The 228,317-nt window shown below is 47.6% G+C and carries 225 protein-coding genes, 6 tRNA genes, 1 other RNA gene and 1 pseudogene (3 of these 233 running past the window's edge); 162 read left to right on the forward strand and 71 right to left on the reverse strand.

What is annotated here, in order from left to right:
• On the reverse strand, positions 1–719 hold the 5' portion of the coding sequence (locus A1sIIB60_RS00265; protein ID WP_095688748.1) for a hypothetical protein. The gene continues 247 nt to the left of window position 1, outside the view; the window shows 719 of its 966 coding nt (coding positions 1–719); its start codon is at positions 717–719; its stop codon lies beyond the left edge, outside the window.
• Between the two features lie 97 nt (positions 720–816).
• Between A1sIIB60_RS00265 and A1sIIB60_RS00270 the strand changes: the two genes are divergently transcribed.
• From A1sIIB60_RS00270 to A1sIIB60_RS00285, 4 genes are all read left to right on the forward strand, one after another.
• A complete protein-coding gene (locus tag A1sIIB60_RS00270) occupies positions 817–1,707 on the forward strand; it encodes a glycosyltransferase family A protein (protein WP_150131902.1) in 891 nt (296 codons plus the stop codon).
• Positions 1,694–2,647 carry an alpha-1,2-fucosyltransferase gene (locus A1sIIB60_RS00275; protein ID WP_095688750.1) on the forward strand — a complete coding sequence of 318 codons (954 nt, stop codon included), beginning with the start codon at positions 1,694–1,696 and terminating at the stop codon, positions 2,645–2,647. The genes A1sIIB60_RS00270 and A1sIIB60_RS00275 overlap by 14 nt, the downstream gene beginning before the upstream one ends.
• Before the next feature lie 128 nt (positions 2,648–2,775).
• Entirely contained in the window at positions 2,776–4,524 is a 1,749-nt protein-coding gene (locus A1sIIB60_RS00280; RefSeq protein WP_223298688.1) for an ABC transporter ATP-binding protein, read from the forward strand.
• 42 nt (positions 4,525–4,566) lie between these two features.
• Positions 4,567–5,415: a putative sugar O-methyltransferase gene (locus tag A1sIIB60_RS00285; protein ID WP_190279211.1), complete on the forward strand. Its 849-nt coding sequence runs from the start codon at positions 4,567–4,569 to the stop codon at positions 5,413–5,415.
• Between the two features lie 3 nt (positions 5,416–5,418).
• Here the strand turns inward: A1sIIB60_RS00285 and A1sIIB60_RS00290 are convergent, their stop codons facing one another.
• Complete coding sequence (locus tag A1sIIB60_RS00290) at positions 5,419–7,452, reverse strand: DEAD/DEAH box helicase (protein WP_095688753.1); 2,034 nt, start codon at positions 7,450–7,452, stop codon at positions 5,419–5,421.
• A gap of 306 nt (positions 7,453–7,758) precedes the next feature.
• On the opposite strand from A1sIIB60_RS00290, the gene A1sIIB60_RS00295 reads away from it, so the two are divergent.
• The 4 genes from A1sIIB60_RS00295 to A1sIIB60_RS00310 all read left to right on the forward strand — a co-directional run bounded on the left by A1sIIB60_RS00295 (position 7,759) and on the right by A1sIIB60_RS00310 (position 14,639).
• The gene (locus A1sIIB60_RS00295) at positions 7,759–9,126 is read left to right on the forward strand and encodes an RNA polymerase sigma factor (RefSeq protein ID WP_223298689.1); all 1,368 of its coding nucleotides are present in this window, start codon (positions 7,759–7,761) and stop codon (positions 9,124–9,126) included.
• Between the two features lie 125 nt (positions 9,127–9,251).
• Positions 9,252–11,612, forward strand: coding sequence for a beta strand repeat-containing protein (locus A1sIIB60_RS00300; protein ID WP_150131903.1), 2,361 nt, complete (start codon positions 9,252–9,254; stop codon positions 11,610–11,612).
• Between the two features lie 124 nt (positions 11,613–11,736).
• Positions 11,737–13,431: an O-antigen ligase family protein gene (locus tag A1sIIB60_RS00305; protein WP_095688755.1), complete on the forward strand. Its 1,695-nt coding sequence runs from the start codon at positions 11,737–11,739 to the stop codon at positions 13,429–13,431.
• Positions 13,431–14,639: a nucleotide sugar dehydrogenase gene (locus tag A1sIIB60_RS00310; protein WP_095689599.1), complete on the forward strand. Its 1,209-nt coding sequence runs from the start codon at positions 13,431–13,433 to the stop codon at positions 14,637–14,639. Before A1sIIB60_RS00305 ends, A1sIIB60_RS00310 begins: the two co-directional genes overlap by 1 nt.
• A 2-nt stretch (positions 14,640–14,641) precedes the next feature.
• On the opposite strand, the gene A1sIIB60_RS00315 is transcribed toward A1sIIB60_RS00310, so the two are convergent.
• Positions 14,642–15,595, reverse strand: coding sequence for an NAD-dependent epimerase/dehydratase family protein (locus A1sIIB60_RS00315; protein ID WP_095688756.1), 954 nt, complete (start codon positions 15,593–15,595; stop codon positions 14,642–14,644).
• A gap of 94 nt (positions 15,596–15,689) precedes the next feature.
• On the opposite strand from A1sIIB60_RS00315, the gene A1sIIB60_RS00320 reads away from it, so the two are divergent.
• The 10 genes from A1sIIB60_RS00320 to A1sIIB60_RS00365 all read left to right on the forward strand — a co-directional run bounded on the left by A1sIIB60_RS00320 (position 15,690) and on the right by A1sIIB60_RS00365 (position 26,000).
• Complete coding sequence (locus tag A1sIIB60_RS00320) at positions 15,690–17,042, forward strand: ferredoxin reductase family protein (protein ID WP_190279212.1); 1,353 nt, start codon at positions 15,690–15,692, stop codon at positions 17,040–17,042.
• A gap of 75 nt (positions 17,043–17,117) precedes the next feature.
• On the forward strand, positions 17,118–17,672 hold the full coding sequence (locus A1sIIB60_RS00325; RefSeq protein WP_095688757.1) for an FMN-binding protein: 555 nt from the start codon (positions 17,118–17,120) through the stop codon (positions 17,670–17,672).
• A 9-nt stretch (positions 17,673–17,681) separates the two neighbouring features.
• Positions 17,682–18,452, forward strand: coding sequence for an FAD:protein FMN transferase (locus tag A1sIIB60_RS00330; protein WP_223298690.1), 771 nt, complete (start codon positions 17,682–17,684; stop codon positions 18,450–18,452).
• A gap of 14 nt (positions 18,453–18,466) precedes the next feature.
• Positions 18,467–18,958: a heme-degrading domain-containing protein gene (locus A1sIIB60_RS00335; RefSeq protein ID WP_095688758.1), complete on the forward strand. Its 492-nt coding sequence runs from the start codon at positions 18,467–18,469 to the stop codon at positions 18,956–18,958.
• On the forward strand, positions 18,955–19,860 hold the full coding sequence (locus A1sIIB60_RS00340) for a carbohydrate kinase family protein (RefSeq protein ID WP_095688759.1): 906 nt from the start codon (positions 18,955–18,957) through the stop codon (positions 19,858–19,860). The genes A1sIIB60_RS00335 and A1sIIB60_RS00340 overlap by 4 nt, the downstream gene beginning before the upstream one ends.
• Positions 19,861–19,871: 11 nt before the next feature.
• A complete protein-coding gene (locus tag A1sIIB60_RS00345) occupies positions 19,872–20,636 on the forward strand; it encodes an aldose epimerase family protein (protein ID WP_095688760.1) in 765 nt (254 codons plus the stop codon).
• A gap of 24 nt (positions 20,637–20,660) precedes the next feature.
• On the forward strand, positions 20,661–22,019 hold the full coding sequence (locus A1sIIB60_RS00350) for a transaminase (protein ID WP_095688761.1): 1,359 nt from the start codon (positions 20,661–20,663) through the stop codon (positions 22,017–22,019).
• Positions 22,020–22,229: 210 nt separating this feature from the next.
• A complete protein-coding gene (locus A1sIIB60_RS07215) occupies positions 22,230–22,652 on the forward strand; it encodes a hypothetical protein (RefSeq protein ID WP_150131904.1) in 423 nt (140 codons plus the stop codon).
• An 84-nt stretch (positions 22,653–22,736) separates the two neighbouring features.
• Positions 22,737–24,296 (forward strand): hypothetical protein, encoded by a 1,560-nt coding sequence (locus tag A1sIIB60_RS00360; protein WP_095688763.1) that lies wholly within the window; start codon positions 22,737–22,739, stop codon positions 24,294–24,296.
• A 3-nt stretch (positions 24,297–24,299) separates the two neighbouring features.
• Positions 24,300–26,000 (forward strand): hypothetical protein, encoded by a 1,701-nt coding sequence (locus A1sIIB60_RS00365; RefSeq protein WP_095688764.1) that lies wholly within the window; start codon positions 24,300–24,302, stop codon positions 25,998–26,000.
• Here the strand turns inward: A1sIIB60_RS00365 and A1sIIB60_RS00370 are convergent.
• Both A1sIIB60_RS00370 and A1sIIB60_RS00375 read right to left on the reverse strand, forming a co-directional pair.
• Positions 25,997–26,470: a GNAT family N-acetyltransferase gene (locus A1sIIB60_RS00370; RefSeq protein WP_095688765.1), complete on the reverse strand. Its 474-nt coding sequence runs from the start codon at positions 26,468–26,470 to the stop codon at positions 25,997–25,999. The two genes, A1sIIB60_RS00365 and A1sIIB60_RS00370, sit on opposite strands and share 4 nt — an antisense overlap.
• Positions 26,471–26,475: 5 nt before the next feature.
• Complete coding sequence (locus tag A1sIIB60_RS00375) at positions 26,476–27,189, reverse strand: response regulator transcription factor (RefSeq protein WP_095688766.1); 714 nt, start codon at positions 27,187–27,189, stop codon at positions 26,476–26,478.
• Positions 27,190–27,251: 62 nt separating this feature from the next.
• On the opposite strand from A1sIIB60_RS00375, the gene A1sIIB60_RS00380 reads away from it, so the two are divergent.
• From A1sIIB60_RS00380 to A1sIIB60_RS00420, 10 genes are all read left to right on the forward strand, one after another.
• Positions 27,252–27,671 (forward strand): thioredoxin family protein, encoded by a 420-nt coding sequence (locus A1sIIB60_RS00380; protein ID WP_095688767.1) that lies wholly within the window; start codon positions 27,252–27,254, stop codon positions 27,669–27,671.
• Between the two features lie 198 nt (positions 27,672–27,869).
• Positions 27,870–28,289 (forward strand): DUF4395 domain-containing protein, encoded by a 420-nt coding sequence (locus A1sIIB60_RS00385; RefSeq protein ID WP_095688768.1) that lies wholly within the window; start codon positions 27,870–27,872, stop codon positions 28,287–28,289.
• A 25-nt stretch (positions 28,290–28,314) separates the two neighbouring features.
• Complete coding sequence (locus A1sIIB60_RS00390) at positions 28,315–28,722, forward strand: Fur family transcriptional regulator (RefSeq protein WP_095688769.1); 408 nt, start codon at positions 28,315–28,317, stop codon at positions 28,720–28,722.
• Between the two features lies 1 nt (position 28,723).
• Positions 28,724–29,629, forward strand: coding sequence for a CAF17-like 4Fe-4S cluster assembly/insertion protein YgfZ (gene ygfZ / locus A1sIIB60_RS00395; protein WP_095688770.1), 906 nt, complete (start codon positions 28,724–28,726; stop codon positions 29,627–29,629).
• 93 nt (positions 29,630–29,722) lie between these two features.
• Positions 29,723–29,857, forward strand: coding sequence for a hypothetical protein (locus A1sIIB60_RS07345; RefSeq protein WP_257789710.1), 135 nt, complete (start codon positions 29,723–29,725; stop codon positions 29,855–29,857).
• Entirely contained in the window at positions 29,858–30,358 is a 501-nt protein-coding gene (locus tag A1sIIB60_RS00400; RefSeq protein WP_095688771.1) for a heme-binding beta-barrel domain-containing protein, read from the forward strand.
• A gap of 13 nt (positions 30,359–30,371) precedes the next feature.
• Entirely contained in the window at positions 30,372–31,295 is a 924-nt protein-coding gene (locus A1sIIB60_RS00405; protein WP_095688772.1) for an asparaginase, read from the forward strand.
• A gap of 32 nt (positions 31,296–31,327) precedes the next feature.
• Positions 31,328–32,587: a D-inositol-3-phosphate glycosyltransferase gene (gene mshA, locus A1sIIB60_RS00410; protein ID WP_223298691.1), complete on the forward strand. Its 1,260-nt coding sequence runs from the start codon at positions 31,328–31,330 to the stop codon at positions 32,585–32,587.
• Positions 32,588–32,589: 2 nt separating this feature from the next.
• A complete protein-coding gene (locus A1sIIB60_RS00415; RefSeq protein WP_095688773.1) occupies positions 32,590–33,072 on the forward strand; it encodes a type III secretion system chaperone family protein in 483 nt (160 codons plus the stop codon).
• A 32-nt stretch (positions 33,073–33,104) separates the two neighbouring features.
• Positions 33,105–33,854: a phosphoglyceromutase gene (locus A1sIIB60_RS00420; RefSeq protein ID WP_095688774.1), complete on the forward strand. Its 750-nt coding sequence runs from the start codon at positions 33,105–33,107 to the stop codon at positions 33,852–33,854.
• On the opposite strand, the gene A1sIIB60_RS00425 is transcribed toward A1sIIB60_RS00420, so the two are convergent.
• Entirely contained in the window at positions 33,820–34,356 is a 537-nt protein-coding gene (locus A1sIIB60_RS00425) for a hypothetical protein (RefSeq protein WP_095688775.1), read from the reverse strand. The two genes, A1sIIB60_RS00420 and A1sIIB60_RS00425, sit on opposite strands and share 35 nt — an antisense overlap.
• A 106-nt stretch (positions 34,357–34,462) precedes the next feature.
• On the opposite strand from A1sIIB60_RS00425, the gene A1sIIB60_RS00430 reads away from it, so the two are divergent.
• The 7 genes from A1sIIB60_RS00430 to A1sIIB60_RS00460 are packed head-to-tail and all read left to right on the forward strand — an operon-like array spanning position 34,463 to position 42,279.
• Entirely contained in the window at positions 34,463–34,945 is a 483-nt protein-coding gene (locus tag A1sIIB60_RS00430; RefSeq protein ID WP_095670560.1) for a CarD family transcriptional regulator, read from the forward strand.
• 16 nt (positions 34,946–34,961) lie between these two features.
• Positions 34,962–36,083, forward strand: a complete 1,122-nt coding sequence (ispD, locus tag A1sIIB60_RS00435) for a 2-C-methyl-D-erythritol 4-phosphate cytidylyltransferase (protein WP_095688776.1) — start codon at positions 34,962–34,964, stop codon at positions 36,081–36,083.
• 23 nt (positions 36,084–36,106) lie between these two features.
• On the forward strand, positions 36,107–37,510 hold the full coding sequence (gene cysS, locus A1sIIB60_RS00440; RefSeq protein WP_095688777.1) for a cysteine--tRNA ligase: 1,404 nt from the start codon (positions 36,107–36,109) through the stop codon (positions 37,508–37,510).
• Positions 37,511–38,449: a 23S rRNA (guanosine(2251)-2'-O)-methyltransferase RlmB gene (gene rlmB / locus A1sIIB60_RS00445; protein ID WP_095670563.1), complete on the forward strand. Its 939-nt coding sequence runs from the start codon at positions 37,511–37,513 to the stop codon at positions 38,447–38,449.
• A gap of 29 nt (positions 38,450–38,478) precedes the next feature.
• Positions 38,479–39,255 (forward strand): SGNH/GDSL hydrolase family protein, encoded by a 777-nt coding sequence (locus A1sIIB60_RS00450; protein WP_095688778.1) that lies wholly within the window; start codon positions 38,479–38,481, stop codon positions 39,253–39,255.
• 55 nt (positions 39,256–39,310) lie between these two features.
• The gene (locus A1sIIB60_RS00455) at positions 39,311–41,377 is read left to right on the forward strand and encodes an RNA degradosome polyphosphate kinase (protein ID WP_095670565.1); all 2,067 of its coding nucleotides are present in this window, start codon (positions 39,311–39,313) and stop codon (positions 41,375–41,377) included.
• Positions 41,374–42,279 (forward strand): NUDIX hydrolase, encoded by a 906-nt coding sequence (locus A1sIIB60_RS00460; protein ID WP_095670566.1) that lies wholly within the window; start codon positions 41,374–41,376, stop codon positions 42,277–42,279. The genes A1sIIB60_RS00455 and A1sIIB60_RS00460 overlap by 4 nt, the downstream gene beginning before the upstream one ends.
• Before the next feature lie 42 nt (positions 42,280–42,321).
• Here the strand turns inward: A1sIIB60_RS00460 and A1sIIB60_RS00465 are convergent, their stop codons facing one another.
• Positions 42,322–43,239 carry a Ppx/GppA family phosphatase gene (locus A1sIIB60_RS00465; RefSeq protein WP_095670567.1) on the reverse strand — a complete coding sequence of 306 codons (918 nt, stop codon included), beginning with the start codon at positions 43,237–43,239 and terminating at the stop codon, positions 42,322–42,324.
• A 96-nt stretch (positions 43,240–43,335) separates the two neighbouring features.
• Between A1sIIB60_RS00465 and A1sIIB60_RS00470 the strand changes: the two genes are divergently transcribed.
• Both A1sIIB60_RS00470 and A1sIIB60_RS00475 read left to right on the forward strand, forming a co-directional pair.
• Positions 43,336–43,407 (forward strand) — tRNA-Thr (locus tag A1sIIB60_RS00470).
• 36 nt (positions 43,408–43,443) lie between these two features.
• Positions 43,444–43,962: a beta-class carbonic anhydrase gene (locus tag A1sIIB60_RS00475; protein WP_095670568.1), complete on the forward strand. Its 519-nt coding sequence runs from the start codon at positions 43,444–43,446 to the stop codon at positions 43,960–43,962.
• Here the strand turns inward: A1sIIB60_RS00475 and A1sIIB60_RS00480 are convergent.
• Both A1sIIB60_RS00480 and A1sIIB60_RS00485 read right to left on the reverse strand, forming a co-directional pair.
• Positions 43,940–44,719 (reverse strand): alpha/beta fold hydrolase, encoded by a 780-nt coding sequence (locus tag A1sIIB60_RS00480; RefSeq protein WP_095688779.1) that lies wholly within the window; start codon positions 44,717–44,719, stop codon positions 43,940–43,942. The genes A1sIIB60_RS00475 and A1sIIB60_RS00480 overlap by 23 nt on opposite strands.
• Before the next feature lie 14 nt (positions 44,720–44,733).
• Positions 44,734–45,966 carry an NAD(P)/FAD-dependent oxidoreductase gene (locus A1sIIB60_RS00485; RefSeq protein ID WP_095688780.1) on the reverse strand — a complete coding sequence of 411 codons (1,233 nt, stop codon included), beginning with the start codon at positions 45,964–45,966 and terminating at the stop codon, positions 44,734–44,736.
• Positions 45,967–45,989: 23 nt separating this feature from the next.
• Here A1sIIB60_RS00485 and A1sIIB60_RS00490 point away from each other — a divergent pair, with 23 nt between their 5' ends.
• The 6 genes from A1sIIB60_RS00490 (at position 45,990) to A1sIIB60_RS00515 (ending at position 52,050) form a co-directional block, all read left to right on the forward strand.
• Positions 45,990–47,486, forward strand: coding sequence for an SDR family oxidoreductase (locus tag A1sIIB60_RS00490; protein WP_095688781.1), 1,497 nt, complete (start codon positions 45,990–45,992; stop codon positions 47,484–47,486).
• The gene (locus A1sIIB60_RS00495) at positions 47,473–48,819 is read left to right on the forward strand and encodes a pyridoxal phosphate-dependent decarboxylase family protein (protein WP_095689603.1); all 1,347 of its coding nucleotides are present in this window, start codon (positions 47,473–47,475) and stop codon (positions 48,817–48,819) included. The genes A1sIIB60_RS00490 and A1sIIB60_RS00495 overlap by 14 nt, the downstream gene beginning before the upstream one ends.
• Positions 48,820–48,876: 57 nt before the next feature.
• Positions 48,877–49,143 (forward strand): DUF3263 domain-containing protein, encoded by a 267-nt coding sequence (locus A1sIIB60_RS00500; protein WP_095670572.1) that lies wholly within the window; start codon positions 48,877–48,879, stop codon positions 49,141–49,143.
• Between the two features lie 134 nt (positions 49,144–49,277).
• A complete protein-coding gene (groL, locus tag A1sIIB60_RS00505) occupies positions 49,278–50,900 on the forward strand; it encodes a chaperonin GroEL (protein WP_095670573.1) in 1,623 nt (540 codons plus the stop codon).
• Between the two features lie 5 nt (positions 50,901–50,905).
• Positions 50,906–51,577 carry a DUF3027 domain-containing protein gene (locus tag A1sIIB60_RS00510; RefSeq protein ID WP_095688782.1) on the forward strand — a complete coding sequence of 224 codons (672 nt, stop codon included), beginning with the start codon at positions 50,906–50,908 and terminating at the stop codon, positions 51,575–51,577.
• Positions 51,578–51,666: 89 nt separating this feature from the next.
• Entirely contained in the window at positions 51,667–52,050 is a 384-nt protein-coding gene (locus tag A1sIIB60_RS00515) for a cold-shock protein (protein WP_095670575.1), read from the forward strand.
• Positions 52,051–52,061: 11 nt separating this feature from the next.
• Here A1sIIB60_RS00515 and A1sIIB60_RS00520 read toward each other — a convergent pair whose 3' ends face one another.
• Positions 52,062–52,274: a DUF2530 domain-containing protein gene (locus A1sIIB60_RS00520; RefSeq protein ID WP_095688783.1), complete on the reverse strand. Its 213-nt coding sequence runs from the start codon at positions 52,272–52,274 to the stop codon at positions 52,062–52,064.
• 18 nt (positions 52,275–52,292) lie between these two features.
• On the opposite strand from A1sIIB60_RS00520, the gene A1sIIB60_RS00525 reads away from it, so the two are divergent.
• Positions 52,293–53,561, forward strand: coding sequence for an MFS transporter (locus tag A1sIIB60_RS00525; RefSeq protein ID WP_095688784.1), 1,269 nt, complete (start codon positions 52,293–52,295; stop codon positions 53,559–53,561).
• Between the two features lie 51 nt (positions 53,562–53,612).
• Here A1sIIB60_RS00525 and A1sIIB60_RS00530 read toward each other — a convergent pair whose 3' ends face one another.
• Genes A1sIIB60_RS00530 through pdxH form a run of 3 tightly spaced genes read right to left on the reverse strand, consistent with a single transcriptional unit; the run spans position 53,613 to position 56,571 of the window.
• Positions 53,613–54,776 carry an MFS transporter gene (locus A1sIIB60_RS00530; RefSeq protein ID WP_095676970.1) on the reverse strand — a complete coding sequence of 388 codons (1,164 nt, stop codon included), beginning with the start codon at positions 54,774–54,776 and terminating at the stop codon, positions 53,613–53,615.
• 7 nt (positions 54,777–54,783) lie between these two features.
• Positions 54,784–55,902 (reverse strand): phosphoserine transaminase, encoded by a 1,119-nt coding sequence (gene serC, locus A1sIIB60_RS00535; protein ID WP_095688785.1) that lies wholly within the window; start codon positions 55,900–55,902, stop codon positions 54,784–54,786.
• A 9-nt stretch (positions 55,903–55,911) separates the two neighbouring features.
• Positions 55,912–56,571 carry a pyridoxamine 5'-phosphate oxidase gene (gene pdxH, locus A1sIIB60_RS00540; protein ID WP_095676972.1) on the reverse strand — a complete coding sequence of 220 codons (660 nt, stop codon included), beginning with the start codon at positions 56,569–56,571 and terminating at the stop codon, positions 55,912–55,914.
• A 107-nt stretch (positions 56,572–56,678) separates the two neighbouring features.
• On the opposite strand from pdxH, the gene A1sIIB60_RS00545 reads away from it, so the two are divergent.
• Complete coding sequence (locus tag A1sIIB60_RS00545) at positions 56,679–57,794, forward strand: citrate synthase 2 (RefSeq protein WP_095688786.1); 1,116 nt, start codon at positions 56,679–56,681, stop codon at positions 57,792–57,794.
• Between the two features lie 11 nt (positions 57,795–57,805).
• Entirely contained in the window at positions 57,806–59,170 is a 1,365-nt protein-coding gene (locus tag A1sIIB60_RS00550; protein ID WP_095688787.1) for a cryptochrome/photolyase family protein, read from the forward strand.
• On the opposite strand, the gene A1sIIB60_RS00555 is transcribed toward A1sIIB60_RS00550, so the two are convergent.
• The 5 genes from A1sIIB60_RS00555 to A1sIIB60_RS00575 all read right to left on the reverse strand — a co-directional run bounded on the left by A1sIIB60_RS00555 (position 59,139) and on the right by A1sIIB60_RS00575 (position 65,026).
• Positions 59,139–60,524, reverse strand: coding sequence for a GGDEF domain-containing protein (locus A1sIIB60_RS00555; protein ID WP_095688788.1), 1,386 nt, complete (start codon positions 60,522–60,524; stop codon positions 59,139–59,141). The two genes, A1sIIB60_RS00550 and A1sIIB60_RS00555, sit on opposite strands and share 32 nt — an antisense overlap.
• Positions 60,525–60,608: 84 nt before the next feature.
• Positions 60,609–61,232, reverse strand: coding sequence for a hypothetical protein (locus A1sIIB60_RS00560; RefSeq protein WP_095670584.1), 624 nt, complete (start codon positions 61,230–61,232; stop codon positions 60,609–60,611).
• Between the two features lie 81 nt (positions 61,233–61,313).
• Positions 61,314–62,078: an SDR family NAD(P)-dependent oxidoreductase gene (locus A1sIIB60_RS00565; protein WP_095688789.1), complete on the reverse strand. Its 765-nt coding sequence runs from the start codon at positions 62,076–62,078 to the stop codon at positions 61,314–61,316.
• An 18-nt stretch (positions 62,079–62,096) separates the two neighbouring features.
• A complete protein-coding gene (locus tag A1sIIB60_RS00570; protein WP_095688790.1) occupies positions 62,097–63,770 on the reverse strand; it encodes a GMC family oxidoreductase N-terminal domain-containing protein in 1,674 nt (557 codons plus the stop codon).
• Positions 63,771–63,784: 14 nt separating this feature from the next.
• A complete protein-coding gene (locus tag A1sIIB60_RS00575; RefSeq protein WP_095670587.1) occupies positions 63,785–65,026 on the reverse strand; it encodes a saccharopine dehydrogenase family protein in 1,242 nt (413 codons plus the stop codon).
• 104 nt (positions 65,027–65,130) lie between these two features.
• On the opposite strand from A1sIIB60_RS00575, the gene A1sIIB60_RS00580 reads away from it, so the two are divergent.
• Positions 65,131–65,206: transfer RNA gene (locus A1sIIB60_RS00580), tRNA-Arg, on the forward strand.
• A gap of 8 nt (positions 65,207–65,214) precedes the next feature.
• Here A1sIIB60_RS00580 and purU read toward each other — a convergent pair.
• The 3 genes and pseudogenes from purU to A1sIIB60_RS00595 all read right to left on the reverse strand — a co-directional run.
• Complete coding sequence (purU, locus tag A1sIIB60_RS00585) at positions 65,215–66,054, reverse strand: formyltetrahydrofolate deformylase (protein WP_095688791.1); 840 nt, start codon at positions 66,052–66,054, stop codon at positions 65,215–65,217.
• Positions 66,055–66,104: 50 nt separating this feature from the next.
• Complete coding sequence (locus A1sIIB60_RS00590) at positions 66,105–68,213, reverse strand: MMPL family transporter (protein ID WP_095688792.1); 2,109 nt, start codon at positions 68,211–68,213, stop codon at positions 66,105–66,107.
• A 201-nt stretch (positions 68,214–68,414) separates the two neighbouring features.
• Positions 68,415–68,618 (reverse strand): annotated as a pseudogene (locus A1sIIB60_RS00595) (FmdB family zinc ribbon protein); the annotation flags it as partial.
• Positions 68,619–68,736: 118 nt separating this feature from the next.
• Here A1sIIB60_RS00595 and A1sIIB60_RS00600 point away from each other — a divergent pair.
• From A1sIIB60_RS00600 to A1sIIB60_RS00610, 3 genes are read left to right on the forward strand one after another with little or no spacing between them, the layout of a single operon-like run.
• Positions 68,737–69,252, forward strand: coding sequence for a copper resistance CopC family protein (locus tag A1sIIB60_RS00600; RefSeq protein ID WP_095671778.1), 516 nt, complete (start codon positions 68,737–68,739; stop codon positions 69,250–69,252).
• Entirely contained in the window at positions 69,249–71,102 is a 1,854-nt protein-coding gene (locus A1sIIB60_RS00605; protein ID WP_095688793.1) for a bifunctional copper resistance protein CopD/cytochrome c oxidase assembly protein, read from the forward strand. Before A1sIIB60_RS00600 ends, A1sIIB60_RS00605 begins: the two co-directional genes overlap by 4 nt.
• Before the next feature lie 2 nt (positions 71,103–71,104).
• A complete protein-coding gene (locus A1sIIB60_RS00610) occupies positions 71,105–72,256 on the forward strand; it encodes an acyl-CoA dehydrogenase family protein (RefSeq protein WP_095688794.1) in 1,152 nt (383 codons plus the stop codon).
• A gap of 6 nt (positions 72,257–72,262) precedes the next feature.
• Here A1sIIB60_RS00610 and A1sIIB60_RS00615 read toward each other — a convergent pair whose 3' ends face one another.
• A complete protein-coding gene (locus A1sIIB60_RS00615; RefSeq protein WP_095688795.1) occupies positions 72,263–72,820 on the reverse strand; it encodes a 5-formyltetrahydrofolate cyclo-ligase in 558 nt (185 codons plus the stop codon).
• Positions 72,821–72,865: 45 nt separating this feature from the next.
• Between A1sIIB60_RS00615 and A1sIIB60_RS00620 the strand changes: the two genes are divergently transcribed.
• The 3 genes from A1sIIB60_RS00620 to A1sIIB60_RS00630 are packed head-to-tail and all read left to right on the forward strand — an operon-like array spanning position 72,866 to position 75,224.
• Positions 72,866–73,792 carry a molybdopterin-binding protein gene (locus A1sIIB60_RS00620; RefSeq protein ID WP_095688796.1) on the forward strand — a complete coding sequence of 309 codons (927 nt, stop codon included), beginning with the start codon at positions 72,866–72,868 and terminating at the stop codon, positions 73,790–73,792.
• A 20-nt stretch (positions 73,793–73,812) separates the two neighbouring features.
• Positions 73,813–74,397 (forward strand): GNAT family N-acetyltransferase, encoded by a 585-nt coding sequence (locus A1sIIB60_RS00625; protein ID WP_095688797.1) that lies wholly within the window; start codon positions 73,813–73,815, stop codon positions 74,395–74,397.
• Positions 74,398–74,447: 50 nt separating this feature from the next.
• Positions 74,448–75,224, forward strand: coding sequence for a hypothetical protein (locus A1sIIB60_RS00630; protein WP_095670596.1), 777 nt, complete (start codon positions 74,448–74,450; stop codon positions 75,222–75,224).
• Positions 75,225–75,230: 6 nt separating this feature from the next.
• Here A1sIIB60_RS00630 and A1sIIB60_RS00635 read toward each other — a convergent pair whose 3' ends face one another.
• Positions 75,231–76,505 (reverse strand): dolichyl-phosphate-mannose--protein mannosyltransferase, encoded by a 1,275-nt coding sequence (locus tag A1sIIB60_RS00635; RefSeq protein WP_223298693.1) that lies wholly within the window; start codon positions 76,503–76,505, stop codon positions 75,231–75,233.
• Positions 76,506–76,533: 28 nt separating this feature from the next.
• On the opposite strand from A1sIIB60_RS00635, the gene rsmI reads away from it, so the two are divergent.
• The 5 genes from rsmI to A1sIIB60_RS00660 are packed head-to-tail and all read left to right on the forward strand — an operon-like array spanning position 76,534 to position 81,572.
• A complete protein-coding gene (rsmI, locus tag A1sIIB60_RS00640; RefSeq protein WP_095688799.1) occupies positions 76,534–77,376 on the forward strand; it encodes a 16S rRNA (cytidine(1402)-2'-O)-methyltransferase in 843 nt (280 codons plus the stop codon).
• Positions 77,373–78,935, forward strand: coding sequence for a methionine--tRNA ligase (gene metG / locus A1sIIB60_RS00645; RefSeq protein WP_095688800.1), 1,563 nt, complete (start codon positions 77,373–77,375; stop codon positions 78,933–78,935). Before rsmI ends, metG begins: the two co-directional genes overlap by 4 nt.
• Positions 78,936–78,941: 6 nt before the next feature.
• Positions 78,942–79,814 (forward strand): TatD family hydrolase, encoded by an 873-nt coding sequence (locus A1sIIB60_RS00650; protein ID WP_095688801.1) that lies wholly within the window; start codon positions 78,942–78,944, stop codon positions 79,812–79,814.
• Positions 79,811–80,650, forward strand: coding sequence for a 16S rRNA (adenine(1518)-N(6)/adenine(1519)-N(6))-dimethyltransferase RsmA (gene rsmA, locus A1sIIB60_RS00655; RefSeq protein WP_095688802.1), 840 nt, complete (start codon positions 79,811–79,813; stop codon positions 80,648–80,650). The genes A1sIIB60_RS00650 and rsmA overlap by 4 nt, the downstream gene beginning before the upstream one ends.
• A 1-nt stretch (position 80,651) precedes the next feature.
• A complete protein-coding gene (locus tag A1sIIB60_RS00660) occupies positions 80,652–81,572 on the forward strand; it encodes a 4-(cytidine 5'-diphospho)-2-C-methyl-D-erythritol kinase (RefSeq protein WP_095688803.1) in 921 nt (306 codons plus the stop codon).
• A 13-nt stretch (positions 81,573–81,585) separates the two neighbouring features.
• Here the strand turns inward: A1sIIB60_RS00660 and A1sIIB60_RS00665 are convergent, their stop codons facing one another.
• Positions 81,586–82,080 (reverse strand): MarR family winged helix-turn-helix transcriptional regulator, encoded by a 495-nt coding sequence (locus tag A1sIIB60_RS00665; protein ID WP_095688804.1) that lies wholly within the window; start codon positions 82,078–82,080, stop codon positions 81,586–81,588.
• A 79-nt stretch (positions 82,081–82,159) separates the two neighbouring features.
• Here A1sIIB60_RS00665 and A1sIIB60_RS00670 point away from each other — a divergent pair.
• The 5 genes from A1sIIB60_RS00670 to pth all read left to right on the forward strand — a co-directional run bounded on the left by A1sIIB60_RS00670 (position 82,160) and on the right by pth (position 86,068).
• Positions 82,160–82,231 (forward strand) — tRNA-Gln (locus A1sIIB60_RS00670).
• A gap of 50 nt (positions 82,232–82,281) precedes the next feature.
• A complete protein-coding gene (gene glmU / locus A1sIIB60_RS00675) occupies positions 82,282–83,718 on the forward strand; it encodes a bifunctional UDP-N-acetylglucosamine diphosphorylase/glucosamine-1-phosphate N-acetyltransferase GlmU (RefSeq protein ID WP_095688805.1) in 1,437 nt (478 codons plus the stop codon).
• A gap of 5 nt (positions 83,719–83,723) precedes the next feature.
• Positions 83,724–84,704, forward strand: a complete 981-nt coding sequence (locus A1sIIB60_RS00680) for a ribose-phosphate diphosphokinase (protein ID WP_095688806.1) — start codon at positions 83,724–83,726, stop codon at positions 84,702–84,704.
• Positions 84,705–84,845: 141 nt separating this feature from the next.
• A complete protein-coding gene (locus A1sIIB60_RS00685) occupies positions 84,846–85,466 on the forward strand; it encodes a 50S ribosomal protein L25/general stress protein Ctc (RefSeq protein WP_095670606.1) in 621 nt (206 codons plus the stop codon).
• 17 nt (positions 85,467–85,483) lie between these two features.
• Positions 85,484–86,068, forward strand: a complete 585-nt coding sequence (gene pth, locus A1sIIB60_RS00690; protein WP_095688807.1) for an aminoacyl-tRNA hydrolase — start codon at positions 85,484–85,486, stop codon at positions 86,066–86,068.
• 360 nt (positions 86,069–86,428) lie between these two features.
• Here the strand turns inward: pth and A1sIIB60_RS00695 are convergent, their stop codons facing one another.
• On the reverse strand, positions 86,429–87,664 hold the full coding sequence (locus A1sIIB60_RS00695) for a Glu/Leu/Phe/Val family dehydrogenase (protein WP_095688808.1): 1,236 nt from the start codon (positions 87,662–87,664) through the stop codon (positions 86,429–86,431).
• A gap of 86 nt (positions 87,665–87,750) precedes the next feature.
• Positions 87,751–90,477, reverse strand: a complete 2,727-nt coding sequence (gene ppc / locus A1sIIB60_RS00700; protein WP_095688809.1) for a phosphoenolpyruvate carboxylase — start codon at positions 90,475–90,477, stop codon at positions 87,751–87,753.
• A 126-nt stretch (positions 90,478–90,603) separates the two neighbouring features.
• Here ppc and mfd point away from each other — a divergent pair, with 126 nt between their 5' ends.
• From mfd to A1sIIB60_RS00755, 11 genes are all read left to right on the forward strand, one after another.
• Entirely contained in the window at positions 90,604–94,089 is a 3,486-nt protein-coding gene (mfd, locus tag A1sIIB60_RS00705) for a transcription-repair coupling factor (RefSeq protein ID WP_095688810.1), read from the forward strand.
• Positions 94,086–94,691, forward strand: coding sequence for a putative periplasmic lipoprotein (locus A1sIIB60_RS00710; protein ID WP_095688811.1), 606 nt, complete (start codon positions 94,086–94,088; stop codon positions 94,689–94,691). Before mfd ends, A1sIIB60_RS00710 begins: the two co-directional genes overlap by 4 nt.
• A 20-nt stretch (positions 94,692–94,711) precedes the next feature.
• Entirely contained in the window at positions 94,712–95,356 is a 645-nt protein-coding gene (locus A1sIIB60_RS00715; RefSeq protein ID WP_095670611.1) for a nucleoside triphosphate pyrophosphohydrolase, read from the forward strand.
• A 62-nt stretch (positions 95,357–95,418) separates the two neighbouring features.
• The gene (eno, locus tag A1sIIB60_RS00720; RefSeq protein ID WP_095688812.1) at positions 95,419–96,699 is read left to right on the forward strand and encodes a phosphopyruvate hydratase; all 1,281 of its coding nucleotides are present in this window, start codon (positions 95,419–95,421) and stop codon (positions 96,697–96,699) included.
• Positions 96,700–96,712: 13 nt separating this feature from the next.
• Complete coding sequence (locus tag A1sIIB60_RS00725; protein ID WP_095688813.1) at positions 96,713–97,153, forward strand: FtsB family cell division protein; 441 nt, start codon at positions 96,713–96,715, stop codon at positions 97,151–97,153.
• A 2-nt stretch (positions 97,154–97,155) separates the two neighbouring features.
• Positions 97,156–97,647, forward strand: coding sequence for a DUF501 domain-containing protein (locus tag A1sIIB60_RS00730; protein ID WP_095670614.1), 492 nt, complete (start codon positions 97,156–97,158; stop codon positions 97,645–97,647).
• The gene (locus tag A1sIIB60_RS00735) at positions 97,638–98,546 is read left to right on the forward strand and encodes a Ppx/GppA phosphatase family protein (RefSeq protein WP_095688814.1); all 909 of its coding nucleotides are present in this window, start codon (positions 97,638–97,640) and stop codon (positions 98,544–98,546) included. The genes A1sIIB60_RS00730 and A1sIIB60_RS00735 overlap by 10 nt, the downstream gene beginning before the upstream one ends.
• Positions 98,521–99,231, forward strand: coding sequence for a uracil-DNA glycosylase (locus tag A1sIIB60_RS00740; protein ID WP_095688815.1), 711 nt, complete (start codon positions 98,521–98,523; stop codon positions 99,229–99,231). The genes A1sIIB60_RS00735 and A1sIIB60_RS00740 overlap by 26 nt, the downstream gene beginning before the upstream one ends.
• A 10-nt stretch (positions 99,232–99,241) precedes the next feature.
• Positions 99,242–99,317 (forward strand) — tRNA-Leu (locus A1sIIB60_RS00745).
• Positions 99,318–99,418: 101 nt separating this feature from the next.
• Positions 99,419–100,978: a hypothetical protein gene (locus A1sIIB60_RS00750; RefSeq protein ID WP_095688816.1), complete on the forward strand. Its 1,560-nt coding sequence runs from the start codon at positions 99,419–99,421 to the stop codon at positions 100,976–100,978.
• Positions 100,979–101,123: 145 nt separating this feature from the next.
• Positions 101,124–101,876, forward strand: coding sequence for a Bax inhibitor-1/YccA family protein (locus tag A1sIIB60_RS00755; protein ID WP_223298695.1), 753 nt, complete (start codon positions 101,124–101,126; stop codon positions 101,874–101,876).
• 9 nt (positions 101,877–101,885) lie between these two features.
• Here the strand turns inward: A1sIIB60_RS00755 and A1sIIB60_RS00760 are convergent, their stop codons facing one another.
• Positions 101,886–103,103, reverse strand: a complete 1,218-nt coding sequence (locus tag A1sIIB60_RS00760; protein ID WP_095688817.1) for an MFS transporter — start codon at positions 103,101–103,103, stop codon at positions 101,886–101,888.
• Positions 103,104–103,177: 74 nt separating this feature from the next.
• Here A1sIIB60_RS00760 and A1sIIB60_RS00765 point away from each other — a divergent pair, with 74 nt between their 5' ends.
• Together A1sIIB60_RS00765 and A1sIIB60_RS00770 are read left to right on the forward strand one after the other, a co-directional pair.
• A complete protein-coding gene (locus tag A1sIIB60_RS00765; RefSeq protein WP_095688818.1) occupies positions 103,178–104,173 on the forward strand; it encodes an ATP-binding cassette domain-containing protein in 996 nt (331 codons plus the stop codon).
• Complete coding sequence (locus A1sIIB60_RS00770) at positions 104,170–104,961, forward strand: ABC transporter permease (protein ID WP_095677009.1); 792 nt, start codon at positions 104,170–104,172, stop codon at positions 104,959–104,961. The genes A1sIIB60_RS00765 and A1sIIB60_RS00770 overlap by 4 nt, the downstream gene beginning before the upstream one ends.
• 16 nt (positions 104,962–104,977) lie before the next feature.
• Here the strand turns inward: A1sIIB60_RS00770 and A1sIIB60_RS00775 are convergent, their stop codons facing one another.
• A complete protein-coding gene (locus tag A1sIIB60_RS00775; protein WP_095688819.1) occupies positions 104,978–106,684 on the reverse strand; it encodes an IlvD/Edd family dehydratase in 1,707 nt (568 codons plus the stop codon).
• Between the two features lie 64 nt (positions 106,685–106,748).
• On the opposite strand from A1sIIB60_RS00775, the gene A1sIIB60_RS00780 reads away from it, so the two are divergent.
• Genes A1sIIB60_RS00780 through A1sIIB60_RS00790 form a run of 3 tightly spaced genes read left to right on the forward strand, consistent with a single transcriptional unit; the run spans position 106,749 to position 109,343 of the window.
• A complete protein-coding gene (locus A1sIIB60_RS00780; protein ID WP_095688820.1) occupies positions 106,749–107,765 on the forward strand; it encodes a zinc-dependent alcohol dehydrogenase in 1,017 nt (338 codons plus the stop codon).
• 9 nt (positions 107,766–107,774) lie between these two features.
• Entirely contained in the window at positions 107,775–108,536 is a 762-nt protein-coding gene (locus A1sIIB60_RS00785) for an SDR family NAD(P)-dependent oxidoreductase (protein ID WP_095688821.1), read from the forward strand.
• Positions 108,537–108,596: 60 nt separating this feature from the next.
• The gene (locus tag A1sIIB60_RS00790; protein WP_095688822.1) at positions 108,597–109,343 is read left to right on the forward strand and encodes a hypothetical protein; all 747 of its coding nucleotides are present in this window, start codon (positions 108,597–108,599) and stop codon (positions 109,341–109,343) included.
• Here A1sIIB60_RS00790 and greA read toward each other — a convergent pair whose 3' ends face one another.
• Both greA and A1sIIB60_RS00800 read right to left on the reverse strand, forming a co-directional pair.
• Positions 109,344–109,820 carry a transcription elongation factor GreA gene (gene greA / locus A1sIIB60_RS00795; RefSeq protein ID WP_095677013.1) on the reverse strand — a complete coding sequence of 159 codons (477 nt, stop codon included), beginning with the start codon at positions 109,818–109,820 and terminating at the stop codon, positions 109,344–109,346. It lies immediately after the preceding gene.
• 24 nt (positions 109,821–109,844) lie between these two features.
• Positions 109,845–110,234: a DUF4307 domain-containing protein gene (locus A1sIIB60_RS00800; protein ID WP_095688823.1), complete on the reverse strand. Its 390-nt coding sequence runs from the start codon at positions 110,232–110,234 to the stop codon at positions 109,845–109,847.
• A gap of 25 nt (positions 110,235–110,259) precedes the next feature.
• Here A1sIIB60_RS00800 and A1sIIB60_RS07245 point away from each other — a divergent pair, with 25 nt between their 5' ends.
• From A1sIIB60_RS07245 to A1sIIB60_RS00825, 6 genes are all read left to right on the forward strand, one after another.
• Positions 110,260–110,403, forward strand: a complete 144-nt coding sequence (locus A1sIIB60_RS07245) for a hypothetical protein (RefSeq protein WP_190276896.1) — start codon at positions 110,260–110,262, stop codon at positions 110,401–110,403.
• Positions 110,381–111,097, forward strand: coding sequence for an SURF1 family cytochrome oxidase biogenesis protein (locus tag A1sIIB60_RS00805; RefSeq protein WP_095688824.1), 717 nt, complete (start codon positions 110,381–110,383; stop codon positions 111,095–111,097). Before A1sIIB60_RS07245 ends, A1sIIB60_RS00805 begins: the two co-directional genes overlap by 23 nt.
• Positions 111,094–111,393, forward strand: a complete 300-nt coding sequence (locus A1sIIB60_RS00810) for a DUF3817 domain-containing protein (protein ID WP_095689605.1) — start codon at positions 111,094–111,096, stop codon at positions 111,391–111,393. The genes A1sIIB60_RS00805 and A1sIIB60_RS00810 overlap by 4 nt, the downstream gene beginning before the upstream one ends.
• Positions 111,374–112,150, forward strand: coding sequence for a polyprenyl diphosphate synthase (gene uppS / locus A1sIIB60_RS00815; protein ID WP_095688825.1), 777 nt, complete (start codon positions 111,374–111,376; stop codon positions 112,148–112,150). The genes A1sIIB60_RS00810 and uppS overlap by 20 nt, the downstream gene beginning before the upstream one ends.
• Before the next feature lie 137 nt (positions 112,151–112,287).
• Positions 112,288–113,616 (forward strand): PhoH family protein, encoded by a 1,329-nt coding sequence (locus A1sIIB60_RS00820; RefSeq protein WP_095670630.1) that lies wholly within the window; start codon positions 112,288–112,290, stop codon positions 113,614–113,616.
• 241 nt (positions 113,617–113,857) lie between these two features.
• Positions 113,858–114,481, forward strand: coding sequence for an aggregation-promoting factor C-terminal-like domain-containing protein (locus A1sIIB60_RS00825; RefSeq protein WP_095688826.1), 624 nt, complete (start codon positions 113,858–113,860; stop codon positions 114,479–114,481).
• 10 nt (positions 114,482–114,491) lie between these two features.
• On the opposite strand, the gene A1sIIB60_RS00830 is transcribed toward A1sIIB60_RS00825, so the two are convergent.
• Genes A1sIIB60_RS00830 through xseA form a run of 3 tightly spaced genes read right to left on the reverse strand, consistent with a single transcriptional unit; the run spans position 114,492 to position 117,582 of the window.
• Positions 114,492–116,150 carry a fumarate hydratase gene (locus tag A1sIIB60_RS00830; RefSeq protein ID WP_095688827.1) on the reverse strand — a complete coding sequence of 553 codons (1,659 nt, stop codon included), beginning with the start codon at positions 116,148–116,150 and terminating at the stop codon, positions 114,492–114,494.
• On the reverse strand, positions 116,150–116,353 hold the full coding sequence (locus tag A1sIIB60_RS00835) for an exodeoxyribonuclease VII small subunit (protein ID WP_095670633.1): 204 nt from the start codon (positions 116,351–116,353) through the stop codon (positions 116,150–116,152). Before A1sIIB60_RS00835 ends, A1sIIB60_RS00830 begins: the two co-directional genes overlap by 1 nt.
• A gap of 17 nt (positions 116,354–116,370) precedes the next feature.
• The gene (gene xseA, locus A1sIIB60_RS00840; protein ID WP_095688828.1) at positions 116,371–117,582 is read right to left on the reverse strand and encodes an exodeoxyribonuclease VII large subunit; all 1,212 of its coding nucleotides are present in this window, start codon (positions 117,580–117,582) and stop codon (positions 116,371–116,373) included.
• Positions 117,583–117,608: 26 nt separating this feature from the next.
• On the opposite strand from xseA, the gene A1sIIB60_RS00845 reads away from it, so the two are divergent.
• Both A1sIIB60_RS00845 and A1sIIB60_RS00850 read left to right on the forward strand, forming a co-directional pair.
• Entirely contained in the window at positions 117,609–118,562 is a 954-nt protein-coding gene (locus A1sIIB60_RS00845) for a 4-hydroxy-3-methylbut-2-enyl diphosphate reductase (RefSeq protein WP_095670635.1), read from the forward strand.
• 9 nt (positions 118,563–118,571) lie between these two features.
• Positions 118,572–120,068 (forward strand): hypothetical protein, encoded by a 1,497-nt coding sequence (locus tag A1sIIB60_RS00850; RefSeq protein ID WP_095688829.1) that lies wholly within the window; start codon positions 118,572–118,574, stop codon positions 120,066–120,068.
• Here the strand turns inward: A1sIIB60_RS00850 and A1sIIB60_RS00855 are convergent.
• Both A1sIIB60_RS00855 and A1sIIB60_RS00860 read right to left on the reverse strand, forming a co-directional pair.
• Positions 120,065–120,478, reverse strand: coding sequence for a hypothetical protein (locus A1sIIB60_RS00855; protein ID WP_095688830.1), 414 nt, complete (start codon positions 120,476–120,478; stop codon positions 120,065–120,067). The genes A1sIIB60_RS00850 and A1sIIB60_RS00855 overlap by 4 nt on opposite strands.
• Complete coding sequence (locus tag A1sIIB60_RS00860) at positions 120,475–121,632, reverse strand: DNA recombination protein RmuC (RefSeq protein WP_095688831.1); 1,158 nt, start codon at positions 121,630–121,632, stop codon at positions 120,475–120,477. The genes A1sIIB60_RS00855 and A1sIIB60_RS00860 overlap by 4 nt, the downstream gene beginning before the upstream one ends.
• A 51-nt stretch (positions 121,633–121,683) precedes the next feature.
• Here A1sIIB60_RS00860 and ychF point away from each other — a divergent pair, with 51 nt between their 5' ends.
• A complete protein-coding gene (ychF, locus tag A1sIIB60_RS00865; protein WP_095688832.1) occupies positions 121,684–122,757 on the forward strand; it encodes a redox-regulated ATPase YchF in 1,074 nt (357 codons plus the stop codon).
• Between the two features lie 14 nt (positions 122,758–122,771).
• On the opposite strand, the gene A1sIIB60_RS00870 is transcribed toward ychF, so the two are convergent.
• Positions 122,772–124,124 (reverse strand): aspartate aminotransferase family protein, encoded by a 1,353-nt coding sequence (locus A1sIIB60_RS00870; protein ID WP_095688833.1) that lies wholly within the window; start codon positions 124,122–124,124, stop codon positions 122,772–122,774.
• A gap of 205 nt (positions 124,125–124,329) precedes the next feature.
• Between A1sIIB60_RS00870 and typA the strand changes: the two genes are divergently transcribed.
• The 3 genes from typA (at position 124,330) to A1sIIB60_RS00885 (ending at position 132,651) form a co-directional block, all read left to right on the forward strand.
• Positions 124,330–126,234, forward strand: a complete 1,905-nt coding sequence (gene typA / locus A1sIIB60_RS00875; RefSeq protein ID WP_095688834.1) for a translational GTPase TypA — start codon at positions 124,330–124,332, stop codon at positions 126,232–126,234.
• Between the two features lie 64 nt (positions 126,235–126,298).
• Positions 126,299–129,445 carry an ATP-dependent helicase gene (locus tag A1sIIB60_RS00880; protein WP_095688835.1) on the forward strand — a complete coding sequence of 1,049 codons (3,147 nt, stop codon included), beginning with the start codon at positions 126,299–126,301 and terminating at the stop codon, positions 129,443–129,445.
• A complete protein-coding gene (locus A1sIIB60_RS00885) occupies positions 129,442–132,651 on the forward strand; it encodes an ATP-dependent DNA helicase (RefSeq protein WP_095670643.1) in 3,210 nt (1,069 codons plus the stop codon). The genes A1sIIB60_RS00880 and A1sIIB60_RS00885 overlap by 4 nt, the downstream gene beginning before the upstream one ends.
• Here A1sIIB60_RS00885 and A1sIIB60_RS00890 read toward each other — a convergent pair.
• A complete protein-coding gene (locus tag A1sIIB60_RS00890) occupies positions 132,644–133,462 on the reverse strand; it encodes an endonuclease/exonuclease/phosphatase family protein (protein ID WP_095670644.1) in 819 nt (272 codons plus the stop codon). The two genes, A1sIIB60_RS00885 and A1sIIB60_RS00890, sit on opposite strands and share 8 nt — an antisense overlap.
• A gap of 28 nt (positions 133,463–133,490) precedes the next feature.
• Between A1sIIB60_RS00890 and nudC the strand changes: the two genes are divergently transcribed.
• The 7 genes from nudC to A1sIIB60_RS00920 all read left to right on the forward strand — a co-directional run bounded on the left by nudC (position 133,491) and on the right by A1sIIB60_RS00920 (position 139,211).
• Positions 133,491–134,462, forward strand: a complete 972-nt coding sequence (gene nudC, locus A1sIIB60_RS00895) for an NAD(+) diphosphatase (RefSeq protein ID WP_095670645.1) — start codon at positions 133,491–133,493, stop codon at positions 134,460–134,462.
• On the forward strand, positions 134,453–136,141 hold the full coding sequence (locus tag A1sIIB60_RS00900; protein ID WP_190276897.1) for an ATP-dependent helicase: 1,689 nt from the start codon (positions 134,453–134,455) through the stop codon (positions 136,139–136,141). Before nudC ends, A1sIIB60_RS00900 begins: the two co-directional genes overlap by 10 nt.
• Positions 136,142–136,247: 106 nt before the next feature.
• Positions 136,248–136,421, forward strand: a complete 174-nt coding sequence (locus A1sIIB60_RS07250) for a hypothetical protein (protein ID WP_190276898.1) — start codon at positions 136,248–136,250, stop codon at positions 136,419–136,421.
• 124 nt (positions 136,422–136,545) lie between these two features.
• On the forward strand, positions 136,546–136,884 hold the full coding sequence (locus A1sIIB60_RS00905) for a WhiB family transcriptional regulator (protein WP_095670646.1): 339 nt from the start codon (positions 136,546–136,548) through the stop codon (positions 136,882–136,884).
• 145 nt (positions 136,885–137,029) lie between these two features.
• The gene (locus A1sIIB60_RS00910; protein ID WP_095670647.1) at positions 137,030–138,367 is read left to right on the forward strand and encodes a hypothetical protein; all 1,338 of its coding nucleotides are present in this window, start codon (positions 137,030–137,032) and stop codon (positions 138,365–138,367) included.
• Positions 138,368–138,388: 21 nt separating this feature from the next.
• Positions 138,389–138,784 carry a VOC family protein gene (locus tag A1sIIB60_RS00915; RefSeq protein WP_095670648.1) on the forward strand — a complete coding sequence of 132 codons (396 nt, stop codon included), beginning with the start codon at positions 138,389–138,391 and terminating at the stop codon, positions 138,782–138,784.
• Between the two features lie 28 nt (positions 138,785–138,812).
• Positions 138,813–139,211 (forward strand): hypothetical protein, encoded by a 399-nt coding sequence (locus tag A1sIIB60_RS00920; protein ID WP_095670649.1) that lies wholly within the window; start codon positions 138,813–138,815, stop codon positions 139,209–139,211.
• Positions 139,212–139,218: 7 nt separating this feature from the next.
• Here A1sIIB60_RS00920 and A1sIIB60_RS00925 read toward each other — a convergent pair whose 3' ends face one another.
• The 5 genes from A1sIIB60_RS00925 to A1sIIB60_RS00945 all read right to left on the reverse strand — a co-directional run bounded on the left by A1sIIB60_RS00925 (position 139,219) and on the right by A1sIIB60_RS00945 (position 144,405).
• The gene (locus A1sIIB60_RS00925) at positions 139,219–140,559 is read right to left on the reverse strand and encodes an ABC1 kinase family protein (RefSeq protein ID WP_095670650.1); all 1,341 of its coding nucleotides are present in this window, start codon (positions 140,557–140,559) and stop codon (positions 139,219–139,221) included.
• 68 nt (positions 140,560–140,627) lie between these two features.
• The gene (locus A1sIIB60_RS00930) at positions 140,628–141,749 is read right to left on the reverse strand and encodes a hypothetical protein (RefSeq protein WP_095670651.1); all 1,122 of its coding nucleotides are present in this window, start codon (positions 141,747–141,749) and stop codon (positions 140,628–140,630) included.
• Positions 141,750–141,909: 160 nt separating this feature from the next.
• Positions 141,910–142,074, reverse strand: coding sequence for a DUF5679 domain-containing protein (locus A1sIIB60_RS07255; RefSeq protein ID WP_095671782.1), 165 nt, complete (start codon positions 142,072–142,074; stop codon positions 141,910–141,912).
• A gap of 85 nt (positions 142,075–142,159) precedes the next feature.
• A complete protein-coding gene (locus A1sIIB60_RS00940) occupies positions 142,160–142,753 on the reverse strand; it encodes a M48 metallopeptidase family protein (protein WP_095670652.1) in 594 nt (197 codons plus the stop codon).
• A 281-nt stretch (positions 142,754–143,034) separates the two neighbouring features.
• A complete protein-coding gene (locus tag A1sIIB60_RS00945) occupies positions 143,035–144,405 on the reverse strand; it encodes a zinc-dependent metalloprotease (RefSeq protein ID WP_095670653.1) in 1,371 nt (456 codons plus the stop codon).
• Between the two features lie 91 nt (positions 144,406–144,496).
• On the opposite strand from A1sIIB60_RS00945, the gene A1sIIB60_RS00950 reads away from it, so the two are divergent.
• The 5 genes from A1sIIB60_RS00950 (at position 144,497) to A1sIIB60_RS00970 (ending at position 149,178) form a co-directional block, all read left to right on the forward strand.
• The gene (locus A1sIIB60_RS00950) at positions 144,497–144,763 is read left to right on the forward strand and encodes a hypothetical protein (protein WP_095670654.1); all 267 of its coding nucleotides are present in this window, start codon (positions 144,497–144,499) and stop codon (positions 144,761–144,763) included.
• A gap of 5 nt (positions 144,764–144,768) precedes the next feature.
• A complete protein-coding gene (locus A1sIIB60_RS00955; protein ID WP_095670655.1) occupies positions 144,769–145,581 on the forward strand; it encodes a S16 family serine protease in 813 nt (270 codons plus the stop codon).
• Complete coding sequence (locus A1sIIB60_RS00960; protein ID WP_095670656.1) at positions 145,578–148,388, forward strand: UPF0182 family membrane protein; 2,811 nt, start codon at positions 145,578–145,580, stop codon at positions 148,386–148,388. Before A1sIIB60_RS00955 ends, A1sIIB60_RS00960 begins: the two co-directional genes overlap by 4 nt.
• A 78-nt stretch (positions 148,389–148,466) precedes the next feature.
• Positions 148,467–148,540 (forward strand) — tRNA-Met (locus A1sIIB60_RS00965).
• Positions 148,541–148,572: 32 nt separating this feature from the next.
• Complete coding sequence (locus A1sIIB60_RS00970; RefSeq protein WP_095670657.1) at positions 148,573–149,178, forward strand: DUF4389 domain-containing protein; 606 nt, start codon at positions 148,573–148,575, stop codon at positions 149,176–149,178.
• A gap of 5 nt (positions 149,179–149,183) precedes the next feature.
• Here the strand turns inward: A1sIIB60_RS00970 and A1sIIB60_RS00975 are convergent, their stop codons facing one another.
• Genes A1sIIB60_RS00975 through aroA form a run of 4 tightly spaced genes read right to left on the reverse strand, consistent with a single transcriptional unit; the run spans position 149,184 to position 154,626 of the window.
• Positions 149,184–151,523 (reverse strand): heavy metal translocating P-type ATPase, encoded by a 2,340-nt coding sequence (locus A1sIIB60_RS00975; protein WP_095670658.1) that lies wholly within the window; start codon positions 151,521–151,523, stop codon positions 149,184–149,186.
• Positions 151,513–152,313 carry an inositol monophosphatase family protein gene (locus A1sIIB60_RS00980; RefSeq protein WP_095670659.1) on the reverse strand — a complete coding sequence of 267 codons (801 nt, stop codon included), beginning with the start codon at positions 152,311–152,313 and terminating at the stop codon, positions 151,513–151,515. Before A1sIIB60_RS00980 ends, A1sIIB60_RS00975 begins: the two co-directional genes overlap by 11 nt.
• A gap of 4 nt (positions 152,314–152,317) precedes the next feature.
• Positions 152,318–153,349: a ribosome small subunit-dependent GTPase A gene (rsgA, locus tag A1sIIB60_RS00985; RefSeq protein WP_095688836.1), complete on the reverse strand. Its 1,032-nt coding sequence runs from the start codon at positions 153,347–153,349 to the stop codon at positions 152,318–152,320.
• Positions 153,346–154,626, reverse strand: a complete 1,281-nt coding sequence (gene aroA, locus A1sIIB60_RS00990; RefSeq protein ID WP_095688837.1) for a 3-phosphoshikimate 1-carboxyvinyltransferase — start codon at positions 154,624–154,626, stop codon at positions 153,346–153,348. The genes rsgA and aroA overlap by 4 nt, the downstream gene beginning before the upstream one ends.
• A gap of 23 nt (positions 154,627–154,649) precedes the next feature.
• On the opposite strand from aroA, the gene A1sIIB60_RS00995 reads away from it, so the two are divergent.
• From A1sIIB60_RS00995 to A1sIIB60_RS01010, 4 genes are read left to right on the forward strand one after another with little or no spacing between them, the layout of a single operon-like run.
• The gene (locus A1sIIB60_RS00995; RefSeq protein ID WP_095670662.1) at positions 154,650–155,390 is read left to right on the forward strand and encodes an SOS response-associated peptidase; all 741 of its coding nucleotides are present in this window, start codon (positions 154,650–154,652) and stop codon (positions 155,388–155,390) included.
• Positions 155,391–155,450: 60 nt separating this feature from the next.
• On the forward strand, positions 155,451–156,077 hold the full coding sequence (locus A1sIIB60_RS01000) for a sigma-70 family RNA polymerase sigma factor (RefSeq protein WP_095670663.1): 627 nt from the start codon (positions 155,451–155,453) through the stop codon (positions 156,075–156,077).
• Positions 156,074–156,472 (forward strand): anti-sigma factor family protein, encoded by a 399-nt coding sequence (locus A1sIIB60_RS01005; RefSeq protein ID WP_095670664.1) that lies wholly within the window; start codon positions 156,074–156,076, stop codon positions 156,470–156,472. Before A1sIIB60_RS01000 ends, A1sIIB60_RS01005 begins: the two co-directional genes overlap by 4 nt.
• 10 nt (positions 156,473–156,482) lie before the next feature.
• Positions 156,483–156,893 carry a thioesterase family protein gene (locus tag A1sIIB60_RS01010; protein WP_095688838.1) on the forward strand — a complete coding sequence of 137 codons (411 nt, stop codon included), beginning with the start codon at positions 156,483–156,485 and terminating at the stop codon, positions 156,891–156,893.
• Here the strand turns inward: A1sIIB60_RS01010 and sodN are convergent.
• The gene (sodN, locus tag A1sIIB60_RS01015; protein ID WP_095688839.1) at positions 156,880–157,278 is read right to left on the reverse strand and encodes a superoxide dismutase, Ni; all 399 of its coding nucleotides are present in this window, start codon (positions 157,276–157,278) and stop codon (positions 156,880–156,882) included. The genes A1sIIB60_RS01010 and sodN overlap by 14 nt on opposite strands.
• 67 nt (positions 157,279–157,345) lie before the next feature.
• Here sodN and A1sIIB60_RS01020 point away from each other — a divergent pair, with 67 nt between their 5' ends.
• Entirely contained in the window at positions 157,346–157,678 is a 333-nt protein-coding gene (locus A1sIIB60_RS01020) for a S26 family signal peptidase (protein WP_095688840.1), read from the forward strand.
• Here A1sIIB60_RS01020 and A1sIIB60_RS01025 read toward each other — a convergent pair.
• Entirely contained in the window at positions 157,675–161,388 is a 3,714-nt protein-coding gene (locus A1sIIB60_RS01025) for a multifunctional oxoglutarate decarboxylase/oxoglutarate dehydrogenase thiamine pyrophosphate-binding subunit/dihydrolipoyllysine-residue succinyltransferase subunit (protein WP_095688841.1), read from the reverse strand. The two genes, A1sIIB60_RS01020 and A1sIIB60_RS01025, sit on opposite strands and share 4 nt — an antisense overlap.
• A 188-nt stretch (positions 161,389–161,576) precedes the next feature.
• Here A1sIIB60_RS01025 and A1sIIB60_RS01030 point away from each other — a divergent pair, with 188 nt between their 5' ends.
• Entirely contained in the window at positions 161,577–162,338 is a 762-nt protein-coding gene (locus A1sIIB60_RS01030; protein ID WP_095688842.1) for an SDR family NAD(P)-dependent oxidoreductase, read from the forward strand.
• A gap of 17 nt (positions 162,339–162,355) precedes the next feature.
• Here the strand turns inward: A1sIIB60_RS01030 and A1sIIB60_RS01035 are convergent, their stop codons facing one another.
• Together A1sIIB60_RS01035 and A1sIIB60_RS01040 are read right to left on the reverse strand one after the other, a co-directional pair.
• Positions 162,356–162,736 carry a hypothetical protein gene (locus A1sIIB60_RS01035; RefSeq protein WP_095688843.1) on the reverse strand — a complete coding sequence of 127 codons (381 nt, stop codon included), beginning with the start codon at positions 162,734–162,736 and terminating at the stop codon, positions 162,356–162,358.
• Positions 162,737–163,061: 325 nt separating this feature from the next.
• Entirely contained in the window at positions 163,062–164,414 is a 1,353-nt protein-coding gene (locus A1sIIB60_RS01040; protein ID WP_095688844.1) for a hypothetical protein, read from the reverse strand.
• Between the two features lie 85 nt (positions 164,415–164,499).
• On the opposite strand from A1sIIB60_RS01040, the gene A1sIIB60_RS01045 reads away from it, so the two are divergent.
• From A1sIIB60_RS01045 to ssrA, 8 genes are all read left to right on the forward strand, one after another.
• Positions 164,500–165,513, forward strand: a complete 1,014-nt coding sequence (locus tag A1sIIB60_RS01045; protein WP_095688845.1) for a hypothetical protein — start codon at positions 164,500–164,502, stop codon at positions 165,511–165,513.
• Positions 165,513–166,649 (forward strand): hypothetical protein, encoded by a 1,137-nt coding sequence (locus A1sIIB60_RS01050; RefSeq protein ID WP_095688846.1) that lies wholly within the window; start codon positions 165,513–165,515, stop codon positions 166,647–166,649. Before A1sIIB60_RS01045 ends, A1sIIB60_RS01050 begins: the two co-directional genes overlap by 1 nt.
• A gap of 137 nt (positions 166,650–166,786) precedes the next feature.
• The gene (gene prfB, locus A1sIIB60_RS01055; protein WP_095688847.1) at positions 166,787–167,890 is read left to right on the forward strand and encodes a peptide chain release factor 2; all 1,104 of its coding nucleotides are present in this window, start codon (positions 166,787–166,789) and stop codon (positions 167,888–167,890) included.
• A gap of 191 nt (positions 167,891–168,081) precedes the next feature.
• A complete protein-coding gene (ftsE, locus tag A1sIIB60_RS01060) occupies positions 168,082–168,771 on the forward strand; it encodes a cell division ATP-binding protein FtsE (protein WP_095688848.1) in 690 nt (229 codons plus the stop codon).
• A 26-nt stretch (positions 168,772–168,797) separates the two neighbouring features.
• Complete coding sequence (ftsX, locus tag A1sIIB60_RS01065) at positions 168,798–169,700, forward strand: permease-like cell division protein FtsX (RefSeq protein WP_095688849.1); 903 nt, start codon at positions 168,798–168,800, stop codon at positions 169,698–169,700.
• Between the two features lie 27 nt (positions 169,701–169,727).
• The gene (smpB, locus tag A1sIIB60_RS01070; protein ID WP_095677064.1) at positions 169,728–170,207 is read left to right on the forward strand and encodes an SsrA-binding protein SmpB; all 480 of its coding nucleotides are present in this window, start codon (positions 169,728–169,730) and stop codon (positions 170,205–170,207) included.
• A 30-nt stretch (positions 170,208–170,237) separates the two neighbouring features.
• The gene (locus tag A1sIIB60_RS01075; protein WP_223298746.1) at positions 170,238–170,762 is read left to right on the forward strand and encodes a GNAT family N-acetyltransferase; all 525 of its coding nucleotides are present in this window, start codon (positions 170,238–170,240) and stop codon (positions 170,760–170,762) included.
• Positions 170,763–170,868: 106 nt separating this feature from the next.
• Positions 170,869–171,240, forward strand: a transfer-messenger RNA (tmRNA) gene (gene ssrA / locus A1sIIB60_RS01080).
• 8 nt (positions 171,241–171,248) lie between these two features.
• Here the strand turns inward: ssrA and A1sIIB60_RS01085 are convergent.
• The 3 genes from A1sIIB60_RS01085 to A1sIIB60_RS01095 all read right to left on the reverse strand — a co-directional run bounded on the left by A1sIIB60_RS01085 (position 171,249) and on the right by A1sIIB60_RS01095 (position 173,628).
• Positions 171,249–171,593, reverse strand: coding sequence for a hypothetical protein (locus tag A1sIIB60_RS01085; RefSeq protein WP_095677066.1), 345 nt, complete (start codon positions 171,591–171,593; stop codon positions 171,249–171,251).
• A 2-nt stretch (positions 171,594–171,595) separates the two neighbouring features.
• Complete coding sequence (locus A1sIIB60_RS01090; RefSeq protein WP_095677067.1) at positions 171,596–172,168, reverse strand: GNAT family N-acetyltransferase; 573 nt, start codon at positions 172,166–172,168, stop codon at positions 171,596–171,598.
• Positions 172,169–172,230: 62 nt separating this feature from the next.
• The gene (locus A1sIIB60_RS01095) at positions 172,231–173,628 is read right to left on the reverse strand and encodes an HNH endonuclease signature motif containing protein (protein WP_095677068.1); all 1,398 of its coding nucleotides are present in this window, start codon (positions 173,626–173,628) and stop codon (positions 172,231–172,233) included.
• Between the two features lie 133 nt (positions 173,629–173,761).
• Between A1sIIB60_RS01095 and A1sIIB60_RS01100 the strand changes: the two genes are divergently transcribed.
• Positions 173,762–174,835 carry a pirin family protein gene (locus tag A1sIIB60_RS01100; protein WP_095688851.1) on the forward strand — a complete coding sequence of 358 codons (1,074 nt, stop codon included), beginning with the start codon at positions 173,762–173,764 and terminating at the stop codon, positions 174,833–174,835.
• 161 nt (positions 174,836–174,996) lie between these two features.
• Positions 174,997–175,905 (forward strand): oxygen-dependent tRNA uridine(34) hydroxylase TrhO, encoded by a 909-nt coding sequence (gene trhO, locus A1sIIB60_RS01105; RefSeq protein ID WP_095688852.1) that lies wholly within the window; start codon positions 174,997–174,999, stop codon positions 175,903–175,905.
• Between the two features lie 23 nt (positions 175,906–175,928).
• Here trhO and A1sIIB60_RS01110 read toward each other — a convergent pair whose 3' ends face one another.
• The 4 genes from A1sIIB60_RS01110 to argF are packed head-to-tail and all read right to left on the reverse strand — an operon-like array spanning position 175,929 to position 179,691.
• On the reverse strand, positions 175,929–177,305 hold the full coding sequence (locus A1sIIB60_RS01110) for an NAD(P)(+) transhydrogenase (Re/Si-specific) subunit beta (RefSeq protein WP_095688853.1): 1,377 nt from the start codon (positions 177,303–177,305) through the stop codon (positions 175,929–175,931).
• Entirely contained in the window at positions 177,302–177,595 is a 294-nt protein-coding gene (locus A1sIIB60_RS01115; RefSeq protein ID WP_095670689.1) for an NAD(P) transhydrogenase subunit alpha part 2, read from the reverse strand. The genes A1sIIB60_RS01110 and A1sIIB60_RS01115 overlap by 4 nt, the downstream gene beginning before the upstream one ends.
• On the reverse strand, positions 177,595–178,731 hold the full coding sequence (locus tag A1sIIB60_RS01120) for a Re/Si-specific NAD(P)(+) transhydrogenase subunit alpha (RefSeq protein WP_095688854.1): 1,137 nt from the start codon (positions 178,729–178,731) through the stop codon (positions 177,595–177,597). Before A1sIIB60_RS01120 ends, A1sIIB60_RS01115 begins: the two co-directional genes overlap by 1 nt.
• Positions 178,732–178,752: 21 nt before the next feature.
• A complete protein-coding gene (argF, locus tag A1sIIB60_RS01125) occupies positions 178,753–179,691 on the reverse strand; it encodes an ornithine carbamoyltransferase (RefSeq protein WP_095688855.1) in 939 nt (312 codons plus the stop codon).
• 36 nt (positions 179,692–179,727) lie between these two features.
• On the opposite strand from argF, the gene A1sIIB60_RS01130 reads away from it, so the two are divergent.
• From A1sIIB60_RS01130 to A1sIIB60_RS07220, 11 genes are all read left to right on the forward strand, one after another.
• Complete coding sequence (locus tag A1sIIB60_RS01130) at positions 179,728–180,015, forward strand: DUF3039 domain-containing protein (protein WP_095677074.1); 288 nt, start codon at positions 179,728–179,730, stop codon at positions 180,013–180,015.
• Positions 179,981–181,750, forward strand: coding sequence for a glycosyl hydrolase family 18 protein (locus A1sIIB60_RS01135; protein WP_095688856.1), 1,770 nt, complete (start codon positions 179,981–179,983; stop codon positions 181,748–181,750). The genes A1sIIB60_RS01130 and A1sIIB60_RS01135 overlap by 35 nt, the downstream gene beginning before the upstream one ends.
• Positions 181,750–182,046: an ATP-dependent Clp protease adapter ClpS gene (gene clpS, locus A1sIIB60_RS01140; RefSeq protein WP_095677076.1), complete on the forward strand. Its 297-nt coding sequence runs from the start codon at positions 181,750–181,752 to the stop codon at positions 182,044–182,046. The genes A1sIIB60_RS01135 and clpS overlap by 1 nt, the downstream gene beginning before the upstream one ends.
• Entirely contained in the window at positions 182,043–182,597 is a 555-nt protein-coding gene (locus A1sIIB60_RS01145) for a DUF2017 domain-containing protein (RefSeq protein ID WP_095677077.1), read from the forward strand. Before clpS ends, A1sIIB60_RS01145 begins: the two co-directional genes overlap by 4 nt.
• A 12-nt stretch (positions 182,598–182,609) precedes the next feature.
• Positions 182,610–183,026, forward strand: a complete 417-nt coding sequence (locus A1sIIB60_RS01150) for a M67 family metallopeptidase (RefSeq protein WP_095670696.1) — start codon at positions 182,610–182,612, stop codon at positions 183,024–183,026.
• A gap of 25 nt (positions 183,027–183,051) precedes the next feature.
• Positions 183,052–183,324 (forward strand): MoaD/ThiS family protein, encoded by a 273-nt coding sequence (locus A1sIIB60_RS01155; protein WP_095670697.1) that lies wholly within the window; start codon positions 183,052–183,054, stop codon positions 183,322–183,324.
• Between the two features lies 1 nt (position 183,325).
• The gene (locus A1sIIB60_RS01160) at positions 183,326–184,276 is read left to right on the forward strand and encodes a PLP-dependent cysteine synthase family protein (RefSeq protein ID WP_095677078.1); all 951 of its coding nucleotides are present in this window, start codon (positions 183,326–183,328) and stop codon (positions 184,274–184,276) included.
• Between the two features lie 24 nt (positions 184,277–184,300).
• On the forward strand, positions 184,301–185,104 hold the full coding sequence (gene murI, locus A1sIIB60_RS01165; protein ID WP_095670699.1) for a glutamate racemase: 804 nt from the start codon (positions 184,301–184,303) through the stop codon (positions 185,102–185,104).
• A 25-nt stretch (positions 185,105–185,129) separates the two neighbouring features.
• Entirely contained in the window at positions 185,130–185,855 is a 726-nt protein-coding gene (gene rph / locus A1sIIB60_RS01170) for a ribonuclease PH (protein ID WP_095677079.1), read from the forward strand.
• Between the two features lie 10 nt (positions 185,856–185,865).
• Complete coding sequence (locus A1sIIB60_RS01175; protein WP_095670701.1) at positions 185,866–186,498, forward strand: XTP/dITP diphosphatase; 633 nt, start codon at positions 185,866–185,868, stop codon at positions 186,496–186,498.
• 61 nt (positions 186,499–186,559) lie between these two features.
• On the forward strand, positions 186,560–187,420 hold the full coding sequence (locus tag A1sIIB60_RS07220) for a hypothetical protein (RefSeq protein WP_150131905.1): 861 nt from the start codon (positions 186,560–186,562) through the stop codon (positions 187,418–187,420).
• Between the two features lie 81 nt (positions 187,421–187,501).
• Here A1sIIB60_RS07220 and A1sIIB60_RS01190 read toward each other — a convergent pair whose 3' ends face one another.
• Genes A1sIIB60_RS01190 through A1sIIB60_RS01205 form a run of 4 tightly spaced genes read right to left on the reverse strand, consistent with a single transcriptional unit; the run spans position 187,502 to position 192,007 of the window.
• Complete coding sequence (locus A1sIIB60_RS01190; protein WP_095677081.1) at positions 187,502–189,253, reverse strand: acyltransferase family protein; 1,752 nt, start codon at positions 189,251–189,253, stop codon at positions 187,502–187,504.
• Positions 189,254–189,258: 5 nt separating this feature from the next.
• On the reverse strand, positions 189,259–190,062 hold the full coding sequence (locus A1sIIB60_RS01195; protein WP_095688857.1) for a hypothetical protein: 804 nt from the start codon (positions 190,060–190,062) through the stop codon (positions 189,259–189,261).
• Between the two features lie 46 nt (positions 190,063–190,108).
• Positions 190,109–190,777 (reverse strand): PAQR family membrane homeostasis protein TrhA, encoded by a 669-nt coding sequence (gene trhA / locus A1sIIB60_RS01200; RefSeq protein WP_095688858.1) that lies wholly within the window; start codon positions 190,775–190,777, stop codon positions 190,109–190,111.
• A gap of 9 nt (positions 190,778–190,786) precedes the next feature.
• Positions 190,787–192,007 (reverse strand): MFS transporter, encoded by a 1,221-nt coding sequence (locus tag A1sIIB60_RS01205; protein ID WP_095688859.1) that lies wholly within the window; start codon positions 192,005–192,007, stop codon positions 190,787–190,789.
• A 267-nt stretch (positions 192,008–192,274) separates the two neighbouring features.
• Here A1sIIB60_RS01205 and A1sIIB60_RS01215 point away from each other — a divergent pair, with 267 nt between their 5' ends.
• Positions 192,275–193,036: a bacteriorhodopsin-like gene (locus A1sIIB60_RS01215; protein ID WP_095670707.1), complete on the forward strand. Its 762-nt coding sequence runs from the start codon at positions 192,275–192,277 to the stop codon at positions 193,034–193,036.
• Between the two features lie 72 nt (positions 193,037–193,108).
• Positions 193,109–193,375, forward strand: a complete 267-nt coding sequence (locus A1sIIB60_RS01220) for a hypothetical protein (RefSeq protein ID WP_095688861.1) — start codon at positions 193,109–193,111, stop codon at positions 193,373–193,375.
• Between the two features lie 15 nt (positions 193,376–193,390).
• Here A1sIIB60_RS01220 and A1sIIB60_RS01225 read toward each other — a convergent pair whose 3' ends face one another.
• Both A1sIIB60_RS01225 and A1sIIB60_RS01230 read right to left on the reverse strand, forming a co-directional pair.
• Complete coding sequence (locus A1sIIB60_RS01225; protein WP_095688862.1) at positions 193,391–193,723, reverse strand: helix-hairpin-helix domain-containing protein; 333 nt, start codon at positions 193,721–193,723, stop codon at positions 193,391–193,393.
• 27 nt (positions 193,724–193,750) lie between these two features.
• Positions 193,751–193,832 (reverse strand) — tRNA-Leu (locus A1sIIB60_RS01230).
• Positions 193,833–193,962: 130 nt separating this feature from the next.
• On the opposite strand from A1sIIB60_RS01230, the gene xylA reads away from it, so the two are divergent.
• The 24 genes from xylA (at position 193,963) to A1sIIB60_RS01345 (ending at position 216,741) form a co-directional block, all read left to right on the forward strand.
• A complete protein-coding gene (gene xylA, locus A1sIIB60_RS01235) occupies positions 193,963–195,120 on the forward strand; it encodes a xylose isomerase (RefSeq protein ID WP_095670710.1) in 1,158 nt (385 codons plus the stop codon).
• Between the two features lie 26 nt (positions 195,121–195,146).
• The gene (argS, locus tag A1sIIB60_RS01240; protein ID WP_095688863.1) at positions 195,147–196,811 is read left to right on the forward strand and encodes an arginine--tRNA ligase; all 1,665 of its coding nucleotides are present in this window, start codon (positions 195,147–195,149) and stop codon (positions 196,809–196,811) included.
• 2 nt (positions 196,812–196,813) lie between these two features.
• On the forward strand, positions 196,814–198,130 hold the full coding sequence (gene lysA, locus A1sIIB60_RS01245; protein ID WP_095688864.1) for a diaminopimelate decarboxylase: 1,317 nt from the start codon (positions 196,814–196,816) through the stop codon (positions 198,128–198,130).
• Positions 198,131–198,134: 4 nt separating this feature from the next.
• Entirely contained in the window at positions 198,135–199,433 is a 1,299-nt protein-coding gene (locus A1sIIB60_RS01250) for a homoserine dehydrogenase (protein ID WP_095688865.1), read from the forward strand.
• The gene (gene thrC / locus A1sIIB60_RS01255) at positions 199,430–200,515 is read left to right on the forward strand and encodes a threonine synthase (protein ID WP_095688866.1); all 1,086 of its coding nucleotides are present in this window, start codon (positions 199,430–199,432) and stop codon (positions 200,513–200,515) included. The genes A1sIIB60_RS01250 and thrC overlap by 4 nt, the downstream gene beginning before the upstream one ends.
• A 4-nt stretch (positions 200,516–200,519) precedes the next feature.
• Positions 200,520–201,446: a homoserine kinase gene (gene thrB, locus A1sIIB60_RS01260; RefSeq protein ID WP_095677089.1), complete on the forward strand. Its 927-nt coding sequence runs from the start codon at positions 200,520–200,522 to the stop codon at positions 201,444–201,446.
• A gap of 163 nt (positions 201,447–201,609) precedes the next feature.
• On the forward strand, positions 201,610–203,193 hold the full coding sequence (gene rho, locus A1sIIB60_RS01265; protein WP_095677829.1) for a transcription termination factor Rho: 1,584 nt from the start codon (positions 201,610–201,612) through the stop codon (positions 203,191–203,193).
• A gap of 114 nt (positions 203,194–203,307) precedes the next feature.
• The gene (locus A1sIIB60_RS01270) at positions 203,308–203,700 is read left to right on the forward strand and encodes a hypothetical protein (protein ID WP_095677090.1); all 393 of its coding nucleotides are present in this window, start codon (positions 203,308–203,310) and stop codon (positions 203,698–203,700) included.
• A gap of 166 nt (positions 203,701–203,866) precedes the next feature.
• The gene (gene rpmE, locus A1sIIB60_RS01275) at positions 203,867–204,103 is read left to right on the forward strand and encodes a 50S ribosomal protein L31 (protein ID WP_095670717.1); all 237 of its coding nucleotides are present in this window, start codon (positions 203,867–203,869) and stop codon (positions 204,101–204,103) included.
• A 122-nt stretch (positions 204,104–204,225) separates the two neighbouring features.
• On the forward strand, positions 204,226–205,314 hold the full coding sequence (gene prfA / locus A1sIIB60_RS01280) for a peptide chain release factor 1 (protein WP_095677091.1): 1,089 nt from the start codon (positions 204,226–204,228) through the stop codon (positions 205,312–205,314).
• 28 nt (positions 205,315–205,342) lie between these two features.
• The gene (gene prmC / locus A1sIIB60_RS01285) at positions 205,343–206,206 is read left to right on the forward strand and encodes a peptide chain release factor N(5)-glutamine methyltransferase (RefSeq protein ID WP_095677092.1); all 864 of its coding nucleotides are present in this window, start codon (positions 205,343–205,345) and stop codon (positions 206,204–206,206) included.
• 5 nt (positions 206,207–206,211) lie between these two features.
• Positions 206,212–206,853, forward strand: a complete 642-nt coding sequence (locus tag A1sIIB60_RS01290; protein WP_190277184.1) for an L-threonylcarbamoyladenylate synthase — start codon at positions 206,212–206,214, stop codon at positions 206,851–206,853.
• A gap of 17 nt (positions 206,854–206,870) precedes the next feature.
• Positions 206,871–208,136, forward strand: a complete 1,266-nt coding sequence (locus A1sIIB60_RS01295) for a serine hydroxymethyltransferase (protein ID WP_095677094.1) — start codon at positions 206,871–206,873, stop codon at positions 208,134–208,136.
• 16 nt (positions 208,137–208,152) lie between these two features.
• Complete coding sequence (locus A1sIIB60_RS01300; protein WP_095670723.1) at positions 208,153–209,256, forward strand: glycosyltransferase family 4 protein; 1,104 nt, start codon at positions 208,153–208,155, stop codon at positions 209,254–209,256.
• Complete coding sequence (locus A1sIIB60_RS01305) at positions 209,249–209,674, forward strand: Cg1360 family ATP-synthase-associated protein (RefSeq protein ID WP_095677095.1); 426 nt, start codon at positions 209,249–209,251, stop codon at positions 209,672–209,674. Before A1sIIB60_RS01300 ends, A1sIIB60_RS01305 begins: the two co-directional genes overlap by 8 nt.
• Before the next feature lie 20 nt (positions 209,675–209,694).
• Positions 209,695–209,898: an AtpZ/AtpI family protein gene (locus A1sIIB60_RS07225; protein ID WP_125932378.1), complete on the forward strand. Its 204-nt coding sequence runs from the start codon at positions 209,695–209,697 to the stop codon at positions 209,896–209,898.
• A 128-nt stretch (positions 209,899–210,026) separates the two neighbouring features.
• Positions 210,027–210,815, forward strand: a complete 789-nt coding sequence (atpB, locus tag A1sIIB60_RS01310; protein WP_095670725.1) for a F0F1 ATP synthase subunit A — start codon at positions 210,027–210,029, stop codon at positions 210,813–210,815.
• Positions 210,816–210,838: 23 nt separating this feature from the next.
• Positions 210,839–211,042, forward strand: coding sequence for an ATP synthase F0 subunit C (atpE, locus tag A1sIIB60_RS01315; protein WP_018206788.1), 204 nt, complete (start codon positions 210,839–210,841; stop codon positions 211,040–211,042).
• Between the two features lie 28 nt (positions 211,043–211,070).
• A complete protein-coding gene (locus A1sIIB60_RS01320; RefSeq protein ID WP_095670726.1) occupies positions 211,071–211,604 on the forward strand; it encodes a F0F1 ATP synthase subunit B in 534 nt (177 codons plus the stop codon).
• A 5-nt stretch (positions 211,605–211,609) separates the two neighbouring features.
• The gene (locus tag A1sIIB60_RS01325; RefSeq protein WP_095670727.1) at positions 211,610–212,446 is read left to right on the forward strand and encodes a F0F1 ATP synthase subunit delta; all 837 of its coding nucleotides are present in this window, start codon (positions 211,610–211,612) and stop codon (positions 212,444–212,446) included.
• Positions 212,447–212,508: 62 nt separating this feature from the next.
• A complete protein-coding gene (gene atpA / locus A1sIIB60_RS01330) occupies positions 212,509–214,149 on the forward strand; it encodes a F0F1 ATP synthase subunit alpha (RefSeq protein ID WP_095677096.1) in 1,641 nt (546 codons plus the stop codon).
• 3 nt (positions 214,150–214,152) lie between these two features.
• Positions 214,153–215,067 carry a F0F1 ATP synthase subunit gamma gene (locus A1sIIB60_RS01335; protein WP_095677097.1) on the forward strand — a complete coding sequence of 305 codons (915 nt, stop codon included), beginning with the start codon at positions 214,153–214,155 and terminating at the stop codon, positions 215,065–215,067.
• Positions 215,067–216,485 (forward strand): F0F1 ATP synthase subunit beta, encoded by a 1,419-nt coding sequence (gene atpD / locus A1sIIB60_RS01340; protein ID WP_095677098.1) that lies wholly within the window; start codon positions 215,067–215,069, stop codon positions 216,483–216,485. Before A1sIIB60_RS01335 ends, atpD begins: the two co-directional genes overlap by 1 nt.
• A 4-nt stretch (positions 216,486–216,489) precedes the next feature.
• Positions 216,490–216,741: a F0F1 ATP synthase subunit epsilon gene (locus tag A1sIIB60_RS01345; RefSeq protein ID WP_095677099.1), complete on the forward strand. Its 252-nt coding sequence runs from the start codon at positions 216,490–216,492 to the stop codon at positions 216,739–216,741.
• A gap of 78 nt (positions 216,742–216,819) precedes the next feature.
• Here A1sIIB60_RS01345 and murA read toward each other — a convergent pair whose 3' ends face one another.
• Entirely contained in the window at positions 216,820–218,094 is a 1,275-nt protein-coding gene (gene murA / locus A1sIIB60_RS01350) for a UDP-N-acetylglucosamine 1-carboxyvinyltransferase (RefSeq protein ID WP_095677100.1), read from the reverse strand.
• Between the two features lie 28 nt (positions 218,095–218,122).
• On the opposite strand from murA, the gene A1sIIB60_RS01355 reads away from it, so the two are divergent.
• On the forward strand, positions 218,123–218,695 hold the full coding sequence (locus A1sIIB60_RS01355; RefSeq protein WP_095677101.1) for a cob(I)yrinic acid a,c-diamide adenosyltransferase: 573 nt from the start codon (positions 218,123–218,125) through the stop codon (positions 218,693–218,695).
• On the opposite strand, the gene A1sIIB60_RS01360 is transcribed toward A1sIIB60_RS01355, so the two are convergent.
• Genes A1sIIB60_RS01360 through A1sIIB60_RS01375 form a run of 4 tightly spaced genes read right to left on the reverse strand, consistent with a single transcriptional unit; the run spans position 218,692 to position 221,303 of the window.
• Positions 218,692–219,012, reverse strand: a complete 321-nt coding sequence (locus A1sIIB60_RS01360; RefSeq protein WP_095670734.1) for a hypothetical protein — start codon at positions 219,010–219,012, stop codon at positions 218,692–218,694. The two genes, A1sIIB60_RS01355 and A1sIIB60_RS01360, sit on opposite strands and share 4 nt — an antisense overlap.
• A 2-nt stretch (positions 219,013–219,014) precedes the next feature.
• Positions 219,015–219,641, reverse strand: coding sequence for a hypothetical protein (locus A1sIIB60_RS01365; RefSeq protein WP_095677102.1), 627 nt, complete (start codon positions 219,639–219,641; stop codon positions 219,015–219,017).
• Complete coding sequence (locus tag A1sIIB60_RS01370) at positions 219,638–220,456, reverse strand: ABC transporter permease (RefSeq protein WP_095677103.1); 819 nt, start codon at positions 220,454–220,456, stop codon at positions 219,638–219,640. Before A1sIIB60_RS01370 ends, A1sIIB60_RS01365 begins: the two co-directional genes overlap by 4 nt.
• Positions 220,443–221,303 carry an ABC transporter ATP-binding protein gene (locus A1sIIB60_RS01375; protein ID WP_095677830.1) on the reverse strand — a complete coding sequence of 287 codons (861 nt, stop codon included), beginning with the start codon at positions 221,301–221,303 and terminating at the stop codon, positions 220,443–220,445. The genes A1sIIB60_RS01370 and A1sIIB60_RS01375 overlap by 14 nt, the downstream gene beginning before the upstream one ends.
• 47 nt (positions 221,304–221,350) lie before the next feature.
• Here A1sIIB60_RS01375 and A1sIIB60_RS01380 point away from each other — a divergent pair, with 47 nt between their 5' ends.
• Positions 221,351–221,662: a hypothetical protein gene (locus A1sIIB60_RS01380; protein ID WP_095670738.1), complete on the forward strand. Its 312-nt coding sequence runs from the start codon at positions 221,351–221,353 to the stop codon at positions 221,660–221,662.
• A gap of 13 nt (positions 221,663–221,675) precedes the next feature.
• Here the strand turns inward: A1sIIB60_RS01380 and A1sIIB60_RS01385 are convergent, their stop codons facing one another.
• On the reverse strand, positions 221,676–223,166 hold the full coding sequence (locus A1sIIB60_RS01385) for an aldehyde dehydrogenase family protein (RefSeq protein WP_095677104.1): 1,491 nt from the start codon (positions 223,164–223,166) through the stop codon (positions 221,676–221,678).
• 23 nt (positions 223,167–223,189) lie between these two features.
• On the opposite strand from A1sIIB60_RS01385, the gene A1sIIB60_RS01390 reads away from it, so the two are divergent.
• Positions 223,190–223,900: an alpha/beta hydrolase gene (locus A1sIIB60_RS01390; RefSeq protein WP_095688867.1), complete on the forward strand. Its 711-nt coding sequence runs from the start codon at positions 223,190–223,192 to the stop codon at positions 223,898–223,900.
• Here A1sIIB60_RS01390 and A1sIIB60_RS01395 read toward each other — a convergent pair.
• On the reverse strand, positions 223,897–225,012 hold the full coding sequence (locus tag A1sIIB60_RS01395) for an AI-2E family transporter (protein ID WP_095677831.1): 1,116 nt from the start codon (positions 225,010–225,012) through the stop codon (positions 223,897–223,899). The two genes, A1sIIB60_RS01390 and A1sIIB60_RS01395, sit on opposite strands and share 4 nt — an antisense overlap.
• A 31-nt stretch (positions 225,013–225,043) precedes the next feature.
• On the opposite strand from A1sIIB60_RS01395, the gene A1sIIB60_RS01400 reads away from it, so the two are divergent.
• The 3 genes in view from A1sIIB60_RS01400 to A1sIIB60_RS01410 are tightly spaced (each overlapping or abutting the next) and all read left to right on the forward strand, a layout consistent with a single transcriptional unit that may run on beyond the window.
• The gene (locus A1sIIB60_RS01400; RefSeq protein ID WP_095677106.1) at positions 225,044–226,276 is read left to right on the forward strand and encodes a DUF4032 domain-containing protein; all 1,233 of its coding nucleotides are present in this window, start codon (positions 225,044–225,046) and stop codon (positions 226,274–226,276) included.
• Entirely contained in the window at positions 226,273–227,133 is an 861-nt protein-coding gene (locus tag A1sIIB60_RS01405) for a tetratricopeptide repeat protein (RefSeq protein WP_095677107.1), read from the forward strand. Before A1sIIB60_RS01400 ends, A1sIIB60_RS01405 begins: the two co-directional genes overlap by 4 nt.
• Positions 227,133–228,317 carry the 5' portion of an MFS transporter gene (locus A1sIIB60_RS01410; protein ID WP_095677108.1) on the forward strand. 3 nt of this gene lie beyond the right edge of the window, so only the first 1,185 of its 1,188 coding nucleotides appear in the window; the start codon lies at positions 227,133–227,135; its stop codon lies beyond the right edge, outside the window. Before A1sIIB60_RS01405 ends, A1sIIB60_RS01410 begins: the two co-directional genes overlap by 1 nt.
• Position 228,317, reverse strand: a 1-nt sliver of a protein-coding gene (gene glgB / locus A1sIIB60_RS01415) for a 1,4-alpha-glucan branching protein GlgB (RefSeq protein WP_095677109.1). 1,937 nt of this gene lie beyond the right edge of the window; just 1 of its 1,938 coding nucleotides falls inside the window; the start codon falls outside the window, past its right edge — the gene reads right to left on this strand; the stop codon is cut by the window's right edge — 1 of its three bases falls inside, at position 228,317. The two genes, A1sIIB60_RS01410 and glgB, sit on opposite strands and share 4 nt — an antisense overlap.

Here is a 228,317-nt window from a genome sequence, read left to right on the forward strand (position 1 = left end):
GTCGCAAATTGGTCGTTGCCTATGTTGGAGATATATGAAACAGGTGGAAGTATGGAAAACAATGAGTTCTGCCTCATGAATCTGGCGATGACAATGTCCCAAACATCTATATAGCCATCTCTAGCCCTTCGAAATCCTGCATCCCAAAAAATCTTCTCGGCTCGACTTATTGTCTTGACCGAGGGCCAAGATGAATCTTCGAGCTCGAAGCTCTTTATTAGTTCTCTCCACTTATCCTTTGAAGTAGCCCAACCCCAAATCATCGGATAAACCGATAAATTGCTCTGCTTTTTAGTGAGACTTTGAGGGGCTAGCTGGGTTCCAGAGATCATGATATTTTTCGGCGAATCATTAATGTTCATAAAGTTTTTATCAACATATTGGAAGAAGCCATCAGAGGGTATACAGTCATCTTCTAGCACGATAGCGAAATTCTCATGCGAAAAAACCCAATTACAACTTGAGATTACAGATGCGGCACATCCACGATTCAAGTGTCTGAAAAAAACCGCAATCTCCCCATCAAAATTCTCTTTAAAAGAATCAACGTATTCTTTTATTGATTTATTGATCGCGACTCCAGCTACATCATTTTCCTTTGGAGCATCAATCGAAATATAGATCTTTCTAATGCTATTTCTTTTAATGATATCCAAAATTTTTATTAGATTATCAAGTCGCTGGTATCCAATCACAAGGACTGCGATTTCTCCACTCATATAACCCCAATCCCTGCGACTTCTTAAGAAAGCAACGACACCTAAAGTAAATTTAGCATTCTCTGAAATAATCTATCGGAGTCTATATCATAGTTTAATGGGCTCCAACGGTCTGCTTTTAAGTGCGATAATTCCCGTTTCAAGGATGAGCGGTAAATTTGGAAACTTATCTATGTGGCTTAAAGAAGCAAGTAAGTTTCCGATAAAGATAATTTTTGTGCACGACGTTCAAGATGATCTAACTGGAGTTGAATTAAGAAATTTAGTTTTGGGAATTGACTTGGAAAATGTTCTAATTCTAGAAGGGCGATTTGGAAATCCCGGCGAAGCGAGAAATTTCGGCATTAGTTCTATAGAAGGTACATGGTTCACTTTTTGGGATTCTGACGATTTACCAAATCTCGAAAATATCTTTCTCTGCTTGGAACGATTCCCAGCAGCAGAAATTCTGATTGGGTCATTCGAAACAGAAAATGATGCAGGTGAGGTTAATACCTTCAAAATAGAAGAGAATTTGGTCGACCACCTGCTTCGAAACCCAGGAATTTGGCGAATTGTGTTCAAGGCCGAGCTCCAGGAGAAGATTGTGTTTCCCAATCTAAGGATGGCAGAAGATCAGATTGCGATTTCGAATATTGGCATATTCAATTACGAATTGAAGTTCTGTGACACGATTTTTTATCGTTACTTTACTAATTTCCCTGGTCAACTTACTTCAAACAAGGAAGCGCTTAACGATCTCTTCAAAGCTGTTAAAGTTTCAGAATTGAGCTTGAAGAATCATTCCAGAATTAACTCATCATTCGCCTATGGTTTATATGCAAAACAGTTATTAACAGGACTAAAAATAGGTTCTACTAAGCTTAAACTACAAATGATTATACATATCGCCTTTTCAATTTTTCCTTTTAAAATCTCTTATCTTCGCGAAGTCACGAAGGCATTTATTTGGAATTTCAGAGTTTGGATGGTTTATGAAAAGAAGTAATTCGAGTGTAGGAGTTTCGCTCACTGGTGGCTTGGGAAACCAACTATTTCAGGTGGCAGCAGCGCTAGCAATGTCTGAAGGCGAAAGAGTTACCCTTATTTCGTCATACGGAAAACCAAGATTTTCAAAAAACAACGAAGCGGAGATATATTCCCTTATAAGGGCAGAAGATTGGTTTGAAAGAGACGATGAGGTTAGTAGTTGGTTGCCAGCGAAGTGTGTTGGTTATATTTTGCGAATGGGAGTTCAACCAAAGATTTGGGAAAAGGGATTAGTAGTTTTTTTCATTAACAAGATAGCCAATCTAATCTTGTCGATCTCTCGGAACAGCAAAATTCGGATTCTTGCGGGCAAAGGGGTTGGATACTTCACACTTCCTGAAAAAAAGTATTTCACATTGCTCAGTGGATATTTTCAGTCTTACCGTTGGGCCTCACTTGATGATGTGTATAAAAAATTGTTCCATCTTCACCCAAAGCATCCAGGCTCAGATCTTAAGTATTATGAATCACTCACTTCAGATTGCAAACCTTTAGTTATCCATATTCGACTTGGTGATTATCTGTCAGAAAGAGACTTTGGAATTCCGTCTGTTGAATATTATAAATCGGCTGTTTCGAGAATTTCTACGGAGGTAGAATTTGATGAGATCTGGGTTTTCTCTGACACATTAACTAAGGCCAAAGAGATTCTTCGCTTTGACGGAAGATTTAAGGTCAGATGGATTGGTGAGCTAGACGGTTCGGCAGCCAGTACCTTTCAAGCGATGCGTCATGGCGCCGGATACATAATCGGTAATTCGACATTTAGTTGGTGGGCAGCATTCTTGCGCTTAGATACCAAGGCTCCAGTGATTGCACCGAAACCTTGGTTTCGTGGAATGGAAGAGCCGTTCGAATTGATTCCTAAGAATTGGACTAGAATTGACTCAAATTACTAGATTCTTGTCGAAAAAAACTGGGATAATACTTTGTGAACAAAAGATTAGACATGAATAGCGGATGGAAAAACTCCACACTAGCTAGGTCCCTCACTGTAATCAGTAGGCGAGATAAACGAAAGATTATCTTGGTAACCGGAGTTCAAATTTTTATGGGTGGACTAGACCTTCTTGGAGTCGCTTTAATCGGCGTGCTTGGTGCCCTTGCGGTCAATGGCGTTTCCTCCAATAAACCTGGCGACCGAATTTCTACCTTTCTAGAATTGCTAAGAATTGAAGATTTATCTTTCCAAAATCAAGCAGCCTTTCTAGGAATCTTTGCAAGCGTGATTCTAGTTAGCCGCACTTTACTTTCGATCTTTTTCACAAGAAGAACACTTTATTTTCTAAGCCGGAGGGCAGCCACGATTTCATCAGAATTGATATCGCAGCTTTTTGGTCAATCTATTACTTTCGTACAGAAAAGAAGCAGCCAAGAAACACTTTATTCAGTTACTACTGGGGTAAGCGCAATCACATTAGGTGTAATTGCAACATCAGTTTCACTTATAGCGGATTTTTCTCTTTTATTGGTAATGGCAGTAGGTCTTTTTGTTGTTGACCCACTAATGTCAATCAGTACTTTCCTGGTTTTCTTAATTATTGGTTTAATTCTATATCGTTACATGCACACAAGAGCTGTTCAACTTGGTAAAGATCAAGCATCTAAATCGATTGAAAGCAACGAAAAAATTATTGAGGTATTGGACTCGTATCGCGAATCCGTCGTACGACATAGACGAGACTACTATGCGGAAGAAATAGGAAAAATTAGACTTTCTCTTTCAAACAATCTCGCTCAATCTGCCTTTATGCCTTACGTGAGCAAATATATAATTGAGACCACCGTTGTGCTTGGTTCACTTGCAATAGCCGCAGCGCAGTTTATTCTTCAAGATGCGGCACGCGCAGTTGCAACACTATCTGTCTTTATGGCAGCGGGCACTAGAATTGCGCCAGCAGTTTTAAGGGTTCAACAAGGAGCAATTTCAATTCAAGCTTCGTTAGGTGCGGCGAAACCTACGCTTGATCTAATTGATGAAATATACAAAAATGATTTCGTACCTGACAAGATTACTAACTTCCAGAACGCGCATTATGGATTTGAAGGAAACGTAACATTAGACAACGTAACGTACAAATATCCAAATGCTGAGATAAATGCGTTGGAGTCTATAGATTTAAGAATTAATCATGGGGAATCTATAGCCATTGTTGGGCCATCGGGATCAGGAAAAACCACCCTCGTCGACATACTTCTGGGAATATTGAGCCCAACCTCCGGTCTGATTCAACTTTCTAATTTGTCACCCGAAGAAGCCACAAAAAAATGGCCAGGAGCGATTTCATATGTGCCGCAAGATATAACAATATCTAATGGAACGGTCCGTGAAAATGTAACGATGGGTTACACAAAAGGTGAAATTCCAGAAAAGTTGATTTGGGAAGCTTTAGAAAAGGCTCAAATTTCTGATTTTGTTAATTCGCTTCCCATGTCCATAGATTCACCTCTTGGGGAGAAAGGAACAAAGATTAGTGGAGGCCAGCGCCAACGAATTGGTATTGCCAGAGCATTGATCACATCACCTAAGTTACTCGTTCTAGATGAAGCAACTAGTGCGCTTGATGGAAAAATAGAAGCCACTTTGACCGAAGCTATACATAAACTTAAAAGCGAAGTCACCGTTATAACTATTGCTCATAGACTGTCAACGGTTGTTAACTCTGACAAAGTTTGTTATATAAATTCAGGAAAGTTAATAGCCTTTGGTACGTTCTCAGAAGTACGTAAACAAGTTCCCGATTTTGATACTCAGGCAAGATTGATTGAGAGTTAAAGCATGCCATTATTAATGTATTTAAAATCTTACAGTGAGTTCATGTTGGATCTCCCACACAGGCTTAAAGCGATAGTGTCAAGACGCATTAGTAGAAGATCAAAATTTTCGCAATCCAACGATCAAAGCGATAGTGAAATTACTCGATATTCAAGAACAATATGGAAGTTTATTGAGAATGAAAAAACTTTTAATAAATTCAGGCGCAACTTTTACTATAGGCAAATTTTAGAGCACGTGGATTTTAAACTAGGGAAAGATTACTTGAGCAAAATTCAGAGTATCGAACCTTCGTTTCTCCCAAATAACTACAATTCAATAAAGAACGATAAAATTGGAAAACCTAGACGTTATCAATTTAGAAGCTGTGGTTCAATCAGTCCCACAACTCTACGGTATATCTCTGTGATGCTTGAATTGAAAAAACTTTTTGATTTAAAAGGGCCAATTAAAGTGGCTGAAATCGGCATTGGCTACGGTGGACAGTTTGTACTAATAAATGAATTTATGAATGTAGAGAGCTACTCCGCTTTTGATTTACCGCAAGTACTAGAACTTTCAGAGAAATTCATTTCTTCGGTTTCGAAGACTGACAATTTTGTAAAGAAGGATATTTACAATGTTGAATCAGAGCCTTTTGACTTGTTAATCAGCAATTATGCGTTCTCTGAGCTTCCCATTCACATCCAACGTGAATACGTAGAAAAGATTATTTCACGTGCAAAAATGGGGTACATGATTATGAACAGCGGAAAAACGGATTTAACAGGACGCTCGGCTGGAAAAATAAGTTTGTCTGAACTTCAGGACAGCATCACTGGTCTTGAAGTTCTTCAAGAGATTCCTCTAACTGGTGCAGATAATTATCTTTTGGTTTGGGGTCGCTCATAGTTTTTATCTCGGTCTGCGACGTCTTTCGGATGAATTTGGGCGGGGTTTTCTAGAACCTCGATTTGGCCCCTTACTTTCAACTACCGGTGTCACATATGGAATACCTGAAGGTTCTTGAGCTCCCGTGATTCGCATTAAATCCTGATCCAATGGTTTAACGCCAACGAACTTAGGTGTTACCCCAGCACGTGAAGTTAGGCTTCCAACAGATTTCTGCTGCTTTGTTGTAGCAAGAGTTACAACAGCGCCAGCTTCACCAGCGCGAGCTGTACGTCCTGAACGGTGTAAGTAATCTTTATGATCCGTTGGTGCATCAACATGAACCACGAGAGATATGCCATCTACGTGGATTCCGCGCGCTGCAACATCTGTTGCAACAAGTGCTGCATTGGGCAATTGCTTGAAGAGTGCGAGAGTGCGAGTACGAACAGCTTGTGACTTGCCGCCATGAAGCGCACCAACTGGCACCCCCGCATGGGCAAGTTTGTCGGCTAAGCGATCTGCCCCTCGTTGGGTTTTTACAAAGAGAATCGTTTTTCCGTTACGTGCGGCTATTTGGTTCGTGATGTCATCTTTATCTCCAGGATGCATAACAAGTACGTAGTGCTCCATCGTTGATACAGATGCACGGTCATTTTGAAGAGAGTGAGTCTTCGGATTATTCAAGTACTGGCGAACTAAAGCGTCAACACCACGATCGAGGGTTGCCGAGAAGAGAAGACGCTGTCCATTTGGCTTTGCTTGGTCGAGAATTTCTTTAACAACTGGCAAGAAGCCCATGTCAGCCATTTGATCAGCTTCATCAAGAACCGTTATTTCTAGATCATCCAATTGCACTTCTCCCTTATTAAGTAAATCAATAAGGCGGCCAGGTGTTGCAACAAGAATCGCAGTTGCTTTGCGCATCGCAGTTATCTGCTTTGCATAAGGCATTCCACCGGCGATAACTACAGAATCATGTCCGATTGTACGCGCAAGCGGTGTTAGAACTTCATCGATCTGTTGTGCAAGTTCGCGAGTTGGTGTTAAAACTAAAGCCAACGGCTTGTGTGGTTTAGCCGCTTTCCCGCTGATATTTGTGAGCAGAGCAAGGCCAAAAGCAAGTGTTTTACCTGATCCTGTTTGTCCGCGACCAAGGATGTCATGGCCGGCAAGAGCATCAGGAAGTGTTGCAATCTGAATTGGGAATGGGTGTGTGATTCCTTGTGCGTTAAGGGCATTAGCCAGTGCAGGAGCAATTCCTAGATCACGGAAAGTAGTTGTTACTTCTGATAAAGGAGTTGCGTCAATCAAATTAGCATCAGCTAAGTTCGCAGAGATGTAATTATCATCTGCACCGAAATCTACTACTGCGTTGTTATGAGTCTTAAATGCTTTGCGATCATCGCGAGCGTATGCAGGTGAATCGTTGCGACGATCACGAACTGGCTTTGCAGGACGCTCTGCGCGGTAGTTGGATGCAGATACATCTGGTGCAGATTTATGCTTTGCAAAAGTTTGTATTGAAGGTGCACCTGGCTTGTATTTCTCGCGCTTGCCAGGGATAAAGTTTGGGCGGCCGTCATCTGTGCGAGCAACTCGTTCTTTAGCTGCGCCACGACGAGTTGTTGGACGGGTATCTGGCTTCTTGAATTCTGGACGTGCTGTGCGTTCGTTTCGATCTGAAACAAATTTCTTGGCACGTGACTCTGGCTTAACGATTTCTTCACGAACTTCTCGTGGCTTTGATGCTGTCTTTTCTTGATAACGCTTTGCACGCATCTTTGAACGCTCTGTTAAGCGAGCGTCTTTCTTAGAAAGAGTTGATGTATCAATATCTGAATAACGCTTTGTTGATGGCTTGCTTGCTGGTTTTGTTGAAGATGCTTTAAATGGTTTAGCTGCTGTGCCTTTACGTGCTGATTTTTCTGCACTTGTGTGGCGAGGCTTTGAAACAGGAGTTCCAGTTGAAGATTTCTTGGCGCGGGGTTTGCCGGCTTTGGCAGATGCTGCTCTGCGGGCTTTTCCGGGCGCGGTTGTACGTGGCTGTAGAGACATAGAAATGCATACCAATCGAGACGACAAGCGCGTCTCGGGTATGACCTCGAATGGGCCAGGGCGGTGATAAGACTCGCAAGTAAGTGGCCATTTGGCGCACTTTGGGGGGAATTTCATCGATGCGCGGTGCGTCGATGGCTTAAGGGTACCTTGCTTTGAGCGTGGGTATTTACCACGGGTTGAGACTTGGTGAAATGTCCGTTTTGTCCCTTCCCCGCTACATCTGGGGCTAGGATTCGTAGAAGGCTATAGAGGCACCGACGGGTGTTTCTGAAGTAAAAAACCGGTTAAGAAAGTAGTCCCAAAGTGGCATTTAAGAAGTCTGCAGCCTCTGCAGGTCCTCGCGTGTGGACCGTCGCAGAGCTCGGTGCTTTCTACACAGAGCACCGTTCAGAGCTTCTCGCCCACGCAAACCGCGTTCTAAAGGATTCCGCTAAGGCTGAAGAAATCACCCAAGATGCCTTGATTAAGTTCATGCTCGCAGCCCCAGAGCTTGAATCAAATGACCATGCACTTTCATATTTGCACCGCACTATCGAAAACCTCTGCATTGACTTGTTCCGCCTAGAAGGCCGCCGTCCTAACCTTGTGGTTATCGATGATGCACAGGCTGAAGTCGAAGCCGCATGGCAGGTAGACGGCGATCACTCACAAGCACTTTCTGCTGCTGAAGACGCAGCAATCATTCGTCAAGCTTTGGCACTTCTTTCTCCTGCAGAGCGCGCAGCGCTAGTTATGTGGGAAATGGAAGGCCGTTCAACTGAAGAGATCGCAGCAGAACTTGGTATCAAGGAATCTGCCGTGCGCCATACTGTTTCTCGCGCTCGCACTTCCCTTCGCCGCGTTCTTTCAGAGCTCGTTATCGACGAAGAGCGTGGCCTAACAGCGCTCGACATGCTTTCTACTACTTACAAGAAGGCAGCAGAGCTTGCCCAAAAATCTTCCAAGGTTGCACTTTCACTCCTATTAGTTGTGACTGCTTTCCTTGGCTTTAACTCAATGACCGGCCGCGAAGGCGTAACCATTACCCCTTCTGCTCCATCAGAGATCGCATCTGGCCCAGTTGCTGGTTCATCTGATGCGGTTGCTCCGGTCGAGGCAAGCACCCCAACACCTTCTATTTCAATGCCAGCTAAGAAGTCCAGCACCATGGTTTCTGGCGTGGCAATCAAGTCAGCCAAGCTGGTATTCCCAGGCTTGGATGAAAAGGGCATCCCGACAGGTTTCACTGTTGCGACCCAGGAAGGCTCCCTAGGCACAATCCGCGTCAATAAAAATACGCCGGTAGCCACTGAAGCCGGAACAGAGTTGACCACCCAAGCCATAACCGCGGTCGGTGGCCCAAATGTGATGATCTCTCAGAGCATCACAGTGGATGGCAACGGCACCACTTACCTCGTAAATGGGGTTTCAGCTGGTGTTGCAGGAAGCTGGACCCCACTCAACCTAGGCGCCACAACGGCCGATTTTGAGCGGATGTCCAACGGGCAGTACCTTGTGACCGTTAGAATTCTCGTAGTCTCAACCCCAACTTCAGAGTTCTATATCCCCGTGGGCAACCGCGGCTTCGACCTTACAGGTCCTATCAAGTCGATAACAACTCGACTAGTTCTTAATGCAGGTAAGACACAAATTTTGGCTCAGTCAATTCTTGTGACTGAAGACAAGAAGTAAAAGGTAAAACGGTGAAGCACGTGAAATTTCACCTAAATAGATTTCTCCGTCGCGTCCGGATACACGGCGGGGAATTTGATACATCAGCACGTGCGATGTATCGAGTGAGTGAAAAAGGCTCTCTCATGTCATATGAGAAGGCATTTAACACTCGAGCCGACCTGCGGATCGTCCGTAGATCGACTATCGAAAGGAAACAAATGTCTACAAAGACAACTTTCAAGCGCATTGCGCTTGTAACTGTTGCTGCGTTGGGCTTCGGAACGATGGCATCAGTATCGCCAGCGTCTGCAGCTTATTCAACGTTGACTTCAGTAAAGGTTTCTGACGCAACCGTTTACGGTTACGTTGGCGACACATTAACTGCTGCTATTAAAGTAACCGCAGCTGGTGCAACAGGTGGCATTCTTGTTGCTGCTGATGACACAGTCACACTGACTGCAAAAATCACCAGTGTCGCTTCATCAGCCTTGGCAGCGGTTACCACCGGTGTTGCTGCTCAGTCTGTTGATTCAGCTACAACTGATTCAGCTACTTCAGTGCTAGATATGGTTGCAGTCGATAAATTCAGATTCGTTGAATCATCAACTGCAGCAACCAGCCTTGTTGGTACAAGCATTGCATCACTTGGTACAATGCGCATTTCAGTTGAAGATACAACAACTGTTCCAGCAACGGTCGGCTCTTTGGTCTTCCGTCCTTCAACACCTGGTACATACAAGATCACAGTTACTCCAACAAACGTACAGGCTGGTGTAACACCAACTTATACAGCTGGCGTAATCACATTCGTAGTTCTCTCAGCTGGTGCAGCTACCGGTGATGGTGGAGTAGCAACTCCATTCAACACTGCTGGCGGCGTTGCTGGTGCAGGTAACTACAACCAGGTCAAGGTGACTGGTCAAAATGGCACAACAGCGCTAGGAACACGCGTTGTTGTAACTGGTTCAACAATTGATGCAGCCATTACCGGATCAACACTTTCATCAGATAAGACAACGTTGACAATCGCTGGTAAAACTGATGGATCAGCTACACAGGGTCTAATCAACGTTCTAACACCAACAGCTGGAACTATCACAGTAAATACTTACCGTGAAACTGCAGTTGGTACGTACTCAGCTACAGCTGATTCAACTGTGACAATCACAGTTCGTGCAGCTGCACTTTCAGGTACAGCCACAACTAACACGACATACATGTCAACAGCAGAAGCAACAGTTCCTACTGATGTTACTGATGCTGCAGTTGTTGCTCTAACTTCAGTACCTTCAAAGACATCACTTGCTGATGCTGATGCAGTGGCTCGTATTCAAGTAATTCAATACGATGCTCTCGAGGCAGTAGCGTCTTCATCAAAGACTTTGGCTGTTACAGCTGAAATCACTGGTGCAGGTCGCATCGGTACAACTGATTCAGCTTCAGATGCAACTTCAGTTATTGCAGTTCCAGCAGGATCTTCAACAACTACTCAGGCTGCAACTAAGGACTTCTACGTCTTCTCAGACGGTCGTTCAGGTGAAGCAACAATCACAATCAAGGTTGGCGGAGTCACAACGTTGACTCGTAAGGTTGCATTCTTCGGAACAGCAACACAATTGAAGCTAGTTGCAGCTACTGCAACTGCTCCAAACCCAACTAAGTCATACCTCGCAGTTGGCGGAACAATGGATATCTCTGTTCTTCCTTATGACGCTAATAACGTCAAGTTAACTGCAGCAGCTGTTACAGCAACAAGCGAAACAGCAACAATTGCAACAGTAGTTACAAAGGCTGGTTCAACCGGTGTTGTAACAGTTACTGGTGTAGCTGTAGGTAAGACAAACATCACCATCAAAAATGGTGTACTCGGAACTTTGGTTGTTCCAGTTGAAGTTACAAAGTCAACAGGTGTTGCAAAGCTAACACTTGACAAGACTTCAGCACAGCCAGGCGAGAAGGTCACATGGACTATCACAGTTACAGACTCAAACGGTCGCCCAACTGCTGATGGAACAAGCGTTGCACTCTTCTCATCAATTACTTCAAACATGGTAGTTACCGGTCTTCCAACAGGAACCGAAACAATCACTGGTGGAGTTTCAACTGGTTCATTCTTTGCGCCAACATCTGGCTCAGGAACACTAACAATCACTGCTAAGCAGGGCACAGCCCATGACACATACATCGCAGGCCTAAAGGCCGCTACAGCTGCTGGTACTACATACACAGCTGTTTCAGATGTTGTTGAATTGGCTATCGTCAACGCAGCAGTAGATGCAGCAGCAGCTGCAGCAGAAGAAGCAACAGCAGCGGCAAATGATGCTACTGATGCAGCTCTATCTGCAGCAGAGGCGGCAGAGGCGGCAACAGCTATGGCACAAGAGGCCGTAGATGCAGTTGCTGAGCTTTCAGCATCAGTCACTAAGTTGATCTCAGCACTTCGTGCACAGATCACTACATTGACTAACCTCGTAGTAAAGATCCAGAAGAAGGTAAAGGCTTAATTAGCCTTGATCTTCTAAAGATCTAGAACCGAAACCCGGTCCCTCTTCGGAGGGGCCGGGTTTCGGCCTTTCTAGGGCAAGTTTGTGGGAGGTTTGTTACTGAGTAGAAAGTAAGATTGGGCTTATGTTGAAATTAGAAATTGAGAAACCAGTCGCTCGCCTATTGGCCTTTGGCGCCCCCTTCATTTCAATTTTCCTTTTGATCGACCAAGTATCTGATCCTGTAAATGTCACGAAGATGGCAGCGTTATCCGTGGTGGCCTTCGGCCTAGCTGCGGTCGTGTTGGTGAAGTCCCCGCGAATGCTCTGGTCTGATGCGAAACCACAGATTATTGCCGCCGTTGCCTTAATTGTTCTTGCGATAAGCGCAGTGGTAAATAGCTCATCTCCGCTAGGTCAAAACTTTTATGGAACATATGGGAGAAATACAGGTTTCTTGACTTATCTTTCACTCACCCTGGTTTTTGTATCTACCTTGGTTCTGCGTCGTACCGAATCATTTAGAAACATCTTGTACGGCCTTTTAGCTGCTGGGTTGATAAATGTTGTTTACGGTGCCTGGACGGTTACGTTTGGCGATTTTGTGTCTTGGAACAATCCATATAACCGAATTCTTGGGACATTCGGAAACCCCAACTTCATAGGCGCTTTTCTCGGAATTTTTGCCTCGTTGCTAGTTGCTTATCTCCTAACTCCTGGAACTCACTGGGGCGTTCGTTTAATGGGAGTCATTGTTCTTATCGCAACATTTCTTGAGATCAAATCTTCGCTAGCAGTTCAAGGAGTTGTGGTATCTGGTGGTGGAATTGCTCTTGTAATTTTCTATTATCTGCGTTCGAAGTTTGAGAAATGGACTGTGCCGTTTATCTATCTTGTCTCTGTCGGAGTTGTTGGAATTATTGCAATGATGGGCGCTCTTCAAAAAGGACCGCTAGCTAGTATTGTTTACAAGACTTCCGTTTCTTTGCGCGGTGAATATTGGCAAGCTGGAATAAATATGGGAAATTCTCATCCATTTACTGGCGTAGGAATGGACTCATACGGTGACTGGTATCGCAGATCGCGCGATGCACAGGCTTTGATATTGCCTGGGCCAAATACCACCACGAACGCTGCACACAACGTATTCCTTGATGTCTTTGCGTATGGCGGATACCCGCTGTTTATTGCATATATGGCCTTGATTGTGATGAGTTTAATTGCAGCAATTAAATTGACGTTTATTCAAAAAGAATTTAACTTCGTAAAAGTAGGTTTGATTGTTGCTTGGATTTGTTATCAAGTTCAGGCACTTATAAGTATCAACCAAATCGGTCTTGCGATCTGGGGATGGGTAACAGGTGGGGCCTTGATCGCTTACGAATTCTCAACTAGAGAAGCCCGAAGTGAGACCTCTGTAAAATCTGTTACGAAAAAGGTTGTAAAAAACAATCCTTTGATTTCTGCTCAACTGTTGGCCGGGCTAGGTATGGTTGCAGGTATCTTGATTGCTATTCCACCGCTAAGTGGCGACATTAAATGGCGTGAAGCGCTAAAGTCACAAAACATTGATCTAGTAACAGCAGCTCTAACTCCCGGATATATGAATCCTGGAAGTAGCAATCTCTACACATCTGCTACCCAAATTTTTGAACAAAGTAATTTGCCCGATATGGCGTATAAGTACGGCAAGTTAAATACCGAATATAACCCTAACTACTTTGATGCTTGGCGGCTTTTGTACGCTTTGAAAAACGCTACCCCCGAAGATCGAAAACTAGCAAAAGAGAAGATGATTGAACTTGATCCATTAAATGAGGAATGGAAGAAACTTCCTTAATGGCCAAAGTTGCAATCATTGGTCAGGGCTACGTTGGTCTAACTATCGCAGCATTCGCATCCAAGACGAATCAAGTGGTGGGATTTGATAACAATCAAAGAGTCGTTGACCAGCTAAACCAAGGTATTTCGCATATCGAAGGAGTTGAAAGCGGGGCGCTTAAGTCTGCAATTGCTGCTGGAAATTACCGTGCATCGACTAGCGGATCAGATATTTCAGGGGCTGAAATAGTTGTGATTGCGGTTCCAACACCGCTTGATGCAGACCGAAAGCCAGATCTGGCGTTCATTGAGTCAGCATGCAAAACAATTGCAGAAAACATTACACATCCTGTTTTGGTGATTAATGAGTCAACTTCTTTTCCGGGCACGATTCGCAATTTTATTAAGCCGTTGATTGAGAAGTTATCGGCAAACAAAATTGAGCATTTATATGCGATTTCACCTGAGCGTGTAGATCCTGGCCGCGTAGATTGGGATCAGAAGAACACTCCTCGTTTGTATGCGGGTTTAACTCCTGAAGCTTCGAAGAAAACTAAACATTTTTACTCCACATTTTGTGACAACTTGATTGAGGTTTCATCACCTGAAGTTGCAGAGTCTGCGAAGCTTTTCGAAAATACTTTTAGGCAAGTAAATATCGCGCTAGTGAATGAGTTTGCTCAGATCGCACATGCCCTTGGTATTTCGGTTCATGAGACTTTAGAAGCTGCCAACACAAAACCTTATGGCTTCATGAAATTCAACCCAAGTGCGGGAGTTGGTGGTCATTGCATCCCAGTTGATCCTTCTTACCTTGCTCATGTCGCTGAAGGCTTAGGTGTACCTGCAACATTTATTGAGCGCGCAAACGAAGTAAATCTAGAGATGCCTAAGTATGTTGTCTCACGCGTTGCCGCAGATAACGGTGGTTCATTAAAGGGAAAGAACGTGCAAGTCATTGGTGTGGCCTATAAACCAAATGTTGCCGATACTCGTGAGACCCCAGCCGAGTTGGTTATTGAAGAACTTAAGCGTCAAGGTGCGAAAGTTACTTGGCATGATGCAGTTGTTGGCTCTTGGCATGGTGAAGAATCAAATACTTTGGGTGGCTCAGAGATAGCAATAGTTGTTACTTTGCATGATGCGGTTGATAAGAAAGCCGTGCTTGCAAGTGCTCCGTATGTTTTTGATACAACCGGAAAGTTAACCGGCGCTAAAGGTTTGTAGTCTTACTTCTTCATCTCTGCAGCAACATCATCAATAATCGAATCCAGAGTATTTTCTGGTGACCAGCCGAGTGCGTTCTTTATCTTAGTGATATCTGGAACACGGCGCTGCATATCTTCATAGCCAGCTGTGTAAGCCTGATCGTATGGGGTGTAAGTAATAGCTGAAGTTGATTTGGTCCGCTCGATGATCTTTTCGGCAAGTTGCTTGATGCTGGTTTCACCGACTCCGCCGATGTTGTAAACCTCACCGATCGTTGAATCGGTCTTGGCAATTATCAAGATTGCGCGGACGGCATCTGCAACGTGGCAGAAGACGCGGGATTGCGTTCCGTCTCCGTAGATTGTGATTGGCTCGTTCTTGAGCGCTGATTGCACGAAGCGAGGTAGAACCATTCCGTAACGTCCTGTTTGACGGGGGCCTACTGTGTTAAAGAGGCGAATGGTTGTGACTTTCAGTTGCTTGGTTAAGAAGAGCGCGTGGGCGATAGCTTCTTCTAGTGCCTTGGCATCGGAGTATGTCCAGCGAATCTTTTGTGGAGCACCGACTACGCGATCATCGGTTTCAGATAAAGGTTGCTTCGGGTTCTTGCCATAAATTTCAGATGTACTTGCGATGATGATTCGCTTATTAAGTTTGGTTGCTGCGTTTAGGACTACTTCAGAACCGGTGAAGTTTGTTGAAACAGATTCGATTGGGTTTTCAAGGATTGTGTTAACGCCAAGAGCCGCGGCCATGTGCAGGACGAGGTCGGCAGGGGCCATCGCTTTTTCTACGAGGGCGACATCGCGGATATCGCCTTGATGGATTTCGATCTGGTCTTTGATGTGGGCGATATTGGCTGCAGATCCCGTGGACATGTTGTCGAGGATCGAGACCTGGTGGCCCTCTTTAAGCAGGGCATCACAGAGGTGAGAACCGATAAAACCGGCTCCACCGGTGATGAAAACGCGCATGAGATGAAGTCTATCGGGGCATGTGCGGATATTTAGGGGCTGGCTCTCTGTAAGGGCTCAGATAGTTCACAGAGAGATAGGGCAAGGTTTGGGTATGAAATCGGTAGCGGGCGTTCGTAAGTATTCGGGTGCGGGCACCGATTGGGCTGCTTGGTTGTTGGGCATTGGCTTGGGGCTCACCTTGGCGTTGCAGGCAACGACGATGCGCCATAGCGATATCACTTCGGTTTATGCGGTGATTGCTTCGGTGTCGCGGGCGGCAGCTTTGGTTGGTACTTACTTTGCGATCGTTGGTATTTTCTTGGTGGCGCGAATTCCTTGGGTAGAACGCGGGGTCGGGCACGATCGTTTGGTTACGTGGCATCGCAAGTTGGGGCCATGGAGTTTGTATCTAATTGGTTTTCACGTCTTGTTTATTGTCTTGAGTTTTGCTGGGCAAGATCATGTGGCGTTGGCAGTTGAGATGTGGCGGATGCTCGGTAACTTCGAGTGGATGTGGTGGGCGCTCGCCGGATTTATTTTGATGGTGGCGGCCGGAGTTACTTCTTATAAGAAGGCGCGCGCCAAGATGAGTTATGAAACTTGGTGGACGGTTCACGTTCTTACTTATTCGGCGATTGCGGCATCGTTTATGCACCAGGTGGTTAATGGGCAGATGTTTATTGGCCATCCGCTTAATCGTGCGTACTGGACGTTTCTATATGTTGCGATGGGCTTTTCGATTTTGTGGTGGCGTATCGGTATTCCTTTGGTGCGTTCGCTGCGCCATAACTTGCGAGTTGAGAAAGTTGTTGTTGAAGGACCTGGAGTTATTTCCGTTGTGATGAAGGGGCGAAAGCTAACTGAACTTGCGGCAGAAGGCGGGCAGTTCTTTGGTTGGCGCTTTGCGGCTAAGGGACATTTCTTGATGTCGCATCCTTATTCGTTGTCGGCGGCTCCGACTGCGCATTACTTGCGAATTACCGTTAAAGATTTAGGCGATCATTCAAGATCGCTTGCTTCGTTAAGTGCGGGGACGCGAGTCTTTGTGGAAGGCCCATATGGCGCCTTTACGGCAGGGCGCGCGACTATGCCGCATGTGGTGTTGGTGGGTGGCGGCGTTGGAATTACGCCGGTGCGTGCGCTGATGGATGAGTTTAAGAACGGTGTGCAGATGGATGTTATCTATCGCGCATCGCGTAAAGAAGATTTGGTTTTAAAGGAAGAGCTCGATTATTTGGAGTATCACTCAAACGGTTCTATTCGGGTGCATTATTTGGTGGGATCACGTAAGGAGCATCCGATGGATGCCAAGTCGCTAAAGGCTTTAGTGCCGCGGATTGCTGATGCCGACATCTATATCTGTGGCCCTGGGCCGTTGGTGGAGGCGGTAAAGGCTGCGGCAGATGATCTGGGTGTGCCGAAGAATCGATTCCACGATGAGGCATTTGCTTTTCACAACGAGTAAAAGTTTGGGAATAGTCGCAGTTGAAGTTGTGGTTTCGTTAAGGGTTTTCACAGGAGAGCACGGGAAGGTTTGCATATGAAACGCGCGATACTGATTGCAACCGGAACCGTTGGTGGGTTGGGTGCGGTCTTGGCGATTACGCCGCCGACATTTACATCTACTGAAAGTTCTTCGATGGCTTTGCCGGGATCGTCTGCTGCTCCTGTTGCTACACCAAGTGCAGCGAGTTCTGTTGCGGCTGCACCAACTACACCAGCGAAAAGTGGATCAACAACAAAGCCAACGACTGTAAAGCCTGCAGCAACAGCTGGTGCACAAACACAGGCACCTGTCGTTGCAGCACCTGCAACGAAGGCGGTAAGCGGAACATTTACTGGTGATTCAGTTGATGTGCGCTACGGATTTGTTCAAGTAAAGATCACCGTTGAAAACGGCAAGATCACTGATGCGCAGGCTGTTACGGCGCCATCAGGGCGTAATGATCGTTGGACGCAGATGTCAGTGCCGGTATTGCGCCAGCGCACCTTGGCTGCGCAATCGGCGAATATTTCTGGAGTATCCGGTGCGTCATTTACTTCATACGGTTGGTACACATCGCTGGCCAGTGCGCTGGCAAAGGCGGGGATGTAAGTTAACGACGTGGTGCGCAAGCGATATGAGATACACGTTTGGGGCACTGTTCTCTTTTTAGATTTGGGCTCGAGCAAACTTGGCGAGGCTGCGATTGATGCAGCTGTTGAAGGTGTAAAGAAATTTGTTTACGGGGTTGATGAGGATTTCTCGACCTATAAAGATGGTTCGTTTGTTTCGCGTTTGCGACGAGGAGAAATTGCGATTGAGCAATGCCCGGCGGATGTGCAAGAGGTTTGGCATCTCTGTGCGGCTGCGCGCGATTTAACGGGCGGGGCATTTGATCCGTGGGCGGTTGCGGGTGGCTTTGATCCATCGGGGTATGTAAAGGGATGGGCGGCGGATCGCGTTGCTTTATCTTTGGTTGAAGCAGGTTGTGAAAATGTGCAGGTAAATGCGGCGGGAGATTTAACGCTGCGTGGTGGAGTTGTTGAAAAAGGCGTGGCGGGGCCGTGGAAGATCGGTGTTGTTAATCCCGATAATCGCCAAGAGGTTCTGCGGATATTTGAAATTCACGATGGCGCGATTGCGACGAGCGGAACATATGAACGTGGGGCGCATATCTTCGATCCGCACTCAGGCACGATTGCAATTGGTGCGAAATCAGCGACGGTGCTTGGGCCAGATGGTGGTTTAACGGATGCGTTGGCGACGGCATTAATGGTTGCAGGTGAAGATGGTGCGGGTTGGTTTGGACGGCCCGAATTGGCGGAATATTCAGCATGGGTTATCGATCGCCATAGCGGCGGTGCTTGGGGCGTGGGTTCGGCTATTTCTTAGGGCAAGATAAGCCAATGGTCGAAACTACCGGGGGCTTTACCAGCGCAGGTCTTGCGCGCGAGGCTGAGGCTTTGGTTTTACCGTCGTTGACGCAGGCGCAAGCGATTGAAATTGGCGAGATTGGTTTTGCTAAAGCAAGTGCGCGGGCGTTGCCGATAATTGTTGAAGTTCGTGTGGGTGACTGGACAGTTTTTAAAGTTGCTCTGCAAGGTTCGAAACCAGATAACGATTCTTGGGTTGCGCGTAAGGCACGAGTTGTGATGGCGACAGGTAAGTCAACGATGCATGTACGTGTAGATGCTGAAGAACGTGGCGTTGATTGGTATCTAGAGACTGGTTTGAGCGAAGAGCTACATGCAATTCACGGTGGTGGACTTGCTTTAAACGTTGCGGGTGAGGGTTTAACGGGAATTTTATTGATTAGCGGATTGCCGCAAGTTGAAGATCATTTATTGGGAGTTGAAGTAATTACCGAATACTTGGCACGGCAAGGAGAGAATGCATGAGCATCTGGGTTTGTGGCGAAGTTTTAATTGATTTGTTGCCGGGCACACCAGAACGTATTGCTGTTGTTGGTGGAGGACCGGCAAATACCGCAAAGGCGCTGGCGCGACTTGGCCACGATGTTCACTTCATTGATGGAATCTCAACTGACGATTACGGAGTTTCTGCTCGCGCAGAACTATTGGCAGATGAAGTAAAACTCGATTTAGCTTTGACGAGTGATAAACCAACTTGTTTGGCGATCGTTTCGTTAGGTGCCGATGGTGGTGCGACGTATGAGTTTAAAATCGATGGCACTGCAACATTTGATTTTGGTTTGAACTGGTTGCCGGATCCTTCAGTGCATAAGCCAAATGTGCTCCATATCGGCACCTTGGTAACGATTATTGAGCCTGGCGCAAGTGTTTTATACGACTGGGCGCTGCAGGTGGCTGAGTTTGCACCAATTGTTTTTGATCCAAATATTCGCCCATCTGTAATGGGAGATCGCGATCTTTATCAGGCAGCCGTTGAAAAATGGGCGGCAATCTCAAGTGTGATCAAGGTCAGCGATGATGATTTAGCTTGGTTGTTTCCTGATCAGAAGTTTGAAGATGTGGCAAAGCGTTGGGTTGAAGATGGTGCAGCACTTGTTGTTGTTACACGTGGTGCAAATGGTTCGATCGGTTTTACTGAAAGCGGCAGCGAAGAAACGCCAGGTGTGAAAGTTGCTGTTGTCGACACTGTAGGCGCTGGCGATACTGTGGGTGCGATCATCGTTGAAGCGATGGTGCAAGATGGAATTTTATCTTTGCAAGGTGAAGGTTTGAAGAAAGTTTTGGCGCGCGCTGCAGCAGCTGCGGCGATCACATGTTCTCGTGCGGGGGCGCAACCCCCATACAAGCACGAGCTAGCGAAACTCTAAGAGGGAGCGCCATGCAATATATCGATGATGCAGAATTTCAAATCGCAATTGATTTAGATAACGGTGCGCGCATTACATCGATCACCTGGCGCGATATGCAATTTGCAGTTCCTTACCGTGGAGATCCTTTAACTCATGGTTGGTATGCGATGGGTCCGTGGGCTGGACGCATCCGTGACGGAATCATGTTCGGTGCAGATGGTGAAGAGATTCAGTTGCCAACAAATATCACGCCACCACATGCAATTCATGGTTTTGGGTTTATCTCTTCATGGCAAGAGATTGGTCCAGGACGTTCACTGTTGCATCTGCCAAAGCCTTATGGCGGTGCAACTATCGAACAAACTATTGAAGTTTTAGATGATGCTGTGCGTTGGTCACTTGAATACGATCCAGGTGATTGCAAGTTGCCAGCTTGGCTTGGAATGCATCCGTGGTTTCCGCGCGATCTCGATCGAGGCGGCAGTGCAGAAATTGAATTTAAAGCGGCAAAGATGCTCCAGCGCGATGAAGATGGACTTCCAACAGGTGAATTCGTTCCGCAATCTGCAGGGCCTTGGGATGATGTTTTCACTGAAATACAAGGCGTTCCGGCCGTTATCTGGGAAGACTGCGCGCGCATAGATATCGAATCCGATGCTCCATGGTGGGTTGTCTATAACGAAGATCCCGAAGGCGTTTGCGTAGAGCCAGAGACTGCACCGCCTGATGCGCAGAACTTAGGCATAAGTGGTGAGCATTACATCGAAGCGCTCTTTGTATTCTCCGAAGCGTAAAAATAGAAAACATAGGATTGGGTTATGTCTACACAAATCGATCGTGGCCGTTTAGCGCAGCTTCGCAAAGTTGAAGAAGAGCGTTTCTTAGCAAATCACAAGAAGAGCGCGGAAGCATTTGCTGATTCGCAGAAAGTGATGCACGAAGGTGTGCCAATGTCGTGGATGGCTAAGTGGCCAGGTGCACATCCGGTTTTCGTTAAGGAAGCAAAGGGTGCGAAGTTCACCGATATTGATGGCAATACTTATATCGATTTCTGTCTAGGCGATACCGGTTCGATGACTGGTCACTCACCAGATGCAACGATTGCTGCGATCAAGCGCCAGGCAGATATCGGAATCACTTCGATGTTGCCAACACTTGATGCTGCAGTAGTTTCAAAAGAACTTGCCTCACGTTTTGGTCTGCCAAAGTGGCAATTTACAGTGACTGCAACTGATGCCAACCGTCACGTTATTCGTTACTGCCGCCTCATTACCGGCCGCAGCAAGATCATCGTTATCGATCGTTGTTATCACGGCAGCGTTGATGAAACTTTTGCAACTTTGGATGATGCAGGAAATACCGTAAAGCGCGAAGGAAACCTGGGCGCACCTGTAGATCTTGATGTAACAACTCGCGTAGTTGAATTTAATGATTTGGCCGGCATGGAAGCTGCGCTAAAGCACGGCGACGTTGCAGCGATTTTGATGGAACCTGCGATGACTAACGTAGGCATTGTTCTTCCTGAAGATGGCTATCTATATGCGGTGCAGGATCTTGCTAAGAAGTACGGCGCACTGTTGATCATCGATGAGACCCACACAATTTCTGTTGGTCCTGGCGGAATGACGCTAGACCTTGGTCTAAAGCCTGATTTCTTAACTATCGGCAAGGCAATTGCTGGCGGTATTCCAGTTGGCACATTTGGAATGACTGAAGATGTTGCGAATTCAATTAAGAAGTTAGTTGAACTAGAAATCATCGATACTGGCGGAATCGGCAGCACCTTGGCAGGAAATGCGATGTCACTTGCTGCGATGCGTGCAACGCTAAGCGAAGTATTAACAGCGGATGCGTTCAAGGAGATGATCGCGCTCGGTGATCGCTGGAGCGATGGCGTTGATGCCGCAATTGCTGAATTTGATTTGGATTGGCACTGCAATCGTTTAGGTGCGCGCGGTGAATACATCTTCAAAGGTAAGGCGCCGCGCACAGGTCGCGATGCTGCCGAATCAGGAGATTTCGAACTCGAGCAATATATTCACCTGCGCTTGTTAAACGATGGTTTCTTGTTGACGCCATTTCACAATATGGCGTTGATGTCTCCGGCAACAACTGCGGCTGATGTTGATGCGCATACTGTGGCATTTCGCGCCATGTGCGCTGACTTAGTCGGCTAATTTCGCCAACAAAAGAGAAAGCCCCACATCACTGTGAGGCTTTCCCATCCCGCTTAAGTCATCTGATTCGCAGAATAAGACTTGAGCTTATTGATTCGAGCGATTTAGCTTTCGCCAGTGATCTCACTCTCGAACCGTTGAGAAAAGTATAAAGTTCGGGGCTGTGGATCACAACCTAATTTTGTCTGTGGTGTGGACGAAGGTACTCGAATGGAAAAATTCTTAATTCGCTATAGCCAGACATACATTTTGATCGGACAACTTGAATTGATTTTGCGTTCAAGGTTGATTCAAACTCTCAGTAACTTTTCGGAAGAAAAAGGTTACGCAGAGTGGCATCAAGTTCTTGATTCAAAAACTACCTTCGATATAAACAACCCGAATCCAGGTTTTGGTCTTTGGAGGGATGTTTTATCGCAGCGAAATTTCACCCGCCTCTGGCTGCCATGCACCAGACACGCCTTCTTGGATCTGCCCTTCCCAGAATCCTTTAAGACTTATCAAAAAATCGATAACCGGATGCACTACGCGACCGGGACTCGGAATCGCGTCTGCCACTTCAATTTTGCGAATGCTCGCAACGTTAAACATGAAGAAGCGAACCTAAAATGGTTAATAAGCGCCTTGGGCTAGTGATTTCCCTAGCAATAGTGGTGCCGAGCGCATAAATTTAGCCATCTGTAGCGGACTACTGAGTAGTCAACCTGAGAGGCAGAAATGAAGAAAAGTTGGAAGCTGATCCCAATCGTGGCTCTTGCGTTTGGTTTGATCATTCCTGTTTCTGCACCTGCCGCTGAAGATAAAGAGGCATTCTTTCCTGCATCTGTACCAAGAGAGATGGATGAACGTCTATTTTCGACCGGAGAAACAGCTGGAATTAATTTCTCTGCACTTGGTCAGACAGGAGGAGTAGCTCCTTGCGCCTCAACGACTGATCCAAATTGCAATTTTAATGATGCTAAATGGGGCGTTAAAACTATCTTGGGTGCGCCGCTATTAACTCTTTGCACTGCGGCCGAAAACGAAGACTGCATTGAATCTATTGAGATATCGCGTGATGGTGGCGCATACAAAAAACTTGTCTTTGAGAAATATGTCGAAGGTGGAACTTGTGATGCTACTGCAGCAGCAGGTTGTGTTTTTCCTCCCGATCGATCTAAAAGATTGCCACGTGGTGGAAAATTCTCTGTGTGGTCTGAAATAGTCGATGGAAAAGTAATGGATCTAAAGTATTTAGTTAGTTATAGCTATGTGATGAACTATGACGATATGAATAAATACTTTGTTATTAACGAGGTTAAATTGGCAATCAGGCCAATGAAAGAGATTAACTCAACTCGCTGGGATTCTCTTTGGTTTGAAAATGGCCGTAGTGGTATTCAATATGATTTCCCAAGTAACACTGAACTCAAAGCGACGTTGCATTTAAGCAATCAAGTTGTCGGCTGGTTTAAGGCACGTATGCAAGATGTAAATGTTGAGGTCTCGTTTTTTTCGCCTACGAATAATCGTGTAGTTGTTTCGGGTAAACCAGTTACAGTCCCAATTTTTGCTGTTAAACGGCCAGCCTCCTCTTTGACACCGAAAGAGAAAGACTTTATCCAACACTTAGGTGTCGTAAAAGGTGTGAATAACGCCGATCCGGGTGATCCTCGGATATTTGAATACATTGATTATTGGCGGGGACCTTTGAAAGATGTGGCGGCATACACTAATACAAATTGGATATTTGAATCTACTCGCTGGACTAGCGAGAATAAATGTTTAAATGCAACTGATCGCGTCCTAGGTGTAGTTTCAACAAACTCCATGGGATATGACGGTAATCCACCAAAATTTGTAGATGGCTTCCTAAATTACCGAGTATCCGGTTTTCATTTTGGTCCTGATGGTAAAACTCCGAACTTAGGAACCTACGATTTGGTTTTGCGAAGTGATGCAGCTCGTTGTCTCTACGGATTCTCAAACGCTCCAGTTTCTGCAACAGTTTCAATTGCTGGGGCTGATGGCGCACAGAACGTTACGACAACTGTTGTAACTGAAAAAGATGGCTGGCTAAAGATGAAGGCAGCCGGATTTACATTCAGCGAGAAGCAGATAAAGGTGAAGATAACTCAGGAGCCATCTGCGGCTGCTACTCCTGCACCAGCTGCTTCAACTGCCCCTGTAGCAGTTGCAAAAAAGAAATCCACGATCACTTGCGTTAAAGGTAAGACAACAAAGAAGGTAAGTGCAGTTTCGCCGAAGTGTCCAGCCGGATTTAAGAAAAAGGCTTAGGCAATGAAGAGAGTAATTGCGGCATTAATAGTGGCTTTGTTTGTAATTGCAAACCCTTCACTTTCAACCGCGGCTGGAACGATTGATGAACAGTATTCATTAAATAATGGAACCGACAATAGAAATAAGGTTGGAGTTCTCTTTGAAGAGAACGTGGATACGTTGCGCATGCCTTCACTCCTTTACAGCTACACATGGTCTAACGGAAAGCCACCAAATGTTGTTTCATACTGCGATGGGTTAAATGACCCCAAATGTTCGTCAGCTGAATTTATAAAGTACTACGCACTTATGCCGGCATGTAGTTCCGCAACCGAGGTTGACTGTATCGAAAGCATTTACGCGGTAGCACCAAGAGCTCCAGCAAGGATTAAGGGAGTTTACAAGGAATCAATTCCTGAAAAAGTTGCTAATCCATACAAAGCAAATTCTGATAATGGCTTACCGCAAGGCTCGGTATCTGGAGTCTGGGAAATTCCTAACATTAAACATGGTGGTGGCACTACTAATTTTGTTGGCATAGTTTCCCGAGTAGGTTCGCTAAAACGCAATGGCACGAATTGGATTGCACAACCACCGGGCTCAGACCCATGGGGTAGTGGAGATTTCCGTGCGGCAATTTACCCAGTAAATATGGTTAGAGATTCTCGCTATAAAGCAAACGTTTCTGAGATAGCAATGGCTTCCAACGGCACGATGTCAATGGGAATTAATCACCCCAGCAAACTTCCCTTTGATGTCTGCGCAATTGTTGGTGATGGTGTCTGTGCTCTAAGACAAACTTTTCCTGAAGATGTTAAATTCGGAATGGTTATAAGATTTTCAAAAGTAATTAACGGTTGGATGCACGGACGGATCGATTCTCCAGAAATTGATTATGAATTAACGAGTTATGGAACCCGTGTTGACATGAAAGGTCAATCCACCCGTGTGCCAATTCTGGCGGGCTGGATTGACCCAAACTCATTCACGGCTACAGAGAAGCAGAGATTCGGTCAAATACCTGCCGGTCAATCAACTTACCCAGGAGCCAGTGGCGATTATTCGATGGAAGCGTTGAGCACGTGGGCACGGGCTTTGAAAGATACAGCAGTCGCTAACCCAACACAGTGGATCTTCTACAACTTGCCGGAGCGCGATATTGCAGCTGCAAGCAGTTGTATAAGGAACTCAAAGACTTTGGCTGGTTTTGTAACGACAAACTCCACCACGTATACAGCGACACCGCCGATATACAACGAGCAGACGGGAACTCTTGATTACAAGGTTGCCTCTCCGCATTTTCTTGCCGATGGAAAAGTCTTCCAAGGAAAATACAATCTGTATATAGATTCAAATGTTGCGCGCTGTATATATAAGTTTAGTAACGCCCCAATCTCAGCATCGGTAAGTATTACTTCCTCCGATGGCGGTCAGCAGAACGTGGCGACAACCGTTGTAAATGAAGATAACGGTTGGCTCCATTTAAGTGCGACAGGATTTACGTTCTCATCACCAACTCTGAAAGTTAAGTTAACTCAAGATGGATCAATTGGAAAGCCAACTCCACAACCGAGTGCGAAACCTTCGGCTAGCGCTGAACCTCAAGTAGCTGCGATTCCGGTGAAGAAGAAATCCACGATCACTTGCGTTAAAGGCAAGACAACAAAGAAAGTAAGCGCTGTTTCGCCAAAGTGTCCGGCCGGATTCAAAAAGAAAGCTTAGTTAAAACCAAGGCTGGCATAAAGCGCTAGACCCTTTTCATTATCGGCATCTACGTAAAGCATTGAGTGTTTTAAGCCTTTTGCGACAAGATAATTAATCGCAGCGACTGATACTGCGCGGCCAATGCCTTGATGGGCATGATCAGGGTCAACGCCAATAACGTAAAGCTCGCCGACTGGTTCTTGATTTACAAAGTCCTGGTGAATCTTGGTCCAGCAGAAACCAACTATTTCTTCACTTTTTACCGCGAGGAAGAAGCCTGCGGGATCAAACCAATTTTCGGCCATACGGTTCTCTAGATCCTGCATTACCCAATTACCTTGATCTGGGTGGTGGGCAAATATCTTGTTATTAAGGTCAAGCCAACGTTGTTTATCTTGTGCAGGATCAAAGGTGCGAAGTGCGTATTCGCGTTTTGCAGTTGGGAGCGGATCGGTTAACGAGCGGTGGATCTTAAGAATATGGCGCATGGTGGTTAGACCCGCTCAGATATTGGGCTCTCTTTGCCACCGTTAGGAAGTGTGAAGCGATAACCAACGTTACGAACTGTTCCGATAATTGCTTCGAATTCTGGGCCGAGCTTGGAACGCAAGCGACGGATGTGTACGTCGACAGTGCGTGTTCCACCGAAGTAGTCGTATCCCCAAATTTCTTGCAGCAACTGTGCGCGAGTAAAAACGCGTCCTGGATGTTGTGCGAGATATTTAAGAAGTTCGAACTCTTTAAAAGTTAAATCGAGTGAACGACCCTTGATCTTTGCGGTGTAAGTACTTTCATCAATAACAACATCGCCTGTGCGAATTTCACCGGCGGTTGGATCTGCGGCGGTAAGAGCAGCAAGGTGAGTACCAATGCACATACGGATACGTGCATCGACTTCTGCAGGGCCTGCGGTATCGAGCATGACATCGTCGACGCCCCAGTCTGCGCTCATCGCAGATAGACCGCCTTCAGTTGTAATTGCAATTACGGGTGCACCAACGCCTGTTGATGTAAGTAAACGTGTGAGGTTCTTTGCAGCAGGCAGATCGCGACGCGCATCAACAAAGACAATGTCCATGACTGGTGAATCGATTAAGACGCTGGCTTCAGCCGGCAAGATTTTTACTGTGTGCTGCAAGAGAGCAAGTGATGGAAGAACTTCCGCGCTCGCGCCATTGGTGTTTGTCAGTAACAACACCTTGGCCATGGGGAGAGCCTTTCGCAGAAATTGAGTTCGTTATATTGCTTTAAGTGAGAGAGAATACTCCTGTGAAAACGTTCGTTCCACTTCTTATAGTGCTGGCTGGCGCTACTGGGTTTGGCATCTGGTTTCAGCGCACGCGTGGGGAATTTCGCAAGAAGAAGACGGTAAATGGGCCGAAGTTAACGGCTGCGATCGTCGGCAGCGAGCTTGGGTCACGGGCAACGATGGTGCAGTTCTCATCAGCGTTCTGCACTCCTTGCCGGGCCACTAAGGCGTTACTCGAAGATATGGTCAAGACGATGCCTGATGTTCGCTATGCCCATATCGATGCTGAATCACATCTAGAACTCGTGCGTGAATTAAATATCTTGTCGACGCCAACCACTTTGTTTTTAAATGGTGTGGGCGTTGAAGTCGGTCGCGCTATGGGCACGCCAAAGCGCGCTCAGGTGCATGCTGCGCTCGCTGCTATTCATTCACGCTAGTTATTGCGAAATATTCGCAAGTAGCGTTTAACGCTGATGCTCTTTATCCTTAAGCCATGTTCCGCATTGAAACCAGCTACTTCACAAAGCGCCGTGTGCTTGATTACGGCCGCTTAGCTGGCGCCATGTGTCGTGCTTAGTTTGCAACTTAAAAACTAATTCAACGACCCATAAGCGATTCAAGTAAAGGAAGAGAAAATGTCAGTACAAATAGATGCAAGAGGACCAAGATTTTCGGCAGCGATTACAACTGTAGTTTTGGCAGTCGCGCTAGTTACGTCAAATGTTTGGGTGGCTGCATTTCAAGCAGTTGTCTTTGCAATCGGTGCAATCCGTGGTCCGCAATTCACTCCGTATGCAATTATCTTTAAGAAGCTAATCAAGCCGCGTCTTAAGTCAGAAGCAACTTTTGAAGATGTGCGTCCTCCGCAATTTGCGCAGAGCATTGGTCTTGGTTTTGCACTCGTTGCCGTTATCGCATCTGTTACCGGTGCCGATGGGGTCTTTACGGTCGCAGTTGGCTTTGCACTTGCGGCCGCATTTTTAAATTCAGCATTTAACTTCTGCTTGGGCTGCCAGGTATATCTACTCCTCGTACGCGCACGCGTAGCCAAATAAATCACTTAGAAGGTAGGCTCTAGCCATGGCAGAACAACATGAACTCCGCGATAAAGGCTTGCGTTTAACTCCTCAGCGCGAATTAGTTCTCTCTGCAGTACGCGAACTCGGACATGCAACCCCAGAAGAAGTTGCTGAAAAGGTCCGTGCGACACATCCTGGCATCAATCTTTCAACTGTCTATCGCAACCTAGAAACCCTCGAAAACGTTGGCCTTGTCCAGCACACACACTTGGGCCACGGTGGCGCTACTTATCACGCAGCTGAAGAGTTAACTCACCTTCACTTGGTCTGCGGCACATGTGGTTCTGTTGGCGATGCACCGATCGATGTAGCAGCTAATTTTGTTCAGAATTTATCTGACGATTACGGCTTTAAAACAGATGTAACTCACTTTGCAATTTACGGCACCTGCGCAGCCTGCGTTAAATAATATGACTGCGGTATTTGTCGAAGATGGCGTCGATAAGGGCGCCATTTGGCATTTTGGCGAACCGAATAAAGAGCAGAAGGCTCTGCTTGAAGGCAAAGCGTGGGCTGATCTCTCACACCTACAGATAATCGCAGTCAGTGGCGTTGATCGCCTGAAGTGGTTACATGATTTAACAACTCAGCATTTATCAGAACTTGCCGTTGGCCAATGGACATCAGCCCTGATCTTGGACCCACAGGGCCACGTCGAATATCAGTTTAACTTGGTGGATGACGGCGAAACTTCTTGGTTGGTTTTGGATCCTGGGTACATTGAAACTTTGATTGCTTATCTGCAGAAGATGAAATTTATGTTGCGTGTGGACGTTCGCGACGCATCTAGCGAATACGTTGTGTTGCGTGCACCTGGTTTGGTAACTGAAATTGGCGGGCCATTCGCACTGGTTCCGCGCGCAGAGCTAGAGCAGATGCAAGAAACCTTTGGCGCAACCGCGATGCAGGTTGGCACTTGGGCACTGGATGCTGAACGCGTTGCTGCAGGACGTCCGCGCATTGCCTTTGAAACCGACCATAAATCAATTCCAAATGAGCTTGGCGTACTGAATAAATCTGTACATATGAATAAAGGTTGTTACCGCGGTCAAGAAACTGTTGCGAAGATCTTTAATCTTGGAAATCCACCACGTCGTTTAGTTCTGCTGCATTTAGATGGCAGCCAAGTTGTTATGCCAGCGCCAGGTACACCGGTTATGAATGGTGAAGTACAAGTAGGTTTTCTTGGCACAGTTGCACGCCACTTTGAATTAGGTCCAATCGCTCTGGCAATTGTTAAGCGAAATACGCCGGTTGATGCGCAGTTAACTGTCGAAGGCGTGGCCGCTTCCCAACAAGTGATTGTGCCCGCATAAATGGCCACGATTGCACAGGGTTTAGTTGTCTTTGTGGCGATGCTCGTCATTGTCTGGACCGTTAGCCGGCTGTAGAGGCCGTAGGATTACGGCGTGGAAATCGTTAGCGCTGTTTTATTGGGTTTAATCTCATTAGCAATTGGCGTTGGCCTTTTAATTTATGGTTTCCGAGGACGCCGCGAATCTCAAGCACGTGATGCGCGCACATATCGAAGGGGCAGGCTCTAAGTGGCTTTTACAATTCCAGAAGGTCTGCATCCAGATTTAAATCCACTTGCTTGGATGGTTGGCACCTGGCGCGGGAAAGGTCGCGGGGAATACCCAAATATTGAGAGCTTTGAATACGCACACGAGGTTGTCTTTAACCATGACGGACGCCCATTTCTAAACTATTACTCACGTTCTTGGATCATCGACGCCGAAGGCGAAATCATTCGCCCAGCTGGATCTGAAACTGGTTTCTGGCGCGTTAAGCCAAATAATGTTTTAGAAGTATTGATTTCACATAACACCGGAATCACCGAAGGTTGGGTCGGACAGTTTGATGGTCCAAAGATTCAGCTAGTTCTTGATCAAGGTTATTCAGCGCCATCTGCAAAGATTGTTACAGCGGGCGTGCGTTTATATGGTCTTGTCGCGGGCGAGCTCTTCTTTGCTTACGACATGGCAGCCGAAGGACAAGAACTTCAGGCGCATATCTGGTCATCGCTCGAACGTCAGTCCGAGTAAACGGTAAATAAATATGTTTAACGACGCGGTCTTAGCCGAATACGTTCGCGATGGTTTCGTAGAGTCCGAACATCGCGGTTTCTTGGCGATATTAAATTCTGATGGTTCGCTCTTTAAATCATTGGGCGATATTGATACCCAAATATTTCCGCGTTCCACAGTTAAGTGCGCACAGGCTTCAGCGATGGTGCGCCACGGTCTGCAGTTAGAACCGCGCTTATTGGCACTTGCTGCATCTAGCCATTCAGGTGCTGCAATGCATATCGATGGTGCGCGTGAAATATTGGCAAGCGTTGGACTTGGTGAAAACGCACTGCAATGTGCGCTAGATCGCCCACTTGGAGAAAATGAACGTCGCGCATGGGGAGATAACCCACCAACGCGTATCGCTATGAACTGCAGCGGAAAACATGCTGCAATGTTGGCAACTTGTGTGAAAAATGGTTGGCCTATTGAAAGTTATCTAGAACAGTCACATCCACTGCAAGTTGCGATCAAGGAAGAACTTGAAAAGTTAGCTGGCGAAAGTATCTCCTTTACATCAACCGATGGCTGTGGAGCACCGCTATTTATGCTTTCGGTAATTGGTTTAGCGCGTGCAATTCGTGCGATAACTATTTCAACTGATCCTATTCATCAAGATGTTATGGATGCAGCTCGCAAATTCCCTGAAATGGTTGGTGGGACAGGTCGCCACAACACCGAGATGATGCAACAAGTACCCGGCTTATTTATGAAAGATGGCGCAGAAGCAGTCAATGTTTGCTCACTTGCCGATGGCCGCACCTTTGTATTTAAAGTAAGCGATGGCTCACTGCGCGCATTCCGCACGATCGTGCATGCCTGCTTAAATGAATTTGGAATCGATACAGCGCTAACCCCAGAAAAAGTCATGGGCGGCCCGCGTGTAATCGGCACTATTCGCGCCACCATTTAGCGGCGTCAATTAAATGGGCGTACCCTGAGGGTATGCAACGCCGCGTAGCCATGTTGATGGTTCACACATGTCCGCTAGAACAAGCGGGCATTGGTGATGCCGGCGGCATGAATATTTATGTTGCTGAAAGTGCCGCGCGTATGGCGGCGCAAGGTGTGGAAGTAGATATCTTCACGCGCCGCGATCACTTAGACCTTCCAGAAGTAGTTGAACTTTCTCCTGGTGTAAATGTCCATCACTTAGATGCTGGCCATGATCTTCATTTAACTAAAGAGCAAGTTCCACAACACTTTGCTGAACTCAGCGCTGAATTTAAAAAGGCGCTCTCTGGCGATCGTCACTACGACCTGATCCATTCGCATTACTGGCTTTCTGGAAAAGTTGCGATGCGAGTCGCTAAAGATTTAAAGATGCAGCTAGTCCACACCATGCACACCATGGCGCGCGTTAAGAATCTAACTCTCGCCGAAGGTGAAACCCCTGAACCAATGATCCGCGTGCAAGGTGAAACACAGATCGTTGCTGCAGCAAATGCGCTAACGGCTAATACCGATGCCGAAGCTGCGAGCCTGGTTTCGCTATATGAAGCTTGCCCTGACATTGTTCACGTGGTTACGCCAGGTGTTGATCTATATAACTTCACTCCGGGTGCGGGTCGTCAAGCCGCTCGTAAAGTTTTAGGCATTGATGCCGATACCCATGTAATAACTTTTGTTGGACGTATCCAGCCACATAAAGGCCCTGAACTATTAATCCGCGCTACCTCTGAGATGCTTTTGCATTCCCCACAGCTGCGCCCAAAGCTTCGCGTTTACATCGTTGGCGGGGCATCTGGTGCAAATGGCAGTGAAGTAGAACGCTTAAAGGAACTTGTTATCTGGCTTGGTATTGATGATGTTGTTAAATTCAATCCGCCGGTTCCACGTATCGAACTTCCTAACTGGTATCGAGCCGCTGATTTAGTTTGCGTTCCAAGTTACTCTGAAAGTTTTGGGCTAGTTGCACTTGAGGCACAAGCTTGTGGCACACCAGTTGTAGCAACTGCTGTTGGCGGACTTCGCACCGCAGTTGCCGACGGTATCTCTGGCGTACTTGTAGATGGCCACGATCCACGTGCATGGTCATCTGTTTTGGCGCGTTTGTTGCAAGAACCACAGCGTCGCGTACTGCTTTCTATGGGCGCGATTGAACATGCATCTCACTTCGGTTGGGATGCCACCGCGCGTGGCACTTTAGATATTTACGATCAAGTTATCTCTGATGCAGCTCGCTCTGCCAAGTCGATCGGTTAATAGTGGCCGCTATTGATCCACGGATTGTGATTGAAGAGTTTCTTGATTCACACGATCTCGAGTTTGAGCAGAAAGATGCCAATACCTTCCTGATTACTTTGCCAGGTGAGAAGAAGTTACAGACTCACTGCGCGCTAATTGTTGGTGATCATTCTTTAAGCATTAACGCATTTGTGATTCGCAAACCTGATGATAACGAGGCGGCAGTTCATGCTTGGTGCATGGCAAAGAATGCGGGGATGTACGGAATCGCATTTGCCACAAATGAACTCGGCGATATTTTCTTAGTTGGGCGTTTGCCGCTTGGGGCAGTCACCGATCGCGAGATTGATCGATTAGTTGGCGCAGTGCTGCAATATTCTGATTCATCATTTAATCCACTGCTTGAACTTGGCTTTGCGACTGCTATCCGCCGTGAATGGGCATGGCGAGTAAATCGTGGTGAATCACTGGCAAATCTCGACGCCTTTAAGCATCTGATTTAAATATTTGCACGCAACATGGCAAGATAAGCGCCATGTCGAACTACGAATTAATCCTGCTACGCCACGGTGAATCCGAATGGAACGCCAAGAATCTCTTCACCGGTTGGGTAGATGTTCGCTTATCTGCAGCAGGTGAAGCCGAAGCTGCTCGTGGCGGAAAACTATTGGCAGAGCGCAACCTTCTGCCTGATGTAGTTCACACATCTCTTCTTCGCCGTGCAATCCATACTTCACAGTTGGCACTTGATGCATGTGATCGCCATTGGATTCCGGTTCGTCGTTCATGGCGTTTAAATGAACGCCACTACGGCGCTCTGCAAGGCAAGGATAAGAAAGAGACGCTCGCTAAATATGGCGAAGAACAATTCAAACTATGGCGCCGTTCTTACGATACGCCGCCTCCCGCAATTGAGGCCAACGATCCTTATAGCCAGGCAAACGATGCGCGTTATGCTGATTTAGGTTCAGATTTGCCTGCAACTGAGTGCTTAAAAGATGTAGTAACGCGCATGATGCCTTACTGGCAAGAATCTATCGTTCCTGATTTAAAGGCTGGAAAGCGGGTACTTGTTACTGCGCACGGTAATTCACTGCGTGCGCTAGTGATGCACCTAGATGGAATTTCGCAATCAGATATCGCAGAGCTAAATATTCCAACTGGAATTCCACTGCTCTACAACTTAGATGCAGACTTTAAGCCCGTTAAAAAAGGCGGAGAGTATCTAGATCCAGATGCTGCGAAGGCTGCTATTGAAGCGGTTGCGAATCAGGGGAAGAAGTAGGCGCTGGCGTAGCAGCACCTGAAGTAACGTTTTTATAGTCATCACGCTTGTCGCGAATGATTACTTCTGCAGTTACATAACCAGCGCGAGCAAAGCCAAGCGATATCTTCACGTGGCGGCCTGCAACAGGCGAAACGCCGTAGAAGACTGCCTTAGCGTTTGCGGTATCACCTTCAAAACGAATTGGTTGATTCTTCTTTAGCGCGCTCTCGCCAGTTAAAACCGCTTGGTTTGAACCAACAGCAATTCCGAGCAACTTATCTTCAGTATCGCCTTGGTTAACAATTGTTCCAACGAGAACCGCGTCGCCTGTTTCAGTCGCAACTAAAAGCAGATTTAAAATCTCAATATCTACGCCATTATCTTTTAGCGAGAGTTCAACACCATCTGTTACTTGCTTAATCATGCGAGTTGGCGCATCTTGTCCTGGCCCACATGCAGTAAGTGATAGCGCAAGAGAAATAGCAATAAGTGATGTAAGTGCTTTTTTAGTGCGAGACATAGGGCATATTCTCTCATGCGTTTTAAGCGCTTATTCCCTTTGATTTATTGGGGTTTTCTCACCTTAAAATGGCTGGTAGAATTGGTCGTCTAGCGAAGGGCAACACATGACATTTAAGGTCGGCGAAACCGTTGTTTATCCCCATCACGGAGCAGCTCTTATCGAAGCGATTGAAACTCGCATCATCAAGGGCGAAGAACGTACCTACCTAGTCTTGAAAGTTGCACAAGGAGATCTCACAGTTCGCGTTCCTGCAGACAATGTAGATCTAGTCGGAGTCCGCGATGTTGTAGACAGCGCCGGCCTTGATCGCGTATTTAATGTACTTCGCCAGCCTTACACCGAAGAGCCAACAAACTGGTCACGTCGTTACAAGGCAAACCTAGAAAAACTTGCATCAGGAGATGTCATTAAGGTCGCAGAAGTTGTGCGCGATCTCTACCGTCGCGATCTCGATCGTGGACTCTCTGCTGGTGAAAAGCGCATGCTCGCCAAGGCGAAGCAGATCCTTATCTCTGAGCTAGCTCTTGCTGAGCGCACAGATGAAGAAAAGGCTGCAGTTCTCCTTGACGAGGTTCTCGCTTCTTAAGTAACAAACTCTTCTCATGATCGCCGCAATCATTGCTGCTGCAGGTAGCGGCGAAAGATTTGGCGCATCAATTCCCAAAGCGTTAATTCAACTCGGTGATCGCACCCTTATCGAGCATGCTGTTTCTGCCATTTCATCAATTGCTGACCAAATAATTGTTACTGCACCAAGCGGATATGAAAAAGAGATCCAGAAGTTAGTTGGCGATGGCGTAACTGTTGTAACTGGTGGAGCTACGCGTTCTGAGAGCGTGCGAATTGGTTTATCTAAAGTTCTATGCGATGCCGAATATGTATTGATTCATGATGCTGCTCGCGCGCTGGCTTCACCTGATTTAGCAAAGCGCGTGGTTGCCTCCCTTAAGAACGGCGACGTTGCAGTTATTCCAGGACTTGCCCAAACAGATACGGTAAAAATCGTTGATGCCAGCGGAATTGTTACTTCAACTCCCGACCGTGCAGCAATGCGTCGCGTTCAAACTCCCCAAGGTTTTACTTATGAATTGATTAGCCAAGCACATGCCCAATCTGCTGAAGCAACTGATGATGCGGCACTTGTTGAATCACTGGGCAAACCAGTTCGCGTAATCGAAGGTGAAGAACGCGCAATTAAAATTACAACCCCCGCCGATATGGCAACTGCGCTGCAATTCTTAGGAAAATCAACGAACTTTAAATCCGGTGTTGGTGTGGATGCCCATCACTTCGAAGCCGGTCGTGAACTTTGGCTGGCAGGTTTGTTGTGGCCTGATCAAGATGGCGTGGAAGGCCACTCTGATGGCGATGTTGCAGCTCATGCAATTTGCGATGCTTTGTTTGCAGCAAGTGGCCTTGGTGATCTGGGTTCAAACTTCGGAACCAATAAACCTGAATATAAGGGCGCATCAGGAACAACTTTGCTTAAAGAAACTCTGGCACTTGTAGAAAAGAGCGGTTACGCAATTTCGCATGTATCAGTGCAAGTAATTGGAAATCGTCCGAAGATCGGTTCACGTCGCGCCGAAGCTATCGCATCGCTTTCAGCGGCTTTGGGTGGCGCAGAAGTCGCGTTACTTGCAACAACCACCGATGGAATGGGCCTAACTGGTGAAGGCAAGGGCATTGCAGCCATTGCATCTGCGCTGATTTATTCTAAATAAGCCTTGCAAGATAGACTTAGCCAATGAGTTCGCTATCTTTATATGACACGCTAACGCGAACCACATCCCCATTTGTTCCGCTAAAGGCTGGCGAAGTCGGTATTTATCTCTGCGGTGCAACTGTTCAGGCACCTCCTCATATCGGACATGTGCGCTCTGGCGTTAACTTCGACATCTTGCGCCGCTGGTTAACTAAATCTGGATACAACGTAACTTTCATTCGTAACGTCACTGATATCGATGACAAGATTTTGCATAAGGCCGTGCACGAGAAGGCGCCTTGGTGGGCAGTTGCGATGAAATATGAGCGCGCCTTTTCTGAAGCTTATGCAGCGTTAAATGTTGCACCACCTACATACGAACCACGCGCTACTGGACACATCACTCAGATGATCGAGTTAATGACTCTGCTCATCGAACGCGGTGCGGCATATGCGCCCGGCAATGGCGATGTTTATCTCGAAGTTCGCAAACTTGAATCTTATTTAACGCTTTCTCGTCAGAAGGTTGATGACTTACAACCAGCTGCTGATGCCGATGAGACTTATAAGAAAGACCCACGCGACTTTGCACTTTGGAAAGCAGCCAAGCCTGGAGATCCATCTTGGCCAACTCCGTGGGGCGCAGGTCGTCCCGGATGGCACCTCGAATGTTCAGCGATGGCACATTCATATCTAGGTGAAGCGTTTGATATTCACGGCGGCGGACTTGATCTGATCTTTCCGCACCACGAGAACGAGATCGCACAATCAGAAGCTGCGGGTTATGCATTTTCAAAGCGCTGGATGCATAACGCTTGGGTGACTGCATCTGGTGAAAAAATGTCGAAGTCACTAGGTAATTCGCTACAAGTAGCTGAGTTGTTAAAGACGGTGCGCGGTATTGAATTGCGTTGGTATTTAGGCAGTGCGCATTACCGTTCGATGCTCGAGTTCTCGCACGAAGCACTTGCCGAATCTGCAACAGCTTTCCGTCGCATCGAAGGTTTCTTAACTCGCGCCACTGAAATTCTTGGCGCGCAACCAACTCCTGTTATTTCACAAGGGTTTACTGATGCCATGAACGATGATTTAGCAGTACCAACAGCACTTGCTGGTATCTCTGAAGCGCTTCGCTTAGGCAATAGCGCAGTAACTTCAGGGGATAAGGCGCAGATTTCGCAATCCGCAAATGAAATTCGCGGCGCGCTAGAAATACTTGGTTGCGATCCCTTTGATCCAGTATTTGCGACAAGTGGTGGCGCTGATTTAACAGATGCACTTGATGGCGTGATTCAATTGGCTTTGGCTCAGCGCACAGCAGCGCGCGAACGCAAAGACTTTGCCGCATCAGATCAGATTCGCGATGGATTAGCGGCACTTGGAATTATTATTGAAGACACAGCACAAGGGCCACGTTGGTCTATCTCACAGATAAGCGAGAAGTAAATGGCCGGCACTGCAAAACCTCGTGGCGCAGCTCGATCAAGTTCTAAAAAGGGACCAACTGGTGGAACCGGTGGAAAAAATAAACGTCGCTTAGAAGGTAAAGGTCCAACGCCAAAGGCGGAAGATCGTCCGTACCACGCAGCGGCAAAGCGTAAGAAGGCTGCCGAAAAGAAAGTTTCACCACGTACTCGCACTGGTCGAAGCGAACGACCAAAGGGAGAAATTGTTTCTGGTCGTAACGCAGTCCTTGAAGCACTTCGTGCCAGCGTTCCGGCAACCGAGTTAATCGTTGCACGCAGTATCGATGTCGATGATCGCGTCGCTGAATCACTGCAACTTGCACTGCATCACCAACTTCCGATTCGCGAAGTTCACCGTGCAGAACTTGAAGGCATCAACGCCAATAGCCAAGGAATTATCTTGGCGATTAAGCCTTACCAATACTCTTCATTCCAAGAAATTACCGAACGTGCAAACCATCCGATTTTAATTGTGGCACTTGATGGCGTAACTGATCCACGCAACCTCGGTGCAATCGTGCGAAGTGCAGCAGCATTCGGTGCAGCAGGCGTTGTCATGACCGAACGTCGCGCAGCAGCAATGACCGCGTCCGCGTGGAAATCATCAGCTGGTGCTGCAGCACGTCTGCCGGTTGCACAAGTAACCAATATGGCGCGCACGATTGATGATGCCAAGAAGCTGGGCTGCTTTGTTATCGGCCTAGATGGCGAATCAGATGAGACTTTGAGCGGCATGAAGGTTGCGAAAGAGAATGTAATGATCGTTGTTGGCAGCGAAGGAAAAGGTCTTTCCCGCCTAGTGCGCGAAAAGTGCGATCTTGTTGTTTCAATTCCGATGCGCGCTACAACTGAATCACTTAACGCCAGCGTTGCAACTTCAATTGCGCTCTTCTGGGTAGACGAGCAACGTCGCAAGTAAAGGTCAAAGGGTCAAAGGGTCTAGGATAGATGAAGTACAAACGTTTAATTGTCTGCGGAGATTCGTACTCCGAAGGCATGTCCGATGAAATCATCGGTGGGCAATACCGCGGCTGGGCCGATCGCATAGCTGATGTGATGGCAAGAGAGACCGAAGGCTTTACCTACGTAAATTTAGCGGTGCGTGGAAAGTTGCTTAAGCAGGTAATTGATGACCAACTTCCGGTAGCTATTTCTTATGCAACTGGTTCGGATACGTTGTTCTCATTTCACGCGGGTGCAAATGATGCGCTTCGTCCAAGTTATAAACCTGAAGTTGCTATCGGTTTATATGAAGATGCGGTTCGCCGTGTTGCAGCATCTGGTGCAACGGTGATGTTATTTACAGTTTTAGAACGCACGGGAAATACGGGACGTGGTTCAGATGTATGGGCAGCGCGCTTTAGCGAATTCAATAAGATCGTTCGTAAAGTTGGAGCAGAAGTTGGAGCAATTGTTATCGATGCAAATGGAGAGGCGTTCTTTAGCGATAGCCGTTTCTTAGCATTTGATCGTTTACATTTAAATGCCGAAGGCCACCACCGAGTTGCGCAAGCGTTGTTAGAAAAGTTGGGTTACCAATTCGATCCGGCTTGGCGAATTCCACTTCCACCTGCTCAGCAAACTCCCTGGTTAAAGAAGCGCGCAATATCTGCGATCTGGTTCTTTACCTTTGCACTTCCATGGGTCTGGCGCCGTCTTCGCGGAAAATCATCGGGTGATGGACGCACCGCTAAGTACCCAACCCCCACAAGCTGGCCCGTTTAGCCGCTGTCCACCTACCGATTACTCAATATTCACTTAAGCAAGAGAGACTTAGCCCATGCCTGAAGCTGCTCATTTAATTGATCGAGAGCTAAGTTGGCTCTCCTTTAACGAGCGTGTGCTCGAGATGGCTGAAGATAGTTCAATTCCAATTCTTGAACGAGTTCGCTTCCTAACAATTTTTGCATCAAATTTAGATGAGTTCTATATGGTTCGAGTTGCTTCAGTTCTTGGCAAACTTGAATCTAATCCGCACCTGGTTAACTCTGCCGGTTATACCGCAGCTGAATTAATTGCCGCAATCTCAGAGCGAGTTAAAGAGTTAACGCTGCGCCATGCAAACCTCTTTAAGAAAACGATAACCCCTGAACTTAAGAGCCACGATATCGAGATTATTCGCTGGGATGATCTATCCGATGATGAACGAAACCACGTCTCACGTATTTTTAGCGATCGCATCTTTCCGGTACTTACGCCGCTAGCCGTAGATCCATCTCACCCATTTCCATATATCTCTGGGTTATCTCTAAACCTGGCAGTTATCGTCAAGAACCCGAAGAGCTCTGAAGAGTACTTTGCGCGCGTTAAGGTTCCACCGATACTTTCGCGCTTAGTTTCAGTAAGCCCGGCAGCAAATAGCAAGCGCTTTTTACTGCTAGAAGATCTGATTTCAATTCACCTACAAGAACTCTTCCCAGGAATGTTGATTCAAGATCACTACACATTTCGTATTACGAGAAATCAAGATATTGAACTTGAAGATGAAGACACTGAAGATTTACTTGATTCACTAGAGCAAGAACTTGCCCGCCGCCGTTTTGGTCCGCCGGTTCGACTGGAAATTGAAGAAGGTATTGATAAGCACTTACTAGATAAACTCTGCCAGGAGTTAGATATAAACCCTGCAAACGTTCTTTCGCTTCCCGCGCCCTTGGATTTAACCGATTTAACAAAGATTGCAGATTTAGATCTACCAAAGTTGAAGTACCCAGCATTTAGATCAAGAACTGCCGCGGCCCTTAGTGAAGTAGATTCCGAAGAGCCAGATCTTTTCTTTGCCGCGATTCGCCAGGGTGAAATATTGCTCCACCACCCCTATGAATCCTTCACTTCTTCAGTAGTTCAGTTCTTGCAGCATGCCGCACAAGATCCGAATGTGCTTGCGATTAAGCAGACGCTCTACAGAACATCTGGTGATTCACCAATCATTGAAGCACTGATTGAAGCTGCCGAGGCGGGTAAGCAAGTTCTAGCAGTTATTGAAATTCGTGCTCGCTTTGACGAGCAGGCCAATGTGCGCTGGGCGCGAAAGTTAGAAGCAGCTGGTGTGCACGTGGTTTATGGATTGATGGGCCTTAAAACTCATGCCAAACTCTCACTCGTCGTGCGTGATGAATCGCAAGGCCTACGTCTCTACTGCCATATTGGTACTGGAAATTACAATCCAAAGACTGCGCGCTTTTATGAAGATTTAGGAATTCTTAGCGCAGATACTGTTTTAACGGAAGATCTAACAAAACTGTTCAACCAATTATCAGGTTTTGCACCTCACTCAACTTACTCAAGGCTATTAGTTGCTCCACGTACCCTTCGTACCGGCTTGTTAGAAAAAATCGAAAATGAAATCGCAAATGCGAAGGCTGGCAAGCCAGCCGGCATTCAGATGAAGCTCAATTCACTGCTTGATGAAGAATTTGTAGAAGCGCTATATCAGGCATCTTCTGCTGGTGTAAAAATCGATTTAATCATCCGCGGTATATGTGCGATCCGCCCTGGCATTAAAGGTCTATCTGAAAACATTCGAGTTCGATCAATTTTGGGAAGATTCCTTGAGCATTCTCGTATTTATCATTTTGTTAATGGCGGCGATAATGAATACTGGATCGGTAGTTCAGATTTAATGCACCGAAACCTTGATCGCCGAGTAGAAAGCTTGGTGCGTATTGAGCGCCCAGCGCATAAGAGCTCATTGCAAGAGTTAATCGATCTTTCCATCAGCGACGAAACAGCAAGCTGGCACCAGGACGCCGATTCCTGGAAGCGGGTAACGACAGATAAATCAGGTGAGCCTTTGCAAGATTTGCAGGGTATTTACGTAAAGCGTTATCGAAAGGCTAGGCCATGAGTAAAGAAGATGGCGCACCGCTAATCCAAGCCGCAGGCGCTGTTTTATGGCGTAAAAGCTCTGAATCCGAAATCGAGATTGCCGTTATTCACCGTCCTCGTTATGACGATTGGTCACTTCCTAAAGGCAAAGTAGAAAATAACGAATCACATATCGCAACTGCTTACCGTGAAGTTTTGGAAGAGACTGGCTACACATCTACTTTCGGTCCTGAAATTGGCGTAGTTGTTTACAAGCTGGAAGGTGCACCTAAAGAAGTGCGTTACTGGGCGGCGCAAGCAAGCGATATTCAAGAAGGATCTCCTAATCCAGAAGAGGTAGATCAACTCGAGTGGCTTTCACCAAAGCTAGCCAAAGAGCGTCTGACAAATAAAGATGATCGAAAGATTGTTGATTATTTCTTGGAGTTTGGAACAGATACCTTCCCAATCATTTTGTTGCGCCATGCCAAAGCGTTAAAACGTACCGAGTGGAGCGGCGATGATGGCGATCGTCCTCTCGAGCATAAAGGTCAGTTACAGGCAAAGCGCTTGCTCCCAATTTATCTTCCATACGGGATAAAAGAAGTTCACACCTCTGATGCTCTGCGCTGCACCGAAACTGTTGAACCATTGACTCGCGCTATGGAGATAATTCCAATCTTCTCTGCCGATTTATCTGAATACGGGTATGAAAAGGATAAAGAAGTCTCATTGGATTACATTCAAGATTTAATGGATCGTGGTATTCCAGCGATAGTTTGTAGCCATAACCCAATTATTCCTAAGTTGGTTAAGAAATTAGTTGGCAAAAAGTACTTTAAATCAATGGATCGCGAATTGGAGCCAGCCCAAGCAATTATCTTGCATTGCCGTACTGGAGAAGTTATTGCCTGCGATTGGATAGACGAACCCATAGTTTAAAACAAGGTCTAAAACAAGGTCTAAAACAAGGTCTAAATAAAGTTAGCGTTCCATCCAGTCTAGCCAGCGTAAAACAATACCTTCGCGCAGAGCCCAAGGGCAGATCTCAAGTTCATTGATATGCAAACGTTCCATGGTTGTTCGGGCAACAATCGCACCAGCGACAATCTGCCGTGCGCGGCTCTGTGAAACTCCGGGTAGCTCAGCACGTTCCTTATTGGACATCGCCTGAAGCTTCGGAATCATTTTTGTGAGCGAGTTAATCTTTAAATATTTTGGATTGTCATCAAACCAATGTTCGCCAAGACGAGCCAGCGTTCTAAAAGTTTTACTGGTTGCAACGAAGTGATCTGCGATATGTTCCATAATATCTTCGGGTACCGAACTCTTCACTGCCTCAATTACATAATTTTCCAAAGACTTTATCTCTTTAGAAGTGTGTGGATCCGAAGAAAGATATTCACGTGTCAGGCGTGATGCACCAAGTGGCAACGAAACAGTTGCTTCGGCGCTCTCGTCATCACCTACAGCAATTTCAAGCGATCCACCGCCAATATCTAAAACTAAAAGTCTCCCGCTCGACCAACCGAGCCAGCGGCGCACTGCTAAAAATGTCATTCGAGCTTCATCATCTCCAGAGAGCACTTGTAGATCTATATCGAACTTCTTATTGATCTGAAGCAATATTTCTTTTCCATTTTTAGCATCACGTATAGCAGATGTCGCAAATGCCAAGATTTCTTCAGTCTTAAACTCTTTAGCGTGTGAAATTGCATCGGCTATCGCAGTTTCAAGCAACTCAACGCCTTCGGGAGCTATCTCGCCAGAAATGTTTAAATACTCGTGAAGGCGTAGTTCAACTTTTTGATTAGTTGCTGGGCTTGGTCGTGCTCCTGGGTGGGCATCAACTACTTGGAGGTGGACGGTATTAGAACCCACATCTAGAACGCCCAATCGCATGCGGCCAAACCTACCTGTCTAGCGCCCTAATCTCGTTGATTTTTACATTGCGCCAATAACTGCCATAATTACGCCCGTTGCCTTAATCGGTAGCAAGCCTCTCTAGCTCAGTGGTAGAGCAGCGCACTTGTAATGCGCAGGTCGTCAGTTCAATCCTGACGGGGGGCTCTGGAAAGTTTTGACCCGATAGAAGAAGGGGTAACGATGAAAGATTATTCGTTTCCTCACGAACAATTTGATGATCTGCTCGCCGCGAATGCTGAATACACAAAGTCGTTTCAGTACTCCGAATTAACCGGTTCAGCGGCAAAAGGTTTAGCGATCGTAACCTGCATGGATTCTCGTATTAATCCGCTTTCAGTTGTGGGCATGCGATCTGGCGATGCCAAGATCCTACGCAACGCCGGGGCTCGAGTTACAGAGGACGTTATCCGCACCTTGGTGCTCGCTACATATCTTTTAAATGTAAAGCGCATCCTGGTTATGCCACATACCGATTGCGCGATGGCGCGTGGCGATGAAGCAGATATCCATGCGCTGATTGACGAGAAATTCGGCGTCGATACGCGCTCACTTGAATTTCGTACTACGCGTGATCAAAAGGCGGCGCTAGCGGTCGATGTAAACCGTATTCGCGCTTATCCACTTTTGCGTGATGGCGTCACCGTTGCCGGTGCAATTTATGATGTTAAGACCGGAACTATTGTTCCGGTTGATTGCTAACTCGCCGAATCGGCATCTTGGTTACTGGATAATTGAGATCCGTTAAGAATTGATGGACAATCGCAATAAATAGCGCTGGTTTTTCCTTAGGTGCAATATGTGATGTTCCTGGAATTATCGCTAACTGGCTTAACTCGACCGCGCGATACATATCGAGGGTGTGTTCGTGAGAGAAAACATCATCATCGCCAGCAATAAAAAGCGTTGGACATTCGATTTTTGCTAATTCTGTAAGAGGGACGTCAGGCTCAGATTCCCAAATCTTTAACATTTTTTTAATTTTTTCATTTTGAGTGTGTGGAGCATCGGGTGAAGTTGCAGCATATTCAGCCTTATCTTCTTCGCTTGGTTCTACAAAAGGAAGATGAGTCACTGCTCCAGACGGGTGGTAGTTAGCCCCGACGAGAATCAGCGATTTAACTAGCTCGGGGCGAGCAATCGCAACCGACATCGCAATGATTCCGCCATCTGACCAACCAATTAAATGTGCGGGCTCTTTGACGACATCTTCTAGATAGGCAATTGCTTCACGGATTTGAAAATCAAAATGAAAAGAACCTGCTTGATCGCCCGTGTAGCCATGTCCAGTGCGATCGTAGGCAAATAAATGAAAATCAGGTTCTAGATCAGGCGTTAAGACATAATCCCAGTGCGAAGTTTGGCTTAAGCCACCGTGCAGAAGTAGAACTGCTTCACCGTTGTTCTCCCATTCGTATGAATAGGTTTGGTGTCCACGTAAATCAATGTAGTCAGGCATGGTTGCTGCTTTGGCTACAGGCTATCCATGATGTGGCGATTGCCGCGGTCGAATGTTAAATAGTTCCAGGTCCAATCGGCGATAGTGCCGATCTTGTTGCGCCCGCCAAGTAAGTAGAACAAATGCAGCCACAACCAGGCATACCAAGCTGGAATTCCCGTGATCTGAATTCCCTTAAATTGCACAACCGCTTTATGGCGACCAATTGTTGCCATGGAACCTTTATCGAGGTATTTAAAATCTTGTAGCGCTTGACCGCGCGCGGCACGCATAATTTGTTTTGCAACCCAACGCCCTTGTTGCATCGCAACTGGTGCAACCATCGGTAAGAAACCACCATCTGCGCCCTTTGCGCTAGAGATATCACCGATCGCCCAAATATGTGGATAGTGATTTACCTGCAAGTTCTGCGCAACGCTGATGCGAGTTCCTTCAAGTGGCAAGTTAAGTAGCCCACCAGTTGGTTCACCTTTAACGCCGGCTGCCCAAATAGTTACTTCTGATGGAATTACAGATCCATCCTTAACAAGAATCTGACGTGGCTTTACTTGTTGCACAGCGGTATTGAGCAGAACCTTGACGCCAAGTTTCCCTAAATCTTTCTTAGCTCGTGCAGACAACTTTTCGCTAAACATTGGCAAGATTCTTGGCCCTGCTTCGATCAAGTAAATATCGATATGTTCTGCGGCATTTGCTTCATCATTTTTAAGTGGACCACGTTTTAGCTCGGCAAGTGCGCCAGCCATTTCAACGCCAGTAGGACCGCCACCGACAACGCTTAAAGAAAGTCTGGTCTGATCTTCAAAACGACAGAGATCTTCAAAACGGCGCATTACTTCGGCGCGAATACCGATTGCTTCATGCACGCTCTTCATACCAAGTGCATGCTCATTTACACCTGCAACTCCGAAATCTGCCGTTGCAGAACCGAGTGCAACAATTAAATGATCAAATTCAAGAACTTCAGAAGAATCTAGTTTTACAGATTTGTTTTTATGATCAACCGAGATTGGGGAACCCATTCGGAATTTCACGCCGCTCTTGCGCAGTGCGCCTCGGACTGGATGCGCCACATGGTCTGCAGCAAGGCCAGCAGTTGCTACCTGGTAGAGCAAAGGCAGAAATGTTTGAAAGTTGTGGCGATCAACAACGGTTACATCGGCGTCTTTCGATAGCGCCTTGGCTGCGGTTAGCCCGCCAAAGCCTGCGCCTAGAATTACGACGCGAGGTCGATTAGAAGAAGCCATGTGCAGAGTCTAGGCTCTCCACCATGAACTCGCAGAACTCAGGGCGTTTGATACTTGTAACTGGCGCATCGGGCTATGTCGGCGGCCGTTTGGTACGCGACCTCGTAAGCGATAAATGCGATGTGCGAATTTTGGTACGCGATGCGCAGAAAGTTGCCGATCAACCGTGGGCTAAAGATGTCAATATCGTTGAAGGCAACGCCACTGTAATTTCAGATTTAGATCGCGCTCTCAAAGGCGTGCATACCGCTTTCTATCTTTTGCACTCTATTAATTTAGGTAAAAACTTCGACGATATTGAATCTGAGATGGCGCGTAATTTTGCAGTTGCCGCAGAAAAGCAAGGCGTTAAGCAGATCGTTTACTTAGGTGGAATTGCTAACGATAAGAACCGTAGCCAACATTTAGCATCTCGCATGAATACAGGTGCGCAGTTAGCATCAACATCTGTTCCTGTTTTAGAACTTCGCGCTGGAATCATTATCGGTTCGGGATCAGCTTCCTTTGAGATGTTGCGCCACCTAACGCACCGCCTGCCGATTATGACTACACCAAAATGGGTCTCGAATTTAACGCAACCAATTTCGATCCGCGATGCGCTCTATTACTTGCGCAAAGCTGCCTCACTTGAAAAGCCGGTGGGCAAGGTTTGTGACATCGGCGGCAAAGAAGTTCTTTCTTACGCTGACATGATGCAGAAATTTGCCAAGTTATCAGGGCTTCGCAAGCGCTGGATTGTTTCCGTTCCTGTTCTAACTCCGAAGCTCTCTTCGTTGTGGATCGGTTTTGTGACTCCCGTGCCAACATCACTTGCTCGCCCACTTGTTGAATCTTTGATTAGCGAAGTAGTTGCAGATCCGGCAAAGAGTATTGATGCAATTATTCCGCCGCCACCAGAAGGTTTTATCGATGTCGAAGGTGCAATTACCTTGGCGCTTTCTCGTATTGCAGATCGCGATGTAATTACTCGTTGGTCAGATGCTGCATTTCCAACTGCGCCGTGGCAGAAAGCGCAAGGCGATCCCGAATGGGCTGGTGAAATGGTTCTGTGCGATCGTCGCGAATCAAATACTGAAGCAAGCGCAGCATCTGTGTGGCAAGCGATTGAAAGTATCGGTGGCGAAAACGGTTACTACGGTGCAGATTTTCTCTGGTTCTTGCGCGGTTTGTTAGATCGCATCTTTGGCGGAGTTGGACTTCGTCGTGGCCGTCGCGATCCGTTAACCCTGCGCGTTGGTGACAGTTTAGATTTCTGGCGCGTTGAAGAGTTAGAACGCGGCAAACGTTTAAAACTTTACGCCGAGATGGTTCTGCCTGGAAAAGCGTGGCTCGAATTTAGCGTCATCGATAACGGAACCGATCGCACTGTTGTACAAGAAGCTAGCTTCTCGCCACGTGGTTTAGGCGGTCAGTTGTATTGGTACTTTGTACTTCCCTTCCACATCTTTGTTTTCCCAACGATGATGCGAAATCTGATTCGAAAGGCCAATCGCACCGACCATGCCAATTCACGCCTTTAATTCAGAGGTCGAATCCCTTGCCAAAGAGATCCTGGCATACAGCCTGCTGCGTTTAAAAGATGATCCACCGCTAGATGGACCGCGCACCGCTGAAGATTTATTTCAAGAAGTTGGCAACACCATCACCGCAAAAGGTTTAGGCGGACATGAAGCACTTGAAGTGTTTACCAATGTTTTAGCAAAGGCCTGTATCTCAACAGATCATCCGCGCAACTTAGCCTTTATTCCATCTGCACCAACTGAATATTCAAATCTCTTCGACCTAGTTGTTGGTGCCAGTTCACTCTACGGTGGATCTTGGCAAGAAGGCGCGGGTGCAGTTTTTGCTGAAAATCAAGCGTTGCGTTGGATCGCAGATTTAGCGGGACTTCCACAATCTGCCGGTGGCGTTTTTGTACAAGGCGGAACAATTGGAAATCTCTCTGCACTTGTTGTGGCGCGTGCTGCTGCACGAAAGAAATATCCAAATACTTCACGTTGGGCCATCGCTTGCAGCGCAGAAGCACATTCATCAATCGCTAGCGCTGCCCAAATCATGGATGTAGAACTTCTAAAGATTGAGCCAGGTGCTGATCGCAAGATGCACGGTGACGCACTTGGTGCGGCAATTGATCAATTGCATGCCACGACGCAAACCCGCGTCTTTGCTGTTGTCGCAACCGGCGGCACCACAAACCTCGGAATCATTGATGATTTGGCAACAATTGCCGAAGCAACACATGCTCGCGATATCTGGTTCCACGTTGACGGCGCTTATGGATTAGCGGCTTTATGTGCACCATCTGTGCGCGCAAAATTTAACGGGGTAGAACAAGCTGATTCTTTAATCGTTGATCCACATAAGTGGCTTTTTGCGCCATTCGATGCCTGCGCACTTATCTATCGCAACCCAGATCTTGCTAAAGAAGTTCACACTCAACATGCTTCATATTTGGAAACTTTGCACGATGACACTTGGTCACCGGCGGATTATGCAATTCACTTAACGCGTCGTGTCCGCGGATTACCTTTCTGGTTTTCACTTGCAGCACATGGCACAGATGCTTACACCGAAGCGATGGAGGAAACACTTACCGTGGCTCGCGATGCCGCCGAACTTGTTCGCCAACATCCCAATTTAGATTTGATTCACGAACCTGAACTTTCTATTGTTGCCTTTACTCGCAAAGGTTGGGCGCCAAGTGATTATCAAAAGTGGAGCGATAAATTATTGGCTGATCAGATCGGCTTTATCCCACCATCATCAGATAAAGGCCAATCAATCTTGCGCTTTGCGATAGTTAACCCTTGGACGAAGATCACAGATATATCTATGATCTTGGATACTCTTTAAAATTTAGTAAGGTGTAAATCCCACAATTTCTGCTACTGCTGGTTTAAGATTTACTCCATGTCAGCGCTCGAAAATAATGATGTGCAGGGGTCTTCGCTTTCCGACCTCGAAGTACGCATCCTTGATTTCGAGAGCAATTGGTGGCGCTTTGCTGGTGCGAAAGAGTCTGCAATTAAAGAGCTCTTCGACCTAACCGCTCCTCGTTACTACCAACTACTCAATGACCTGATCGACCGGGACGATGCCCTAGCGGCCTCTCCAATGCTCGTTAAGCGCCTGCGCCGCCTGCGTGAGGCTCGTATGAGTGCGCGTTCAGCCCGATAACAACCAATTCACCGCCCTCGTTTTGCGACAGGGAATAAGACCGTCTAGATTTGGCGTTAGCACTCTCGGGGTGTGAGTGATAAAACGCCCCCAAATGGCAGAAACTAAATGAGTTACAAACAAGGAGTAATTACATGGCAAAGATGATTGCCTTTAATGAAGAAGCCCGTCGCGGACTAGAACGCGGAATGAACGTTCTCGCTGATGCAGTCAAAGTAACCCTTGGACCTCGCGGACGTAACGTTGTTCTAGAGAAGAAGTGGGGCGCCCCAACAATCACCAACGATGGCGTCTCAATCGCAAAAGATATTGAACTCGATGATCCATGGGAAAAGATCGGTGCAGAACTCGTTAAGGAAGTTGCTAAGAAGACAGATGATGTCGCAGGCGACGGAACAACAACTGCAACTGTTCTAGCTCAAGCACTTGTGCGCGAAGGTCTCCGCAACGTTGCTGCCGGTTCAAACCCAATGGCGCTAAAGCGCGGCATCGAAAAGGCTGTTGCAGCGATCGTTGCAGAGCTTGCCTCGATGGCCAAGAGCGTTGATTCAAAAGAGCAGATCGCAGCTACTGCATCTATCTCAGCAGCCGATGCAACTATCGGTGACATGATCGCTGAAGCGATGGATAAGGTCGGCAAAGAAGGCGTTATCACTGTTGAAGAGTCAAATACATTCGGTCTCGAACTCGAGCTCACTGAAGGTATGCGCTTTGATAAGGGTTACATCTCTCCATATTTCGTAACCGACCAAGATCGCATGGAAGCAGTTCTTGAAGATGCTTACGTATTGATTGTTAACTCAAAGATTTCAAATATCAAGGATCTCGTACCGGTTCTTGAAAAGGTAATGCAATCAGGTAAGCCACTTGCAATCATCGCTGAAGATGTTGAAGGCGAAGCGCTTGCTACTTTGGTTGTAAACAAGATTCGCGGAATCTTCCGCGCAGCAGCAGTTAAGGCACCTGGCTTTGGAGATCGTCGCAAGGCGATGTTGCAAGATATTGCAATCCTTACTGGGGCCACAGTTATCTCTGAAGAAGTTGGCTTGAAGCTCGAAACAGCTGGCCTAGAACTTCTTGGTCGCGCTCGCAAGGTTGTTATCAGCAAGGAAGAGACAACCATTGTTGAAGGCGGCGGAGATGACGCACAGATCAAGGGCCGCGTTGCTCAAATCCGTTCCGAAATCGAGAAGTCTGATTCAGATTACGACCGCGAGAAGTTGCAAGAGCGTCTTGCCAAGCTCGCAGGTGGCGTTGCTGTAATCAAGGCAGGCGCTGCAACTGAGGTAGAACTCAAAGAGCGCAAGCACCGCATCGAAGATGCAGTACGTAACGCAAAGGCTGCAGTTGAAGAAGGCATCGTCGCTGGTGGTGGCGTCGCCCTCTTGCAGGCTGCAACACAAGCATTTAAGAAGTTAAAGCTAGAAGGCGAAGAAGCAGTTGGCGCAAAGATCGTAGAACTTTCGATCGAAGCTCCACTAAAGCAGATCGCAATCAACGCCGGTCTTGAAGGCGGAGTCGTTGTAGAGAAGGTGCGTCACCTAGAAGTAGGTTTCGGACTTAACGCTGCAACTGGCGAATACGTCGACATGATCAAATCTGGAATCATTGATCCTGCAAAGGTAACTCGCTCTGCGTTGCAGAACGCGGCATCAATCGCTGCGCTCTTCATCACAACGGAGGCGGTAATCACAGATAAGCCAGAGAACAAGCCAGCTGCCCCAATGGGTGGCGACGGCGGCGGAATGGATTTCTAAGCTAAATGACAAAAGGGTTCGACGCAGAAGATTTAGCAAGAAGTGCTGCACTTGGTGATGCCGAAAAGCCATCGCAAGTCGGTAACTTCATCTCTGTCGAATTCGATGACGAAGATCGCGTTGCAAGTTATCTCTTCGACGCAGATATTCAGGGTTATAAAGGTTGGCGCTGGTGCGTCACTGTTGCAAAGGTAGATGCATCAGCGCAACCAACCGTTTGTGATGTAGTTGTTCTTCCTGGTCCAGATTCACTTATGGCGCCAGAATGGATCGAATATAAAGATCGAATCTTGCCTGAAGATATTCAGCCGGGTGTAATTGTTCCAAGCGTTCTAGATGACACTCGTTTAGTCCCTGGTGCAAACGCGCTTATTCAAGATGAAGATTTAGATGCAGCGCAGATTTACGAACTTGGTTTAGCTCGTCCACGAGTACTTTCAATTGAAGGTCGCGATCAAGCAAGTAAGCGTTGGTACACAGGCGATCGCGGACCAAATACGCCTTTGGCACAGAACGCACCAAAGCCTTGCCAATCATGTGGCTTCTTTATTCCAATCGCAGGTTCACTACGCGCATCATTTGGCGTGTGTGCAAATGCGATCGCTCCAGATGATGCCCGCGTAGTTTCAGTCGATCACGGCTGCGGCGCGCACTCTGAAGCCACGCTCCCTAATTAATAGGGGTTCCCGCCCCTCTTTGCTTGCGATAAACTTGAATCTTGACCCCTTGTCTACACGAGTACTGAAATTCTTATAAGGAGAACGCCATGCCTACAGGTCGCGTTAAATGGTTTAGCCTCGAAAAGGGTTTCGGATTTATCTCAAATGATGAAGGCGAAGATGTTTATCTTGCTGCATCATCTCTTCCAGAAGGCGTTCCTTCGGTAAAGCCTGGCACAAAGGTTGAGTTCAGCATTATCGATAGCCGTAAAGGTCCACAAGCGATGTCGATTCATATCGTTGAGGCACCGGTTTCACTCGCGGAAAATTCACGAGTCAATAACGATGACCTTGCTGCGATGATCGAAGACACAATTAAGATTTTGGATAAAGTCGGAAATGGTTTGCGCCATGGACGTCATCCATCTGGCACCGATGCAGAACGCCTTGGTCGCGTTTTGCGCGGTATTGCTAGCCAGCTAGAAGCTTAAATACTTCTGATCTAAATGCCGCTGCGCGCTGCGCGGCGCTTTGAGTAACGAATACCCCATGCACCAAGTGCTGCACCTGCAACACAGGTCCAGATTAATTTGCTCTCTGCACCTGTGATCGCAAAATATAAACCTGCGATAACCCACGCAATAGTGCCTAAAGTGATTAGAGTTACGACAGACTTAATTTCTGATTTATTCTCTGAATTATTGTTTGAACTCACGAAGGAAGCATACAAGCGATGGCGGTAAAAGCAGACGGTAACTGGCGTTCTTTTCGCCACCGTAATTACCGCATTCTCTTTCCGGCAAATGCCGCATCCAACATCGGAACTTGGGCGCAGCGTATCGCTCAAGATTGGTTGATTCTGCAGTTAACCGGCAATAGTGGAACCTATCTCGGCCTTGTTACCGCAGTTCAATTTGCTCCGGTTCTCTTCTTCTCACTGCACGGTGGCGTACTTGCCGATCGAGTAAATAAACGCAAACTTCTTATTGCAACTAACTTTATCGGCGCACTTTCTTCCCTTGGTTTAGGAATTCTTGTTTTGCTCGGCCAAGTACAGATCTGGCATGTTTTTTTCTTTGCCCTAGCCCTGGGAATTTCTTCAGCGCTAGATGCGCCTATTCGCCAATCATTTACCTCAGAGATCGTTGGCCATTCCGATATCGCCAACGCGGTCAGCTTAAACTCAGCTAATTTCAACGCTGGGCGCCTAGTTGGCCCTGCGCTATCTGGCTTTCTTATTGCGCGCTTTGATACTGGTCCTTCATTCATAATCAACGCCGGTACCTATGTATTTGTGATTCTTGCACTACTGCGAATGCGCGAATCCGAATTTTTTATCCTAGAGAAGAAAGAGACGCTAGGCACCGTGCGAGAAGGCGTTAATTATGCTCTGGCTCGCCCTGACTTATACGTTGTAATGATTGTAGTTTTCTTCGTTGCAACATTCGGATTGAACTTTCAGATCTTTAACGCCCTAATGGCAACTATAGAATTTGGAAAAGGGCCAGCCTCATTTGGACTACTTGGAACATACATCGCACTTGGTTCACTTTCTGGCGCTCTTTTCTCCGCGCGATTAGAGAAACATCGCCGCACAAACTTTGTTATTAAAGCGGGAGTGGCATTTTCCACTGCAATCTGTTTACTTTCTCTGGCACCTACTTACACGTGGTACTCAATCTGGTTGCCGTTCTGCGGTTTCAGCGCTCTTACGATGCTGATTACTGCTAACTCGCTGATTCAAGTCAACTCAGATCCAGCGATCCGCGGTCGCGTTAGTGGAATTTACTTACTTATATTTATGGGTGGAACGCCCTTTGGTTCGCCACTTATTGGCTTCCTTGCTGAAGCCATTGGCGTTCGCCAAACAATTGCGCTCTGCGGTTTGATCTCACTTGGCGCTTGTCTGACTATCTGGGCGTTGTTCCACAACAAGGTAAAGCTTCCGAAAGATATTTCGGTTGAAGGCGTATTACCTGCCGCCTATGACGATCAGCGCTAATAAACTTATTAAAGTTAAAACTGTGATTAGTCTACGAGTGCGGTAGTTCATTTAAATATTATTCGCGCCCAAATGCTTTGATGGTGAGAGCGTAACCATTAGAAAACCAAGTGCAATAAGTACCGGAACCATGATGTACGCACGTGAAATTCCGAAGTTATCGCCCAAGATTCCCAGCAATAGCGGCGAGCAAGCAATAGCGATACCTGCTGCAATTGAGCTCTTACCAATAGATAAATCAGGACGGCCTTCGCTAAATGCAACCATACGCAAGGTAAATAGTGGGAATTGAACTGAAATTCCAAGTCCAACAAAGAATAAAGTTACAAGGCAGAGCACCAGATTGTGCGAAGACCAGAAGAATCCAAATGCTATAAATTGCAGTGTAAGTGCGATCTTCAACTGCTCATCGGCGTGGAAACGTTTTAAGACGCGACCGGCATACCAACGTCCAGTACCAACTCCTGTGCCAAAGGCGATTACTGCCAGAGTTGAAATAGCTGCACTGGCATCGGTGCGATCGCTAATTAGCGATGCCGACCAGAAAGATGTTGCAAACTCGGCGCTGATCGAGATGAAGAATCCGGTAAATGAGAACCAGAATCCGCGCGAGAGTTTTCCGCGCTGTGGACCATCTTCATCTGGGATATGAGAATCTGGTTCAAACTTACGTCCCTTGATAAAAAGCGCCAAGATAAAGGGAATGGTGATCAACATTCCCACGCGCCATTGATCACGCACAATATTTGCAGTTGATCCAATAACAAAGTTTCCAGTCACAAATCCTGCGATAGCAACAGCGTTGATCTGTGCAACAGCAGTATGTGAACGTTCTGCAAATGCATGAGACCCAGCGGTATTTACATTATTGATAACAACTGAGATTCCCCAACCTGCAATAAGTGTTGCTAGCAGAGTTAGTTGTACTGGGGGAGCAAAGACGAAAAAGACGATACCGATGGAAAATACTGTTAAACCGATCCAAGTTGTATTTGAACGACCAAAGCGGTGGACCAACTTCGAATTCATTCCACCCGCGATAATTGCGGCAACGCCCATTGCAGTTCCGTGAAGTCCGGCAACGCCAAGTGATGTGCCTTGATCTTCACGAAGTAGCGCTTGAGAAGGACCGAAACCGCCAGTAAAGAAGTTAACAGTCGCTACTTGAAGTGCGAGCAGCCAGAACTGCCCGTTACGCGCAAACGTCTTTGGCATCTGAGCTTTAGAGCGCTGCTACAACGAAATCAATTGAGGCAGTTAGCGCATCAATATCACTTGGATCAACGGCCGGGAACATACCAATGCGAAGTTGGTTTTTACCTAGCTTGCGATAAGGCTCGGTATCAACGATTCCGTTAGCGCGAAGCGCTGCAGCAACAGCAGTGGCATCGATTGATTCATCAAAGTTAATTGTTCCGACAACCTTTGAGCGCATTGCCGGATCAATGACAAATGGCGTTGTGTAAGAAGTCTTTTCTGCCCATGAGTACAACTTGGCAGAAGATTCAGCGCTACGGCCGGCTGCGAATTTAAGACCACCATTGGTGTTCATCCATTCGATCTGATCGGCGAGCAACATAAAGGTAATAAGTGCTGGTGTGTTGTAAGTCTGATCTAGGCGTGAGTTTTCAATCGCAATTCCAAGATCGAAGAAGGCTGGTACCCAGCGGCCGCTTGCCTTAATTTTCTCAGCGCGCGCAATTGCGGCAGGGCTCATTAGCGCAAGCCAAAGCCCACCATCAGATGCAAATGATTTCTGTGGCGCAAAGTAATAAGTATCAAATTCTTTTGCATCAACTTCCAGGCCACCAGCAGCGCTTGTTGCATCAACAAGAACTAGCGCACCATCTGTTCCGGCAGGGCGCTTGATTGGCATCGCTACGCCAGTTGAAGTTTCGTTGTGAGTAAGTGCGTAAACATCTACGCCAGCTTCAGCAACTGCTTGTGGGTGTGAACCAGGTTCTGACTTAATCACAGTTGGCTCGCCAAGAAATGGCGCTTCCTTTGCAGCTGATGCAAACTTTGAAGAGAATTCGCCGAAAACTAAGTGCTGTGATTTGTTTTCAATTAAACCAAATGTTGCGATATCCCAAAACGCTGTTGATCCGCCGTTTCCGAGTACAACTTCATAACCTTCTGGCAGCGTAAATAGTGAGTTAAGTCCTTCGCGCACGCGATGAACCACGTTCTTAACTGGCTTTTGGCGGTGAGATGTTCCGAGAATCGATGAACCAGATGCGCCAAGTGCAGCAAGTGCTTCGGGGCGAATCTTTGATGGACCGCAACCAAAACGGCCATCACGTGGTTTGAGATTATCTGGGATCTTAATATCTGCGCTCATGGGCTAAGCCTAAGGGTAGTAGCGAGTTATCTCCCACTCGGTTTCGCTGTTAGCCCGCTCATAGCGCAAGCGATCATGCAGCCTTGAATAGCGCCCTTGCCAGAATTCAATGCTGATCGGCGTAACGCGATAGCCGCCCCAATGTGGTGGCTTTGGAACGGTTGTTCCTTCTGGCCATTTCTCAGATGCACCAGCGAAGCGTTGTTCAAGTTCTTCGCGCGATGAAAGTGGTGAGGATTGCGCACTTGCCCATGCGCCGATTTGGCTGGACCAAGGACGCGAAGCAAAGTATTCGGCTGATTCACTTTCGGAAATCTTTTCGACAAATCCACTTATCGAAACTTGGCGTTCCATCGCAAACCAGGGAAATAAAAGTGTGACTTGCGAATTTAGCTCCATCTCCTGTGCTTTACGCGATGAGTAATTTGTAAAGAAGGTAAAGCCACCTTCAGAAATATCTTTTAACAAAACGGTGCGTGTAGAGATATGTTCTTCCAGACCCAAGGTTGAAAGCACCATCGCGTTAGCTTCGACGATAAAGTCATTCGCCGCCGCCTCCTTTAGCCAGGTGCTGAACGCGGCGAATGGATCAGCGGGTAAATTCTCGAGACCGACCTCGCCGTAAGAACGGCGCATGGCACGGATCGCTTCACGGTCGAGTTCGCTCATAGATGTATCGAACCTCACTTTTACCTCTGCGTCATCTTCTAGGACTTCCTAGTGATTTCCTGGATGGGTGGTCGTCAGCACCCCCTCGGACGGTGCAGAATTGGAGCATGTCAGATGATTTCAAACCCGGCCTGGAAGGCGTTATCGCCTTCGAATCACAAATTGCAGAACCAGATAAAGAAGGCAGCGCACTGCGTTATCGCGGCGTTGATATCGATGACCTTGTAGGTCGCGTTACCTTCGGAAACGTTTGGGGTCTACTAGTAGACGATCTCTTCAATCCTGGTCTTCCAAATGCTGAACCATTCCCACTACCTGTTCACTCAGGTGATGTGCGCGTAGATATCCAATCAGCGATTGCGATGTTGGCACCAGCATGGGGTTTCAAACCACTACTTGATATTTCAGATGAAGAAGCGCGCAGCAACCTTGCCCGCACATCTGTAATGGTTCTTTCATATTTGGCACAAGCTGCTCGCGGTACTTGGCAGCCAATGGTTCCGCAATCAGAAGTTGATAAGGCGCACACAGTTGTTGAGCGCATGATGATCCGTTGGCGCGGAGAGCCTGATCCACTTCACGTTCGCGCGATCGATGCTTACTTTGTATCAGCTGCAGAGCATGGAATGAACGCTTCAACATTTACCGGTCGCGTAATCGCATCAACTGGCGCAGATGTTTGTGCAGCAATCTCTGGTGCAATCGGTGCGATGTCAGGTCCACTTCACGGCGGCGCTCCATCACGTGTATTGCACATGATCGAAGAAGTTGAAAAGTCTGGCGATGCAACTGCTTATGTAAAGGGCTTGCTTGATCGCAAAGAGCGCTTGATGGGATTCGGACACCGCGTTTACCGCGCAGAAGATCCACGCGCTCGCACACTTCGTCGTACTGCTAAAGAACTTAACGCACCACGTTATGCGGTTGCAGAAGCGCTTGAAAAGGCTGCTCTGCAAGAGCTTCGTGAGCGCCAACCAGATCGCGTCTTGGAGACAAACGTTGAATTCTGGGCAGCGATCATCTTGGACTTCGCTCAAGTACCAGCACCGCTCTTTACATCAATGTTTACCGCTGCTCGTACTGCAGGTTGGTCAGCACACATTCTCGAGCAGAAGCGCACTGGTCGTTTGATCCGTCCATCTGCACGTTATGTTGGCAAGGGTCCACGCAAACCTGAAGATGTTGAAGGCTGGGATGACTCAGTCGGAATGCTTCACGGCTAACCAATAAAGTTATGGCTACACGTCGAAACATTGTTTGGTTTCGACGGGATCTGCGTATTTCTGATCACCCTGCTTTAGTTGCAGCGATTGAAAATAGCGATGAAATAATTCCTGTCTTCATCCTTGATAAAACTCAGATCGCTGAAGCTGGCTCAAAACTCCTTGCCTACATGGGTCAATCACTTCGCGCACTCGATGAATCACTCGGCAATAAGTTGTACATCATCGAAGGCGATCAAGTTGAAGTCTTAAAAGAACTAATTGAACTTTACGGTGTCACCGAAGTTCACATCTCAACTGAGTATGAACGCTATGGCGCAGAACGCGATCTACGTGTTGAAAAAGCGGGCATTAATTTAATTCGCACCGGAAGTCCTTACGCAGTTGCACCGGGTCGTGTTGTTAAGCCGAGTGATGGAACTCCGTATCGCGTTTACACACCGTTCTATCGCGCTTGGTGTGTTCATGGTTGGCGCGCACCTGCCAAGACTCCGAAAGAGATTAAAGCTCTAACTCCACCTGCTAAGTACCGTGCTTTTCCTGATTTTCCGATGCCAGAAGGCGTGGAGGTTATTCAAGCGGGAGAAGCGGCAGCACTTGCTCGCTTTAAAGAGTTTGTTAAGAAAGGCCTCGATAGTTACGACGAAAACCGCAACTTTGCTGGAATTGATGGCACATCCAAGATGAGTACCTACTTAAAGTTTGGCGAGATCCATCCGCGTACTTTGATCCAAAACTTAGGCGATTCCAAGGCGCACGATACTTTCCGTAAAGAGATTGCTTGGCGCGAGTTTTATGCCGATGTTCTCTTTAACAACCCGCACACCGATACCGATTACTACGCACCACAATTTAAGGCGATGCGTTACGACAAACCCGGCAAACAATTTAAAGCTTGGTGTGAAGGAAAAACTGGTTATCCATTTGTTGATGCCGCGATGCGTCAGTTGGTTCAAGAAGGTTGGATGCACAACCGCACTCGCATGGTCGTGGCATCTTTCTTAGTTAAAGATCTGCACCTTGAGTGGCAACTTGGGGAACGTTTCTTTGCCGAACATTTAGTTGATTTTGATCCCGCATCAAATGCCCACGGATGGCAGTGGACTGCCGGCACCGGCACCGATGCTTCACCTTATTACCGCGTTTTTAATCCCATCGAACAAGGTCGACGTTTTGATGAAAACGGCGATTACATTCGCAAATATGTTCCTGAGCTAGCTCATTTATCTGCGGCAGAGATACACGAGCCATGGCTTTACTTAGATGGATATTCCAAGGGTTATGCAGAACGAATTGTTGATCACGCAGCCGAACGTCTGGAATCTCTAGAAAGACTTAAGGAAATTAAGGCTGATAAGCCGCTGCCTCCACAATAGCCACACCGCTGCGCTTTGCTTCATACATTGCAGCATCAGCCCGTTGCAGTAAATCACCGTTCTTATCGTTTCTGACATGTCCGATACTTACGCTAATTGAGATTTGATTTCCCCCAACGGTAAATGGATAACTCAACGTTGCTCGCAGCGCATGTGCAACTTCTAAAGTTGTATCGGGGCTACCAAGCACGATTACTCCAAACTCATCCCCGCCAAGTCTTGCCAGCACAGATCCCGTTGGAAGCGACCGACTAAAGCGCATCGCAACTTGTCGCAGAATTTGATCGCCCATCTCATGGCCATATTGATCGTTAACTGGTTTAAATCCATCTAGATCCAATAAAAGTAGCGCACCTTCCACGCCACTTAGCGCGCTGATTTCAGCAACCAAACGGCGGCGATTTGGTAATCCCGTTAACTCATCGGTGCGCGCCAAGATCTTCTCTTCGCCTAAATTACTGGCTTGCCTGATCACTAGAGTCATTCTTATAAAGGCCATAAACAACGTACCGATAGTTGGAATAACAACATAGATCGGGAAGTAATCCGGGCGAAGTGCAATTGCAGAGAGCAGCGCCGGGCTGATAAAGATTGATACTGCAATTAGCGCTGGATGGATCTTCGTTTCCGGCTGCAGATTATTTGGTGCCGCCCAAAACGAGATCGTGATTATTGTTATCCCAAGCAACCAACCGTTATCGCTGATCTGTCCAAATTGGTAGGAATTAGTAATTTGCGCCCAGAGAAAATAGAAATCAGTGATTGCAAAAATCGTAACTCCAGATATCAAAAGCGCTGATCTATTTGAAAATCCAGAGACAACTGCGCTAACAATCGCGATAACCACCAAAGCGATATCGCAGACTGGATATAAGACTGCAAAGAAAGCGCTCGTGCTATCCCCAGGAATATTTGAGATGAATTGAATGAGAATCAACGCAGTAACTATTGAACTTAAGCCCAATCCAAAGATCGCTGCATCTAGCAGCTCAAGTAAACGCAGCCGCTGTCTTCGACTCAGTATGCGGGGAATTGCGAGGAAGGCGAAAGGGTAGAAGAGGGAATATGCAATGTTTGAAAAGAGCAGCGAATTAGCGTTGAAGTTAAGGAATTGAGCAAGACTTGAATAGAGCGAACCGATTCCCCATGAAGCAACTGCTAGCGCGGAAAAAGAGATCGCAAATGGATCGCTATGTAGCGGTGCACGAACCAACGAAACAATCGCGGCAACGATAACCAAGTTAAAGAGAACTAGATCTAGAACTATTCCAGCATTTATCTGCAGAATTTTGGCGGTGGTATGTCCGACCAGAATTGCCGGAGCGAACCACTTCCAGATTAGATGGGTGCGCACCCACGTAAGTTAAGGCGCGCGATTAAACAAAACGAATAGGGCTAACCTAAGGTTTGCTCAATCAAACGGCTGAATTAAAAAGAGTTAGAAACCCTTGCTGCAGATCAACTTGGCCATACCAAGTGTGGTCTCAATATCGGTCTTCGAGCTCTCATATTGGCTGAGAGCTTGTTCTTTTGCTCGCTCACTGCGATCACCCTGCTTACCAACAGTTGAGTAGGCCTTAATCGCTGCTTCATAGCTACGAACCGCTGCGGCATACTTATCGATAGTCGCCTTGTTCTTAGTTAGATTTGCAGTATCTGCTCGCAGCGCAGTTAGCGCAGTGTTGATCGTTGCAATCTTCGCCTGATATTCAGGGATCAATTTATTGGCTTTCTCAGTTTCGATCGCTTGCTTGGCCATATCTGCATCTAGCTTTGCAACAGTTTCATCTGTCGCAGCTTTGATCTTTGGCAAATTTGCAACGGCCTTGTTATAAGTATTTGCTGTGTTAAGGCAATCTAGCGACAACCAAGTTAGCTTTGAATTCTTGACCAATGGGTTCTTGGCACAACGGTATGAAGAACCGCTTACCTTTGTGGTTTGGCCAGCCTTTTTACAAGCAACGCCATTGCTGACCTTGGTTGCAGCACTTGCTGGTACTGCAGTGATAGATGCGAGTACGAGAGCGGTGGCTCCAGCTACGACGATGGCCTTACGAAACATGAAAACCTCCATTGATGATGAGGTCATTTTAGCCAATGAGTGCTTGCATATCGGGGATGCAAGCGGAGAAAAGCATGTGAATTAGCGTTGTTTGACTCGCAAATTCATTCCGACCCTGCGAACGAGTGGTCGTGGAGCCAGAGTGATGAAACCCACCAAGAGTTTGTACTGCCATCCCGGAACCGAGACCGCCTTTCCTGCCTGCGTATCCTTCCAAGCCTGTGCAACAAGTCGATCCGAGTTAAGCCACATGAACTCTGGCAATCCCGCCATCTTCATACGGCCGCGTTGATGAAACTCGGTACGAGTAAATCCCGGACAGAGCGCTGAAACTTTTATCTTGGTAGCTGAAAGTTCGGTGTGAAGTGATTCGCTCAAAACAGTTAAATAAGCCTTTGATGCGCTGTATGCACCGCCTGCAATAAAGCTGGCAACAGATGAGACGTTAATTACCGTTCCAGAATTGCGTTCTTTCATTCCAGGTAGTGCAACATGCATCAACCGCATTGGCGTGCGTACTAACACTTTGAGGACTTCTTCTTCTTTTGCCAAGTCGCTCATCGTAAAGGCTTTATTAATTCCAAAGCCTGCGTTATTAATCAGCACTTCAATCTCATTATTCTTAATAAACTCTTCAACTTTGGCACAACCAGATTCGGTTGCTAAATCGGCGACGATGACAACTGATTCGGCGCCGAATTTATCTTTTAGCCCTTGTGCTCTTTCGTGCAAGCGAGCCTCATCGCGCGCGACTAAAACCAGATTAAATCCTTGCGCAGCTAGTAAGCGAGTGAAGCTTTCACCTATTCCGGCGGTTGCACCGGTTACTAGAGCCCATTTTTTCATATCGCCTCCGCAATGAATTTACTTAAGAGCGCCATAAGCGCTGGCCGGAACAACTGGATCGTTAGGTCGTATTGGAGCAAGATACTTGTAAGGAGCGTTTTGTGCGGGACGCTGATCAGCCTCACCTTTATTTGGCCACAATGACATTGCGCGCTCTGCCTGCGCAGTAATTGTTAGCGATGGATTCACACCCAGATTTGCGGTGATTGAAGCGCCGTCGACTACGTGAAGAGTTGGGTAGTTATAAACGCGGTGGTAGGGATCGATTACTCCAGTTTTTTCATCCGCACCAATTACACAGCCGCCAACAAAGTGGGCGGTAAATGGTGCGCTGATTAAATCTCCAATATGCCCGCCTGCGATTCCACCATATTCATTTGCGATATGTCGCACCGCTTGATTAGCCGCTGGAATATAAGTCGCATTAGGCTTATCGCTATCGTTTTTGGAAGTTAATTTAAATCCAAATAAACCGCGCTTTCCCTTTACGGTTACCGCTGAGTCAACATCTTGCATTACAAGTGCGATGACCGTCTTCTCACTCCAGTGGCGCACATCAATTATTCGCAAAAGCAGCGAAGGCTTAGCGAAGAACTGCTTTAACCAATGGCGACGCCTTTCTTTTCCAGTAAATCCATCAGTCATGATCGTTTGCAGCAAGCCCATGAAGTTGCTTCCTTTGCCATAACGAACAGGTTCAATATGGGTATGTTCATCAGGAAAGAATGAAGAGGTAATCGCTGCGCCACGACTGAAATCGTTATCCCGGTTATCCATAAGTGCACCAGTGAGGGCTTCACTATTTGTTCGGGAAAGTGCGCCAAGTCGATCCGAAATGCGCGGTAATTGTTTACGTTTCATCTTATGCAATAACTTCTGAGTGTTAAACGTTCCGGCAGCGACCACAAGTTGATCTGCAATAAAGGTTGGTCCGCGCGAACCATCCCAAGCTCCGGTCTTCTCAGTTTTAACTATCCATTTTCCATCGCTGCGCTCTTCGAATTCTGTAACAGTTGTCATTGGAAATACTTTTGCACCAGCACCTTCAGCAAGTCCCAGATAATTCTTGGGCAGAGTGTTCTTTGCGTTATGGCGACAACCGGTCATACATTCACCGCAGTTTGTGCAGCCTTTGCGATCCGGTCCTTTGCCACCAAAGTAAGGATCACTCGCTGCTACGCCTTCACCTTTTCCAAAGTAAATTCCAAGTGGCGCCATCTTAAAAGTTTGTCCAACGCCCATCTTGGTTGCCGCAGATTTCATAGCTGCATCGGATGGCGAGAAGTAAGGATTCTCTTCAACTCCCAACATGCGTCGGGCTTGTTCATACCAAGGTTCGAGTTCGCGTTTCCAATCAGTGATATCTGCCCACTGTTTATCTTGGAAGTATTTATCGCCAGGTTGGTACAAAGTATTGGCGTATACCAGTGAACCTCCGCCAACGCCTGCGCCACAAAGGACAAGTACATCGGGGAGGATATGAATTCTTTGGATTCCGAAACAACCGAGTGCTGGCGCAAATAGAAATTTATTTACGCGCCATGAGGTCTTAGGGAAGTCCTTATCTGCAAATCTCTTTCCGGCTTCAAGGACAGCTACGGTGTAACCCTTCTCGCGCAATCGAAGCGCAGTAACGGATCCACCAAAACCGGATCCGATTACTACGACATCGAACTGCAATTCCTTCGCCATCGCAGCCTCCCGTTTTAAACGGTTAACTCCGCGACTGAGATTCCAGCTGTTGATTCATCACGAATATGCCAACTGGTTCCATACTCTTCAAGTAGATCAAGGAAAGGCTTGGCATCAAACCATTCTGGGCCGTTTACGCCTTCTGGTTTCCAAGTTCCTTTATGCAATAACTCCATCGCAATAACTGGATTTATTGCCGTCTGCCAAACAACTGCTTGATCTCCGTAATTAGCCATTGACCATTCGTTATCTACAACGTTATACATGTAGCACGCATATGGTTTACCTGACTTATCAAGGCCTTTAACTAAAGTGCCAGCGCAGGTTTTACCACGCATACGTTCACCAAGTGTTGCTGGATCTGGAAGAGATGCGGCAAGTAAATCGCGCGGTGAAACTGGGTGGCCTTGAACTTCAACGGTCTCTTTACGATCCATGCCGAGCATATGAATTGTCTTTAGAGTCGTGATGAATTGCGCGCCAAGTCCGTATTTGAAGTTAACTTTCTTGGCATCGACTTTCTGCGGAATCAAAACAACTTCTTCGTGCTCAACGTTTACGCACTCAACAGGCCCGATTCCTTCAGGGAAATCAAAGACCTCTAGCTCGCTAAATGGTTCAGTTGTAAACCAACCGCGACCATCTTCCCAAACTAGTGGCGGATTCAAACACTCTTCAATAGTTGTCCAGATTGAAAAAGATGGAGCAAAGTCAGCGCCTTCAACTACCAAGTTAGAACCATCGAGAATAGTTACTTCATCGATTCGGCTAAAGAGATGGTCAGATGCATATTTAGCAAAGACATCGCTCATTCCTGGCTCGATACCCATACCGACTAGCGCGTAAATACCGCGTTCGCACCAGTTCCAGTCACGAGCGAATTGTTCATCGCCGAGCTTTACTCCAGTTTCAGAATTTGGGTAATGCGGATGCGGACGAGAAAGAGACATCGCCATATCCATGTAATTTGTATTTTCAATTTCACAAGCTAAGAAGATCGGCATAACAAAGCGCGGATCTACGGCGTTAATGACAATATCTGGATTGGCCTTACGAATCAGTGCACGAATATCCTCGAGCTCTGCGGCGTTCACCTCCGCAGCTGAAAATCGGGGATCTTTTACTCTTGCTACTGCTTCTTCGGCGCGTGACAGGTGGCGATCTGCAATGACCATTGAGGTAATAAATGGTCGACGAGATGCGATATTTGCTATTGCCCTGCCAACTCCGCCTGCGCCGATAACGAGCGCTTTCATGGGTGGCCTTTCATTCTTTAATACACACGATTCGTTGTTGAACGCGTTAGCCCTATGTTAATCGTAGAGATAACCTTTGCCAAGCGAAGATAACTTTTACGCAGGTCCCCGTAGCTCAGTGGATAGAGCAACCGCCTCCTAAGCGGTAGGTCGCAGGTTCAACTCCCGCCGGGGACACCAATTAAGAGTTAACTGAAAATAACTGTGCGATGTCCAACGATAAAGATGCGATCTTCTGCATAGAGTTTTACCGCTTTAGCAAGTACGCGACGTTCGATATCACGACCAAGTGCGATCAATTCTTCAGGTGAAGATGAATGAGTTACATGTGCAACATCTTGTTCGATGATTGGACCTTCATCTAAATCAGCAGTTACAAAGTGCGCTGTAGCACCGATGATCTTTACACCGCGATCATGGGCTTGGTGGTAAGGCTTAGCGCCTTTAAATCCTGGCAAGAACGAGTGATGAATATTGATGATCTTGCCCGGAAGTGCCGCGCAGAAATCGTTAGATAGAACTTGCATGTAACGCGCTAGAACTACGAAATCAATCTTTAACTCTGCAACTTTTGCGAGCAAAGCCTTCTCCTGAGCAGCTTTATTTGAGGCATCAACTGGCAGATACATAAATGGAATTCCATGAGATTCAACTAACTGCTTCAGATCTTCACGGTTTGAAACAACTAGTGGGATTTCAATCGGTAGCTCACCGAGTTCAAGGAGATACATTAGATCGCGCAGACAGTGGCTCTCTTTAGTAACCATAACGAGCGCGCGTGGCTTCTTTGCAGTCTCGCGAATATGTAGCGCAGGCGAAAATTTTCCTAACCCTTCGCCCAGACTCTTCTCTGCAGCGGCCAAGCCTTGGGAAGTTTCGAAGCGGGTGCGCATCACAAAGGTATTTGTTGTGTGATCTGTGAACTGCTGGTTTTCAATTATGTTGCCACCGCAGTGAAGGACAGCAGTTGTCATCGCGTGGACAATGCCTGGTTGGTCTGCGCATTGCAGATTTGCGATGAGATCCATGTCGTAAGGGTACGCGTTAGCGGTTATAGATAGAAATTAGTGGGTCAGTCCTAGTGGGTCATTGTGAAGCGGCGCAGCGGCTTTGGCGCCCACCAGTTGGTCTCACCAAAGAGCCTCATCAGCGCTGGAACTAACAAAGCGCGAATTAGCGTGGCATCTAGCAGTACGGCAAGTGAAACTCCAAAGCCCAACATCTTGATCGATGTCACGCCGCTAGTCATAAATGCAGCGAAGACGACTGCGAGAAGGAGCGCTGCTGCAGTAATTATTCGTGCAGAACGTTGCAGTCCAGTTGCTACTGATTCGATATTGCTCTTGCCAGCCATATGTTCTTCGCGAATGCGAGAGAGCAGGAAGAGTTCGTAATCCATGGAAAGTCCAAAGACAACAACGGCAACCAAAATTACGGTGCCCGAGTCTAAAGTGCCGGTAACGGTGAAATCACCGACAAGCCATTTGAGATGACCTTCAATGAAAATCCAAGTGACTGCGCCAAGAGTTGCAGTTAGCGATAGAGCATTTAGCAACACCGCTTTAATCGGCAAGATAATTGAACCGGTAAAGATAAATATCAATATCATCACCCAGAATGCGATCCAACCAAGTGCCAGCGGCAGAGTTCTGGAGATTCCACTCTGTGAATCTGTGAAATCGGCAGCTGCACCACCAATTAAAGTCCCTGCAGGTTTATCCAATGTGCGAATCTCTTTGATTAGTCTTTCAGCATCCATAGTGCGTGAAGATTGGCCAGGAATTACTTGGATACGCAAATCATTTCCGTAAGTTTCAATCACACCCACGCGTGAAATTCCTTCGACCTTAGCGACCGTTGAAAGGAAAGTATTTACTTCGCTTTCTCTTCCGACGCCATTTGGGATAACAACTTCAATGGGGCTACCTTCAAATCCGCTAAATCGTTCGGTGATCTTTGCTGAACTAATCGCAGTAGGATCACTTGCTGGCAGAACGCGAGAATCTACCTGTGCAAATGCAATATTTGTAATTGGCGCAGCCATTACTCCGAGCAGAAGAAGTGAACCAATCACAACAGGCACTGGTCGTTTCATGACATTACGCGCAGTGTGCGCCCAACGACCATCTTCTTTTGGAGTTATTCCACCTTTTCGTACAGCACCCTTATCAATTTTGTGTCCAAGTAGCGCCATGATTGCAGGTAGCGGAATTAACGCGCCAAGAACTGCCAAGGTAACAACGCTTACTCCGGCATAGCCAAATGACTTAAGAAAATCTAAAGGAAAGAATAAGAGCGCGCTAAGCGTTACCAGAACTGTGAGTCCTGAGTAGAAAACTGTCTTTCCTGCAGTGTTAATTGTTGTGCGCACCGAGTCCTCAACGCTCTTTCCAGAGTGCAACTCTTCACGGAAGCGATTGACCATTAATAAGGCGTAATCAATACCAAGACCTAGCCCTAGACCGGTGATCAAGTTAAGAGCAAAAATGCTCACATTGGTAAAGAGAGTAATTAGATAAATAATAAAGAAGGCGCCGAGGATTGCGCTAATTCCAACTACCAGCGGCATCGCTGATGCAACGAGTGCTCCAAATACAAAGATAAGTAGTAAGAAAGTCAGCGGTATCGCGATTGATTCGGCAAGCAACAAATCTTGTTCAATTTTATGGTTAATCGCATAAGTAACTACACCGGCACCTGCTGCATAGATCGTCAGATCTCCGCGTTTACCATCGAAAGCAGCTTGAATATCTTTACCAATTTGTCCGATCGAATCAAAGTCGCCTACCTCAGTATTTGCATAGGCAAATAAAAATGCCGCTTTACCGTCAGTAGATTTCAAGTTAGGTGCGCCACCAGTTGACCAGAAAGATAAAGTCTTTGAGATTCCAGCAATTTGCCCGACTTCTTTCTCAACTGCAAGTGCTTGTTGTGAAATCGCAGCGTCATCAACGCTCTTGTCACCGCTATCAATAATTAAAATAGCAACAGGTTCTTCAACTTTGAACTTTTCAGATAAGTATGTTGCCGCTTTTGCAGATTCGCTATTGAGGTCTGAATATCCACCCGAATCCAATTTTCCGAAAGCGAGTGAACCGATGCCACCGGCGAGGAGAATTCCGAGAGTGAAGAGGATTAAAACACGCTTGCTGCGCTTAACTATGAAATGACCGAGGCGTTCGAACACAAGCAAACTATGTAGGATTAGCCATAGTTAGGCAATTGAGAATTGCGTATTGAGGGGGTGAACCGCGTCATGTCACAACTGTTCCCAGAATCTTCTAAAGATGAACGCGATCCGCGTGAGGATGAAAACGAATCAAAGCGACGCGAGGAAGAGATTAAAGGCGATAAGCCGCCTCATCACGACGACTGATCTCAGCAACTATTCAGATTTAGATGGTGTTGCAGGTTTTGGTGCTGAATCTGTTTTATAGAAACCAGATCCTTTAAATACAACGCCAACTGCAGAATAAACTTTTTTAACTTCGCCCTTACATTCAGGGCAGGAAGTTAGGGGCTCATCAGAGAAGCTCTGGAACGCCTCAAAGGCGTGCTCGCAAGCAGAACATTGATATTGATATGTAGGCACGCGCTATCACTCCTTCTCTTATTCTTTTAAATCACAGCCCCAAATCACAGGCTAGGGGCTGGTGGTTAAGTCTAAAGAAGTGAGACGATAGAGGCGAATTGAGAGGCAGGTCTACCAAGTGAAGCGTTTAGCGGCAGTCATTGCAGCGCTGGGATTTACCGTTCTTCTAGCAGCGCCTGCGCTTGCTAACTCTCTTGTTGCCACATCACCAATCGCTGGTTCGACTCTGAAAGTAGAGCCAAGTGCAGTGACGATCACTGTTGAAATCACACCTATGGATATGGGCAATGAAGTAACTGTCACAGATCCATCCGGTCGTCGCGTAGATGATGGCACCTTAACTGTCGCCGGAAACGATTTGATTGTTGGAATGAAACCAATTACTCAGTCAGGTGTTTATAAAGTCTCTTACAACATTATCTCCGAAATGGATCTGCCACTCGAAGGATCTTTCGTCTTTAACTTTTCAACTCCAACAATTTCCGTGCCTGAAGAAGTGGTTCCAACAACGCCTGCAAAGATAGAAGGCAGCGACTTCGGAACAAACTTATTTGTAATCGGACTGCTTGTTGCCTCACTTGCAGTTCTGATTGCACTTGCGCTCTATGCGCGAAAGATATTTAACGAGCGATGAATTTACTGGAGATAAGTAAATTCTTATCCCTAGCTGCGGGCATCACCACAATCGGTTTGCTCCTGGCCATCGCCTTCTTTTTAAATGATGTTGAGGGAAAACTTGGCGAGAGAGCCAAAGCCCTAAGAAACATAACTGCAATTGCGGCTCTCACTTGGGCGATAGCAACTGGTATTTCGATAGTTGCCACATTGGCGACTATTCTCGGAACAGATCTATCTGGGGCTTTAGATCCAACTTCAATGCGTTCCTTTATCTCGCAGATAACGCTCGGCAAATATATGTTTGCCCAACTCTGTTTGGCGCTACTAGTTGCATCAGTAGCGATTCGTATCAGAGGCGTTGCCGGAGCAAACGCACTGCTCTTGCTAAGTCTGGCGGCGATCATCGCACCAGTCTTTGAAAGCCATTCTGCATCTAGCGGTTCACATGCACTGGCGATTGGATCCTTAGTTGTACACGTGGTTGCAATTTCTCTCTGGGTTGGTGGTTTAGTAGCGATCACCTTCTTAAAAGCTGAAGATCGTGCAATGGCGCTGCCACGCTTTAGCGCTCTGGCTTTATGGGCGGCGATAGCAGTATCAGCAAGCGGAACTGCAAATGCTTGGGCCAGACTTAATTTCCAAAGCGCTTGGAGTTCAGATTATGCGCGCTTAGTTCTCCTAAAGATTTTATTAACTGCAGTACTTATCTTCTTTGGCTATCTAAACCGCCGCCAATTAAAGGGATCACTCAAATTAGATGGAAAGCAGTTGGGCCGTTTACTTTCAGTTGAAGTATTGATCATGGCTGTAACTACCCTCGTTGGTTCAAAACTTTCAACGATGCAGCCACCTTTGCGTTCCGAAAGCTCTGTACTTGATCCTGGCTTGGCAGTTGCTGGAATCGCAACGCCACCACCTCCAAACCTTTGGCGCTTGATCTCGCTCTACGATCCTGATGCGTTGATGATTGGTGTATTGGTAACTGCCGTCGCACTCTATATAAGAGGAGTAATCATTCTTACGCGCCGCGGAGATAAGTGGCCAGTAGGACGAACCGTTGCCTTTGCACTTGGAATTAGCGCAATTGATTATGCGACAAGCGGTGGCTTAGGTGTTTACGCCAAGTTCTCATTCGAGTATCACATGATCGCGCACATGCTTCTCGGAATGGTTGCACCAATCGGAATCGTTTTAGGAGCACCAATTACCTTGGCGCTGCGCACTTTGCCACAAGGTCGTACGAGTGAAGAACGCGGAGTTCGTGGAACGCTAATTGCATTGCTTCATTCAAAACCGGCGGCGGTATTCACAAACCCAGTCTCTGCTCTGGCCCTCTTTGATGGCTCACTCTTTGTTCTATATATGACTCCGCTCTTTGGAAATTTGATGCAGTCGCATCTCGGCCATCTTGTAATGAGCGTTCACTTCTTACTTGCCGGAATTCTTTTCTTCCACGTAATAATTGGCATTGATCCAAATCCCCGAAAAGTTCCACACATTGTGCGCATAGTTATTCTCTTTGCAGCTATGAGCATCCACGCCTTCTTTGCGGTCGCACTAATTTCCACTTCGACTCTGCTCGATCAGGGCTACTTTGCTTCGCTGCAAACACCATGGAATTTAGATTTGCTGGCAGACCAGCACGCTGGTGGTTCTGTGGCATGGGCGATGGGCGAGATCCCAATCCTGCTTGCGCTGGTTGCCACTTTTATTCAATGGATGCGCGATGACTCTCGCGAGACCAAGCGCATTGATCGAAATGAAGCGCGCTTAGCGGCCATGGGTGAACCTGATGAACTTGCTCAATACAATGCATACTTATCTAACCTTGCAGAACAAGACCGAGATAGAAAAGGCAGAGGCTAACGATGAGCGCGAACGATCTTTACGCACTTCCATCTGAGTACAACGATCTACGTGAGAGCGTTCGCGCGCTTGCTGAAAATGAGATCGCACCACATGCCGCCGCTGTAGATGAAGACCATCGCTATCCGCAAGAAGCAGCAGATGCTCTGCTTAAAGCCGGACTAAGCGCTGCTCACGTTCCAACTGAATTTGGTGGAGAAGGTGCAGATGCACTTGCCGTAGTAATTATTATTGAAGAAGTTGCCCGGGTTTGTGGTTCGTCATCACTTATCCCTGCAGTTAATAAACTTGGATCGTTGCCGCTAATTCTGAGCGGAAGCAAAGCGCAGAAAGAAAAGTGGCTGCCACAGCTTGCAAAAGGTAAAGGATTTTCTTACTGCCTCTCTGAATCTGAAGCGGGCTCAGATGCATCGGCACTTAAAACCAAGGCAGAGTTAAAAGATGGATCTTGGGTAATCAATGGAAGCAAAAAATGGATCTCTAACGCTGGCGTATCTGAGTTCTATACAGTTATTGCGCAAACTGATCCAAGTAAAGGATCAAAAGGAATAACGGCCTTTATCGTTGAAAAATCTGACCCTGGAGTTTCTTTTGGCGCCCCAGAAAAGAAGATGGGTTTTCGCGGATCACCAACGCGTGAAGTTTATTTCGATAACGTAACAATCGGAGATGATCGCCGCATCAGCGAAGTTGGAGCAGGATTTGCACTCGCGATGGATACTTTAGATCACACTCGCATCACCATTGCCGCGCAAGCTTTAGGTATTGCACAAGGTGCGTTAGATGTTGCAACCAAGTACTCACACGAACGTAAACAATTTGGTAAAGAGATCTTTGATTTCCAAGGTGTGCAATTTATCTTGGCAGATATGGCGATGAATATTGAGGCTGCTCGTCAATTAACTTATGCAGCAGCAGCTCGTAGCGAACGAGGCGATAAAGATCTAAAATTCTTCTCTGCAGCGAGCAAGACATTCGCGAGCGATGTTGCCATGAAGGTAACAACAGATGCAGTGCAGGTTTTGGGCGGATATGGCTATGTCTCTGACTATCCAGTCGAACGCATGATGCGTGATGCCAAGTTAACTCAAATTTACGAAGGCACTAATCAGATTCAGCGAATTGTTATGGCGCGCAATCTACCTAAAGGTTAATTGAAGCTAAGAATTGAATCTAAGAATTAAATCTGGTGTTGCCGCAGCGTTTAACGGCATATCAAATTCTTCGCGAGGTAGATCAACGCTAGAGATCTCATCTGGATGGATCAATCCGATACTCCATGCTGAGAGTTTCGGAAGTGCGCGATCGTAGAAGCCGCCGCCTTGTCCTAAGCGATATCCAGATCTGTCAATACGTAGAGCCGGAACAACAATTAAATTGATCACTGAAAGATCGGTAAGCGCAGCACCGGTTGGTTCAAGAAGTTGTTTTGATAACTTGCTTGGCGCAAGTTGATCGCTCGCTCCGCTCCAACGCACCCATGCGAGATCGACGCCGTTTACTCGCGGCAGGTAAAGATCTTTGCCGCTCTTCAATAACGCTTCATTTAGCTCTTGCGTATTTGGTTCATCGCCATAAGAGATATAACTGGCGATAGCGCTTGCCTTAGAAAATTCTGAAGATGTAGCAAGGTGTGAAAAAGAGTGATCTAGATATCTTTCGTGGCGTTCAAAACGATAGCGAGTGCGAAGTTCAGACTTCTCGCTTGCTGCACTCATCTAAATCCCCAATTATCTACTGCACTAGAAGTATTGTTTCCGATTATGTCAGACCGCACTCGTGTAGATGAGTTTCTCTCCTCTCTATTAGCGATCTGTCGACCACTCGAAGCGTTCGAGATGTCCCTGCTAGATGCGCATGGCGCAACTCTTGCCGAGGATATTTATGCCGGAGAACGTCTAGTTCTCAAATCCGGTTCCAGAATTCGCTCGACCCAGATCGGACTTGCTGCATCTATTGGACGCGATCATTTGCCTACGCGTCCGCACCCGCGCGTTGTTGTGCTTTCAGCAGGTCCAGATTTAGTTGAACCAGGTAAAGAGTTAAAGGCCGGCGAAGAGTACGAGACTAATTCGTGGTTGCTAACTACTGCAGTGCGTGAAGTTGGAGCAGTTGCATATCGTGTCCACACAATTCCTGACGATGAAGCCCAACTGCAGGCGGTTATTGAAGATCAATTAGTTCGCGCTGATTTAATTATTATCAGTGGAGAACGCAATGATGATTCATTTGATTTGATTACCCGCACACTTTCGGCAATGGGTGAAATAACCACCGTCGATATCGCTATCGAATCTAGCGGCCGTCATAACTTTGGTGTTATTGGTCCGGATAAGACTCCGGTCGTAACTCTGCCAGGTGATCCAGTCGCTGCTTACATCTCATTTGAACTTTTCATCCGGCCGATGATTCGCACAATGCTTGGTGCGGCAACAATTCATCGCCCATCGATTAAGGCAAAGCTGGAGAAAGCAATCACCTCTTCTGGCGGATATCGTTCTTATATCCGTGCGGTCTTATCTGAAGATGGAAAATCTGTTCTTCCGTTGCTATCTCAAGGTTCTAGTACTCAAGATGAACAAGCCACTCTCTCTGATGCCAATGCATTTATCGCTGTTCCAGAAGGTGATCTAAATATCACCGCAGGCAGTGATGTCACAGTTGTCGTGCTCGAGCGCCGTTATATATAAGTATTGATATAGGTCTAAATATGTCTAAGCACTGGCCGATTTTCTTAACTGATGGCGAGTTGCAATTACGCCCGCTGCGAATCCGCGATCGTCGTCGTTGGCTTCATGTTCGTGCTGAAAATAAAGATTGGCTCTCTGATTGGGAGGCCACCCTTCCGAAAGTTCCAGGAGAGAAGAACTCCAGCCAACTCCCTTCATTTAGCGAGATGGTGAGATGGCATCGCCGTGAAGGACGAAACGGACGCTCTTACTCATTAGCTATCTGGCAGATTAACGAGCAAGGGCGCAACCTAATCGGGCAGATAACGATGGGCGGTGTTTCATATGGAGCGATGCGCGGGGCGCATATCGGCTATTGGATAGATCGCGCATATGCCAACCGTGGATTTACAACACAAGCGGTAAATGTGTTGACCCGCTTTGGCTTTGAAGAACTGGCCTTGCATCGAATCGAAATAAATATTCGCCCCGAAAATGCACCTTCGATAAAGGTCGCCGAGAAAGCTGGCTATATTTTTGAAGGTTTACGACCTAGGTATTTACATATCGATGGAAAATGGCGTGACCATCACTGTTATGTGAAAGAAAATTTCCAGGTCATTTAACCCTCTAAATCCACAGGGTGGCAGGGGTGCTCCTCTAACCTTGACCTATCATGGCTTCTGGAATTATTTATCTTTCGATTATCGGCATGTGGGTGGCTTACTTCCTCCCACGCTGGGTGCACGATCGAAACGAGTTCTCTGGAAAAAATGTAGAAAGATATAAAAGTGCGCTTCGCATAGTTGCAGAAAATTCTCCAGGTGGAAGTTCTGGAACCGGGGTAATTCACACCGACCTAGATCGAGAAGCAAAAATTGCCCAACAACTTATGCGCCGCAGAATTATTTTCTTGTTAATTATTATCGCTTTCGTAATGACGACAGTAGGTGCGATTATGCAAACTCTTGCAATTTCATTTATCGGAGTGCCAGTAGTTGGATTAGTTCTCTACTTGGTACATGTTCGCCACCAGACAACAACGGACCGAGCGCGTCGCCGCCGCGTTACTCAGATTCATCGCACAACAGTTGGTGTCTCATCAACAAATTTGGCAGATGTTGTTGCACCGAAGCCTTCAACTGAACATTGGATTCCACTTTCCGAACGCGAACTTACTGGTGTAACACTTTTGCCTAAGGGAACAGCAGCCGCTCGCGGAGAATGGCAACCAAACTCTGTGCCGGTTCCAACTTATGTAAATGCTCCTAAGGCGATTACTCCAAAGCGGGTAATTGATCTGACGACACCTGGACAGTGGAGTGAAGAACAAGAGCGCCTAGAACGCGAAGCCCTTGCCGCGGCTGCGCCATCACGTGATGAAATATTTGATCAGCAACTTGCAGATGAAGCTGTTGAGCGCATGAAGCGCAACCGCGCCGCTAACGAATAGTTAGATTTAAACCCAGGAAGGCAGCCACATACGCGCCTGCCATGAATCGTAGGTAATCACATCTCCTGTGAAAAGCGGCAGGAAGAATATGAAGTTTATAAAGATCGCAAAGGCGATAAAACCCAGAACCAGATAGGTATTTCGCTTACTTTCAAAGTGCATAAGTAGCGCGTAGGCGCAGTAAATAACGGCGAGAATCAAGAAGGGCTGAAAGACAATTGCGTAGAAGGTAAAAACCGTGCGCTCTTGAAAGAAGAACCAAGGTAGATATCCAGCAGCCATTCCAGCAATAATTAAATTAAGTGGCGGCTCATAACGTTTAACGGCTATCGATCTAATCCAAAAGCCAACAACTACAGCAAGTGCGATAGTTCCCAACCACCAGAGCAGCGGAGTTCCAAGCGCTAAAACTTCTTGCGAACAATTATCTGCCCCGCAGGTCTTTGGGGTTTCGTAGTAGAAAGATGTTGGTCTTCCCATTATCAACCAACTCCAAGGATTGGATTGGTAAGAATGTTTTTCGACTAACCCGGTGTGAAAGCCCAACATTTGGGAGTGATAGTGAAGGAATGATGTAATTATATTTTCGGAGTAATCGCGCGCCCATCCGCGGCTACTGGCAAACCAACCAGACCAAGAAGTTATATAAATTGATATTGGTAGCAACCCATATTGCGCTGCGGTCTTTACAGTCGGCTTGATTAAGTCACGCCCAGTGTTATGTGCAAATGCTCGATAGAGTGCAACAACTGCAAATAGCGCAAGGAAATGCAGCCCGCTCCATTTGGTTGCAACCGCTAGACCAAGTGCGATACCAGCCCACCAGTGCCAACGCGCCAAGAAGAAATAAGTCGCAAGCAGAATGAAGAATGAGAGATAGATATCCAGCAACGCGGTACGAGAATGTACTAACGCTAATCCATCCATCGCCATTAGCGCACTTGCCGCAATTGTTAGATAGGAATTTCTAAATAAACGATTTGCGATAAGGGCGATTAAAACAATCATGGCAGAGCCAAGAAGTGTGCCCATAAAGCGCCAACCAAATTCGTTATCCCCGAATAGCTTTATACCTAGCGCTATCAGCCACTTTCCAACCGGTGGGTGAACGACAAATTCTGGGTCATCTCCAGATATTTCAACGCCGTGTGCCAAATAATCGCGCGCACCATCTACGTAATAAACCTCGTCAAAGACGAAGCCCTTCGGAGTTCCGAGATTGAAGAGCCGCAAGGCAAGTGAGATCAAAGTGATCGCGCCAACGTAGATGCGGGTTTTCACATACCTAGCGTACTGAGAGGATGTACCCATGGCGCTCACGTTGGCAGCAACTCCTCTGGGAAATCCCGGCGATGCAAGCCCGCGCCTAAAAGATGCGATCGCAAACGCTGAAGTTATCGCCGCTGAAGATTCGCGCCGCTTTCATCGCTTATGTTCTGATATCGAAGTTACCTTTACTGGCCGAGTTATTTCATTCTTTGATGGCAATGAAACAGAACGCACGCAAGAGATTCTTGAATTATTGCGCGCTGGAAAAAACGTCTTGGTTGTATCGGATGCTGGCATGCCAACAATTAGCGATCCGGGATTTCGTTTAGCACGTGATGCGATCGCTGAAAATTTAGCGGTAACAGTTATTCCTGGACCAAGTGCACCGGTTATGGCCCTTGCGCTCTCTGGGCTTGCAACAGATCGCTTTACCTTTGAAGGGTTTGCACCGCGCGCACTTGGCGCGCGTCAAGCACTCTATGAATCACTCCGCTTTGAAGAGCGCACGATGGTTTTCTTCGAAGCGCCACATCGCATCACCGAATCACTGCAAGATGCCCTTGCGGTATTTGGTAGCGATCGCAAGGCAGCGATCTGTCGCGAGATGACCAAGACTTATGAAGAAACAGTTCGCGGAACTCTTGCTGAACTAGTTGCATGGTCGACCTCAAAAGAGATTTTGGGGGAGATAACCATGGTTATTGCAGGCGCGGCTGTCGGAACGGCAGAAGTCACTGCAGATCAGATGGTTGCGCGAGTTCGTGAATTTGAGGCGGCGGGCATGGATCGCAAGGCGGCAATTGCAACTGTGGCCGATGAATTCGACCTGCCTAAGCGGATCGTTTATGCAGCGGTAGTTGATGCGAATAAGATGCCTTCGTGAAATCTTTCTACCTAACAACGCCGATTTACTATGTAAATGATGCGCCACATATTGGCCATGCATATACAACCGTTGCCGGCGATGTCTTAACTCGCTGGCATCGCCAACGCGGCGAATCTGTCTGGTTCTTAACTGGCACCGACGAGCATGGTCAGAAAGTAATGCGCACCGCTGAGCAAAATAACGTTGCTCCACAAGCGTGGGTAGATCGTTTGGTGCAAGAAGCGTGGAAGCCAAATTGGACTGCGCTTAATATCGCGAACGACGATTTCATCCGTACCACTGAAGCCCGTCACACCGAACGTGTGCAAAAGTTTCTGCAATCACTTAAAGATGCTGGGCATATTTATGCTGGTAAATATGAAGGCCCATATTGCGTCGGCTGCGAAGAATTTAAGCTGCCTGGCGATCTAATCGATGCCGATGGACAGAAGCTCTGCCCTATTCATAGCAAGCCGGTTGAACTCGTCAATGAAAATAACTGGTTCTTCCGTTTATCTGCATTTGTTGAGCCGCTCTTAGAGCACTACCGCAAAAATCCAGATGCCTGCCAACCAGAAAGTGCACGCAACGAAGTTGTCTCATTCCTTGAAGGTGGCGTTTCTGATCTTTCAATTTCACGTTCTACATTTGATTGGGGCATTCCGGTTCCTTGGGATACCGATCAAGTTGTATACGTTTGGTTTGATGCGCTCCTTAACTACGCAACTGCAGTCGGTTTAACAGATGCGCCAGATACAGAAGGTGGCAAGAAGTTTGCACAGACTTGGCCAGCAGATGTACATCTAGTTGGAAAAGATATTTTGCGTTTCCACGCAGTTATCTGGCCGGCGATGTTGATGGCTGCAGGTTTAGAAGTTCCTAAGAAAGTATTTGCTCACGGTTGGTTGCTAGTTGGCGGCGAGAAGATGAGTAAGAGCAAGCTCACTGGTATCGCACCTTCTGATATCACCGATCACTTTGGCGTTGATGCCTTCCGTTATTACTTCTTGCGCGCTATTCCTTTCGGCAGCGATGGATCTTTCTCTTGGGAAGATATGTCGGCTCGCTACACATCAGAGCTCGCAAATGACTTTGGCAACCTGGCTTCACGCTTGGCTGCGATGATTGAAAAATACTGCGAAGGTAAAGTGCCGGCGAAAGCTACCGATGCCGGACTTTCTGCAGCGCTAACTAGCACCGTTGAAAAAGCCGATGCTGCAATGGTCGCACTTGATTTCCAGGGCGGAATCAACGCGGTTATGGATTTCTGCAAGAAGGTAAATGGCTATGTCACCGAGAAAGAGCCATGGATCCTGGCGAAAGATCCAGTAAATAAAGCAGTGCTAGAAGAAGTTTTATATAACACCGCCGAATCACTTCGCGCACTTGCTGTCTTGTTGCATCCGGTAATGCCGGCAACAACAGAAATCTTGTGGGAATCACTTGGTGCAAATGCAACTATTGGTTCACTTGCAGATCAGCAGATCTCAAAGGTTGCACAATGGGGACAACTTCCCGAAGGAACTCTTGTAACTAAGACTCCAGTGCTATTTCCACGACTCGAGACTAAAGAGTAATTTCCTATGGCAGATCGCCACAATCGCGATATTGATCGCCCACTGGCGCCAGCGCCGAAACCACTTCCTGTTCCAACGGTCGATGCACATGCGCATTTAGAAATCGTTACCGATGCTGCACCTGATTCGGCAGAAGTAAAGCAAGTTTTAGATGATGCAAAAGCCGCTGGCGTAGATCGCGTTGTACAAGTTGGATATTCGGCAGAACAATCAAAATGGTGTGTTGCAGCAGCCGAACACTTTAACGACCGCGTGCTTGCCGCAGTTGCGCTGCATCCCAATGAAGCGCCCGTTGTTCCTGATTTAGAAGCCGACTTAAAAATCATCGAAGAACTTGCGAGCCACCCACGAGTCCGTGCAATTGGTGAGACGGGTTTAGATTATTTCCGGACTCCACCAGAACTTCGCAAACGCCAACAGGATTCATTTAAATGGCATATTGAATTAGCAAAGAAGACAAAGAAGGCGTTAGTAATCCACGATCGTGACTCACATGATGATGTCTTATCTATCTTGCTCGAAGTTGGCGCTCCCGAAAAGACTGTCTTTCACTGCTTCTCAGGCGGGGTAGATATGGCCAAGCTCTGCATTGATCGCGGATACATACTCTCTTTCGCAGGCACGCTAACTTTTAAGAACGCCCCCGAACTTCGCGATGCGGTAAAACTTGTGCCACACGATCAACTATTGGTTGAAACAGATTCACCTTTCTTATCTCCTATGCCAAATCGCGGCGCGCTAAATACACCAGCGCAGATTGCAAATATCGTTCGCGCTATGGCTGAAGAACGTAATGAGAGCGTTGGCGCACTCGCCCAGGCGCTTTCCGATAACGCCGAACGCATCTTTGGATCATTTGCCGCAGGTTCTACGTTATGACCCTGCTTGGTGCTGCAGAAATTCGCGCCCTTGCTGAAAAGTTAGATTTAAAACCTGCCAAAGCACTTGGCCAGAATTTTGTAATTGATGCCAATGTTTGCCGCAAGATTGTTCGCACCGCAGGCGTTACTGCCGGTGATGTCGCACTTGAGATCGGTCCGGGCCTCGGTTCGCTAACTCTTGCGCTGATGGAAGAAGCAACCAGCGTAATTGCCGTTGAAATTGATTCACGTTTAGCAAACCAACTACCTATAACAGCTGCGCTACATAGCGATCGCAGCGAAATTCTCACTGTCATCAATCAAGATGCTCTTCAAGTTAAATCACTTCCAGGTGAGCCAACAGTCTTAGTTGCGAACTTGCCTTACAACGTTTCAGTTCCGGTCTTCTTACATCTTCTAGAAATTCTGCCAACTCTGCGTAGTGGTGTTGTTATGGTGCAAGCCGAAGTTGCAGATCGCTTGGCCGCAAAACCAAACACTAAGGAATATGGAATTCCGAGCGTTAAAGCGGCATGGTGGGCAGATGTAACAGGTGCTGGTTCAGTTTCTCGTTCGATCTTCTGGCCAGCGCCAAATGTGGATTCGAAGTTAGTTGGATTTAAACGTCGCGCAACACCGGGCGATGAAAAGCTTCGTAAGGAAGTCTTTACGATTATCGATCTAGCATTTGCACAACGTCGCAAGATGCTACGTGCTGCTCTTTCATCTCGCTATGGCGGTTCCGCTGCTGCCGAAGCGCACTTGATTGCAGCGGGAATCGACCCAACGTTGCGCGGTGAATCACTCGACATCCATGGCTTCTGCAAAATTGCCCAACAAGGATTAGAGTCTTAGCGTGTCCAAAAGTAACCGCAACTCTGTCACCGTACGAGTTCCTGCCAAGGTGAATCTGCAATTGGCAGTTGGCCCACGTGAGGCCGATGGTTTCCATAATTTAGTTACTGTTTTTCAAGCGATCTCAATTTATGACGATGTCACGATTACAAAATCTGCACCAGGTAACGGAATAACTATTTCAATCATCGGTGATCACACACACGGAGTACCAGCCGATTCCACTAATTTGGCGGTAAAGGCAGCGCAGTTAATCGCCGACGACTACGACTTTGTCATTGATGCCCATATAGAAGTGAATAAATCGATCCCTGTTGCAGGTGGCATGGCAGGTGGCAGCGCCGATGCCGCCGCAGTAATAGTTGGCGTAAATGAACTTTACGAACTCGAGATGTCACGAGAAGAGATGCACGAATTCGGCTCACAACTTGGTAGCGATGTTCCATTTATGATTTCTGGTGGCACTGCAATTGGTCAAGGTCGCGGCGATCAATTAACTGCAGCGTTATCGCGCGGCACATATCACTGGGTTTTAGCGCTCTCAACCGTTGGTTTATCAACTCCTGCGGTTTATCAAGAGTGCGATCGACTGCGCGCTGGTTTAGATATCGCAGCTCCCCAAACGAGCGATGCGCTGATGCAATCTTTACTCGCTGCAGATTCGAAAGCAGTTGGTCAGGCGCTACATAACGATCTGCAATCCGCGGCTTGCTCGCTCCGCCCGGCTTTAACTTTAGTTCTAGATGTTGGCGAAGAATATGGCGCACTTGGTTCGATCGTTTCTGGCTCTGGGCCAACAGTTGCATTCTTGGTTGCCGATGAAGAGCAGGGTTTAGACTTGGCTGTTGCGTTAACTTCTAGCGGAGTTGTTGGAAGCGTTGCCCGAGCTTATGGACCAGTGCACGGTGCCAAGGTCATCTAATTTTTTTAGTTTTCTACTTTTCTTCCAAGTGCGCAGCGAGTGCGCTAAGTAAATCGGCTAGAGCGACTTTCTGATCACGGGTTAAGCCCTTTAACAGTTCACGTTCTTGTTCAAGCAAACCCTCCAAAGCCTTATCTACTGCGCGCATTCCGGATGCCGTTAAAGTAACGAGTGATCCACGGCCATCATCAGGATCTGGTTGGCGGGTAATCAATTTCAATTCTTCTAAGCGATCTAAACGATTTGTCATGGTGCCACTTGTGACAAGTGTTTCTTGCATAAGTGCGCCAGGGGAGAGTTGATATGGATCGCCAGAACGACGCAGCGCAGCTAAAACATCGAAGCCCGAAGTTTCCAGATCGGCGAAAGCATCACGACGGGCGATATCTAAATTTCGAGAGATTCGTGAAATACGGCTAAGCACCGCAAAGGGGCTGATATCTAAATCGGGGCGCTCGCGCTTCCAATCCGCGATTAGGCGGTCGACTTCATCACGGTGCGCGCTCATAGGTCTAGAGGATATATCGCTTACGGGGATCGCCCCGAAATGGTCGCGAGCACACATAGATATGAGGGAGAATATGCGTTCCGCCATTGTGTAGTGGCTAGCACATGGGCCTTTGAAGCCCAGGGTCCAGGATCGATACCTGGTGGCGGAGCAATTTAGATTGCCCGCCGATGGTGCTAGCGGAGCGTTAGACTTAACTACATGAGTGCAAATCTCGAAACGGTTGTTGTTCTCGCCGCCGGTGAAGGCACTCGCATGAAATCATCAACGCCAAAGGTTTTGCACGAAGTTGCCGGTCGCTCACTTGTCGGCCATGTTCTAAACGCCGTTAGCGCGCTCGCCCCAAAACAAGTACGCGTTGTCGTTGGCGCAGGACGCGAAGCAGTTGAAGAACATCTACGCGAAGTCGCACCTAACGTCACAACAGTCTTCCAAGAACGTCGCGGCGGCACCGGCCATGCAACTCAGTTGGCGCTCGCAGGTACAGATATTTCAGGAACTATCTTGATCTTGGCCGGCGATACGCCGATGCTTACCGGCGAATCACTTAGACAACTTCTCGCCACTCACCACGAAGGTGGCTTCACCGCATCAGTTTTAACTGCAGAACATCCTGACCCAACTGGTTACGGGCGCATTGTTCGCGGCGATGATGGCTCACTACTTCGCATCGTTGAAGAGCGCGATGCTGATGATTTTGTTAAGGCTATTTACGAAGTTAATTCAGGGGTTTACGCATTCGATGCTAAGAAACTTGCTGGAGCGATTGGCAAGCTAACTAACGATAATTCCCAAGGCGAGCTATATCTAACTGATGTCATCGAAATTCTGCGCAATGAAGGCGGAACAATCGCAGCTGCGCTAATCGAAGATTTCATCGAAATCTTGGGAGTTAACGATCGCGTCCAGTTAGCAGAAAGCGCTGCTTTGCTCCGTGATCGCATCAACGAAGGTTTCATGCGCGCGGGAGTAACAATTGTTGATCCGACAACAACTTGGATTGATGCAACTGCAGAGATCGCAAACGATGTAACTATCTTTCCTGGTACTGCGATCTTGGGAGCTTCAAAGATCGCAACTGGCGCAGTTATTGGGCCTCGCACAACGCTGGAATCTTGCAAGGTGCTTGAGGGCGCAAACATTGTTGAATCGAATTGTTTTGAAGCAACTATCGGCGCCAGTGCAAACGTTGGCCCGTACTCATACTTACGTAAAGGCACCGTTCTTGGAACTGGCGCAAAGGCTGGCGCATTCGTTGAAATTAAGAATGCAAAAGTTGGCGATGGTTCTAAAGTTCCACATCTTTCATATGTGGGCGATGCCACCATCGGTGAAGGCTCAAATATTGGCGCGGCCACGATCTTTGTTAACTATGACGGAGTAGATAAGCATCACACCACTATCGGAGATCACGTCCGCATCGGTAGTGATTCGATGTTAGTTGCACCTGTTTCAATTGGTGACGGGGCTTACACCGCGGCTGGTTCTGTAATTACTGAAGATGTTCCGGCCGGTGCCATGGGTGTCGCTAGAGGTAAGCAACGAAATGTATTAGGTTGGGTCATGCGCAAGCGATCCGGCACCAAATCAGCAATTGCTGCCGAAGCTTCCGAAAAACGCGACGAGAAGAAAGGCTAATTTCCTTGAGCGAAATTCGTTTGTCCTCAGAGAAAAAACTTCGACTCTTTTCAGGCCGCGGATTTCCTGAGCTCAGCGAAGCAGTAGCCGAAGAACTTGGTATTCCGCTAACACCAACATCCGCATATGACTTTGCCAATGGCGAAATTTTTGTTCGCTTCGAAGAATCAGTTCGTGGTTGCGATGCCTTTGTAATTCAAAGCCACTCTGCGCCAGTTAATAAGCAGATCATGGAACAACTAATCATGGTCGATGCGCTAAAGCGCGCATCTGCAAAGCGCATCACCGTGGTCGCACCTTTCTATGGTTATGCACGTCAAGATAAGAAGCACCGTGGTCGCGAGCCAATTACCGCACGTCTGATGGCAGATCTCTACAAGGCAGCTGGCGCTGACCGCCTAATGGTTGTTGATCTTCACACTTCACAGATTCAAGGTTTCTTCGATGGACCAGTTGATCACTTATTTGCACTACCAATGCTCGCAAACTACGTTGGCAGCAAAGTAGATCGCACTCGCCTAACAATTGTTTCTCCTGACTCAGGTCGCGTACGCGTTGCCGAGCGCTGGTCAGAACTACTTGGTGGCTGCCCAATCGCATTTATCCATAAAACCCGCGATCCACGTATTCCAAATGAATCAGTTACCGGAAAAGTTGTTGGTGAAGTCGAAGGCCAGACTTGTGTAGTAATTGATGACATGATCGATACTGCAGGAACAATCACTAAAGCTGTAGATGCCTTATTTGCAGCAGGTGCAAAAGAAGTTATCGTCGCGGCAACGCACGCGGTCTTTTCTGGCCCAGCAGTTGATCGCCTAAAGGCTTCCAAGGTCACCGAAGTTGTCGTGACCGATTCACTTCCGATCGATGAAGATAAGCGCTTTGATGGGCTGACCGTCCTCTCAATCGCGCCGCTTCTGGCTCGTGCGATCCGCGAAGTCTTCGAAGATGGCTCCGTAACAAGCCTTTTTGACGGACACAGCTAAGCCGCGCTAACCTTTGCCCAGGTTTCCGGCGAGGGTGAAAAACTCCGTAATCGACGGTAAGGATTTAACTCCTGCTGGAACTTCGTGTTAAAAAAGTAAAGCCCCGAAGTATTCAGATCAAATCAAACAGGAGTAATAAAAATGGCTGAAATCAAGATCACCGGAACAACTCGCACAGAGTTCGGTAAAGGCGCATCACGTCGCGCACGCGTTGCAGGTCTAGTTCCTGCAGTTATCTACGGCCATGGCGAGAAGCCACAGCACATCACACTTCCAGCGCGCGAACTCGGCGTTGCTTTGAAGCAATCAAACGTTCTCCTTCAAATCGATATCGATGGCAAGGATCAACTAACACTTCCAAAGGCGATTGTTCGCCATCCACTTAAGCAGATCCTTGAGCACATCGACCTAGTCGCTGTTCGTCGTGGTGAAAAAGTTACTGTTGGCGTTCCTGTTCACACAGAAGGCGAACACGATCGTGACGGAATTCTTGAGCACGTTAACCACACAATTGAAGTTGAAGTTGAAGCAACTGCTATTCCTTCATTCTTCACACTTGATCTAACAGGTCTTGCAGCTGGTCAATCACTCTATGCAGAGAACGTTGCACTTCCTGCTGGCGTTAAGTTGATCTCTGACCCACGCACAATCGTGGTTCACCTATCTGAGCGTTCAACTGCGGTTGAAGAAGTTGCAGTTGTTGCACCCGCTGCAGATGCAGCAGCGGCACCAGCAGCTGATGCAGAGAAGAAAGACGCTTAAGCCTTACTCTTTACCTCGTGAGTACATCTCCTTGGATAATTGTTGGCCTCGGTAACCCGGGCGAACAATATGAAGCCACTCGCCATAACGTTGGCCAGATGGTTATTGATGAACTCGCTAAACGTCACAACGTAAAGCTAAGTACACACAAGTCACGCACCGACATCGCCGCCTATAAGTTAGGCGTCGGTGTCGATGCTTTTTCGGTGATCCTTTCAAAATCAAAGAGTTACATGAACGAATCTGGCGGACCAATCAAAGCTCTCGCTAACTTCTATTCAGTGGAACCACAACAGGTAATTGTTCTTCATGATGAGTTAGATATTCCCTTTGCCGCAATTCGTTCCAAGATCGCAGGCGGAGATAATGGCCATAACGGTTTGAAATCGCTCACCTCAGCGTTTGGCACCGCTGAGTACTACCGCGTTCGCCTCGGCATAGGTCGCCCAATGGGACAGCAAGACCCAGCTGACTTTGTATTGAAGCAATTTAGTAAGGAAGAGAAGAAAGATTTAGGAGAATTTCTAGATCGTGGCGCAGATGTTGTTGAGTCTTTAATTTCTAAGGGGTTGGATTTCACGCAGTCGAGATTCAATGGTTGAGTTTTAGGCTTTCATTTTCTAACCGTTCTACCGCTATTCATTTAAATGTAACTAACTTCTTTCGGGTTACTTTCAAGTAGACGCTCATACTATTAATGCTTCCCCGGCCATTTCAACACAAAGAAGGGAAGCAGTCATGTCAAAATATTTAGAATTTCCAAATTGCTTTGTCTGTCGATCAATTGAGTTGGAAATAGTGAGCAATGACGATTTCGGTCCAATGACGCTATGCGGGGAATGCGGTTATTCCTGGGTAGCCACCTTTGAAGATATAACAAATACAATATTCAAGACAATAGCTTCATAAATTAGAAGGTATTCGTGGTGAAAACCAGCACCGCGGCCACGCTTTAACTGAAATCAAACTAGAGAACCTCTCATGTCAAAGGCCTCAGCAACACGGTCAACGGCAACCACCATTGCTGCTGTCCGTAAATCCACTGAGTATTGTTTGGAAACTTTATGTACATTTCCAAACGCTTTATCCATGCGCAGATCAAGTTCGCGACGAAATTTTTCTAGGGGCCAGCTAAATTCTTGAATATTTTGGGTCCATTCAAAGTATGAACCCATTACACCTCCAGAGTTGGCCAATATATCTGGAACTATCACTACTCCAGCTGCACGAAGTTCGCGGTCGGCTGTAATTGTTAACGGTTGATTGGCACCTTCAACTATGAAATCTGCATTGATCTTTCCGCAATTGGTCTCATTTATTACACCGCCGAGCGCTGCAGGAATCAATACTTCACAGTTTATTTCCAATACTTCATCTGAAGTAATTCTCTCGTAGCCTTCTACGGTTTCAAGAGTCTTATGCCCGAAAATCTCTTTGATATCAATACCGCTCTTATCTTTAATTCCACCTGTTACATCTGAGATTGCAATCACTTTCATGCCAAGTTCTTGGCATACCAGCGCCGCATATCTGCCAACGTTTCCAAACCCTTGTATGGCAACTGTTGCACCTTTAACTTTTGCATCGTGTTTCTCTAAGGTTGCAGCAGTAATTTGTGCAACTCCACGTCCAGTTGCTTCTTCACGGCCATGTGCGCCGAAGAGTTCTACCGGCTTGCCAGTTACGCATGCTGGTTGAAATCCTTCCAGGCGATGAAATTCATCCATCAACCATGCCATGGTGCGCGAATCAGTCCCCATATCGGGCGCTGGAATATCCCGATGATGTCCCAAAACGTGCACAAGCGATCTGGTCCAACGGCGAATAATTTCTTCTTTTTGAATTGGCGTTAACTTAGAAGCATCAACAGCGACGCCACCTTTTGCGCCACCGAATGGGACGTCAATCAGGGCGGTTTTCCAAGTCATCAAGGATGCGAGTGCGCGAACCTCATCAAGATCAACATCTTGGTGGAATCTAATGCCACCTTTACGAGGTCCACGTGCGCTGTTGTGTTGAACTCGATAACCGGTTAGCACATCCACTTCACCATCACGTCTCAGCGGAATAGAGATAACAACTTCACGTTCGCAACTGCTAAGGGCCTTTATTACGCCAGGTTTGATTTTTAGTAATTCACCAGCCTGTGCAACTTTTTCGTTTACTTCATCAAACGCTGAAGATCCAGAATGTGTCATGTTGTAAACAGTATGGAACAATGAAATCTTAGATAAGGAAAATTACCCATATTCTTGGTGAAATCCAGGTAAACGCGAACATTTGGTCAGCCTGTATTCCGAAGGCCTGCTGCGACGCCGTTAATTGTAAGCAAAAGCGCACGAATCAACATGGCATCAGATGATTCTCCAGCAGTGCGCACACGGTGCAAGAGGTTTACTTGAAGTAGATGCAGTGGAGAAAGATATGCATCGCGCACCTGCAAGGTACGAGCCAAAATTGGTTGATCTCCCAGCAGCGTCTCTTTCTCAGTCAGAGCGAGGATCTCTTTTACTGTTAACTCAAATTCCTCAGTAATTGTTTCGAGGAAGTGGTGAAGCTCGGCCGGAACCAGAGTTTCCACATAACGCTTTGCAGTTACTAAATCTGTCTTCGCTAAAGTCATCTCCACGTTGCTAATAAAGGTATGGAAGAAGTGCCATTCCTTAAGCATCTTCTTCAAGACATCTGTCTTACCTGCCTCGCGCGCAGCCTTAAGCCCAGTACCAACTCCGAACCAACCTGGCACGATCTGACGTGATTGGGTCCAACCAAATACCCACGGAATTGCACGGAGTGAATCGAGCCCGCCTGCAGCATCTGGGCGACGCGATGGACGTGAACCTAAGAAGAGATTTCCAAGTTGTTCTACCGGTGTTGAGGCATAGAAGTAGGCAGGAAGATCTGGATGATCAATCAACTTTCGGTAGCGCGCAAATGAGTTATCGCTAATCAAATTCATGCATTCATTCCACTGGGCTAAATCAGTTGGGCTTTGACGGGCCGCGCGATTAAGAATCGTTGCTTCAAGAGATGCGGCAAGTGTTAACTCAACATTCTCGCGAGCAAGTGCTGGAAGTGCGTACTTGTCGCTAATAACCTCGCCTTGTTCGGTCATCTTGATCTGACCATCAACTGATCCCCATGGAAGTGCAACCAACGCATCGTAAGTAGGTCCGCCACCACGGCCGACAGAACCACCGCGACCATGGAATAAACGAAGTTTTACGCCGTACTTCATAGCGACATCACGGAGCGCGCGTTGTGCACGGTGGATCTCCCACTGGCTTGTTGCAATACCTGCATCTTTATTTGAATCTGAATATCCCAACATCACTTCTTGTACATCATCACGCAGTGCAACAAGTGCGCGATAAGTAGGATCAGAAAGAAGTTTTTCTAGGATTTCACCGGCAGCACGAAGTTCGGCAACTGTTTCAAGAAGTGGTGCAAAACCGATCTTGGCGACCTTCTTGTCGAGATCAACTAGCCCGGCAGCCTTGCCGATAACTGCTGCAGCAACTAGATCATCTGCACCCTTTGTCATTGAGATGATGTAAGTCTCGATGACTTCAGGACCGAATCTTGCAATCAGATCATCAATTGCTTTAAAGGTATCGAAAGTCTTCTTACCGGCTGCGTCTAGCGTTGATAGATCAAGCAAACTCTTCTTACCTAACTCTGAAATGAGCAGCGGAAACTTTTCGTCATGTGACAGGTCAATGTAGCCAGCAGGCATGACTTGCTTTAGAAGGCCGTGGTGGGCATCTGAATGTTCGCGCACATCGAGAGTTGCATGGGTAAGTCCGAAGGCGGCGATACTGCGGATTGTGCGCTCTAGAAAGCCGGTTGCGATTAGCTCGCCACGATGGGCAGCCAATGAATCGCGCATCAAAGTTAAATCTGCAATTAGTTCTGCAGAGTTCGCATAGTCGCGCCCTGGAACGTGTGGAGCCTGTGAAGCATGGCGAGTGCGCGTAAAGACCAAACGATGAACGATCGCTGTGGCCTTCAAGCGATATGGCTCTTGTTGATTTAAGCGCAAGAAACGTGGCTCAAACTCTGGAATATTCTTTAAATCTTTTTCAATAGAAGCTTGTAATTCAGGGGTTGTGCCAACGATGCGAGTTGAAATAGAGAGCATCTGGCGCAGCTCATCCATAGCCGAAATCGTGGTGCGGATCGCATGAGCAACCTGCAGCGCAATTGCATCTTCAGTTACTTGCGCAGTGATATTTGGATTACCGTCACGATCGCCACCGATCCAGGTGCCGAAGGTAAGTGGGCGGGCAGATACTGGAAGATTGATATCAAGACGCGTTAGCTCGCGTGCAAAATCATTTAAAACTTCTGGAACGGTATTCAAAGCAAGATCATCTAGGTAATAAAGAGCGTTCATCGCTTCATCAAGTGGTTCTGGGCGATTAAGGCGAAGTTCATCGGTCTGCCAAAGGAGATCTACAGTTTCTGCCAAGCGCTCGTTCTGGCGCGGATTTAAATCTTGGTCTAACAACTTTGCTACTTCACCAAGTTTATTGAGGATCGAACGACGCGCAGCTTCGGTTGGGTGTGCGGTAAATACGGGGCGAACCATAAGTTCGCTAACCCATTGTTCTAAATCTGCCTGAGTAAAGGAATGGCCCGGAGTTTGTGCTTTATAAGCCTCTTCAATTTTATCGATCGCGCGACTTAGCCAAGAGCCACCTACTGCACGAGATTGCGCAAGAACACGTGCGCGGTGAACTTGTTCTGCGACATTTGCTAAATGGAAGTAAGTACTAAAGGCGCGCACCAATTGCACGGAATCTTCGACAGAGAGTTTTTCTAGCAGTTCAATACCGCCACCTTCGCGGACCGCTTTACGTACAGATTCAACGAGGTCGAGAAGTTCTTGTCCTTCTTGGCGAACAAGTGATTGACCTAGTAGATCGCCAAGCTTTCGCACATCGCTACGCAAAATCGCATCATCGCTTGCGATGTTGTTGGCGTTAGCGGGGCTCTGTGTCACGGGCATATCCTCTCAGGAATACTCATGAGTTTGATACGCGATTATGCGCGTTAGACTTAAGGCATTCAGCCCCCTCCCTTTTGGGAACGGGGCCTTACGGCGTTTTCTCACATATTGGAAAGGGTTGATCAAATGCGTGCATTAGTGCAGATGCTTGGGGCAGATACTGCCGTTGCATCCTGTATCGACGGTGCGCAAAAGATAATTTCACCAGCTCCGACCTATCCATTTTTGCTTGCGCTACGTGCACAGAGTAAACCGCTACTTGTAATCACTAGCTCAAGTCGTGGCGCTGAGGATTTAGCGAGCGAACTCCGAGAGTTACATCAGAACGTTCTTGAATTTCCGGCCTGGGAAACTCTGCCTCACGAGCGCTTAAGCCCGCGCAGTGACACTGTTGCCAGGAGGTTGGCGACGCTATCAACGCTTGCGAGAAAAGATTTAGAGAGCCCAATAGTTGTTGCACCGATTCGCGCAGTTATACATAGATTCATCGCCAATTTAGCAACATCGCCTCTGCAAACTTTAGAAATAGGCGGCGAAGTAGATCTAACTTCGTTGGTGGAGCATTTAACACAGTTGGCATATACCCGCACCGACTTAGTTGAAAAGCGTGGTGAGTTTGCCGTGCGCGGTGGAATCGTTGATCTCTTCTTACCGCTATCGGAACATCCGATACGCATTGACTTCTTTGGCGATGAGATCGAAGAGTTAAGTTATTTCGAGGTTTCATCGCAGAGAACCACCAGCCCAGTTGTTGGAAAGCTTTCAATTCTGCCGTGCCGCGAACTTTTGCTAAGTGAAGAAATTCGTTTTCGCGCAGAGAAGGCGAAGGATAAGTACCCGGCAGCGCTAGAAATTCTCGATCGCATGGCGCAAGGCATCATTTCCGAAGGAATGGAATCGCTAATTCCCATTCTCATCAATGAAACGGAGACAATTTTTCAAAGAATTCCAGTAGGCAGTGAAGTTGTATTCATTGATGACGAGCGAATTCGTATGCGCACCATGGATTTACTTGCCACAAATGAAGAGTTCTTTGAGGCAGCCTGGTCCCACGCCGCACTCGGCGCTGTTGCACCCTTACCCGTTACTGATGCGACCTATCTTTCATGGGATGCACTAAATGAAGAAGTAGTTCGTTGCGGTTTAAAGCAACGCGCCCTTAATCCATTTGGCACGGATTTAGATACCGAAGCCACCTTCTTAGATTTCAGCGCCATCGATCCGCTACGAGGAGATGCCGATCGCGCAGTTGCCGCAATGCAGGAAGCGGTAAGCCAAGGATTTTCAATTATCTTCTCAACTGCTGGCCAAGGAATGGCTGAACGCTATGCCGGCATCTTCCGCGATGCCGATCTGCCGGTCTTCATTACGCCAGAGCTAAAAGCAATCCCAACTAAGGCAACGATTCATATAACGCAATCATCCATTGCTCATGGATTCTCTTCCCTTGAATCGCGAATTCTATTTATGACCGAACGTGATTTAACTGGAAGTAAGGCATCGGCAAAAGATGGCGTACGTATGCCTTCAAAACGTAAACAAGCTGTTGATCCGCTAGAACTACGCGCTGGAGATTTTGTGGTGCATGAGCAACACGGCATAGGTCGTTATGTCGAGATGGTGCAGCGCACCATCAATGGTGTCACTCGCGAGTACTTAGTTATTGAATACGCACCCGCTAAACGCGGCCAACCCGGAGATCGCATCTTTGTTCCAACAGATACTTTGGAACAAGTTTCCAAATACGTTGGCGGTGAAGCACCTGCAGTGCACCGCATCGGCAGCGGCGAATGGCAGAAAGCAAAGGGTCGTGCACGCAAGGCGGTTAAACAGATCGCTGGCGAGCTAATTCGTTTATATGCCGCACGTACTTCCTCACCTGGTTATGCATTCTCTGCTGATACGCCTTGGCAGCGCGAGTTAGAAGATGCCTTCTCTTACATCGAAACGCCAGATCAACTTTCGACTATCGAAGAAGTAAAGCGCGATATGGAGAAGCCTTACCCAATGGATCGCATCATCTGCGGCGATGTTGGTTATGGAAAGACTGAGATCGCAATCCGCGCAGCTTTTAAAGCGGTGCAAGATGGTAAGCAGGTCGCTGTTCTTGTTCCAACAACTTTACTTGTGCAGCAGCACGCCAAGACTTTCGCAGAGCGATATTCAGGTTTCCCAATTCGCGTCGCCGGAATGTCACGCTTTAACACCGCTAAAGAATCGAAAGAAATCCTCGCGGAATTGGCAGCCGGTAGCGTCGATGTTGTTATCGGCACCCATCGCTTGCTTTCGCAAGATGTGATCTTTAAGGATCTGGGGCTCGTTATTGTCGATGAAGAGCAACGCTTTGGCGTTGAGCAGAAAGAATCTCTTAAGAAGATGCGCACAACTGTAGATGTTTTAGCGATGTCGGCAACGCCTATTCCGCGCACGCTTGAAATGGCGGTTACAGGTATTCGCGAGATGTCCACGATTACAACGCCACCTGAAGAGCGCCACCCAATTCTTACCTATGTTGGACCAAGTGAAGATGCGCAGATTCGCGCAGCAATTCACCGCGAACTATTACGCGATGGTCAGATCTTCTACATTCATAACCGAGTTGAATCTATCGATCGCGCAGCCGCAAAGATCCAAGAGTTAGTTCCAGAGGCGCGTATTCGCATCGCACATGGGCAGATGTCCGAAGGTTCACTTGAAGATGTAATCCTGGGATTCTGGAACCGCGACTTCGATGTACTTGTCTGCACCACGATTGTGGAAAGCGGGCTAGATATTGCAAATGCCAATACTTTAATTGTGGAGCGCGCCGAAAACTTTGGGCTCTCACAACTGCATCAATTGCGTGGTCGTGTTGGTCGCGGACGCGATCGCGCATATGCCTATTTCTTATATCCGCAAGATCAACCACTGACCGAGGTTGCGCTAGATCGCTTGAAAACAATTGCGACGAATACTGACTTAGGTGCAGGTATGCGCGTTGCACTTAAGGATCTGGAAATTCGCGGCGCCGGTAACTTACTGGGCGGTGAGCAATCAGGACACATTGCCGACGTTGGATTTGATTTATATATGCGCATGGTCGGTGAGGCAGTTAATGATTACAAGACAGGCATTATTGATAAGGAAGAAGAAAGCCACGAATGTAAAGTTGAACTTCCGGTTAACGCGCACCTGGCTGAAAGTTATGTACCAGGAGAGCGTTTACGACTTGATCTCTATCGCCGTTTAGCAGATGTTGCTAAACCTGAAGATGTGCAATCAATTCGTGAAGAGTTGCTCGATAGATTCGGCGAACTCCCTGAAGAAGCCGTAGCTTTACTTGCAGTTGCACAATTACGTGCGCTAGCTAAATCACAAGGAATCCGCGAAGTAGTAGCCACTGGAAAATTCCTACGCCTCTCACCTATTTCCTTGCCTGAATCACGTCAATTACGACTTGCACGGTTGTATCCAGGGTCTATATATAAGGGCCCAACGAATACAGCGCTGGTCACTTTGCCGAAAAACCCTGCATGGAACCCGTCTAATCCCACTGCTGAAATAGTGGATACTTCTCTCCTGACCTGGGTTACTGAGGTCGTCAACCAGCTAACGAAAGCGAGCACCACGTGAAGAAGATCCTTGTAGCCCTAACAATCGCAACAGGGTTGCTCCTTACCGGCTGCTCACAGTCCAACGAAGCAGCAACAGTTGGCGACTTTAAAATTACCCAAACTGAACTACAGAGCAGCATTGATGCAGTGATGGCAGAGCGCAAAAAAGTTGATACATCACAGATGCAGCTCGAAACTGGCGATGAGCTAAACCGCGGCCAGCTTCGCTTTAAAATTTTGATGCACACCTTTGATGAGATCGCTAAAGAGTTAGATCTTGAGATTACTTCAAGCCAAGTTGTAGCTCGTAAGCAGCAGATCTCTCAATCTCTCGGTGGCGATGCTGAACTTCCAAAGAACTTAGTTAACGCTGCGATTGCACCACAAGATTTTGATACCTATGTCCGCGCAATCCTTATCTCTGAGCGCATCACTTCAGCGCTTGCACAATCTGGCGTTGCCGAAGCCGATGTTGCAACACAACTAGGCAAACTACTTTCTGCAAAAGCGAAAGAACTCGGCGTCAAGATAAATCCACGCTACGGCTTCTGGGATACCGAAGCAGGCGATGTTGTCGCAGCTGATGTAACTGGCGGCGCCGTAACTCCATCTGCTGAATAACAGCAAAGCGAGTTAGTTTGATGGCCGGCTCAGAACTTCAACGCCTCGTTGAGGTAATGGATCGGTTGCGTTCTCCGGGCGGTTGCCCTTGGGATGCAGAACAAACCCACGAGTCACTCGTTAAATACTTACTTGAAGAGTCATACGAATTTATCGATTCTGTTGATGCAAAAGACCGCGAAGGTATGCGTGAAGAACTCGGCGATGTTTTACTACAAGTTTATTTCCACTCACGTATTGCCGAAGATCATCCAACAGATCCATTTTCAATTGAAGATGTAGCGCGCGCAATCGCAGATAAGTTGATTCGCCGCCACCCTCATGTATTTGAAGGTTTAGAAGTATCTGGCACAGACGAAATCATCGATAACTGGGAAGAGATCAAGGCAAAAGAAAAGGGCCGGACATCAGCCCTTGATGGCGTCGCACTTGCACAGCCAGCGCTGCCACTTGTTGAGAAACTTCTCTATCGCGCCGAAAAATATAAAGTTCCAGTTGCGCTAAAGAAATATGAAAGTGATCAGCCCGCGACAAATGAAAGCGTGGGCGAGGCGCTAGCTTCAATAATTGCATGGGCGCGCGATAACGAAATTGACCCAGAAAACGCGCTGCGCCTATATGGGCGCCAAATTGCCGAGCAAATTAAGGCTACTGAGTCGCGGTAGTATTGCCCTATACCGTTCAGCGCTGAGCGTGCTCATCACTAGTAATTCTTAGGAGACACCCAATGGCAATTATCGAAGCAATCGGCGCACGTGAAATTCTTGATTCTCGCGGAAACCCAACCGTTGAAGTAGAAATCGAACTCGAAGATGGCACACAGGCACGCGCTGCAGTTCCAAGCGGTGCATCAACTGGCGCATTCGAAGCATCAGAACTCCGCGATGGCGATAAGAAGCGTTACCTAGGTAAGGGCGTTCTTAAGGCAATTGACTTTGTAAATAACGAAATCGCACCTGCAATTGAAGGCTTTGACGCGCAAGATCAGCGCTTAATCGATAACGAGATGATCAAGCTTGATGGCACACCAAATAAATCACGCCTTGGTGCAAATTCAATTCTTGGCGTTTCGCTTGCCGTTGCTAAGGCATCTGCAGAATCAGCAGACCTTTCACTCTTCCGTTACGTCGGTGGACCAAATGCCCACGTTCTACCGGTTCCAATGATGAACATTCTCAACGGTGGCGCACATGCTGATACCAACGTTGATATCCAAGAATTTATGATCGCGCCAATTGGTGCCGAAACTTTCCGCGAATCACTTCGCTGGGGCGCAGAGATCTATCACGCACTTAAGTCAGTTCTAAAGAAGCGCGGACTTGCTACATCTGTTGGTGATGAAGGTGGCTTTGCTCCAAACCTCGAAAGCAATCGCGCGGCACTTGATTTGATCCTTGAAGCGATTGAAGCTGCAGGATTTAAGCCAGGTAAAGAAATCGCACTTGCGATGGACGTTGCTGCAACTGAATTCCACGACAACGGCAAGTACAAGTTCGAAGGTTCACTTCGCTCGTCAGATGAAATGATCGCTTACTACGCAGAACTAGTGGCTGCTTACCCAATCGTTTCAATCGAAGATCCACTAAACGAGGAAGATTGGGCTGGTTGGAAGTCAATGACTTCATCACTCGGTTCAAAGATCCAGATCGTTGGCGATGACCTATTCGTAACTAATCCAATCCGCCTTGCAAAGGGAATCGAAACCGATACCGCAAACGCTCTTCTAGTTAAGGTAAATCAGATCGGAACGCTTACCGAAACTCTTGATGCCGTTGATCTTGCGCACCGCGCGAATTACCGCAGCATGATGTCGCACCGTTCAGGTGAAACAGAAGATGTCACCATCGCGGACTTGGCTGTTGCAACAAACTGCGGACAGATCAAGACAGGTGCACCTTCACGCACAGAGCGCGTTGCTAAGTACAACCAACTTCTTCGCATTGAAGAAGAACTCGCAGAAGGCGCTGTTTACGCAGGCCGCACTGCCTTCCCACGTTTCAAGGGATAGTTAAGGCTTAAAGATGCGACGCGGGCGACGTAGTTACTCTTCACGTCGTCCGTCTCGCCGTCTTTCATCTAACCGCCGCAGATCACGTGGCAACGCCCGTCCACTTGCACTAATTGCAATCATCTTCGTTTTTACTCTGACTCTTGCTCCACCAATTAAGAATTACTTCACACAGCGCGCACAGATCAGCGCACTTAAATCACAAGTAGTCACAGATCGCGCTGCACTCGATGCTGCTCGCGCGGAGTTAGAACTTTGGAAAGATCCTGATTACGTTAAATCACGAGCGCGTGAACGTCTGCACTTTGTCTTGCCTGGTGAACGCCAATACATCGTCACAGGTACCAAAGACGATCCAACCCTTCCTGATACAACAAAGGTAGTTTCTCAACTCCCTGAAGGCGCACCTTGGTATACCAAGTTGATCGCCTCCGTTACTGAATCCGGTCTTTAACAATGACCGATAAGGCAACACAGAAAGATTTAGATTGCATTGAACTTCAACTAGGACGCACACCTCGCGATGTACACGCCATTGCCTACCGCTGTCCTTGCGGCAATCCAGCAGTTGTTGAAACACCTCCGCGCCTTAGCCATGGCGAACCATTCCCGACTTTCTATTACGCAACCTGCCCACGTTTAACAGGTGCGATCTCCACACTCGAATCAACTGGTTTGATGGCAGAGATGAACGAGCGCCTTGCCGTTGATGCAGAACTAGCCGGCGCATATGCCGCAGCACATGATGATTACCTAGCTGCACGAGCAGCGCTAAAAATGGATGTTCCTGAAGTCGAAGGAATCTCTGCCGGCGGAATGCCCAACCGCGTTAAATGTTTACATTCACTAGTTGCACATTCACTTTCCGCAGGGCCTGGCGTAAATCCACTCGGTGATGAAGCTCTAGCCAAGTTACCTGAATGGTGGAAGGACGAACCATGCGAGTAGCAGCCATCGATTGCGGCACCAACTCAATTCGTTTACTTATTGCAGATATTGAAGGCACCAACTTCCGAGAAGTCACACGACTTATGGAAGTTGTCCGCTTGGGACAAGGCGTTGATAAAACAGGTCAATTCCATCCAGATGCAATCGCTCGCACACTTGCTGCAGTTGATCTTTACGCTGTAGAGATTGCAAAGCGCGGTGTTGAAAAGATTCGCTTCTGCGCAACAAGCGCCACTCGCGATGCCACCAACCGCGATCTCTTTATTGAAGGCGTTTTCGAACGATTAGGAATCCGCCCAGAAGTTATCTCTGGCGATGAAGAAGCGCGCCTTTCTTTCATGGGCGCAACTAAAGATCTACCCGCAGCCGACGGCCCATTCCTTGTAGTTGATATTGGTGGCGGATCAACTGAATTCGTATTCGGCACCGAAAGCGTTGAAGCAGCAAAGAGCGTAAACATCGGTTGCGTGCGTATGTCAGAACGTCACTTCACTGGAGATCTACCTGATCCTGGCCAAGTAGCCGCAGCAACCGAAGATATTGATGAAGCGATCGCCCAGGCTGCAAAGTTAGTTCCAATCACTAAAGCCAAGACTCTTATCGCAGTAGCCGGCACCGCAACAACCGTTGCTGCCGCAGCCTTAGATCTGCCTGAATATGACAGATATGCAATTCATCTTTCACATATTCCTGCTGAGAAAGTGCACCAAGTTTCACAAACGCTTATCAAGATGACTCGCACTCAACGTGAATCTCTTGGTTACATGCACCCAGGCCGGGTCGACGTTATCTCTGCGGGTTCTCTCGTTCTCTCACGAATCATGCGCGCAACAGGTGCAGCTGAATTTGTTGCTTCTGAATCTGACATCCTCGATGGAATGGCTTGGTCGCTTGTATAAATCGCTCGACCTGCTGGATTCAGCAATTGTTAAATGTAAGAAATGTCCTCGCCTAGTTCAATGGCGCGAAGAAGTCGCCGTTGTAAAACGTAAAGCTTATGAAAACGAGAAGTATTGGGGAAAGCCGGTCCCTGGTTTCGGTCCTTCTAATGCGCAAATAGTCATCCTTGGTCTTGCACCAGGTGCACACGGCGCTAACCGCACAGGGCGCGTATTCTCTGGTGATTCATCTGGCGATTGGCTTTACAAATCTCTTCACAAAAATGGTTTAGCAAAGATCGCAACAAGTAAAAGTAAAGATGACGGCCAACAGTTAATAAATACCCGCATTCTTTGCGCGGTTCGCTGTGCGCCACCAGATAACAAGCCAACCACCGAAGAGAAAAACACTTGTGCACCTTTCTACAAAGATGAAATCGCACTTCTGATGCCAACCGCGAGATCCTTCTTAGCTCTTGGCAATCTTGCTTGGACGACACTTCTTGCAACTCTCCAAGAACTTGGATGCGAGATTCCAAAGCCGAAACCTAAGTTTGGTCACGGTGTAACGGAAACATTTATTGGCCCAGATGGAATCAAGCGAACCATCATCGGCAGTTACCATCCCAGCCAACAGAACACTTTTACAGGGAAATTGACCGAGAAGATGTTGGATTCGGTTATTAAAAAGGCAAGTAGACTCTGACCTTCGCATGGCCCCGATAGCCCAATGGCAGAGGCAGAGGACTTAAAATCCTCCAAGTGTGGGTTCGACCCCCACTCGGGGCACCATCTGTGCGCAGATTCTTACAATGGTTTTCAAGTACTTCTGCCAATCCCCTCCAATTGCGAGTGGGGGTTGGCATCTGATTTTGAATGGCTAATATTCAGGAATGTTCCTGAGAAAAATTGTCGTTCCAAGCGTGACTGCGCTGATGGTTGCAATTGGATTAACTCCATCCGCACTAGCTGGTGAACCATCCGGAGCTGCAAATGTTGGGCTGACTCAATTTCAGATAAAGAGCGATTTTGCACTGCTTTTTTCTGAGGCAAATGCTTCAGGTTTTTACAAACCTGTATTTAGCGGATTTATTGATTACAAAACTTCAATTGACTACACAGCAGTACTTCCCAATTGTTCTGCTGATCTAACTAATCCTTGTGTAAAGTCATTTGAAGCTTCTATAGACGGCGGTAAAACTTGGGTCTCGTCGACATCTTCTAAAACTTATGCCGCAAAAGTATTTGATCAATCGAAGTATCCTGCCGGATCATTTATAAACCAGACGAAGAACTGGACTGGAGATGAAAAAACTTTACTCCCCTCGGGAGCCGATTCAAGCGTCTTTACTTTTCCTAAAGCGCCACATTTTGGTGGAGCTGAATATCTCTTGCAGCCAATCCTTGAAGGCGTGAGCACGACTCAAAGTGCTAACGCGAAGGCATGGAGATTATCTCTATCCATAATTCCAGTAAAAACTTATCCTGCTCCAAATCCAAATAATTGTAGCGTTTGGCTCACAACATGCTTTGACTCATTCAATTTCAAGAGCGATGTAACTTTCCGAGTTGTGCTAGATCTTAAGTATCTTGCCTCGACTTTTAGTGGATGGTTTCAGAGCAGAATTCGAAATAGTGAGATACAGCAACTGACTCCCACGGAGTACTCATTTGTTGGCTCTTCAATGTCAGTAAGTTCGGTTCTAGCGGAGTTTAATCAACCATATTCTGATGCGCTGATTAATGCTTATCCAAATCTAAAGCCTGGATCAGCCCAAAATCAATTTTCATCCAAACTTTACTCAGTTTTTAGCAATTCAAATACGGCTATAAACAACTGGATCAGTTTAGAAAAAGCGATCCCAACACAAGCAAAATGGGAATCATCAATCTGGAGCGCCGTCTCTTACTCAACAGGATCTCGTGCAGATATCTACTCTCAGATGAATGGATGCCTGCAATTCAGTAAAGGCATTTTAGGTCAGGTGAGCACCAATGCGACGGTCTATTCAATTTCTGCGCCACTGTGGGATGCAGCTACAGATTCACTTTCATTCACGGTTGCAGCACCAAGTTTTGATTCTGATGGTGACAAGAAAAAAGGCGTCTACGATCTTGTTTTAAGAGAAGATATTGCCAAATGTCTTTGGGGTAAAGATCTCGCAAAAACCAGTGCCAAAATCGAAATCTTGAATTCTGATGGAACTTCACAAGTAGCAACAACCACATTTCAGATCTTGAATGGTTATGTTTATTTCCGTGCAGCAGGTTTTCACTTCTCGGTTCCAAAAATTAAGGTTTCAGTTGTCGACGCTATGCCGATGCCTAGCCCTACCGCTAAAGTCTTAACTCCAGTTTCAAAAAAGTCGATCACTTGCGCAAAAGGTAAGGCGACCAAGAAGGTGACTGGCACCAACCCCAAGTGTCCGTCTGGCTACAAAAAGGTCGCCTAGCGTCTCCTGTTGCTCAGCAAGCTCCGCTCGCACGCTCAATTTGAGCGCGGCCTACCCTTTGAAATGAATTTCTCAGGAAAGTGGTTTTAAATAGTCCTACCTACCTCGCCCCGAAGGGGGCGGGATTTCCTAGAAAGGGAAATTAGTGCGCAGTTCAAATCCAGTTCTAACTCGTTCGAACCGTGGTTTTGCTCAAATGGATCCAACTCGTTTGAGTAACGATTCTCTCGAAGCAACATACGCAGCACCAGCAGCATCATCACTTCGTACCGGTCGTATGACAATGGACGATGTCGTAATGCGCACCGCAACTTTGTTTGCAGTGTTGGTTGCAGTCGGTGCATTTGCATGGGGCGCTAACAGCCCAGGGCTTGCACTTGTTGGCTTCCTCGGTGGTTTTGTTCTTGCAATGGTTAACACTTTTTCCAAGAAAGTTCGTGTACCTCTAATCGTTGCCTATGCAGCAGCGCAAGGACTTGCACTCGGAACAATCAGCCGTATCTACAACGAAGCTTATTCAGGCATCGTTGGCCAAGCAGTCATCGGAACACTTTGTGCATTCGGTGGAATCTTGGTTGCATACCGCAGCGGAAAGATCCGCGTAACTCCTAAGTTCACACGCATCATGGTTGGTGCGTTGATGGGTTACTTAGTGTTCTCACTAATCACAATCTTTACAGGACGTCCAGGTGGAGCAACTGGTCTGCTCGTAGCAGTAGCAGCTGTTGCACTTGCAACATTCTTCCTAGTTCTTGATTTCGATCAGATTGAAAAATCAATTGCTGCAGGCGCTCCTCAAGAAGAGTCATGGCGCATGGCATTTGGCTTGATGGTCACAATCGTTTGGTTGTACCTAGAAGTATTGAGACTGCTCTCAATTCTTCGTAATAGTGACTAAATAAATAGATTAACTAGATTGCCCGAGATGCGAAGCCCGCGTCTCGGGCAATTTTGTTGCCGCAAATAGTGCGATAAACATTAGTCCTGCGCTAACTGCAAATGCAGGGCGAAATCCGTAATGGTCTGCGATAAAGCCAAGTGCGATAGGTGCAACCATGGCACCGGCATCACCGGACATCTGGAAGAGTGCGATTACTTGTCCGCCTTTGCCCTTCATTACATCGCCGACGATTGCCGCGGTTGAAGATAAGAAAATAGAGCCGAATGCACCAATAACCATTGAAAGCAAGAACATCCAAGGTTGAACAGTTCCGACGAGAACAACCACTGAAATAGCGAGTAGCGATGTGCCCATAATTGCAGAGAACTTTCGACCTCTGGAATCCGAAAGTCCACCAGCTTTAATTAGTAGTAAACCTTGGATTACAGATGAGATTGTGAAACCAAGTCCGAGGTATCCGGCCGTTGATTTCATCTCTTCAACCATAAATAGCGGCAAGATCGAGCGGCTCATACCGAATAGCACTGATGCGCTGCAGAAAGAGATGGTTAGCGCAATTAGGTAAGGCTTGCTGGAAAGTGCTTCACGAATAGAAGTCTTCTCTTGAACGCTCTTCTCTGTTGGACGTGCAGCAAGTACTGAATTACGAAGCAGGAAGCCACCGGCAACGCTAGAAACGATGAGCAGTACGCCATAAACGAGTAGCGGTGCGCGAAGTGAGAAGGCGGTTAAGAATCCACCGATAACCGGACCTGCCATCATTCCAACAAGAAAACTTGAGTTATAGAGAGATTGTGCGCGGGCACGTCTTGAATCATCTGTTGCACGCAACATGATTGAACCAGCAGCAACTGAGAACATTGATGAACCAAGGCCACCGGCTGCTCGAAAACTCAACAGCTGTTCGTAATTTTGAGCGAATGCCGCAGCAAATGAAGAGATAGCCACAAAGCCAATTCCTGTTGTGTAAACAATTCTTTCACCGAATTTATCAACTAACTTTCCTGCAAATAGCCCACTGGCGAATCGAGCAAATGCGAAAGAAGAGATAATCAAGCCCACTTGAGCGTTATTGACGCCAAATGACTTTGCAAAGAGTGGAATTGTTGGCGCGATAATCCCAAATCCAACTGCCACGAAGAAAGAAGAAAAGACCAGAACGCTGACTTCTCTCGGAAATTCCGCAAAGGGATTAGAACGTTTGAATCGGGCCGAAAGGTTCAAATGTTTTTACCGTATGCCTTTCAGGCGTAGCGAGAGTGTTTCAAAGTTGGGGTTGATTGCGCTAAGTTTACTCTGTGAAATCTGTTATCGCTGAAGACTTAGTTAAAACTTATCGCAATGGGGCAGTTCGTGCCTTAGATCACCTGTCACTTGATGTTGAAGAAGGCACTGTGTTGAGCGTGCTTGGTCCAAACGGCGCAGGAAAGACAACATGTGTGCGCATTCTTGCAACGCTGTTACGACCTGATTCAGGTCGTGCGATGGTCGGTGGTATCGATGTAATCAAGCATCCTGAAAAAGTGCGCGAAGTAATTGGTTTATCAGGTCAATATGCAGCCGTAGATGAGATTTTAACTGGCTGGGATAACTTAGTTATGTTCGGTCAGCTCTATCACTTGGGTAAGAAAGCATCAGTTGCTCGCGCTGAAGAGTTGCTAGAGCGATTTTCACTTACTGAAAGTGCAAAGCGCCCAATCAAAACCTATTCCGGTGGAATGCGTCGTCGCCTCGACCTAGCGGCATCCCTAATCGTTAAGCCAAAGGTTCTCTTCCTAGATGAGCCAACTACGGGCCTTGATCCGCGTGGTCGTCAGGAAATGTGGAGCGTTATTGAAGAGCTAGTTAAAGGTGGAGTTACATTGCTTTTGACTACTCAATATCTAGAAGAAGCAGATCAACTTGCAGATGAAATCGCAGTTATCGATCACGGCAAAGTAATCGCGCGCGGTACATCAGATGTATTAAAGAAGCAGGTTGGCGGCGAACGCCTTGAGATCGTTGTCGAAAGCCAAAACATCGCAAAGACCATGGAAGTTGTAGCCAATATCAGCGGCAACAAAGCAACTCTCGATGAAGGTCTGCGCATGATTTCTGCCCCAGTATCAACTGGTGCAACAGCGCTAATCGAAACACTTCGTTCGCTAGATATTGCTGGTATTCATCCGCTCGATGTCAGCCTAAAGCGCCCATCGCTTGATGATGTCTTCCTTTCACTTACCGGACATGCTGCCGAGGAGAAGAAAGAAGAAGAAGTTGAAACCAAGGGACGCAGAAAGAAGGCAAAGAAATGAGCGCTGTAACTGACACGCTAATCATTACGCAACGTCAATTGCGTTTGCTCACTCGCGTTCCAGAAGTTTTAATCTTCTCAACTATTCAGCCGGTGATGTTTGTACTTCTCTTCCGCTATGTATTCGGCGGTTCAATTGATACAGGTCAACCTGGGGGATATGTACAACTTTTGATGCCAGGTATCTTCGTGCAGACCGTGGCATTTACCTTGGCGGGAACCGCATCCGGCCTTGCTGAAGATATGAAGAAGGGTTTGATCGATCGCTTTAGGTCGCTACCTATCTCACAATCTGCGCTTGTTATCGGCCGCACACTTGGAGATTCACTACTAAACATCGTGGTTCTCGCAGTTATGGGTATCGCGGGTTACTTAGTTGGATGGCGTCCATCATCTGGTGCGTTAAACGTCGCCGTTGGTTTCTTATTCCTACTCTTCTTTGGTTACGCACTTTCTTGGGTGGGTATCTATGTTGGTCTTTCGGCATCTGATGCGCGTGTTGTGCAGAACGTCAGCTTCCTTGTGACATTCCCGCTTACCTTCTTATCAAATGCATTTGCGCCAACAACCGGAATGCCGCGTGCGCTGCAGTACTTTGCGGAGTGGAACCCAGTCTCAACGATGGTTGCGGCTTGTCGCGAGCTCTTCGGCCTTGAAAACCAGTTCGGTGCAACCGCTGGCTCATTCCCAAGCGAGAACCCGCTGCTAACTTCATTTATCTACATGATCATCATCATGGCGATATTTATTCCTATAAGCGTAAGAAAATATAAGCGCGCTGCTGATTAAGAACTGATCTAGATAGTTAGTGAGATTCGCGGGAGATATGTTCTCCGCTAGAACCAACTAAGAAATCAAGATCACAACCTGTATCAGCCTGCATTACATGGTCGATATATAACTTCTGCCATCCACGTGCAGATTTAGCGAAACCATCAACTGTTGCGGTATTTGGCTTACGCGCAGCAAGGTCAGCATCGGAAATATCTATATTTAGCGTGCGAGCTTCAACATCGAGTTCAATGAAGTCACCTGTCTGCACAAGTCCGAGCGGTCCACCTGCTGCAGCTTCTGGTGCAACATGTAGAACAACAGTTCCGTAGGCAGTACCGCTCATGCGACCATCACAGATACGCACCATGTCACGTACGCCTTTATCGAGCATCTTCTGTGGCATCGGCATATTGGAAACTTCTGGCATTCCGGGATAACCCTTAGGTCCGCATCCGCGCAGAATCAAAACTGAATTTTCATCAACATCAAGATTTGGATCGTTGATACGCGCTTTGAAATCTTCAATGCTGTCGAAGACCATCGCTTTACCGCGGTGCTTTAACAAGTTGGCACTTGCTGCAGCTGGCTTAATAACTGCGCCAAGTGGAGCAAGATTTCCGCGCAGAACGGCAATTCCAGCACTTGGCTGCAATGGTTCTTTGCGAGAGCGGATCACATCTGTGTCATAAATTTCAGCTTCTGATAAGCCTTTAACCAAAGGAGTTCCGAGCACTGTTAGCGCCTTTGGATCAAGTAGATCTTCAAGTTCCTTAAACACTGCGCGTAAACCACCAGCGCGATGGAAATCTTCCATCAAGTACTTGCCGGCAGGTTGGAGATTAACTAGTAGCGGAACACGAGAACCCGTGCGATCGAAATCATCGAGCGTTAGATCAATACCTAAGCGGCCAGCAATCGCGAGCAAGTGCACAACCGCATTAGTAGATCCACCGATACCAGCAAGGGCCACGATGGCATTTAAGAATGAACCTTTAACCATGATGTCACTTGGCTTTAAACCTTCATGCACCATCTCAACGATGCGGCGACCAGACTCTTGTGAGTACTGAAGCAAGCGGCTATCCGGTGCTGGCGTGCCTGCGATTCCTGGAATAACCATGCCAAGTGCTTCAGCCATGATTCCCATAGTTGATGCAGTTCCCATGGTGTTGCAATGTCCACGGCTACGGATCATCGCGGATTCTGAATCTAAGAACTTTGCTTCGCTAAGTTTCTTAGCGCGCACTTCTTCGCTCAATCTAAATACATCTGTGCCGCAGCCAAGTGGTGTTCCTTGGAAAGTTCCGGTCAACATCGGCCCACCAGGAACAACTAGCGCTGGAATATCAACTGAAGATGCCGCCATCAACAAAGATGGAATCGTCTTATCGCAACCGCCGAGAAGAACAACGCCATCAATCGGATTAGCGCGGATCAATTCTTCTGTTGCCATTGCCGCCATATTGCGCCACAACATTGCTGTAGGGCGAACCAGAGTTTCACCCAATGAAACAGCTGGCATATTTAGCGGAACGCCGCCGGCTTCCCAGATTCCGTTCTTTACATACTCCATCACTTCATTTAAGTGAGAGTTGCAGGGAGTTAAATCTGATGCGGTATTTGCAATCGCGATATGTGGACGGCCATCAAAGGCATCTTTCGGCAAACCCCGGCGCATCCATGCGCGGTGAATGAATCCATCACGGTCTTTGCCGCCATACCAATGGGCGCTGCGCATCTTTGCTAACTCCTTTAATTCGCACCGCTATCGGTGCTGATATCGGTTTGAGTATAGTGACGGCATGAAGGCCCTGACTATAACTTCGCCAAATAATTCCATTGTCGAAGATGTTCCAGAGCCAGTAGCAGGGGATAACCAAGTCGTTGTCGATGTAACGCGAGTTGGAATCTGTGGCACCGATCAAGAGTTCTTCACCGGTGAAATGGTTTATCTCCACAGCAATCAAGCAAAATATCCAGTTCGCATCGGCCACGAATGGTGCGGTGTTGTTTCTGAAATTGGCAAAGGTGTAAATCCCAAGTGGCTTGGTCAACGCGTCACCGGTGACACGATGCTTGGATGCGGAACTTGTTACCGCTGCACATCAGGTCGCCAACATGTTTGCGATGATCGTTTTGAAATTGGAGTTCGCAACGGATGGCCCGGTGCTTGCGCTGAAAAACTTCTAGTTCCAGAACGCGCGCTACACGCACTTCCAGATTCAATTGATGATGCCGTTGGCGCGCTTATCGAACCTGCCGGCAACTCACTGCGCGCAGTTGAAGCAGCACTTGCTGGACCTGGCAAAGAAATATTGATTTACGGAACCGGCACCATCGGACTTCTCTGCGCGCAACTTGCACAGGCCGCAGGTGCCAACGTGCACTTAGTCGGTCGCAACGAACGCACGATAAAACTTGCACATGAAATCGGAATCAAAAACGCCGGAACTGAGTTAGTAAAACCAAGAACTGGCTTTGACGGAATCATTGATGCAACTAATCACAAATCTATTCCGCACGAGATAGTGCTGGCTGTTGAGCCAGGCGGGCGCGTTGTTTACATCGGTATCTCAGGAGAGCCAAGCCTGATCGATTCACGTGATCTCGCGCTTAAAGATGTAACCGCAGTCGGAATCTTGTCGGCATCTCCCGGTCTAAAAGGTGCCATTGAAATCTTTGCGCGCGGTGAAGTAGATCCTCGCCCGCTAATTGCAGCAACAATTTCACTAAATGAAGTACATGATGTATTTATGGGTAAGCGTCCTGCAGGTGCCGGCGATGGCCCAAAGATCCATATCGATCCCCGGATGAAGTAAGGAATAGAAATGACCAGCACTTCATCAGTTGAATTCAACGGCCAAGTAGTCGTTATCTCAGGAGCAGCAACCGGCATTGGCAAAGCTAGCGCACAGTTAATTGCAGCTCGTGGTGCCACCGTGATCGCACTTGATTTCAATGCCGCAGCGCTGACTGATCTTTCAAAAGAGCTTTCACTTGCTACAAACCAAAGTCACATCTGCGATATTTCTAGCCAAGACCAGATAGATAAAGCGATCTCAGCAATCTTGAAAGACCACGGCAAAATCGATGCGCTTATCAACACCGCTGGAATCGTTGGTCCATCGAACACAACAGTCGAAAATGTTAATTGGCCAGACTTTGAAAAAGTTTTGCAAGTAAATCTATACGGAGCAATCTGGCTTACTCAAGCTGTTATTCCTTCGATGAAAGAGAAGCAGTATGGCCGCATCGTTCACTTGGCATCTATCGCAGGCAAAGAAGGCAACCCAGGACTCTCTCCTTACAACACTTCAAAAGCCGGAATGATCGGTTTTGTTAAAGGCGTTGCAAAAGAAGTTGCACCACATGGTGTTGTAATCAACGCGCTTGCTCCTGCAGTCATCAGCACGCCAATGAATTCAAATACCAGCGAAGAAACCTTGAAATACATGATAAGCCGAATCCCGATGGGCCGTGTCGGTCAGCCTGAAGAAGTCGCCGAGATCGTTGCCTTCATGGCATCTAAGGCGTGCTCATTTACAACAGGATTTACCTTCGATGCCTCTGGCGGTCGCGCTACTTACTAGTCAAAAAAGAAAAGTATCGTTTTCCCTAGATCTTCACGCGAATGTAGTTAGTATCGATACATGAAACGTATTCTTTTGGTTTTGGCCCTTGGGCTTTCAACATTGACTGCAATTCAACCAGCTCAAGCTGCTGAATTGTGTGCTGCGTTAAATGTTGGGTTAGTTGCTGATGACAATTTGACTGTAACGATGAAGTCAATAGAAATAACCGAAAAAACTGGCTCAAATTTATTAAAAATCTCGTACAACCAATTGAATGCGACAACTGATAAGAAACTAGATGAAGGTTCATTCAAGTTATTTTTCGCTGATGGAACCTCTGAACCGCAATATGGAGGATTTAACTACTTTTTCCCATCGGATACACGCGATCGTACATACACATGGGAATTCTTGAAAACCAAGGAACCACTTGTTATTGGATACAACTCAGGATTTTTCTCAGCAAAATATGACACTTCAAAATTGAACTGGGTTCTACCTGGAAAACCCTGCAACCTTGCTCCAACAGCACCCGCTGTCGATTGGACAGGTAAACAGCGCTATACAAGCGAACTAGATTATAAATTGTGCGTTGGTGGTGCTGAAATTTCAGGCACTAAGTCAAACTGCGGAATAGATCCGGCAGTAGTAAAAGCAGAGGCCAAAGCGAAAGCCGAGATCGATAAGTTGCTGGCAGACGTGATCGCGATCCAGGAAAAATTTAAGGGAACAAAAGCCTCGACGATAACGTGCTTGAAAGGCAAAGTTGCCAAGAAAGTTACTGCGGTTAAACCAAAGTGCCCTGCCGGCTATAAAAAGAAGTAATTAATAAGCAGTTGCGGCTTTAATCTCGACTTTGATCTCTTTGCCGTTTGGCGCGGTGTAAGAAACTGTGTCACCGATCTTTGCGCCCATAACGGCTGCACCAAGCGGAGATTTCTCGCTATAAACGCTTAGGTCGCCAGATGCGATTTCACGTGAACCAAGTAAGAATTTCTCTTCATCGCCAGCAATGATTGCGGTGATAACCATGCCGGGACCAACGGTGCCATCTTCAGAAGCTGGTGGAGTTCCGATGTGTGCGTTCTCGAGCATCTGCTTGAGTTGGCGAATACGCGCTTCCATCTTGCCTTGTTCATCGCGCGCAGCGTGATAGCCGCCGTTCTCCTTTAGATCTCCTTCTGCGCGAGCAGCCTCAATCTTTGCGGTGACTTCTTTACGGCCAACGTTCTCGAGGTTTTCGAGTTCGGCGCGTAAGCGATCAGCGGCTTCTTGGGTAAGCCAAGTTTGTGGGGTACTCATAAGGGGCAACGGTATACGAAGTAATTATTCGGCGCGACAACGGGCGATGCTGGCAGTGAACGGCGCTGAGCGTGTGGGAATAGCAGTTACTTGCTGGCTAAAGCGCTCACCTGCAGGGATAGTGTCATCAATTTGGCCAACAACGCTTTTATCTTGATCTAAAGCTTTTAGCGTGCAGATAACTACTTGATCTGAATCTGTGCGATTTATTGAATAGCGAAGAGAAATCTCTTTTTCACCTGTTACTTCAAATGAAATTAATTGGCTACTTATTGATGGATTTGCATGATGAAGTCCTGCCCAGAAAATCCACAGAAGTCCTACGATAGAAATCGCAAAGGCATATGCAATCCAACGATTTCCGCCGGCTTTGCCATAGCGATCTTCGTAGGAAAACTCCTGCGCTTCTTTCATGAGTTGATTATGGCATGATTAGGGTATGCGAGAAACTGTAGATCAAGGCTGGCCCGGATCACTTACCGTTTTATTTCTCTGTATCTCCGTTGCCTTTTTGCTGCGTAGTTTCTACAAGCGTTACATGCGTATGAACGCCCGCAAAGATGAAAATCCAACCGATAATTAAAAAGTTTTTTCAAGGCGCTGCGGTTATTTCGCTAGCGCTAATTTTTATAGCCCTAGGTAATTGGCAGTTAGATCGCTCAGTAATTGTTAGAGAGTTAAATGCCGCAGCCAAAGTCATTGACCCAAAGATCTATTCAATAGGTGAATTAGCAAAGCCTTCGGTAACCCTTGATTCAAGAAATGTAAACAAGAGCGTTGCGGTATCTGGGTTTTATGTTGCTAACTTCAAAGCGCCTGTACAGAGAGATATTGATGGCCAGGTAAGTGATTGGGAAGTTGCTTTGTTGCAGGTGGATGGTTCTGACCCACTATCTGGAATATTGGTAGTTCGCGGGCTCTGGGCAGATCGTTTAAATAACCCAGAAGTTGCTATGTCGACGAGGGTTGAAATTGTTGGCGCTCTGCAGCCGCATCAAAACGATGATCGCGCAGAAAATGTACCTGGGGTTATCTCAAGGTTAGACAGCAGCGTAATTGTTGGCCTTACCGATCTTGAACTATATGACGGATTCGTTGTCGCAAAATCTGAAAAGACTGGCGCTGGTGATTTGATTCGCGATCGCGTGGTTGCCGCACCTCCTGTTTCCAAAGTAGCCGGCTATTACTGGCAACATATTTCCTATGTAGCGATCTGGTGGCTAATGGCCGCAATCGTTCTTTACCTTCCCTTCTATCGCCGTAGTATTAAGCCATGAGCGGTGCGGTAAAGAGATTTCGAGTAATGGCGTTAATCGCCGGAGTAATGTCCCTGCTTCTCTGGTTTGTTGATCTGCCAGTGGCATACCTGCTTGATAATGAAGACTGGAAAGCCAAAGTCGCTTGGATTCCCTTTGTTCACGGCTGGGTCTATGCCGTTTACCTTTTAGCGGCGATCCAATTTTCTGTAAAAGCGCGCTGGGAGTTGCGCCGCGTTATCTGGCTGGCCCTAGCTGGCACTTTGCCAATTGCTTCATTTATTGCAGAGCGCAAAATTGTTAAGACCTATTCGTAACGCAATCAAATCTGCGCTCTATCCACTTTATGAGTGGCGGATTGTTAAAGATCTAGATTTCTCAAAGACCCCGCGCCACGTTGGAGTAATCCTCGATGGCAACCGCCGTTTTGCGAAAGAGAATCCAAGTCCTGTCGATCCCAAGGGCCATCGCCGTGGGGCGAGCAAGATCGTGGAATTTCTCGGCTGGTGCGATGAAGCCCAAGTAGAAGTTGTAACGCTCTGGCTGTTATCAACTGAAAACTTTAAACGCACCCCTGAAGAACTCGATGGCTTACTTAAGATTATTGGCGATACCGTTGATGAACTATGTGCAACGGGTAAGTGGAATATCAAGGCCGTAGGGGCGTTAGACCTATTGCCGCCTTGGCTTAGCGAGAAGCTCGCAAACCTGCCTCCGGTTATCGATGGTGGAGTCGAAGTAAACGTTGCGATTGGCTACGGCGGCCGGCGCGAAATTGTGGATGCCGTTAAGGGATATCTGCAGGGCAAGAGCGCAACTGGCGCAACGCTAGAAAGCGCAGCCAACGAGCTAAGCGCTGATGAGATCTCAAAGTTTTTATATACCGCCGGCCAACCCGACCCAGAACTTTTAATCCGCACATCAGGTGAACAACGACTTGGCGGATTCTTGTTATGGCAGAGCGCGTTATCAGAGTTCTATTTCTGCGAAGCCTATTGGCCTGATTTCCGCCGCGTTGATTTTTTACGTGCTCTTCGTGCATATTCACAGCGCCACCGTCGTTTAGGGGCGTAGTTAAGTTTCTAATTTAATCAAGCGTTAATAAATCGCTATGGCGTGTCGCACCTGAAAGACCTCTCCTGCGTTCTATCTTTTTCTAGTCAGAAGCAAGTCCCATCGGATACAACTAAAGAGAATGTGAGAGCTGGCCATTGGCTACTCCAGTATCTTCAAGTAAGAAAAAGAATTTAATAAAGACTTACGTCATAGATACCAGCGTTCTCCTGGCAGATCCGAACGCGCTCTCGAAATTTGAAGAGCATGAAGTCATCATCCCAATCGCAGTAATTGGCGAGTTAGAGACCAAACGCGATCATCCTGAACTTGGATACTTTGCCCGCGCCGCACTTCGCACCCTTGATGATTTACGCGTTTCACACGGCCGCCTCGATCAACCACTAGTGATTACCCCAGAAGGCGGCACGCTTTCAGTTGAGTTAAACCACACCGATTTGAGCACCTTGCCTCACGGCTTCTTGCGCGATGGCACAAATGATTCGCGCATCCTGGCGATCGCCAAGAATTTAATGTCTGATGGAAAACAAGTTGTTCTCGTTACTAAAGATTTGCCGCTTCGCGTTAAAGCATCTTCAGTTGGCGTTGAAGCGCAAGAGTATTTAGCCGAACTAGTTTCCAATAGCGGCTGGACCGGAATCGAAGAAGTCGATTGCGGTCACAACGTTATCGATGAGCTCTATGCTTCAGATCGCGCAGACCATGAAGCCGCACATCAATTACCAGTGCATACCGGAATCGTTTTACATTCTGAAAAAGGTAGCGCCCTGGCCCGAGTCACCGCCGATAAGCGCCTGCAGTTGGTGCGCGGTGATCGCAACGCCTTTGGTCTTCACGGTCGCTCCGCCGAACAACGGATTGCACTCGACCTTTTATTAGATCCCGATATCGGAATCGTCTCTCTTGGTGGTCGCGCCGGAACCGGAAAGTCGGCGCTCGCACTTTGCGCCGGCCTTGAAGCGGTTATGGAAAAGCGCCTCCATAAAAAGGTAATCATCTTCCGTCCGCTCTATCCGGTTGGCGGCCAAGAGCTCGGCTACCTGCCGGGCAGCGAAGGCGAAAAGATGTCGCCGTGGGCCCAAGCGGTCTTCGATACTTTGGGCGCTCTGGTTTCAGAAGCCGTAATCGAAGAAGTGATGGCGCGCGGCCTAATCGAAGTTCTGCCGCTGACCCATATCCGTGGACGTTCGCTCCACGACTCATTCGTGATTGTTGACGAAGCCCAGTCGCTCGAACGCGGCGTCTTGCTCACCGTCCTGTCCCGAATCGGCCAATCCTCACGAGTTGTGCTGACCCACGACGTCGCCCAGCGCGACAACCTGCGCGTTGGTCGCCATGATGGCGTCGTCGCGGTCGTGGAAACCCTCAAAGGCCACCCGCTCTTTGCCCACGTGACCCTGACCCGAAGCGAGCGCTCGCCGATCGCCGCGTTGGTGACCGAGATGCTCGAAGGACCCATCAGTTAGCACCCCTTTTTAAATCTCACAGTCACAATTCGGACATTACGGACTTCGCCCTAACTGAGCAGGACTTTTGCTCGTCCACAGCCAGCGACTTTCCTGAGAATTTACGCCACACGCAGGCTTTAATTTGCGACATCTCACCCCACTTGCCACCCTTAACTCATTCCCCGCAGGTCATCAACCTATTTTTAGGTCGATGCGCCACGGGCCAAGGAAGTAAACGAGAGCAGAGAAGGAGGCAACGATGGCAAGAAAGAAGTCGAGTACGTATTCACTTACGCGCTCCAACCGCTTTAAGTCGCGCGCCCTTTGGACTCTGGTTGCCACCTTCATTCTGACGACCGCGGCCCAACCAACGGCTAACGGTCTCGACTTCCCAACGACGACAAGTCTGGCCTTGCCGACTTCGGCGAAGTTGATGAAATCAGTTAACTTTAATAACGAGGTCGATCTTTCAGAAGGCGCCGCTCTTTACACCCAGCTCGATGAGAAGGCCGATCTCTTTGCTTCGCAGATGGCGCTCGCCGCCGCAGTGAGCCAGCAAGTTGAAGCCGCTCGCACAATCATTGGTGCCAAGAAGGTTGCCAAGGCGATCGCGCTGACTGAATATGCCTGGGGCGAAGATCAGTACCTCTGCCTAAACCGTCTTTGGACTAAAGAGAGCCACTGGAATTACAAGGCTCGCAACAGGGTCTCTGGCGCACATGGAATTCCGCAGGCTCTGCCGGCATCGCGTATGGATGTTGTTTCAACCGATTGGCGCACCAACCCCGTAACGCAAATTCGTTGGGGACTTCGCTATATCGAGGCGCGCTATGACAACCCATGTAAAGCATGGGCTAAGTTCAAGCGCAGCAATTACTACTAAAAACTAAGAATTAAACTTCTGATCTCTTGCCGATAGATAACGGCTTCGAAGTCTCCGCGAAAAAGTCATTGCCCTTATCGTCTACAACGATAAATGCTGGGAAGTCCACGACATCTATTTTGTAGACCGCTTCCATCCCTAAATCTTCGAAATCCAAGACTTCAACTTTCTTGATGCAATCTTGAGCAAGACGCGCAGCGGGTCCGCCGATTGAACCTAAGTAAAAACCACCGTGTGATTTACATGCATCGGTTACAGCCTTTGAACGATTTCCTTTAGCGAGCATTACAAATGATCCGCCGGCTGCCTGGAATTGTTCAACGTATGAATCCATACGACCTGCAGTTGTCGGACCAAAAGAACCAGATGCAAACCCTGTTGGAGTCTTGGCAGGGCCTGCGTAGTAAACGGCGTAATCCTTCATGTATTGCGGCAAGCCTTTGCCGGCATCAAGGCCCTCTTTAATGCGCGCGTGTGCCAAGTCGCGCGCAACAACAATGGTGCCGGTTAGCGAAACGCGAGTCTTAACTGGGTGCTTAGAAAGTTCGGCGCGTACTGCAGCCATTGGTTGATTTAAATCAATCTTTACAACGTTATCGTCCAAGTGAGAATCAGTTGTCTCAGGCAAGAAATGCGCTGGATCGCGTTCTAACTCTTCAAGGAAGATGCCATCTTTGGTGATCTTCGCCTTTGCCTGGCGATCAGCCGAACAAGAAACAGCGATAGCAATCGGCAGAGATGCCCCGTGACGCGGCAAGCGAATAACGCGAACATCGTGGCAGAAGTACTTGCCGCCGAACTGCGCGCCGATTCCCAAGGTGCGAGTTAGTTCTAGAACCTCTTTTTCAAGTTCAATATCGCGGAAACCATGGCCGGTTGCGGCATCTCCTGATGTTGGAAGTGAATCTAAATACTTAGTACTGGCGAGCTTTGCAGTCTTAACTGTGTGCTCGGCACTTGTTCCGCCGATGACAATTGCCAAGTGATACGGAGGGCATGCTGCAGTACCGATAGAACGGAGCTTTTCATCGAGCCAGGTCATAAATGACTTGGGATTTAGAACCGCTTTAGTCTCTTGATACAGGAATGATTTATTAGCGCTACCGCCGCCTTTAGCGATAAACATAAAGTTGTATTCATCTTGGTGATCTGAGTCAGCAAAGATTTCGATCTGTGCCGGCAAGTTATTGCCAGTGTTCTTCTCATCCCAAGTAGTCACGGGAGCCATCTGCGAATAACGCAGATTTAACTTTGTGTAGGCATCGTAAATTCCTTGCGAGATCGCAACTTCATCTTTAGCGGTAGTCAATACATATTGACCCTTCTTACCCATCACAAGTGCAGTACCGGTGTCTTGGCACATTGGCAGAATTCCGCCGGCTGAAATGTTGGCGTTCTTCAATAGATCCAGCGCCACAAAGCGATCGTTAGGTGAGGCTTCAGGGTCTTTCAAAATGTTTGCTAACTGCTGCAAGTGTTCTGCGCGCAGGTAATGCGAGATATCGTGGATCGCAGTTTCGGTAAGTAAAGTCAAAGCCTCTGGCGCAACTTGCAAGAATTCGCGATCGCCGAGCTTGATGACGCTTACGCCATCTTTTCCAATATTGCGGTACTTAGTTTTATCTTCGCCAATTGGCAGCAAATCAGAGTATGAAAATTGTGGAGCCATTATTGCGCCGGCTTCTTTGCGGCATCTAACTTCTTCTTAGCTCCGTCCAACCATTCTTGGCAGATCTTGGCTAACTCTTCGCCGCGCTCCCAGAGCTTTAACGATTCTTCTAAAGTGGCGCTGCCATCTTCAAGTGATTCAACGATTTCAGCGAGCTCATCTCGAGCTTCTTCATATGAAGGTTTTCCATCTTTAGCGGCCATGGGTTAAATCTACTCTTTCATTCTGGTTTAAGTTCAAGAACGCTTGCACGGGCTTCGCCCTTAGCGGCCCGGATACGCAGTACAGCGCCAGCCTTTAACTTTGTGGCATCGCGCACAATCTTTCCGTCATCGCTTTGAACTACTGAATATCCGCGGTCCATCGTTGATTGCGGCGAAAGCGAACGCAGATGGGCAATCACGCCCTTGATCTCTTTCTTCTCAATATCAAGCAGCGCTTTGAATCCGCGATGGGAACGATCGCGCAAAGCGTTTAACTCTTCCACGCGAACTTTGACCATCACGCTTGGGTCTTTCATCACTGGGCGATTGCGTAGTTGGGAAATCTGATTTAACTCGTAATCAATCGTTGAAACCAAGCGTCGATAGATGCGATCGCGGATCTTATTTATATCGGCAATCTCTTGCTCGATATCTGGCACCACGCGCTTTGCCGCATCGGTTGGGGTTGACGCGCGATAGTCGGCGACTAAATCAAGGAGCGGTGAATCTTTCTCGTGGCCGATTGCGCTAACAATTGGTGTTTCACAACTTGCCGCAAGGCGAACCAAACTCTCATCGCTAAATGGCAATAAGTCTTCGAATGATCCACCACCGCGAGTAATGATGATGACATCGACATCTTCGATACTTTCTAGCTCGCGCAGCGCTTCAGAGACTTCAACGACAGCGGCGGCGCCTTGCACAGCAACTTCGCGGATCTCAAATTCAACTGCGGGCCAACGTCGGCGCGCATTTTCAACAACATCTTTCTCGGCATCGGTATTGCGGCCGCAGATCAAACCAACTTTGCGTGGCAAGAGCGGCAGAGCGACTTTGCGATCAGCACTGAATAAACCTTCTGCAGCCAGCACGCCCTTAAGCGCTTCAAGACGTGCAAGTAGTTCGCCAACGCCAACTTGGCGGATCTCTTTTGCTGACATTGTGAGCGAACCATTTTTTGTAAACCAAGATGCTTTGGCGTGAATAACAACGCGCGCATTTGCCGGCAGAGGTTGCACAGCTGCCAAAACGTTTTTGTAACACATCACGGAAAGGCTCATATCAACTGATGTATCGCGCAGGCGCATAAAGGCCATTCCGCCGCTGCGTTCGTTGAGTTCTGAGATCTCGCCTTCAATCCAAATCGGGCCGAGGCGTTCTACATATTCTTTGATCGCCTCAGATACCACCCGAACTGGCGCGGGGGATTCGCTTGAAGTTTCGAACATGGGGCGAGCCTAATAGACTCACCCACATGGCTAAGAGAGTTCTCCTTGCAGCGCCACGCGGATATTGCGCTGGCGTAGACCGTGCGGTCATTACCGTGGAAAAGTCCCTCGAACTCTATGGCGCTCCAATTTATGTCCGTAAAGAGATCGTCCACAACAAGCACGTGGTCTCAACCCTCGAAGCTCGCGGCGTCATCTTTGTTAACGAGACCGATGAAGTTCCAGAAGGTTCAACGGTTGTCTTCTCAGCTCATGGAGTCTCTCCTGCGGTTCACGAACAAGCAGCCGCTCGTAATCTAAAGACTATTGATGCAACTTGCCCGCTTGTAACAAAGGTTCATAACGAGGTAAAACGTTTTGCCGATGATGAAACTGAAATTCTTTTAATCGGCCATAACGGCCACGAAGAAGTTGAAGGTACCGCTGGAGAAGCTCCAGGCAAGGTACGCATCGTCGATGGTCTTGATGAAGCGCGCACAATCGTTCCAACACCAGGAAAGAAATTGGTTTGGCTGACTCAAACAACTTTAAGCGTTGATGAGACCATGCAATCAGTTGCAATCCTTAAAGAGCGTTTCCCAGAGATCGCTAATCCACCATCAGATGACATTTGTTATGCAACGCAGAACCGTCAAGAAGCGATTAAGCAGATTGCTCCACAAGCAGAATTGGTTATCGTCGTTGGTTCAACCAACTCCTCAAACTCTGTTCGCTTGGTAGAAGTTGCGAAAGAATATGGCGCAGCAAACGCTTATCTAATCGATTTTGCTGAAGAAGCTGATGATGCATGGCTAAATGGCGTTGAGACCATTGGCGTTACAAGCGGTGCGTCAGTGCCTGAGATTTTGGTTCGCGATCTATTGGCTTGGCTTGCAGAACGCGGCTTTGGCAGCGTTGAAGAAGTTACTGCGACACAAGAGACGCTTCTTTTTGCACTTCCACCCGAGCTCCGTAAAGAGTTAAAGACCGCCGGTAAGTAAGGAGCTAAAGTGAAAAAGATCGGATTATTGTTTTCGATCTTGGCGTTAGTTCTATCCTCAACACAAGCGATAGCTGCTGAAAACGTCTCAGTAAGTATTGGCGTGGATAATCAGAACGATAACGTTTATGAATCTGAGATAAAGAAAGTTAACTGGGTTGGGATTAATAATGGCTTGCCCTACATGTATGGTCTCCAAAAGTGTGAAAGTTTCAACGATTTAGATTGCCTTAATTCCAATCCGGTCGGAATCGTGGCTACAACTATTCTGCCGCTCTGCAATGCGGAGAATAAATCCAATTGCCTTCTACTTCTACGAATAGGCATCGCTGGTGGCGATAAAGTTGAAGCCAGTTATTTGGGCTCCGCTGACGGAAACACGTTTCCTAGCGATGCTGCCAATGGAATTTCGGCAGGATCTACTTCGAGCATTTTTTTAGTAAAGGATAAAGACGGCGTCCAGCGATACTTTGCATTGACAGCACAGATACAACAATTAAAGTCTCGTAAATTACCTGTTGGGTATCGCGACGTACAGGTTCCATACTTTAGCGTTGACATTAAAGAGATTAATTTAAATTCACTAGGGCAATGCCTATTCTTGTTTAAAGATAAATGTGTAACTCATAAAACCACTGGAACATTTTCTGCAGAAGTTAAATTACGCCTCAGTAATGATCCACCAAAGTGGCTCGCGGGAAGAATGGCAGATCCAACAATTAAGTTCACCAAGTTAGCTCAGGGCAAGGAAGTAGTTATCTCCGGCGCAAGTGTTGCTGTGCCACTAATCGAAGGTAGCGTCCCTACATCATTATTCGCTAAATACCCAAGAGGCATAACTAGCCAAATGGTAAACACTGCCGCGCAAAATGGAACAAATGTAGAAATCGATTCAGGACTTGCAATTATGTATGCCACAGATGTGTTTACTGCGCTAAAAGAGAAATCAACTAAAGTTGTGAATTTCTGGAATATAAATGGATCTTCTCCGTTTACCGCTTTTTGTGCCGAGGATCTACAAGTTGACTGTCTTCAAGGTGGTAGCGGACCCTGCGTTGAGCAATCTAAAGACTTTGTTGGATTGCTTGCCACGAATGCCCTTATATTTAATAGAAACCCACCTCGTTTAATTGGCGATGAAATACAGTTTTTACTCGCATCCCCACACTTGTTGCCGAACTCCCAAGCCACAGTTGGAAACTTCAATTTAGAAGCGTCATCGAGCATGCTCCGATGTATTTATGGGCTGCCCGATCTACCGCTCTTTGCTGAAATCTCAGTGGTAAATGATGCAGGTATAGAGAAAATTGCCACTAAGTCGTTCTTGGAGAAAAAAGGAGTCTCATATATTTCCGTGAATAACTTTTCGTTTTCAGTGCCGAAAATTAAGATCAAGCTGTATCAATCAAAGAAGCGAGTATCAATTAACTGCGTTAAGGGAAAAGTTAAGAAGTCAGTTAGCGGAGTAAAGCCAACCTGCCCAAAGGGCTATAAAAAAGTTGCTTAACCGCGTGGCTTTGGTTTACGCGCTTTTGCTTTCTCGTTAAGAAATACAAACCAGCCATAAAGTGCGCTAACCATTAGGTATGGAGCGATGCTGGCAAGAGATGCGATGAAATCAATTCCTAAACGAGATGGCTTAAATCCAACAGAGAGAATTAGATAGAGCAAGACTGTTGCTGCATATGCCAAAGGCGGCGTAACAACAGAGACGTATGTTGTGCCTTTGCGCCCAAAGCGAAGACCTCCGTAGAGAACAACGCAGATGATGAGGCCCGAGACGATGCCGGCGCCGCTGCGGATAAGAAGTTCAAGGCCGGCAAAGAGCGCGATAAATAAAGTTTGCAGAACGACTACGCCTTCTTTCTTTAGGCCAGGGCCTTTGATCAAAGGTTTTGTATCTACATTTGTGCTCATTCTTCATCCTTTACTTCTTCTGCATCAATGAAATCTTCTTCGCCGCCGAGTTCGGAGTTCTTTAACTCACGCACTTCAGCAGGCGCATCTGGGTAGGTAAGTGAGAGTTTATCTTTATCTCCCGAGACTCCAAAGCTAATGATCTTGGCTGCGGCGCGCTTAACAGTTGATTCGGCAGTTGGAATTAACTCGCCATACGCCTTGGAGAGTGAATTAAGTGCTGTACCGACCTTGATGATCTTGGTGTGGAGCAGCGTTAAATCTTTCATAAAGAGACCGGCAGATTTAGCAATGTTTTCAGCGTTAAGAGCCACTGAGTTGCGAGAGTAAACGTTGCCGATAGTGCGCAACAGAGCCATCATCGAGGTTGGCGTTGCAATTGTGACATTTTGTTTAAAGGCAGTGTCAAGAAATAGCGGATCAACGCGAAGCGCCTCGGTGAGCAGTGATTCAAATGGAACAAAGAGAATTACAAAATCTGGTGAATCTTGTGACTCGTGATAACCGCGCTTGGCAAGGGCGGTAACGTGGCTAGCGAGATCTTTCTTATGTTCATGGAATAAACGCTCGCGTTCGGCGCCATCTTCAACTTCGTGGGCTTCAATGAAGCGATCGAATGGAAATTTGGAGTCGATAAATAATTTGGTACCGCCTGGCATGCGCACCGTGATGTCGGGGATACCGGATGAGTCATCATCGGTTGTGGAACGCTGCGCGGTGTATTCAATGCCCTTATGGAGACCTGCATCCTCGAGCATGAGTTCTAGTTGTGCTTCGCCGAATTTTCCGCGCTTCTGTGAATGTGAAAGTGCGCCTGCAATTGCTTTGGTCTGCGCAACAAGTGATTCGTTGTGGTTAGACATCGCTTTAACTTGAGTGCGGATATCGGATTCGGCTTCGATGCGACGACGGTCGGCATCAGATGCTTCCTTCTGCAATTTCTCCATCGCACTTTTCATAGCTTCAATTTCGGTTGCAAGTTTTGAGCCGGCCATCGCGTTATCGCGTTCGGATTTATATAGATCGCGTTCGGCGCGCACTGATGCAAACTCTGCAGCAGAGACGCCATCTTTCGAGGTGCGCCTGCTGGCGATGAAATAACCGAGAACGAGCCCGATAACTAGTGTAAGAATGGCCACTGCTGCGCTTGACATGGGCCTATCGTGGCAGGAAGGGCTGACAATGGCGCGTAGGCTCTACTCCTTATGAGCCTGTCAATTGGAATCGTCGGACTGCCAAACGTTGGAAAGTCGACCCTCTTTAATGCGCTCACCAAAAATAACGTCCTCGCCGCTAATTATCCCTTCGCCACAATCGAGCCAAATGTCGGCGTCGTAGGCGTACCGGATGAGCGCTTAGCCAAACTGGCCACAATCTTTAGCTCTGAGAAGTTGCTTCCAGCGGCCCTATCTTTCGTAGATATCGCAGGCATTGTTAAAGGCGCATCAGAAGGTGCCGGCCTTGGAAATAAATTCTTAGCCAATATCCGCGAAACCGATGCGATCTGTCAGGTTATCCGCGTCTTCAACGACGGCGATGTTGTGCACGTTGATGGGCGCATCGATCCAGGTAGCGATATGGAAACAATTAATACAGAACTGGCGCTCGCTGATTTACAGACAATTGAGAAAGCGCTGCCCCGTCTTGAAAAAGAAGCACGTACCAATAAAGAGATTGCGCCAGTTGTAGAAGCAGTTAAGAAAGCTGAAGCGCACTTGCAGAGCGGAAAGCCACTTTCATCATCAGGTCTTGATCTCGAACTACTTCGCGACCTACACCTGTTAACTGCAAAGCCATTCTTATATGTATTTAACGTTGATGCCGCAGAACTTAACGATGGCGATCTGCGTAAGAAGTTGGCTGATCTTGTTGCACCAGCCGAAGCCATTTTCCTTGATGCTAAAACTGAAGCAGAGCTTGCTGAACTCAGCGATGAAGATGCCCTTGAGCTTCTGCAATCAATCGGAATGAAAGAGCCAGGCCTTGCAACGCTGGCTCGCGTTGGATTTAGCGTTCTTGGACTACAGACTTATCTAACTGCTGGGCCAAAAGAAGCGCGCGCTTGGACAATTCATAAAGGTGACACTGCGCCAATGGCTGCCGGAGTTATCCATACCGATTTCCAAAAAGGATTTATCAAAGCCGAAATCGTTAGCTTTGAAGATCTAATGGCCGCAGGATCAATGGCTGAAGCGAAAGCTAAAGGCAAGGTCCGTATGGAAGGCAAGGAATATGTGATGGCCGATGGAGACGTTGTGGAGTTTAGATTTAACGTCTAAATTTTTTGAAGAACTTAAGCGCCGGTGTAGTGCTTAGCAATTTCACCAAGTGATTTATCAATAATCTCTAAGCCAAGTTTCGCATCTGCTTCACTGATATTGCATGGTGGGCATAAGTGAATACGGTTGAAGTTATTAAATGGCATTAGCCCGTTCTTCTTACAGGCCGCCACTAATTCATTCATCGCAGGACTTGAAGCGCCATAAGGTGCAAGCGGTGCACGTGTTGCGCGATCGGTAACGAGATCAACGCCCCAGAAGACGCCCATGCCGCGAATATCGCCGATTAACTTATGTTTCTTCGCCATTTCGTGAAGCCCAGGGCCAAGAATCTTTTCACCGATAGTCGCTGCATTCTCGACCATCTTCTCTTCCTTCATTACTTGAATCGTTGCAACGGCAGTTGCAGTAGCAAGTGGGTGGCCCATATAAGTAAGTCCACCAGGAAAAACTGTTTCATCAAAGGTCTTTGCAACATCACCGCTGATAACAACGCCACCAAGTGGGATGTAACCCGATGTAACGCCCTTAGCGAAGGTAATTAGATCTGGAGTTGCAGCTGAGTGCTGGAATCCAAACCATTTACCGGTGCGACCAAAGCCAGCCATAACTTCATCTGCGATCCAAAGAATCTTGTACTTATCGCAGAGCGCGCGAACGCCTTCGAGATAACCCTTAGGTGGAACCAATACACCGGCAGTTCCGGGAATTGATTCGATCAAAATTGCAGCAATTGTGTTTGGACCTTCAAAGATAATGGTCTGCTCAAGATGTTCTAATGCGCGCGCGCATTCTTGCGCTTCATCGGTTGCCCAGAATGAAGTGCGGTAAAGGTAAGGGCCCCAGAAGTGAACATGTCCGAAGGCAAATTCATTTGGGAAACGGCGTGGATCGCCAGTTGCATTAATCGCAGCGCCGGTATTGCCGTGATACGAACGGTAGGTAGATAGAACTTTATGCTTGCGAGTATGTAAACGCGCCATGCGAATTGCGTTTTCAATAGCGTCGGCACCTGCGGTTGTGAAAAATACTTTCGCAAATTTATCGCCGGCTAATTCAACGATGTCACGCGCTGCTTGGTTACGAACTTCGCTGGCATGTTGTGGCGCCATAGTTGTAATAACAGCGGCTTGCTCTTGAATCGCCTTAACAACCTTTGGATGTTGGTGACCAATGTTGGTAAAGACAAGTTGTGAAGAGAAATCTAGATAAGTGTTTCCTTCGTAATCCCAGAAACGTGAACCAGCGCTGCCAGAAATAGGAAGTGGCTTAATTGCGCCCTGCGCAGACCATGAGTGAAAGACAAATTCATGATCATCAGCTGAAATCGCTGCGCTCTTTGCTGGATCATTAACTGCTTGTGACATCTTCCAACCTCTTCATTATTGGGTTCGTACTTGAATCTTATTTGGATCCAATAGGCATTTAGTATGTAGTAAATCACTCAAATAATGAAGAATTCTCATCGCTTCTACGCGGGCAATTAGTCCATATGAAGAGCCTTTAGTAGGATCGCTACTTGTCTGAATGAGATTTCCTTATTCCTAGTGATGCCTAACGAAAGTTGCTCCTTTGTCTAAGAAACAAGCCCACCTAAAAGATCTGCCAGAAAAAAAGCGCGAAGATTTGCGTAACGTAGCGATCATCGCTCACGTTGACCACGGCAAGACCACTCTGGTCGATGCCATGCTTTGGCAATCTGGTGCATTCGCTGCCCACAAAGTTCAGGGCGAAGGCCAAGACCGCATGATGGATTCCATGGATCTAGAACGCGAAAAGGGAATTACGATCCTTGCTAAGAACACAGCGGTAAAGCGCGGCAACACGATCGTTAACATCATTGATACTCCAGGCCACGCTGACTTCGGTGGCGAAGTAGAACGCGGACTAGAAATGGTCGACGGCGTGATCTTGTTGGTCGATGCATCTGAAGGTCCACTTCCTCAGACACGTTTCGTATTGCGCAAAGCGCTAGAAAAGAATTTGCCGGTTATCTTGTTGATCAACAAGGTCGACCGTCCCGATTCACGTATCGCTGAAGTTGTCGATGAAGCTTACGAACTCTTCTTAGATCTCGGCGCAAATGAAGAACAAATCGAATTCCCAGTTGTGTATGCATCTGCCAAGGCAGGTCGTGCATCGCTAACTCGTCCAGCAGATGGCGGAATGCCTGCAGAAGAGAACCTCGATGTTCTATTCGACACTATCTTCTCTGCAATTCCGGCACCGATTTATCACGAAGGCGCACCACTACAAGCGCACGTTACAAACCTTGACTCATCTCCATTCTTGGGTCGTCTGGCACTTTGCCGCGTACGCGAAGGTGTTATCAAAAAGGGTCAGAACGTTACTTGGATTAAGACAGATGGAACTCAAGAGCGCGTAAAGATTTCTGAGCTCTTGATTACTGAAGCGCTAGAACGCGTTCCGGCACTTGAAGCGCACCCAGGCGACATCATCGCTGTTGCAGGTATTGAAACAATTACCTTGGGCGAAACTCTGGCTGATCTTGAATCACCACATGCACTTCCACTTATTACCGTTGATGAACCATCAATTTCGATGACAATTGGTATCAATACATCTCCTTTGGCTGGCAAAAGCGGAAAAATGCTTACTGCGCGCCAGGTTAAGGGCCGTCTTGATGCAGAGCTCGTCGGTAACGTTTCATTGCGCGTTCTAAATACTGATCGTCCAGATACTTGGGAAGTACAAGGTCGTGGCGAACTTCAGCTTGCTGTTCTTGTTGAAATCATGAAGCGCGAAGGCTTCGAACTAACTGTTGGTAAGCCACAGGTAGTTATCAAGAAGATCGACGGAAAAATTCACGAACCGATGGAACGTTTAACAATTGATGCACCTGAAGAATATCTCGGCGTGCTTACTCAGTTGATGGCGCTTCGTAAGGGTCGCATGGAACAAATGGTTAACCACGGAACCGGTTGGATCCGTCTTGATTACAAAGTTCCATCACGTGGTTTGATCGGTTTCCGTACTGAGTTCTTAACTGAAACTCGCGGTACAGGTTTGCTCCACCACGTCTTCGATGGTTACGAGCCTTGGTACGGCGATATCCGCACACGTGCAACAGGATCACTTGTTTCAGACCGTATGGGAACAGTTACTTCATACGCACTTTACGGAACACAAGATCGCGGAACAATATTTGTTGAGCCAGGCGATGAAGTTTACGAAGGCATGGTTATCGGTGAGAACTCTCGCAGTGATGACATGGACGTTAACTGTGTTCGCGAAAAGAAACTTACAAATATGCGCGCATCAGGAACTGATGAATCAGAGCGTTTGATTCCGCCAAAGAAGTTAAATATGGAAGGCGCTCTCGAATTCTGTCGCGAAGATGAATGCGTAGAAGTAACTCCTGCTGTAGTACGTATCCGTAAGGTGACTTTAAATGGTGACGAGCGCGCACGTGCGACTTCTCGCCAGAAGAAAGCCAACCTGGCCGCAGATAGTTAAGCCTGCGCGCTATAAAAGCGTGTAATTGGAATAAAAGTCAGTGGTGTGGGGTTCAATACCTCATATGACCACGCCATCCATAAAGCTCACTCGCGCACCCGCTGCGCCTGCGCTTTTGGAGCTAGATGCCACACAGGCAAAGGCGGTGGCACACCGCGGATCACCACTTTTAATTGCAGGTGGACCGGGCACAGGTAAAACTTCTGTATTAATCGAAGCTGCGTTATCGCGCATTGCGGCAGGGCAAGATCCAGATTCAATTCTGCTGATTACTTACGGCCGCGAACGCGCATCCGAACTCCGCGATGCCATTGCACTTCGCACAACGGTGACGATGCACGAACCGCTGGCTCGTACATTTCACTCACTTGCTTACTCGATTTTAAAGATGGACTCAGGCGATAACTACCACGAACCAATTTTGTTATCTGGCCCCGAACAAGAAAACTTTATCGGCCAACTGCTTGAAGGCGATGTCATCGACGGTTATCGAAAATGGCCAACTGATCTACACGATGGCGAAGATAAGAAAGGCAATCCGCTTTTAACCCAGGGCTTTATCCGCGAACTCCGCGATTTAATTATGCGCGCCAATGAACGCGGTATTACCCCTGACGAGCTTGCTAATCGCGGAGAACGAGTAAATGAAAAATACTGGGCGCCAGCTGCAGATTTCTGGAAGCGCTACAAAGAAGTTATGGCGATCCGCGAAGACACCGCCGGCGATGCCAAGATGCGTATCGATCCTTCAGAATTGATTAATGTGGCAATTGCTTATCTGCAGAAAAATGAAAAGCTGCGTGCACAGTTGCAGGCGCGTTTTGCCACGATCATGGTTGATGAATACCAGGAAAGCGATCCTGCACAGCGCAAACTTCTCGATCTCTTATCTGGCCCTGATCTTGTAATTGCCTATGACGCCGATTCATCGGTTGGTCGCTTCCGAGGTGCAGATCCCGATGGTCTTAAACAGGTTGTTGATTCATACCTTGAAAAGGGTGCAACCCAAATACTTTTGCAGAACTCTTATCGCTGCCGCCCCGAGATTTTTGAGATCGGCCAGAAAGTTACAGCGGCCTTCCGCGCACCGTCTAGTACTCGTTCTCGCACCTGCACAAATAGCGCCAAACCAGCGCTAGATAACCCTTTCACCACTGCACGACTTAATTCACAATCTGAAGAAGCGCAATACATCGCCTACCTTTTCAAGCGCGCACATTTAATGCACGGCATTCCTTATTCGCAGATGGCAGTTATCTTGCGTTCTGCGGGCACGCAAGCAAGTGCACTACGACGCGCCTTTGCTCAAGTTTCAATTCCAGTTGCCGGAGATCTCGAAGCGCTCTCCACCAATCCTGCGATTGCGCCATTTATTCTCATCGCGCGAGTTGCAACTGGTGATCAACCGCTAAACCTCGATACTTGCGAGCGTTTATTGCTCGCGGAATTCGGGGGATCGGATTCAATCTCTTTGCGCCGAATTCGTACAGCGCTTTTAGCGGCGCGCGATGATGCCACCGACACTCGTGGCGGAACACAGCTCTTAATCGATGCCATTGATAAAGGTGAGATCAACATTGAAGAAAGCGCTGGACTCACCCGTGTTCACGAACTATTGCTCGCTGCCCGTAAAGTATTAACATCGATCGATGCTCGCCCCGAAGATTTGCTATGGGCTATTTGGGATAACGCAAAAACTAGCGATAATGAAAAGCTAAGCACCGCTTGGCGTAACACCGCACTTCGTGGCGGCAATCGTGGGGCAGCAGCTGATCGCGACCTCGATGCGATGATCCAACTCTTTGATTCGGCACAGCGCTTCTCGGAGCGCTTCCCATATTCCAAACCATCAGCGTTTCTTGACGAGCTTTCCCGCGAATCAATTGTCGGTGACATCATCACTGCACAAGGCGTTCGCCCCGATGTTGTTGAAATCCTTACCGTGCACTCTGCCAAGGGGCGCCAGTGGGAAGTCGTTGCAGTTGCCGGTTTACAAGAGGGTGTTTGGCCAAACTTGCGTCAGCGCAGTTCGCTACTTGGTAGCGAAAGACTTGTAGAACGCGAACGCCACGGTGACTTAGCGCGCTTAGAACTTGATTTAATCGCAGCTGGTGCGCTGGCTGAAGATGAGCGTCGTTTGCTCCATGTGGCTGTAACCCGCGCCCGCCAGGCTTTAATCGTCACCGCAGTGCAGCGTGAAGATGACGAACCATCTGCCTATTTCGAAGAACTAGATAACACCGGAGATCTCGATGCTCCCGTGATTACTAAAGTGCCACGTCCTCTTACAACGTCTGCACTTGTCGCAACGCTGCGCCAGAATTTAAGTGGAGATTCGGCAGAAACCGCCGCTTCGATTTTAAAGACCCTTTCCCAATCACAAATCACTTCAGCAGATCCAGCACACTGGACTGGATCACTTCCAATCTCTTCAACAGAGACCGTTGTTGCTGCAGATGAGTTAGTACCTGTTTCACCATCAGGTGCTGAAAACTTTACCGAGTGCGGAGTTAAGTGGTTCCTCGAACGCAGCGGTGGAACAAATGGAGATTCAACAGCGCAGATTCTTGGTTCAGCAATTCACGAATTCGCACGGATCAAAGTAGAAGATCCATCTATCTCTGAAACCGATTTGATTGCAAAGCTCGAAGCGTCTTGGTCTTTGATTGATCCAACTGAAGGCTGGATCAGCAACTCATCCCTTAAGCGCGCAGTAAAGATGCTCGAGCGCTTTAGCCGCTATCACGCCGCCACAACTCGCGATGTAGTTGGCGCCGAACTTAACTTTAAGATCCAAGTCGGTCGCGCTGAAATTCGCGGAAGCGTCGACCGCATCGAAGTCGATTCAGATGGCAACCATTACGTAATTGATTTCAAAACTGGCAAGACTCAGATCACCGCCGAAAAAGCGAAAGAGAATTTGCAACTTGCCTGCTACCAATTAGCAGTTGCTCTCGATGGCTTCGAAAAGAAGTTAACAACAACCTCTTCATCAGGTGCTGAACTCGTTTACCTTGCAAAAGATTCAGTAAAGGTCACAACTCGTCAGCAATACAAGATCGATGAAGTCGAAGTTAAGGCGAAGATCGAAGAAATCGCTGAAGGCATGGGAGCCGAAACTTTCCAGGCGCGTATCAACACTATGTGCGAAAACTGCGTCGTTAAGGCCTGTTGTCCGATCCAGAGCCAGGGCCGGACGGTGATCGAATGATCGAGAAGTACTCACCGCAAGATATCGCAGCCGCGCTGCAGAAAGTTGGCGCCAAGGTTTACAAACCAACTGATGAACAAAGCGCAATTATTTCTATCGCATCTAATCCGCTCGAACCTGCCGTTGTTATCGCGGGCGCTGGTTCAGGTAAGACTGAAACGATGGCAGCGCGCGTGATTTATTTAGTTGCCAATGGTTTTGCGCGACCTGATCAAATACTTGGTCTGACATTTACTCGTAAAGCTTCCGGGGAACTCGCGATCCGTATCCGCACCAGACTGCGCCAACTTCGCGCCGCCAAGTTAATCCCAGAGGACACACCACTTGAAGTTGCCGTTACTACTTATCACTCTTATGCCGCGCGTTTACTTTCCGAGCACTCAATTCGCTTTGGTATCGATGCCGATATCCAACCGATGGGCGATGCTGCGATGTGGCAACTCGCCAATGACATTGTGCGTAATTGGGAAGATGCTTCGTACTCAAATGAATCTGCCGTTGGCACAGTTGTGGAAGATTTACTTGGCCTAACCAAGTTGATGCTCGAACATCAGGTTTCTCCCGAAGCAATCGCTGCAGCAGATAACGAAGTCCTTGAGCAATTGGCACAGATGTCTGGTGCAACAAATCCAGAGGTACGTAAAGTTGCAAAAGTCTTAAGTCAACGTACCGCTTTACTTCCAATGGTCGAACGCTTTATCCAACGCCGCCAAGAATCCGGTCAACTCTCATTCGATGATCAGATGTCACTTGCGGCAGATATCTCGGTTAAGTTTTCCGATATCGGCGAGCTAGAACGCGCAAAGTATTCCGTTGTATTACTTGATGAATATCAAGACACTTCGCAATCACAGGTGCGAATGCTGTCATCACTCTTTGGCGGGGGACATCCCGTTATGGCAGTTGGGGATCCATGCCAGGCTATTTACACATGGCGCGGAGCCTCTGCCGGCACTATTAATTCATTCGGAAAGTACTTTCCAAAGGCCGCCGGCCACACTGGTGCTGAACGTTATTCACTACTCACAACTTTCCGAAATGATAAGACAATCCTTGAACTTGCAAACGTTGTCTCCGAAAAGATTCGCCGTGAAAGCGGCGCAGATGTTCCACCACTTACTCCGCGTCCAGGTGCTGGCGATGGCGAGATAGTCTGCGGAGTCTTCGAAAATCTAGATCTCGAAGCAACCGCGATTGCAGAATACTTCACCTCACTTTGGTTTGATAAAGGACGGCTAGCAAAACCTGCCGAAAAGCGTTCTACCTTTGCAGTTCTAGTTCGTAAACGCTCTCAAATTGCAACTATCGAAGGTGCGCTACGCGCCGCTGATATCCCAGTCGAAGTTCTTGGACTTGGTGGACTTATCCATGTTCCTGAAGTCGCCGATATTGTTTCGATGCTCCGCGTAATCGCAGATCCTGATTCTGGTGCAGCACTGATGCGCCACTTAGTCGGACCACGAATTAACTTGGGTGCAAAAGATTTAGCAGCGCTCGGTGCTTACTCACGTAATCGCACTAAAGGCTCACGCGCCGAAAGTAAGTCATTAATCAAGAAGATCGCCGCCGGCAATCCCGAACAAGCCGAAGCCGATGATCAGTTCTTAGGTTCACTTATCGATACCCTTGATGAAATTGGTGGCGCAGATAAATCAACCTTTACCGAGATCGGTTATGTGCGCTTAGTTAACTTTGCATCTGACCTGCGACGTCTACGCTCTCGCGCTGGCGGCACCATCACCGATTTAATTAACGAGATCGAAAGTTACTTGAGTCTAGAAACTGAAGTAATGCTTCGCGATGGCACAGGCTCTGGTCGTCGCCACATCGATCGCTTCTTAGATGAAGCTGGAAAATTCGCACGCAGTGGCGGCACTTTAAATTCATTCCTGCAGTGGCTCGATATCGCCGGAAAGGAAGAAGGAGGCCTGAAATCAGCGGCCCCAGAGGTCCGCAGCGATGTCGTGCAGATCCTCACCGTTCACATGTCTAAGGGCGCCGAATGGGATGTGGTTGCAGTTCCAGGTCTTGCTGAAGGAACTTTCCCTGGTCTAAATAAGAACGATCCAGATAACTGGATTACAAATGAACGACATATTCCATTTCATCTGCGCGGCGATCATCTGGAACTTCCACGCTTCTCATTTAACGGTGCCACTAAAAACTCTGATGCCGGCAAAGAGATTACAAAGTATGCAGATATCTGTAAGGCCACAAAGACCCGTGAAGAAATTCGTTTGGGCTACGTCGCATTTACGCGTGCTCGCACCCACTTGATTGCAACAACCTCTTGGTATCGCGATGGCAAGGATTGGGTCGAGCCTTCTACGATCTTTGAACAAGTCGCTTTAGTTGCACAAGAACACGGCAAGATCATCAGCGAGGTTCCACGTCCAGATAAAGATGCCAAGAACCCAGCGCTCGAAAATCCGCTGACCGGTATCTGGCCGCGCGACCCACTTGGCGACACTCGCTCTGCATTTACCGCCAAGGTAGAACTTGTTAAGAACGCGGCGCCACTTGATCTAGCTACTGCGCAATCAGTTGATATCGAAACCTCATCATGGATTGAAGATGCTCGTGCGCTAATTCAAGAGCGCGCACTTGGTGTTAACGGAGTTCTCGAAATTCCAATGCCACCACGACTTTCTACTTCGACGCTCGTTGCACTGCATAAAGATCCCGAAGAGCTAGCGCTTACGATTCGCCGCCCAATGCCGCGCCCACAAGATCAATACTCTCGTCGCGGTACTGCATTCCACTTGTGGATCGAACATCACTTCAACGCAGCAACCTTGTTTGATGATGAAGATTTGGATTTCCTTGACCCACTTGAACCAGATCAGACTCTCGAATCTCTTAAGCAAACTTGGTTGGCATCCGAATGGGGTAACCGCTCTCCGGTTGCAGTAGAAGTTCCATTTGAGGCTGTTTTAGGTGGGGTTTTGATCCGCGGTCGCATCGATGCGGTCTATGAGATTAACGGTCGCTTTGAAGTTATCGACTGGAAGACCGGTGCAACAACGCTCGGTGAATCAGCGGCAGTGCAGCTGGCGGTCTATCGCTTAGCTTGGGCGAAGTTAAAGGGAATTGATCCAGCGCTAGTTTCAGCAGCTTTCCATTATGTGCCGATTAGCAAAACCGATCGTCCAGCAGATCTCTTGAGCGAAGCCCAGTTGATCGCGCTAATTACCGGTGCTAGTTAATCTTTGCGCGCAGCGGCAAGTGATCGCTGATGCCAGTTGCAATTGTTCCTAAATCTTTGAATTGATTCTCTGCCCCATGAGTTAACAAGTAATCAAATTGAATCTTGGCTCCCCATGAAGGATAAGTATTTTGCTGGATCAATGACTTCCAATCAGAGCCTACAACTGGCAGATTCTTTGGCAGATTTAAATCGCCAAGTATCAACGGTTTGGTATTTGTCTCTTGCGAAATCTTGAGCGCCCAACGCTTTAACTTCTTCAACTGAAATAAATTCACACCCGGCACAAATGAGAGATGGGTGTTAAAGATCGTCCAGCCATTTGCAAGCGTTGCACCGAGTGCTAAACGGGGCTCATCGTGAACATAGATCGCCCGGATCTTCGGTTTGCTACTTGTCTCACTTTCAGTCGGAACAACTAGCGGCATCCCGATGACTGAATTTCCTAAATCAAGGCGATGCCATTTCACAACCGGAATCGTTGAAGCAATTGCGATCCCATAACTTCCTTCGAGAGAGTTATTCTCACCGCTCACTATCCGCGGATCTAAGCTATTTAACTTCCGCCATTTCTCACCTGGTGTTCCGATGATGCTTGGTGCAAAGGCCCAATCTTTAGCGCCGATTGCATCTGCGATATCTGAAACCTGATTGCGCATTTTTGATCGCGGTAATTTGTAATCAACTTCTTGAACTGCAATGACCTCGCTCTCGAGCTGGCGCACCGCGGCAGCAAGGGATTCCTGGCTGGGCCCGGCCGAAAGTGGCGGGATTGGCTGGCCGTGGAGCAGATTCCACGAGGTGATGCGCATATGGCCAAGGCTAGTAGCGTTCACCCTTATGAGCGCGGTCAACGGACAGGTATCGAAGATGGACCGCGCCGGCCACCTGCGCACAAACCAGACCGCTCTCGATCAGATGTGGCAGCGCGCCAAGATTATTCACGTCGCGGATTCTCGTTTAGCCGTCGAAGCAGGCGGAACCAAACTCCGCTACTTAACTGCTAGCCAAGTGCAATCGCTGATTTCATCTAATGACTACAAGTCAGGCGAAAAGTATTTCCTTGGTTTAGATGCGTTAGATCACGAGCCATTTTTTGCCTGGAGCGCTTCCACTGTAGAACCACAAGGCGAGAAAACGCCGGATGGATATTTAACCCTTCGCGAAATTGGCGGGTTGATTTCCGAATTCGAAATGGAAGTTTCTCTGCATACCGTGGCCTTGGCTAACTGGCATAGGTCGCATACTCATTGTGCGCGATGTGGTGCGCCAACTTCAGTTGCTCAAGGCGGCGCAATCCGCACCTGCGATAAAGATAAGAGCGAACACTATCCGCGCACAGATTCAGCAGTAATTGTCTTAGTTCGCGATCACGATGATCGGATTCTGCTTGGCCACCAACCAGTTTGGCCCGAAGGTCGCTTTTCATGCTTTGCAGGTTTTCTAGAACCAGGTGAAACTTTTGAACAATGCGTGCACCGTGAAGTTCTTGAAGAATCAGGCGTTGCCGTGCGCGAAATAGATTATTTAGGTTCACAACCTTGGCCATTCCCAGCATCGATCATGATCTCATTTGATGCTGTTACAGATTTTCCAGAAGTCGCCCGCCCCGATGGCCAAGAGATCACCGAAGTTAAATGGTTCTCGCGCGCTGAAGTTAAGGCGCAATCAGATGCCGGAACTTTATTGTTGCCACCGAATATGTCAGTTGCGCGCAAGATGATCGATCGTTGGTTTGCAAGTGGCGCAGAGGGTCAAGATAAAGAAGGAAATGGTGGCGCCAAACTTATCGGTGGTGAAACGTGGCGCTAGATGGTTCTTCTGGCGATATTCGCGCCGAAGAAATTCTCGCCGCACTTGATGACGATCAACGCGCTGTAGCCCTTGCTACTCGTGGACCAGTCTGTGTAATTGCAGGCGCCGGCACCGGTAAAACCCGCGCGATCACACATCGCATTGCCTACGCCGCAGCTATTGGCACGATGGATCCGCAGAAAGTATTGGCGCTAACTTTTACCTCGCGTGCCGCAGGTGAAATGCGCACCCGCCTTCGCTCGCTAGGCGTTCCAACCGTTGCCGCACGCACGATTCACTCAGCAGCGCTCAAGCAATTGATCTACTTCTGGCCCACCGTATTCGGTGGCCGCGTACCTGAACTCATGACCGCTAAGGCAGGTTTTATTGGTGAAGCAATTAATCGCGCAGGTTTATCTGGTGAACTTCGTGCCACATCGCGCGAGCTAATGCGCGATATCGCAAGCGAAATTGAATGGGCGAAGGTTTCACAAGTTGCACCCGAAGATTTTGTAACTGAAATCGATAAGCGAACTCAGAAGCCACGCGTTAGCGCTGAAAAGTTAGCAAAGGTTTACACCGCTTATGAAAGCGTGAAGAAACAAGAACTAGCGATCGACTTTGAAGATGTGCTTCTTTTGACCGCCGCAATGCTCGAAGAAGAGCGCACTGTTCGCGAACGCGTGCAAGATCAATACCGTTACTTCACCATCGATGAATATCAGGATATTTCACCGGTACAACAACGATTGATTAACGCTTGGCTGGGTACTCGCCAAGATATCTGTGTCGTGGGAGATCCGGCACAAACTATTTACTCATTCGCGGGCGCAACGCCGGTTTTCCTAAATAGCTTTACCAATCGTTTTCCCGATGCTGAAGTAATTCGCTTAAGCACTGGATATCGCTCAACTCCTGAAATCACCTTTGCCGCAAACTCTCTATTGCGTCACGGTGCAATGGGGCAAGAGTTGGTTGCCCTTAACGATCATGGCACCAAGCCTTCTGTAGATGGCTATGCCAATGAAGATGCCGAGATAGCTGGCGTACTTTGCGAAATCACCGCGCTTCTACAAAGCGGCACTCAAGCGCAAGAAATTGCGATCTTGGCTCGCACCAATAACCAACTTAACGGTGTTGAGAGATCGATGAATAAGTTGGGTCTGCCATATCAAGTGCGCAGCACCGAAAGATTCTTTGATCGCCAAGATGTCCGCGATTATTTAAAGGAAGTACGTCGCGCATCTGTGCTGCCAACGGAAGGCGTTTCTTGGATCGATGAACTTCGCACAATTGCACAACCATTCTTAACTGGCGAAAGCATCGATGGCATTGCCGCACTACTGCATTTAGCGCGCGAACTAGATGCCGATGCCGGATTTAGCCCAAAGACGCTGCGCAGTTATTTACGCGAGATCGAAGATCGCGTTCAGCAGAATAATCCGCCAACGATGCCGGTCGTAACGCTGGCAACTCTGCATGCGGCGAAAGGTTTGGAATGGGAACGCGTATTTTTGATCGGCGCATCTGAAGGAATTCTGCCGCTGGAATCTGGGGTTACTGGCCAGTCCGATGCGGTGATAGATGAAGAACGCCGCTTGTTCTACGTTGGAATGACGCGTGCGAAGGTGGATCTACATATCAGCCATCGCCAGAATCCAAGCCGATTCCTGCGTGAAGCGGGCCTTCTCAGCTGAGCAATTTATAGCTAGATTTAATTAGGTTGCGCAGATCACTATCTGTGGTTTACCCTTGCCTTTCACCAAGTTGGTGAAAAGCTCATTAGGCGAAGGAGAATGCAAGATGTTTACATCTAAGTCATTCACCACAGCACGCGTTACACGCGGTGCTGCTAATTCGCCTGCCAATTTCCATGCGACTACTAAGAAGCATACGAATTGGCCCGCAGCATCAAAGCCAGCGTTTTACGCCGCTTTTTATGCCGTGGATGAGGCCACAGGAGGTTCGATCGGATAAAGCCGATATACGAGCCCAACCCAAGGCCTCAACTCCACAAAGGAGTTGAAGGCCTTTTTTTATTACAAAAAACATAAACCAATCCAGAGAAAGAAAACGAGAGAGAAGAAAGTGGGTGAGAACGATGAGCGTTCTCTACAGCGAACTACAGGTACCAGGCTGGGCAGAAACAGGCGAGAAGATCGGTCTCTATGAAGTAACCGGTACGTATGACTCGGCGATCGCCTTTACCTTGCCATGCCATAACGCTGATCCCGAGCTCTTCTTCTCGGAAAGCGACGAAGGCATCGCGCAAGCTAAAGCGCTCTGCGGTGGATGCCCCGTGCGCAATAAGTGTTTAGACGGTGCTCTGTCACGCGAAGAACCATGCGGTGTTTGGGGCGGACAGCTAATCGAAGATGGCGTAATTATCGAACGCAAGCGTCGTGCGGGTCGTCCGCCGCGTATTGCAGCGTTCGTTTAATTCGTTCTGTCTAGAAGGATCCGTCAATAGATCAACCCCGAGTTTGTGTTTTTATCTAGGAACTCAGACTCGGGGTTGATCTAACTCATTACAAACTTTAGGTATTTCCCTAGGTAATTCGACGTAGTTAGAAGATAATTTCCTCATGAAGAAAAGTGCAGTAGTGGTTCTTGCTCTAACTCTTCTTGGCCAACAAAGTGCCACATTGATATCTCCGGCACAAGCCGCAGATGTTCTCAACCGAATATCGATAGATCCATCCATCCCGCAGAAATCACCATTGATTAGATGTATCTCGCCAAAGCAACTTGATTGTGTAGAAAAAGTGGTAGTTGAACACAGCGACGCGTCTGTAGAAGAGGCAGTATTTGTAGACACAAGGCTGGTTGATTTGCCTTCCGAAAGTGGGCAGAAAGTTCAATACGGTGACATTCTGTTTGATTTTCGTAGCGGTAAGAAAAATGGACCGATAAAGAGACTTCGGCTTTCTACCCACGTCATTAGCCCCACCGGATTCTTTAACGGAAAGAAAGCTGGTGCATATTGGATTATGTTGCAAAGAGAATTGCTTTCAACTGAACCAGCGCAGCAAAGCAAAAACGGAATCTGTTCCGTGAGCACTCCATTGCAATGTGCGAATTACCCAGCGCTAGATACCGAAGATGTATTCCATGTTTATTTGCGAACGAGCTGGCTGGCCCCTGTTTCAGCCTCAGGATCTGGCAAAAACTTCAACATCGACTACCGAAAAATTAATGGTGGATTTCAGTGGAAGTTAAGTGGCAGTGAATACCTTCAACCCATGTTTAGTGATACTTCAAAGTTGACTGAGTCTGTAAAGCCAGGTAATGAAAATATGATCCCGGATCGGCTTAACCCAACTTTGTACTTTGCGCTTGACCACGGTGGGAAAGACTTAAGTGACTCCTATTGGGATCCAAGATGTATGGATAAAGGGTTTACTAGAACGATGTGGAATGCACCTCTAGCGGGGCAGTTATTTTGGGATAGTGGAACTCAGAGTTTGAATTTCAATATGTATGCACCGCACACTGATCCATTTGGTAAAGAGTATCTTGGGGTATTCCGCACTAAGTTTCAAAAGGCCTGGCTTGATTGCAGATTCCCTGACAATAATTTGTCGACGGCTACAAAACTTGAAGTTCAGGTTCTTGATATAAATGGCGTACCGCAAGTGGCAACCTCAGCTGTGTCTATGAATAACGGCGTTATTGACATTTCGGTGACCGGTTTTCACTTCTCCTCCCCAAAAATTGTTGCCAAGCGTGCCTTAGATTCAGGCTCGACTGCGAAATTAACCTCGAACTTTGGTGATGACTGGTCGGAGAATCAATTACAACCGGTTAATGCGGTAGCACCAAACGTTCCAAAGAAAACAACTGTTACCTGTATAAAGGGCAAAAAGATCAAGAAGGTGACAGCAGTAAAGCCTCTTTGCCCAATAGGCTACAAGAAACGATGATTCAGTAAGTATTATTGATTCATGACGATTGCACATCTTGCATACACCGCACTTGATTGCGATAACCCCGTTGAGTTAGCGCACTTTTACTCGAAGATCACGGGATATAAAGTGCAGCCCTTCGATGAAGGAGAAACTGCAGAAACGTGCGAATGGCTAGAGCTGATTGATGAAGCAGACTTTACGGCGATGGCTTTTCAGAAGATTGAAAAATACCAAAGACCAACTTGGCCAACAGGCGGTCTGCCACAGCAGGCACATATGGATTTCCACGCAAAAGATTTAGATATTGCAGAAAAAGCTCTTCTAGAAATAGGGGCGGTCAAAGCGGAGTTTCAACCAAAACCACATCGCTTCCGTATTTATCTAGATCCGGCAGGACATCCATTTTGTATGGTGCAGAACGCACACGATTAATTTTTGAGATCAGGAGTACTCTTTACTTATGGCAACTACAGCGAAGAAGACAGCAGCTAAGAAAAAATCAGCGACCAAGACTGTGGCGAAGAAGAGCGCGGTTAAGGAAGAAGTTGCGCACCAAGGCGTTGATTGGCGTTCTCTGTATCTATACGCGGTTAGCCTGATAACTCTTCTTGTCTGCCTCTTCACTGTAATTAGCCTTATCAATCGCGGGCTTGATCTGATCGTTCCTGATGCTGGTTATGTGGATCCATATGCTGCGCAGAACGATCCTAAAATTGATCCAGAAGTTATCAAACAAGCCAATATCGATCAGAATCGTCGCAACGCAATTAGGGGAATAACTAGTTCGCTAGTAACGCTTCTAGTAACAGTGCCGGTTTATCTGTACCACTGGAAGATGGTTCGCAAGATAGCTCGCTAATCAGTAATTAAGCGTTTGCCGGTGCGATCTCGGGGAACCAAGAGAGCGCTTCATCACGGAAATTTCCTTCAGCTTCTAACTGGCAAAAGATCCCAGTTGTTCCCAAAGTAACGCGGTGAATCAACACGTATTCAGCAGGCAAATTAAGTTGGAAACCGATCTTCGCAGTTGGATTGCGAGGATCGCCAACGCGGGCGCTCTGATCACGCAACCATTCGCGTGAATATTTAAAGGTCTCGGTGCGCAGTGGTTCGACAAGTGGAACCAAGAAATCTAGAACTAGGTTCGGATCTACATCAACCTCAGGCAAGATAAATCCATCTTTCTTAAATCCATCGTATAAAGCCTGGGCATCATCATCGAGTGCATGCTTCAAGAGATTCTTAAATGGTTCTGGGAAACCATTTGGCAGACGGTTGCAAGCGCCAAAATCGAGAACACCAATGCGGCCATCTGCGAGCAAGCGGAAATTTCCAGGATGTGGATCTGCATGCAGCAAACCTGCGCGCTCAGGTGCGGTGAAGTGGAAACGCGCCAAACGCATTCCGGCGTTATTGCGCTGCTCTTGTGTTCCTTCAGTGATGATCTTGGAAAGCGGAGTTCCTTCTAACCATTCTGAAACTAAAACCTTGTCCGATGACATAACAACTTTTGGAATCGCAACGTCAGGATCATTTTCATACGCGCGCCAGCAAGCTTCTTGCGCCTCTGCTTCATATTTGTAATCAACTTCTTCAATGATGCGCGCGCGAAGTTCTTCAAGAAGTGGCTTCATATCAAGGCCCGGTAGAACTAGTTGGAAGATCTTGGCAAAGCGTTGAATCTGATTTAAGTCAGAGATCAGCGCTTCTGCCGCGCCCGGATATTGAATCTTTACTGCAACTGGGCGTCCATCTTTCCAAACACCTTTATGTACTTGCCCGATAGATGCCGAAGCAGTTGCTTTATCTTCAAATGATGTGAAGTTATCGCGCCAATCTTCACCGAGCTCTTTCGCCAATACCTTATGAACAACGCGGGTTGGAAGCGGAGGAGCAGACTCTTGCAACTTAGTAAGAGTTTCGCGATAAGGCTTTGCAATGTTTTCCGGAAGCGCTGCTTCAAAAACGGAAAGTGCTTGGCCGAACTTCATCGCGCCACCCTTGAGTTCGCCAAGAACTTTAAAGAGTTGCTCTGCAGTCTTCTCTTGAATATCTGTGATGACTACAGAAGATGATTGGCCAACGAGTTGTTTACCAAGACCTAAAACACCGCGACCTGCCAAACCGACGGGGATCGAAACCATCTTTGCCGAACGAGCGGCGGTGGATTTCGGAATCTCCGTTTCGATCTGATCTTTCTTGGCCATGCCCGTATTGTTCAGAAAAAGCGGTTATCGCGCTATTCGAAAATGTTAGAAATCAGTTGGAAAGGGCCCTACCAGCTACAGCCACACATGGGATGGCGGGTAATTGTGATGTGTTCTGTATTACAGAGATCGGTTAGGTCGATCGCAATCGCATCGCGCGTTAAAACGGCGCTACCGGTGTCGATTATTGAGAGCAGTTGCGCAGCGATAATCGCAGATAGGTAATGCGCGCCAACTACCGGAATTTCATCACGTGTTTTCGGATATTCGATAACTTCGCAATTTCCTTGATCGTTAATAGTTAGCTCTAAACAGCGGGTACAAGGCGTTAAACCTGGTTTAACTAAATGCGAAATAGTTAAACGGGCGCCACTTATCTCGCTTACTAAAACATGCTCTTGCCCAGCTGCCATCCAGAGCGCATGAATTGCTGGATCAATTTCTCCAAAGTGCACCTTGATAACGTTTTCGGCGAAGTTATTGGGTATCTCTTCTGCGCTCTCATTAGCGGCTGGAAAGAGCGAAAGACTTTTAGCAATGGCAGTGCTGCTCTTAGTGAAAATCTGTCCGTTATCTGTAGCTGATAGATATCCACCAGTTACATCAAGATCGCCAATTGTTTCAGCGCCTCGGCGAAAATTTGGAGCAAATTGCGTATCGGTGACACCACTTGCAATTAATTGTGCATATAGATGTTGAACGGCGCGAGAGTTTCCTGAGATTTCGATGTGCGCACTTTGTCGTGCGCTAACTTTATTTACACCGGAGTCGGTAACGCCTGGCAACCAACGAGTCAGCGTTAACTCAGCGCCGATGCGATTACTCATTTGAGAGAAGGCGGCATCTTTACTCCGATCACCAAACTTCTCTGCCCGCTCTGTAATCTGCGAGATAAATCTTTGCGAGATCTGAATCGCACTGTTTTCGGTCTGCAAGAGTTCGTGCGCAGCGAGCTCTGCTAGCAACTCTTCAAAGCTTTCATGCGAGATCGATAAGTTGGCGCAGATTTCGTTGCGGCTGGCGCCGGCCTTAAGCGCCGAGTAAAGCGCGGGGGCATCGCTGGAATAAATCGCAACCTGCGAGCGCGAGTTTCCGATGAGAAAGCCGTTGGCCACATGGCTCTGGCGGTATAACGCAGCGCCGTCTTTAAGTTTTGGGTTCTGATTAGTTAGGTTCTTGGTAATTGTCATCTGCGAAGGATTGGCGCTCGGGCCAAGCAGGCGCGGTGAGGCTGTGTGTCAGGGCCAGATACGCGCGCCAATCTTTACGCAGGGGATAAAAATAAATTCACCCCGTGCTCGCCAACGTGCGGCGAACAACGGGGTGAATCTTTAATTTTTTGGGTTTGTGTTACTGAGCCTTGCCAAGAATTCTGTTGACCTTGGTGCCACAGACTGGGCAGATGCCCTGTGCCATGCGACGACCAGAGTCTGAGATCTTCACAGTGCCTTCGAAGTCACGCTTCTCTTTGCACTTAACGCAGTAAGCGTCACCCTTGTATGTCTCTGCTGTCATGATTTGCCTCCAATCGCCGCCTGAGCTCTGAGCGCCCACGCGTGCAAGCATGACGATACCCCTGTCCACGCTCAAATACGCTTAACTAACCCCTAGTTGTGCGGAGTTTTTTTAGCTCAACAGGCTCAGCCAGGGCGCGTTCTGCCGCCTCATACCCATCTAGATAGGCGCTGGCCAGCTCTGAGTCCTCAAATCGGGCCAAGACCTCGGTAAAGGCTGGGCCATGATCAAAGTGCTCCAGATGGATCGCCTCATGGAAGAGGACATAGTCGAGAGCGTAATCCGGGGCGAGCTTTAGTCGATCTGAGATCCGAATCGTGCGGTCAACGCTGGTGCAAGAGCCCCAGCGCTCGCGCATAGGCCGCCAGTTGATCGATGCAGGACGTGCCGTGATCTCTGGGGCTAGGGATGCCATTAGTTCGTGGGTGCGCTCTATAAGGCGTTCTTCGCTCGGAGTTCGTTCTGATTCTTGGCTTCGAATCTTGGCGATCATCTCGGGCACGATCGCGTGTTCATCTGCCTTACTCATCCGCGCAGGGATTGAGACGATGATGCGACCGCCTTGGCGATATGCCGAGATATTTCGTTTGCGACGGGCGGAACGAATAACGAGAATCTCACCCTCTGAAATTCCCGGAAGGGTTAGATCATCTTCGCCAGCAATGTCATCAAAGGCCATTTTGAAACTCCATATGGAAAAAGTACTCCTTCGATTCGAATTTAACTTATCTATCCGCGAAATCTAAAGTACGTGTTGAGAGATTTGCGATGAGTTAAACGCTCATTACAAGGTAATTAATGGGTGTGTCAAATCTCTATTTATTTGATTCTCGGCACTTTTGGTCATAAGTTGCGCTTACGAAGTCCTCGGATAACCGTTCTATATCTGCAAGGGGAAGGCAGATATATGAATGTGCGCCCGGGGACTTCGCTTTTCTTTTCTTAACTAATTCTGAAGTACTAGAGCAAACCCGAGAGATCATCTGGAATAGAAGTGCTTGTCAGGAACTTCTCAGGATCTAACAAATCATCAGCTGTTGGAAGAAAGCCGCTCCAGATTTGATCGCGCTCGCCAACGCTCTTTACTTCACGGATCTTTTTCCAGAAAGTGCTTGCCTCGCGAGTTAGCTTTGGCGAAACTTGCAGACCAAGCATCGATGAGAATAACTGTTGCGCAGGAGATGAAGAAGCGCGACGACGTCGATGTGATTCGCGGAGTTGTTCGATACTCGGAATTCGATCTCCAGCAGCAAGTGAAACGACTTCATCAGTCCAACCATCGATTAGCGCCAAAACAGTTTCCAGTTTTAACAGCGCACTCTTCTGCGCCGGTGATTCTTCAGGTGTAAAAATTCCATTATCTAAAGCAAAGGAAATCGCTTCTCCTTCGCCAGCGCCTTCAGGCATATTTGCTTGCATACCTTCAAAAGCCTCTTGCGCCTGGCGTTGAATGGCATCGATATCGATATGAATACCTTTTCCATATTCCACAACCGCGCTTTGAATATATGAAACTAGCCAAGGGTTATGCGCAAATAAACGAGCTACTGCGCCTTCGCGTAGAGCGTGAAAGATAAAGACTTCAGATTTAGCGATCTCTAAATCAACTGCCCAATTCTCAATATTTTCTGGAATAACAATGGCGCGGGCGGGATCTAGTAGCGGCAGGCCAACGTCGTGGGCGCCGGTAACGCTGGTGGCTAAGGTGCCAATCGACTGCCCCAGTTGAGTTGCGATCATGGTGCCGATAAAGGAGCGCAACATCGCAGTGATCATCTCGATCGGCGGCTGGCCCTGCTCCGGATCGGCAGCCTGTGCGTTCATCGCTTGATCCATTAGATCGGAAATTGCTGAAGATAAACCAGCAGCAAGCGGCTCAATGGTCTTATGCCAACCTGGCATAGTTTCAAGAACCCAATCCATTCGGCTCACTGCAATTGGTGCGTGAGTGGATGCCGGAAAGGCAGTCGCTTCATTTAGCCAGAGCTCTGAAATTTCAAAGGCGTTTTCAACTACCGAAACATCTTTCGTTCCTAGTGGTTTTAACCCTTGCACTTTTACAAATTTAGTAGCGGTATCCCTTGCCGTTGCAATTGAAAGAACTTCTTCTTTTCCATTAGCACCGCTATTGGTTTTTCCAACTTGCGAAAAGAGAGAAGTGAAAGGATTTACAAACCCTGCAGGATTGATTCCAAGTTGTTCAAATTGCGCCTTCATCTGTTCTTGCATCTGGCGCATCATCGCTTCGAAATCTGTACCGCCCTCATTTCCAGAGTTATTGGAGTTATCGGGATCGTTGGGATCATCGGGAGTAAAACCAAAACCGGCCACAATCCGACTCCATTCTCTGTTACTTCTATCTTGTTTTACCTACAACACCTTGGGTGCGAAATTCCTTCCCGCAGGCGCTAGGCTATCTAACATGTCCAACGCTTTCACGGCTCTCATCTGGTGGGTAATTCCGCTCGCAGGCCTGCTTGGCGCACTTGGCTATGTCGTATGGGTTACCCAATTTAAATCAAAGTTTGAATCTGAAACCACCCGCTCTGTCGGCCAATTTCAACGCTTTCAAGACTCCTTCCGCGCCGCTGAGATAACTACAAACACTGCAGCGAACACTGATGAATTAGATGAATTAACTGACCCATCTACCGATGGCGCACCTGCGGGCTCAAGTACCAGCGACTAAATCTCGTGACCGTTCGACTTCCTCGCACCACATCCCTTGTTCTAGCCATTTTCTTCGGTACCGCCTTTCTTGCCCCCCTTCCATTTGTAGTTTTGATGCCTGGTAATGCGCAGAATGTTTTAGATCAAAGCGCTAAAGAAAAGACGATCGCTCTTTCTAAGTCGGCGCCGGCATCGCTGCAGATTTATCCCAGCGATGGAAACCTTTATCTACTCTCAATTTTGATCACCAACCCATCGGCATATGTAACTGGCGTTGAACTTATTTACTCCTGGATGAAGAGTGAAAATGCTGTAATGCCGAGATCGCTATTTTATAAAGATGGTCGAAGTGCAGAAGCAGAGAAGGCGATTGCAAAGACTGAGATGGTTGATTCGCAGGTTGTTGCTAAATCGGTGGCGCTGGAATATCTCAAAGCGAATTACTCGCAATCTTCAGCAGTTGTTATCAAACCAAGTGATCTGGAAATTTCACTTGCTAAGACCGGTGGTCCAAGTGGCGGACTCGCCTTTGCAATCGGAATAATCGAGCTACTTACGAGCGAGAACATTTTGCAGGGCAAGAGCGTTGCAGTGACAGGAACAATTGATAGCGCTGGAAAAGTGGGAAGTATCGGGGGAGTTGCTGAGAAAATTTTGGCGGCAAAGAAGGCTGGTGCAACTCTCATCCTTGTTCCAGAGGCCAATTGCAAAGACCTTGCACCAAATCTTGCGACAATTCCATCTGGGATTAAAATCGCAGCGGTTAGCAGCCTAAAAGAGGCTATGGCCGCGTTCAATTCGGAAGACCCGCGAGGGTGCGCTAACTTAGGAGCATGATGAAAAAGCCAAGCCCGCTAGCAATTACCCTAACTATTCTGGCAGTTATCACTGGCGCACTTGTTGCGTTAAGTGGTTTCTATGTTGATTGGCTCTGGTTCAACTCAGTTGGCTTCACTGGCGTATGGTCAACTGTCCTAACAACGAAGGTCGCGCTCTTTGTAATCGCCGGTCTTCTAACATCTTTAATTATTTCGCTAAATATTTTTCTAGCATTTCGTCGTCGCCCCTTTTATGTTCCAACCTCGGTTGAAGCCGACAACCTAGAGCGCTACCGCGCAACGATCGATCCAATCCGCAAACTAGTCTTTGCCGGAATTGTTTTAGTTCTCTTCTACTTCGGTGGAACAAGTGCTTCAAATCTTTGGGGCTCATGGTTGCTCTTTAGCAACTCAACCGAGTTTGGTGTCCAAGATCCGCAATTCGGCCTTGATATCTCCTTCTTCGCATTCCGCCTACCGTTCTTTCAAACACTTATCGGCTGGGGAATCTCAACTTTAATTTTGGCAACTCTGGCAAGTGCTGCAGTGCATTACCTCTACGGTGGAATTCGTCCGCAGGTTCCACAAGAGCGCACAACAGTTGCTGCTCGCGTTCAGCTTTCAGTTCTACTTGGCTTAATCGTTCTCTTGAAGGCGGTTGCTTACTACTTCGATCGCTTTGCACTCGCACTTAAAGAGAGCAGATTGATCACCGGCCTTACCTACACAGATGTAAATGCAACTCTTCCGGCAAAATCAATTTTGGCAGCGATTGCAGTTATCTGTTCACTTCTCTTCTTTGCAAATATCGTCCGCAAATCATGGCTACTTCCTGCAGCAGGTACCGCGCTTATGGTTGGCGCTTCAGTTCTTATCGCAGGCGTTTACCCAGGTGCGGTTCAACAGTTCCAAGTAAAGCCATCTGAATCATCTAAGGAAGCCCCTTATATTCAGCGCAATATCGATGCCACCCGCGATGCCTACGGCATTGCCGGCGTTGAGATGAAGGATTACCAAGCAACTGTTTCAACGAATTCAGGTCAGCTAGCAAATGATGCAGCGACAATTGCAAATATTCGTTTGATGGATCCAAACGTTCTCTCTGCAACGTTCCGTCAACTACAGCAGATCAAGCCTTACTACTCATTCCCAGAATCACTCGATATCGATCGTTACACAGTTAACGGCGTGCAACGCGATGCGGTTGTTGCAGTTCGCGAACTAAATATCGAAGGTAACCCAAGCCGTAACTGGATTAACGATCACTTGGTTTACACCCACGGTTTCGGTTTTGTATCTGCATTTGGAAATACCGTTGATGCCGATGGCAAGCCAAACTTCCTAGTTGGAGATCTTCCTCCAACAACCGGTCTTGGAAAGTTCCAACCACGCGTTTACTTCGGTGAGAACGTTCCTGATTACTCAATCATCGGTGGACCAAAGACCGATACTCCTGTTGAATTCGACTATCCAGATGATGCTTCAGCAAATGGACAGAAGAACTACACATATACAGGTAAGGGCGGCGTCCCAATGGGCGGCCTCTTTAAGAAATTGCTCTTTGCAATTCAATACCAAGAACAGCGAATCGTTCTTTCAAGTTTGATCAACTCAGAATCAAAGATACTCTACAACCGTTCACCACGTGATCGCGTTGCCAAGGTTGCGCCATGGCTAACTATTGATGGAGATCCATACCCAGCAATTGTTGATGGCAAGATTCAGTGGATCATCGACGGATATACAACCAGCTCTGGTTACCCATATTCACAGACCACAGCACTTGGAGCAGCGACTACAGATGCTCTAACCACAAATTCTGGAGCAGTTACTGCGCAGCGAAATCAGAACATTAACTACATCCGTAACTCGGTTAAGGCCACTGTTGACGCCTATGACGGCACAGTTGTTCTATACCAATGGGATGAGAAGGATCCAGTCCTAAAGACCTGGATGAAGGCCTTCCCAAATACAGTTACTCCAAAGAGCAAGATGTCTAAAGAACTTCTCGAGCACATCCGCTATCCGGAAGATATGTTCCGTGTACAACGCGATGTACTTAGCTCGTATCACGTACAAACTGCCGCTGCGTTCTACGGTGGACAAGATTTCTGGCGCGTGCCACGTGATCCTTCTACATTCGGAGCAAACGCTGGAGCACAACCTCCGTACTACATGACTCTAGAAATGCCAGGTACTGATAAACCAACATTTACTTTAACGACGCCATTCGTTCCACGTGGTGGACGTGAAAACCTTTCCGCATTCGCCGTTGTTGATTCAAATAATGGACCAAATTACGGCAAGATCACAGTTCTGCAATTACCACGAAGCACAAACGTGGCAGGTCCATCACAGGTTGCCTCTAACTTCGAAGCAAAACCTGAAGTTGCTAACTCGCTCTCCTTGCTCCGCCAAGGTGGATCAGATGTTGTACTTGGAAACTTGTTAACACTGCCAGTCGGTGGCGGCCTTCTCTACGTACAACCTGTCTATGTGCGAGCAACTTCAAACACTGCGGCATATCCATTGCTACAGAAAGTTCTCGTATCTTTCGGTGATGTAATTGGATTCGATAGCTCACTTAAGGGCGCACTCGATCAAGTATTTGGTGGTAACTCTGGAACTTCTTCATCCGGATCACCAGTTACATCAACAACCAATAACGCATCTGATGATCTAAAGTCAGCGTTGCAAAACGCAAGACAAGCACTTGCCGACGGTAATGCTGCACTCGCTAAGGGTGATTTCGCTGCCTACGGTCGCGCACAAGATCGCTTAAAAGCTGCACTTGCCGCTGCTATCGCTGCTGAAGGACGTAAGTAATTTTCTTATCGCTTTAATTAACCATTAATTAGGCGGATTTGGCTATTACTTGCCCACCCTTTAGACTGACACTTCCGACGCGGGGTGGAGCAGCTCGGTAGCTCGCTGGGCTCATAACCCAGAGGTCGTAGGTTCAAATCCTGCCCCCGCTACTAGAAGTACAAATGAAATCTGAGGTCTCATTATGAGTAACCAAGTAAAGACGCTCGTCAAGATCAAACATAAAGATCGCAACCGCAAGACTGTTTTCTTCCGCGGAATTATCGCCTTCCCAGCGATCATCTTCGTAGCGACCTTTGCGCAATCATCCTTTAGCGAGAGCGAAAGCTGGGCTGCAGGAACTGCAGGAGTAGTCGCACTGCCAACTTTGCTAGCCCTGGTATTTCGCGGAAAATATCCAAGTTACGTTCTCACCTTTAACCACGCGGTAGTTGAGCTATCAACTCGTTTGGCTGCCTACGTATTGATCTTGAATGACAAGTACCCATCAATTGAAGCTAATTCAAAGGTTGCCGTTCTCTTCCCTGATGTTGAAGGCGGCAAAAAGTTAAATCGCGTTTTGCCTTTAGTTAAATGGTTCTTGGCTATCCCGCATTACATCGTTGGCGCGATCTACCTTGTAATTTCTCTGGTTGTTACAGTCATTGCCTGGGTGCAGACTTCGATTACTGGAAGATATCCTGAATGGGCCGGTGAAATCGTGCTCGGCACAATCGCATACTGGAACCGCGTTCAGGGTTATATGTTGTTACTTGTTACAGACAAGTACCCAACTTTTCGCCTTAAGTAATCTAACTATCTAATAGTTAAAGAGTTAGTTACTACAAATAGCGAGCTAATCGCCATCGCACCCGCTGCATACATAGGAGTTAACGCTCCTGCTGCAGCAATTGGAATACCAATCACGTTGTAGGCGAAGGCCCATCCCAGGTTAACTTTGATTGTTTTCAGTGTGCGCTTGGATAAATTGAGCGCATCTACAACGCTCATTAACTCAGGGCGCATTAAAGTTATATCTGCAGATGAGATCGCAGAATCTGTACCAGTTCCCATCGCCATACTTAAATCTGCTGCCGCAAGTGCTGCCGCATCGTTAATGCCATCACCGATCATCAAAACAGTCTGGCCGGCTGACTTTAGAGCGTTGATTCGATCAAGTTTCTCCTCAGGTAGCGCGCGGGCAATTACATGCTCGCCCTTAATTCCTACAGCGCGCGCAATTGCGCCAGCGCTCTCCTCGTTATCTCCAGTTATTAACCAAGGGGTAATTCCCTTATCAATAAGTGCGCTGATAGTTGCAGCGGCATCTGCTTTAACCTGATCACCAGTTGCAAAGACTGCGATTGCAACGCCATCCCAGGCAAGTACTGAAACGCTGTGGCCAGATTCTTCGCCGCGGGCAATTGCAGCTTCAATTCCAGGATCAAAAGTTGTTGCGCTATGGGCGATTGCCTTTGGTGTTCCGATTAAAACCACTGGAGAGATTGCACCGATCAAAACTCTGCCGGCAACGCCGGCGCCAGGTGTCTGGGTAAATTCGATAACATCTTTACGCACTGCGCCATTGGCAAGCGCGTGAGATGCGATTGCTTGTGCGATCGGATGGTCATTGGCTAGTTCAAGCGATAACGCAGTCGAAAGAATTGTCTTCTCATTTAAAAATTCAGCATAGGTAGCGCCTAGAACTTTGTGAGCGCTGGTTGGAATAGTTGTCTCATGCACCTTCATGACGCCAGTTGTGAGCGTTCCTGTCTTATCAAGAACAACAACATCTACCTTGCGTGCCAGTTCCAATGCACGTGGCTGACGCAACACGATTCCGCGAGCCGCGCCGCGACCTGATGCAACAAGTAAAGCAACTGGAGTTGCTAAACCAAGTGCGCATGGGCAGGCGATAACTAAGACGGTGATCGCAATTTGAATTGAACCAGCGAGTGAACTTCCTTCGCCACCGTTACCTAGGTAATACCAAGCGAAGAAGGTTCCAATCGCTAGCGTTGTAACAACGGGAACAAAGATTGCGGAAATTCGATCGGCTAAGCGCTGAATTGGCGCCTTATTTCCTTGGGCTTGAACGACCATTGAAGTGATGCGCGCTAGCTCGGTATCGCTTCCGATGCGGGTAGCGCGCACAATGATGCGGCCATTGTTATTTAGCGATGCCCCGATAACGCGAGATCCGGGTCCAACTTCAACAGGAGTTGATTCACCGGTCATCATCGCGTTATTTACCGTTGAGATTCCTGAGATAACTAATCCATCAGTTGGAATTCGCGCACCAGGTTTTACAACAAAATCATCACCGATCTGCAACTCTGAAATTGGGACGATTACTTCAAGCCCTTTACGGAGAACAATTACCTCTTTTGAGCCGAGTGCGAGAAGCGCAGCAAGGGCGCTACTAGCACGACGCTTGGCGCGTGATTCAAGATGGCGACCGAGAATCACAAATAACAAAACTCCGGCAGCGACTTCGGTATAGACATCACCCTGTCCTGTTGCATTTGAATATATCGACCAACCGAATGCGCTAAATGAACCGAGCGAGATAAGTGAATCCATTGTTGGGTGAAAGAAATTACGGATCGCCGCGCGGTGAATCGGCAAGGCAACTAGCAAAATCAGCGGCGTAGTTAGACCGATTGCCAGCCAAGCAGTTGGTGAATACAGCGGCGGCAAGATATTGAAGTAATCGAGAGTTAGGAGAATCTCGGTATCAATTGTCTCGCGCCATTGTTCGACCATGGAAACCAAGATCGCAGGCACTGCGAAGATAATTGCGAAGAAGAGCGCAATTCCAGACTTTTTGCTATGTAGCGCAGGGCCGGCACCATCTTCAACCAAAACTGCACCGTATCCAGAACCCTTAATCTTCTTAATCAAATCTGCAGTCTTTACTTCAGCAGGTGCCAAGATATGAACAGTTTCAGTTGCAAAGTTAACGCTGGCGCTGACCCCGCTCATCGCGTTAAGTGATTTCTCAACAGTGTTCACGCATGAAGAACAAGTCATGCCCGAAACCGAAAACGTTCGAGTTGTGAGCGAACTCTTGCTTAAATCAATTGTTTTACCTGGCTTTTCTGGCTCCACACTGGCTGGGCGAGAAAGTTCGATCTTAATATCTTCAGTTCCCATTTAATTTGTCCACAATCTTCTGATGAATCGCAGAGTTTGTAGAAAGCCCACTTCCACCGAGGCTGCCATCGACGCCGGCTACATTGGTAAATCTTCCGCCTGCTTCGCGCACAATAATGTCGAGCGCGGCCATATCCCACAACGCCAGAGATGGTTCTATTGCAACGTCTACCGCACCTTCGGCAACCAACATATGTGACCAGAAATCTCCGATACCGCGGGTGCGCCAAGCAGATGACATTAACTCTTGGAAGGGCGCGAGTCTTTCGCCCCAACCAATAAAGTCAGAGTAAGAAATTGAGGCATCTTTAACTTCGCTTACCTGCGAAACGCTGATGCGTTGTGGGGCTGCTTTATTTACCGAAACAAATGCGCCGTGGCCTTCGCTGGCATGCCAACGACGAAATAGTGCAGGAGCGCTAACTACGCCAACGACCACAACTTCGCGGCCATCGCTCTGCTTTTCAATTAAACCGATCAAAGTAGCCCATGTTGGAACTCCACGCAAAAAATTCTTGGTGCCATCAATTGGATCAATAACCCAGTAACGCTCTGCACTACCTGCATCATTTCCAAATTCTTCACCAACGATTCCATCATCTGGGCGGTGGTTCTTAAGTAGCGCGCGCAAAGCTTCTTCAGTTGCCTTATCGGCATCTGTGACAGGTGTGTTATCTGGCTTAGTTGTAACAACTAAATCAATAGATTGGTAGCGCGCTAAGGTAATTGAATCTGCTGCATCTGCCAGGCGAATAGCCAGCGCTAAATCATTGCCGCGCGAAAAGGACATGTTGTCAGTCTATCGCGGGCGGGTTTGAATCTTTAAGCTCTAAAAGTGATCTCAGACTTGCAACTCGTGCGCTTCGCTCAGCGTTTACAACGCCATCTGGGTTAGCCCATTCATTTAAGCGACAGCCGATTTCATGGTGTGAACAATTTGGCATGCAGGTTTGTGTGACCTCATAGAGATCGTTAAATGCAGCGACGATCCGATTGGAATCAAGATGAGCCAGCCCAAAGGCGCGGATTCCTGGAGTATCGATAATCCAGCCTTGTGAAGGAGATAGATCGGGGGATAACGGCAGCGCAATTGCACTTGATGAGGTGTGGCGACCGCGTCCGGTTACATCGTTAACATCGCCCGTAACGCGATCAGCGTGTGGCACAAGTGCGTTAATTAAAGTGGATTTACCAACGCCAGAATGGCCAACTAAGACCGAAGTCTTGCCATTTAGTAGTGAAAATAAATTAGCCAAATCTCTTTCGCGGGTATCAGATTTAATCGCGGCAGTTGCGATCTCTACCCCGAGAGTTTCATATTCATGTAAGAAATCTGGAACAGCTGCAACATCCGTTTTGGTAACGAGCAAAATAGGTTTAATGTTTTCGTGGAAAGCGCAGACCAAGAAGCGATCAATAAGACCACGGCGAGGTTCAGGATTTGCCGCGGCAACAACAATCACCAACTGATCAATATTGGAAACGATGGTGCGCTCCATCTTGGCGGCATCATCAACGGTTCTACTCAAACTATTGCGGCGAGGTGCGATTGAAACAATGCGCGCCAGAGTTCCTTCGGTGCCCGAAACATCTCCAACAAGATTCACTAAATCACCAACAACGACAGATTTTGGACCCATCTCGCGCGCCTTCATCGCGGTGACAATGACGCCACCATCTGTAATACAAGTTGTGCGACCGCGATCTACAGTTGTAACTAAGGCTTGAATTGCATCAGCGTGAGCGGGGCGATCTTTACTTCTTGGGCGGGTGCGCCGCGCAGGGCGAATCCGCGCATCTGATTCATCAAATTCGCGTGGCGTCATGAGACCAAACTCTGCCAAAGCCCAGGAAAATCGGGCAAGGTCTTACGGGTTGTTGCAACGTTTTCGATTTCAACGCCAGGAATTACCAATCCAATAACAGCACCAGCTGTTGCTAGTCGGTGATCTTCGTAAGTGTGGAATGTGCCGCCATGTAAACCTTTACCCATTGCGCCGTGCGGAGTTATATGGAGTGAAGTTTCATCTTCAACGACGTTGCCACCAAGTGAGTTAATTTCGCGGGTAAGAGCGGCTAAACGATCTGTTTCATGCAGACGTAAATGCCCGATACCGCGTAGATGAGATGGCGAATCTGCAAGAGCTGCCAAAGCTGCAATTGCTGGCGTTAACTCACCAACATCGTGTAAATCGATATCGATTCCGTGGATGCTTTCGCCACCTGTAATTGTTAAGCCATCTTTACCGCGCGAGATAGTTGCGCCCATCGCAGTTAAGATCTCGCGCAGCTGATCACCAGGCTGAGTTGTAACTTCTGGCCAATCTGCAATAGTGATTGATCCGCCACAGACCATAGCTATAGAAAGAAACGGTGCAGCATTTGAAAGATCTGGCTCTATAACTAAATCTTGTCCGTGCAGCGCACCTGCAGAGACGCTCCAACTGTTAGCTGATTTATCAACAGTTACTTCTGCACCGAAATCACGGAGCATCTGCACCGTCATATCGATATGTGGCATTGATGGAAGTGGTCCACCTTTATGCGTTGCAACTATTCCATCGCGCGTACTTGGCGCAATTAAAAGGAGCGCTGATAAGAATTGACTTGATGCGCTGGCATCAATTGTTAACGCACCGCCCGGAATCTCGCCTTTGCTCTTAACAACCATTGGCAAGCTGTAACGACCACCATGTTCGATTTCGATTCCGAGATCTTCGAGTGCTGCGATAACTGGCCCAAGGGGACGTTCGTAAGAACGGGGATCGCCATCAAATGAAATATCGCCTTGTGCCAGCGCAGAAAGTGGCGGCAAGAAGCGCATAACGGTTCCGGCGTTTCCAACATCAACCTTGGCAGGCCCGCGAAGTGGCGCAGGAGTTATCTCCCAAGCCCAATCGGTTTCTTTTATGGATATGCCCATTGCACGAAGTCCAGCAACCATTAACTCGGTATCGCGTGAGATAAGTGGGCGCTTTAAAAGTGAAGGGCTCTGGGCTTGCGCAGCGAGAATTAGCGCGCGGTTGGTCACCGATTTTGAACCCGGGATTACTACTCGCGCGCTGACTTTCTTATCTCCACGAAATGGAGCGGGCCAGAGCATAAGCAACAGTCTACTCTCTACCTATGTGCGGTCGTTATGCCAGAGCGCAAGAGATGGACGAGATCATCGGGGAATTTAACCTCGATGGATCAACCCTTGATGCTTCGCTGCCGTTGAATTGGAATATCGCACCGACCAATGAGATTTACATTATTCGAGATACTCCAGGAAACACCAATTCTTTAGAGAGAATATTGGATAGCGCATCGTGGGGAATCATCGCGCCGTGGCAGAAGAACTTTGCCGAAGCGCGCGCCTCGCAATCACATGCAATTAATGCGCGTAGCGAATCAATTCATGAGAAGCCAACATTTCGCCAAGCCTTTCGCACAACACGATGTTTAATTCCAGCAACCGGTTATTACGAATGGGCGACATCTTTAGGTCAGTACCCACCAAAACAACCTTTCTACATAACTTCTGCAGAACCCAAAAAATCACTTTCGATCGCTGGAATCTGGAGCACTTGGAAGAATGAGAAAGGCGAAGAGATTCAATCTGCCGCGATTATTACTCGCGAAGCAGTTGGCGAGTTAGCAACTATCCATAGCCGGATGCCAGTCTTTATGGAGCGCAATAAGTGGAGCGATTGGTTAGATCCAAAGAATCGTGAGATCGAAGATTTAATTGCGTTAATGCAGAACCCAGATCCAGCCGCTGGGTTGGTAACTAGACCGGTTTCATCGCAGGTAAATCTGGTGGCAAATAACGGCCCCGAATTAATTGCTGAGATCGAACTGGGAGAGGCGCAGACGCTCTTTTAAGGTTCGGCGTTAAGCGGGCATAAAGAGCGATTTCTACGACTTTGGGATAGTGTGTAAGAGATGGCATCTAAAGATCTAGTCCTAGAGAGCGCTTCCGATCGCAATACTCGGTTCGAGCGCGATGCCATTGTGTTTATGGACCAGTTATATGCAGCAGCGCTTCGTTATACAAAGAACCCCGAAGATGCGCGCGATTTAGTTCAAGATACTTATCTAAAAGCCTTTAACTCATTCCACCAATTTGAAGAAGGCACTAACTTACGTGCCTGGCTCTATCGCGTTTTAACAACCACATTTATTAACTCTTATCGTAAAGATCAACGCCGCCCACAACTTGCAGCTGGGGAACTCGAAGATTGGCAGTTAGCTGAGGCGCAATCACATACGAGCGATCTCGGAAAATCTGCAGAAGTAGAAGCGCTAGAGAATTTGCCAGATAGCGATATCAAACGCGCGCTGCAAGACATCCCCGAAGAATTTCGCATCGCCGTTTACTTGGCTGATGTTGAGGGTTTTTCCTACAAAGAGATCGCAGATATCGTCGATGTTCCTGCCGGCACTGTGATGTCACGTCTGCACCGCGGACGTAAGTTACTGCGCGAAAAATTAGCCGACTATGCAAAAGAACTTGGTTACTCCACCGATGCCAAGCCGGCAAATAAGAGCGGAAAGGGGGAGAAGGCATGAGCCATCTCGAAGAGATTCCATGTATTGAGGTTCTCTCCTCCGTTGTCTTTATCATCGAAGGCGTTGTTGAAGAGACCCATAACCCACAAGCGATTGAATCTCACCTAAATACTTGCGCTGCTTGTCGCGCAGAAGTTGAGCACGAGCAAGCAATGCATACCCTCTTGCAGGATGTGCTGCGTCGTTCTTGCGATGAGAAGGCCCCGGAAGATTTGCATCGCAGCATCCACGAAGAGCTTCTCCGCCAAGCAAGTGGTACTGGCGTTACTGAAGTCGTAACGCAATACAGCATGACCGAAATTTCAATTGAAATCGATGAGTTCGGTAACGTAGAACATCGCGAAATTCAGATTGAACAAACTCATGTTCAGCACTTCATAGACGACGAGAAGTAATTAACTATTTATGCGCCCAGCAGATGAGGTAATCGGAGCAGTCGGTTTCTCGGTAATGACCGTTCGCCCCGGTGATACCTGTCTAGCAATGGGAATCTCTGATCTACCAATTCTTGCGCCGGGCCATTTAATGAGCGTGATGGAGAGCGCATGTGTTGCAGCGCTGAGCGAGTATTTAGAAACTGGCGAGACAACGATCGTCGATAAGTTCGATATCTCGGTTATTGATTCCGTTGGAATTGGCTCTGAAATTCGCGGAGCCGCGCGCTGTACGGAAATGGATGGGCGTTCGATGATCTTTGAATGCGATATCTATGAAGGTGAGCGCCATATCGCTTTTGCCATAATAGAAAGAACGGCGGTGGAGCGAGTATCTTTCCTCGCCCGCACCGCCGCGCAATCTTTAATTAAGCCTTCTTAGTGGCCCAGAAGATCTCGGCAATTTCATCGATCTTTGCGATCAACTTATCTGCAACAGCCAAATCTTGAGTTCCCTTTGTACCGGCAGCTCCTGCCAACTTTGTCGCCTCGTTAAAGAGTGAGTGAAGTTGTGGGTATGCCTCAAAGTGTGGGGCCTTGAAGTAATCAGTCCAGAGAACCCAGAGGTGCTCTTTAACTTGATGTGAACGCTCTTCTTTGATTGCAACTGAACGTGAACGAAAATCTGCATCTGGGTTAGCTGCATACTTTTCCATGCATGCCTTAACTGAGAGCGCTTCGATCTTTGCCTGTGCTGGATCGTAAACTCCGCATGGCAGATCGCAGTGTGCGTGGACAGTTACCTTTGGTGTGAAGAACTTCTTCATTTTCTCTCCCTTTATCTTTATATTTCTTATCTTTATTTCAAAACCTGTATGTGTGAGACTACCGCCCATGGGCTTCTTTGGCATCTTCGGCCGTGTGATCGTGGAAGGCACTTCGATGCAGCCGACCTATAACCCGCTTGATTGGCTACTTGTTCACTACGGCTTCTTAGGCAAAAAATACCTGTTTCTGCGCCTCGGCGATGTCGTTGTCGTAGAGCGCGAAACCCAGCCTGGCATCTTCTATGTAAAGCGGATCGTAGAAATATCAATCGATAACGGCGGCACGAAGAGTTACTACGTACTTAGCGATAACGAAGCTGGAACAGATTCTCGCAAATGGGGTTTCTTAAGCGAGGCTGAAATTATTGGAAATATAATTACGCGAATAAAGAAGAATTAACGCGTAAACGCTTCATACATCAACGCTTTAGCTTCTTCCTCGTGCAAATGGTGGTTACCAGTTGCAGGAGATGCTGATGCGCGACGAGAAATTCTGCGAAGTATGCGACCGTCAACTGCAGTTCCACCGATTACTTCAGTGGTGCTGAGTGCAACGTGTGGCCATGGACCTTGGTTAGCAGGTTCATCTTGTACCCAGAGCAAGTTTGCATTTGGATGCTTCTTCGCTTCAACTTCCATCTGTGCAACAGGAAGTGGATATAAACGCTCAACGCGAACAATTGCAGTACTGCTGTCATTTAACTTGGTTCGCTCTGCAACAAGGTCGTGATAAATCTTTCCTGAGCAGTAGATCAAACGTGATGCGTTGTTAACTGTGGCATCACCAATTACTGGCAAAAATGTTCCAGATGTGAAATCACTGATCGATGAAGCAGCTGCGCGCAGACGGAGCATCGACTTCGGTGTGAAGACAACCATCGGACGGCGCTTTGGATTTGCTGCATGGAAGCGCAACAAGTGGAAGTAAGAGGCCGGTGTGGAAGGTTGTGCAATCGTCATATTCTTCTCTGCAGCAAGTGATAAGAAGCGTTCAATGCGCGCAGATGAGTGATCTGGGCCTTGTCCTTCATAACCATGTGGCAGAAGCAAGACAACTGATGAACGCTCGCCCCACTTTTGAAGTGCCGATGAGATGAATTCGTCGATAACTGTTTGCGCACCGTTGGCGAAGTCACCGAACTGACCTTCCCAAAGCACAAGCGCTTCTGGGCGAGCTACCGAATAGCCATATTCAAAGCCCATCGCAGCATATTCAGATAAGAGCGAATCGACTACAAAGAACTGACTTTCATCGGCAATTAGCGAACGAAGCGGGAACCAGTCAGAACCATTCTCTTTATCGACAACAACTGCATGGCGATTGCTAAATGTTCCGCGACGTGAATCTTGTCCCGCTAAACGAACTGGGCGACCTTCTTTGAGAAGTGAACCGAAGGCGAGCATTTCACCAGTTGACCAGTCGATGGTGCCATCGTTGATTGATTCCGCACGCTTTTGCAGCTGTGGAAGCATCTTAGGATGGATGTGGAAACCTTCTGGGATCGCAAGTTGTGTCGCTGCAATTTCGCGAACCAATTGTTCTGAGATAAATGTTGGGACATCTTCAGCATTTGGAACAATTGGAGGCTGGAAGTTTGGATCGTGCTCTTCTTCATAATTAGCAACGGATGCATAAACTTCTTCAAGTTGTGTCTGGTAGTCGCGCGCTAACTGCTCGGCTTCTTCCGGAGTGATATCTCCGCGACCGATAAGTGATTCGGTATACAAGGTACGAGTTGAGCGCTTGGCATCAATTAATTTGTACATCATTGGTTGTGTGAAGCTTGGCTCATCGCCTTCATTGTGGCCACGACGACGGTAGCAAACCATGTCAATGACAACATCTTTATTAAATTTTTGGCGGTATTCGAAGGCTAAGCGAGCTACGCGAACACATGCTTCTGGGTCATCGCCATTTACATGGAAGACCGGCGCCTCGATAGCTTTGGCAACATCTGTTGAGTAACGAGATGTACGTGATGCATGAGGTGAAGTTGTGAAGCCAACTTGGTTATTTACAACGATATGGATAGTTCCACCGGTGCGGTAGCCCTTTAGTTGAGATAACTGCAGAGTTTCAAAGTTAATACCTTGTCCCGCAAATGAAGCATCTCCATGGAGCAAGATAGGCAGAACTGAGTACAGATCCTTAACATTTAACTTATCTTGCTTGGCGCGAACAATGCCTTCTAGTACTGGGTTTACCGCTTCAAGGTGTGAAGGGTTGGCAGCGAGATAAATCTTGGTCTGTGCACCAGATTCTGCGGTGAAGACTCCTTCAGTACCTAAGTGGTACTTAACATCGCCCGAACCGTGTACTTCATTCTCTTTGTAATGTCCTTGGAACTCTTGGAAAATTTGTCCGTATGACTTGCCAGCGATATTTGCCAGAACATTTAGGCGACCGCGGTGTGGCATACCGATACAGACTTCATCTAAATTCTTTTCGGCAGCAGATGAGATAACTGCATCAAGAATTGGAATTACAGATTCGCCGCCTTCGAGTGAGAAGCGCTTCTGTCCAACGAATTTAGTCTGCAAGAAAGTTTCAAATGCTTCTGCGCTATTTAGTTTGCGCAAGATGCGGATCTGTTCTTCGCGATCTGGCTTGGTAAAGCCGATTTCAACGTGTTGCTGAATCCACTTACGCTCTTCTGGATTTGAAATATACATATATTCAACTGCAACAGAGCGGCAATATGAATCGCGCAGAATTCCGAGGATCTTGCGCAGCTTCATAAACTTCTCGCCACCAAAACCACCAGTTGCAAATTCGCGATCGAGATCCCACAAAGTAAGTCCGTGAGTTACGACATCAAGATCTGGGTGTGAGCGCTGTACATATTTGAGCGGATCGGTATCTGCCATCAAGTGGCCGTAGGTGCGGTAAGCCTGAATTAACTGCTGAACGCGCGCAGTTTTGTTGATCTCTTCATCTTTAGAGAATTCAAAGTCAGATGCCCAACGAATTGGCTCGTATGGAATACGAAGTGCTGCAAAGATTTCATCGTAGAAGTTTTCGGCACCGAGCAAGATTTCATGAATGCGGCGAAGGAAATCACCAGATTGCGCGCCTTGAATAACGCGGTGGTCGTAAGTACTTGTCAGAGTTATTACCTTGCTGATCGCCATGCGGGCCAAGGTCTCTTCACTTGCACCTTGGAATTCGGCTGGATAATCCATCGCGCCAACGCCAACGATTAGGCCTTGTCCTTGCACCAAACGTGGCACTGAGTGAACTGTGCCGATTGTGCCTGGGTTTGTTAGCGAGACAGTTGTTCCTGCGTAATCTTCAACGGTAAGTGCCCCAGCGCGGGCCTTCTTAACGATCTCTTCGTATGCAACCCAGAACTGACCGAAATCTAACTCTTCGCAACCCTTAATTGATGGAACAAGTAGTTGCCGGGTTCCATCGGGCTTTGCCAAGTCGATCGCAATACCAAGGTTGATATGTTCTGGCTTTCCAAGTGCAGGCTTGCCATCTACCTCGCCATAGAAAGCGTTCATCTCTGGCATCGCACGAAGCGCCTTGATCATGGCATAAGCGATGATGTGAGTGAATGAAACTTTTCCACCACGTGTGCGCTTTAAATGATTTGTAATAACGGTGCGGTTATCAATCATCAACTTGGCAGGAATTGCGCGCACACTTGTTGCAGTCGGAACTGTCAGCGATGCTTCCATCGATGCAACAACGCGACCGGCAACCCCACGAAGTGGTTCCATCGTTGCCGCACTCGGTGTAATCAAAACCGGTACAGGTTTAACTGGCGCTTGTGCCGGAGCTGGAGTTGAAACTATTGGTGCAACAACTGGCGCTGGTGTTGAAACGACAGGTGCGGCAGCAACAGGTGCTGGCGCAGAAACTGGAGTAGATGTAACAGGTGCTGCCAAGGTTGATGGCGCAGGTGTTAAAACTTGTTGTGTCGCTTTTGGAATTGGTGGAACTGGTGGAGTTCCAACTTTTGGCGCGCTTGTTGTTGCAGCTGCACCTGGGTTATAAGTCTTAAAGAATTCAATCCATGAAGGTTCGACGGAAGTTGGATCGGCTTGGTAACGCTCGTACATCTCTTCGACGAGCCAATCATTGGCTCCGAAATCTGCCGACACGGGCAACCCCTTCTTCGCGATTAACCTTGAGCATTACAGTGGTAATTAACGCTTAATACGTGGCTAAGACTATCGGCTGAGCCGAGCATGAATAAATCCCGTAGCGCCGACCTCGAGCGCGATATTGACCACAATCGCGCCCGGAAACTCAGCGCGACAAGGGGCCAGAGGATTGGCAGAGTTGGCGCATGAACTCAGGATCTCCGATGCGACCAATGGCCATTGTCAGCGGTGGAAGCCGTGGGCTGGGCTTTGAAACTGCGCGGGGGTTGGCGGCAAGCGGCTATGACTTAGCGCTGATCGCGAAAGATCCGGCAAGGTTGAATTCAGCGAGAGAACAACTCCTTTCAGAATTTTCCACTTCGCAACCTGGTTTAAACATTACAACGCATGTGGCAGATTTAGAAAACCAAGAAATTACCCGCAAAGTCGCTGAAGAGATAACTGCTTCACTTCCAACGCCACAAGTAATGGTTTTGGCACATGGCGTGATGAGCGAGAAGATGTCGAAGACTCTGCGCACAACCGATGCCGAATGGAATCGCGTAATGGCGATTAACTTAGATTCTGTTTTTACATTAGTAAATGTGATTGCACCTGCGATGGCCGATGCACGCAATGGAAGGCTAGTTATCTACTCAGCATGTTTAGGAAGAATGTCGGGACCAGGAAATGCTGGGGGACTTGCACCGTATCGAATTAGTAAAGCTGGCGTTAACGCACTTGTTAGAAACCTGGCACATGAAACCGGACTTGGCGCTCGCGGATTTTATGTTGATGCGATCTGTCCAAATCATTCGCGCACAGATATGGGCGGGCCCGATGCACCACGTAGCGCCGAAGAAGGTGCCGAGACAGCAATCTGGCTTGCAACTGCAGATATTTCAGAACGTGGAACCGATCAAGTAACGGGACTGCTTTGGGAAGATAGAAAGATCGTACCTTTTTAAACTAACCCGTCTTTAGATTATTTACGCTCTTCGGGAATTATCGTTACGGCAAAATAGAGCACTGGTATTGCAAGTAATAACAATGGAATTGCGCCGATTAAGAAGCCACCTTCGAATTGATATTTAACAACTCCCAAAACAATTAAGTTTGCAAAGACTGCCGGCCCGCGGCCCCAATTCTTTCTCTGTGCAAATGCGCGCCCACATGCCAAGAGCCCAAGGCCACCTGCCAACGAGAAGAGCAGCACTCCCGCTAGCGGCGGAATCTCGCGATCTTCATGGGTAATTCCCATTACGCCGACCCAGACACCTAGGGCTAACACAACTGCACCCTCTATATAGAGAAGGGCTGACGCGATGGAGCGCTTACGCGCTTGCTTGGCAGGATCGGTGTTCATAAGTCGGAAGGATATCAGGATCAACTTTGAGCGCGTTGGGGTGTAGCACAATGGAAATGGGTCGGTAATGAATTATTACGAAAAATCGAGCACAAATTTATCAACACAAAGTCATAAAAAATGAGTAATTGATCAGGCCTACAATCAACAGGTGCTGTATCCGGCTTTTGGGTTGGCTCTTCATAAATACAGGCGGGTAGAGACAAAATCTTCTCTCACCTTCCTGATTTGTTTTAAACAATTTGTGACATTACATATCGCAAGTTTTCCTAAATTTACGGCTAGAAAAATCGGGCAATCGGGCACGAAAGCCGGGTAGAAATCCCTATTTTTTATAGTTCCTGATGACTTTCTTAATTATCTTCTCAAGCTCTATCAAGGAAATTGAGTCTGCCCCCATCGTCTCCACATGCCCGCCCGTACTCCTCATTTCTTCGTAGGACAAAAAAATTGGGATCTGAAGGTCTTTTCGAATTACTTTGAATACCATTTTTTCTACGTCGAGCGCTTCTCTCCCAGACTCAAATTGCCAAACTTTGTAGGTAACCCATCCCCTCGCATTAAACCTACCTAAACGATCCATATGCTTTTTTACATTGCCGATTCCAATTTTATGGGCATTTAGTTCCTGATTTGTTATTAGGTAAACGTATGAATTTTTGTCCATGCCCAGGCCCGCTGGAGCGCAGTAAACGCATCCTTTATGCCCACTTTTAACATTTCCAAGAGAGGGGGTGATGATTCTTTTGCAGATTAGGCACCTACATTTCCACGGAGTATTCATGTTCACATAAGCTTCTAGGGGTTTTAAATCTGCCTTGAACATGATTGCTACGGCAGCGGCCTCTGGGGTTCTTTTCGAGTTTCCAATGGCCACAAGTCCACAAGGGATGCAACCGCCTTGCCCACTGAGAATTGAGTTATATTCTGGATAACCAATTTCTCCACATTTTAAGCATTTACATTTCCATCTTGCATGTGTTCCAGGATATGGCACAAGCGGTTCAAGTTTTGCTTTCCTCATTACTTGGGCGATTTTTTTCGGATTTGCAATTTTGGCTCCTGCACAGTCCATACAGCCAAGCCTTAGATTTTTTCTAGCTAATAAGAAATTTCTTCTAATTTCTTTATTCTTTCCACAAACTAAACAACGGACTCTAACAAGATCGCTATTTCCCGTGTGCTTTCCAACTGCATCTAAATTATGTTTAGCAAGTAATTGAATGTGTTTTTCAAGGGTTACCTGAGATAAGCCTGCTGATGTTCGTGCGCATTTTTCGCAACCTTTGTTTCTCCCCTTTTTCCCAAGAGTGTCCCAATTAATATTAGAAACTTTTTTGCAGAGTAAACATTTGATTTGGAATGATGTTCTTTTATCCACCCATTTATATGCACCAACAAGTTCCAGCTTCTGTATTTTCAACTTCATTAGTGCCTGATCAGGAGATACCCTGCTTGCCAATCCTGTTTTTGCAAAACTACATGGTCTACATCCACCCTGCCCACGTTTAATTAAACTGTATCGTGGAAAAACTATTTGCCCACAATCAAGATGTAGGCACTTCCATTTTTCGTTAGCACTTTTGTATGGCTCTAAAGGCTTCAAACCAGACTTCAGCATGAGCTGTTCTGCATCCTTGGGAACCGTCTTTTTAGACACAATTAATTGTATTTCCATTGAATTAGACGTGCCATCACTATGCGATTGAATCTCAACTTTTCAAAAGATGGGCAAATGAAAAGGATTTGGCTAGAGTAAAGGGGTGAAGTTCTTTGGAGTAATCCTCTCAGCCCGAAATTGGCCGATTTTCCTATCCAGAGGTAAACCACTAATAGGTCTTACACTTGCATCGATTTTAGCGACTGGCGTCTTGACTGGATGCTCCTCTGAGCCACCAATCGCGATGCCCCCCGCTCAAGTGACCAGATTTGTGCTAGATCTTTCTGGCTCCAATGATGTGAATAATCAGTACGACCGAATGAAACCAAGTATTTACAAAGAGTTAGCCCTAGATTCACTAGGCAATCCATTTTCACCGGAACCGTCCGGCCCAATTGATCTGTCGATGACTTACATCGTGGGAAGTGCTTCTCAAGCAAGCGTTACATCAATAACCAAGTCCGACTTTGGGTATAAATTATTTGTGGACTTAGAAAAAGTCTATGGACGTACAGGTGATCAGATTTCAACGGACTGGCCACTGGTACTCGCATCCTATAGACAGGCTTTAAGTCTGAAAAATATTGATGATGCTAAGGCATGTATAAATAAGATTTATGGAACGATGGAAGTCAACCTTGGTGACGATATCTCCAAGGAAATTGCAGCCCGACTTTGTGATGGCGCTTTTTCTACAATTAATTTGATTGAGAATCAGATTCCAGATTCATTTCTTCAGGCATCGGGTTCTGACGTTTTTGGTGCATTTCGAGAAATTGACACTTGGGTAGAAAAAATTAAAGTAGAGCAACCAAGCGCACGTATTAAGGTTATTTTCGCTTCAGATATGGTCCATTGGACAAATGGCCAAAGAGATCTCTTCGGTTCCTCAGGTCTACTAAGCGGGTTAATTGGCAAAGATCAGATCTGTGCTATTGCCAAAACTCAGGCTGAGCTTTCTGCCTTAAATATTCAAGGAGTAAGAGTGGACATAATTGGTCGGGGAAATGCAAAGAGCGTCTCTGCCGACGAAGGTGAAGCTTTGGCTATATTCTGGAAATGCTTTGCTGATGCCTCTGGATTTGATCTAAAAACTTCGACAGACGGGAGAGCGTAATGGCAAGAAAAATTTCTAAGGGCATGAAAGCTTGGGCTCAGGAAAGCGGCACCCGTGATGGAAAGGCTGAGATTCCGAGTGAAGATTGGGGAACCGGCTCTGTTCCATTTTTCATTGAGAGCCTTGCAGAGTATCAAAAGCGGGCTAAGAATTTGATCCTGAACTCTCGGCTCGAACTGAATGCAAAGATTGATGCAATTTTGGGCCGTGCCAAGGAAATTCACTTCTTAGAGAAGGAACTTGTGAATCAGGAAAGCTATGCGGCAAAGCGTGAAGCCAGAATTCAGGAAATTAAGGATACTTTGAATGGTTACAAGGAGGAACAGCCAATCGGGCGCTTTGCTCGAGTTCAAGCCATTAGTTCAATTGTGCATTTTCCAGTTTTGCTAGTTCTGGCAGCAGGTGAGTACTTCGTAACAAAAGATGCGGTAATTAAAATTATTGGTGGAAATGGTTTAGAACCTGAGACGGTAGCAATCGCAGTGGCTCTTCTGACTGTCATGGGAGCCCACCTAATTGGCACGTTACTCAAAATGAAGTTGGACCGTCAGCGCCCACAAGAAAACTGGGTTAAACGCATTACTCTCGTACTGGGAATAAGTCTTATCTCTGTCGTGATTTTTTTAGCTGTTCTCAGAGCGGCGAACACAGCTGATGGAAAGTCTGTCTCACTTGAGAGAGTACTTGGAAAAGAAGACCTTTCACGAGTGCTTTATCTCATTGTATTTTTCTTTCTATTACAGGCAGCCTTTCTTATCGTTGGCGCGGTCATGGCATTTCTTCACTACTCACCCATATCTCATGAACTCCATTCTTCGAAGAGGAGTTTGATTCTTGAAAAGAGAAAAGTGAAAAAAACTCAAAGGCAATTGGCAAAACTTGGATCAGATCTATTCTTAAGTAGAGAACTTGTTAATGCTGAAATTGAATCAATAAGAGCTCAAGTTGAACTACTGGGAGCGGAATACGTCTCGACTTGCTCCTCCTATAAAACCGCGAATATTCACTCAAGAAGAGATGAATTGAATGCCTCTCATCCCGCAATGCAGGAGCCTGGCTTTGAATTCGGAGTTAATCAGTTCGACGACATCATCGAACTCGCTGAGAAGAATTTCACACGTGAAAGAGCCCTTTAGTTCAGAACTCTTCAAAATTTCTTCACCAAATGAATCAGCCTTGCAATTGAGTTCGCATAGTTTCTTGGTCGCTGATTAAAAATCAGGCCACTCTACCTTCGGTATAAGGATTTTCTAACACTCGCTATCCTTACCCCATGGCCCGCGAATACGATCTAGAGATAGCTGCAATTGGTGCAACGCTTCTCTCTATCGAAAAGGTCTTGGATCTTCCTAAGTTAGAGGCAGAAGCCGTTGAACTTGAAGCAGCTGCCGGTGTTCCGAATCTTTGGGATGACCCAGAAGCGGCGCAGAAGGTAACGAGTAAGTTATCTCGAGTTCAGAGCACTATCGCTCGATTGAAAACACTTCGTCGCAGAGTTGAAGATCTACCGATCTTGTTTGAACTCGCAGGCTCTGAACCTGATGGTTCTGGATTAGCGGATGCGGAACTCGAATTAGATTCTGCAGTTAGGGCGATTAGCGAGTTAGAAGTTACGACTCTTCTCAATGGTGAATATGACGATCGTGATGCTTTGATAACTATTCGCTCTGAAGCCGGTGGCGTTGAAGCCGCGGACTGGGCAGAAATGTTGATGCGTATGTATCTGCGTTACTGCGAACGCCACGAATTCAAAGTGGATGTGCTTGAAACTTCCTACGCCGAAGAAGCGGGAATTAAATCAACTACTTTCCGCGTTGGCGCACCTTATGCATATGGAACTTTATCCGTTGAGCAAGGCACTCATCGTTTAGTGCGTATCTCTCCATTTGATTCGCAATCTCGCCGCCACACATCATTTGCTGGCGTTGAAGTTGTGCCAGTTGTAGAACAGAGCGATCACATTGAAATTGATGAAAAGGAAATCCGCGTAGATGTATATCGCTCATCTGGCCCTGGTGGACAAGGTGTAAACACAACAGACTCTGCGGTTCGTTTAACTCATATTCCAACTGGGATTGTTGTCTCTTGTCAGAACGAGCGCTCACAGATTCAGAACAAAGCAACAGCAATGGCTGTCTTGCAATCAAAATTATTGGAACGTCGTCGCCAAGAAGAACAAGCCAAGATCAATGCTTTGAAGGGCGATAATTCAGGCTCTTGGGGTAACCAAATGCGCTCTTATGTATTAGCGCCTTACCAAATGGTTAAAGATTTAAGAAACAACCACGAAACTGGAAATACTTCAGCAGTATTAAATGGTGAAATCGATGATTTCATCGAAGCGGGAATTCGCTGGCGCAGATCTAGCGCTTCATAAATATTTATTTCAAGTAATTTTTTTCACATTGAGCGCAATTCACGCGTAGATATCTGGTGATATTTCCTGAGAATCCACGCAATTTGCACCGATATCAGGCGCTTTTCGCAGATCTATACCTAAACTAGGTCTCAGTACGGCAGCCAAATTCCCCCATATCCATGGCGCCCAAAAGGAACGAAGGAGTTCGTGTGATTCGTTTTGAGAATGTGACGAAGCTTTACTCAGGTCAAGAACGACCTGCGCTAGACACAGTGAGCCTAGAAATTGTTAAGGGAGAGTTCGTCTTCCTTGTTGGTCTTTCAGGTTCAGGTAAATCAACTTTCCTTCGTTTGATCTTGCGTGAAGAGCGACCATCTCAGGGCGTCATCCACGTTGCTGGAAAAGATTTAGGGCAACTTCCAAATCACAAGATTCCAGATCTGCGTCGCCAAGTTGGAACTGTTTTCCAGGATTTCCGTTTGCTACAGAATAAAACAATTTCCGAAAACGTCGCCTTCACTTTGCACGTCCTTGGTTATTCCAAGAAAGAGATTGCTCGCGAAGTACCAGAAGTTCTTGAACTCGTTGGTTTGGAAGATAAGGCAGATCGCATGCCAACCGAGATTTCAGGTGGAGAACAACAGCGCGTGGCAATTGCCCGCGCATATGTGAGCCGCCCGGCGATCATCATCGCCGATGAACCAACCGGAAACCTTGATCCAGCAACATCTGTTGGAATCATGAAGTTGCTCGATCGCATTAATCGCGAAGGCACTACTGTTTTGATGGCTACCCACGATGCCGGCATTGTGGATCAGATGCGCAAGCGCGTCATCGAATTAGATGCAGGCCACGTTATTCGTGACCAGGTTCGCGGCGTCTACGGATACACGGGCTAGTTAGATTCAAGGGATAAGGTAAAGACATGCGCGCAGGATTCTTATTAAGCGAAGTCCGTATTGGGCTACGCCGTAACCTAACAATGACCTTTGCGGTCATTGTTACTACTGCGATCTCACTTTCCCTTCTAGGTATTGGGTTACTTTCAAACGCCCAAGTTAATGCGATGAAAGATTATTGGTATGACAAGATCGAAGTATCTGTTTACTTGTGTGGATCTTTATCTGAATCTCCAAGCTGTTCTGGCGGTGTAGTAACTCCCGAACAACGCCTTGCGATTAAATCAGATCTAGATGCACTTCCTGTTGTTCAGAGTACTTTCTATGAATCACAATCTGAGGCATACACACGTTTCCAAGAGCGCTTTAAGGATTCTGCAATTGCTCAGAACGTAACTGCAGATCAATTGCCTGAGTCATTCCGCGTTAAGTTGAAAGATCCAACCCAGTTTGCAGTTGTTGTTAGCGCATTCTCGGGTCGTCCTGGCGTAGATGTTGTTCAGGATCAACGCACAATTTTGGAGAAGTTCTTTAAACTTCTAAATGTATTGCGTAACGGCGCACTTCTTGTTGGTCTCTTCTCAGTGCTAACTGCCGGTCTTTTGATATCAAATACCTTGCGTATTGCAGCATTTAACCGCCGCCGCGAAACCGGGGTTATGAAACTCGTTGGTGCATCTTCTTGGTCTATCCAACTTCCATTCTTGCTCGAAGGTATTTTCTCAGCCCTCATTGGCTGGGGATTTGCGACCGGCTTGTTGGCAGGGCTAAAGACTGTGGTTGATTCCAAAGTTGCCCCACTTCTTACCTTCACCAACTTCTTTGGTTGGAATGAAGTCTGGATCGCATCTGCTTGGTTACTACTAGCAGGATTCACCGTTTCTACTATTGCCTCACTGATCACGCTCCGCCGTTACCTCAAGGTTTAAAAGGTAAATGTCTAATCGGTACCTGCCGTGGTGAAAGAAGTAGGCCGCAAACTCATCGCGCAGAATAAGAAAGCGCGTCATGACTATTCAATTGAAGATGTTTTTGAATGTGGCATTGTCCTAACTGGCACCGAAGTTAAATCACTTCGCGCAGGGCGTGCTTCCCTTATTGATGGTTATGCAACCGTTGAAAATGGCGAACTCTGGTTAGCCGGTGTTCATATCCCGGAATACACCCAAGGAACTTGGACTAATCACGATGTCCGCCGCAAACGAAAGCTGCTTGTGCATTTGCAGGAGATTAAGAAACTGCACATAAAGATCAAAGAAGGCGGAGTAACTCTCATTCCTTTGCAGCTTTACTTTAACAATGGCAAAGCCAAGATCGAAATAGCCGTTGCTCGCGGCAAGAAAGCGCACGACAAGCGCGATTCACTTATGGAACGCCAAGCAAGCCGCGAAGTTGAACGCGAGATTTCTCGTCGTCGATCAGGAAAAGACCAGTAATAATTGTCTCTTCGTATTGAAACGGATCGGTTGATCCTTCGGCCAATGCAGATAGAAGATATTGATGATCTTCTGCAATATCAATCAAACCCCGAGATAGTCCGATACATCCCTTGGCCACCTAGAACGATCGAACAAGTGAAAAAAGCTGCAGAAGAAACTATTGCCACAGGAAAGTTTGATTTAAAAGAAGATAACGATTTCATCGTTCTCGTCTGGGAACTGAAGAGCACAGGTCAAGTTATTGGCCAATCAAACATGGGACTTATATCAAAGATAAATAAAGCATCAAATATTGGTTGGGTAACTCATCAAGATTTCCAACGCCAAGGTTATGCCTTTGAAGCAACTAAGGCGCTTCTTGGCTATGCATTTAAAAACTTTGATTTACATCGCGTTATTGCAGATATCGATACTCGAGTTCCTGAATCGGCAGCGCTTGCTGAAAAATTAGGTATGCGTCGCGAAGCAACGTACCTAGATGGAGAGTTCTTTAAAGGCGAATGGTGCGATATGTGGCTATATGCGATTTTAAAGAGAGAATTTCAGGCTTAGTTCTCACGCTTAAAAAGCATTAATAACAGGGGAATTTCTCACTTTTCGTTGGCGTTCCGTACAATAAGAACACAACTAAATAGTGGAAATAGCTTTCCACACCCATGGGGGTGAACGGTCTCGACTTTGGTTGTTGAGGCAGGGGAAGCGGGCCGAGGAAGCCAGGATGATCTCGTTAACCAAAAACCTGTGCAAAAAATAATCGTCAGTACAACTGCCGATGATCTCACTCTTGCTGCCTAAGCAAGCTCTGTGATCCGTTAGCCCAGACTCGCCTTCGATCTGGAATCTAGCGCCGATAGAGGGCTCTTCACGGTTGTGGCGTTGCGAACGCGACCGGAGAACAGTTTCGCAAATGAGTTTGTCGAATACTTGTGTGCAAGAGATTCGGAACTGAGAAAACGATAGCCACACTACGCCCGTAGAAGCCCTGTTTTAATTCCGAAGGACCCGGGTTCGATTCCCGGCACCTCCACTTATCTTTATTTAACGCTGCCCTGCCGGTCCATTGGCATCGCCAGATTGCATCTTAAAGAGCGAACGCCAAGGAATGTTTCTTACAAATTCGCGCTTTAGTGCAATTGTGTTTAGACCAAATCCAATAAAGGAGAGCGCTTTAACTCCCGATGGAATTTGATTAAAGATAAAAACCATCTGCACCGGCATGCCAATTAAAGCAATTGCAGCAACGGATAATCTGCGAATCCACCAGATTGCCTTATTTTTCTTAGTGAATTCCCAGAAGAGTTTGCTCGTAAGTAGCAGCGCAATTGGGCCAGTAAAGAGAACTAGAGCAACTAGCGCTGCAACTACAAGTGCTAAAGATTCCATATTTACTTTAACTCATCCCATTCGCTAGCAAGAACTGCGAGTTCAACCATATCGATCTGACTTCCGTCAGAGCGTGTAACGCGCTGACGGAGAATTCCCTCTTTGTTATAGCCGGAGCTCATTAACAACTTCTGCGAAGCATGGTTATCTAAATCAACAGCTGCTTCAATGCGGCGAAAGCCCATCGTTAGAAATCCATAGTTGGTAATCATCTTGGCAGCGATTGTGCCGATACCTTTTCCGCGCATCGGAGCGTGCATCCAGTAACCGATTTCTGCGCGGTGGTTATCTAGGCTGATTGTGTGGAGTGAGACAACGCCTGCAAATTCCTTGTCGTCTCCGACGCCAAATTCGATTATGAACGGGAACTCACGATGTAGTTCAAGCGAAGCCGGAACACGTTGAACGTAATCCAGGGCGTGAGCCATGGTGTATTCGGCCGGGACCGTGGTGAATCGGGGAATTAGCGGATCTTGGCAGGCTTCAAATATTTGCTCAACATCAGATTCCGCTGGCGGACGCAGGGTGACGCGACCATATTGGAGAGTAGGAATCTCACTTGGCCACCAAATCATGGAAGTAAGTATCGCTCATCAAGAAGGAGCCACGCAGGGTTATTCGCAAGGTGGCTTTTGAATCAAACGGCGTCATGTATAGAACGTGCTGGTGTGAAGAATTTCTTTCCAAGTGGAGATACCCAAGTGCAGGAACCATCGCCATGGCTAGTTACGCTCCAACCGTCATGAGTTTTTAATCGATGGTGTCGCCTACACAGCGCTCCTAAATTTTCCGCCGAAGTAGACCCCCCTTCTTCCCAACTTTGTGCATGATCCAAATCTGAGAGCGCTGCCGATCTTCGACATCCCGGAAATCGGCAAGTGCGGTCTCGAGCAATTAAGAAATCTTTCAGCGCTTGCGGAGGTTCATAACTTTCCCGACCGTAATCCAATAGATTTCCTGTTTGTGGATCGGTTATAAAACGAATCCATTTTCCGTCGGAAGCCAATTCGCGAGCCACCGATGCAGGAATTGCCCCGTAACCATTCAACTGTCCTGGGTTTTCAGCAAGACCGAGCAGCGTTGGAAGATCGATTGTGACGTTTATTGATATCGGACGGCGATGAGGTGTAACAGGAGAAGCAGAAAGTGAGGCTGCAGCGATTGCTGTTAGTGCATCCGCGCGCTTCATATCTGTGTTTCTTGCATCTTTAGCGCTAACAGATCCATCTTTGTTTTCAATATCGGCGCTGGCTAAACGGATAAAGCTCTCGATCGCGTTCATTACTACTTGCGCATCCGCGGCAGGCAAGATTGCTACGACTGTAGACATTCCATCGCTATCGTTATAACAAGAAACTCGACGAGTATCACGTGCCCGTGCGACCGTATCTTCAAAAGTTTCTGGAGCGATCCGCGCCAAAGAAGTGCGTACTTGGCTGGCAACTTGGGCTGGAGTGTGAAATTCTGCATGGGCAATAGCGCGCTGCTCTACCTCAAAAATCTGAAACTCAGTTAGTCCATCACGAATTGCAGCTGCGGTCTCTTTGGCAATTACATTTGCATGTGCGAGAGAAATATCGCCGGTTGCTAAAGCTGAGCAAGTATTGGGTAAGTGATTTACCAAAGTTCGCGCAACATCTATACGAGATTGGGCAGTTCCTGCGGAAAGGCGCAAGGCAGTAGAAACATCTTCACGTTCTGCTTCATCAACGCCAAAGAATGGTTCTTGACCATTTGCGACGCTTGGATCATTTCCAGCCACAGCAATGATTGCCCGTTGCATCAGAGCCTGAAGCCAAGCGGTTTGGCGTTCTAGCGCTGTTAAGTAATCAATACGCGAACTGGGCGAAAGTTTGCCAGGATCGATTGAAACTAATTCGGAGAGAGTCTTGATCCCTGGCATGGAATTTAAAAGTTCAGTAACTTTGCTTGTTATATCTAGGTCTGAAGCCAGAGCCTGAGCTTGGAAGTCTTTCTGAAATGTATTTTCATCCAGCGGCCCGATAGAAGTTGCGATCTCGGCGGCGGTAGACATGGGCAGATAATCGTTTGCAGGGCTGACAAAATTAGGCTCATTGAGCGCTTTATCCACATAAATGTGAATATAACTTTAAGTTGCAGGTAGTTGAAAGTTCAACTAAAATCAGGCTCAGACATAAGGAGCAAAAATGCCAGCAGTTACCGTAAGTGACATCACCGTTCTACCTCGCGTCACCGATGCGCCAAATTCACGTGCACGTCGCGTAAAGAGCATCACGACCGCGCCACAAGGTTTTGAAGGTGAAGGCTTTCCGGTTCGTCGCGCATTCGCAGGCGTTGACTTGGCAGAACTCGATCCATTTATTCACTTAGATCAAATGGGCGAAGTTGAATACGCGCCAGGTGAACCTAAGGGAACCCCATGGCACCCACACCGCGGATTCGAAACAGTTACATACATTATTGATGGAATCTTTGATCATAAAGATAGCAACGGCGGCGGCGGAACAATTTCAAACGGTGACACACAATGGATGACAGCCGGCGGCGGAATTCTTCACATTGAAACTCCACCAGAGCATTTGGTAATGAGCGGTGGTTTATTTCACGGTTTCCAACTCTGGGTAAATCTTCCTGCAGAAAAGAAATGGTTACCACCTGCCTATCAAGATGTGCGTGCAAATGATGTCGCACTTTTATCTAGCGCAGATGGTGGATCACTTATTCGCGTTATCGCAGGTGAACTCGATGGACATGTTGGTCCCGGCACAACACAAACACCAATTACTTTGATTCACGCAACTGTTGCACCTGGTGCAGAACTTCGCTTGCCATGGCGTAAGGATTACAACGCACTTGTTTACACAATCGCAGGCCACGGCTTTGTCGGCGATGAAAACCGTCCAGTACAGATGGGTCAGCTAACTGTCTTCGGCGATGGTGATTCAATCGTTGTACGCGCTGCAAATAACCAGGAAACTCGTTCACCAAACCTTGAACTATTTATTCTCGGTGGCCAACCAATCAAGGAACCTGTTGCTTGGATGGGGCCATTCGTAATGAATACCAAGCGCGAAGTGCTGCAAGCATTTGAGGATTTCCAGAAGGGTTTACTTGGCTCAATCCCTGCGATTTATAAGGAAGATGCCAAGCGCCCCCAGTCAGGACAAACACTGAACCGCACCGACAAACTCTCCGGAGACGTAAAGGCTGCCGATGTCCTGGACGTCCATAACGCTCCAACCGAGCTGCAAGAGAAGTAAGGGAAACCTTCGAGAGGCGACTGTGTAGTTATCTTTTCAGTCGCCGACGGAGGTTGACCGTTTGATCTACGCAGCGCAATAAGTTCATGAGGCGACTGTGTAGTTATCTTTTCAGTCGCCGACGGACTTTTGCGCCGGTCTGGAAGAGTTAGAATGTGCTTATGAATCCGCAGAAAGTCCTTTTGTACTATGGCTTCACACCCATAGCTGACCCTGTCGCGATTCAACTCTGGCAGAAAAATCTCTGTGAAGCGCTAAACCTAAAGGGCCGCATTTTGATTTCTCCAGCAGGTATCAACGGAACCGTCGGTGGCGATATTGATGATCTTCGCAAATATGTGAAGTACACAAAGAAGTATCCGGGCTTTAAGAAGATCGGATTTAAATGGTCGCAAGGCACCGGCAATGAATTCCCAAAACTCTACGTTGCAGTGAAGAAAGAACTCGTCGCATTCGATAACCCTGATGAAATTAAAGTTGATGAAAAGGGCGTTGTCGGCGGAGGTCAGCATCTTCGCCCAGAACAAGTTCACGAGCTAGTTAAAGAACGCGGCGATGACGTTGTCTTCTTCGATGGTCGCAATCAATTTGAGGCCAAGATCGGCAAGTTTAAAAACGCAATTGTTCCTGATGTTGATACCTCACGTGATTTCGTGCGCGAGATTGAAAGTGGAAAGTACGACCACTTGAAGGAAAAGCCAGTCGTTACTTACTGCACCGGCGGAATCCGCTGCGAAATCTTGTCAGTTGTTATGAAGAACCGTGGCTTTAAAGAGGTTTACCAAATCGATGGCGGAATCGTTAAATATGGTGAGAAGTTTGCTGACGATGGCCTCTGGGAAGGCTCGCTCTACACCTTTGATTCACGTATGGCGATCGATTTCTCAACTAAGACCAAGGTCATCGGTGAGTGCGAGATCTGCCAGGCGCCTAGCAAGATCTTCCGCAATTGCCGCACTAAGACCTGCCACGAACTGATTCTGCTCTGCGATTCTTGCAACGACCTGCCTGCAAGCACCAAGTGCACGCACGATCAATCTAAAGTGCGCGACTCCGAGATGGTTGGCTAACTCTTTTAATTAAAGAGTTTTGTTTAAAGCGCCTTGAGCGCGCTAACAACTTTGGTTAGCGAAGCCTTCGCATCACCAAAGAGCAACATCGTCTTTGGATCATAGAGAAGTTCGTTCTCAATTCCCGCAAAGCCTGGACGCATTGAACGCTTCAAGAAAATAACATTTGCAGCGTTAGAAACTTCCAAGATAGGCATTCCGTAAATTGGGCAACCAGGTGTTGTCTGCGCTGCTGGGTTAACGACGTCGTTTGCGCCGATAACGATCGCAACATCTGTCTGACCGAAGGTTGGGTTTACTTCATCCATTTCAGCCAATTGATCGTAAGGAACATTTGCTTCAGCGAGAAGTACGTTCATATGTCCTGGCATACGACCTGCAACTGGGTGGATTCCGTAGGCAACATCGATGCCCTTAGAGATCATCAAATCAGCGAGTTCGCGCACGGTGTGCTGTGCTTGTGCAACAGCTAAACCGAAACCAGGAACGATAACCACGCGACGTGCGTAGTTAAGAAGAATAGCTACGTCATCCGGTGAACCAGAACGCACTGGACGTTCTTCGCCAGCAGCAGATACATCTTGTGGCTTGGCAGTAAATGCACCGAAGAGAGTTCCAAAGAGCGAACGTCCCATCGCATCGGCCATCAAGCGCGTCAATATTGTTCCGGATGCGCCAACGAGTGTTCCCGCAATGATCAAAAGAGTTGAATCAAGAACATATCCGCTTGCTGCAACTGTTAGACCAGTAAAGGCGTTAAGTAGCGAGATAACGATCGGCACATCTGCGCCACCAACTGGAAGCACGAAGAGAACACCGAATAGCAGTGAAAGTGCCGCTAAAACCAAGAGCGGAGTAGTGCCGAGTTCAACTACAACCCAACCTGAAACTCCGAATACTGCGGCTAGCGTTGCGGCAATTACAAATCTTCCACCAGGGAAAACAACTGGACGCGTTGTCATTAACTCTTGCAACTTCAAGAAGGTAATGATCGAACCGCTGAAAGAGACGCAACCAACTACTACGGTGAAGACGGTAAAGATAACGACTGCTGTTGAAGCGTCAGCGCCAAGGGCAAGATATTCAACAATTGCAACGAGCGCTGCGGCACCGCCGCCAACACCATTAAATAACGCAACCAGTTGTGGCATCTGAGTCATCTGAACCTTGCGCGCTGCCGGCACACCAATTAGCGAACCGACTGCGATTGCACCGATGATCCAACCAAGGTTATTAAGTGGTGCGTTATAGGCAAAGACAACCAAGGTTGCAATCGTTGCGCCGAGTGCACCGATTAGATTTCCACGACGGGCAGTCTTTGGGTGAGATAAACCTTTGAGAGCAAGGATGAAGCAGACGCCAGCGGCGAGACCGATTAAGTCATACATAGTGCGGTTCATTTATCTGCTCCCTTCTTATTTCCCTTAAACATTTCGAGCATGCGATCGGTAACGACAAAGCCACCAATCATGTTGATAGTTGCAAGGATTATCGCGACTACAGAGAGAGATAGTTCGAGCGTTGTTTTGCTGTGATCGGCGACGATGATCGCACCGACCAAGATAACGCCGTGAATCGCGTTGGCACCTGACATAAGAGGTGTGTGAAGTGTTGAGGAAACCTTTGAAACAACTTCAAATCCCACAAATACTGCTAGTACGAAGATTGAGACGATCGCCATTGCATCCATCACTTGGCTCCTCCTGCACTTGGGTCGCGTCGCTGGCCACCATGAGTAACCGCCGATGCATTAATTATTTCGTCTGCAAAGTCGAGATTTAGCGCAACTGGTGCGTCATCTTTTGTTCCAGTCGTCATCAAAGTTAACAAGTTAACGACATTTCGTGAGTACAAACTTGAGGCGTGGAATGGCAGTTGGCTCGGTACATCTTTACCGCCCCAAATGCGAACTCCGCCGCTGGTAACAACTACTTCGCCAGGCTTTGAACCTTCTACGTTTCCACCAGTCTCGGCAGCTAAATCAACAATTACTGTGCCAGGTTCCATGGCATCGATCATCGCTTGCGTCATCAAACGCGGCGCAGTGCGACCAGGAACTGCAGCAGTTGTAATAACAACATGTGACTTTGCGATGTAAGGAGTTAGAAGTTCGCGTTGCTTTGCAGCGCGTTCTTCTGTCATCTCGCGCGCATAACCGCCAGCGCCTTCGAGTGATTCAAGTTCGAGTTGGATAAATGTTGCACCCATTGATTTAACTTCATCAGCTGAAGATGGACGAACATCGTATGCAGAGACAACTGCGCCCAAGCGACGAGCAGTTGCAATCGCTTGTAGACCTGCAACGCCTGCTCCGAGAACTAAGACCTGTGCAGGTGTAACGGTTCCGGCTGCAGTCATCAAGAGTGGGAAGAATCGTGGTGACATCTCTGCGCCAACAAGAACTGCGCGATATCCAGCGCACAAAGCTTGTGAAGTAAGCGCATCCATTGATTGAGCGCGTGAGATACGTGGAACTAATTCGAGTGAAAATGCGGTGACGCCAGCTTTGATTGCAGCCTCAATTGAATCTACGGCGGTGACATTAGATAGGAATGAAATTGTGACTGCACCACTCTTTAGCGTTGCCATCTGCGCTGGTGTTAGCGGCTGAACAGAGAGAACAACATCTGCTCCGGCAAGGACATCGCCTTTAACTACAGAGGCACCCGCAGCGGCATATGCAGCATCGGTACCCTGCGAGTTATCTCCTGCGCCTGATTGGATAACTACTTCATATCCGAGGCGAGTTAACTTGTTGATGATGTCAGGAACTAGCGCTACGCGCTTTTCTCCAGTTTTAACTTCTAATGGGACGGCTACACGCATGGACAAACCATACTTGCTGATCTAATTACCTGCGAGTTCTCCGCGGGTGAGGTGATAGAGCAGGGCTTGAATAGTTGTGCGGCGGTGATAGGCCTCGCGCCAAATGACCGACTTCGGCCCATCGATCACGGAAGCTGCTACTTCTTCACCGCGGTGCGCTGGCAAGCAGTGCATGAAGACTGAATCTTTTTCGGTCAGTGCCATCAAATTATCTGTAACAGCAAATGGTGCTAGCACCTTAATTTTCTCTGCGCGCTCTGCCTCGGGATCTCCCATAGACATCCAAACATCGGTATATAAAACGCTTGCACCCTTAGATGCTGCCTCGGGATCGTTAGTTACTTCAATCTTTGCACCAGTTTTTTCAGCGATCTTTTTCGCTTGCTCAACTACATCAGGACTTGGCGCCCATTTTCCATCAGGCGTTGCAGCAACAACATGTGCGCCCATAATTGCGCCCATCGTTAACCAGGCATGAGACATATTGTTTCCATCGCCGAGGTAAACAAATTTTCGATCTTTGATATCGCTTCCAAATGTTTCGCGGATCGTTAACCAGTCAGCAAGCAACTGAGTTGGATGATCGTCATCAGTTAGCGCATTGATTACAGGAATTGAAGCGTTGGCTCCAAGTTCATCGACATCAGATTGCGCAAATGTTCTAATGATCAAAGCATCGCAATATCCGCTAATTATCTTTGCGGTATCGGCAATAGTTTCACCGCGTCCTAATTGCAGTTCATCTCCGCGAATAAATATTGGAGTACCGCCAAGGTGGGCAACTGCTGTTTCAGATGAGAGGCGAGTACGAGTTGAAGGCTTTGTCATATAAATCGCAACGGATTTGTTCTTTAGACAATCCTGAGAACGAAGTGGGTTCTTGGCGAATTCGGCTGCAGTGTTTAGCAGCAAATCAACATCGGCTCGCGATAAATCAGCCGTGCGCAGCAAGTCCTTCATCTTCAAATTCTACCTGCTGCCACTATCCTTTCGGACATGGGTATTTTCCGTAAGAACTCTCCTGATTTAGAGGGAGATACTGATCTTCTTACCCGTCCCCAAAATCAACAAGATGAACGGCTTCAAGAAGATGATGGGGGCCACGATCGCTTTGCGCACTATGTAAAGAAGGAAAAGATCGTCGAATCAGCGGTTACCGGTAAAGCGGTACGAGCGCTCTGCGGCAAGAAATGGATCCCATCACGCGATCCTGAGAAATATCCAGTCTGTCCAGTCTGTAAAGAAATCTATGACGGCCTCCCGCGTAAAACGCCTGACAAGTAAATCTTTAGTCGTTGTATTCGCTCTAAGCGTTGTTTTTTCACCGCAAGCACATAGCGCTAATCAGCCTCGCAAAATCTTAACGGGGTGGATTCCTTACTACTCAATGAAGACCTCGCTACCGGCTGCGCTAAATAACGCAGATTTAATTAAAGAGGTAATGCCATTTTGGTACACCTTGAAATACAACGGAAAGACTAAATCAGCGTATGTCAGCGATCTATATGTCAGTGGTAATCCAAGTATTCCAATTGCAACTCCGCTTGCTGCAATGCGTGCCGCCGGTTTTCAGATTATTCCAACAATCACCGACGGGACAGATAAGTTAGTTCTATCCAATTTGCTTGCCAATCCAACGAGCAGAACCCAAATTGCCAAAACGTTAAATGACTATGTGATGGCTAATAACTTCGATGGTATTGATCTAGATTTTGAAGGTTTCGCATTTGTTGATGGAAATACCACTTGGGCAAAGACCGCGCCATCTTGGGTTGCTTTAGTTAAGGAGTTGTCAGGGTTATTGCGCGCAAATAATAAATTGCTTTCGGTTTCAACTCCTTACAACTTTAACCCTGCCGAAAAACAGAAGGGCTACACGGTTTACGCCTGGCCGCAGATCGCTCCATTTATTGATCGTTTAAGAATCATGACCTATGACTATTCTGTTTCTAAAGTTGGTCCAATCGGGCCGCTTGCTTGGACAGAGAAAACAGTTGCCTATGCCGCTTCAATTATGCCGGCGTCAAAGGTTTATCTCGGTCTTGCAGGTTACGGCCGTGACTGGGTAACCAAGGTCGAAGGCGTGTGTCCTGCACCTTTTGCAAATGCGATAAAAGTTGGCGCAAAGGCTGCAACTTTTGTGATGCGTGATGCTGCAGCACTTGCAGCAAGTTACCAAGTAACACCAGTATTTGATGCAAAATTTGGCGAAGCAACATTTACTTATACAAAGTCTTATGAAGGAACCACTGCAGACGGGCGCTCCACAATTTGTACTGCAACGCGCACGGCTTGGTATCAGAATGCACAGAGCTATAAGTTAAGAAGCGAGCTAGTTGCTAAATATAAATTAGGTGGCGTTACCGCTTGGACTTTGGGCATGGAAGAGCCACTTGCCATGGAAGCGATTCGCCAGACTGCACTCGGCATCTCACCAGTAAAAGTTGTTAGCGCCTTGACGGTGGATAAGACTGCGGCGCTCTATGGAAATTCAGTTTCGATATCTGCGCAATTGAACTTAGAAGATAAATCACCGGCCGCTAACCTTCCACTTCGCATTGAAGGCAAGAGCGCAAACGATGCGACTTGGCGCGTACTTGGCACAGCAGTAACTGGCGTAGATGGAAGATTTACAACACCAATTCTCTTAGGCAAGGCAACCTCCATCCGTATTGCAACTGATGGCACATGGGAGCGCGCAGAATCCTTGAGCAATGAGATCTCAATATTGATTGATCGCACAATTTCTATTTCGGCTCCCGGCTCGGTAAAAGCCAATTCTTCATTTGCAATCGATGGGGTAGTTCGCCCAAGAAGTGCTGGTGCTCAAGTCTCGCTAATGAAATTTAGCGCGGGTGCATGGAAGAAGGTTGCGATCGCAACCACCAACGAACAAGGCGTCTTTGCCTTTGCCTTAGAGAAAGAACCGCGACAGGTAGCGCGCTATCAAATAATTGTCGAAGGCGATCAACTTTGGCGTCAGGTAGCTGCTCCAGAGTTCTCTATCATTATCCGGTGATGGTTAAGACTGATACTCATATCGAAGAGCAGATTCGTGCAATCTTCTCTGGCGATACTCCATGGGTAACCATCGTTTGGGATGACCCAGTAAATCTCATGACCTATGTAACTTACGTTTTGATGGAGCTCTTTGGTTTCTCTAAAGAGAAAGCCCACGAGTTAATGATGAAAGTGCACACTGAAGGCAAAGCGATTGTTTCAACAGGAAGTCGTGAAGAGATGGAGCACGATGTGGCTCGGCTTCATGAATATGGGCTCTGGGCAACGTTGCAACGCGGAGACCAGGCGCTATGACTTCAGAAGGATTCAAACGCCACGGCAGCAATTCTTACGTCGCTGAATTTGCTGAGAATGAACGCGAGATTTTAATTAATTTAGCCGAACAAATCATTGAACTACTTGCCGAACGCGTAGACCATGGACATGAAGATCCACTTGCCGCGATGGTCGGCATAACATCGCACGATGCGCCACCTGAAGATGAAGTTCTGCATCGCCTCTTGCCTAATGCTTATCAAGATCAAGTGGATTCGGCAGAGTTTCGTAGATATACCGAATCAACTCTTCGCAATAAGAAGCAGGCCCATGCCATGGCGATGCGGATGTATTTAAAGAGCGCTAAAGATGGAACGGTAGATCTCGATCACGATAGCGCTAACGCATGGTTAGGCGCAGTTAACGATATTCGCTTAGCGCTTGGCGTTCGCTTAAATGTTCAAGAACGCACTAGCGATGAGTTAGAACTTCTAGCACCTGATGATCCACTTCGTGGCGTCTATATTGTTTATGGATGGCTCGGATGGTTGCAAGAAGGTTTGTTAGCAGCCCTTATGGATGAGAGTTAGGATACGACTCTTATGTCACTAACTATTTCTAGAGCTTTCGTTGATGCAATTATTGAGCAATCTCGTGCTGAATATCCAGATGAATGCTGTGGCGTAATTCTTGGGCCAATTGGTAAGGGCTCGCCAGAACGGCTAAAGCCGATGATTAATGCGGCGCACTCACCAACTTTCTACGAATTTGATCCAAAGGATTTATTGGCGCTCTATCGTGAAGTAGACGATAACGATGAGGAAATTGTCGTCATTTATCACTCACACACTGAGACCGAAGCCTTTCCATCCCGCACGGATATCGCATATGCCGGCGAACCTGGTGCGCACTATGTTTTGGTCTCTAGTCGCAAAGAGATTGCACCTGCAATTGAATTCCGTTCTTTCCGAATAATCGATGGAGTTGTAACCGAGGAAGAAGTTTCAATTACCGATTAACGCAAATCTTGGCCATAATAAGGGCATGAGCATCGATGTACGTATCCCAACAATTCTTCGTCCATTTACCAAGGATCAAAAAGCAGTAACTGCAACCGGTACAACGCTTAGCGCGGTTATCTCAGATCTCGATGCGCAATATCCAGGAATTGGCGATCGACTCCTTGAAAATGGTGCGCTTCGCCGCTTTATTAATATCTATGTAAATGATGAAGATGTGCGCTTTCTCGGAAGTTTAGAAGCGCCAGTTAAAGATGGTGATTCAGTAACGATTCTTCCTGCTGTCGCTGGCGGTTAAATTGTCGCGTTACGAATCACTTGAGGCATCGGTAGGAAATACTCCGCTAATCGGTCTACCTCGACTTTCTCCTGCGCCAAATGTTCGCCTCTGGGCAAAGATGGAAGATCGCAACCCAACGGGATCGATTAAAGATCGAACAGCGATTTCTATGATTAACGAAGCTGAAAAGAGCGGCCAGTTAAAACCTGGTGCCACAATCTTGGAACCAACAAGCGGTAACACCGGAATCTCACTTGCGATGGCGGCAAAGGTGCGTGGTTATAAATTAATTTGTGTAATGCCAGAGAACACAAGTCCAGAGCGTCGCCAACTCCTTGAAATGTGGGGCGCAAAGATAATTTCATCTCCTGCTGCCGGAGGTTCTAACGAAGCGGTGCGCGTTGCCAAAGAGTTAGCGGCGCAAAATCCTGAATGGGTTTTTCTCTATCAATATGGAAACCCAGCAAATACCAAGGCGCATTACGAAGGCACTGGTCCGGAAATATTTAAAGATCTACCAACTGTTACGCACTTTGTGGCAGGACTTGGAACAACCGGAACTTTGATGGGCGCAGGTCGCTATCTACGCGAGCAGAACCCTGATGTTCAAATCATCGCGGCAGAACCACGTTACGGAGAAGTTGTTTACGGGCTAAGAAATATTGATGAAGGCTTTGTTCCAGAGCTATATGACTCATCTGTTCTGACTCGTCGCTTTTCAGTAGGTGCAGAAGATTCAGTTCGTCGCGTGCGCGAGCTGTTGGAAGTCGAAGGAATTTTCGCCGGTATATCAACGGGTGCAATTTTGCATGCAGCGATCGCGATGGCTAATGAAGCCCTTGCTGCAGGACGCGATGCAGATATTGCATTTATCGTCTGTGATGCGGGCTGGAAATATCTTTCAACTGGTATTTATGGTTCAAAGATAGAAGAAGCAACCGAAGGGCTCGACGGCACGCTCTGGGCTTAAGGTGCGAGGCGGTAGTCTTGCCCTGTGAGCGATGCACCAATCGGAATATTCGATTCAGGAGTCGGCGGTTTAACCGTCGCACGTGCAATTCTCGACCAACTTCCAAATGAATCTACGCTCTATGTTGGTGATACCGCGCGCGGTCCATACGGCCCAAGACCGTTAGCTGAAGTTCGTACCTTTGCATTGGAAACCCTCGACTATCTAGTTGAGCAAGGCGTAAAAGCTTTGGTAATTGCCTGCAATACCGCAAGTGCTGCGATGTTACGTGATGCGCGTGAGCGTTACTCCGTTCCAGTAATTGAAGTGATTCAACCTGCGGTACGCCGCGCAGTTGCAGCAAGTCGAACTGGTCGCATCGGTGTAATTGGTACACGTGCAACTATTGATTCAAAGGCTTACCTAGATGCGTTCGCAGCTGCTCCACAGTTAGAGATAACTTCTATCGCCTGCCCACTATTTGTGGAGTTTGTAGAGCGCGGTGAAACTTCTGGCGAAGCAATTACCAAGGTCGCTCGCGAATATTTGAAGCCAGTAATGGATGCCGATGTCGACACCTTGGTTTTAGGTTGCACTCACTATCCGCTATTAACCGGCGTTATCTCCTATGTAATGGGCAATAACGTCTCACTTGTATCTAGCGCCGAAGAGACTGCAAAAGATCTCTATAGAACTCTGGTTGAAAACTCATTACTTCGCGCACCTTCTTCTACGCCGGCAACACATCGTTTTTTAGCTACAGGGGACTCGGCCGCCTTTGAAGTTCTAGCCCGTCGATTCTTAGGACCTGAAGTGGGTTCTGTTCAACATATAAATAGCCTCAAATAAATCCAAATAAATAGAATGGAAGTACATGGCACGCAACGACGGAAGAAGTAATGACCAACTTCGCGAAATTAAAATCACTCGCAAGTGGTTAGATCATGCCGAAGGTTCAGTGCTCGTTGAATTTGGAAAGACTCGCGTTCTCTGCGTCGCCTCATTTACTCCAGGTGTTCCACGTTGGTTGAAGGATTCCGGTAAGGGTTGGGTAACTTCGGAATATGCGATGTTGCCACGTGCAACTCATACCCGTTCTGATCGCGAAAGCGTTAAGGGCAAGCTCGGCGGACGTACTCAAGAAATTTCGCGCCTTGTCGGTCGTTCACTTCGTGCGATTGTAGATATGAAGGAACTTGGCGAAAATACAATTGTTATCGACTGCGATGTTCTGCAAGCAGATGGTGGAACACGCACCGCTGCAATTACCGGTGCTTATGTAGCACTGGCCGATGCAATTTCTTGGGCTAAGTCACAAGGCCATATCAAGGCAGATTCAAAACCACTTAGCGATTCTGTTGCTGCAGTCTCGGTCGGAATTATTGATGGCGTTCCAATGCTCGATCTTTGCTACGAAGAAGATGTTCGTGCAGATACCGATATGAATGTGGTCTGCAGTGGAGATGGACGCTTCATTGAAGTTCAGGGAACTGCAGAAGGTGTGCCATTTGATCGCAACTTACTTGATTCACTTCTTGATCTCGCAGTCGCTGGCTGTGTTGAACTCGGTGAAATACAGAAGGCTGCCTTAGCAAAGTGAATTTATTCAAGTGAGTTCTAACCAAACTCCCCATAAATTACTTCTGGCTACGCGCAATAAAGGCAAGATCGAAGAGTTTCGTCGCATCCTGGAAGATATTGCTGCAGGACAGATTGAATTAGTTGGCCTCGATCAATTTCCTAACCTTCATGATGTTGATGAAACCGGTTCAACCTTTGAAGAGAATGCTCTGTTAAAAGCGCGCGAGATGTGTGAAGCATCGGGAATTCCGGCGATCGCAGATGACAGCGGGCTTTGTGTTGATTACTTAAACGGTGATCCCGGAATTTTCTCGGCTCGCTGGGCGGGAAGCCACGGTGATGACAAAGCAAACACTGCAAAGGTATTGGCCTCACTTGCAGATGTTCCAGATGAGAAGCGCAGCGCGCACTTCACTTGCGTTGCTGCCCTTGCCTTGCCAGATGGCCGAACCCATGTAGAAGAAGGAAAGTTCGAAGGTTGGATTCTGCGTGAGCCGATTGGGGATCAGGGATTTGGCTACGATCCAATTTTCCGCCCCGATGGTTATTCAATATCTAGCGCACAAATGAGCGCGGAGGAGAAGGATGCGATAAGCCATCGCGGAAAATCACTCCGCGCTATCGCACCTCATGTCATCAATTTGCTCAACTCCCTAGGCTAAACTTGGCCTATACGAGTTAGTTCAAACCCTGATCGTTTCCAATTTTCAAAGGAGTCACATCGTGGCAGTTAAGAAGAAAGCACCGGCTAAGAAGAAGGCCGCAGCTAAAAAAGTTGTTAAGAAGGTAGCGAAGAAGGCTCCAGCGAAGAAGAAGGCTGCCGCTAAGAAGGTTGCCAAGAAAGCGCCTGCGAAGAAGAAGGCCGCTGCCAAAAAGGTTGTAAAGAAGGCAGCGAAGAAGGCCCCTGCACGTAAGAAGAGCGCGGTTAAGAAATCTGCTGCGAAGAAGTCATCTTCTGCAAATAGTTTAGTAATTCCTCCAGTTCCGGTTGGTGGCGTAAGACGTCCATCTGCTGTAAATGTTTCTACAACACCAGTTGCTAAGCCAGCACCAGCGGCTAAGCCAAGTGCAGCGCCAAAGCAATCCACTTCACCACGTGTTTTGATCGCAGCAATTATCGGTATCGCACTTCTTGCAATCGTTGTTATCTCACGTCCTGCATCAGACGGTGATGACGTTGCACCAGTTCCATCAGCAACAGCAACAGCTTCTGAGTCAGCAGCGCCAGAGATGTCTGAAGAGGCAACACCTGAAGCGAGCGAACCAGCAACAAATGGTGAAGCAGTCGCAGCAGTTGAAGCGCCAGGTCGCTTTATTGGAAACTGGAAAGATTCATCTAAATCAGTAATGGTTATTACTTGGAAGGCGCCAGCAGCAACTGCTGGTCTAACTGGTTATAAGTTTGAAGTTCGTTCAGGAATGGGCGAATGGAGAGAATCAGGTGTGCTTCCAGCAGATCAACTCTCAATTGAATTCACAAAGGGTTCAACTGATGGTTCAACATCATTCCGAGTTTCATCAATGTACTCAGATGGTCAGATCGCAACTGCCAAGGCATTTGGATTTGCAGGTCAGTTCGAATAATTCCAATCAAATAATTACTGGAGAAAATAACCCTCACCAATTCGGTGGGGGTTATTTTTTATCCCTATTACTAAAGTATTACTAGAGTTGAGTTTCGATAGCTGCTACATAGGCGCGAACACCGGCTGGCACTAGGTGCACGCCATCAGGAGCGAAGTACTCGGTGCGGCCTTGAGATATCTGATCCCAAGGAATTACTGAGATATTTGGATAGTTAGTTGCGACTTCGCTAATCAAAGCGTTATTACCCTCTTTCCAAGGCCGTGGAACTGCTGTATTTACAACAATCGCTTTTGGTGCAGATTTAACAGTTTCAAAGATCTCGACTACTTGATCACGGGTTAGCGCATTGTTATTACCAAGATTGAAGATAACAGTGGAGTTTAAAACCTTTGGACCATCAACCTTCATCACATCAAGTAGCTCGGCGGCTTGGCGACCAACCCGCGCATTAATAAGCGCAATTGGGTACTTATCTTCGATCTCAGATCTAATTCCTAGAATTACCGAATCTCCTGTTACCCATAGGCCAGGTTCAGAGCTATCTACGACCGCCGTGATTGGTTTACTGGCATCTTTAAGTAGCTGCGCTAAATCTTTATTCTTATTGTCAATTTCGACTAAAGCGTTAACAGAGACAGTTGCAGAGAGAAGCAGGATCAATGATGAGATCAACCAAACACCAATTTTCTGCCTTTTGCGCACATATGGAGTGCGGTACTTCATTCCCTTAAACCAATAGGCAACTGCGCCGCTTCTAATGGGTAGTTCGACTAGGCGTAAAGAGATATCGGCTAAGGCGAGTACAACCAAGATGCGCAGGGTAAAGAGCGCCCAATCTTCTCCATCTAGATCAACTTGTGGGCGTGAGATTTGAAAGATTACCCAGTGCCACAAATAGATTGCATATGAGCGCTCACCAATCCAAAGGAGAACGCGATTACGTAAAAGTGGCGCAAAGCGAGATGCCGGGTGCACAATCGAAATCAGAATTGCAGTGCCAAAGATTCCGGCTAATGGAAAAGCGATTCGGTAAAGAGCGGGATTTGATTCATCGATAAGTAAGAAAGTGGCCAAGATTCCTACAAAACCAAAGACACCTATACCGTCGATGAAATCTTGCGCTCTGCGGCTAACTTCAGGACGGAAATTCTGGGGGATCCAACTAACAGCAAGCGCTGCACCTAAGAAGAGGCCGATGCTGTGGGTATCGGTACCAAAGTAGATATGGCTTACCTTTGAAGTATTTGAGGCATCTACTTGGAAAGAAACTAACATCAAAACAATTCCGGAAGTCATCGCAATAACTAGCGCTGCAATGGAAATCAATTTCTTACCGAAGAAGCGCAGTACCAAGAGCAGAATTAACGGCCAGATTAAGTAGAACTGGGCCTCAACTGCCAGCGACCACGTGTGTTGAAGAAGTGGTGGACGTCCACTGCTTTCAAAGTAATCCTGCTCGTTAAAGACGAGCCACCAGTTCATGCCGCCGAAGATCGAGAACGGGGCATCGGTTAAGAATTTCTTCGTTGTATCTGGCGCCCACAATCCAACGACAACTGAGGTCACAATCAACATAAATAGAAGTGGTGGAAGCAATCGGCGAATTCGCGCCATATAAAAATCGCGCAGATCTAAACCACCGCGCTGCTGAATTGAATCAAGAAGTAGGCGAGTAATTACATAACCTGAGATAACAAAGAAGAGATCTACTCCAAGAAATCCACCAGGTATCCATTCGATACCGAGGTGATAGAGCATTACCGCAATTACTGCGACAGCGCGCAGACCATCAATTGCAGGGATGTACTGGATACCGCGTTTGGTAGCCATATTAATTACCGACGCTTGGCAGGTTTTTTCTTGGCAGCGCTCTTTTTAGGTGCAGACTTCTTAGCCGGTGCAGCAAGTGCTGGCTTGGTTCGCTGACTAATTACCTTCTTTGGACCAGTATCAATCACCGAGTTATCTGCATTTAAATTTTCATTTACGCTCTTATGAAGATTGGCAAGTCTTTCAAATGCTGAATCTAAGCGAGTACGGCTCTGTGCGATCGCTTGTTCTGCTGAAACTAAGGATTGGGTCTGAATTTTGTAGAGGCGCTCTGCTTCAGCGATAACGCCACTTAACCATTGGCGATATTCAGCGACTTCACCAGTAGCTTCTGTAATGATCCGCTCACCTTCGCGACGCGCTGCTTGAGCAAGCGCTGCTGCTTCGCGACGCTTCTCGTCAAAGATTCCTTGCGCTTCACGTTCGACTGAAGAAAGTCTTTCTGCCGCTTCTGCTTCTGCCGCAGTGATGTACTTACGTCCACGAGCTTCAGCGCCAGATAAAATTGTGCGCGCTTTAGTTTCGGCGCCTTCGATGGCATCTTTCGCCTGACGAGTTGCTTCAAGAACAACGCGCTCTGAAGATGCATAAGCTTTTGATTCGCGAGCTTGCGCTGACTTGATCATCGACATCGCAGTTTCGGTCGCGAGAATTTCAAACTCTTCCTTACTTAAGGAAGTGATATCGCGACGTGAGCGCAGGTCGTTGAGTTGTGATTCGAGTTCGCGGATGCGCTCTACCGAACTTGGAGTAGCGCTTTCACTCTCTTTAAATCCAACCCAATTAAGGAACGAGTTTTTCTCAGCCATGTGCCTAGATTAGGGCAAAGGGTGGAAAGTTTAAAAGTGGGGTGATTTAGTCGCGGTATATCGCGAAGGAGACGGCGAGGTACTGCGAGACCCATGCGGCAAGCACGAAAATATGGAAAAGCTCGTGGAAACCAAAGTATTTTGCGGTTCGCCCCGGGCGCTTTAGCGCATAGAAGATCGCTCCAATTGAATAGAGCAATCCGCCAATGATTATGGGAAGCAGAACCCAGAGGCCACCTTCTTTATATAGCTGCGGCGTATAGATGATGGCAACCCAGCCCAGAAGAAGATAGTTGGCGACGTATAACCAACGGGGCGCGCCAACCCAGAAGATGCGCAGTGCAACGCCCAATAGCGCGCCGATCCAGACAACGCTGAGCAAGATTATTTGATCGTTTCCGTGAAGAAGCGTTACCGCAAAGGGCGTGTAAGAACCGGCGATCAACAAATTGATGTTGGCATGATCCCAACGACGCCAAATCTTCTTCTTTGCCGGTGACCAAGGAACGCGATGGTAGATCGCCGAAACGCTAAAGAGCATAATCGCGGTGATTGAATAGAGTGCAACGGCAAATTTAAGCGAGTTCTTACTTAATATGAATAAAACTAGAGAAGCGATAATTACTACAGGGGTCGCAGCCAGGTGAAACCAGCCACGTAACTTTGGTGGGGGTACTGCCGCTAACTTCTCGCGCTCGCTCGCTTCTTTACCCATGTATCAACACTACGCCTTGCGGACGAGTTTTAGGTCTCGCACCGATTTAACGGAGAGCGCGGCAAGAGCTGCGGTCAAAGTTAACGCTCCAGTGATGTAGAGCATTGTGCTAACTCCAAAAAGTTCCGCTAGTGGTCCAGCAGCTGCGATTCCCAGGGGTGATAAACCAAAGGAGCCAAAAGCGTCGTATGCCACAACGCGTGAGTAAGACTCTTCTGGGATATGAGATTGCAGTGAAGTATTCCAAACAACCATAAAGATATCGATCGCGATTCCGGCAAGAAATGCGCAGATCAGCGAAATCCAAAGAGGCGTGCTGAGTGCAAGTGAGAAATCCCAAATTGCGGTCGCTGAAATAATCAACATAGCAAAGAGCAGAGGGCGCCCGAAGTGAACTTTTAGCGAAATCACGCTCCCAATCAGCATTCCAGTTGTGAGCGCCGCGAGGTTAAATGACCAGAATTGCGGACCGTTATCGAACTTCGAGAAGTTCAGAGGTCCCAGAATTTGCAATAAAGATTCGTAGGCCAAGTTGATTATTGCAAAAGCAACTACAACAGTCACAACCCAAGACCGAGAGATAAATTCGCGCCAGCCTGACTTTAAATCTTGGAAAACTGTATTCGCATTTTCGCGAACGATAGTTGGCAGATCGAGATTCCAGACAATAATCCCAGCGATGAAGAAAGAGATGGCATCTACCAAGAGCGCCCAACCAGATCCAAATGCGGTAACTAAAACTCCACCTAAAAGTGCACCCGCCACATAACCAATATTTGTAGTTAGCGCGATTACTGCGTTGCCGTGCTGCAACTTCTCTTTCGGTAAAACCTCTGGAAGTACTCCTGACATTGCTGGCCACCAGAGCGCATTTAAAATTCCAAAGAGCGCGCCCATTAACGCTAAAAGTAAAACACTGGAGCTATTAACAATTAAAGAGATAGCGCTAATTGCTGCAAATGCGCTTCCAATAACATCGGCCCCACCGACAATTCGGTTACGTTTAAAACGATCTCCAACTACTCCGCCAAATAACATCAGGGCGATCATTGGAAACATACGCGCGGCCATCACGATGCTTAGATCTTTTGCTGTCGCACCCGGCAGAGCTAAGACCCCAAAGGCCAGAGCAACTGGCGAGATGCCATTTCCCACATTCGAGATAAAGCGCGAAGCGGCCAAGGCGGTAAAGCCCGGATGGGAGTGAAGGTCTTGTAGCTCGCGGCGCATCTGGCAAGACTAACTGGGAGGGGGCTGGGGAGTAGTTGTTCGGGTGATTGCCCCAGTTAAGGTCCAAATTGAGCGTGATTTTCCGAATTTTCTAGAAAAAACCTCAAAAATACCGCCGAGTATTGATGCAAATCGCTCGCAGCAGGTTCACACTATTACCTACCAGAGTGAGTGGATGTGGTTCCTCGAGGACTTCATCGATTTAGCACTGGCTTCTAGGGCCGAATGGTTCTTGAAGTATTAAGCACCCCATGGAGGCTTATTTACATGTTAACCCTAACCGCAAATCAGTGGAACCTGGTCTATAACGTATTCTCGTTTGGACTTGTTTCAATGCTTGCTTGCACAATTTATACCCTTGTTTCACAGGCTCGCGTACTGCCTAAGTACCGCAACGCTCTCGTTATGTCATCAATGGTTACATTCATTGCTGGCTACCACTACTGGAGAATCTTTAACTCATTCTCAGAATCATCTGAAGGAATGGCAGTTAAGGTTTCTGGAGACCAGGGTGCATTCAATGAGGCATACCGTTATGTTGACTGGCTACTAACTGTTCCTCTACTTCTTGTTGAAGTAATTGCAGTGCTTGCACTTGCAAAGGAAGTTTCAAAGTCACTCATCATGCGTTTGGTTCCAGCATCAGCTGCGATGATCGCACTTGGCTACCCAGGTGAAATCTCAAACGACCAGAACACACAGATCCTTTACGGTGTTCTTTCAACACTTCCATTCCTCTACATCCTCTATGTCTTGTTCGTAGAGCTTGGTAAGTCACTTGATCGCCAGCCAGAAGGCGTTGCAGCAACCGTTGGTCGCTTGCGTCTCCTTCTTATCGCGACATGGGGCGTATACCCAGTTTCATACATTCTTGGTATGGGCGAAGGTATGGCATCAGCAGATCAGTTCGTTGGCGTACAGGTTGGTTACACAATCGCTGACGTTCTAGCTAAGTGCGTATTCGGTCTAACAATCTTGAAGATCGCTCGCATGAAGTCAATGGCTGAAGGCATGAAGGACGATCACTAATCGTCTGTAAATAGTTAAAATTAGAGGGGCGTCGGGAAACCGGCGCCCCTTTAATATTTGTAGGATAGATACATGACAAATGCACCCATCTCAAAGTACGCGCTCAATAATTACCGAATGGCGAGCTATCTACTCTTCGCTATCGGGCTAATTAATTTGCGCTACCAAACAGGTAAAGATGGAGTTTTGGTAAATAGCGCAGCGGTTTTCATTCCGGGATTTATCGCGCTGGCTCTAACCTTTATAAAGGGCGCTCATGGATTTCTGGCAAAGCGCGAAGTAATGGTGGCGCTCGGCGTAATTGGTGGAGTCTTAGTTGCTTGGGCAATCACTAACTAGTCCATAGTTTCCAAGTTATTTACGGAAAGAAATATCGCTCTTCTTCATCGCGGTAATCAATATCCGAATCGCATTTGGTCCCATGCCATGCAAATCCTTTATGGCATCTAGCGAGTATTTTCTTAAATCACTTACCTTGTAAAGACCCTCATCAATTAACGCTCTGCGGGCTGGGGCGGCCAATCCAAGTTCGCGCCAAGCGCCATCAACTGCGGCGTAGGCATCTAAATCAACTTCACTCTTATTTCCAGCAGATCGGTTCTGCGCTTTTTCAGCCTTGCGTTGGGCGGCTGCGCGCATAGCTTCGCCCCGCAGCTTCTTTATCTTTGCTGGAGATTGTTTAGCCATTATGAAAACAAACCCTATACATAATTCTGGTGCGGGAGGCGGGACTTGAACCCGCACGCCGGAGCACAAGTTCCTAAGACTTGCGTGTCTGCCATTTCACCACTCCCGCTGGAGCGTCATGAGAATGTTACAAAAAACTCATGTACTGGAACATAGGTTAGAGGTAAGTTCGCCTTATACAAAATTTCGGGTTTTCGCCCGTACAGCGCGCTCATGCAGCGAAGAAGTGAGGAAGTTACATGTCATTGACTCCAACCCCAGCAGATAAGTTCACCTTCGGACTCTGGACCGTCGGCTGGCAAGCGCGCGATCCATTTGGTGATGCCACGCGTGGTGCGCTCGACCCGGTTCGTACAGTAAATGAACTCGCAGCACGCGGCGCATATGGAGTTACATTCCATGATGATGATTTGATTCCATTCGGAAGCGACGATGCATCTCGTCGTGGACATATCGATCGCTTTAAGAAGGCGCTTGCTGAAACTGGAATGCAAGTTCCAATGGCAACAACCAACCTCTTCTCACATCCAGTATTTAAAGATGGCGCATTTACAAGTAATGATCGCGATATTCGTCGTTACGCACTTCGCAAAGCGATGCGCAATATCGAACTCGCTGTCGAACTCGGTGCGCATACTTATGTTTGCTGGGGCGGACGCGAAGGCGCTGAATCAGATGCAGCAAAGGATGCCTATGTTGCACACGAGCGCATGCGCGAAGCATTTAACGTGCTTAGCCAATATGTTCTAGATAATGGTTACAAGATTAAATTTGCAATCGAACCAAAGCCAAACGAACCACGTGGCGATATCTTCTTGCCAACAATTGGCCACGCACTTGCATTTATCTACACTCTTGATCACCCAGAACTCGTTGGACTTAACCCAGAAGTTGGCCACGAACAAATGGCGGGACTTAACTTCGTTCACGGAATCGCTCAGGCGCTCTGGCAGAAGAAGTTATTCCATATTGATCTAAATGGTCAGCACGGTCCAAAGTTCGATCAAGATTTGGTATTTGGCCATGGCGATCTAAAGTCAGCGTTCTTCCTTGTTGAACTGCTTGAGCGCTACAAGTACGACGGTCCAAAGCACTTTGATTACAAGCCAGGTCGCACCGAAGATGACAAGGGCGTTTGGGATTCTGCGACAGCAAATATGCGCACATATTTAGCGCTAAAAGATCGCGCAACTGCCTATCGCAACGATCCACGCGTTATCGCTGCACAGAAAGATTCCAACATTCCAGGGCTTACTGAAAACACTATGGGCGCTGGTGAAAGTTGGAAGGATCTTTCTAAAGATTCATTCGATGTTGAAGCAGCCGGCGCACGTGGTTATCAGTACGAAGCCCTTAATCAGCTCGCTCTTGAGCACCTAATGGGGTTCGGAAAGTAATTCGCTGCGCAGGGTAACCTTGCCCTGTGAGTTCACATTCGAATCTACTAGCTGCCCAAATTCAGGCAGCGATCTCGCACGCCATTGAGCGTGGAGATTTGATCGGAACCGTTCCTGCCAATATCCCTTTGGAGCGACCAAAGAATCGCGACCACGGTGATTACGCATCTTCTATCGCGCTGCAACTGGCAAAACCTGCCGGAAAGAACCCGCGCGAAGTCGCAGAGTTACTTAAGAAAGATTTAGAAAAGCTACCTGAAGTTTCCTCCGTTGATATTGCAGGTCCTGGCTTTATCAACATCAAATTAAATCGCGCCAGCCAGGCCGATTTAGTGCGCACAATTTTGAGCGCTAAAGAAAGTTATGGAAAAGGCAGCGCGCTTGCGGGCGTAAAGATCAACCTGGAATTTATCTCTGCCAATCCAACTGGCCCACTTCACTTAGGGCACACTCGTTGGGCAGCAGTTGGCGATGCACTTGGTCGCGTTCTAAGCGCTGCAGGAGCAGAAGTAGTTCGCGAATTTTATATAAATGACCGCGGAAATCAGATGGATCTCTTTGGACAATCTGTGCAAGCTGCAGCCCTTGGCCAACCAATTCCCGAAGATGGTTACCAAGGTGAATACATCGCAGATTTAGCTAAGCAAGTTCTGGCTGAGAACCCAGAGATAATTAAATTAGAGGGCGAACCACGCTTTGTTGCATTCCGGGAAGCTGCCTACAAGTTGCAGCTTAAAGATCAGCAACGAGTTCTAGATACCTTTAACACTCATTTCGATGTCTGGTTCTCAGAGCGCAGCTTGCACGATGGTGGAAGCGTCGAACACGGTCTAGATAAGTTACGCGCCCAAGGACATGTCTTTGAATTAGATGGTGCAACCTGGCTGCGAACAACTGACTTTGGCGATGACAAAGATCGGGTACTGCTAAAGGCCAATGGCGATCTAACTTACTTCTCATCAGATACCGCTTATTACATCAATAAGCGCGAACGCGGTTTCGATATCTGTATCTACATGCTCGGCGCAGATCACCACGGCTATATCCATCGCCTTAAGGCAACTGCAGCATGCGCTGGCGATAACCCTGAATACAACATCGATGTCCTGATCGGTCAGTTGGTCAAGATCATGGAAGGCGGAGAGGAAGTAAAACTTTCCAAGCGCGCAGGAACAATTATTACTCTGGAAGAACTTGTTGAAAAAGTTGGCGTTGATGCAGCCCGTTACACGCTGATTCGCTACCCAGTTGATACTCCGATGGTTATGGATCTCGATATCTTGAAGCGCAACACCAATGAAAATCCGGTTTATTACGTGCAGTATGCCCACGCGCGTATTGCTGCTGTTCTGCGCAACGCTGCCGAGTTAAATATCGCAAGCGGTTTAGATAACTTTGATCCCGCACAACTTTCCCATGATCGCGAGAACGAACTTCTTGGGTCGCTCGCCGAATTCCCACGAATCGTGGCAGGTGCTGCCGAACTCCGCGAACCACATCGCATCGCGCGATACCTAGAAGAACTTGCTGGCGTTTATCACGGCTTCTACGCCGATTGCCGTGTCTTGCCGATGGGGGATGAGCCAGCAACTGCGCTACATAGCGCCCGACTTAATTTATGTGCGGCAACTCTGCAAGTACTGAAGAATGGTCTTCTCTTACTTGGCGTGAGCGCGCCGGAGCGGATGTAGCTATGTGGTCGAAGAATATTTCTTTCACAAATGGTGAACTTCACCTATCGGGCATCCCTGCAACAAAGTTGGCGCAAGAATTTGGAACGCCAGCATTCTTTATCGATGAAGATGATTTTCGCACTCGTGCAATGGCTTGGAATAACGCCCTGCGCGATGAGTTTGGTTCGCACGCTGGCACTGTTTATTACGCAGCAAAGGCCTTTATCTCAACTGCTGTGGCCACTTGGGTTAAGGAGTGCGGAATCGGTATCGATGTCTGCACAGGAGGCGAACTAGCGGTTGCACTTGCTGGTGGAATCGATCCGCAGAAGATTGAAGTACATGGAAACAATAAATCGGTTTCAGAGATAGATCGCGCGGTAAGCGTGGGCGTTAAGACAATTGTTATGGATTCAATCCATGAAATTGATCGCGTAGCTACCGTTGCCCGTAGCCATAAGAAAGTACAAGGCGTCATGTTGCGTCTTACTCCAGGTATTCAGGCACATACCCACGAATCAATTTCAACTGCCCATGAAGATGTGAAGTTTGGTTTCTCTATCGCCAGCGGCGCTGCTTGGGCGGCGGTTGAAAAAGTCTTAAGCCACCCAGAACTTGAACTCCGCGGTTTTCATTCTCATATCGGTTCACAAATCTTCGGTACAGACTCCTTCCAACTTGCCGCAGATCGTTTGATCTCGTTGCTAGCAAAGTACCGCGATGTTTACGGCAAAGAACTTCCTGAACTAGATCTCGGTGGCGGATACGGAATTGCATATTTGCCAGGCGATGAAACTCTAGAACCTGGTGAGGTAATGCCAGCGCTGCGCAGTGCGGTTACAGCATCATGTGAAAAACATAAATTGAGTATTCCAATTATCTCTATAGAACCAGGGCGCGCCATTGTTGGCCCAACGACATTTACTTTGTATGAAGTTGGCACAACTAAAGATGTGGTTCTCGAAGATGGCAAAGTCCGTCGTTACATTTCCGTAGATGGTGGAATGAGCGACAATATTCGTCCATCACTTTATGACGCTGAATATCACGCAGTTATTGCCCATCGCGCTTCATCTGCATCTGCAGTTAATTCACGCGTTGTTGGAAAGCATTGCGAAACTGGCGACATCGTTATCCGCGAAATTAATATGCCAAGCGATATCGCACCCGGTGACTTGATAGCGATTCCGGCTACTGGCGCATATGGCCGCAGTATGGCCAGCAATTACAACCATGTGCCGCGCCCACCTGTAGTTGCAGTAATAGATGGAAAAGCCCGCGTAATTGTCCGCCGTGAAAATGAGGAAGATCTGCTCGCACTTGATGTGAAAGAATAGGCAGATGAGCCCAGCAGATAAACCAGTACGTATCGGCATGCTCGGATGTGGCGTGGTCGGAAGTTCTGTCGCGCGCTTGTTGCTAGCCGATACCGCCGAACTATCTACTCGCGCCGGCGTAAAGATGGAACTCTCACGCATCGCAGTTCGCACAATTAAGCCTTACGAAGGAATCAATCCGAGCCTATTTACAACTGATCCATTTTCAATTGTTAACGATCCTGAGATCGATCTAATCATCGAAGTTATGGGCGGAATCGAACCAGCTCGCGAATTAATCATGACTGCGATCGAAAATCGTAAATCTGTTGTTACAGCGAACAAAGCGCTACTTGCTAGCCATGGCGCTGAAATGTTTACCGCCGCATATGCCAAAGGTGAAGATATCTACTATGAAGCATCAGTTGCTGGTGCGATCCCAATTATTCGTCCAATGCGCGATTCACTTGCCGGCGATTTCGTAACTCGTTTAATGGGCATCGTAAACGGCACCACAAATTACATCTTGACCAAGATGCATGAAGATGACCGCGAATTCGCAGATGTTTTGAAAGAAGCGCAAGCACTTGGTTATGCCGAAGCGGATCCAACTGCAGATGTTGAAGGCTTTGATGCCGCAGCAAAGGCCGCGATCTTGTCGGGCCTTGCTTTCCACACTCGCGTAACCGTTGACGATGTTTACCGCGAAGGCATTTCAAAGATCACATTGGAAGATGTGAAGATCGCAAAATCAATGGATCACGTCATTAAGTTGCTGGCTATAGCCGAGCTGACACCTGCTGATGAAATATCAGTTCGCGTTCACCCGGTTATGTTGCATAAGAGCCATCCTCTGGCTTCAGTGCGCGATGCTTACAACGCCGTATTTGTCGAAGCAGAATCTGCTGGATCTTTGATGTTCTACGGTCGTGGCGCAGGTGGCGCCCCAACAGCATCAGCAATCTTGGGAGATGTGGTTGCAGTTGCTCGCCACATCGCACTTAACTCAGTTGGCCAGCGCGAAACAGATTACGCAGACCGCGATATCGCACCTATCGAATCAACTAAAACTAAGTTCTTAATCCGCCTAGAAGTTGCGGATAAAGCAGGTGTTTTGGCTGCAATTGCTACAACTTTCGCCAACCACGGCGTATCGATTCAGACAGTTAACCAAGCAGGACGTAATGACGATGCTGAAGTCACAATCGTTACCCACTTAGCTACTGAAGGCGAACTTAAGGCAACTGTTGAGTCTTTGAAGAAGATGGACGCTGTTCAAAATATTTCAAGTGTTATCCGCGTAGAAGGAGCAACAAGCGCATGAGCCTTTTCAAATCGAAGAAATCTGGCGCACATCAATGGCGTGGAGTAATCGAGGAATACCGCGATCGCTTGCCAGTTTCTGCAAAGACCCCCGTTGTCTCACTACGAGAAGGCGGCACACCACTTATCTACGCGTACTATTTATCTGAACTTCTCGGCAACGATGTCTGGTTAAAGTACGAAGGCATCAACCCAACTGGTTCATTTAAAGATCGCGGCATGACCATGGCTATCTCAAAGGCTGCCGAAGATGGCGCAAAGGCAGTTATCTGCGCATCAACTGGAAATACTTCAGCTAGCGCTGCCGCATATGCAACAAAGGCCGGAATGATCTCTGCAGTACTTATTCCTGCCGGAAAGATTGCAACCGGAAAACTTGCCCAAGCAGTTATCCACGGTGCACAAATTTTGCAGGTTGATGGAAACTTTGATGATTGCTTAACTCTGGCGCGCGATCTCTCTGATAACTATCCAGTTGCACTTGTTAACTCAGTCAATCCATATCGCATTGAAGGACAAAAAACTGCCGCCTTTGAAGTAATCGATATGTTGGGTTACGCGCCAGATATTCACGCACTTCCCGTAGGTAATGCAGGAAATATCACTGCTTACTGGAAGGGCTATAACGAATACCGCAAAGATGGAATCTCAAATTCCTTGCCGCAAATGTACGGCTTCCAAGCTGCTGGTTCTGCACCTCTTGTTAAGGGAAAGCCAGTTCTTAAGCCTGAAACAATCGCTACTGCGATCCGTATCGGCAACCCTGCATCTTGGGATCAAGCAATCGAAGCGCGCGATAAATCAGGCGGCGTAATTGATTCAGTTACAGATAAAGAGATCTTGGCGGCATACGCACTTGTTGCTGGAAAAGAAGGCGTATTTGTTGAGCCTTCATCAGCTGCCGGTATCGCAGGCTTAATTAAATATAAGAAGGCTGGCAAATTACCTAAGGGTAAGAAGATCGTAATTACTGTTACTGGCCACGGACTAAAAGATATTTCTTGGGCGCTGGAAAAGTTTGCAAAGCCAAAGATCGTAAAGGTAAACGCTGTTGCTGCCGCAAAGGCTTTAGGACTTAAGTAAAGCCATGGCTAAACCAACTTTTAAAGCCAATCCAATTCAGGTGCAGGTTCCTGCAACTAGCGCCAACCTGGGTCCGGGATTTGATTCATTTGGTTTAGCGCTCGGCATGCACGATCGCTACGTTGCACAAATTCTTGATGATGCTGGTCTGGATATCGATGTAACCGGTGAAGGCGCCGATGATGTTCCACGCACAGATAAGAACTTACTTGTTAAGGCGATGTATAAAGGTTTTGATTTCCTTGGCGGAAAGCCAAAGGGCGTTGCCGTTCGCGCACTTAATGTAATTCCACATGGTCGCGGCCTTGGTTCTTCTGCAAGTGCAATCGTTGGCGGACTTTCTCTTGCCCGCGCGCTAGTTCTAACTGGCTCTGACAAGATGAGCGATGAGAAGTTGTTACAGATCGCAACAGAGATGGAAGGCCATCCCGATAACGTCGCGGCTGCGCTTTATGGAAACGCAGTTGTGGCTTGGAAGGAAGAGCAACACGGGAAAGAAGTTGCGCAAGCGATTTCTTTAAGCGTTGATACCCGCATTCGTGCGATTGCATTTATTCCGGCAACTGCCGTTGCGACTTCTAAGGCGCGCAAGATGTTGCCAGAAACAATTCCTCATCGCGATGCAACGAGAAATTCTGCAAATTCAGCGCTTTTGGTGCACGCACTTACTTTGCGCCCAGATCTGCTCTACCGCGCAACTGAAGATTTTCTGCATCAGTCATATCGTGCAGAAGCGATGCCAGCATCGTTTGCCTTATTAACTAAGTTACGTGCTGCAGGAGTTGCGGCATTTATCTCTGGCGCAGGCCCAACAGTCCTTGCCTTGCACACTGGCACCGAGGCAGATGTTGCTGAATTAAGTAGAGCTGCAGGTTCGAAATTTGAGGCGAAATCCCTAGAGATTTCGCGTACTGGAGCAACGATCCTCTAAGCCAAGTGAGTTTTGCCGCTCGTAGCCGTATGGTGCTATGGTTATCCCACTTGCTAGTGCCGGAAGTTACGGTGAAAGTCGGCAGGTAATAAATCCAAATCAACAGGCTTTTTGCTGTTACGAACTCAAACTCGTAATCGAAGCCCCAAATGAAAAGATAGAGATGACAGATCAAGATCAGGAAGTAACGCCAGTACGCTCAAATTCACCAGAGCTTGCCGCGATGAGTCTTCCAAAGTTAAAAGAAGTTGCTGCACAGCTCGGTATTGATGGCGCTGCAAAGTTAAAGAAGGATGCGCTCGTAACCGCAATCGCTGATCTACAGGCAGCAAACCGCGAAGCCGCAAAGGCCGAACGCGAAGCCCGCCGTGAAGCGCGCAATGCAAAGAAGAATTCCAATCGTGAAAACGCGAACAACTCATCGAACTCAGCTAACGAGTCAGATGACGATGGCGACGGCGAAGAAAACGTGAACGATAACGGACCACGCGATAACGACCGTGGCTTTGGTGGACGCGACCGCGGTCGTGGCCGTGATCGCAACCGTGGCCGTGATCGCAATCGCGATCGTGGACAACGCGAAGAGCGCGAGCCTGTAATTGGCGAAGATGATGTTCTAGTTCCAGTTGGCGGCCTCGTCGACATCATGGATAACTATTCATTTATCCGCACCGGTGGCTACCTACCTGGTCCAAACGATGTCTATGTTTCACAGCAGCAAGTACGCAAGTACGGACTTCGCAAGGGCGATGTTGTTACAGGCCAAGTACGTCAGGCGCGCGAAGGCGAACAACGCCAGAAGTACAACCCACTTATTACCCTCGAAACAATAAACGGCGTAACTCCTGAGGAAGCGCGCGGTCGCGTTGAATTCGGCAAGTTAGTTCCGCTTTACCCACAAGAGCGTCTGCGTCTTGAGACCGAACCAAACATTCTTACTACTCGCGTTATCGATCTGATTGCGCCGATCGGTAAAGGCCAGCGCGGACTTATCGTTTCGCCTCCAAAGGCCGGTAAGACCATGGTCTTGCAATCAATTGCAAATGCGATCACTACAAATAATCCAGAGTGTCACTTAATGGTTGTTCTAGTTGATGAGCGCCCAGAAGAAGTTACCGATATGCAGCGCTCTGTTAAGGGTGAAGTAATCGCATCAACATTCGATCGTCCAGCCGATGATCACACCACAATTGCAGAGCTCGCTATTGAGCGCGCCAAGCGTTTGGTTGAACTCGGCCACGATGTAGTCGTTCTCCTTGACTCTATTACTCGTCTAGGTCGCGCATACAACATCGCAGCACCTGCATCAGGCCGCATCCTTTCGGGTGGTGTTGATTCAGCTGCTCTATATCCACCAAAGAAGTTCTTCGGTGCCGCACGTAATATCGAAGATGGCGGATCGCTAACAATTCTTGCAACAGCACTTGTCGATACCGGTTCACGTATGGATGAAGTTATCTTCGAAGAGTTCAAGGGCACCGGAAATATGGAGCTCATCCTCGATCGCAAGATGGCCGATAAGCGCATCTTCCCTGCTGTTAACGTTGTTGCATCAGGTACTCGTAAAGAAGAAATTCTTATGGGAACTGAAGAACTCAACATTGTTTGGAAATTGCGTCGCGTGCTGCATGCACTTGAACCACAGGCAGCGCTTGAGCTGTTGCTTGAGAAGATGAAGGGCACTAAGTCCAACGTCGAGTTCTTGATGCAGATCCAGAAGACCACTTCTGGTCCAAACGAGGGCTAATTTCTTAACTTTCACCGCCTGACCGCAAGCCCTTCGCAAGGTCTTCACAAAGTCGGCGCGCACTATCTCCATATCAGCCAAAGCCAAACGGGCCGGCGAATACGGAGGCAGTAAATGTTGAATTCAAAGAAGATCCTCGCAGGCGCACTAGTCGCGGCTTCACTTTTTGGTGGAGTTTCATCAGCAACAGCAGCAGATACAAAAGATGCTGCAGTTGCGCGTGCGCAAGCACAAGCAACGTTTAGAGCGCAGATGGATACCTATGTAACTGCTCATCGCGCAATCATTGATGCCCGTCGTGCAGCTGGCGCAAAAGCCCTTGCAGATTTCCAAGCAGCGCTTGCAAATGTAACTACTGATGCACAACTACAAGCGGCAAAAGATGCGCGCAAGAGTGCAAACGCTGCTGCAGATGCAACAGCCAAGGCTGCAATTGCAGCTCTCGCAAAGCCAGTTAAACCTGCTAAGCCAGTGAAGGCTTCACCAACAGCGGCTCCAAAGGCCTAACTCTTTCCCCCGAAAGGGTGGAAGCCGCAAAATCCGTGCTGCGTGCGCACGGATTTTGCGGTTTTCTCTTTTCGCGAGAGTATTAGCGCCTAGCCATACCGAATGGCATAAGTGGCCCTGGTTCACCGTTTATCGCGGACCCAGACATAGATGAAGGAATATAAAAATGAAGAAAGATATTCACCCAGAATATAAAGAGACCCAAGTAACTTGTGGTTGCGGCGAAAAGTTTGTTACTCGCTCAACAGTTGCCAGCGGATCTATCTACGTTGAAGTTTGTTCAGTCTGCCACCCGTTCTACACAGGCAAGCAGCGCATCCTCGATACTGGTGGACGCGTCGCTAAGTTCGAAGAGCGTTTCGGTAATAACTCTAAATCAAAGAACGCCGCGCCTTCCAAGTAGCTTTCTTAAAAGACCGCATCGCAACCCAATGAGGTTGCGGCGCGGTCTTTTTATTTCTTAAAGTTATTTACTACTAGCAAAACTATAAATACAACGAAGACAACGAAGAAAGGAGAAGCCAAATGGCAAAAGATAAAGATCGCTTTGCATCAGCACATGAAATGGTGCGCGAGTATCAAGAGCTAGAAAAGCAGATGGCTGATCCTTCTATCCACGAAGATCAGGGCAAAGCGCGCCAACTTGGTCGCCGCTATGCGCAGCTTGGTCCCGTTGTTGCCGGCTTTAACGCTTGGAAGTCTGCCGCCGATGATTTAGAAGCGGCGCGCGATATGGCGCAAGAAGATGAATCATTTGCTTCCGAACTTCCAGCAATGGAGACCGCTGTTGAAGCAGCAGCGGATAAATTAGAAGAGCTCTTGCTGCCCCGTGATCCCAACGATGATCGCGATGTGATTATTGAAGTTAAGGCAGGAGCAGGCGGAGATGAATCAGCGCTCTTTGCAGGTGACTTGGTCCGTATGTATCAACGCTATGCCGAAAAGCGCAATTGGAAAGTTGAGATCATCGATATGACCGAGTCCGATCTCGGCGGCTATAAAGATATTTCGATGGCGATTAAATCCAAGGGAACACCAGAACCTGGAACAACTCCTTATGCGCGTTTAAAGTTTGAAGGTGGCGTTCACCGCGTGCAACGCGTTCCAGAGACTGAAAGCCAGGGACGTATTCATACATCTGCAGCAGGCGTACTTGTCTTGCCAGAAGCAGAAGAAGTAGATGTTGAGCTAAATATGAACGATGTGCGCGTAGATGTTTATCGTTCATCAGGCCCTGGAGGACAGTCGGTTAACACCACTGACTCTGCTGTGCGCCTGACCCACGTACCAACCGGCATTGTTGTTTCATGCCAGAACGAGAAGTCACAGTTGCAGAATAAAGAATCAGCGCTACGTATCTTGCGTGCGCGCTTGCTCGCAGATGCGCAGGAAAAGGCAGAAGCGGCTGCAATGGCAGAGCGTAAGAGCCAGGTTCGCACTGTTGATCGTTCTGAGCGAATTCGTACCTATAACTACCCAGAAAATCGCCTCAGTGATCACCGCGTAAATTACAAATCAAATAACTTAGATTCAGTATTAAATGGCGAGTTAGATGATGTAGTTCAAGCCTTACTGGATGCCGATAAGGCAGCAAAGCTTTCTTCAACGAACTAATCTCAATTAATTAGATAATCAAAAAATAATGAGCGAGATCAAGAGCCTGCTTCGTTCGGCGAAAGAGAAGTTAGCGGCGGCCGATATCGCCGAAATCGATGCTGAACATTTATTTGCATACGTTCTCGGCATCTCCCGAATGGATCTCCATAATTCGGTTAAGTTGGATGCCACCCTTAAATCACTTGGCGACTTTGGCGTAATTGAAGATACCTTCGCAAAGTTGATTTCTCGCCGCGCAGGACATGAACCTCTGCAATATCTAACTGGCACCGCTTACTTCCGACATCTAGAAATTGAAGTTGGTCCGGGGGTATTGGTGCCACGTCCGGAAAGTGAACTACTGGTTGAAGCCGTACTCACACATGTTAAAAACTTAGAAGAAAAAGTCACTGGAGAGATTTCAGTAATAGATCTCGGATCAGGCTCTGGCGCGCTAGCACTTGCAATTGCTACTGAAGCGCCAAGAACCAGAGTCATCGCAGTAGAAAAAAGTCCTGAAGCTACTGAGTGGCTGAAGAAGAATGTGGCGAAGATTTCCGAGAACGTACGCGTTGTTGAAGGCGATGTGGCTGATGTATTGCCGGGCGTTAAATGCGACATCGTTATAGCTAATCCACCATATATTCCTAACACTCAATCGCTTCCTCGCGATGTTGCCGAGCATGAGCCACATATCGCGCTCTTTGGCGGTGAAACTGGGATGGAACTCCCAAAACGTTTTATCGATGCCGCCGCTCGATTGTTAAAGAGCGGGGGAGTCTTAGCGATCGAACATACTGAAGAACAAGGCGCCGCGATTGATGCGGTCTTGTCTCGCGATTTCACCGAGATAGTTCTACATAAAGATTTAAATGATCGTCCCCGTTGGACTTCTGCGGTGAGAAAATAATGGCTATGGCAACCATTGACATCAATTCGGGTGCGATAAGTGAGCACTTAGCCAGCGCGGCAGCGGCCCTTAAAGATGGTTATGTAATCGTGGCGCCACTTGAGAATTCATATGCACTTGTCGCTGATGCCTTCTTTCACGATGCGGTGCGCGCGCTGCATGTACTTCGTGGAGATGAACTTGGTGTATCTGCGCAAGTAATGATCGGTTCAAGCGCAGCGGTAGATGGCATTGCCCGTGAAATTAGCGAACCAGTAAGAAAATTGATTGATAATTTCTGGCCAGGACAGTTATCAATAAATTTAAAACCACAGCGCGGACTCAATTGGGATTTAGGTGATGGCCAACAATTAGATTCATTTAGTGTGCGAGTGCCAAGTGCGGATTTCATTTTGCAATTAGCCAAAGCGCACGGACCACTCGCGGTCGCCTCTGCAGCGCCTGCAGGTAATTCTCCAATTACCGATCCATTTGATTTAACATTTACCGAACTTGAAGTGGCAGCAATCTTTTCAGTTGGGTCAATCACCCAAGGACCGGCCACCACAGTTGTCGCGGGCGATAGCAAGCCAGCCCGTATCGTGCGCGTTGGGGCGATCTCGGCTGAGCAAATCACAGCGATCGCACCCGACATTTCTGCGCCATAAGGCTTAGGCTTGCCCGCATGAGCGCAGAGACTTTCTATGGCCCGGATTTTGCACTGCTTAGCAAGCAGGATCCAGATATTGCAGCAGTTCTACTTTCCGAGCTAAAGCGTCAGCAGACCAATCTGCAGTTAATCGCATCTGAAAACTTCACATCTCGCGCAGTATTAGCGGCCCTTGGTTCAACCCTCTCCAATAAATATGCAGAAGGTTATCCAGGCAAGCGTTACTACGGCGGCTGCGAAGAAGTCGATAAAGCCGAAGTAATTGCGATCGATCGCGCTAAATCTTTATTCGGTGCAGAACATGCCAACGTACAACCACACTCAGGAGCCAGCGCAAACGTCGCGGTCTATCAAGCATTTACCAAGCCAGGCGATACCGTCCTTGCGATGTCACTTGCTCATGGTGGCCACTTAACACATGGTTCACCTGTTAACTTCTCTGGAAAGTGGTTTAACGTCGAGTCATACGGTGTGCGCCAAGATAACGAGTTAATTGATTACGACGAGCTGCGCGATATCGCGATCCGCACTAAGCCAAAGATGATCTGTTCTGGCGCAACCGCTTACCCATCACTAGTCGACTTTGAAAAGATTCGCGCAATCTGCGATGAAGTCGGAGCGATCATGTGGGTCGATGCGGCGCACTTCATCGGACTAGTTGCCGGTAAGGCAATTCCATCACCAGTTCCTTATGCAGATGTTGTCTCATTTACAACTCATAAAGTTCTGCGCGGACCTCGCGGCGGAATGATCTTGACTAAGGCCGAGCATGCGGCAGCGATTGATAAAGCGGTATTTCCAGGTATGCAGGGTGGACCAATCATGTCGGCGGTTGCTGGCAAAGCGATTGCGCTCGCCGAATGTGCCACACCTGCCTATCAAAAGTATGCCAAGGATGTAATTGTTAACGCCCAGGCACTTGCAGCAGCTCTTGAAAAAGAGGGAATGCGCGCTGTCTCTGGCGGAACCCAAACCCACTTAGCGCTGATGGATATTCGCAGCACTGGCGTAACAGGAAAAGTTGCAGATGAGCGTTGCGGTTTAGCTGGAATTGTTATGAATAAGAATTCAATTCCTTTCGATCCAGAAAAGCCAGGTATCACAAGCGGTATTCGCGTTGGAACTCCTGCGACAACAACTCAAGGAATGGGCGTTGCAGAGATGCAGCAGATCGCAGCCTTTATCGCGCGCGCCATTAAGACTGATGATGAGAAGGCACATGCGGCAATCAAATCTGAAGTACACGCACTTACTGCGCGTTTTCCGATCTACACCGCATAAAGGCAGCGATTAGCGCATGCGTGAATATCTCGTAACGCTCTTACTTGCAGCAGCGCTCTGTTACATCATCACTCCCTTTGTAAGAAAATGGGCTTTGCACTTTGGCGCAGTGGCACAGATTCGAAAGCGCGATATTCACGTCATTCCGACTCCACGTTGGGGAGGGCTTGCGATGTGGCTTTCGATGTCAGCTACCTTCTTAATTGTCGGAAATTTAGAACTCGTTGGAAAATCTTTCGGTAATGATGCGCAAGGAATTTTCTTAGCCGGAACCTTCTTGGTTCTACTGGGAATGGCAGATGATCGATTTGAACTAGATGCGATTACCAAGTTGGCAGGCCAAGCACTTGCTGCCGGAATCTTGTTGTTATACGGAATTCAAATCTTATGGTTGCCGATAAATGGCGTAACCATGTTGCCACCGAGCGTTGGCCAATTGCTTACCGTGCTTATAGTTCTCGTAACAATCAACGCCGTTAACTTTATCGATGGCCTAGATGGCTTAGCCGCTGGAATAGTTGCAATTGCGGGCTCTGCCTTCTTCGCCTTCGCATATTTATTGGCAGTTGTTTACGGCTTTAACCGCGCAGGTGCACCATCGCTTATTACCGCGATCGCAATCGGTGTTTGCTTAGGTTTCCTGCCACACAACTCGCATCCCGCCCGCATCTTTATGGGGGATTCGGGGTCAATGTTCCTTGGCTTAATGCTGGCAGCCTCTGCAATCACTTTAACTGGCCAGGTAGATCCAAATGCAATTAGCGAAGAGAAACTTGGGCCTGCCCTATTGCCGCTACTTCTTCCTTTTGCAGTTCTTGCAATTCCACTTGCTGATTTAACTCTGGCGATCTTTCGCCGTATTCGCGCCGGCAAATCTCCGTTTTCATCCGATAAAGAACATCTACATCACCGCATTATGCGCGCTGGCAATACGCAAATCCGCACGGCTGCGATTATGTATTTGTGGACCGCAACGATTGCCTTTCCTGTCACCGTTTCAGCATTTGCTCCACTTTGGGTGGCGGCGATATTTGCAGGGGCTATGTTGGCGTTCACGATCTTCTTTAGCCGCGGTAAATCTAAGTCGTTACGAATTACAGAAAGTGTGAGCCATGTCTGATACGCAATCAAATGAATCACAACTTCTGCGAGGTGCGGTAAAGCCAACTCTGATTGTTGGCGCAATCGCGATAGTGCTATTTACTTTAACTCGCGGTCTTGCTGGTTTCTATGGCGCCTTGCTTGCGCAATTTATAGTCGCTATTTACTTCATCGTGCATATCTTGGTATCGCGCCTAACTAGAAATCTTGATCCGATAAGCACCATGGCTATGGCGCTATTTTCTTACTTTGCAAAACTTTTCTTCCTCGGCCTCTTCTTATGGGCGCTAGCCAAATACACCGATCGCGATGTAATCGATCGTTTGAGCTTCGGAGTCGCAGCCTGTGCGCTTACGGTCGCCTGGCTCGGGGGAGAGATCGCTAGTTACCTCAAGCTCAAAACTCATCTACCATTACCCCCTCAAGCAAAACAGTAATTACGGCCACGGAGGTCCCAGTGAGTAACAGCAGTCAGAACAAGCGCGATGAAAACGCAATGTGGACCATCTTCGGTTACCTCCTTTCTGGACTACTTTTCTGGGGCGGGGTTGGCTATGCCGCAGATAAGTGGTTCGACACCAGTTACCTAACCTTGGCCGGTCTGCTCGTGGGTATGGGCGGGGCCATTTATTTGGTCTGGCTACGATTCGGCCGCGAATAACGCCTAGATAAGTGACCAGCCCCACCCCTGGAGATCGGTTTTTGGATTTCACAGGTAGAGCCTTTTACCCATAAGGTTGCCCCGTTACAGGCAATTCCCTTATCTCGTCTAAGTAAATTGGAGTTCGTGTGCTCGCGTTAGTTCGTTCAAGCGCTGAAGGCGAAGGCTTTGTCCCGCCAAGTACCAAAGACTTCGAACTTCCTCCCATTTTTGGCGATAACCCTTATACGACTAAACCGATTTTCTTAGTTCTACTCTCTGTAGTTTTGATCTCAGTCTTCTTTATCGCCGCATCACGTAAAGCGGCAGTCGTGCCTTCCAAGCTCCAGTTCGCCGGCGAAAGTGTTTACGCCTTTGTGCGAAATGACCTTGCAAAAGATGTAATCGGCCACGAATTCCTTCGCTTTGTTCCGTACCTATTTACACTCTTTACCTTTATCTTGGTCAATAACTGGTTCGGAATTATTCCGCTTCTCCAGTTCCCAACGATGTCGCACGTTGGCTTCGCATATGTCTTAGCTGCATTTACATTCTTCGTCTTCCACTACATCGGAATTAAAAAGCACGGCGTTTTCAAATACCTCAAGGACATCATGTTCATGCCTGGCGTTCCAAAGGCTGCATACATCTTGATTACCCCGCTTGAAATTCTTACCTTCTTCTTAGTTCGTCCATTGACGCTCTCACTGCGTCTCTTTGCAAATATGTTTGCGGGCCACTTACTGTTGCTCGTATTTATCTTGGGCGGAGAACACCTTGCCCAGGGTGCACTTGCTTTGAAGTTGGTTAGCCCGTTTGCCTTCGGTATCGGCATCGTGTTGACCTTCTTCGAGTTCATGGTTCAATGTCTTCAGGCGTACATCTTTACCCTGTTGACCGCTCTCTACATCGCCGGCGCCCTTGCCGACGAGCACTAACACCTAACGAAAGGCAGTAAAAAATGGAAGGCACACTCAACCTGGTCGGTTTTGGCCTCGCAGCAATCGGTCCTGGTATTGCAACCGGACTTATCTTCGCCGCATATATCAACGGCGTTGCACGTCAGCCTGAAGCACGTAGCGTTCTACAGCCAATCGCGTTCCTTGGATTCGCGCTCGCTGAAGCTCTCGCACTCTTCGGTCTCGTTCTAGCTTTCGTTCTCTAATTAGCCCAGAAAATAATCTGAACTAATTATGAATAAATTCTATTTTGCCGCCGAGGGAGAGACGCTAAACCCTTTGATTCCGCATACATCGGAAATCATCGTTGGTGCGGTTGCGTTCACACTTCTCTTCCTTGTTCTGCGCAGCAAAGTGGTGCCAATGTTCGAAAAGGCATTCACTGCACGCACTGAGGCGATTCAAGGTGGAATGGAGCGCGCCGAAAAGGCGCAGCTCGAAGCGCAACGCGCGCTTTCCCAATACAACGAGCAGCTTTCAAAGGCGCGCGAAGAAGCACAAACTCTTCGTGAAGAAGCTCGCGTACAGGGCGTATCTATCGTTGAAGAACTTCGTGCGAAAGCACAAGAAGAAGCAGCACGAATTACTTCTGCTGCACACGCATCCATTGAGGCAGAGCGCCAACAAGCAATCACATCACTTCGCAACGAAGTCGGTGCGCTTGCAGTTGAACTCGCTTCAAAGATTGTCGGGGAATCTTTAGATGACCAGGCTCGTCAATCACGGATCGTTGACCGTTTCTTGGATGATCTAGAGAAGAGCAAGTAAGGAAAATGAGAATTCACCTCGGAGGCAGTAGCCGTCAGTCACTCGTGGCTGCACGTGCTGCACTCGATGTTGCAGTCAAGGGCGCAAGCGCGGCATCGGCTTCAGAGTTGTCTTCTCACCTCTTCGCAGCAGCAGATCTCTTTGCCGATAACACTTCTGTGCGTCGCGCAATTACAGATCCAGCACGCGATAAGGCAGCAAAGGCTGCACTTGTTAAAGATCTATTTACAAAATCAACCGGAACGCTCGCTGTATCACTTCTCAGCGAACTCTCTGGTCTTCGTTGGTCAGCAACTAAGGATCTGGTCTATGCAACAGAGCAGTTAGCAATTGAGGCAGAAGCATCTGCAGCAAATATTGCTGGCGAACTCGATCGCGTAGAAGATGAGTTCTTCGAAACTTCACGCCTGGTTGCCGATAATTTCGAGCTCCGCAAGGCGCTCGTAAGTGTTGGTTCAACTGAGGCCAAGTCAGCGTTAATCGCTGAAGTACTTGGCAAGAAGGCATCTGCCTCAACAATCAAGATCGCTAGCGCACTTGTTGCCTCCCTTCGCGGACGCAGCATCGAAGCAGCCTTCGCTGATTACCTCTTTGGTTTGGCAAATCGTCGCAACCGCTTAATCGCAGTTGTGCGTACAGCAACTGCTCTAACTGATGCACAGTCAAAGCGACTTGCAACAGTTCTTGAGAAGAACGTCGGTCAGCCAATCCGCATTAACGTACAAATCGACCCAACAATTCTGGGTGGAGTTTCAATCAAGTTCGCAGATGAGTTAGTCGATGGAAGCGTTGTAAACCGCCTGGCAAATGCTGGGCGTGCACTAGTTGGTCAGTCAGCGTAAGAAAAAAAGTAACAAATCAGTAATAGAGAAGATTTAAGAAGAAACGAAAAAGGGAGAACGACATGGCAGAGCTCAAGATCCAACCGAATGAAATTCGGGATGCCTTAGCGAATTTCGTTAAGTCATACGATCCAGGCGCCGCAGCTCGCGACGAAGTAGGAACAGTTAGCCAGGCAGGCGATGGAATCGCTCGCGTTGAGGGACTTCCTTCAACAATGGCAAACGAACTTCTACAGTTCGAGAACGGAACACTAGGTCTTGCACTTAACCTCGATGTGCGCGAGATCGGTGTTGTTATTCTCGGAAGTTACGCAGGAATTGAAGAAGGAACATCAGTACGCGGTACTGGTGAAATTCTTTCTGTACCAGTTGGTGATGGCTTCTTGGGTCGCGTTGTTGATCCACTTGGTCGCCCAATTGATGGCAAGGGTGAAATCAAACCTGACGCACGCCGTGCACTTGAACTACAGGCTCCCTCTGTAGTTGAGCGCCAGCCAGTTAAGGAACCACTTGCAACAGGTATTAAGGCGATCGATGCGATGACAGCGATTGGTCGCGGACAGCGCCAGTTGATCATCGGTGATCGTCAGACCGGAAAGACTGCAGTTGCGGTAGATACGATCATTAACCAGCGCGAAAACTGGCTAACTGGCGATAAGAAGAAGCAAGTTAAATGTATCTACGTTGCAATTGGTCAAAAGGGTTCAACGATCGCATCTGTTAAGGGCGCACTCGAAGAAGCTGGCGCAATGGAGTACACAACAATCGTCGCGTCCCCTGCATCAGACCCAGCGGGCTTCAAGTACCTCGCTCCTTACACCGGTTCTGCAATTGGTCAGCACTGGATGTACAAGGGCGAGCACGTTCTAATTGTTTTCGATGATTTATCAAAGCAAGCTGAGGCTTATCGTTCAGTCTCACTTCTACTTCGTCGTCCACCAGGCCGCGAAGCGTACCCAGGAGATGTTTTCTACTTACACTCACGTTTGCTAGAACGTTGCGCAAAGCTTTCTGATGAACTCGGTGGCGGTTCAATGACTGGCCTTCCAATCATTGAAACAAAGGGAAATGACGTTTCTGCGTTCATTCCTACCAACGTTATTTCTATTACAGATGGTCAGTGCTTCCTTGAAACAGATCTCTTCAACGCAGGCGTTCGCCCAGCGATCAACGTAGGTGTATCTGTTTCTCGCGTTGGTGGTTCTGCACAGACAAAGGCGATGAAGAAGATCGCTGGTCGTCTGCGTCTTGATCTCGCACAGTTCCGTGAACTCGAAGCCTTCGCTGCTTTCGGTTCTGACCTAGATGCGGCATCAAAGGCTCAACTCGAGCGCGGTGCACGTATGGTTGAACTTCTAAAGCAAGGTCAGTACTCACCTTATTCACTAGAGCGTCAGATTGTTTCAATCTGGGCCGGAACTTCAGGAGAACTTGATTCTGTTGCAGTTGCTGATATCCGTCGCTTTGAATCTGAACTTCTCGACTTCATCGGTCGCGAACGTAAAGATATCTTCACCGTAATTTCAGAGACCAAGATGCTCGAAGATGACACCGTTGCCAAGATGAAGACAGCAGTTGCTGACTTCAAGAAGCAATTCAAATCTTCTGCTGCAGGAATCGTTAACGATGCACCTGCTGAAGCACTTGATTCAGAAGGCGCTGAAGCGATCACAAAGTTTGTGCCACCGGCGGTGAAGAAGTAACCCATGGGCGCTCAACTACGCATATATCGCCGACGGATGAGATCCGTTAAGGCGACTAAGAAAATTACGAAGGCTATGGAGTTAATCTCTGCCTCTCGTATTGTCAAAGCACAGCAACGCGTTGCTGCTTCGACTCCATATGCAAATGAGTTGACCCGTGCCGTATCCGCTGTTGCTAGCTTCTCTTCAACAAACCACCCATTGACTACACCTTCTGAAAACCCAAAGCGCGCAGCGATTTTAATTATCTCTGCCGACCGCGGTATGGCTGGTGCTTATTCAAATAACGCGATCAAGGAAGGCGAACAACTCGCCGCCATGATCCGTGAACGTGGTCTTGAAGTTTCTAACTATCTTGTAGGTCGCAAGGCGGTTAACTATTACAAGTTCCGCAACCGCGATATCGCAGGTTCTTGGTCAGGTTTTTCAGATAACCCAACATATGAGAACGCTAAAGAAGTTGCCGAAGCTTTGATTGCTGCATTCATTGCAGATGCTCAAACCGATAACGCTGGCGTGGATGAAATCCATATCATCTTTACCGAGTTCAAATCAATGTTGACTCAAAATGCAATGGCCAAGCGCATGTTGCCACTGGAAGTTATTGAGAGCGATACACCAGCACCATCTGGCTTGCTTCCAATGTACGAGTTCGAACCAAATGCAGGTGAAGTACTTAACGCACTTCTTCCTCGCTATATCGAAGCCCGAATCTTCAACGCGATGTTGCAATCAGCTGCTTCCGAGCATGCTGCTCGCCGTCGCGCTATGAAGTCAGCGACTGACAACGCTGATGATTTAATCAAGTCGCTAACCCGACTTGCGAACGCGGCTCGTCAGGCCGAAATTACCCAAGAAATCAGTGAAATTGTGGGCGGCGCAGACGCGTTAGCCTCAGCTAGTGCAGGGAGTGAATGATGTCATCAACAGGTAAAGGCCGCGTTGCCCGAGTTATTGGACCGGTCGTGGATATTGAATTCCCAGCGGATTCAATGCCATCGATCTTTAACGCGCTCCACGTAGAGACCACCATGAGTGGCACTACTCGTACCTTGACCCTTGAAGTTGCACAACACATTGGTGACAACCTTGTGCGCGCAATTTCTATGCAGCCAACAGACGGAATGGTCCGTGGCGCAGAGGTAACAGATACCGGAGCAGCTATCTCAGTGCCAGTCGGTGACGTTACAAAGGGCCACGTCTTTAACACACTTGGCGAATCACTCGATGTTCCAACATCATCACTTGATATTAAAGAGCGTTGGCCAATCCACCGCGATGCACCAGCATTCGATCAACTCGAGTCAAAAACCGAAATGTTCGAGACTGGTATCAAAGTTATCGACCTTCTAACACCTTATGTAAAGGGTGGAAAGATCGGTCTCTTCGGTGGTGCAGGTGTTGGTAAGACTGTTCTTATCCAGGAAATGATCTACCGCGTAGCGGAAAACTTCGGTGGTGTATCTGTATTCGCCGGCGTTGGAGAACGTACTCGCGAAGGTAACGACTTGTTCCTGGAAATGACCGAAACCGGCGTTATCAATAAGACAGCCTTGGTCTTTGGTCAGATGGATGAGCCACCTGGCACGCGTCTTCGCGTTGCTCTTTCAGCGCTAACCATGGCTGAGTACTTCCGCGATGTTCAGAAGCAGGATGTATTGCTCTTCATCGACAATATCTTCCGCTTTACTCAGGCAGGTTCTGAAGTATCAACACTTCTCGGCCGTATGCCATCTGCTGTGGGTTACCAGCCAACACTTGCAGATGAAATGGGTCAGTTGCAGGAGCGCATTACTTCAACTCGTGGTCACTCAATTACATCTATGCAGGCAATTTACGTTCCTGCAGATGACATTACCGACCCAGCCCCACACACAACTTTCGCGCACTTAGATGCAACAACAGTGTTGTCTCGTCCGATCTCAGAGCTTGGTATCTACCCAGCTGTGGATCCACTTGACTCAACATCACGCATCTTGGATCCACGCTATATCGGTGAGCACCACTTCCGTGTTGCAAACCGCATTAAGCAGATCTTGCAGCGTTATAAGGATCTACAGGACATCATCGCAATTCTCGGTATCGATGAATTGTCAGAAGATGACCGCGTACTAGTTGGTCGCGCACGTCGCATCCAGCGCTTCTTGTCACAGAACACATTCGTTGCGAAGGTCTTTACTGGTATCGACGGTTCATTCGTTCCGCTATCAGAGACAATCTCAGCCTTTGAAGCACTAGCTGATGGCAAGTACGACCACCTTCCAGAACAAGCATTCTTCATGTGCGGTGGCCTCGACGATGTCGAGCGCAGAGCTGCAGAGTTAGCGAAGAGCTAATCACATGGCACTTAACGTCGAACTAGTATCGCCAACACAACAGGTGTGGTCCGGGCAGGCAACTTTCGTTTCTGCTCGCACAACTGAAGGAGACCTCGGTGTCCTTCCAGATCACGCACCTTTGTTTGGCGTACTAGTCGACGGTGCCGTGAGCATCAAAGCAGTCGATGGAACGACGAAGGAATTCAACGTACAGGGCGGCTTCTTATCTGTCGCTAACAATCGCGTTTCGATACTTACAGAAACGGTCGGTTAGTTTCAAAAATTTCAGCTTCAGAAACATGAAAAGCAAAGGCACAGTTTCTTACACTGAAATTTTTTACTAAGTCCTCGGTTATTCGCGGGTGACGTTGGCGCCAAGTGCGCGAAGATCTTCAGCGAAATTTGGATAGCCGCGATCGATGTGGAATGCGCCATCGACGGTGGTTTCACCTTCGGAGACAAGAGCCGCAAGAACTAGTCCGGCGCCGGCGCGGATATCAGTCGCTTCAACGGGTGCACCAGATAGCTGTGGAATACCAGTTATGGAGGCGTGTTTTCCGTCAACGGTTACGTGTGCGCCAAGGCGTGCGAGTTCGTTTACAAACATAAAGCGTGATTCAAAGACATTTTCGGTGACCATGGAATGGCCGTCGGCGATTGCGTTCATTGCGATGATAAATGGCAAGAGATCGGTGGCAAATCCTGGATAGGGAAGTGTTGCAACATCTGTTGCACGTGGACGTTGGTTCATCTGCACACGAATGCCGTCGGCAGTTGAGGTAATGATTGCGCCAGCATGCGCTAACTTTTCGAGCATAACTTCCATATGGTCAGCGCGACCACCATGAATTGTGATGTCGCCTTGGGTCATCGCAGCGGCAAATGCCCATGTGCCGGCGATGATGCGATCAGTAATTGTGGTGTGATCAGTTGGGTTTAACTTAGAAACACCAGTGATCTTAATTAGCGGTGAACCAAGTCCTTCAATCTTTGCGCCCATTGAGATTAAGAATTCACCCAGATCAACTAAATCAGGTTCGCGCGCTGCGTTATCGATCGTTGTTATGCCCTTTGCCAGAACGGCAGCGGTCATTAAGTTTTCAGTAGCGCCAACGCTTGGGAAATCTAATTCGATAGTGGCGCCAGTTAAACCGTTAGGTGCTTCGGCGATTACATAACCATGTTCGACGTGAGCGGTTGCACCGAGTGATTCGAGGCCTTTAATGTGAAAATCTAAACCGCGTGAACCAATCGCATCACCGCCAGGAAGTGCGACTTCGGCTTTGCCGACGCGAGCAACCAGTGGGCCAAGTACATTGATAGATGCGCGCATCTTGCGCACGAGATCGTAATCGGCGCGATGTGCTGGCGCTTCGGGAACGGTAATTGAGAGATTAGAACCATCGCGTGAAACTTCACATCCCAGGCGCTTTAGTAAATCGGCCATGATGTCTACGTCGGCGATATCCGGAACGTTGCGGATCGTTGATGTGCCAACGGCCAATAGCGAGGCCGCCATCAGCTTTAGGACAGAATTCTTAGCGCCAGTGACCGTTACTTCGCCCTTTAGGCTGCATCCGCCGACGATGCGAAAGCGATCGTTGGTCGAACCTTGCGAAGATGCCATATCCGAAGTCTACTTATAGGCTAGGGCCATGGTTAATTTAACGCGTATTTACACCAAGACAGGCGATGACGGATCTACCTCCCTCGGAGATATGAGCCGAACTTCCAAGAACGATTCACGCCTTGAGGCATATGCCACCGTTGATGAAGCAAATTCAACAATCGGAGTTGTTATTGCAACCGACGAACTCAGCGATGATATTCGCGCGCTTTTAGTTCGTATCCAAAACGATCTCTTCGATGTCGGAGCTGACCTCTGTACGCCAGTTGTAGATTCACCAGCATTTGAACCGTTGCGTGTTCTGGAATCTCAGATTACATTTCTGGAAGAGCAGATCGATAAGTACAACGCAGATCTGCAACCACTTCGTTCTTTCGTATTGCCATCAGGAACTCCTGCAGCCGCACATTTGCATGTAGCGCGCACTGTTGTTCGCCGTGCAGAGCGTCGCACCTGGGCAGCAATCCATGGTTTCGGTACAGGTGTGAATCCACTGACTGCTAAATATTTAAATCGTTGCTCTGATCTTCTCTTCGTTTTGGCGCGCGTTGCCAATAAGGAAATCGGCGATCAACTTTGGGTACCCGGAGCAAACCGCTAACTTTTTAGAACTGCGCGCGCTATCTTTTCATCGCGTTCAAAGACATATAAACGAGGTCCATCTTTAGTTTGGGCCAAGTTTGCCTTTATCTCTGCGGTGGCAAGCTTTAAGCGCAGCAGCTCGCCTTCGATGTAGTTATTTGGTGATGCGATAACAACTAGCGCGCCGTAATCATCTTCACCGCCAACTTTTGGTGTGCGCTCGACAACAGATTTTCCACGCTTAAATGCCCAACGCAGAATTAGCGAGAGAATTGCTACGGCAAAGAAACCGCCGAAACTAGATAGAAAGAGCCCGTTATTGATTCCGCCGAGCATCGCTAATTTGCGCTTACTTGGTAATCAGTATTTGGAAGCGGTCCTGATGGATCGCCTTGGTTGCAATCCACATTGATATTGGAAACTATCTGGCCGGCACCAATTGGTTCAGTTGTAACCAAGAGAACGGTCACCACTTGCTGAGGGGCGCTACGTCCCACATCTGCAATGATTTTTCCGAAGGTTTTAGTAGTGCGATTCTCAGGTGAAGTTGCACCAACCACATCGGCGGTAACTCTCCACCAACGACAACCTGTTTCGGCTGCTACTAAGACAGCTCCACAAGTGAATTGTGTACAGGATTTAACCTGCGAAGCCAGCGCTGATTTGGCCGAGAGAAGCCCCACCAACTCTTTTGCATTTGGAACCTTTAGATACAACTTAGTTTCACCCAATGGATCGGTCTTAAAGCCAACTGGCGGCCACTTCGGTGATGGAGAAGGTAACTTCTTAGCAACTTTCTTTTTCTTCTTTACCGGGGCTTTCTTTACTGGAGCCTTCTTTACCGGCGCTTTCTGAGTGGCACTCGCCTTCGGTGTTGGCGTAGGGCTTTTAGTTGCCGCAATAGTGGAAGTCAGCGAGAGCGATAGAAAGAGCACTGAGAAGATTGCAACTAACTTAATTCTCATCGCTCTTGCTCCCATTTAAAGGTTTTGATCGAAATCACTAAACCGGCGATTAACCACGCCAGAATAATCCAGAAAGTACGGCCGGTCTCCCAAGTACCGGCAACTTCTTGCGCAGCAAATGAATCTGGCAGGAATACCGAACGCATACCTTGGGTCATCCACTTAAGTGGGAAGATCGCAGCGACTTGCTGCATCCAGCCTGGCAAATCTGTGAAGACAAAGAAGACTCCGCTAAAGAATTGCAGAATGATTACTACAGGTGAGACAACTGCAGATGCGCCGCGACCGCTCTTAGGAATGACAGAGAAGGCAATGCCGAGCGCAGTTGATGCGGCGCTTCCCAAGATGATCAACCAAGTAAAGGTCAACCACTTTGCCGGATCAGTTGGAAGATTTACCCCGAAGAATAAGACACCTGCAATAAGAAGCAGTGCTACTTGAATAACCATAGTTACAAATACAACGATTGATTTACCTATGAAATAACTTGATGCTGGCATCGGAGTGCCACGCAAGCGTTTTAGCGTTCCAAAATCACGTTCTACGGGAATCATGATTGCAAGCTGTTGGAAGCCAGTGTTAACAAGGCCCGATGCGATCATTCCGGCAACAAAGTACTGACTAAAAGTTACGCCATCAGTAAGTTCGTTGGTAAAGACTGAACCAAAGATAGCGAGCAACATAATTGGAAATGCCAGGGTAAAGACCACGGATTCGCGCTGGCGCATAAATTGTTTAACTTCCAGGCCACCGCGCGCAATACCAATTGCTAAGGCGCTGGGTACTTTATTGGTCTGCACTTTATTCGCTGACATCGGCGCCTCCAATCATTTCTAGGTATATATCTTCAAGTGAAGCGCGCTTGACGGTGAGTTCAGGGATCTCATCTTTATAAGTCTCGGTGAGTTTACGAATGAGTGCGGTTGGATTATCGGTGCGCTCAGTTTGAATACCGTTGGCACCCTTCCAAGAAACTGTGGCAAGTGATGTAGCACGGCCACCCAACAGAGCAGGGGTTGCAACTTCGATGATCTTGCCTTGATTAATCACGGCAACTCGATCAGCTAGCGCTTCAGCCTCATCTAGATAATGGGTAGTAAGCAAGATTGTTGCGCCAGACTTTCGCAGATCTTGAATCAGCGCCCAGAATGCGCGACGCGCTTCAGGATCAAAGCCGGTTGTCGGTTCATCTAGAAAGAGAAGTTCGGGGGATCCGATAAATCCGAGCGCTACATCAAGGCGGCGGCGTTGTCCGCCAGAGAGCGTTCTGATTAGCTCGCTAGATTTATCAGTTAATCCAACTGCGTTGATTACCTCATCAACACCGCGTGGATTTGAGTAGTACTTTGCAAAGTGTGCGACAGTTTCATAAACAGATAGGTCACCAGCATCGTTAGTTGATTGCAGAACTATGCCGATGCGGTTACGCCATTTACGGGCCTGCTCGCCTTTAACTCCGGGATCGGTGCCGAGCACTGAAACTTCACCACGGTCGCGATCGCGGAAGCCTTCTAGGATTTCCACGGTGGTCGTCTTACCTGCGCCATTTGGACCAAGAAGGGCAAATATCTCGCCGGGTTCGATAGTTAGATCGATACCGGCTACCGCCTTATTGGCGCCATAACTTTTTTCCAGGCCACGGACGGTAATCACGCTGCTCATATGGCAACCATGCCACATTCAGGGCAAAAGTGCGAGAAAATGAATCCATGAGCCCACGACGCAACTATCCAAAGGGGCGTCGCCCAAAGGATGAAGAGCGCGATATCGCGACCTCTAATCAAACTATCGAAGAACATACAGATGGCGATTTTATTGTTCGAAAGATCACCGGATCCAGTTCAAATAAACCTTATCGCTGTCCTGGTTGTGATCAAGTAATTCCAATGGCAACTCCGCACACTGTTGCATGGATGATCGGTGATGAAGATGGTCGTCGCCATTGGCACAATGCATGTTGGGCAAAGCGCAATAATCGCAAGCCAAATACAGAGCGCACACGTAATGCGCCGCGCTTCTAATTGACTTTAGAAATTAGCCCAAGCGGCCGTTAAGTAAGCGCGTCAAGGTAACAATCAACTTATCGTTTCCTTTAGTGCGTTTAAAGCTAGTGAATGCAATTGGTAATTGGAATCGCGCGCGAACAACGGTGCGCGGGTAGGTAAATTCAAGAATTCCTTCTGGGCCATGGATACGTCCGTAACCACTATCTTTCACGCCACCAAATGGCACTGAAGCAATTGCTGCAAATGAAATAGTTGAGTTAATGGCAACCATTCCGCAATGCAATTGGCGGGCAATCTTCTTGCCTTGACGTTTAGACCAGATAGATGAGCCAAGCCCGTATCTAGAGGCGTTAGATAACGCGATCGCTTCAGCCATTGATTTCACGCGATTGATCGCGATAGTTGGCCCAAAGGTTTCTTCCAACATCGCTGTGGAATTTTCAGGAACATCGAGCAAGATAACTGGTTCAACGAACGGCGCTTTAACTGAATCTGAGCCACCGAGTGCAACCTTGGCACCCTTAGCGATCGCATCATCGATATGTCCTTGAATAACGTTTATCTGCGAAGGCATTGTTGCAGGCCCGTAGTTGCCAACTCCGGGAGCGCCCGGGTGAATTGATTTAGCAACCTTGATCGCTTCTTCAATAAATTTATCGGCCACCTTTTCATGAACATATACGCGCTCTGCACCGATACATGTTTGCCCAGCGTTAGACATGGAAGACCAGATAGTGGCATCAGCTGCGCGCTTGATATCGGCATCTTCAGCAACGATTACTGGATCTTTGCCACCACATTCGAGAACAACTGGTGTCATATTTGCAGCACATGCTGCAGCAACTAACTTGGCGGTGCGAGTAGAACCAGTGAACGCCAATTTATCGACGCCACTTTCGCATAAATCTTTTCCGGTAGCGCCAAGACCTGTAACGCAGGTGAAGATGTCGGCAAATGGTGCAACTTCTGCAAAAGTCTTAGCCAGTATCGCGCCAACACCTGGTGTGTATTCACTTGGCTTAAAGACAACGGTATTTCCAGCAGCGAGTGCGTAGGAAATAGATCCCATTGGCGTAAAGATTGGATAGTTCCAAGGGCCAATCACACCGACTACTCCAACTGGAGAACGTTCCACAGTTGCTGACATATTTGCCATAAGTGCGCCAGGAGAACGATGTGATGTGCGCATTGCATCTTCAGCATGACGCGCTGCCCAACCTAAGTGGCCAACTGCAAGGGATGCCTCAAGTTTGGCATCGCTAACTGGCTTTCCAGTCTCTCTCGATACAAGTTCGGCAATTTCATCAAGTTGTGAAATAAGTAAGTTGCTCCACTTAAGCAATACTTTACGGCGACCCTTGAATCCCAAATCCTGCCAAGCGCTCGATGCGCTGCGAGCTGCAGCAACCGCGCTAAAGACAGTCTCGCGATCTGCGATTGGATAATTGGCGATTACCTCACCAGTAACTGGATAGTGCGAGGCAAATGTATTGGCAGATGCGTTTGTAGAAGTGGACATAGGGAAAGACTAGACTCTCCTGCATGTTGCAGCCAGTACGTCCAAGCACAGTTCTACCGGCGCTGCGCACTCCATTTATCGTTACAACAAGCGATGGCCAAACGCTGATTGGCGAAAGCGCGGCACCACTTGATGGATACACCGGCGCAATCCTTTGCTTACATCCCTTGCCGACAGCAGGCGGCATGATGGACAGCCATGTTTATAAGAAGGCTGCTAATCGCTTGCCAGATATGGCTGGCATAGCAGTTGTTCGTTTCAATACTCGCGGAACAATAAGTGAAGCAGGTAGCAGCACCGGAACATTTGATAACGGTGGCTTAGAAAAATTCGATGTCGAAGCGATGATGACCTACTGCTTAGATACTTTGAAGTTAGAGAATGTCTGGGTAGTCGGATGGTCGTTTGGAACTGATTTAGCGCTTCGACATGCAAAAGACCCACGAATCACGGGTTTAATTCTTTTATCACCGCCACTTCGCACATCTGAAGTTAGCGATCTTGAGTATTGGGCAAAAGATGGACGTCGCGTTATTGCACTGGTTCCCGAATTTGATGATTACCTGCAACCACCAGAAGCGATTGAAAGATTCAAACCGTTGACTCAAATAGAAATAATTCCTGTTGCTGGTGCGAAACATCTCTGGGTAGGAGAGCCTGCTGTCCACACCGTTTTGAGTGAGATAACTAAAGTGATTGCGCCAGAGCGCTTGCCGCTGCCTACTGAGATTTAAGAGTTATCTGCGCGCGGGAAGACGACTTCATCAAGGATCAAGATCACTGATGCAGCAATTGGCACAGCAAGTAATCCGCCGATTAGGCCAAGAAGTGATGAACCAATTAGCGCGGAGATGATGGTTACTGCGCCAGGAAGAGCAAGAGTGCGCTTCATGATTCGTGGTGTCACTACGTAATTTTCAACTTGTACATAAACAACGTATGCCAGAAATGCTATTAAGCCAATTGATACCGATTGGGTTAGGGCAATGATTGTCACGACGGAGCAACCTATGAAATGGCCAATGAGTGGAATCAAACCACAGACCAAAACAATCATCGCAATTGCAATTGGTGATGGAAGTGCCAAAACAAGCGAAAGGGCAAAGACAAATGTTGCAGCCATAAATGCAATTGCAATTTGGCTTCCAACGAATGATCCCACTCTAGAAATAACTGCATTAACAAGAAGCGTTAATCGTTCTCTGCGGCTAGCAGGTGCGAAGCGCACTCCGAGTTCAACCATTTGTGGAAGGGAGGTAATGAAGTAGAGGGTCAGAATTAGAATTGTTAGAGCAGAGAAAGCACCTGAGAGGACAGACTTTCCAACACCAATCACGCCACCGAATGCAGAGATAATCAACGATCCATCCGCGGTGACTTCTTTTAATTGAGCCTGCAAAGTATCAATAATTCCGAATTGGTCATTTAAGTCTGCGATCGTCGCATTGTTTTCTAGATCAGCCAGTAAGGTCGGCGCCGAATTAATTAAGTTTGTGCCTTGTGAAAGTACGGGCGGAACGACCACGGCGATAAAGAAACCCGTGAAAAGAATTACTGAAACGAAAATAATGGCTACAGAATTAGTTCTAGAAAGACCACGCCGTTGAATCGCTACAACTGCCGGATTTAACCCTGTTGCTAAAAAGAGGGCTACGACAATCAAGACAAATATCTGGCTGGTACTGGCAAGTGCGCGCATCAAGACGATTGCGACTAAGGCTCCGAGCGTTGCGACAAATCCAAAATAGAACGGATGTGATCTATCTATCGGATTTCCTTGAGTACCAAAATCTGTTGGTGCAGTGTTTGCCTTAGGTTTACGTTTGATGCGATCTGCTATTGCCATGTGACCTATTCTAAAGCGATATCCTTCATACATGGCGTTACGCATTACGGGATTAGGCGAAGAAATCGCCGCCGTTACTGGCTTGCCTTGGCATATTAATTTGGAGGAGTGGCCGGAAGATCCAGCGCTGACCGAAAAGCGCGGTATTTCCAGACATATCGTTCGCTTGGTTCGATCCACCGATGATCCGGATGCGGAAGTCTATGCAGTTAAAGAGACGGTCTCTGAATTCGCAAACCGCGAATATAAAGCGCTGCGCGAACTGGCACACCTCGGAGCACCAAGCGTTCAGCCGATCGCTGTTATTGAAGGCCGTACTGACGAAGCAAGCGAAGAACTTCCTTGTGCGCTGGTAACTCGCTTCTTGCCATACTCATTGCCATATCGCGTTCTGCTTAGCGGTAAAGATGTGACTGCAAATGACATCACGATGATGGCCAACGCTTTAGCTCTATTGCTGGTGCAGTTGCACTTACTTGGCTTCTGGTGGGGCGATTGCTCGCTTTCCAATACTTTATTCCGCCGCGATGCGGAAGCCTTTGCCGCTTACTTAGTTGATGCTGAAACTGGCGAATTTCAAAAGACATTAAGCGATGGACAGCGCGAACATGATTTAGAGATCGCGCACTTTAACGTTGCCGCTGAACTTGAAGATTTAGCTCTCTCTGGCGTTCTATATCCTGGCATGGATCCGATCCGCGCTAGCGAGGCGGTAATCAAGCGTTATCACCGAATCTGGAAAGCGCTTAAGGAGCGTCAGGTTCTAGATCCAAAAGATCGTCACGCCGTCGAACGCGCGATGCGTCAGCTACATGATCTCGGGTTTGCGGTAGATGAAGTCTCGGTTTCTCTAGATGGTGAGTCACAAAAACTTTACTTCCAGCCAAAACTTGTGGCACCTGGATATCACCGCAATCGTTTGCGCGAGTTAACTGGACTCGAAACTGAAGCGCTGCAAGCAAAGCGCTTGTTGGCATCTCTTGATCGCTTCCGGGGCCGTGAAGAAAGTCCGAAACCACCTATGCAAGATTCCGCACGTCGTTGGCTAAATGAAACTTATATGCCGATCGTTGTGATGATTCCTGATAATTTAAAGGGCCGAATCGAAGAAGCACAGTTCTTCCATGAAGTTTTAGAGCATCGCTGGTATTTAAGTGAGCGTGAAGGCCATGATGTTGGGCTAACCTTTGCAGCACAGTCATATATTGAAGATGTACTGCCATTTCGTCGTGATTCTGGAGTAGAAGCGGAGGCGCAAGCATGACGCTTCCTCCTAACTTTGGACGCGCAGTTGATCTGAGTTCACTCGGAAAACCAAAGCCTGAGGCTGCAGGGCCTATGCCCGGCATTGAGATAACCCCTGAGAATTTAACTAATGAATTCCTCTCACTATCAAAAGCCAAACCCGTTGTACTAATTTGTTGGTCACCTCGTTCACCTGAATCACAAGAGGTCGTAGCAATCCTTGGAAAGTTAGCGTTAGCAGATCAGGGCAGTTGGGTACTTGGTCGCGTTGATGTCGATGCTCAACCACAAGTTGCACAAGCTTTGCAGACGCGTGCGGTGCCCTTTGCTGTTGCAATCATCAATGAGCAAATGGTTCCGCTCTTTGAGCAGCCTTATCCAGAAGAACAGATCCGGATGGTTATCGATAAAGTCTTGGCGTTAGCTACTGAGCAAGGCGTGGGTGGCGCACCTGCTGAAAAGATTGAACCCGAAGAGGAAGAAGCAATTGCTGCTCTAGATGCCGGTGATTACGCCAAGGCAGAAGCGGCATATAAGAAGTTATTAGCGCGCAAACCAAATGATAACTTTGCCATTCTGGGCCTTGCGCAGACGCAGTTGATGGCGCGTACTGATGGAATTGATGGCGCCAAAGTAATGAAGGATGCTTCGGCTCAGCCAGACGATATCGCCATTCAATTGCAATGTGCCGATATTGAAATAGTTAGCGGATATCTGGAGCCAGCCTTTGCGCGGTTGCTACGTTTGATTCCACTCTTTGATGGCGCTGAGAAGAAGTTAGTTAAGGATCGCCTCATCGAGTTATTCGCTCTAGTAGATCCAGCTGATCCACGAGTCATCAAGGCGCGCGCTGCGTTAGCGAATGCGCTTTTCTGATGCGCACTATTTCTCCTAAATCTGAAACTTTTCAACTTCAACTTCTCTTCTTCGTCTTTGCCATCTTCATCATGGCTTGGGTTCCTAGATTTCCTGAAGTTAAAGCCAATCTTGGGCTAAGTAATGGGCAATTCGGAACGCTGATTAGTACAGGCACTTTAGGCGCACTTGCCAGCCTTTTCTTAACCGGCCATATCGTGCACAAGTTTGGTACCAAGATTGTGATTCTGGCCAACACTTTCTTGATGTCTGCGGCGCTAATTTCAATTGTGCAGACTAAATCTCCAACGCTATTTTTGATCTTTAATGTGATTTTAGGCTGGGGTATTTCGGGATATCACATCGCCGTAAATGCTCAAGCCTTCAATTCCATTGAGCGCGTTAAGGGACTCACGATCGCTCGACTGCATGGCATGTGGGCCCTTGGAGCACTCACCACCGCTGTTCTATCTGGACTTATCGTTAGCTATGTTGGTTTAGCGCTTCATATTGGTGGAGTCGCTGTGATCATGGCGGTGTTGATTTTTATTTCGGTTAATAAGTTAAATCCCGTGTTAGTGAAACCAAATGAGGATAGTGAAGAACATTTACCTATTCGCACCTTGTTCACATCATTTAGAGTCGACTGGCTCGTTAGCGGTGGCCTGCTATGCGCAGTCTTCTTAGAGTTTGCCACTGGTGACTGGTCTGCAATTTTCACAAAAGAACGTATCGGCGTGAGCGCAGGGCTTGCAGCGCTGCCTTATATCTTCTTTATGATTGCGATGATCGCCGGACGACTCGGTGCAAATCGCCTAAGCCAGATATTTCATATCCATCACACCGTGAGATTTTTATCTTTCGCCGGTGGAACTGGTTTTATCGTCTTCTTAGCGCTTGCTGTAAATATTCCAAGTGAACATAAATACTGGGCGCTGCTGGCAACTTGTCTGGCTTTCACATTTGCTGGCGCCGGATCTTCGCTGCTTGCTCCAACTTTTTATACCGCTGGCAATCGACGCTCAGCGCTACCGAGCGCAGTAGTTGTTGGACAGATGGGCGTTGTAAACAATACGGCGGTTTTTATCCTCAAAGCCTGCGTGGCTTGGACAGCAGAGTTTTCAGGATCTCTGGCAATTGCTTTGGTAATCCCTGCGCTGATGTTGATTGCAACTGCCTTTTTCGCAAAAGTACTTAAAGTAGAT

Origin of the sequence: Candidatus Planktophila lacus, assembly GCF_002288385.1 — a bacterium.
Lineage (GTDB): Bacteria > Actinomycetota > Actinomycetes > Nanopelagicales > Nanopelagicaceae > Planktophila > Planktophila lacus_D.

Excerpts from the sequence above, each read along its gene's own strand:
- A1sIIB60_RS00270 (WP_150131902.1), top strand. The coding sequence starts at position 817 with ATGGGCTCCAACGGTCTGCTTTTAAGTGCGATAATTCCCGTTTCAAGG.
- A1sIIB60_RS00275 (WP_095688750.1), top strand. The coding sequence starts at position 1,694 with ATGAAAAGAAGTAATTCGAGTGTAGGAGTTTCGCTCACTGGTGGCTTG.
- A1sIIB60_RS00285 (WP_190279211.1), top strand. The coding sequence starts at position 4,567 with ATGTTGGATCTCCCACACAGGCTTAAAGCGATAGTGTCAAGACGCATT.
- A1sIIB60_RS00290 (WP_095688753.1), bottom strand. The coding sequence starts at position 7,452 with ATGTCTCTACAGCCACGTACAACCGCGCCCGGAAAAGCCCGCAGAGCA.
- A1sIIB60_RS00300 (WP_150131903.1), top strand. The coding sequence starts at position 9,252 with ATGTCATATGAGAAGGCATTTAACACTCGAGCCGACCTGCGGATCGTC.
- A1sIIB60_RS00305 (WP_095688755.1), top strand. The coding sequence starts at position 11,737 with ATGTTGAAATTAGAAATTGAGAAACCAGTCGCTCGCCTATTGGCCTTT.
- A1sIIB60_RS00310 (WP_095689599.1), top strand. The coding sequence starts at position 13,431 with ATGGCCAAAGTTGCAATCATTGGTCAGGGCTACGTTGGTCTAACTATC.
- A1sIIB60_RS00315 (WP_095688756.1), bottom strand. The coding sequence starts at position 15,595 with ATGCGCGTTTTCATCACCGGTGGAGCCGGTTTTATCGGTTCTCACCTC.
- A1sIIB60_RS00320 (WP_190279212.1), top strand. The coding sequence starts at position 15,690 with ATGAAATCGGTAGCGGGCGTTCGTAAGTATTCGGGTGCGGGCACCGAT.
- A1sIIB60_RS00325 (WP_095688757.1), top strand. The coding sequence starts at position 17,118 with ATGAAACGCGCGATACTGATTGCAACCGGAACCGTTGGTGGGTTGGGT.
- A1sIIB60_RS00335 (WP_095688758.1), top strand. The coding sequence starts at position 18,467 with ATGGTCGAAACTACCGGGGGCTTTACCAGCGCAGGTCTTGCGCGCGAG.
- A1sIIB60_RS00340 (WP_095688759.1), top strand. The coding sequence starts at position 18,955 with ATGAGCATCTGGGTTTGTGGCGAAGTTTTAATTGATTTGTTGCCGGGC.
- A1sIIB60_RS00345 (WP_095688760.1), top strand. The coding sequence starts at position 19,872 with ATGCAATATATCGATGATGCAGAATTTCAAATCGCAATTGATTTAGAT.
- A1sIIB60_RS00350 (WP_095688761.1), top strand. The coding sequence starts at position 20,661 with ATGTCTACACAAATCGATCGTGGCCGTTTAGCGCAGCTTCGCAAAGTT.
- A1sIIB60_RS07215 (WP_150131904.1), top strand. The coding sequence starts at position 22,230 with ATGGAAAAATTCTTAATTCGCTATAGCCAGACATACATTTTGATCGGA.
- A1sIIB60_RS00360 (WP_095688763.1), top strand. The coding sequence starts at position 22,737 with ATGAAGAAAAGTTGGAAGCTGATCCCAATCGTGGCTCTTGCGTTTGGT.
- A1sIIB60_RS00365 (WP_095688764.1), top strand. The coding sequence starts at position 24,300 with ATGAAGAGAGTAATTGCGGCATTAATAGTGGCTTTGTTTGTAATTGCA.
- A1sIIB60_RS00370 (WP_095688765.1), bottom strand. The coding sequence starts at position 26,470 with ATGCGCCATATTCTTAAGATCCACCGCTCGTTAACCGATCCGCTCCCA.
- A1sIIB60_RS00375 (WP_095688766.1), bottom strand. The coding sequence starts at position 27,189 with ATGGCCAAGGTGTTGTTACTGACAAACACCAATGGCGCGAGCGCGGAA.
- A1sIIB60_RS00385 (WP_095688768.1), top strand. The coding sequence starts at position 27,870 with ATGTCAGTACAAATAGATGCAAGAGGACCAAGATTTTCGGCAGCGATT.
- A1sIIB60_RS00390 (WP_095688769.1), top strand. The coding sequence starts at position 28,315 with ATGGCAGAACAACATGAACTCCGCGATAAAGGCTTGCGTTTAACTCCT.
- ygfZ (WP_095688770.1), top strand. The coding sequence starts at position 28,724 with ATGACTGCGGTATTTGTCGAAGATGGCGTCGATAAGGGCGCCATTTGG.
- A1sIIB60_RS00405 (WP_095688772.1), top strand. The coding sequence starts at position 30,372 with ATGTTTAACGACGCGGTCTTAGCCGAATACGTTCGCGATGGTTTCGTA.
- mshA (WP_223298691.1), top strand. The coding sequence starts at position 31,328 with ATGCAACGCCGCGTAGCCATGTTGATGGTTCACACATGTCCGCTAGAA.
- A1sIIB60_RS00420 (WP_095688774.1), top strand. The coding sequence starts at position 33,105 with ATGTCGAACTACGAATTAATCCTGCTACGCCACGGTGAATCCGAATGG.
- A1sIIB60_RS00425 (WP_095688775.1), bottom strand. The coding sequence starts at position 34,356 with ATGTCTCGCACTAAAAAAGCACTTACATCACTTATTGCTATTTCTCTT.
- A1sIIB60_RS00430 (WP_095670560.1), top strand. The coding sequence starts at position 34,463 with ATGACATTTAAGGTCGGCGAAACCGTTGTTTATCCCCATCACGGAGCA.
- ispD (WP_095688776.1), top strand. The coding sequence starts at position 34,962 with ATGATCGCCGCAATCATTGCTGCTGCAGGTAGCGGCGAAAGATTTGGC.
- cysS (WP_095688777.1), top strand. The coding sequence starts at position 36,107 with ATGAGTTCGCTATCTTTATATGACACGCTAACGCGAACCACATCCCCA.
- rlmB (WP_095670563.1), top strand. The coding sequence starts at position 37,511 with ATGGCCGGCACTGCAAAACCTCGTGGCGCAGCTCGATCAAGTTCTAAA.
- A1sIIB60_RS00450 (WP_095688778.1), top strand. The coding sequence starts at position 38,479 with ATGAAGTACAAACGTTTAATTGTCTGCGGAGATTCGTACTCCGAAGGC.
- A1sIIB60_RS00455 (WP_095670565.1), top strand. The coding sequence starts at position 39,311 with ATGCCTGAAGCTGCTCATTTAATTGATCGAGAGCTAAGTTGGCTCTCC.
- A1sIIB60_RS00460 (WP_095670566.1), top strand. The coding sequence starts at position 41,374 with ATGAGTAAAGAAGATGGCGCACCGCTAATCCAAGCCGCAGGCGCTGTT.
- A1sIIB60_RS00465 (WP_095670567.1), bottom strand. The coding sequence starts at position 43,239 with ATGCGATTGGGCGTTCTAGATGTGGGTTCTAATACCGTCCACCTCCAA.
- A1sIIB60_RS00475 (WP_095670568.1), top strand. The coding sequence starts at position 43,444 with ATGAAAGATTATTCGTTTCCTCACGAACAATTTGATGATCTGCTCGCC.
- A1sIIB60_RS00480 (WP_095688779.1), bottom strand. The coding sequence starts at position 44,719 with ATGCCTGACTACATTGATTTACGTGGACACCAAACCTATTCATACGAA.
- A1sIIB60_RS00485 (WP_095688780.1), bottom strand. The coding sequence starts at position 45,966 with ATGGCTTCTTCTAATCGACCTCGCGTCGTAATTCTAGGCGCAGGCTTT.
- A1sIIB60_RS00490 (WP_095688781.1), top strand. The coding sequence starts at position 45,990 with ATGAACTCGCAGAACTCAGGGCGTTTGATACTTGTAACTGGCGCATCG.
- A1sIIB60_RS00500 (WP_095670572.1), top strand. The coding sequence starts at position 48,877 with ATGTCAGCGCTCGAAAATAATGATGTGCAGGGGTCTTCGCTTTCCGAC.
- groL (WP_095670573.1), top strand. The coding sequence starts at position 49,278 with ATGGCAAAGATGATTGCCTTTAATGAAGAAGCCCGTCGCGGACTAGAA.
- A1sIIB60_RS00510 (WP_095688782.1), top strand. The coding sequence starts at position 50,906 with ATGACAAAAGGGTTCGACGCAGAAGATTTAGCAAGAAGTGCTGCACTT.
- A1sIIB60_RS00515 (WP_095670575.1), top strand. The coding sequence starts at position 51,667 with ATGCCTACAGGTCGCGTTAAATGGTTTAGCCTCGAAAAGGGTTTCGGA.
- A1sIIB60_RS00525 (WP_095688784.1), top strand. The coding sequence starts at position 52,293 with ATGGCGGTAAAAGCAGACGGTAACTGGCGTTCTTTTCGCCACCGTAAT.
- A1sIIB60_RS00530 (WP_095676970.1), bottom strand. The coding sequence starts at position 54,776 with ATGCCAAAGACGTTTGCGCGTAACGGGCAGTTCTGGCTGCTCGCACTT.
- serC (WP_095688785.1), bottom strand. The coding sequence starts at position 55,902 with ATGAGCGCAGATATTAAGATCCCAGATAATCTCAAACCACGTGATGGC.
- pdxH (WP_095676972.1), bottom strand. The coding sequence starts at position 56,571 with ATGAGCGAACTCGACCGTGAAGCGATCCGTGCCATGCGCCGTTCTTAC.
- A1sIIB60_RS00545 (WP_095688786.1), top strand. The coding sequence starts at position 56,679 with ATGTCAGATGATTTCAAACCCGGCCTGGAAGGCGTTATCGCCTTCGAA.
- A1sIIB60_RS00550 (WP_095688787.1), top strand. The coding sequence starts at position 57,806 with ATGGCTACACGTCGAAACATTGTTTGGTTTCGACGGGATCTGCGTATT.
- A1sIIB60_RS00560 (WP_095670584.1), bottom strand. The coding sequence starts at position 61,232 with ATGTTTCGTAAGGCCATCGTCGTAGCTGGAGCCACCGCTCTCGTACTC.
- A1sIIB60_RS00565 (WP_095688789.1), bottom strand. The coding sequence starts at position 62,078 with ATGAAAAAATGGGCTCTAGTAACCGGTGCAACCGCCGGAATAGGTGAA.
- A1sIIB60_RS00570 (WP_095688790.1), bottom strand. The coding sequence starts at position 63,770 with ATGGCGAAGGAATTGCAGTTCGATGTCGTAGTAATCGGATCCGGTTTT.
- A1sIIB60_RS00575 (WP_095670587.1), bottom strand. The coding sequence starts at position 65,026 with ATGAAAGCGCTCGTTATCGGCGCAGGCGGAGTTGGCAGGGCAATAGCA.
- purU (WP_095688791.1), bottom strand. The coding sequence starts at position 66,054 with ATGGATCTCATCGCAAATCTGCAATGCGCAGACCAACCAGGCATTGTC.
- A1sIIB60_RS00605 (WP_095688793.1), top strand. The coding sequence starts at position 69,249 with ATGAATTTACTGGAGATAAGTAAATTCTTATCCCTAGCTGCGGGCATC.
- A1sIIB60_RS00610 (WP_095688794.1), top strand. The coding sequence starts at position 71,105 with ATGAGCGCGAACGATCTTTACGCACTTCCATCTGAGTACAACGATCTA.
- A1sIIB60_RS00615 (WP_095688795.1), bottom strand. The coding sequence starts at position 72,820 with ATGAGTGCAGCAAGCGAGAAGTCTGAACTTCGCACTCGCTATCGTTTT.
- A1sIIB60_RS00620 (WP_095688796.1), top strand. The coding sequence starts at position 72,866 with ATGTCAGACCGCACTCGTGTAGATGAGTTTCTCTCCTCTCTATTAGCG.
- A1sIIB60_RS00625 (WP_095688797.1), top strand. The coding sequence starts at position 73,813 with ATGTCTAAGCACTGGCCGATTTTCTTAACTGATGGCGAGTTGCAATTA.
- A1sIIB60_RS00630 (WP_095670596.1), top strand. The coding sequence starts at position 74,448 with ATGGCTTCTGGAATTATTTATCTTTCGATTATCGGCATGTGGGTGGCT.
- rsmI (WP_095688799.1), top strand. The coding sequence starts at position 76,534 with ATGGCGCTCACGTTGGCAGCAACTCCTCTGGGAAATCCCGGCGATGCA.
- A1sIIB60_RS00650 (WP_095688801.1), top strand. The coding sequence starts at position 78,942 with ATGGCAGATCGCCACAATCGCGATATTGATCGCCCACTGGCGCCAGCG.
- rsmA (WP_095688802.1), top strand. The coding sequence starts at position 79,811 with ATGACCCTGCTTGGTGCTGCAGAAATTCGCGCCCTTGCTGAAAAGTTA.
- A1sIIB60_RS00665 (WP_095688804.1), bottom strand. The coding sequence starts at position 82,080 with ATGAGCGCGCACCGTGATGAAGTCGACCGCCTAATCGCGGATTGGAAG.
- glmU (WP_095688805.1), top strand. The coding sequence starts at position 82,282 with ATGAGTGCAAATCTCGAAACGGTTGTTGTTCTCGCCGCCGGTGAAGGC.
- A1sIIB60_RS00685 (WP_095670606.1), top strand. The coding sequence starts at position 84,846 with ATGGCTGAAATCAAGATCACCGGAACAACTCGCACAGAGTTCGGTAAA.
- A1sIIB60_RS00695 (WP_095688808.1), bottom strand. The coding sequence starts at position 87,664 with ATGACACATTCTGGATCTTCAGCGTTTGATGAAGTAAACGAAAAAGTT.
- ppc (WP_095688809.1), bottom strand. The coding sequence starts at position 90,477 with ATGCCCGTGACACAGAGCCCCGCTAACGCCAACAACATCGCAAGCGAT.
- mfd (WP_095688810.1), top strand. The coding sequence starts at position 90,604 with ATGCGTGCATTAGTGCAGATGCTTGGGGCAGATACTGCCGTTGCATCC.
- A1sIIB60_RS00715 (WP_095670611.1), top strand. The coding sequence starts at position 94,712 with ATGGCCGGCTCAGAACTTCAACGCCTCGTTGAGGTAATGGATCGGTTG.
- eno (WP_095688812.1), top strand. The coding sequence starts at position 95,419 with ATGGCAATTATCGAAGCAATCGGCGCACGTGAAATTCTTGATTCTCGC.
- A1sIIB60_RS00725 (WP_095688813.1), top strand. The coding sequence starts at position 96,713 with ATGCGACGCGGGCGACGTAGTTACTCTTCACGTCGTCCGTCTCGCCGT.
- A1sIIB60_RS00730 (WP_095670614.1), top strand. The coding sequence starts at position 97,156 with ATGACCGATAAGGCAACACAGAAAGATTTAGATTGCATTGAACTTCAA.
- A1sIIB60_RS00735 (WP_095688814.1), top strand. The coding sequence starts at position 97,638 with ATGCGAGTAGCAGCCATCGATTGCGGCACCAACTCAATTCGTTTACTT.
- A1sIIB60_RS00740 (WP_095688815.1), top strand. The coding sequence starts at position 98,521 with ATGGAATGGCTTGGTCGCTTGTATAAATCGCTCGACCTGCTGGATTCA.
- A1sIIB60_RS00750 (WP_095688816.1), top strand. The coding sequence starts at position 99,419 with ATGTTCCTGAGAAAAATTGTCGTTCCAAGCGTGACTGCGCTGATGGTT.
- A1sIIB60_RS00770 (WP_095677009.1), top strand. The coding sequence starts at position 104,170 with ATGAGCGCTGTAACTGACACGCTAATCATTACGCAACGTCAATTGCGT.
- A1sIIB60_RS00775 (WP_095688819.1), bottom strand. The coding sequence starts at position 106,684 with ATGCGCAGCGCCCATTGGTATGGCGGCAAAGACCGTGATGGATTCATT.
- A1sIIB60_RS00780 (WP_095688820.1), top strand. The coding sequence starts at position 106,749 with ATGAAGGCCCTGACTATAACTTCGCCAAATAATTCCATTGTCGAAGAT.
- A1sIIB60_RS00785 (WP_095688821.1), top strand. The coding sequence starts at position 107,775 with ATGACCAGCACTTCATCAGTTGAATTCAACGGCCAAGTAGTCGTTATC.
- A1sIIB60_RS00790 (WP_095688822.1), top strand. The coding sequence starts at position 108,597 with ATGAAACGTATTCTTTTGGTTTTGGCCCTTGGGCTTTCAACATTGACT.
- greA (WP_095677013.1), bottom strand. The coding sequence starts at position 109,820 with ATGAGTACCCCACAAACTTGGCTTACCCAAGAAGCCGCTGATCGCTTA.
- A1sIIB60_RS00800 (WP_095688823.1), bottom strand. The coding sequence starts at position 110,234 with ATGAAAGAAGCGCAGGAGTTTTCCTACGAAGATCGCTATGGCAAAGCC.
- A1sIIB60_RS07245 (WP_190276896.1), top strand. The coding sequence starts at position 110,260 with ATGCGAGAAACTGTAGATCAAGGCTGGCCCGGATCACTTACCGTTTTA.
- A1sIIB60_RS00805 (WP_095688824.1), top strand. The coding sequence starts at position 110,381 with ATGAAAATCCAACCGATAATTAAAAAGTTTTTTCAAGGCGCTGCGGTT.
- A1sIIB60_RS00810 (WP_095689605.1), top strand. The coding sequence starts at position 111,094 with ATGAGCGGTGCGGTAAAGAGATTTCGAGTAATGGCGTTAATCGCCGGA.
- A1sIIB60_RS00825 (WP_095688826.1), top strand. The coding sequence starts at position 113,858 with ATGGCAAGAAAGAAGTCGAGTACGTATTCACTTACGCGCTCCAACCGC.
- A1sIIB60_RS00830 (WP_095688827.1), bottom strand. The coding sequence starts at position 116,150 with ATGGCTCCACAATTTTCATACTCTGATTTGCTGCCAATTGGCGAAGAT.
- A1sIIB60_RS00835 (WP_095670633.1), bottom strand. The coding sequence starts at position 116,353 with ATGGCCGCTAAAGATGGAAAACCTTCATATGAAGAAGCTCGAGATGAG.
- xseA (WP_095688828.1), bottom strand. The coding sequence starts at position 117,582 with ATGTTCGAAACTTCAAGCGAATCCCCCGCGCCAGTTCGGGTGGTATCT.
- A1sIIB60_RS00845 (WP_095670635.1), top strand. The coding sequence starts at position 117,609 with ATGGCTAAGAGAGTTCTCCTTGCAGCGCCACGCGGATATTGCGCTGGC.
- A1sIIB60_RS00855 (WP_095688830.1), bottom strand. The coding sequence starts at position 120,478 with ATGAGCACAAATGTAGATACAAAACCTTTGATCAAAGGCCCTGGCCTA.
- A1sIIB60_RS00860 (WP_095688831.1), bottom strand. The coding sequence starts at position 121,632 with ATGTCAAGCGCAGCAGTGGCCATTCTTACACTAGTTATCGGGCTCGTT.
- ychF (WP_095688832.1), top strand. The coding sequence starts at position 121,684 with ATGAGCCTGTCAATTGGAATCGTCGGACTGCCAAACGTTGGAAAGTCG.
- A1sIIB60_RS00870 (WP_095688833.1), bottom strand. The coding sequence starts at position 124,124 with ATGTCACAAGCAGTTAATGATCCAGCAAAGAGCGCAGCGATTTCAGCT.
- A1sIIB60_RS00880 (WP_095688835.1), top strand. The coding sequence starts at position 126,299 with ATGACCACGCCATCCATAAAGCTCACTCGCGCACCCGCTGCGCCTGCG.
- A1sIIB60_RS00885 (WP_095670643.1), top strand. The coding sequence starts at position 129,442 with ATGATCGAGAAGTACTCACCGCAAGATATCGCAGCCGCGCTGCAGAAA.
- A1sIIB60_RS00890 (WP_095670644.1), bottom strand. The coding sequence starts at position 133,462 with ATGCGCATCACCTCGTGGAATCTGCTCCACGGCCAGCCAATCCCGCCA.
- nudC (WP_095670645.1), top strand. The coding sequence starts at position 133,491 with ATGAGCGCGGTCAACGGACAGGTATCGAAGATGGACCGCGCCGGCCAC.
- A1sIIB60_RS07250 (WP_190276898.1), top strand. The coding sequence starts at position 136,248 with ATGTTTACATCTAAGTCATTCACCACAGCACGCGTTACACGCGGTGCT.
- A1sIIB60_RS00905 (WP_095670646.1), top strand. The coding sequence starts at position 136,546 with ATGAGCGTTCTCTACAGCGAACTACAGGTACCAGGCTGGGCAGAAACA.
- A1sIIB60_RS00910 (WP_095670647.1), top strand. The coding sequence starts at position 137,030 with ATGAAGAAAAGTGCAGTAGTGGTTCTTGCTCTAACTCTTCTTGGCCAA.
- A1sIIB60_RS00915 (WP_095670648.1), top strand. The coding sequence starts at position 138,389 with ATGACGATTGCACATCTTGCATACACCGCACTTGATTGCGATAACCCC.
- A1sIIB60_RS00920 (WP_095670649.1), top strand. The coding sequence starts at position 138,813 with ATGGCAACTACAGCGAAGAAGACAGCAGCTAAGAAAAAATCAGCGACC.
- A1sIIB60_RS00925 (WP_095670650.1), bottom strand. The coding sequence starts at position 140,559 with ATGGCCAAGAAAGATCAGATCGAAACGGAGATTCCGAAATCCACCGCC.
- A1sIIB60_RS00930 (WP_095670651.1), bottom strand. The coding sequence starts at position 141,749 with ATGACAATTACCAAGAACCTAACTAATCAGAACCCAAAACTTAAAGAC.
- A1sIIB60_RS07255 (WP_095671782.1), bottom strand. The coding sequence starts at position 142,074 with ATGACAGCAGAGACATACAAGGGTGACGCTTACTGCGTTAAGTGCAAA.
- A1sIIB60_RS00940 (WP_095670652.1), bottom strand. The coding sequence starts at position 142,753 with ATGGCCTTTGATGACATTGCTGGCGAAGATGATCTAACCCTTCCGGGA.
- A1sIIB60_RS00950 (WP_095670654.1), top strand. The coding sequence starts at position 144,497 with ATGTCCAACGCTTTCACGGCTCTCATCTGGTGGGTAATTCCGCTCGCA.
- A1sIIB60_RS00960 (WP_095670656.1), top strand. The coding sequence starts at position 145,578 with ATGATGAAAAAGCCAAGCCCGCTAGCAATTACCCTAACTATTCTGGCA.
- A1sIIB60_RS00970 (WP_095670657.1), top strand. The coding sequence starts at position 148,573 with ATGAGTAACCAAGTAAAGACGCTCGTCAAGATCAAACATAAAGATCGC.
- A1sIIB60_RS00975 (WP_095670658.1), bottom strand. The coding sequence starts at position 151,523 with ATGGGAACTGAAGATATTAAGATCGAACTTTCTCGCCCAGCCAGTGTG.
- A1sIIB60_RS00980 (WP_095670659.1), bottom strand. The coding sequence starts at position 152,313 with ATGTCCTTTTCGCGCGGCAATGATTTAGCGCTGGCTATTCGCCTGGCA.
- rsgA (WP_095688836.1), bottom strand. The coding sequence starts at position 153,349 with ATGACGCCACGCGAATTTGATGAATCAGATGCGCGGATTCGCCCTGCG.
- aroA (WP_095688837.1), bottom strand. The coding sequence starts at position 154,626 with ATGCTCTGGCCCGCTCCATTTCGTGGAGATAAGAAAGTCAGCGCGCGA.
- A1sIIB60_RS00995 (WP_095670662.1), top strand. The coding sequence starts at position 154,650 with ATGTGCGGTCGTTATGCCAGAGCGCAAGAGATGGACGAGATCATCGGG.
- A1sIIB60_RS01000 (WP_095670663.1), top strand. The coding sequence starts at position 155,451 with ATGGCATCTAAAGATCTAGTCCTAGAGAGCGCTTCCGATCGCAATACT.
- A1sIIB60_RS01005 (WP_095670664.1), top strand. The coding sequence starts at position 156,074 with ATGAGCCATCTCGAAGAGATTCCATGTATTGAGGTTCTCTCCTCCGTT.
- A1sIIB60_RS01010 (WP_095688838.1), top strand. The coding sequence starts at position 156,483 with ATGCGCCCAGCAGATGAGGTAATCGGAGCAGTCGGTTTCTCGGTAATG.
- sodN (WP_095688839.1), bottom strand. The coding sequence starts at position 157,278 with ATGAAGAAGTTCTTCACACCAAAGGTAACTGTCCACGCACACTGCGAT.
- A1sIIB60_RS01020 (WP_095688840.1), top strand. The coding sequence starts at position 157,346 with ATGGGCTTCTTTGGCATCTTCGGCCGTGTGATCGTGGAAGGCACTTCG.
- A1sIIB60_RS01030 (WP_095688842.1), top strand. The coding sequence starts at position 161,577 with ATGAACTCAGGATCTCCGATGCGACCAATGGCCATTGTCAGCGGTGGA.
- A1sIIB60_RS01035 (WP_095688843.1), bottom strand. The coding sequence starts at position 162,736 with ATGAACACCGATCCTGCCAAGCAAGCGCGTAAGCGCTCCATCGCGTCA.
- A1sIIB60_RS01040 (WP_095688844.1), bottom strand. The coding sequence starts at position 164,414 with ATGGAAATACAATTAATTGTGTCTAAAAAGACGGTTCCCAAGGATGCA.
- A1sIIB60_RS01050 (WP_095688846.1), top strand. The coding sequence starts at position 165,513 with ATGGCAAGAAAAATTTCTAAGGGCATGAAAGCTTGGGCTCAGGAAAGC.
- prfB (WP_095688847.1), top strand. The coding sequence starts at position 166,787 with ATGGCCCGCGAATACGATCTAGAGATAGCTGCAATTGGTGCAACGCTT.
- ftsX (WP_095688849.1), top strand. The coding sequence starts at position 168,798 with ATGCGCGCAGGATTCTTATTAAGCGAAGTCCGTATTGGGCTACGCCGT.
- A1sIIB60_RS01085 (WP_095677066.1), bottom strand. The coding sequence starts at position 171,593 with ATGGAATCTTTAGCACTTGTAGTTGCAGCGCTAGTTGCTCTAGTTCTC.
- A1sIIB60_RS01090 (WP_095677067.1), bottom strand. The coding sequence starts at position 172,168 with ATGATTTGGTGGCCAAGTGAGATTCCTACTCTCCAATATGGTCGCGTC.
- A1sIIB60_RS01095 (WP_095677068.1), bottom strand. The coding sequence starts at position 173,628 with ATGTCTACCGCCGCCGAGATCGCAACTTCTATCGGGCCGCTGGATGAA.
- A1sIIB60_RS01100 (WP_095688851.1), top strand. The coding sequence starts at position 173,762 with ATGCCAGCAGTTACCGTAAGTGACATCACCGTTCTACCTCGCGTCACC.
- trhO (WP_095688852.1), top strand. The coding sequence starts at position 174,997 with ATGAATCCGCAGAAAGTCCTTTTGTACTATGGCTTCACACCCATAGCT.
- A1sIIB60_RS01110 (WP_095688853.1), bottom strand. The coding sequence starts at position 177,305 with ATGAACCGCACTATGTATGACTTAATCGGTCTCGCCGCTGGCGTCTGC.
- A1sIIB60_RS01115 (WP_095670689.1), bottom strand. The coding sequence starts at position 177,595 with ATGGATGCAATGGCGATCGTCTCAATCTTCGTACTAGCAGTATTTGTG.
- A1sIIB60_RS01120 (WP_095688854.1), bottom strand. The coding sequence starts at position 178,731 with ATGCGTGTAGCCGTCCCATTAGAAGTTAAAACTGGAGAAAAGCGCGTA.
- argF (WP_095688855.1), bottom strand. The coding sequence starts at position 179,691 with ATGAAGGACTTGCTGCGCACGGCTGATTTATCGCGAGCCGATGTTGAT.
- A1sIIB60_RS01130 (WP_095677074.1), top strand. The coding sequence starts at position 179,728 with ATGGGTATTTTCCGTAAGAACTCTCCTGATTTAGAGGGAGATACTGAT.
- A1sIIB60_RS01135 (WP_095688856.1), top strand. The coding sequence starts at position 179,981 with ATGACGGCCTCCCGCGTAAAACGCCTGACAAGTAAATCTTTAGTCGTT.
- clpS (WP_095677076.1), top strand. The coding sequence starts at position 181,750 with ATGGTTAAGACTGATACTCATATCGAAGAGCAGATTCGTGCAATCTTC.
- A1sIIB60_RS01145 (WP_095677077.1), top strand. The coding sequence starts at position 182,043 with ATGACTTCAGAAGGATTCAAACGCCACGGCAGCAATTCTTACGTCGCT.
- A1sIIB60_RS01150 (WP_095670696.1), top strand. The coding sequence starts at position 182,610 with ATGTCACTAACTATTTCTAGAGCTTTCGTTGATGCAATTATTGAGCAA.
- A1sIIB60_RS01155 (WP_095670697.1), top strand. The coding sequence starts at position 183,052 with ATGAGCATCGATGTACGTATCCCAACAATTCTTCGTCCATTTACCAAG.
- rph (WP_095677079.1), top strand. The coding sequence starts at position 185,130 with ATGGCACGCAACGACGGAAGAAGTAATGACCAACTTCGCGAAATTAAA.
- A1sIIB60_RS01190 (WP_095677081.1), bottom strand. The coding sequence starts at position 189,253 with ATGGCTACCAAACGCGGTATCCAGTACATCCCTGCAATTGATGGTCTG.
- A1sIIB60_RS01195 (WP_095688857.1), bottom strand. The coding sequence starts at position 190,062 with ATGGCTGAGAAAAACTCGTTCCTTAATTGGGTTGGATTTAAAGAGAGT.
- trhA (WP_095688858.1), bottom strand. The coding sequence starts at position 190,777 with ATGGGTAAAGAAGCGAGCGAGCGCGAGAAGTTAGCGGCAGTACCCCCA.
- A1sIIB60_RS01205 (WP_095688859.1), bottom strand. The coding sequence starts at position 192,007 with ATGCGCCGCGAGCTACAAGACCTTCACTCCCATCCGGGCTTTACCGCC.
- A1sIIB60_RS01215 (WP_095670707.1), top strand. The coding sequence starts at position 192,275 with ATGTTAACCCTAACCGCAAATCAGTGGAACCTGGTCTATAACGTATTC.
- A1sIIB60_RS01220 (WP_095688861.1), top strand. The coding sequence starts at position 193,109 with ATGACAAATGCACCCATCTCAAAGTACGCGCTCAATAATTACCGAATG.
- A1sIIB60_RS01225 (WP_095688862.1), bottom strand. The coding sequence starts at position 193,723 with ATGGCTAAACAATCTCCAGCAAAGATAAAGAAGCTGCGGGGCGAAGCT.
- xylA (WP_095670710.1), top strand. The coding sequence starts at position 193,963 with ATGTCATTGACTCCAACCCCAGCAGATAAGTTCACCTTCGGACTCTGG.
- lysA (WP_095688864.1), top strand. The coding sequence starts at position 196,814 with ATGTGGTCGAAGAATATTTCTTTCACAAATGGTGAACTTCACCTATCG.
- A1sIIB60_RS01250 (WP_095688865.1), top strand. The coding sequence starts at position 198,135 with ATGAGCCCAGCAGATAAACCAGTACGTATCGGCATGCTCGGATGTGGC.
- thrC (WP_095688866.1), top strand. The coding sequence starts at position 199,430 with ATGAGCCTTTTCAAATCGAAGAAATCTGGCGCACATCAATGGCGTGGA.
- thrB (WP_095677089.1), top strand. The coding sequence starts at position 200,520 with ATGGCTAAACCAACTTTTAAAGCCAATCCAATTCAGGTGCAGGTTCCT.
- rho (WP_095677829.1), top strand. The coding sequence starts at position 201,610 with ATGACAGATCAAGATCAGGAAGTAACGCCAGTACGCTCAAATTCACCA.
- A1sIIB60_RS01270 (WP_095677090.1), top strand. The coding sequence starts at position 203,308 with ATGTTGAATTCAAAGAAGATCCTCGCAGGCGCACTAGTCGCGGCTTCA.
- rpmE (WP_095670717.1), top strand. The coding sequence starts at position 203,867 with ATGAAGAAAGATATTCACCCAGAATATAAAGAGACCCAAGTAACTTGT.
- prfA (WP_095677091.1), top strand. The coding sequence starts at position 204,226 with ATGGCAAAAGATAAAGATCGCTTTGCATCAGCACATGAAATGGTGCGC.
- prmC (WP_095677092.1), top strand. The coding sequence starts at position 205,343 with ATGAGCGAGATCAAGAGCCTGCTTCGTTCGGCGAAAGAGAAGTTAGCG.
- A1sIIB60_RS01290 (WP_190277184.1), top strand. The coding sequence starts at position 206,212 with ATGGCAACCATTGACATCAATTCGGGTGCGATAAGTGAGCACTTAGCC.
- A1sIIB60_RS01295 (WP_095677094.1), top strand. The coding sequence starts at position 206,871 with ATGAGCGCAGAGACTTTCTATGGCCCGGATTTTGCACTGCTTAGCAAG.
- A1sIIB60_RS01300 (WP_095670723.1), top strand. The coding sequence starts at position 208,153 with ATGCGTGAATATCTCGTAACGCTCTTACTTGCAGCAGCGCTCTGTTAC.
- A1sIIB60_RS01305 (WP_095677095.1), top strand. The coding sequence starts at position 209,249 with ATGTCTGATACGCAATCAAATGAATCACAACTTCTGCGAGGTGCGGTA.
- atpE (WP_018206788.1), top strand. The coding sequence starts at position 210,839 with ATGGAAGGCACACTCAACCTGGTCGGTTTTGGCCTCGCAGCAATCGGT.
- A1sIIB60_RS01320 (WP_095670726.1), top strand. The coding sequence starts at position 211,071 with ATGAATAAATTCTATTTTGCCGCCGAGGGAGAGACGCTAAACCCTTTG.
- A1sIIB60_RS01325 (WP_095670727.1), top strand. The coding sequence starts at position 211,610 with ATGAGAATTCACCTCGGAGGCAGTAGCCGTCAGTCACTCGTGGCTGCA.
- atpA (WP_095677096.1), top strand. The coding sequence starts at position 212,509 with ATGGCAGAGCTCAAGATCCAACCGAATGAAATTCGGGATGCCTTAGCG.
- A1sIIB60_RS01335 (WP_095677097.1), top strand. The coding sequence starts at position 214,153 with ATGGGCGCTCAACTACGCATATATCGCCGACGGATGAGATCCGTTAAG.
- atpD (WP_095677098.1), top strand. The coding sequence starts at position 215,067 with ATGTCATCAACAGGTAAAGGCCGCGTTGCCCGAGTTATTGGACCGGTC.
- A1sIIB60_RS01345 (WP_095677099.1), top strand. The coding sequence starts at position 216,490 with ATGGCACTTAACGTCGAACTAGTATCGCCAACACAACAGGTGTGGTCC.
- murA (WP_095677100.1), bottom strand. The coding sequence starts at position 218,094 with ATGGCATCTTCGCAAGGTTCGACCAACGATCGCTTTCGCATCGTCGGC.
- A1sIIB60_RS01355 (WP_095677101.1), top strand. The coding sequence starts at position 218,123 with ATGGTTAATTTAACGCGTATTTACACCAAGACAGGCGATGACGGATCT.
- A1sIIB60_RS01360 (WP_095670734.1), bottom strand. The coding sequence starts at position 219,012 with ATGCTCGGCGGAATCAATAACGGGCTCTTTCTATCTAGTTTCGGCGGT.
- A1sIIB60_RS01365 (WP_095677102.1), bottom strand. The coding sequence starts at position 219,641 with ATGAGAATTAAGTTAGTTGCAATCTTCTCAGTGCTCTTTCTATCGCTC.
- A1sIIB60_RS01370 (WP_095677103.1), bottom strand. The coding sequence starts at position 220,456 with ATGTCAGCGAATAAAGTGCAGACCAATAAAGTACCCAGCGCCTTAGCA.
- A1sIIB60_RS01375 (WP_095677830.1), bottom strand. The coding sequence starts at position 221,303 with ATGAGCAGCGTGATTACCGTCCGTGGCCTGGAAAAAAGTTATGGCGCC.
- A1sIIB60_RS01380 (WP_095670738.1), top strand. The coding sequence starts at position 221,351 with ATGAGCCCACGACGCAACTATCCAAAGGGGCGTCGCCCAAAGGATGAA.
- A1sIIB60_RS01385 (WP_095677104.1), bottom strand. The coding sequence starts at position 223,166 with ATGTCCACTTCTACAAACGCATCTGCCAATACATTTGCCTCGCACTAT.
- A1sIIB60_RS01390 (WP_095688867.1), top strand. The coding sequence starts at position 223,190 with ATGTTGCAGCCAGTACGTCCAAGCACAGTTCTACCGGCGCTGCGCACT.
- A1sIIB60_RS01395 (WP_095677831.1), bottom strand. The coding sequence starts at position 225,012 with ATGGCAATAGCAGATCGCATCAAACGTAAACCTAAGGCAAACACTGCA.
- A1sIIB60_RS01400 (WP_095677106.1), top strand. The coding sequence starts at position 225,044 with ATGGCGTTACGCATTACGGGATTAGGCGAAGAAATCGCCGCCGTTACT.
- A1sIIB60_RS01405 (WP_095677107.1), top strand. The coding sequence starts at position 226,273 with ATGACGCTTCCTCCTAACTTTGGACGCGCAGTTGATCTGAGTTCACTC.